Consider the following 230,686-nt stretch of genomic DNA (forward strand, 5'->3'; position numbering starts at 1 on the left):
CAATTACAGATTTACCAGAAGATGTTGGATCTATTGCAGTTGTAAAAACTGGAACGTTTAATGATGAGGATGGAGATGGTTTTGCACAAGCTGGTGAGACAATCACTTATAACTTTACAGTATCAAATACTGGAAATGTTACGATATCAAATATTGTTATAACAGATCCATTAGTAGCTGTAACTGGAGGTCCTATAGATCTTGAGCCTGGAGCTAGTGATAGTACAACATTTGTTGCTGTATATACACTGACACAAGACGATGTAGATGCAGGAATGGTAGAAAACCAAGCACTTGCAACGGGTCAGAACCCAAGTGGAGATGACGTAGAAGATACATCAGATGATGATAGTACTGCAGAAGGTGAAGAAGATGTTACTATTACAATACTACCAACTGGAGCAAATTCAATAGCTCTTGAGAAAACTGGAGAGCTCATAGATCTTAACGGTGATGGTGTGTACGAACCAGGTGAAATTATTCAATACACATTTACAGTAACAAATACTGGTGAATTAACTATTGAAGATATTGTAATTACAGATCCACTTGTAGATGTAGAGGGAGGACCTATTACATTATTACCAGGAGAGTCTGATAGTACTACGTTTACAGCAACATATCTAATTACCGAAGAAGATATTGAAAATGGACAAGTATTAAACCAGGCAACTGTAAGTGGTGTATTACCTGATGGTACAGAACTAATGGACTTATCTGATGATCCAACTGATGATACAAATGTTGATGTAAATGGTGATGGTAATCCAGATGATCCAACGGTAACAATCATACCAAGTGTTCTTAATGTTACAGACCTTGAGGTATTTACTGGAATTTCTCCAGATGGAGATGGACAGAACGATGAATTTATTATTGAAGGAATTGTAGACTTCCCAGATAATAATGTTCAGATCTTTAACAGATGGGGTGTTCAGGTATTTGAAGGAAATGGATATGATAACCAAACAGTTGTATTTAGAGGAATTTCTGACGGAAGAGCTACTATCAATTCAGATAAAGAACTTCCAGAAGGAACATACTACTACCTGATTAACTATCAGACAGAAGATGGACTAAAAAGATTGAGTGGATATTTATATATTAACAGATAACAAGAAGACCGCTTTCGCGAAAGCGTAATAACAATAACATTAGGTAAAACGATCAATCCGCTTAAACAGCGGAGGTCGCTTTACTAAATGATTTAAACTAAGATTAGAATGAAAAAGCTACATCTCATTGTATTGCTATTGATTACAATGCTAAGTTTTACTGAAGTAAGCGCTCAGCAAGATCCACAGTACACACAGTATATGTATAATACGGTGGCAATTAATCCTGCCTATGCAGGAAATAGGGGAGTTACTAGTATTGTAGGTCTTCATAGAAGCCAGTGGGTTGGTCTCGACGGGGCACCACGTACACAAAGTTTAAGTGTGCACTCACCTATAGGAGAGGGTAAAGTAGGACTAGGCCTATCTATAGTAAATGACGCACTCGGGCCATCTCAGGAGACATATGTGGGAATTGACTTTAGTTACACAGTTAATACTTCAGAAACAGGTAAACTTAGCTTTGGACTTAAAGGAGGAGGTCACATACTCGATGTGGATTTTACTAAACTCACGCTTTTTGATGTGACAGACCCAAGGTTCTCACAAAATATTGATAATAAAATATCACCTATTATAGGTGCTGGTTTATACTATCATACAGATAATTTTTATGCTGGTGTAAGTGTGCCTAATCTTATTCAAACAGAACATTTTGATGTAGGTAATAATAGCAATGGAGCTAGTTTTATTGCAAAAGACCGTATTCATTATTATGGTATTATGGGCTATACTTTTGACCTAAGTGATCAACTTAAGTTTAAGCCTAGTACACTTGTAAAAATGGTGCAAGGTGCTCCATTACAAGTTGATCTTACTGCAAACTTCCTAGTGATGGAAAAACTTCACCTTGGAGCAGCTTACAGATGGAGTGCTGCATTAAGTGGTCTTGTAGGTTTTCAAGTTTCAGATAGTATGTTGATAGGGCTTGCTTATGATAGAGAAAGCACAGACTTAGGTGACACTGTTTATAATGACGGTAGTTTTGAAGTCTTTTTGAGATTTGAGCTTTTCAATGAGTATGACAGAATGTTAACCCCACGATTCTTTTAATACAGTACTATGAAAAAAATTACATTATTTATATTTCTTCTTACTGCATTTTTTGGATACGCGCAGGAAAAAAAGATAGAAAGAGCAACAAAGAGATTTAATCAGTATGATTATGTAAATTCTCAAGAGATTTATCAAAAAGTAGTTGATAAAGGATATGAGTCTGGTGATCTTTTTAAGAGACTTGCAGATTCCTATTATTTAAACGCTAAGTATGAGGAGGCGGCAACGTATTATGGTAAGCTCATAGAGCAATTTCCGGAAGAAGTAGAGCCAGAGGTTTACTTTAGATATGCAACTTCACTAAGAGCTACAAAAGATTATGCATTATCTGATAAGATGATGGCTCGATTTTATGACCTTGGAGAGGATGATACTAGAGCTGTATTATTTAGAAAAGCACCAGATTACCTGAGAGAGATTGAAAAGCAAAAAGGAGCTTACGATGTTTCTATCACTCAAATTAATTCTGGATACTCAGATTTTGGATCTGCATTATATAAGGACAAATTGATTTTTGCCTCAAACAGAGATACAGGCGGTTACACAAAACGTATTCATAAATGGAACGGTCAGCCATTCTTAAACTTATACCAAGTTGATACTAGTAAAGTGGGACAAGATGGTGGAACTAAATTTGCTAAGCCATTTAGTGCTAATCTTAACACTCAATATCACGAGAGTTCTCCAGTTTTTGCAAAAGGAGATAGCGTTATGTATTTCACACGTAATAACTATAGCAATGGTATCTTTAGTAAAGATAGTACAGGCACAAACAAGTTAAAGCTATACCGTGCAAGTTATAAAAATGGCGCTTGGGGCGGAGTTAAAGAATTACCATTTAATAGTGATAATTATACAGTAGCTCACCCAGCATTAAGCCCAGATGGTAAAAAATTATACTTCTCTTCAGATATGCCAGGTACTTTAGGCCAGGCAGACTTATGGTATGTAGTAATTAATGATGATGGTACTTATGGAGAGCCAGTAAATCTTGGTAATAGAATTAATACTGAAGGAAGAGAAAGTTTTCCATATGTAAGCGCAGCAAACGATTTATTTTTTGCTTCAAATGGTCACCCTGGACTAGGAGGTTTAGATATATTCTTAACTAACTTAGATGCTACTGGTGAAGATGTTACAATACTTAACATAGGAGAACCAGCAAACACTTCCAAGGATGATTTTGCTTTCATAATCGATTCTGAAACTAAAACTGGATTTCTTTCATCTAACCGTGGTAAATCTGGTATAGATGATGATATCTATATGATAAGACAGCTTAGAAGACCAGAACCACTTTGTGAAATATTACTATCGGGTAATGTAACAGATAAAAACACAGAAGAGCTTTTAAAAGGTGCTACTGTGGCTTTATACGATGATAAGAATAATCTTATTGAATCTATTGTTACTGGTAGAAAAGCAACTTTTGGGTTTGAACCAGAGTGTGATGCAAAATATCTTTTAAGAGGATCTAAGGATGGATACACTACTGTAGAAAAGAGAGTGTCTACTCCTAATCTATCTGGTGAAATTCAAGAGTTTTTACAATTAGAACGTGCTGTTCAAATTGCAAAACCAGGAGACGATATTGCAAAAATATTAAACCTTAATCCTATATACTTTGACTTTGATAAGTTCTACATAAGACCAGATGCAGAGATTGAACTTGCAAAAGTTCTTGTGTATATGGAAACGTACCCTTCAGTACGTATAGACGTAAGATCACACACAGATAGTAGAGGTAATGATGAGTACAACCGCACACTATCACAAAACCGTAATGTATCTACTAGAGACTGGCTTATTGCAAAGGGAATTAATCCATCTAGACTTTCTGGTCGCGGTTATGGAGAGTCTCAGCTAGTTAATGAATGTTCAAACGGTGTTCAGTGTAGTGAAGAACAACATCAACTTAACAGAAGAAGTGAGTTCATAGTTTTAAGTAATAACTAACCTTACTTTCAATAATTTCAAGAGCGTCTCATATGAGGCGCTTTTTTTATGAGTTATTTGTATTTTTACAAAGCTTATGAAAGAAGAATTAGTCATCTTAGTAGATGAAAATGACAATAAAATAGGGCTAATGCCCAAAATGGAAGCTCACGAAAAGGCCGTTTTACATCGCGCTTTTTCAGTATTTGTCTTCAATGATAAAAAGGAGCTTATGCTCCAGCAAAGAGCACTTCACAAATACCACAGTCCCGGCTTATGGACAAATACCTGTTGCAGTCACCAGCGCGATGGTGAGAGCAATATAGAAGCAGGTACACGCAGGTTACAAGAGGAGATGGGTTTTACCGTTCCCTTAGAAGAAAGTATATCTTTTATTTACAAAGCTCCTTTTGATAATGGACTTACTGAGCACGAGTTAGATCATATACTAATAGGTCACTCAGAGCAAGAGCCTGTAATTAATGAGGAAGAAGTAGCTGCCTGGAAGTGGATGGGGCTTGAAGATGTAAAGCAAGATATTGTAAACAGACCAGAATTGTATACAGCTTGGTTTAAGATCATTTTTGATAAATTTTATAATCACATTGAGCGATGAGAATAACTGCACACAGAAAAGCACATTTTAATGCTGCACATAGGTTATACAGACCAGACTGGAATGATGAAAAAAATAGCCAGATTTTCGGTAAGTGTAGTAACCCTAATTTTCACGGTCATAATTACGATCTTACTGTAAGTGTTACTGGAGAGATAGATACAGAAACTGGGTTTTTGATAGATCTTAAAATTTTAAAGGATATTATAAAAGCTCAGGTAGAAGACTACCTAGATCATAAAAACTTAAACCTAGAGGTACAGGAGTTTAAAGAGCTCAACCCAACGGCAGAAAATATTGCAGTTGTCATTTATAATAGAATTAAAAAAGCATTAGAACCTAAATTTGATCTGGAGATTACCCTATATGAGACACCGCGTAACTTTGTAACCTATAAAGGAGAGTAAATGGCATTAAAAGTAGGAGATAAGGCACCAGGCTTTAGTTTAAAAAATCAAGATGATAAAGATGTTTCTATAGATTCGCTGTTGGGGCAAGTACCTATGGTAATTTATTTTTATCCTAAAAATTTCACGCCTGGATGCACTGCACAGGCTTGTAGTTTTAGAGATCAATACCAAGATTTTACAGATGCCGGGGCAAAAGTATTTGGTATAAGTGCAGATAGTGTAGCCAGTCATAAACGATTTAGAGCAAAGCACAACCTACCTTTTGACACCCTTTCAGATCAAAAAAATAAAATTCGCCGTTTATACGGTGTAAAGAACGAACTTCTAGGTTTGTTACCAGGACGAGAGACCTTTGTTATAGATGCCACAGGCACCGTTAAAATGCGTTTTAATAGTATGATGGCTGGCAAGCACATTCCTAAAGCGCTTTCTGTAATAAAAGGGCTGTAATCTTTTTACGCTTTCGCGAAAGCGTATCCATACCTCTAAGAGTTTTAAATACCCATCATAGCTTTAAAACAAAAAAGGCCTTCTAATAAAAGAAGACCTTTTTGAGCCGATGGAGGGACTCGAACCCACGACCTGCTGATTACAAATCAGCTGCTCTAGCCAGCTGAGCTACATCGGCATTGCGGGTGCAAATATAATAGCATTTATATCATATGTGCAACCCCAATTTGAAAAAAAATTAAAGCTTATTAATTCTTTCAATAAGACCGCTTGCATCTCTCTCAAGATCAGTACGTACGGCTTCTAAATTTTTCCCTCTATTTTCAACCTTACGGTCATTTACCTTTGCTATAAGGGTGTCAAATGTCTTAATTGCGTCATCTATAATCGCTTCACCTTTAGCAGCATCTTCTTTAGGGTTAAGCGCTTCCCATACATACACGGCATCAATGATGTCACCTAGTACAAAATTGATATCTTTCTTTAAATCTCTAATATTTGCCATTGTTCTTATTTTGAATGCAAAAATACTGTAATTTCTGAAGATGCGCTTCTGTTTATTAGGGTAAAATAAACCTAGTTTGTAAACAGTGTGCCATTAATTTGCTTTGCGCTCCTCAAGTAGTCTTTTAACCTGTTTACCATATAAAGATTGCTTAGTCTTTCTTGGGAATGTCTTGTAAAGGGTATCTAGATATGATGTTGCAGCATCAGGTATTTGTGTTAAGAGTAGGTAAGGAGCTACCTCCTTGTCTTTATGTACAGCAGCAAAGTTACCTGTGTATAAATACTTTCTCTTGAGGAGGCTTTGTAGTGAGTCGTCGTAGGCCACAATATCTTCTTGTACACCGCTCTGTCTAGCCTCAAAAGAGCCTTTTATAAGATCAAGGTTTTTATCATTAAACTGCTTGTTCATATTTTGAAACTCTTGCCAGTACATTTGGTTTTCTGATCCTATTACTGCGGCAAACCCTTCAAAGTTCTTAAGTGATGTAGTGATATTGATAGCTCCCTCTTCTGCAAAGAAAGGTATACGATCATCATAACCAGACTCATTTTCTTTACTTAGGTGTAAATAGTAAACCTCTGGCTCTTTTATGTCTAGTATAAATTCAAACTCTGGGTCTCCATCTATTACAAGTGAGTCTATGTTTACTAAGGCAGTATCTTGTATATGCTGCACATAAAGAGTCCCTTTTTTAAGTCCTTTTACGGTTCCTGTAAGTGTTAAGTTACCCGATTTTGAACACGAGATAATTAAAAAGCTTACTAATAAAAGGTATGTAATTCTAGTCATAATATAGTCTTGTTAAGGCCGCAAATATCTCATTATTTTACTAACAATACTAGCCTGCAGAGGCCATTTCCATTAAAATTGTACATGTTATCGCACCATAGGTTCCTACCACGTAGCCAAAGACAGCTAGCAACACTCCCACACTCGCTAGTGACGGGTGAAACTCTGCTGCAACAACAGGAGCAGAGGCTGCTCCTCCCACATTTGCCTGACTTCCCACTGCAAGAAAGAAAAAGGGAGCTTTTACAAGTTTTGCCATAAGTATAAGTAGGCCAGCGTGTATACCCATCCAGACAAACCCTATAGCTATAAGCCCTGGGTTATCAAGTATACTTAGTAAATCCATCTTCATACCTATGCTTGCAACCAGTATATAGATAAAAACACTACCTATTTTACTTGCTCCAGCACCTTCATAGTTTTTTGCCTTTGTAAATGAAAGCAAAATACCTATTGCCGTAGCAATTGTTATCATCCAGAAAAAGGTAGACCCAAAAGACGCAAGGGCAGAGTCCTTAGGTATATCAGAAAACAGTGCAGACATACCACTCGCTCCCCAGTGTGCAATACCTACAGCGCCAAAGGCAAGTCCCAGCATTACCATAAGGTCATTAAGAGTAGGGTTGCGTTTTACACCTTCGGCAAAGGTTGATACCTTTTCTTTTAATCTTTCTATAGCTGTGTTATCTGCTTTGAGCCACTTATCTATGCGTTTTGATTTTCCTATCCCTAGCAGTAATACCGCCATCCATACATTTGCTACTACTATGTCTACGAGTACCATTTGCCCATACTTTGCAGGATTGTATTTATAAATTTCTAGCATAGCTGCTTGATTTGCACTACCACCTATCCAGCTACCTGCTAGTGTAGACAGCCCTCTCCATATCGCATCTGGACCAGCACCACCCACCGTCTCTGGTGAAATGGCAGAGATTAATAAAATAGCAAGCGGCCCGCCTATTACGATACCTAAGGTCCCTGTAAAGAACATAATAAGTGCCTTTGGGCCTAGATTTACAATAGCTTTAAGGTCTATACTTAATGTCATAAGTACAAGAGAGGCAGGTAGCAAGTAACGACTCGCTACATAATATAGCTGGCTACGCTCTGCATCTATTAATCCTACACTATTAAATATAGCGGGGATCAAATAGCATAATAGTAAGGCTGGTACAACGCCATAAAACTTACCCCAGAAGCCTGTTTTCTTTCCAGAGGTATAAAATATGCCCGCTAGTGCAAGAGCGATGAGGCCAAAGACGATAGCATCATTTGTAAAATAAGGTGTGTTCTCCATAGTTGTGAGGGTGAGTACGCTTTCGCGAAAGCGTAAAAAGTAATCGCTCCTAATTTATCTAGAAGCGTCCCGAAAATATGAAAATCCCTATAAATAGAGCCAGTAAGTGAGCTTTAAATTTATACTTCTGAAGCGTGGCGCAAAGGTGGTATCTGTAAAATAGTTGTCATTATAAACCAAAAATAAATCTGATAAAGGAGCAAAACGCCACTGCAATCTAGAGTTGATACCAAAGTTATCTTGCAAAGTACTGTATTGAAGCAAGGTGTTCCAAAATAGGTTTTTTGTAAATGTCACTTCCACACGAGGGCTTACAAGCCAGATGTCATTATCTGAGTAGGGGGCAGGAAGGTTTATTTTATCATAACGCGCGTTAAAACCTATAATTAACTTAGGTTGTAAACGTAATGTTGCTCCTACTCTTAGTGTTAAAATCTCACCATTAAAGTAGTCTCCATAGGTAGCATTTGAGGTATATGAAAGTGCCTTTCTTCTATCTGAATTATACTCAAGCTCTATACTATTATAACTATACTCACTGCCTTCTGGAAGTTCTAAACCTTCTGAGCGCGACGGGTCAAAGGTGTCAAAAAGCTTAGTAAAACGTGCTCGTGGCTTTACAGCGAGGCTGGCTGTATTTTTAAACTCTGCTTCCCACTGTGGAGAGAGCGTGCGATCACCTAGGGTAAAGTCTAGCTCTGGTCGCCATACATAAAATGAGTTGAGAGAGAATATATGTCTATTTATTGCTCCAGACTTGGGGAATATGAGGCGCTCAAGTTTTGAAAAATTTCTAAAGATATCTTTACGGGGTATAAAACCTAGGTCTGAGTTGAAGTCTTCGTTTACAAAGAGGGTAGCGCTGGTTGCTCTCCAGTTATTTCTATTATACTCAATGCGGGCTCCACCAGAAAAGTCTTTGTGCTCTACACCAGGGCTAAAGGATTTGTGTAGGTAAAATTTACCGTTCCAACTGTTATCCTGATTTGCAAGATTATAATCGAGACCTACCAGTCTGTTGTATTGCTCGCCAGGTTCTACAAAGGTTTCATTACCCGTGGCTTGTCTGTTTACAAAAATAGCAGAGATGTTTGACCGGCTAAAAACTCTATGCTGTAAGGCAATAACAGTATTATTATTTGCAGAGATCTCATTTATTTCATCTTTTTGGGTTTGCATATTGAGAAGCCCCACACGTAAGTTATTATTTAATTTACCGCTTAGCCTTGCACCTGCTACAATGTTATTTATGATTGTGTTACCTTCTACATCTTCGGCAATACCTATGCGTCTCGAAAAAAATGGATTTGCCGCTCTAGGATCTCCAAAATCTGCAAAGAGGTCACTATTTTCTATAAAAAACTGGCGTCTCTCTGGCAGCCCCACCTCAAAACGTGAGAGATTTGTGATAGCATTATCTACCTCTACTTGTGAGAAGTCTGGATTAATGGTAACGTCTAAATTAAGACTATTACCTATGGTAAAACGGGCATCACCTCCCACTTTTATCTCTGTAAAATCTTCGGGTATCTCTCTATCTTGACCTGCTATCGCATTTATATAGGGTATGACAGAAATAGGACTTTTTGAGTTGCCTAGCGGTTTTTCAAAAACCATATCTCCCATATAAGCCAGATTAAATATAAACTGATTTTGAGGTATGTTTATCCAAGTATTTCTAGTATTGTCTTGGGTGTCAAACTGGTAACTGTTAAAGCGCCACCTGGTCTCGCCTTCTCTAAATTTAAAAGCACTCATAGGGATTGCCCACTCACAAACATAATAGCCTTCATACTGCTTAGTCTCACCTACCCATTTTGTGTCCCAGCTAGTCGTAAAACCTCTTAAGTCTGTACCACCACCAGATACGAGAGCCTCGCGACGTATACCTAAGGGATTTGAGCCAAATAAGAAAGCATTGTTTCCATCATTAAAAGTGTCAAACATTAAAGTGATATTATCACTTCCGCCTGCTCTAAAATCACGCTTAAGCGAGGGTATAATATAGTCATCCCCTTGAGAAAACACTTTGATACCCACATATAGTGTCTTGTCTGTATATAAAAACCTTATCTCAGATTGATATGGAGCTTGTATGCTATCTGTTGGAAAATATTGCCAGAAATTTGTTGCTACTTGAGTCTCATTCCAAACGGGCTCGTCTAGAGATCCATCTATGGTAATAGGAGTGTCAATAAATTTTACTCCTACTTCTTTTGATTGTGCGTAGGTGGTAAGGCTCACAAAGAATATTGTGATAGTTAAGGCGTATTTAAGCATTTATTGTGATTGGTTGTGCTTAAAAGTAGATAAAATGGCAATTTTATAACTTAAATTTAAGAAGCTTTTAACCACATAAATAGAATTTATCCCTCCAGTAACGTCACTATTATGCTAGTGAGTTTTTATAAATGTAGTTATCTCATTAACTAGAGCAGGAGCGATAGGGGCGGTTGTATTATTATATGATTTTGAGTTTTCTAGATTGTCACTGCTAGTAATGCGTAACACGTGATTCATATCCTCAATATGTCTTATGCTAGCGGTAGGTAAACTTTTAAGAAGTCTTGCAGACTCCTCAATAGAAACTTGTAAATCTTTTGTACCATCTACAATGAGCACAGGTATTGTAAGTTTTGCAATCTCAATGCTTGGGTCATACTGCATCCAGCTTGCCATAAAAGGTTGTACTGCAGGTCTAAATATAGAAGCCAGTGCAGGAGAGTAATTTTTAACCTTCCCTTCTTTTTTAAGCGTTGTAAAGGCTGTAGTAGCTTTGTCTTTAAGATCTGGCATTTGTAACGCTATTTGATTTATAATAGTCTTGTCTATAGACTGGCCAGCTCCTGCCAGCGATATAAAACCCTTAATTTCGGTTTGTTGAGCCGCCATCATCCCTATAAGTGACCCTTGCCCGTGACCTATTATATAGACCTCTTTAAAGCGTCCTTGATTATTAAAATAATTTACAACAGCAACAGCATCATTAATAAACATTGTGAAGTCTAGCTTTTCTTCTTGAAGTGCATTTTTCTTTAATAATGTAAGTACCCTCTTATCATATCTAAAACTAGCGACACCCTCTTGAGCAAGACCTTCGGCGAGGAGTTTTAAGCTATTATTACGCATCATTTGCTGGTTGCCATCACGATCAGTTGGGCCTGAGTCAGGTATGATAATAGCCAGTTTTGAAGTGGGAGTCTCTGGGGTACGTAAAGTTCCATACACCATATCTGTAATACGTAAATCGTTACTGCCACCATAGTTTTGAGCAAGGCTGCTAGCCTGTATGAGTAAGCATAAAATAGGGAGTAGTATGGTTCTTTTAAGAGACGTGTACATTGTTATATGGAATTTATAAAGTTAAAGATAGTGTTGTTTACGCTTTCGCGAAAGCGGACCTATTCTTAATATTTATATAACACAGAAGAAGACCGATACATTGTACATTTGCTCAAAATTTTATAAAAATGCGTTATACCTTACTTTTACTTTTTGTTTTACTTTTTTCATTTCAAGCCACTGCTTTTGACTGGGGAAAAACAGGTCATAGAACCACTGGTGCTATTGCTGAAAAATACTTAACTAAAAAGGCAAAAAGAGCTATTGCAGAATTACTAGACGGGGAGTCTCTTGCACTGGTATCTACCTATGCAGATGAAATTAAGAGTGATGAGAAGTATAGGTCTTTTGGACCTTGGCACTACGTAAATGTACCTTTTGACAGTTCTTTTGAACAGCACCCTAGAAGTGAGAAGGGAGATATTATAAGCGGTATAGAAAAGAGTATAGCGGTTATAAAATCTGAGACGGCTACAAAAGAAGATAAAGCATTCTACTTACGTATGCTTGTACATTTTATAGGTGATCTACACCAGCCTCTTCACACCGGTATAAGTGAGGATAAGGGTGGAAATGATTTTCAAGTGAGATGGTATAATGATGGTACAAACCTTCATAGAGTGTGGGATACACAAATGATAGAGAGCTACGGTATGAGTTACTCAGAACTTGCAAATAATATGCCTGATCTTACTAAAAATCAAGAGAAAGCAATCGCTCAAGGTACTTATGTAGACTGGATGAAGGATAGCCGCGTTCTTTTAGAAGATATTTATGCTCACACTGAAAAGGGTGAAAAGCTAGGGTATAGATATATGTATGATTACTTTAATGTTCTTAAAGGACAGTTACAAAAAGGAGGTATACGCCTAGCTAATTTACTTAACGATATCTTAGGCTAGAGGTCTAACTTCTTCTTGCTTTTTAAACTGTTTTGGGGTCAAACCATTATACTTTTTAAAAATACGGGTGAGGTGACTCTCATCTGTAAATCCTAATTGATAGGCAATTTCAGAAACAGTAAAATCTGTATTTCTTAGTCTATACTTAACCAGCTGTATTTTATACATTAAAATATAGTGATGCAAGGAGTCTCCTGTTTGTTTTTTAAAGTATGCACTTATACCGCTACTAGTCATATTAAATTTATCTGCAATGGCACTCACCTTCATAAGGTCTGTGTCATAAACGTGCTGGCGTATGTAGCTTAGTAATGACTCTATAGTAGTATGTTGATCTTTATTACCCTCTTTACGTAAAGGCTTTATGTCTCTCAAAATGTTTCTCGCAATAATACTCAAGGTAGTACTTACCATATTTGAGATATTATGTTTGTAAAACTCTTTTGCCATCTCATACTCTTGTATGATTACATTGTGCATATGCCATATGAGTGCTTTGTCATAAGGGTTTGTGATAATATCACCCGGCATCTGGTTAGGACTATGTATAATGCCTTCTATACGATGTAGCCAGTATGACCTATCGGGCAAATTCATTTTACTAGAAAACAAAGACTCAGTAAACTGAAAATAACAGAAGGAGGTTGATCCCTCTATTTCAAACCAGTATTTATCTTCTGGAGCGATTAAAAATACGTCTCCTGTAGTATAGGTGACTATAAACTCATTGACAAAATGACGACCTTTTCCTTCTTCAATAAATATAATTTGAAAGAAGGAACGTTGATCTGTATCCTGATGCTTTCCAGTCTTTTCAAACTGCTTGATCAGAAACGTGTCTTGTAGACTAAATTGTTGCATAAAATGATAAGAAGGGGCTTTTAATAATGTTATATAAGATACAAATTTTATATGACAATGCATAATTACTGCTTATTATCAGATTGTTACAAGTTTTTTACAATTTTTTATCAATTTTTTACAAGTCCAGATTTACTATGCGTGCATAGTTTTGCGCCGTTAGAATATAGGAGTGTAAGAGTATGAAGTTTGAGGTATTGTCACGTTTGGTTTTAAGGTTAGTTGTTGGTTCCTTTTTACTCTTACATTCTATATATATGTTTATCATATATGCACTGTTTGAATCTCAGGTAGATTTTTATCTAAGTTCCCTAGGTTTTTTTGTTAATGATTTTTTTTTGGTGGCAATACCTCTTTTTTTAATCATTGAGACCGTTGTGAGTATATTATTATTGCTAGATGTATGGGTTGAGCGATTATTATTAGTTGCTTTTTCTATTATCGCTGTACTTGGTACTGTTTTATTTCTAATTAATGAAATAGTAATGCTTAGTGCAATGACGGTTATACTAGGAGCTCTTGTTATACTCTTTAGAGTATTTTCAAGTAGTGAAGACTTTAAAGCGCTCAATAGTTATTATGTAAACAAAAAATACTTGTAAAAAATGACTTAGAAGTAACTAGAATATGCTTAGTAACCCCTAAATTACTTACTGTTTTAAGCTTCTAAGTCTTATATAAATTGGCTTTCATCCCAAGAAAGATTTCATCTACTCGTGCCCTCAATCGGGTGTGATGTTTAAAGCGAGCGCCTCCCCTAAGCGTTTGCTTTTTTATTTTACAACCCTAAAGGTCAGGTTTATACGCGGCGTCACTTGTTTTGCAGTTTTTGGTACTGTATGCTGCCAGCACTCTTGTGTAGATCCTTTCATTAAAAGTAAACTTCCAGAGTCAAGCATAAGCTTTTTATTAATACTGTGATCTTTCTTATACCTAAGTTTAAAAGCTCTGGTTGCACCTAAGCTCACAGATGCTATTGCAGGGTTCTTACCTAATTCTTTCTCATTATCTGAGTGCCACCCATTGCTATCATTTCCATCGCGATAGAGGTTAAGTAAGCAAGTAGAAAATGTAATACCTGTAATGGCTTCGACTCTTTTTTTTATTTCGCTTAAAGCGAAAGTAAATTCAAGCGGGTGCATCGTGATATTAGAGTAGGAGTAGGGTTTGCCATTATTACCATAAAGCGCAGTAAGTCTAGGTTGTGCATATGTCTTTCCAAAAACGGTAATATCATCTTGTTGCCAGGGCGTTTCCTTATAAAGTGTATTATAAAAGTGTTGCGCCTCCTCTTTTGAGAGAAAGTCTTCGTAGTAGGTGATATCCCCTTCGGGAATATCAAGATTGTATGGCTCGCTAGAAAATAAGGACATCTATAAATATTGATAAGCCCAGTACATAAGTAAAAACTGTAGTGGTAGTCTTAGCCATAACAGCCACGCTGGGAATTTACCTTTGTGCTTTTCATTAGTAATCATATCTATATGAACCGTAAAAAATATAAGGAGCATTAAAATAATACCCCACACGGCAAATACTCTAGTAATATCAAAGAGAAGTCCCACACCAAGTACAACCTCTGCCACACCACTCCAGAATACCATAGCTTTCTTATATGGTATGTAAGGAGGCATTATCGCTCCGTAAACTCGTGGTTTTATAAAGTGCATCACACCTGCAATGATGTACATTGCAGCCATAATATATAAGTGCCAGATCATAAATTTCGTTTGTTTCAAAGATACGGACTAAGCTAGTTTTACAAGATCTTTACTGGTTAAATATACTTCTTACTACTTTCAACAACCGTTTCATTTGTAATTTGTAAATGTTTTGGTAGTCGGTTATCGCGAGGGAGTACAGCTAGGTAGCGGTCTGTATTGCTAGTATATACATTTTTGTAAATAGGTTTTCTATTAAGATCGAGCATTATCACCAGTTCGTGTATAAACTCCTTGTGGTGTATGAGATCTGTGCTACCTAAATGAAAGATACCAGAGAGTTTTCTATTTATAATATAATGTATCTGCTGGCGTAGTTTTGCATCTGTTGTAGTGTTCATCACAAGATGCGGAAATACCTCTATGGCATCACCTAGTAATAGCTCATTTTTAAGAGCTTGTATACGTGGTGCACCTACCCCAAAAACCATAGGCAATCGCACAATGGCATATTGCTCTTCTGGTAGATGTCTCATTAGGAGTGTCTCTACGCGTATCTTTAGTTTTCCGTATATGCTTTGTGAGAGAGTTTTATCATTCTCATAACTTGGGTAGTTTGAAAATGCGTCAAAAACATTTGCGCTTGACAAAAATATAATACGGCAACCAGTCTCTTGCGCATAACCCACCATAAGCTCGTGTGCCTCTAGCTGGTCTGTAAATGGACCTCGCAGCGCCGAGATAATCACCGATGGTTGTACTTGTCGCAATAACTCATACACATCATCATTTACAAGGTCAAACTTCAAATAGTGCTTGTTATCACTATAAATTCTGCCAGAATGATAGGTGCCGTAGGTGTTATAATACCTGTACAATTCCTTGTATAGAGCATTTCCTAAAAAGCCACTGGCTCCTAGTATGAGTATCTTATCTTTTGACTTTTTAAATGCGATAGCTTACTTATTTTGTATAAAAAATCCCAAATTTCAAAAAGTAATCCTTTTTGAAATTTGGGATTAATTTTTCGGTTTATCTATCCTTTGTAAAATGGAGTCTTTACAACGGTTGCAGGTACTCTTTTCTTGCGTATCTGTATAAAGATTGCTGAGTCCGCTTTCGCGAAAGCGGTATCTACATACCCCATACCAATACCTTTATCTACAGATGGGCCCATTGTACCAGAGGTAACGTGACCTATTTTTGTCCCTTCTTCTGTAACGATATCATACCCTTGTCTCGGTATACCACGCTCTGTAAGTTCAAACCCTACGAGACGTTGCTTTAATCCTGCTTCTTTTTGAGCCTTAAGAGCATCGCTGTTTACAAAGTCTTTTGTAAATTTTGTTACCCAGCCTAAACCAGCTTCAAGAGGTGAGGTAGTGTCATCTATATCATTACCGTATAGGCAATATCCCATCTCTAGGCGTAAGGTATCACGAGCTGCAAGACCTATAGGTTTTATACCCCAGTCTGCACCAGCTTCTAGAACCTTGGTCCATAGTTGCTCTGCCTCTTCATTTTTACAATAGATTTCAAACCCTCCACTACCAGTATAGCCTGTAGCACTTATAATAACGTTTTCAAGACCAGCAAAAGGTGCTACCTCAAAGGTGTAAAATTTAATACCAGCAAGATCTATTTCTGTAAGGCTTTGCATTGCCTCGATAGCTTTAGGTCCTTGTATAGCTAGTAGTGAGTGCCCTTCTGATATATTTCTAAGATCTGCATTATAACCTTTTTCTGCGTTTTGCTTTTCTACCCACGCCCAGTCTTTATCTATGTTGCTAGCATTTACAACGAGCATATATTGATCTTCTTTAATGCGGTAAACGATAAGGTCATCTACAATACCACCTGTAGCATTTGGGAAGCAATTGTACTGCGCACCACCTACTTTTATTTTAGACACATCATTTGAGCATACCCATTGTAATAGGTCTAGCGCCTTTTCTCCAGAAACAAGAAATTCACCCATATGTGACACGTCAAAAACACCCACACCGTTCCTTACGGTATCGTGCTCTGCATTTACACCCTCATATGATACGGGCATATTATAGCCCGCAAACGGGACCATTTTTGCCCCAAGGGCTTCGTGTACTTTTGTTAAGGCTGTATTTTTCATATAAAATCTACTTCGTTTTGATACACAAATGTAAGGAAAGGTCCTTATTTGATAGATAAATTAAATCTAAATTATCTACGTATATCGAGAGCGATTTTTCAGCCTATTGTCGAGTAAGATTTTATGCTTCAGTGTATGTATTCATTTTTTAAAGTGCAGAGCTTAGCACTTTTTCCATCACTTCATAACCTGCTTTATTACAATGCACACCATCATAAGTGAGTAATGACTGCATCCCGTTTTGTGCATCTCTCATCACACTGTGATAATCTATGTAGGTGTGACCATTTTTAAGTGCGTAGTCTTTGAGTAATGTATTGAGTTCTGTGATTTTTGTAGCAGGTTGTAAACCAGTTTTCCAAGGGTAGTCATATACTGGAAGAATAGAACTTAAGACCACATCTATATTATGAACTGTGGCAAGCTCTGCCATCGTAATAATGTTATCATAAATGGTTTGATTTGAGGTAATCCCGGTGTTACCCGCAATATCATTTGTACCCGCGAGAATCACTACTTTTTTGGGCGTTAGGTTGATCACGTCTTTTCTAAAGCGTAGTAACATCTGTGAGGTGGTCTGGCCACCTACGCCACGATTTATGTAATGGGGATTCTCTTCCCAAAACTCTGGACTTGTACTCGACCACCCCTCAGTGATAGAATCTCCCATAAAAACAATGCGTTGTGAGTTGTTTGTAGTTTTTAACCGTTCATTGTCTTTTTCGAACTTTGTGAGTAGGCTACTTTCAGAAAATTTAAGCCACTCTGGTGTGCAGTCTTCAGTGATTACCTCTGGTGTGTCAGCTGGATCACCTGTTTCTTTAGTATGTCCATATACCCACGAGAAGAAATCTGGCTCATTAAAAGCATTTGTCCAGCTATCGTGGTTTACGTTAGGATATAATGAAAACCTAGGTGTTTGACCGTTTTGTAGCAACGATTCTACCATAAGTTGAGAGTAGATTACTGGCACAACAGCATCTACCTCTCCGTGAAAAATCCATACAGGTGTTTGTTGTGCCCATCTCGCAGTATTTGCAGGATAGCCACCTCCACATATTGCCGTTGCAGCCGCAAAGGTATCTGGCTTGCTGGCGAGCAACTCATATGTTCCCATACCTCCCATAGAGAGCCCACCTAGATATATACGATTATGGTCTATATAGGACTCTTCAAGCGTTTCTTCTAGTAAGGTAGTAACCGCTTGCATTGCCCAGGTAGGAGTAGGACTTGCAGGGTACTTAAAGACATTTTGGTTTTCTCCTCGTGTGACCTCAACATCTGCCCAGTAGTCACCTTTTGGACATTGCGGAAATATAACCACGGCAGGGTATTGCTCATTCATCTTTACAAAGAGATCACTACCGTGTACAAGCTGTGCTTGGTTATCACTACCACGCTCGCCAGCGCCGTGTAAAAATAAATGTAAGGGGTATTTTTTACTCGTATCAAAATTCTCAGGATACAGTATTCTATACGGAAGTTCTTTGCCTTTATAAGAGTAGGTCTTAGCTTCAAAGGCTTTTAGTGCTTCACTAGACACTTGTTGAGCAGATATTTGTAAAGTTATGATACATAGTAAAAGCGATATATAATATTTCATTGCGCTGGGTTTTCGGTCTATTATCGGGTTTAACAACTGTAGAAAGTTACTATTTTTTTGCACGATAATGATGCCGCTACCAGTATGATGGATGAAATGGGGTTATACGCTTTCGCGAAAGCGTTATTTTAACAAGTGATTTTTGAGTTCTTGATAATCACTTATGGCGAGGGCATCTTTTTGAGCATTCATAAGTTCTTTTATTTGCTCAGGAAGTGCTAGCGGTCCTACTACTGGCTCTACAGCTGGTAAAAATTTTATGGGATGCGCTGTTTCTAAAAAGATACCGTGCGCATCTGGATGGTCTTTGAGGTATTCTTTTAGACCCAAGTATCCCACAGCACCGTGTGGATCTGCAGTGTAGTTGTGTTCCTTATATATATCAAGCATCGCACCTCTAGTGGCATTATCACAGTATGAATATGATGAAAACTTAGTAGATAAAAGCTGTCTACTATTTTCAAAAAGCTGAAGAACCCTCACGAAGTTGCTTGGGTCACTTACATCCATCGCGTTACTTATGGTAGGCACAGTAGGAGTAGGGCTGTAATCACCTGTTTTCATAAATCTAGGTATAGTGGTATTACTATTTACCGAAGCGACAAAGTGATGCACGGGCATCCCCATAAGGTGTGCCACCATACCAGCACAAATGTTTCCAAAGTTACCACTAGGTACAGAAAACACAATTTTATCTGCCTTGCCCTGTTTTTTTAATTCTTTATATGCAAATAGGTAATACAGTGATTGTGGTAACCACCTAGCAACATTAATACTATTTGCAGAGGTAAGCTGTTTTATACTAGTGATGTCTGTGTCTAAAAATGCTCTTTTTACCATAGCCTGACAGTCGTCAAAGGTGCCGTCTACCTCTAGAGCAGTAATATTTTCTCCCAGCGTGGTGAGCTGTCGCTCCTGCACGTCAGACACTTTACCAGAGGGGTAGAGTATGACTACTTTTATACCGGGTACTTTATAAAAACCTCGTGCTACAGCGCCGCCAGTGTCACCACTGGTAGCCACTAGTACGGTTACTTCTTCCTGCTGGTTTTGCTTTTTAAGAAAATGACCTAAGCATCTAGCCATAAAGCGAGCTCCCACGTCTTTAAATGCCATTGTAGGACCGTGAAAGAGTTCAAGCGCACCTATATGGTTTGTTATGGGAACGATAGGAAAGTCAAACGATAATACATCTGCTACAATTTCTTTAAGCGTAGTCTCATCCATCGTGTCACCTACATACGGTTGCATCACTTGGTAAGCAATCTCTTCTTTAGACAGCTCTTCTATAGTTTCCCAAAACTGCGTAGGTAATGTAGGTATGCGTTCAGGGAAATACAGTCCTTTATCTGGCGCAATTCCTTTTATAACTGCGGTGTCAAAGGTTACCTGTGGTGCTTTATTATTGAGACTGTAATAGTGCATTATTAAGAGAGTTACTTTGTTGCTATAAGGTGTATCATTAAAAAGTAAATCTAATAGGTTTTACGGGATTTTTCACCATTTTGCTGGTAAAAGGATAGATGTTAATAGAGAATTATAAACTCATTACTAATTGAATAACAGTGTTTTGTGTAAAAAAATAAACGCTATTCATAAAGAATAGCGTTTGAGATTATATTTTGTTATTGCAAGTTTACTCTGCAAATGTTCCGTCTGCAGGTTTTTCAAATAGATTTTTATCTAGTTGTGTAGCTGTGGCTGTGGGTTTTGTAAAATTCATTGCGTTGCGCATCTCTGTAGGTTGTCCTTCTTCTACATTATACCATTGTAGCTCACTTGGGAGTTGTAACCCATTTACTTCTTGCCACTTGTCATATTTAATGTAACTGTAACGCTCGCTTGGACCTTCCTTACCATAGGTAACTGTATATGCTAGCCACGCCATTTGGTTTGTACTAGGATCTCTATAGATGATATAATTATCATCAGACGCGTCACCTACACCGTCCTCAAAGCTAATTTTTGTGCCAGGGTAATCTACACCATCTTTAGATAGGGTAGGAGCCTCACTATACGTGATACCTTCATCACCTAGTACAAATGGCATTGCATAAAAGTAAAACATAAGATTGTGGTAAAAACGTGCTCTTTCTGGCTTAAACGCAAGACTATCTTGCTTGAGCCATACTTTTTCTCCGTCAAAACCTAAAGTATATGCTTGTGTCTCGATACGTGTTTTTCTAGATTTTAAATCTACAGTATGTACTTCTTCTATATCACCTTTAGGAAGTGTAAAGCATAAGTTGTTCATTGCATTCCAAGTGTCAATACCCCCGTGCGCTTTAAAAATAGCTGCTATATCTTCTGGATATTCTCTTAGCGGTATCTCAGCTACAGTTTCTTCTGTAATGTTAGTTTGCTTTGTTTCTGACTTACAACTTGCGAGCAGTACGATAGCTGTTAGTACGAGTAGATTGTTTTTCATTTTGAATTGGTTATAATTAGCCTGTTTTGTAGTAAAAATAGGCGATTACTTACAAAGGAGTTTAATCTTCTTCGGTGAGTTTAAAAAAATCGTTTACGGGTTTATTAAAAAGTGCAGATAGTTTTAAAGCAAGTACGGTAGATGGTACGTACCTATTTTTTTCTATTGAGTTTATAGTTTGTCTTGAGACGCCTATTTTTTTTGCAAGATCATCCTGAGTGAGATCTAGTATAGCGCGTTCTACCTTAAGAGTGTTAGTCATTTGCAGTGCTTTTAAAAACGTGAAAAACTAATATCTGGCAGAAGAGTAATACCCATAGTACAAAGAAGTCGTATACCGGTTTAAGTGTTGAGACACCGTCTACTATAGTCTCAGCACCTAGCGTAATAAACGGCATAATAAGCGTTTGTATCACTCCTAGTGTAAAAGCAATCATATATGACTTCATACGCATACTCTTGATAAACTCATCTTCTATAGGTTCTTTGGCTAGAGATACCATAAGTAAACCTATGAGCATCGTGTATTTTACAATCACCACTATTGTTGATTTTAGACTTTCATCTGTGATGATTATGCTAGATGCAAATAGCGATATAAAAGAAACTATAAATAGTACCCAACCCACTTTTTTAAAATGATGTGGTAGTTGAAACTTGCTAACCTTCTCTAGACTCCTGCGCTCGCACGCAATAATTTTCTTTATACTCATACTGATTTTCTTTAAGTAATTATAACTTAACTTTCCAAAATGGAAAGACTGTTTATTATAATGTCAAATATACTTTACATTTTGTGATTATCAACTATTTTGAGCAACTATTTATCTAATCTTCAGAATATTCTACATTTGTGCTATGTCAAAATATATTTCTAGTCTTCAAAACCCAACGGTAAAACGTTTACTTCAACTTCAAGAAAAGTCACGCACTCGTAAGAAGGAAGGTGGTTTTATAATAGAAGGTAAACGTGAGATTGAGCTCGCTATCGCTGGCGGCTATACCATTACTGAGGTGTATTATGACGAGCAACTCATAACGCCATCTTCGGTAGAAGAACTTGTGGGGACCAAGATATCCCTTACGAGCCTAGCAACAGAGGTATACAAGAAAGTAGCTTACAGAGCAGGTACTGAGGGGGTGATTGCTTTCGCGAAAGCAAAAAAAACCACATTATCAGAATTACAATTACCAGTAAATCCACTCATACTAGTTGCCGAAGCACCAGAAAAACCTGGTAACATAGGCGCACTACTTCGCACAGCAGATGCTGCCGCGGTCGATGCCGTTATTATAGCAAACCCCAAAACAGATTTATATAATCCTAACATCATACGCTCCAGCGTGGGGTGTGTGTTTACAACCCAAATTGCTACTGGGAGTACGGAGGAAGTTATCTCTTTCTTGCAAGAAAAGGATGTCGCTATATACAGTGCCATATTACAAGATGCTGTAGACTATGCAACGCAGGCATACGCAGGGGGTAGTGCTATTGTGGTAGGCACAGAGGCTACCGGTTTATCTCCAGAGTGGAGAACGGTGGGTACAAATATTAAAATCCCTATGCGCGGTAAAATAGACTCTATGAATGTATCTGTAGCAGCGGGAATATTAATTTTTGAGGCTAGAAGACAGCGCTCATAGAGTAAAGGTTATTCTATAATCTCAATACTCATATACACATTTTCTAGTGGCCACTCACTGCCGTCTACTTCTAGTTTATTAATTTCATCTATCACGCTCATACCTTTAGTCACGTGGCCAAAAACGGTGTGATCTCCATCTAGGTGATGTGCACCGCGAGAAGGTTGTACAATGAAGAACTCAAAGGGAGCGGTTGCATTACTTACATTTTGCTCGGTGTACTTAGCAGAAGAAAAAGCCCCTCTAGTATGTGTGTGAGATGGGTTTGCCTCATTAGGAATCAAGTAACTACCAAAGCTTGACCGGTTGCGCGCAGTACCTTGTGTGTCATTATTACCACCCTGTACGACAAAGTTAGGCGAGACTCTATGAAACTGTGTTGTGTTAAAATAGCCATTCTTTACAAGCATAATAAAATTTGCTCTATGTAGTGGCGTGTCCTCATAAAGTTGTACCTCAATATTTCCAAAACGAGTTGTGATTCTCACCTTACTCTCAGGGTTGTTTTCTCCATAGGTAGTAAAGAAATCAATAACGTCTTCTTGCCCTTTTATAGTAGGCTCTTTTATGGTACCCATATCTGGTGAAGGATCTCGTTCATCAAGAGTTTCTATAGCTGTGATGGTATCTTGTATCACAACCTTTTTGGCTACAGATTTACTTTCAGATTTCTTATCTTGACAACTTGTGCTTAGAGCAAAAATTATAATAATCCAGAGAAAGGTGCGCATATATGAAGTTTGAGTCATTTTTAGAATTAGTTTCAAAAATAAGAAAACTACCGCTTCCCGGGCGTGATGTACAGCTTGAGATGGCACCACAAGAGCGGCTTAAAGAGCTAAAGGAAGAAGATATTGCAAAGCACAACCCTAGACAAGCTGGTGTGATGTCCCTTTTTTACCCTAATAATGAGGGCGAGACAGAGCTTATACTCATACTACGTAAAACCTATAAAGGAGTACATTCTAATCAGGTAGGGTTTCCTGGAGGGAAAGTTGAGCAAGAAGATAGAGACCTCGCACATACCGCCTTGCGGGAGACAGAGGAGGAGGTAGGTGTTGCTCAAGATACGGTCACACTCGTGCGTGAACTTACTAATATTTATATACCGCCCAGTAACTTTTATGTACAATCATTTATAGGGTACGTGCAACATACTCCCTCTTTTGAAGCGCAAGAAACAGAGGTAGAAGATCTCATACCCGTACCACTCTCAGAATTCTTGTCTGATGAGGTTGTAATTACCCAGCGCCTCACTACCTCGTATATGGATGAGGTAGAAGTACCAGCCTATATGTTGCAAGGTCACGTAGTGTGGGGAGCTACTGCAATGATGCTCAGTGAGGTAAGAGCTCTTGTTAAGAAATCTTTAATATTGTAAGGTCTTTTGTATATTTACAGGCTGTTTGTAACCAAGTACGCTTTCGCGAAAGCGCACTCAAACGCACACAACTTTAAACTATTAAATGGGGCTATTCAAAAAAAATCCATTTGGACATATACTATTCTTAAAACGCTGGCTCATTCGTATTGCAGGAGCAATGACACACAGGCGTTACCGCGGCTTTAATGAGCTGCAGATAGAAGGTTCAGAGATACTCACAAATTTACCAGATACTAACGTGCTTTTTGTGTCTAACCATCAGACCTACTTTGCAGATGTGGTGTCGATGTTTCACGTATTTAATGCGAGTCTAAGCGGTCGTACAGATTCTATAAAAAATATAGGTTACCTCTGGAGGCCAAAACTTAACTTATACTACGTTGCGGCAGGCGAGACTATGAAGGCTGGTTTACTACCACGCATACTGGCTTATGCAGGAGCCATTACCGTGAGTCGTACCTGGAGAGAAAAAGGAAAAGAGATAGAACGTCAAGTAAACCTTAAGGATACAGAAAATATAGGTATCGCTCTAGATGATGGCTGGGTAATCACCTTCCCCCAAGGAACCACAAAACCTTGGAAACCTATTAGAAAAGGAACGGCGCACATTATTAAAAATTACAAGCCTATTGTAGTGCCTATTGTGATAGATGGTTTTAGAAGAAGTTTTGATAAGAAAGGTTTGCGTATTAAAAAACGTGGCATCTTACAATCTTTTGAGGTAAAAGAACCACTAGTTATAGATTATGAGAACGACTCTGTAGAGAAGATTGTAGAGCAGCTAGAATATGCAATAGAGCAACATCCTTCTTTCTTAAAAGTGATCCCTACAGAAGAGATAGAGGCAGAAGAAGCACTCAACAAGAAAAGACAGTGGGAATACTAGCGTAGTCTAGAAGTCCAACTAAAAAAGTAAAGCGAGAATACCAGCAGGTATTCTCGCTTTTTTTATGGTAAGGCAACAGCTTGACCTATTGCCTTGTATAGAAATTTAAACCCCCTACAGTTAAATTTCTAATTTCTTAAGTTCTCTATAATTTCTATTGAGCTTTCTTAATAATAACCCATAAATAATTCTATAAAGTCCCCATAGTAATCCAAGGGCTATAGTTATTACAATAATAAACTTGAGTGAAAGGTAAAGTAAATTCTCATCTGCAAGGGCTGGGTTATTTTGTATTATAATTGCATAAGCAATAGTAGAGGCAATCGCTACAAATGCCATACTAAACCAGATATAATACTTTACCGTATTACGCGTTTTGATAATATTTTTCATTAATACTTTTGCAGAGTCTGTCGCTTGTATTTTTTTGAAGTTTTTGTAAAACCACACGGCAAAAACGATAAGAGCCGTAAGGTGCACAACAAGTACGATAGTATCAAAGGTTTGTAACCCAAACTGTTTTTCAAAAGCTTTTGTCTCATTGTCGTTAAAAGCAAATGAGAGTACAATCCAAAAAGCAAATTCTATAAGACTTATAATAAATATAAGCTTCACTATAGAAGAAGACTTCTTAAGGAGCATAGGGTACAAATCTTCCTTTGTGTATTTAGGAAGAGTATCTTCTTGTTTTTGCCAATCTTTTTTTAGCAATTCTAATTCGTCTACCATATGATTATGGGTTTAATATTTTCTTGAGCTTTTTCTTCACTCTATTCATCTTTACTCTAGCATTTACCTCTGTGATACCTAAGGTTTCTGAGATCTCGCTATAATTTTTATCTTCTAGATATAAAAACACAAGTGCTTTATCTATATCGTTAAGCTCCTTTACGGCGCTGTACATTAACTTTAATTGTTGCTCTACGGTATCATCATACTCCTCAGAAGAGATGCGGAACATCACAGAGTCAAAATCTTGTGTTTGTACTGTTCTCTTAGACTTGCGATATAAAGTGATGGCAGTATTGAGACCTACTCGGTACATCCAGGTACTGAATTTTGAATCTCCTCTAAACTTAGGGAAGGCACGCCATAACTGTATCGTTATCTCTTGAAAGAGGTCATTGTGCTGGTCACGATTGTTTGTATACAACCTGCATATTTTGTGCACAATATTCTGGTTTTCCTCCAGTAGGGTAACAAATTTTTCTTCGGTGGTTTTGTCCAATGGTTGGTGGCTTTGTTATCTATAAGTAGGTTATTCTTACAAAGTGTTACACGCTGTTGTAAAAAGTTTTTTATTTATTGAAGGACAGTGCGTTGGTGTGTGGTTTTCTTTGTTACGCTTTCGCGAAAGCGTACTAATAGCTGTTTTCTTAAAAAGAAAAAGCTCCTTTATCCAGGATAGATAAAGGAGCTTTAAAAGTAATTGTTTTTACTTAGTTCTTGATAATCTTCTGGCTTGTGCCATCTTCAAAGTTTACAATATAAACACCTGTAGTAAGTGTACTTATGTCTGCCTGTGTTACTTCCTTAGACGATATTAATACTCTACCTAAAATATCTACAAGTGTAAAGCTTGTGTTTTTTGTAAAGTAAAGTGTGTTACCTACGGTAGGATTAGGGTAGGCAACTGTCTGGCTAGCTTCTGCATTAAAGTCATCTGTTGTAAGTACATCATTTGCGAGTGTGTACACAGATACTGTAGAGCTTACCTCATTTGCCACAACTATAAGTCCCGTGTTTGTAGCATTATCTTCTGGCTGTATGTAAACAATTCCTTCTGGAGCAAGATCACCTGCAGGATCTTCGGCATCTGGTGTTACATCGCGATTATTTACATAGGTTTCAAATACTGGCGCTTCTGGATCTGATATATTAAATACAGCTACACCACCTATACGCTCAAGACCTACAAAGGCATACCAAACGTCATCTATCATTGCAAGGGTTACGGCTTCTGGTTCTGGTCCCTTATCATCAGATCTGTTTTTAAATGCATTTTCATCATCTGTAGCGTTAAAGATGGCTCCGTATACTTCATCTTCAGAAGTTATACGCTCTAGTAAATCTCCACTGTCATATACAATAGCACCTGTCTCTGCATTAAGAATAGCAAAAGAACGTCCACCATAAGAGTAAATCTGGTCTATGTCTCCATCACCATCTAAATCACCAGTAGCGCTTGTTGTTTTAAGTCTTCCTAGTGTTTCGTCTTGTTGTAAGATACTTGCATTAGGATATGCAATAGGATCAAGGTCAAGATCTTTTACACGCTCTTCTTCGCTGTATCCATCATAATCTCTTGAGTCACCTTCATTTGCAATTACAAGGTATTGTGTGCCATCTACAGTATAATTTGCAATAGCATCTGGTTGATACATTCCTAAAGTTTGCCAAGTAGACATAAAGACAAAGTCTAAGCTGTTTGAAGCATCTATAGCATTTTCTGGCAATTGGTGATCTTTATATCCACAAGGTATTATAGATGTAATCGTTACAGCAGCGATATCTACTACGGCATATGCGTTGTTTTCTTGAAGTGAAACATAGGCAGTAGCCCCATCGTCACTTACAGTAATATATTCTGGCTCTAAGTCTTGTGATACAGTTGCTCCTGGACCATAAATACGAACCCCAGCTGCTGTAAGTTCTGTAAGTTGTGAATCAAAACTTGTAAAAGAAAGTGAAGTCACATCATCTTGAACCACAGCCGCAGCGCCAGCTGCAAGGTCTATAATTGATACTGATCCTTCTGGATCTACTGTATAATCTGCATTAGGCTCTCCTTCATTTGCTACGAGTACTTTTGATCCATCTGGAGTAAACGTTAACATATCTGGTAAAGACCCTACCATTACATTTGATAAAACTGTACCGTCTGCATCCATAAATACAACTTGACCATTACTTTGGTCTTCTGCACGTACAGCTACCGCTACAACACCGTCATATGAAGATACGCTTGTTACCTCACTACCGTACGTGTCCAGAACAATAGAGTTTAGTACAGTAAGAGAAGTAGGATCTGTAAAGTCTAAAATCTCTACAGCAGCATCGCCAGCATTTGATACAAACAGCCTGCTTGATCCAGCGTCAAATGTTATAATCTCCGCTCCGTTTACTTCTATGTTATTTGAGAATACCATACCTAAGGTATTTGTTGCTGTAGGGGCGTGAGCCTCATCATCTACTACATATATTGCGTGTGATACTGTCTCACCCTCTGTAGCACCTGTAATATCTGTAAGACTTAATGATACATAATAGTCTATAGAAAAATCATCATTATCTGTAGGTGTAAAAGTTACTTGCTGTGTCGTAGCCTCACCTGTTACAAAGTTTACAGCATTATCTACTGTAAATGATTCATTCTCATCATTTGTATAACTTACTTCTACTACAGCACTTACGGTTCCAGACTCAGATATTGTAACTTCTAGTGTTACCGCACCTTCGTTTTCTGTAAGTTGTGTTTCTTCTTCTGTAAAAGTGATAGTAGGTAAAGTGGTTGTTGCAGCTTCATAAGTAGCTATTGGCCAAGCGTTTGTTGCTGTTGCTTGTGTTGCCATATTATCATCATCATTTTCATTAGGCCCGCTAAAGCTCCAGTTTGCAATTACAAAAGTACTTCCATCTGGTCCTGTTTCATTTACTCTAGAAGCCCATCCGTCTAGATATTCCCAAGCTTCTCCGTTTCCATCTACGTTTATATCGCCAAAAGTGTCAATAACCGCATCATTCATAAAAAGCTCTACGGCATCATCTCCATTTATACCAGCAGCACCATTTACATAATCTGGATCAAAACCAAAGAACGTATTAAAGTTAGGTTGCTCAGACGCGATGTAAATAAAATCTCCGGCAGCTGCGCTTCCTTCTAGGCTAAGCTCTACACCATCTGTACCGCCTCCATTATTTGCAGAGCCAACACCATATATAGATAGGTCAGAAATGTCATTAAGTACATAAAGCTCTATCGCTTTAGGAGTTCCTCCAGATAGAGGCCCGTCATATACGCCCGTAATGATGAGGTCTTGAGCCTGTATACTACAGCTCAATAAGAATGTAAAAAGTAATAAAAAGTAATGTTGTTTCATCTGTGTGATTTTTGTGGTTGATTAATCCCTTAAAAGTAGAAATCAACACACTAGATGATGAAATGTAAACGTTAGTAAACCTTTACGATTTGAGAAGTTTGTCGCATATTTTACGTCTATAAAACCCTATGATAACTTAAAATTAAAACTAGGCTATATGAGGATATGACGGATACAATATTCTGAATTATAAATAATTACGCTTTCGCGAAAGCGTAACCACGTCAAATAAAAAAAATCCGCTGCCCTTTCAAACAACGAATCTTTTAAGCAATCTCGAATTATAACTTTATAAAAGTATATCTAGAGCGTTATTCAATTGCAATGTTAAGGTTAAGAATGTATTAATACTTGGCTCTCATATAGGTAATCGCTCGTTCTATAATCTGTTTAAGTATGTCCAGATCTACATCTGCTAGTTTATTTATATACAGGCAGGCTTTACTTGTTTTGTGTTTACCTAATGCCGGCAGAAGATCATCTATAAGTCTAAAACCGGGCATAATATATATGCTTAAATTTTGCTTGCGAGGAGAAAACCCCACCATAGGCCAGTGTACTTTTCTTCCAGAGGCATATGCCATCTCATACTCATCATACCCTACAATACTATCTCCCCACATTACCGGCTTCTTTCCCGTTACGGTTTCCATAAGCTCAAGTAAGTAAAGACTGTCTTCTTTGCGAGTGATGTGAGCAACAGCATTTATAAAGTCTAGTGGCGATTGGTCATTTTTTTTGGTTTTTACGTCAGACACGATGTAGGTAATTTTAAATTAGTTTTTCTTCCAGAGTGCATCTATTCCTTTACCTTCAAGTATAAATGGGATACAGCGATCTAGTCTCTTGCACTTTGTAGCCTCTTGCTTTGCCTCATTTATATAATCTGCATAGGCACGTTGTTTTGCTTTTGTGAGTGCAGTAAAATGTAGTTTAAGCTGTGCATCGTTATACAGTTCATTTTTAAGCATTGTAGGCAATAGCACTTTCTTTACAGAGCGCACCACAGGCATTTTTTTACCATCTCGAGCATTTTGTATAGCCTCATCTACATAAGATGTAATGAGTTTTTCGTCTATAATATCATCTTCTGTAAAGTGTAAGTGGCGCATTGCCTTGGTTTTTCCTTCTTGTGCATTACGCAGTATCTTACCAGCATCTGTAAGATAGACACCCTGATAAAACCATAAGCCATAGTGCTGCTTAAAAGAAGCAACACCTACTACATTATCATTATTTATGGTATAGACTGGCATTCCCCACTTTACATCTTCTACCAGATCTGTACTCTTGAGAAGCGCTCTTATTTTCTTTAAGCTCGCTAGCCAAGACACTTCTTGATTATAAAAATTATTCAGCTTTTTATCTTTAGTCATAACCTCAATGTACAAAAAATTACAATTGAGTTACAGATTATGACGGTTGGGAGTATTACGCTTTCGCGAAAGCGGGATTCCCTTCATATTTGTCTCACAATCAATCTAACGAACCACTTATGAAATCGTTTTTATCACTCTTACTCATTTTATCAAGTTATTTTCTCACTGCCCAAACCACCGTTTCTGGCATAGTGACAGATCCCAAAGGCGTGCCTATAGAAGGCGCAAATGTATTTCTGGACGGTACTTATGACGGTGCAAGCACAGACGCAAGAGGCGTATTTTCTTTTACAACTACAGAGACTGGAGAGCAGCTACTTAAAGTCACCTTCTTATCATACGAGCCTTATGAGATTTTTATGAATGTAAGTACCTTCACAAATCTTAATATTAAACTACGAGAAGATATAAACTCACTAGACACGGTTGTACTCTCTGCAGGTACTTTTGAGGCAAGTGATAACAGTAAAGTATCTGTTTTAAAACCACTAGATGTGGTTACCACAGCAAGTGCGCTAGGTGATTTTGTAGGTGCTTTACAAACCTTACCAGGTACCACCACAGTGGCCGAAGATGGTAGACTCTTTGTGCGTGGTGGAGATGCTGGAGAGACGCAAATATTTATAGACGGCATACGTGTTTTTACACCCTATACACCTACGGCAAATAATACACCTACAAGAGGCAGGTATAGCCCATTTCTTTTTGACGGAATCACATTTTCTACCGGAGGATATTCTGCCGAATATGGGGAATCCCTGTCTAGTGTTTTATTACTTAACACGGTAGATGAGCCAGATCAAAATAAAACAGATATCTCTATAATGTCTGTAGGAGCAGGGCTAGGTCTTACTAGAAAATTTGAAAAGAGTTCGCTCAGTTTGAGCACCTCATACATCAATCTAGCGCCTTATGTCGCGTTATTTCCTAATCGTAATAACTTTAACAAACCCTTTCAAGCACTGGCGGGAGAGGCGGTATATAGATATAGAACTACAGATGGACTTTTTAAACTCTATGCCGCTGGAGATCGCACTAGCTTTGATATCACACAAGAGGATATAAACAACCCAGAAGGATTTAATCTAGGGCTTACTAACAGTAATGTATATGTAAACTCATCATATACGGGTATGCTTAATGATACGTGGAGTATACAAACAGGAGGTAGTTATACGCTTGCGCGAAATGAAGCCAACATACAATCTACAACCCAGGTGCTAGACACAGAAAACAGTGCACACCTCAAGCTCAAACTAAAGAAAAGGTTTTCAAATAGATTTAAACTCTCCTTTGGCGCCGAACAGTTTATCACAGATTTTGATGAAGATGTCACCGTTGCGGTTAATGACAATATGTTTACTGGAAACTATGATTTTAAAAGTAACATATCAGCCGCCTTTGCCGAAAGTGATATTATCTTCTCCAGAGACTTTGCTATAAAACTAGGAGCAAGAGCGAGTTATACAGACTATATGAAAGATGTTACATTTTCGCCTCGAGCGAGTATAGCCTATAAGACAGGAGCAAAGAGCCAACTATCGCTTGCATATGGTGAGTTTTATCAAAATCCGCTTAATGACTTTTTGAAGTTTAGTCTAGATTTTGAAGCTCAAAAAACAACACACTATATTGCAAACTATCAATACAGTGATAACGGTCGTATTTTTAGAGCAGAGGCTTATAGAAAGTCGTATAGTGATTTAATAACTTCAACAACTGAGTTTGCTAGCCCAGAGAGTGTTTTTACAAACGAGGGGAGCGGGTATGCACAAGGTGTAGACGTATTTTGGAGAGATAATACCAGTATTAAAAATATGGATTACTGGGTGAGCTATTCATATCTAGATTCTGAGAGAAAATATCTCAACTATCCAGAGCAGGCCAGGCCTACCTTTGCTAGTCCTCATAGTGTCTCTATTGTGGCAAAGTATTTTGTAGAAGACTGGAAATCACAAATAGGGATGAGCTTTCAGCACAGTTCTGGTAGAACCTATACAGACCGAAACAACCCAGGCTTTTTACAGGCAAATACAAAGTCCTTTAATGATTTGAGTATAAACTGGGCCTATCTTTTATCGCAACAAAAGATATTATACTTCTCTATCAATAACGTGCTAGGTTTAAGAAACATAAATGGTTACCAGTATGCAGATACGCCAGACACAGCAGGAATGTTTAACAGGCGAGCGCTTAGACCCGCAACAGATCAGTTTTTCTTCGTAGGTTTCTTCTGGACCATAAGTGATGATAAAAGTAGTAACCAACTTGATAATCTATAAAACGCAACCTTTTTATAAATTAAGTATCTTAGTAAAAAAACATCCTATTATGAAATACCTAATTCTTGTCTTTTGCTTTGTAACTTTAATTGCTTGTGGTGGTGATGATGACCAGATGGTACAAGAGCCAGAGGAGGCTTGTAGCACAGAGATTGTTCCTGTCTTTAGTATTACTATGCGTGATGCAAGTACAAATGCACTGCTAGAAGATGTTTCTATCACGGTGATGGATCAATCGTTTACAGTTGTATTGCTAGAAGTGTCTCCAGGTGTATATGAAGGTCCAGATGAGCGCGAGGGAAGTTATACTTTACGTATTGAGAAAGATAATTATCAAACAATTATAACTGGACAGATAAACCCGCTCACAGATGAGTGCGGTCTAATTACTGAAGTGTTGAGTTATGAACTAGAGGAATTATAAATAATTCACACTACTATATCCTAAGCCTGTAATCTAGTTACAGGCTTTTTTTATAGTACCTCTGTAACATAGTATTCTTTTTTACTACCTATAATTACAATCAAAAAAAATAAAAAATGAACGCACACGAAATAGATTATGAAATCTTCGGCGAGGAGATGCAGTATGTTGAGGTAGAGCTAGATCCTCAAGAAGGAGTAATAGCAGAGGCTGGAAGCTTTATGATGATGGAAGAAGGGATACGTATGGAAACCATTTTTGGAGATGGCTCTGCAAAGGATACGGGAGTAATGGGTAAGATCTTTGGGGCAGGAAAGCGACTCCTTACTGGAGAGAGTCTATTTATGACTGCATTCTATAATGACGTTGTGGGTAAAAAGAAAGTAAGCTTTGCTTCTCCATATCCTGGTAAAATCATTCCAATAGATTTAGGAGCGATAGGAGGGAAGTTTGTGTGTCAAAAAGATGCATTTCTTTGTGCTGCAAAGGGCGTATCTGTCGGGATTGAATTTTCGCGTAAGCTAGGTAGAGGACTTTTTGGAGGAGAAGGTTTTATTATGCAGCGCCTAGAGGGTGACGGTATCGCGTTTGTACACGCAGGTGGTACAATGCTTAAAAAAGAACTTGCTCCAGGCGAGCGTCTCAAGGTGGATACGGGTTGTATCATAGGCTTTGATAGCTCTGTAAACTATGATATAGAGTTTGTAGGAGGTATTAAAAACACCATTTTTGGTGGTGAAGGACTGTTTTTTGCAACTTTATCAGGGCCAGGAACAGTTTACATACAGTCCCTACCTTTTAGCCGTCTGGCAAATCGTGTACTAGCAATGGCTCCAAAAACAGGAGGAAATAAAAGAGGTGAAGGATCTATACTAGGAGGACTGGGAGATTTACTAGATGGGGATAATAGTTTTTAGATAATTAACTATTTTTTAAGAAGTTAAACCCACGGTTGTTAACACTTTTGTGATGCTTTTGTAGTATATTTATAAGGTTGAACAAAAAGCAAACGCATATAGTTGAAAACTACTTATTAAAAGTCTAACCTTTAAAAAACCTTCGAATATGGCGAGAGCAATGTTTGAATACACAAAGACTATTCTTGATAAGGTAAGTTTTGATAGTTCCCTTTTCTGCAAGGAGCTAGAAAAGGCTATTAAAAGATTACTACCTTACGAAATAGATGAATTAAGAATCTGGATTAACAAACTCGTTAAGACAAGGCCAGATCTAGGACAATGTTTAATATATTTAAAACCATAAAAAATGCCCCGTATAACGGGGCATTTTTATATGCTATAAATAAACCTCTTATCTATTAAGTGGACTTATAATCTGTACGTTTTGAAAAGTTATTGCACCTTTTACAACACCAGCTATGGTAGAGCGTAATGCCTCAATGATTTGCATCTTTAATTCACTCTTATGAAAGATGATACTCACTTCTCTAGCAGGAGATGGTTCTTTAAATTCTTTAAATAGCTCTTGCTCCTTTGCTGGCATATCTAGCGTATGTAGATAAGGTAAAAGCGTCATCCCTAGTCCCTCGTTTGATAACTTTACAAGTGTTTCAAAACTTCCACTTTCTAGTGTAAATTTTTCTTTATCCTTATTACGAGGTGTAGTACATAAATTGATTACCCCATCTCTAAAACAATGACCGTCTTCTAGAAGTAATAAATCGTGCGTGTCTAAGTCACTAGGTTCAAGTAGATTTTTTTCGCTTAGTCTATGGTTATTAGGCACGTAAGCCATAAATGGCTCGTAATACAATGGACGCTCTTTTATATTCGGGTTCTCTAGGGGTGTTGCGGCTATAGCTGCATCTAGATGTCCTTCTTCAAGACGCTCTATAATTTGATCTGTATTAAGCTCTTCTATTTTAAGAGTGACCTTAGGGTACTTATTAATAAAATTAGTAAGAAACATAGGTAATAACGTAGGCATTACCGTAGGTATTACCCCTAGCTTAAACTCACCACCTATATATCCTTTTTGTTGATCTACAATATCTGTAATGCGATTTGCCTCATTAACAATATTGCGAGCCTGGTGTACAATCTTTGCACCTATATCTGTAAGCTCTATAGGCTTCTTACTACGGTCAAATATTTGCACATCCAGTTGGTCCTCTAGCTTTTGTATTTGCATACTAAGAGTGGGCTGGGTTACAAAAGTCTTCTGAGCGGCTCTTGTAAAATTTTGATGCTCTGCAACAGCGAGCACATATTTAAGCTGAGTTATAGTCATTGGTAAGATATCTACCACAAAAATAAGAAATGATTAATTATAACCATCTACAAAGCAGGTGAGAAGTAAACTGGGGACAAACAAAAAAGTCTGTGTACGCGACACAGACTTTTGAGTTGTTATATGAAACTAAAATTACATTTTAATCTCAAGTGTAAGATCTTCAGATGCTACTGTAAACTTCGCGTCGTTCCAAGTAGGAGGACCAAAACCAGCACCACTTCCAGAAATTCCATAATCTTCTTTAGGCATACCATTTGCTTCAAAGTCCATACGGTTATTGCCATTCATATCGTGTAGTGTGATAATACCATATTCACCTGGCTTTACATTTTCAAAAACGAGTGTAACTGTTTTATTTTCTGGTGTTACAGACTGTGTGTCGAGAGGAGCTGCCTTCATAAAAGTTCCTTCTGTATATAATGAGGCAGAGGCAGCTCCGTCATTATTTGTTAGGTTTGGGATAGTAACGGTTACAGTTACGCCAGATGCTTCTTGTCCAAAAGAAAAAGATGATACGGCTGCTAGTAATAAAAAGATAATTGTTCTCATAATGATTAGATTTTTAGAGTTGTTGTTTTTAATTGATTGATGTAAATGTATCACCACACTTTCGTGAAAACAATCTGCTGTTACCCAACCGTCATTTTATGAGACTGAGTTGTAATAATCTAAATGTAAGAGCTCATTTTTAATAAGATAACCCTATTTGCGCTCGTATTTTATCTAGCATCATAATGAGTTCTTTACTCTTAGAAAATGTCATTACATCACTCTCAGTCTTTCTTAAAGCAAGCATCTCTTGACAATGTAGTATCTCATAATGATATCCATTTACATCTTTAGGCGTAGAAAATTCTAGTGTTTCTGTCACACAATTTTCGGTAAGGGTTACTGAGCTAGGTTCGTGAAAACGGCTGTTTATGATAATTTCTCCCTTTTCTAAAACAATATGGCAGCGTGTAGGTGTCTCCTCATCTATCGCCGAAAATAATTGAACCTCCACATTTTGAGCATAACGTAAGTGCATAGAGCAGTTATGATCTACCCCAGTAGGGCCCAGAGTAGCCTTAGCCTCTATATCTTCTGTGTAACCAAGTAAAGAGAGCGCTGCAAAAACTGGGTAAATCCCCACGTCTAGTAAACTACCGCCACCAAGTGATTTATTGTAAAGCCTAGAAGTAGTGTCAAACGGACTGTTAAAACCAAAATCTGCCTTAAGTGATTGTATCTCGCCTAAGGTACCACTAGCTACTTTGTCTAGTACAAACTTATAATGCGGTAAAAAGTGCGTCCATAATGCTTCCATTAGGAATATTGTTTTTGCTTTCGCGAAAGCGATCATCTCCTCAACCTCTTCAAGATTCATAGCAAAAGCTTTCTCGCAGAGCACAGCCTTGTTATTTGATAAGCACAGGAGCGTATTTTCCTTATGAAACATATGTGGCGTAGCGATATAAACAATGTCTATGTCTGGATCTTGCGCCATCTCTTCATAACTACCATAAGACTTTATGGCTTTGTAGGTATTACCAAAGTTTGCGGCCTTTTCTTTATCACGACTCGCTACGGCATATAAGTTTACACCCTCGGTGAGGAGGAGATCATTTGCAAATTTGCCAGCTATCTTTCCGCAGCCTAGTATTCCCCAGTTTGTCATAGTGGTTGTTATTTAGAAATGTATTTGCTTTCGCGAAAGCGTTCAAAAAAGAAAATTACACATAGTCCTTATCAGAACTCCCAAAGCTTGCTTGTAGCAACATTGCTAGTCCCATCACAAGACCACAGCCTACTACGTTAAGCCACAAGTACGGAAACTCTATAATATCATAATGTATCAAGCCGTAAACGATAATAATAATTACCTGCGTGATAAGCGCTGCGATAAATACGGCGTTACTTTTTACAAATTTGATAAAGAAGGCTAGTAAAAATATCCCTAAGATATTTCCATAAAAAATAGAACCTATAATGTTTACTAGCTGTATTAAGTTTTCAAAAAGGCTGGCCGTGCAGGCTACAATAATGGCGAGTATACCCCACATAAGTGTAAAACCTTTGGTGCTTTTTACATATAACGCATCTGTCATCTCTCCTCTGTAGTTGCGCTTGTAAAGATCTACGGCTGTGGTTGCGCCTAGAGCATTGAGCTCAGATGCGGTAGATGACATTGCAGCACTTAATATTACAGCAAGAAGCAAGCCTATGAGACCGTTAGGTAAGTTGTTAAGTATAAAGTGTATGAAGACGTAATCTTTGTCATTATTTTCTACCTCTGGAGCAGCTTTTGAGATAATAGTTTTTCCTTTTTTACGTAACTGTTTATCTCTAGTTTCATAAGAAGTGATGTAAGATAGTGTCTCACCATCTTGCTCATAAGTGTCAAGAGTAGGGTCTTGAGCATAGTTAAATGCTGCTTGTTTTTGTAGTTCTTGGTTTGTAAGAAGTTGTTCTTCTAGCGAGGCAAACTCACTTGCATAAATAGATGATTTAACTGCATCTGTCGCCGCAGGATTAAAGTGTAGTGGTGCACTATTAAACTGATAAAAAACAAAAACCATCACTCCTACCAGTAGTATGAAAAATTGCATCGGGATTTTAAGAGCGCCGTTAAAGAGAAGACCCATTTGCATTTCCTTTACATTTTTACCAGAGAGGTAACGCTGCACTTGACTCTGATCTGTACCAAAGTAGGAGAGCATTAAAAAAGTACCTCCTAACAGACCTGTCCAGACCGTATACCTATTACTAAGGTCAAAAGAAAAATCTAGTAGGTTCATTTTTTCGCCAGCACCGGCGATACTTAGCGCATCTGTAAAGTTTATGTTTTCTGGAAGTTTGTCAAGTATGAGGTAAAAAGCAATTGCCATCCCTGCAAAAATGACTGCCATTTGTTGCTTTTGTGTAATACTTACTGCCTTTGTGCCACCAGAAACGGTATAGATAATCACAACGATACCTATAAGAATATTGAGCATTGTAAGATCCCAACCTAATACGGCAGAGAGAATGATGGCAGGAGCATAGATAGTAATACCTGCTGCGAGACTACGCTGTATTAAAAAGAGGATAGCAGCTAGTGAGCGTGTTTTAAGATCAAACCTACTTTCTAGATACTCGTAAGCAGTAAAGACCTTAAGTCTGTGGTATATAGGGATAAAAACAAGACATATAATGACCATTGCAATAGGCAGTCCAAAATAGAATTGTACAAATCCCATTCCATCATAAAAACCTTGTCCCGTGGTAGATAAAAAAGTGATGGCACTTGCCTGTGTTGCCATTACAGAGAGACCTACGGTCCACCATTTTGAGGAGTTACCGCCTTTTATATATTCTACGGCATTTTTACTTCCTTGTGTTTTATAAGTTCCATAAACCACAATAAAAATTAAGGTTAATGCAAGTACAGCCCAGTCTATAGTTTCCATATTATGAGAATGAGGTCATTAAGAAATAGAAAGCAATAAAGTATGCTAGATTAAGCAATAAGATGATTGTGTATTTCTTCTTCCAGGTGTACGAGGTTGGCTTGTTCATAGTTACTGTTTGATATCTTGCTGTTCTTGTTTACCTACACTTAGCATATTTGCAAATAATTTATAAGCCCCAGACACTCCAGCTGGTAACTCTCTAAAAAAGCTTAAGCCAGTGTAGATATAATGTCCTTTACCATATACTGCGATGAGAAGACTTCCATCTTTTGCAGTCTCTCCCTTATCGTTCATAGATAAAATAGGCGTGTACTCACTAGACCATTTATTTGGAAAATAAAGGCCTCTCTCTTGTGTCCATCCCTTAAAATCTTGTTGAGACAACTTGTTAGGAAAATTCATAAGTGGGTGATCTTTTGCTAGGATTCTCACCTCGCTATTTTCATCTGTCACACGGTCTCTAGAAAGTGTAAGCTCATACGGAGCGCCTATTTTTGTGTTGCCCCAGCGTCCAGAGGTGTTGTATTGTGCGATAAGTGTTCCGCCATCTTTTACATAATCTAGTAGTAGTGGTTGTTTTGCTTGCATCTCATCTACCACATTATAAGCACGTATACCTACAACCACAGCGTCAAACTGTGATAGCAACTCTGGTGTTATGGTCGCAGGGTCTATCACTGCAACTTGATAACCTATTTGCGCGAGGTTATCTGGTACCGCATCTCCAGCTCCTTGTATATAGCCTATGTAGTTACCCTTGCGTGCAATGTCAAGTCGTACAACACGTGCTTTATTAGGCAAGAATAATGACTGCAGCGGGATGTGAGCGTAGTCTATTTTTATAAGCTCTTTAGTATACGTCTTTCCTCCAGAAACCACACGCGGACTCAAATCACCCTCGCTATCACCAGCTGGTGGTGTTACTGTAAATAAAAACTCTTTTTCTTCTCCCTTATTTGCTATAGAAACATCATAACTAGCAGGTGATACCTTCCATCCAGATGGTTTGTCTAGCACAACCGTTCCTGTAAAATTAGCTTGATGTGCTGTGACTGTCACGGGTATTTTTTTTGATTCTGCTTTCGCGAAAATGATCACCTTAGACTCTAGTCTAGATGACACAGCTGGTACAATTTCAAAAGGCTCATACACTTCACCTTTTACTCTGTCATTGTATTTATAGACAATAGGTTTTGTAATACTTATAGGCACTCCCGAAATGATAAGGTCAAATGTGACTGTGTTTTCTTGTGGTGTTTCTGGTTTACCTATCATTTGCTGGTCTGCAACCTTGTACATACCTAAAGTACCTTCTTCTCGTAACCAATAAGCTGAGGTTTCTTTAAAATCATCACTTACTGTAAGGGTTTTAGATGTAGTATAACGCTCATTATTCGCTAGTGGTTTATTAGACGCCACTACGTTATTTGTTGCCGTTACCGTAGCTTTTTTGAGAATCACAGACTGTGCACTTCTATTTATAGCTTCTATATCCAGTTTTATTGAGCTGCCTATGGTTGCATAATTTGTATCTGCTTTTGCTTCTAGGTATAGGCCTGTCACTGCAGTGATAATGGTCTCAAGTTCTTTAGATTTTATGTTTTTCCAGTGTGTGTCTAGTTGTTGTACGAGAGCATATGCCTTCATAAGTTGTGGTATACTCTTATCTGGCGCAGTAAAGTCATAGGTTGCCACTACGTTGTCTAGTATTGTCTTTATTGCTTTTCCTCCTTTAACACGTGTCCAGGTGGTGTTAATACCTTGAAAAACATCATCGTTAGTAGGCATTTCTCCACGTAATAACTCAAAATAAGTATCACTAGTACCACGCGAGCCTGTATTACCAAATCCTTGAGACTTATGCTGGCTTCTACTAAGGGAAGATATTTCTGTATTTGATAACCCTAAACCAGGGTAGAAGGTACCTACATCTACTTTCACAAGGTTAGACTTATCTGCCGCTTCAAATTTTTCTCTACTTCCATAAAACCACCAAGAGGTATTAAAGAATTGTCTTTGTGGTGACCAGGTATCTGTGTATTGTAATTGATCTGGATATTTTGAGGCATCTCCAGCGAGATCATATGCCTCTACAGAGAGCATTGCACTAGAGGTGTGGTGGCCGTGTGTGCTTCCCGGTGTTCTGTGATTAAATCTATTAATGATTACATCTGGCTTAAAAGTTCGTATTGCCCATACTACATCACCCAGTACTTCTTCTTTGTTCCAGATGGCAAGTGTCTCATCTGGGTGTTTTGAGTAACCAAAATCGTTTGCACGTGTAAAACGTTGCTCTCCACCATCTGTTGCGCGAGCGGCAAGTAACTCATTAGTGCGTATTACTCCTAAAAGTTCCCTTAGTTCTGGGCCTATGATATTCTGGCCACCATCACCTCTTGTGAGTGATAAGTATGCTGTTCTTGCTTTTACGGTATTTGCAAAGTAGGAGATAGCTGTTGTGTTCTCGTCATCTGGGTGCGCGGCAACGTATAGTACAGAGCCTAAGAAATTTAGCTTTTTTAAGTCTTCATAAATTTCGCTAGCTGTAGGTTTACTGGGCTGTACAGTGATTCCTTGTGAGTACGCTTTCGCGAAAGCAAAAAAAGAAATCAGAACAAAAATCACATAGGATTTGCGTGTCATATTGAGCGTGTTGGTATCACTCAAATATACCTAATATCAATGCCTAGGAAGTTTTCTTTAAGTTTTCTTTAACGATTATACAGGCTTGTTAAAATGCTCATTATCTTGAGTACCATCTACGGGATCTACTATGCGGGTGGCGACACCGTCTTGTACTAAGGTGACTCCTTTTTGCATAATAAGACTGTTGGGATAGGTATGCAGGCCGCCATCATCTGTGCGCAAATTCATATGGAAGCCTTTTATGTCTTCTATGATGGCAATTATGGGAAAATCTTTGTCGTGTATTTTTATACGATCTCCTATTTTATAAGGAAGTGTAAAAAATATAATTACACCAGAGGTCATATTACTTAATACAGACCATTGAGCAAAAAAGCCTATACCTATAAGAGCAAAAACCGAAGAGGCATACACGCCTATATCTCTAGCATTAAGGCTCCAGATAAGAAAAGCAAACACAGAGGCAATGAGGATAAGAATAAAGTCTACATACTTCATTACTAGATTTGCACGTTGCTTTACCTTATTTTTTCTATCTGAAAACCGATTTACAAAGTAAGAAATCACCATACGTAAACCTATCATAACAACCGCTACGATGGCACTCTCTATAAGTTGCTCTCTGTATAAGTTTATAAATTCTAGAGCCATTTTTTGCGTTTAAAGTATATGATAGAACCTATAAATATAAAAACCATAGCTCCCCAGAAGTAGTAGTAACCATTTTGCATTTGTAACTCTGGAATGTGTTCAAAATTCATCCCATAAATACCTGCTAGAAAAGTCATAGGTATAAAAATAGTTGCGATAATAGTAAGCACCTTCATCACCTCGTTCATACGGTTTGCGATGTTTGTCGAGTTCATATCCATTAGTCCTGCTATGGTATCTCTATAAACTTCTACAGTCTCAATTACCTGTATGGTATGATCATAAAGATCACGCACAAAGACTTGCGTTTTTTTAAGTATGAGGTGATTATCTACTTTTTCTAGCTTATTTACAACCTCCCGTAACGGAAATATTGACCTGCGTACTTGTATCACCTCTTTTTTGAGCTGTTGTATCTCTTGTGAATAGTTTTCTGAAGGGTTTGTATATATCCTTTCTTCTAGATCTTCTATTTTATCGCTTAGGGTCTCTATAATTATAAAGTAGTGATCTATCACAGCATCCATAAGTGCATACATTAGGTAATCTGCCCCAGTAGTGCGCACGCGACCTTTAGATAGGCGTATACGATCTCTAATTCCGTCAAAAACGTCACCATCATACTCTTGCATAAGCAAGACATAAGACTTGCCAAGAATGAGGCTTATGTGCTCCGTATTTAATTTACCATCTATATCGTGATAGAGCATTTTAAAAACAATAAATAAATGATCTGGATACTCATCTAGTTTTGGTCGCTGGCTGGTGTTTGCCACATCTTCCATCACAAGTGGGTGTAGGTCATACTTGTGTGATATATCTGTAAGAGCTTGTGTGTCAGAAAGACCATTTACATTTACCCAGGTAACCGTTTTTTCGTCTGTGTCTTTTGTGTAGCTGGAGAACTCGTGTACTGTTTCTTCTTCTACAAAGGTTGCATTGTAGTCAAAAACATCTATGAGAACATCTTTTATCTCTTTTGACCCAGTATAAACCACGTGACCTGGGGCGTGTGACATTTGTTCCTTTATCACATTCTTAGACATCACATTTGCACTTGTAAATGGATTGACTTTTTTAAGTTGTTTGCGCAGTCTTTTCATTAGTTTAATTGTAATTCTGTACGCAAAGCTTCATCTGCAATACTTTTTTTACCCCAGTAGGCACTTTTAATAGTCTTTATTTTGGTAGCAGTTGTTGTCATAGGCGTGCCGTCGCGCCCTTGAGGAAATGTCTCTGTCCATCCCTCTATAGTATATGGAAATTGAGGAGAGAAGTGTATTACAACACTGCGTTGTAGGCTAGGGTAGGTAATAGTATACGTCCCATTTTCTATGGTTGCTGTTGCATCATATGCTCTAAGTTCTTTATGTGAGTTACGTATATATTCAAGATTAGGTATTGCCTTAAAAGATCCGGTAGGGAGCGAGGTTGGGTCAAGGCGTATCTGAGTCCATAATTCATTTTCTAGTATATCCTTTGGTAAACTCATTTCTTGGTCTGCCTCAGATTCAAAGTAGGAGTGAGAGGTTACTTCAAAGTCTTCTCTGTTATTAAGTTGTGCATATACGTGACCGCACCATTCTTGTGTGCTCTGTGATACTTTTACAGCGTGTTTTTTTTCGGTAACGGGATAAAATGTGCTCGTCATTATGGAATAAGGGTAGATGCCTGTCACAAACTTTTTGGTAGCATTGAGCTTTAGTACAGGAATATTGCTATCGTTTTGGGCATCTGCTTTTACTTGTTTTTTAGGCAAGAAATCTTCGGTTACATAAATTAATGTAGCAGTGCCTGCACGCAACTCTCCATATCGAGCTTGATCCAGCTTATATGAAGAAATTTCGGCAACTCCGGCGTACCAATAATCTTTCCACTCTTGAGATAAATTACGTTTTTCTGCAGTGTTTTTTTGAATTGAGTCCGCTTTCGCGAAAGCGATATTATCCCCAGTCTCTTTTTTACAACTTATAAGCATCGCGAGTATAGCAATAGCCGCTATAGAAAAGAAAATTGCACGCTCTAGGGCAAACATTTTTTTTAAGAATCCCATAATTTACTTTTTAACTAAAAGTACAGAAAAGCTACTAGTCTGCCAGCTGCATTAACGTTTCGTAAACTTTATGTAGGGGCATACCCATCACATTAAAGTACGAACCCTCAAGACTTGTTACGGCTATGTAGCCAAACCATTCTTGTATACCATAACCACCAGCTTTATCATAAGGCTGGTAATTATCAATGTAGTAATTAATCTCTGCTTCTGTAAGCTCTTTAAAGGTGACGGTGGTTGTGTCATTTATCACTGTTTGACTCTCTTCTGTGGTAAACGCTACAGAAGTAATAACCTGGTGGCTATTACCAGAAAGGGCAGCAATCATCGCATAGGCCTCATCACGATCTTCTGGCTTATTAAGTGCTACCCCATTAAACCATACTATGGTGTCACTGGTTACAAGTATATCTGTAGCTTGTAAGTCTGTAAAGGCTGCGGCCTTAAGTTTTGCTAGATAGTCTGTAATTTCTGTACCCTGTAAGTGATCTGGAAAAGTCTCGTCTACTGGTTTGAGTTGTATGGTAAAATCTAGGTCAAGTTCTTTAAAAAACTGCTGGCGTCTAGGAGAACCAGAGGCAAGTATGAGGTTGTGATTTTTTAATTTTTCTTTAAGCATAGTAAATAGCGTGTATAAGTAATGGGATAATACATATACCTACAAACATAATTACTTTAAGAATGAGTGATACGTGTGAGAGTTCACTTTTTTTAGTTGCCTCCCATAATTTTGAACAGCAATACCCAAGCGGACCAATGATAGCAAAGAAAACTGTCGCAACAGCTATTTTATAATCATACAGAAAAGTGAATGTGTACCAACTTATAAATGTGATTATTATAAGAGTGAGTACCACAGAAAATCGCGCTGTGCGCTGCGCACCTAGTACTATAGGTAGCGTTTTATAGCCCGCCACGTGATCACCTTGTATATCTTCTATATCTTTTACAAGCTCTCTTATAAGTGTGATAGCAAAGGCAAATATCCCTACAGAAATAAATACCATAAAAGCACCTAGTTGCTCCTCATTGTTACTTGTATTTATAGCAGGTACAAGTTCAAAAAGGGGTACCAAAATAACTGAGAGCCCCACTAAGATGCTTACGAGCAAGTTACCTATAAAAGCATACTTTTTTATAAACCTAGCATAAAGGTATAAGGACCCTGCACTAAGTAAAAAGTAAATGAAATAGATAGGGTGCGCCATTAAGTTTGTGAGTATAAAACCTAAACCTAATCCCGTAAATGTAAGAGTAAAGTAGATGAGCTTTGCTTGTTTTTCATCTACAGAAATACCTACTATACGTTTTTTTGCTTTATTAATTTTATCTGCCACCACATCATAAATGTCATTTATGACGTAACCTCCAGCAGCAATGAGGACAGTGGCTAGTATGAGAAACAATAGCCCTAACGTGCTTAGTGTGATGTCAATATCTTCTATTTGAGCAATGGCATAGCGTATGACACATTGCATAACAATTATCATAATAAGATTTTTGAATCTTATAAGGTTTAGATACTTCAACTAAGTGGTTAGGTTGTTTTAATTAAAAATACACAATATCTCGTTAATGAGCTGCTGCATCTACATTTTTCATCCAGTTGCCTTGTACTTTAAGTACTTGCTCTATCACATCTCTCACACAGCCCTGACCACCATTTTTATGTGAGATGTATTTTGAGATATCTTTTATCTCTTTTACCGCATTTTGCGGGCAGCAGGGGAGACCTGCAAATTGCATAACGGGATAGTCTGGTATATCATCACCCATATATAAAATATTTTCTGGTGCTATCTGCTTGTCTTTGAGGTACACCTCTAGGTGTTCCATCTTGTTATGAGCTCCGAGAGCAACGTCACTTATACCTAGTTTTTGAAGCCTTGAGCGCACACCCTCATCTGTGCCACCACTTATAATACATATATTATATCCAGCGTCAAGAGCTGCTTTTATTGCATAACCATCTTTTACATTCATTGTACGATGCATTTGTCCCTCTGTGGTAATATGTAGTTTACCATCTGTGAGAACACCATCTACATCAAAAATAAAGGTGGTTATGTCGTGTAAATATTCTTTATAGCTTTTTTCCATAGGTAGTGTATATTGCTTTTGTAAGGGTGTTGTAAATATCCTTGTGATCTGGGTTTTCTAGTAAATCTAGTTGCTTGTTTATGACTTCCTTGTCACCTCTTTTTGCTGGGCCCGTTTGACTATTTGTAGGGCCATTTTCTAAAGCCTTTTGTGCAGTTTTTAAAATAAGTGGGTGCAAGGTTTTTACATCTACCTCATATTGGTCGCAGATATCTTGAGCAACGGTATAGCAGTGGTTTGTAAAATTATTTGCAAACACGGCAGCGAGATGGAGCTGTCTTCTTTGTGCACTGTTTATTACTTGTACTGTATCAGAAATCATACTGGCTAGCTCGCGTAGCGTTTTTTCGTCTTCGTCATTTTCTGCCTCTACTAGAATTGGTATTTCGGCAAAGTGCAAAGAGACATCGTCTTTAGAAAAACTTTGGAGTGGATAGAAAACTCCTTTTTTATGCTTTCGCGAAAGCGTACTCATAGCCGTATATCCAGAGGTATGTACCACAAGTGTGTTGTCAAAAGGTATTTGCTCAGATACCTGTGCAATCATATCATCACTTACTGCGATAATCGTAACATCTGCAGCTGTCAGGTTATTTATAGTTACGGTATGGCGCGCCATATGCTTAAAGGGCTCAAGGCTGGCTTGTGATCTCCCTGCCACTTGCATTACAACGGCGTTGTTTTGTGCACCTAGTGCCTTTGCAAGATGCCAGGCCACGTTGCCTGTACCCACAATGTTTACTTCAATCATACTAGCAAAAATAGGCTTTTTTAAAACTGTTGAGCTTTCATATTTTATGAATCATTGTGCTAAGGTTTTTAGCTGCTCGTGGGTTATCTTTGCAGTCGTAAAAATTTGCCTGAATTATGCAAAAGAAAATTGCTTCTATTTTATTCTCCACACGCTTAATGGGGATTCTCTTTATAGCCTACTTTGTTGCAATGGCAGTAGGAACGTTTTTAGACCAAGGTCAAGAAACGTCACCTACACCATACTCAAGATACTGGATTTATGATGCGTGGTGGTTTACTCTTATACACATCTTATTTGTTGTGAACTTTATAGGGAATATATTCAGGTACAAACTACTGCGCAAAGAGAAGATAACTACACTTATTTTTCACCTTTCTTTTGTGCTTATCTTAATAGGAGCGGGTATTACAAGATATATAAGTTATGAAGGGGTGATGCCTATAGAAGAGGGTGCCTCAGAAAATTCTTTTTTAAGCGAGAAAACGTATCTAGAAGTTTTTATAGATGGTGAGCAAAATGGACAGCCTATGCGTCGCGCTGTAGAAAAAGAACTCTCACTCTCACCAAGGCTAAACAATGACTTTACGTGGACAGAAGATTTTGTGCACGATACAAATAACAGAAGTGATAAGACCACATTTACATTTGATTTTAACAAATTTATAGATGGAGCACAAGATGGTTTTGTAGAAGATGAAAATGGATTATGGCATCTTAAAATAGTTGAGACCGGTACAGATAACCAGCGTCACGAGCACTTTCTAGTAGAAGGTGAGTTAGTAAACATACACAATGTACTCTATGCTTTTAATAAACCTACAGATGGTGCAATAAACATAGGTTTTGATGGAGAAAACTACACTTTTAAGTCACCATTTGCAGGTTCTGTAACTGTAATGGCAACACAAGATGAGAGCGAAGTGCCAGAAGATGTAGCGCAGCCACTTAAACTGCGAGCACTATACAACCTAGGAGGTAAGTTACTTGTGATACCAGACCAGGCTATACGCGGTCGTACTGGTATTGTTGCAAAGGAGGTAAAAGAAAAAAATCAAGAAGATGCACTCTTTGTAGATGTAACCGTAAACGGAGAGACTAAGACGGTAGGGTTACTAGGCGGTCGAGGTTATAGCAATGATAAAAAGCAAATAGAAGTAGGTGGGCACAAAGTTTATCTAGCATACGGTAGTAAGGCTATGCCGCTACCATTTTCTATAAAGCTTAATGAATTTATAGCGAGAAGGTACCCTGGTACACAAAACGTATACTCTTCTTTTGAGAGTAAAATTACTGTAGAAGATACAGAAGAAAGTTTTGATTACGACATTTATATGAATCACGTACTAGACCACAAGGGTTTCAGGTTTTTTCAGGCGAGTTTCTTTCCAGATGAGTCTGGTACCATACTTTCTGTAAGTCACGATTTCTGGGGTACCTGGGTGACATATATAGGTTATTTTTTATTGTATATAGGTATGATGATGATATTATTTGATAAGGGGTCACGTTTTGGTGAGCTCAAAAGACGTCTTGATAAAGTAAAACTTAAGAAGTCTAAGCTTATGATGATTGTGTTTTTGATCGCTTTCGCGAAAGCAGGATACGCACAAGAAGATATATCTAATCAAACTACCGAAGTAAGTAACGGAAACGTAGTTGTACAAGATTCCGTTTCTGTGACTGGCGAAAACATAGGTGATATACTTGGTCTAGAAGGTCATACCGGACCACAGCACGAGCAGCGTATGCCTTCTCAAGAAGAGATTAAAAAACTCATCGTTGAGAATGCCATACCTTTAGAACACGCAGAAAAATTTGGACGTCTTATCATACAAGAAGACGGGCGTATGATGCCTATTAATACATACTCAAGTATGCTATTACGTAAGTTAAGTAGAAGCGATACTTATGAAGGGCTTACGGCAGACCAAGTAATGCTTTCTATGATGGAAAATCCACAGATATGGAGCTTTGCAGAGATTATTTACTTACCTAAGGGTAACGATAGTTTACGTAATGTGATAGGAGTACCGTCAGACAGGAAGTACTTTAAACAAATGGATTTCTTTACTTCAGATTTCAAGTATAAGCTTTCTCCATTTTTGCCAGATGCTTATGCAGAGGCAAACCCGACTAAAATATCAAAGGAGTTTATAGACGTCTCTGAGCGTATGAATCTTCTTGATAGAACGCTTGTAAAAGAGGTATTAAGAATCTTTCCAAAACCTGATGATTCAAATAATACTTGGATATCACCTATTCAAGTTAAAGATGTACCCTATAAGGCGACAGACTCTGTAATAGCAAATCAAATTTTTCCAGCATATTTATTAAGCCTAAAAAAAGGAAGACTAAGCGGTGACTACTCAGACGCAGATAAGGTATTGCAGGGTATAGAAAAATTTCAACGTAGTCACAGTAATGATATTATGCCTTCTGTAGAGAAGCGTGATGCAGAGATTTTTTATAATAAATATGATGTTTTTACAAAACTGTACTGGATGTATATGCTGGCTGCAGTTTTTATGATGGTATTTGTAATAGTAGCTATTTTTAAGCCTAATAAGTTCGTTAGTGTAATGACTAAGCTTGGAGCTGCAGCTATTGTTGTGCTCTTTATCGTTCATACTATAGGTTTAATATGGAGATGGTATATCGCTGGGCACGCACCGTGGAGTAATGCGTATGAGTCTGTACTTTATGTGGGATGGGCAACAGTTTTCTTTGGTCTTGCCTTCGGGAGAAAGAGTCAACTTACTATAGCCAGTACCGCATTTGTAGGTGCTTTTATACTTTGGGCAGCCTCAATGAACTGGATGAATCCAGAGATTGAAAATTTACAAGCTGTATTAGATAGTTACTGGTTAATGATTCATACTGCTGTAATTGTAGCAAGTTATGGTCCTTTTACACTTGGAGCTATTCTGGGTATTGTTTCATTACTCCTTATGATATTTACTACAGATAAAAACCGAGAAAAGATGGATCTCAACATTAAGGAGATTACTATTATTAATGAGCTTGCTCTTACCGTAGGGATGGTGTTACTAGCGATAGGTACTTTTTTAGGAGGGCAATGGGCAAATGAAAGCTGGGGACGTTACTGGGGATGGGACCCAAAAGAGACTTGGGCGCTTATCTCACTTATCGTATATGCATTTGTGATACATATGCGTTTAATACCAGGTTTACGCAGTAAATGGCTGTTTAACTTTGTATCTATCATCTCATTAGGAAGTATACTCTTTACTTACTTTGGGGTAAACTATTACCTCTCAGGATTACACTCTTACCAAAGCGGTGGAGAGATAGCAGATCAAAAAATTCTAATCACAGCAGCAGTTCTTACGGTCTTTGGCGCTATATCTTACATACAGTATAGAAAACACTATGTCAAAAAGAAATCTGCTTAAAAAGCAAGATTTTGTAAATCACTAGAAGTCTCTAAACCAAGTTTGGTATAGAGGCTTTTTGTTACCTGGTTTAATCGATCTGTAGTAAGGTCATATTTTGAAGCGATAGCTTCATTACTTAATCCCTCGGCAATGTCATCTAGTATTTTTACCTCTATATTTTCTAGCTTAAACTGGTAAATAAGAGACTCCAGATAATCATCATCTGTTTCTTGTATATTTCTATAGGTATTTAATTCTTTGAGTTCTTCTACATACCTTTTTATTTTATGCTTCATTATTACGCCCGTAGTTTGTATCCCATAGAAAGAGAGTAATAAGAGTACGGCGATTAGTGTAAAGTTTAGCAAAGCAATTCCTGCTCCGTCAAAAGTACTGCGTTCAAGTAGTGTGATTCCTAATAAATGAAATACAAATACATTCACTAAGAAAAATAGGTTTACAGAGTAAATTAAAAATAATACATAGCGCTTAGGTCCTTTTGCAATTCTTAATATAAGTATCCAGAGAAGAGCAGTTGCTAGAATAGAGCAAGAGTTTATGAGGATAAGCCCCCATAGCATTTCTGTAAAAATAAAAAAGAATAATGAAAAGGTGGAAATCGCTACTATTGAGAAAATAGACCACTTAATCCATTGCTGGTTGCTGCGTAATTTTAAATAGAAAACCATAAAGAACATTGCCATAAGCCCTACAGAGTAGTGTCCTAAAGCTTCTAAGTAAAATGTATTACCAATATTGATACCTAAAAAGTTGAGAATATTGTCTTGTGCAATAACGCTCAAAAGAATACCGGAAATGATAAAAGCAAAGAATATAAACTTTGTATTCTTTACGATAAAGAAAAAGATGAGTGTTGCGATAAGTAGTGCGATACTTGTTCCATAAAAGAAGCCTATACCCAACATATTTACACGATCATTTTTTGCATAGACACCTTCATTAGAAATCGTGATGGGGAAAAATGCCTCTAGTGGAAAGTCACCCTTTAGATAAAGAGGGAAGCTGTGTAAATCTTTACTTATAAAGTAAGAAGGAAATCTTGTGTCCTTCATAATAGGTACAAGAGTACCATTATTATCATATAACTCTAACGTAGTTACGTGAGAAGTTTGTAGCTCTAATATCGCTCTAGGTTGAGAGATATTATTTATTTTAAACCAGTAAGTACCATTATCTACTCCTAAGTTTTCTGAATGCAACTCTGTAAATTCCGCACGTTTTACACTTGTAATGGTGTGCGTTCCAGAAGCATCCTTAAGATGATAAATGGTCTCTGGTGGTAGGCTCACACTGCATAGCAGGAAGCCTAAGAGAACCAATAGTAGTTTCATTTATTATGATTTGGGATGGTAAATATATGTTAAACTACTAATAAAAACAAGTTAATCGATGAATTTGTGCATTTCATCGATTAACTTAAGTATTTGGTATAAGAATTACACCATATCTTCAGGTCGTACCCACTCGTCAAATTCTTCGGCAGTTACGTATCCTAGATTTACAGCTTCTGTTTTTAATGTTGTACCATTTTTATGTGCTGTATTTGCTATTTCGGCAGCTTTATAGTATCCTATTTTTGTATTTAAAGCAGTTACTAGCATTAATGAGTTATCTAGTAATTCTTTAATTCTAGATTCGTTTGGCTCAATACCTGAAGCACAGTGCTCAGAAAAAGAAACACAAGCATCACCTATAAGTTGTGCAGATTGTAAAAGGTTAGAAGCCATCATAGGTTTAAATACATTAAGCTCGTAGTGTCCCTGCATACCACCTACACCTATAGCCACATCATTACCCATAACTTGCGCACAAACCATTGTAAGTGCTTCACATTGTGTAGGGTTTACTTTTCCTGGCATAATAGAAGATCCTGGCTCATTTGCCGGGATACTTATCTCACCTATACCACTACGTGGTCCAGATGCCATAAGGCGTATATCATTAGCAATCTTATTAAGAGATACCGCAAGTTGTTTTAACGCACCGTGAGTTTCAACGATTGCATCGTGAGCAGCAAGTGCTTCAAACTTATTATCTGCCGTACGGAACGGGTGACCAGAAAACTCTGCCATATACTCAGAGACACGCTTCGCATATCCTTTAGGAGTATTAAGACCAGTACCTACAGCTGTTCCTCCTAGAGCAAGCTCTGCAAGGTGGTCTAATGTATTTTCTAAAGCTTTAAGTCCGTGATCTAGTTGTGATACGTATCCAGAAAACTCTTGACCTAGTGTAAGGGGAGTGGCATCCATAAGGTGGGTACGACCTATTTTTACCACGCTTTTAAAGGCATCTGCTTTCGCTTTAAGCGTATCACGTAATGTGCGTACTCCCGGTATTGTGTTCTCTACAATCTTTTTATAACCTGCGATGTGCATTCCCGTAGGGAACGTATCGTTAGAAGATTGTGATTTATTTACATCATCATTAGGCGCAAGTGTTTTATCACCTTCACCTATTGTTTTTCCTGCAAGTTGGTGTGCTCTATTTGCAATCACCTCATTTACATTCATATTACTTTGTGTTCCAGATCCAGTTTGCCAGATTACTAGTGGGAACTGGTCATCGTGCATACCTGTAAGTATCTCATCACATACAGCAGCGATAAGATCTCTCTTTTCAACCGGTAATACACCTAGCTCACAGTTTGTATAAGCAGCTGCTTTTTTAAGAATCGCAAAGCCGTGTACCACTTCAATAGGCATAGAGCCAGGAGCTCCTATTTTAAAGTTATTGCGAGAGCGCTCAGTTTGTGCTCCCCATAATTTATCTGCGGGTACTTTTACCTCGCCCATTGTATCTTTTTCGATTCTATATTCCATTGTGATTATGTTAGAAATTAGGAAGACAAATTTAAACATTTGGCTTCATTTTGCATCGTTGATAAGGTGTCAATAAATCTATTTTTTCTCTTGTGTGACATATATATTATCAAGTATCTTTGCTACAAATTAGAAAAGACACCATCCTATGTTCGATTTTGACCAATATTTAGGTTTTCTCGCATTTTTAACCATCCTTACTATAGGGTTTTGGTTAATGATTTTCCTTCTTACTTTTGTAATACCTTACTGGGTAGGAGGTTCATTTATTGAATTTATGAAAGAAAAAAGAGAAGAACGTAAGCTTAAGAGAGAGCAAGAGAACAACTAGTATCTCTCGCTTTTACGATATGTAGCCTCTTGCAATTACTGTAGGAGGTTTTTTTATGCGCTTTCGCGAAAGCGTACTCATACCCACAAAAAAAAGAGCCTCTTCGGAGGCTCTTTTTATATTTATAATGTTTTGTGATTATTGCTTCACCTTTGTAAGGTCTACCTCATTACCATCTTTGTCAAGCATTTTTACCTCATCAAAGCCCATATCTTTAAACTGAGCAAACTGCGTGGCAGCATCACCTACTACTAGGTATGCCATCTTGTTTTCATCAAGATATTTATTTGCTAGTGCTTTGTGCTGGTCAAGTGTCATATTTCTAATAACATCTTCTTCCTTCTCAATATAATCTGTTGGAAGGTCGTAAGCGCTACGCTCTTGAAGCATTCCTAGAAGGGCAAACTGCGTCTCAAAGCGGCGTGCATTAGATTTGATAAGGGCATTTTTTGTAAAGTCAAGGTCATCTTGTGAGATACCTTCTTTATATGCCTTGATCTGGTCTCTAAAAATCTCAACAGATTCTCCTGTCGTATTAGTACGTACGCTAGATGATGCTGTAAATGTACCTGGTATTTTTGATCCATTAAAGTAAGTACGTGCTCCATAGGTATATCCTTTTTCTTCACGTAAAATAAGATTTACAGCTCCAGAGAAAGATCCTCCTAGTTTATAGTTCATTACCTCTGCAGGGTAGAAATCCTTGTCTGTACGAGCCATCCCGATATAACCTATATTTATTACAGATTGCTTTGCATTAGGAATGTCTACAAATAGGAGTGAAGACTTATCTCTATTATTCGCCACTGGATACTCTGGTATGGTAACTTCTTTTGCTTCCCACTTAGACTCAAGGTCACTTAGGGCTGCAAGGGCATCGCTCTTATCTATTTTACCTACTATATGAAAACGGCTCACAGATGGTGAGAAGTTATTTGCGTAAAAATCTTTAAGATCTTGCATTGTAATTGCTTCTACAGAAGCTACAGTACCGCTAGTAGGGTATGAGAAGATATGATCTTCACCATAAAGCACTTTGTTATATACGTTACTTGCCACCGCATTAGGGTTTGCAGAGCGACGTTTAATGCTGTTTATAGTAGCTGTTTTGATACGACCTAGTTCTTCTTCATCCCAGCGTGGCTCAAACAGAATTTCTTCTACTAGATCCATAGTTGCGGCAAAATTTCGCGTAAGCGTGTTACCTTGTATTGTAATAGCCTCACGTGAAGTGTACATATTAATACTTGCTCCCAGTATCTCGATAGCTTCTTCAAGTTCTTCTGGAGTTTTATTTGCAGTACCTTCCATCATAATATCTGTCATAAGGTTTGCAACTCCATTCTTTTCCATACTATCTAGTAGATGACCTCCTTCTATAACTAGGTTAAAGTTTACGGTAGGAATCTCGTTTTGAGAAATACCATATACATCTATTCCGTTAGACAGCTCTGCTTCCCAAGATTCTGGAATACTTAGTTTTGGCGCATCTCCTACTACTGGTGGCGTAGAACGATCTATTTTTGAAGGTGTTTTTACAATTTCCTTTGCTTCATCTTCTACAACCTTAGTAACATTCTCTGTGATTTCTTCTTCTACCACCTCTGCTTTTACAGAGTTTTCTACGATGAGATCCATCTGTCCTTTAGGCACAAAACTAGTTTGTACAAAAGGCTTGCCTTTTATGTAGGTGTTATAAACACGCATTACATCTTCTTTTGTAACGGCTTTTATATTTTCTATATCTTTTTCTATAAAGTCTGGCTCGCCAGCAAATACATTGTAACTCGCTAGTTGAAACGCTTTACCATTTACACTACTTATACCATTGTAAAACTGAGTTTCAAGCCCTGCTTTAATGCGCTCTACATCTTTATCTGTAACGCCTTCTGCCTCAAACTTTGCAATAGCTTCATCTATCGCAGCCTCTACTTGGTCTAGATCTACACCGCTATTTGCCGTGATGATGATATGAAACTCACCCGCAATCTCTTGACTATTATTATATGCAATTGTTCTTGAGGTCAGGTCTTTATCTTTTACTAGCACTTTATATAAAGGTGCTTTTTTACCACTTGAGATAATTTCTGCAAGAAAGTCTAGCGCATATGCATCGTCTGTATACTGCTGCACTGTAGGGTAAACACGGTGTAGTTGTGGTGCTTGTGCAAAGTTATCTTCGTGGTAAAGCTTCTTTGTTTCTGCGATAGTTACTGGTTGTGCTTCAAGCGGTGCAACCTCTTGACGTTTTTTAATCTCACCAAAGTACTTTTCAATAAGCGCCTTTGCATCTGTGGTTTTAAAATCTCCTGCTAGTACGAGTGTCGCATTGTTAGGACCATAAAACTTGTCATAAAACTCACGTACATCATCTACCGTAGCATTTTGTAAATCTTCTAGCTCGCCTATAACTTGCCAGTTATATGGGTGACCTTCTGGATAGATGTTTTTATCAAGTACCCAACTTGTATGCCCATAAGGATTGTTATCTACACGTTGTCTTTTTTCGTTTTGAACAACCTCTTGCTGGTTTTCAAAAGCACTCTCTGTTACCGTATTAATTAAGAATCCCATACGGTCAGACTCTAGCCATAAAATAGTCTCAAGTGCATTATTTGGTACCGTTTCATAATAGATTGTACCATCTTTCCAGGTACCACCATTAAGGGTTCCTCCGGCGTCTTGTACCGTTTTAAAGAATGAGTCTTGTGGCACATTTTCAGACTCTTGAAATAGCATATGCTCAAATAGGTGAGCAAAACCGGTGCGTCCTGTTTTCTCGCGGTTAGAACCTACCGCATACTGTATCGCGAGTGATACAATAGGGTCACTACTATCTTGATGTAAGATCACGTCTAGACCATTCTCCAGCTCGTACTTCTCATAATCAATAGATAGTTTTGCATCCTCTACTACGGAGGTATCTTTATTACCCTCGCAAGAAGTACATAAGAGAGCAGTTACCATCACGGCAACGGCAATCATTTTAAAACTGTTTGATTTGATCATTTTTAGTGTTTTTTGATAATCCTCTAAGATAATAAGTAAGTAGGTGTCGTTTCTTAATAAAATGTTAAAGAGTTAACAGTGTGGTTGTTAATTACGCTTTCGCGAAAGCAAAAAAAAAGGGAGATCGATGTACACGATCACCCTTTAGTAATGATTTATTGGTTTCTAATTATGCAGTCTCTTCGAGAGATTTTGTATTAGAAGCTATGGTAGCTAGATTGTATACTACTAGACCAAAACCAATTTTGTTAATAGCGTCACCTAGGTTATAAACTACATCTAGAGATAATCCTCCAAAGAAGCCTTCATACCATCCCGGTGTTCCAGCCATATACCCTATAGGGTAAATTGCCCATCCCACAAGTACAAACCAACATAGGGTTTTGTGCGCGCTTAGTACAGCTCCACCTGCTTTTACAGCAAGCTTTTTTGCGCTTCCTAGCCAGATGTCATAAACAATTACAAAGTAAGCCGCTCCAGAGATTAATCCCCATAGCCACGCATTATCTCTGTCTACAGCCTCACCTATGTATCCGGTTACTAGCATTACCACAGATAAGAAAATAAGTCTCCACATAAGTGACTTTTTAGCCCCTGCAACTTTTAGTATTAGGAAAAACTCAACACACATAAGTGGTACTGTAAGAACCCAGTCTACATACCTAAAAAATGTAGGTGACTCAGCATTTGCTTGCCAGTAATCGCGCATATACCAATAATGGACGGCGGCAATAAATGTAATCAAGCCCGACACTAGAATGGAGGTTCTCCATTTACGGTCAAAGCTGTTCATAGATAAAAAGAAAAAGGCAGCTGCGGCCATCATAGCCATAGCTCCTACAAAAAACGTGAATGCAACATAATCATCTGATGCAATCTTGTCAAGTGCAGTAGTTAAGAGTAATAAATTCATAGCAATTATTTTTTTGTTTAACTAAAGTTAATAATAATTAAACAAATTATCTTAAAAACTATTATTAAATATTTAATTTTATATCGTGAAAAATATCAGAATCGTAATAACTTTCTTCCTTTTATGGTTAAGTATTCAATTTAACTCAACAATAGAAGATATAATCGCATATGTAGCCATCTTTACATTAGGCCTTGTGCACGGAGCAAATGATATTAAGTTATTAGAAAAAAACGTGTCTTCGTCTCCTAATTATAAATATGTCATATTAGGGCGCTACGTACTTATTGTACTTGCTATTGCTATCTTATTCTATGTGATACCCAGCCTTGCTCTTATTCTTTTTATACTAGTGAGTGGTTTTCATTTTGGTGAAGAGCATTGGGATAAGCTTATCGTTACAAAAGATAAGGGGCATTATTTGTTTTATACAGCATATGGTCTCCTTATTTTATTCCTTATATTTTATCTTAATAGCGATGAGACTACAGAGATCATAGCTATCATCACAGGGTTTACCTTAGATAGCTACTATTACCTAGTGGGACTAATATTTTTTGCTATCATAACTATCGCTTCGTTTATGATAGGTAGAGTGCAAATGAACGCTGTAAGCTCCATACTAGAAGAGTTTGTGCACCTCATTATACTCGCAATCGTGTTTAAAATGGCAACTTTACTATTATCATTTGCTTTATATTTTGTGGTTTGGCACGCCATTCCTTCTATGAAAAGCCAGATTATCTATCTATACGGTAATACGAGCCAAAAATCAATTGTAAGGTATCTCAAGTCTTCGCTAGCATATTGGTTAATAGCCATTACTAGCATATCAATATTTTATTATTACGTAGGTGATAAGACCTATCTTTTTAATGCCATATTCTTTGCATTTTTGGCTGCTATTACATTTCCTCACGTCTGGATTATTAATTCATTACGCAAGTAGCGGTTACAGTACAGATCCTCGTAGCTTGCTTAAAAATGTATCATATCGTCTGTAATATTATAGATAACTTTGATTATTAATTATAGCATTCACTAGCGCTGGCTATCACAACGAGTAGAGGAGGTAGTTGCTGTAGGATATATGAAAATTAGTAAATGAAAAAGATAAAAAAACCACTCATCGCCATATTCATCATTGCAAACTTATATGCCATCCTTTGTGGCGGACTGTATTTTTTTCAAGACAACCTCATTTTTCACCCCCAGCAGTTGCCGCAGGAGTATGCTTTTGATTTTGATGGCGATTATAAGGAGGTTTGGGTAGATGCGCCAGATGGAGCTCGGCTTAATGGCTTGCACTTTACAGTTGCAAACCCAAAGGGCGTGATACTTTATCACCACGGTAATGCAGGCAGTCTCGCGCAGTGGGGGCAAATCGCCCAGCCATTTGTACAAAAGGGCTACGCGGTTATTATTATGGATTACAGGCAGTATGGAAAGAGTGGGGGAGCACTCACAGAGGCGGCGCTTTATGATGATAGTTTGCTATGGTACGCTTTCGCGAAAGCGCAATATCCCACAACCCCTATAACGAGTTACGGCAGGAGCCTGGGGACTACCTTTGCAACCTACGTGGCATCAAAGCAAGAAGTCAGTAAGCTGGTGCTTGAAACTCCTTTTTACAGTATACTAGATGAGGCGCAATCGCGCTTTTCGATTCTTCCGGTAGAGAGGTTGCTCAACTATAGATTGCCTACGTATAGCTTTATAAATGAGGTGACGGCTCCTATAACCATCATACACGGCACAGAAGACAGTGTAGTGGCTTATGAGCACGGTAAAGCCCTTTATGATAGCATTACGACAACTACAAAGACTTTTGTAACTGTACCTGGCGGTGATCACAATAACCTAAGCGAGTTTGAGGCGTATAAAAAAGCGACGGCTGCGCTTTTTGAGTAGTTAGTCATTGGTATGCTCTTTAATCCATTTTGTGATAAAGGCAAGTACCTTTGGTGCCATAGTTTGTTCTATTTCTGAGTATTCAGATAGGGCACCGGTGGTGCTTTCTTGAAAAAGGTGATTAAGATCGTCAAAGGCCACAGTTCTTGCATTCTCATTATTTCCGGCAGCAAAGGCTTCTTTTATAGCTGCGATATTTTGCTCGTAAGGAACCTGAAAATCTTTCTTACCATTGAGCGCAATAACAGGTGATTTTATAGCACTCAGGTAGCTAGCTGGTGTAGCTTTAAGGAGGCTTACTATCTCTGGGGTGGTGATTTGATCTGTAATAGCTTCTACCTGCTGTATGGGAACCATAGGTCCCAGCTTCTCTTTGAGAGCGAGATTTACAGCATCTTTAATTGCGGCATTTGTACCGTCATTTTGTATAATAACATCATAAGCATAACCTAAGAGGTCTTGACCCTGTTTGATTTGTGCTTCTGGGACGTTTAGAAGGCGCTCCATCGCTTCTTTTTGGGAAAGCATAAGTTCATTACCGGGTATACCTGGTCCTGCAAGCATAACGGTAAAAGCCACATCTGTATTTGTAGCCGCTATTTGAGGAGCGATGATACCTCCTATACTGTGACCTATAAGACCTACTTGAGAATATTTGGTTTTCTTATACTTCTTTAAATAAGCGATGGCTGCTGTGGCATCACTTGTAAACTGTGCAATACCAGCCGTTTCAAAAGTGCCTGTTGATGCACCCACGCCACGTTCGTCATAACGCAATACACCTATACCGTTACTTGATAGGTAGTCTGCAAGAACATAGTATAGCGAGTGGCCAAACATATCACCATCTCTGTTTTGTGGGCCGCTACCACTTATAATCACCGCAATAGGCGGGTTTTTTATATCCTTAGGTAAGGTAAGTGTGCCAGCAAGGGTGATATTTTCTTCCTTGTTCTTAAAAGTTACCTCTTGTACATCATAATTAAAAGGAGCTTTAGGTTGCTGTGGTCTATTAAGTACGAGCGCACCTTTTATGAGAGTAAGCGGTACGGGAAAGTTATTCTGTATCAAGTTACCTTGTATGCTATCATTTTTAGTCACGCCTATATAGCGCATTTTAAACTGCGGAAAGTCTACCTTAAGGGTATCGTTTGTATAGGATGTGTTTGCTGCCTTACCACCTGTAAGCCCTTGACTCGGGATGTCCATTGTGGTGTGTAGGCTATCTTGCTGCTGCGTGATGTGAAAGGCAAAGTCTATATTTTGACCTTGAAAATTTACCGTTCCCTTCCAGTCGCCTGTGACCTTTTGGGCGTGTGATATAAAGCTAGTAAAGAATGTAACGGCTAGAATGATAAGAGTCCTCATAGGTGTACTGTATATAAGTCTATGACTAAGGTAGTTGTTATTATTGTGATTTTAATGAGGGAAATACATTTTCGCGAAAGCGTAAAAAAAAGAAACCCGAGGCTCTCGCACTCGGGTTTCTAACCAACCAAAGTTGTGTTGCGTTTAATAACGCAGTGGGGGAAATGTATTACTTATACATCTTATCTTTTGGTTTTGCTTTATAGGTGATGGTTGTTACCGTATCATCTTTGTCATTATACTTTTCTGACACCATATTTCCGTCTTTGTCAAAATAGTTTACAGAGATACCCTCCTTGGTTTTCATAAGATATACGTCACCTTTTGCCAGTTTACGCATAGTTCCATACTCAGAGGTGTTGTTTTCTCGTGTTCTTTTAATAGTATATCCGTTTGGTGATTCCTCTAGGCGAAAATCTGAGTCATTATACGTATAAGTAACTTCTCGCTTCACCATTGTTTTGCCACGCTCTAGTGACTGGTTAAGTTGTCCTGCCTCACTATCTGCTAGTGAAGTAGGGGTTACCTCAGTTTCTTTTACCGTTTTATATACGGTCTCATTACCTAGTGAAGACTTTACGGTCGTTCTAGTTTTTGTGATCTTTTCTACTTTTTCTTGTGCTTGTACGGCTGTTGCGGTACATACAGCTAGTGCTGCTATGATAAGTGATTTTTTCATCGGTCTTGTTTTTTGTTTGTACAAATTTAAGATCCTTTTCTGCTTGTGATAGCCAACGGGATGGTAAGACTTTATTAAGCCTTTCCCAATATTACTGGGCTCGCAAGGCGATTAACTTAAATTAACACAAAAGTGATGCTTTCTGCGGCTCGTCGTATAAGCCACTCGGTAGATCAATAAAATAGGATTATCTTTGCACCCTAAAAATAAAGTGGAAAGAATGGTTTTCCGCTTTCGCGAAAGCGTACTACTAATACATACTATTATATGAAAGCTGGAATCGTAGGATTACCTAATGTAGGGAAGTCAACCCTTTTTAACTGTCTGTCTAATGCCAAAGCACAGAGTGCAAACTATCCTTTTTGTACTATTGAGCCTAACGTAGGTGTGGTAAATGTACCAGATAACAGGCTAGCAAAACTAGAGGAGCTCGTAAGCCCAGAACGTGTGATCCCTGCTACGGTAGAGATTGTAGATATTGCAGGTCTTGTAAAAGGGGCAAGTAAGGGAGAAGGACTAGGAAACCAATTTTTAGGAAACATACGTGAGACAGATGCGATACTGCACGTGCTACGTTGTTTTGATAATGATAATATTGTGCACGTAGACGGGAGTGTAGACCCTATACGTGATAAGGAAACGATAGATATAGAGCTACAACTCAAAGATCTTGAAACAGCCGAAAAGAAACTAGAAAAAGTAAAACGTGCCGCTCGTACGGGTAATAAAGAAGCCCAGGCAGAAGAAGCAGCTTTACTTAAAATAAAAGAAGGTCTAGAAGCAGGTATCTCTGTACGTGCGATAGATATAGATGAAGATACACGCGAGGAGTTTGTAAAGCCTTTACAGTTTATTACAGACAAGCCAGTAATGTACGTATGTAATGTAGACGAAGATGCTGCTGTAGCTGGTAACGAGTATGTAAACAAGGTACGTGAGGCTGTAAAAGATGAAAATGCAGAGGTGATTGTACTTGCCGTAGGTACTGAGGCAGATATTACAGAGCTAGATGATTATGAGGAGCGCCAGATGTTTCTTGCAGATATAGGTCTTGAGGAGCCAGGAAGCGCCGTATTAATACGCGGAGCTTACAAGCTACTTAACCAGCAAACGTATTTTACAGCAGGAGTAAAAGAAGTACGTGCCTGGACGGTAAACATAGGAGCAACGGCACCACAAGCTGCCGGAGTGATACACACAGATTTTGAAAAAGGATTTATACGTGCAGAAGTAATTAAGTATGATGACTTTGTGGAGTACGGTAGTGAGGCAAAGGTACGTGAGGCTGGTAAGCTAGGCGTGCAGGGTAAAGATTATGTCGTAAATGATGGTGATGTGATGCATTTCTTATTTAACGTATAATCACTACTATATATAGTATCAAAAAGCCTTTCTCAGTAATGAGAAAGGCTTTTTTTATGGGATGAACTCTTTAGTAGGTGAGCATCTCTACGGTGTTAAGTAACCTTGCGATTTTATCTGAGGTAGAGGAGACCACTGCGTGCTTTTTTACATAGGTTTTTATGTCATTAAGGGCATCGCTGTCCTCTATGGTGAGAAAACGCGAACTGTACGATGTAAATACGGGATCGCTACCCTCTTTATGTATCACTTCAAAAATGCTGTGATGCCTCGGGTCTTTTTTAATTCTATTCTCATAAAGGTCTGTAAGATATGCCTCATCACCTTCTAGCACTTGAAAAAAATTACCCATAGTATGCAGCAAGATACCACAGATGCCTTTTTTATTGTTTTGGGCATAGGTGTGATCAAAGATCTCTTGTATTTGGGTTTCTGTAAGATGTGGTGACACTTTGCTTAAATAACAGATGGTGTACATTGTATGTTGGGTTTGATTGGCTTTATAAAAATAATAGTAAATAATTTATTTGTCTTACATATTTTAAAAATAGGTAAACAAAATTTCTAATTCCTTTATAGTGAGTAGGCTATGTATACTGTAGATAGTGGTGTGTTGAGGGGTGTGCAATTATTTTCAAAAAAACTCATTAAAAGGTTTTGGTAATTAAAAAAGCGCTGTATATTTGCACCCGCAATCAAGCAGATAGCTTGGTGAGACACTCAAGGAGAAATGGCAGAGTGGTCGAATGCGGCAGTCTTGAAAACTGTTGAGGGTCACACCTCCGGGGGTTCGAATCCCTCTTTCTCCGCAAAATGCCCCGTTATCGCAATGATGACGGGGTTTTGTGTTTTATGGTGCTAAATTAGGTGCTAAAACGCTAGTTTTCTATGAAAGAAAAAAAATAGAATTTGCGTGCTTAAAAGGTGGTGTTACTCAAAGTTAAGTAACTCAAAAAAAAATAACTAATAAAACATCTTACCTACCTACCTAAAAAAATAATTATTCTTTTTGTGTTAGAGTTGATGCTTAATTAATTTTTTATTTTTCAAATTACCTATAGTAGAATAATAAGTTTAAAATAAACTCCTATTTATTAACCAATCGGTTCTCTTCATAGAAGTGGCGATGATTACTGTAACTTGATGCATAGAAATATTAAATGGAGTAGGACCTATAAACTCTGGTTATAAGAGATCACTTTATTCAAATCCTCTTCTAGTTTTAGTTTCCAGTCTGCTTGATTCTTAAATGAAGATCCTATAAAGGAAACTTGATAAGAAAATACCTTAATTGTTTTATTGCTAAACTCATCAACTACTTCAATGGGTTCTAGAGCTCTGTAACCGGGGTTTAAGATGTGATCTGGGTATAATAATATAATATGGTCACATTGTAGTCTTATGGCGTAAGCGACCATTTGATATAAATCATTTTGACTTATGCCGTTTTTAGGATCGTTACCGCTTAGTTTGAGCATTTTGTATTTTGTATCTGCAATAATACGCTTGCCATTAACCTCTAGAATTAAATCTGGTTTGAGTTTAAAGTTCTTAGATTGATCAAGAGATATTTGTCCGCTTTGAGCTTTTGCAGTGACCTCGTGAAGCTCTTTATCTATAAATCCAAAAATGAAATCCTCAAATATATATTCCATAGGGATGAGGAAGGCAAAGAGTTGCAGAGCGTCCTTATAATTATAGGAGACACAATTTTCTAAAAACAAAACACAGTAGTCCCTTATAGTTTCAAACTCTTTAAACATTGGGTTGAACTGTATATTTCTACAAGCGCTAGCGCTCATAGTCTCATCAGATACTTCGTCAAGTACAAAAAGAATCTCTCTAAGATTATTTTTAGACTGTCTGTCTTTTGTAACAGAAAATAGTAATGTGGCTACATACTTAATGCATCTATTAAACTGATTGTCCATTTCAAAACTATCATAGATACAAGATAACTTGTGGAAGTTTGCTCGTGACAAATTTTCGTTTGTATAGCGAGTGAAATCAATACGACCTTTTACAAATTGTTCTTCTCTGTGTATTTCAACATAGCGTTGATACATTGCATTATTGAGTAGCTCTTTCGTGTATTTACTAAATAGGTAAATGAGTATTTCAAAAAAGTCATTTTTTTCACCAGAGAGACCCGTCTTATAATTCGGAAATCTTAGTTTACGACAATAGCTAAGCCACCAGAAAATATTGGAGTTAATATGCCTTAATGCTTCTTGGTCATAATTCTTTTTTGGGTCATAAAAGATCTTTGGAAGTAAATTTATGACATCACCTTTGTAATGTATAACCCCAACATACTTATTAGACTTTAGCTCTTTATGCTTACGTAAAAATTGTAAAAAGCGTTGGCTTTCAATAATCTCTTCTTCATTTTCTGTAATGCTATTAAAGTAGCTAGATTTCTCTCTCTTACCCCAGATCTCATCAAGAAAGAATTCTAGGTTTTCATATTCGCTTTCGCGAAAGCGTTCTTTATTTTGATATTCAAATAAATTAAGCATCGGCTACTTCATTAAGAAGTTTTAATGGCCAGCCGCCCACTTCTAGTCCTGCTTCTTTTAAGATAGACTTGACTTCATCTTCATCATTCATAAAGTATTCCAGTAATAGTGGTATAACTTTATTATTTATAGTTGACGATAGCTTGAAGTTGTTACCCATAAAATAGGAGTGTCCTACCGTAAAGTCTCTAGTTTTAAGGTGCGTGATTTGCTCATTGATTTTATTGAGTACATCTGCTCTTTGTACACCAGAAATAGTACTGTCTGGATACATAGGTATAAATTCAAAACGTCTACGTAGCGCTATATCTAGCAGTGCAATAGATTTATCTGCCGTGTTCATAGTACCTATAATATGTAAATTAGAGGGTACTATAAAGCGTTCTCCAGAAGGTAGGGTACAGGTAAGAGGCACATCTCCGTGTGAACGTTTATCTGGTTCAATAAGTGTTATAAGTTCACCAAATACTCTTGAGATGTTTGCGCGGTTAATCTCATCTATAATGATCACGTATGATGGAACGTCTTGACTTGATACAGATTTTAATAGGTTTAAGTCTATATCTTTAAGAGCTTCTTTTTGTTGTTCATAATCAAACTCTTCGTACTTAAGTTCTGCAATTTTATCTTCATTACTAATATGGATATCTTGATTACTTTCTAAAGTTTTCTTGAGGGCAATTATCTCTCTCAAAGCCACATAGTATACGGTAGAGTTACTACCTCCGATGGCGTTTCTAATGTCGTTATTAATATTTGTTATCTTATCTATATCATCATATGCCTGGTAGAGCTTCGTTAATCTCTTTTCTGATACAACATAAGATTGCCCACCTTCAAAGTGTTTAAAACGTAAATTGTTGTTTGAAATAGCATCTAGAATCACCGTATTACCCGTTATTGTCTCAAACGACTGTCCAGACTTAAGCGTCTTTAGAAAGGCCTTATAAACGTCTGAAAAGGGGAGTACTTGTGGCTCTTCTAGTGATGATTGTAGTTCTCTTTCTTTATAGACTCTATAAAATTCAAATAAGGCTTTTGTGGCAATTTTTTTGAATATTCCGTCTGTACGCTCAAAACTAAGTGCCTGGTTTGTTACATCAGGTCGTAGGCCTTGTATAAAGTCTTCATAACTATAGTTTTGATGAAAGGTGATAAACTCTATACGCTCGCCTAGATTTTCTTGAAATATAGCTTTGGCAGTAGCATAATTATCTATGGCTTGTCCTTGGATAATACTTGCTGCTTCAGAGATGGTACGATAGGTCTTTCCTGTACCTGGAGGACCGTAAAAAAGTTGATTAAGTGGTGCTACCATAGTTTTTTTTGCTTTCGCGAAAGCGGTATTAGAAAAATCAATTTGTGGAAAGAGTCGTTTTCTATAATCTAAATCAAGAATAGATTTCTCAAAAGAGAGGTTGTTATACTTGTCAAACGAAGATTTTGTAGTACGTTGAAATTCTAAATCTATAGCTCGAATACAATCATCTAGATTCTTAAATGCGATGTTAGGATCACTAAACCTTGTATAGTAGGGTAGTGGGTTACCACCATTAAACTGAGTTGTGTTCTCGTTAATACTTTTGGTAGTAATAATCCCAAACTTGCCTCTTGAAGACTTAAGGAAAAGGGTCCAGCAATAACGCTGTCCTATTGTTAGAGAAAGTCTTTTATCTCGCACATTATTGACAATTCGTGTATCGTTGTATTGCATATTAAAATGTGCTGTGATACGATCTCTTATTGTAAAATATGCTACTAGGTCTTCGTCGTTATATTTCTTTGCAGCTTTTACAAACTCCTCTTGATCGTTTATAAAATTTTCAAAGTAGGTATACTCTTCTTGAGTAGCAGTAAAGTTTGTTCCTTGATTACCTGCTTTTAAATTTTTAACTTCATCTACGTGCTCTAAGTCTTTGCTTAGTAGCGGTATATCTGCATTGTAATGGGTAATCTCAAGTTGAACTCTATCTACTGTTTCATTACCCTCTTGCGGGGTAATGTAATGACGCATTTCAAAAGGTGCTTCTTCAAGTTTACCTACTTCTGAGGTTACTTCTGCTAGTGCATAACAACCTGCTTGATCTCCCGTTTGCCATATGATTACCTTGTCACCAGGCTTTATTTTGTCCTTATGAGCGGCTACTTTCCAGCTTTTAAGATGTCCAGCCTTAAGAGCATTTGTAATATTGTAGATTTTAGGATTGCCTTGGAAGATCCAGTAGTTAGTATCAGATTTGAAAACTTCCTTTAGAAATTTGAAATAATTATTTTTTCCAATTACTGCTTTAGGTATTCCACTACTATTCTTTTCATCGTAGGCTACGAATTCAATATTTTTCTGTCTTTCTCTCTTACTTAGTATGAATTTAATTTTTTCAATATGCTTATCTACGGCTCCCTCGTTTATTAAAAAGAGATCAATTTTATCGAAGTAACTATCTATTTCTATAAGTCGGTCTTCTATATCTTGTGATGTTTTTCCTAAATATTGTCGATATGAATCAGTAACATTACTATAAAGCCACTCGGCAAAATCTTTAATGACATTCCTCCTTTTATTACTATTTTTCTTATTCTCAGAATATAGCCAAGATTCGTAGGAGAGTTCAGGAAATGATTTATCTGTCTTTTCTCTTATTTGTCCTAGAATAGATAGATACTCTTCTAGGGTTTCAAACTCGGGATCTATACCAAAAACTTCTTTTATGAATGGTTTAGATGGACCGTTTAAAGGAAAGTAGGAGAGGGGCTTTACCGTAAATAAAGATTCTGTGAGTTTCGTTTTACCAACACCGCTAATTGCTAACGATTTTGAAAATTGCTTTTCATTTAAATCTAAGGTGCCATCTTGAGTCATATGAAATAATTCCCAAAGTGTATTTATTTCATTATTCGTTCTATCAAATTTATAAGGAAATAGCCAGGTCTTTTGCGCATTTGCGGTAGGTATTCCGCTTTCATCTGTAGGCTTTTTGATGCCAAGAGTAGCTGCTACTTTTTGGAGCATTTCAAGTCGTTTTGATACTCCGTGTTTATAAATATGGCAGAAAAACGTAAATGGATCTATTTCTTGTAAAGGAATAGACACATCTGGAGATGATTTATCATCTTGAACATTAATTCCAACATCCTTTAAAAGTTGTACAAGATCTTCTTGCTGATTTTGTTTTTTTGATAGATACCTACAAATCCATTGGTGAGTTTCTACCCAATCGTAGCGTCTGAAGTTCTTCTCTTTTATCTCAAAGCCTAAATTTCGTAATACTTTAAATGCCTCAGTTCCTTCTCCACCTTTAAAAGTAGATCTATCAAGAATGTCACCCGTCGCATATTTGTGTGCTAAACTATATACGAGTTTAGGTGGATATCTTTTGCCCTTAAATATGAGGTCATATGTGCTGGACTGAGCACCGGACTCTATACCATTATGATCAATTTCTTGAATAGCATTTAAAACGTGCTCTTTGGCAATCTCTGATAATCCCAATATTATGTGTATTTATGAATGATTTTATTGAACCATAACAAACCCTAGTCTATTATAGAGATAATTGTATTTTTCTTTTAAATGATTTTCAAGGCTACCTAAGCGCTTATAATGTCTTAATTTTTGCATTAAAAGTAAATCAAAAATTGAGCTATCAAAAAAGTCTACGGATGCAGAGTAAGCCGACACTGCTTTTGCTCCAGTTATTATTCGAAAAACATCTAGTTCACTCTTATTATTACCCAAATCGCAGGAGCTAAAATGAACATATTTATCTTCAAAATACCCTTCACAAGCAATCCCTAGATCTTCTAGTGTGAGATATTCTCCTGTTGCTATTTCTATGTCTTTTCTAGTACCGTGAAAAGCCAAAAAGATGATATCATACTTTTGATAGCTATTCTTTCTAGATTCTTTGAGATAATTTAGAAGACCATCAGAGGTGTTTACTTGACGATAGATGTACTTTAAATCACAAACCTCCTCTAATAAACTTAAAGTAGATTTTATTGTCTCCTTTCTCTTGAGATTGTCATACCATTCTCCCTCGATAGCTAGTACGTTATTAAAAACACTCATATTATATAAATCTAGAGTTTTTTAAAAATAGTAAAGCTTTATTAGATCAAAGGTTTAACGGATTATTTTTTTTACAGATTCTAATGAAATTGTTTTTTGAAGATTAATTATTGATGTTTGTATATCGCGATGCCCATACTGACCGTTTAGGGGTGGAATTCTCCATATAGGGAAACATAAAATTCTAGCATAAAGCTCTCTAGATATTCAGACAGAGCATTGGACTGTGGTATAACTATAATCTCCAGTTCTTCATAACATATGTGTCCTCTAGCACGAAAAATCTTTTTACTTAAAGATTTGTGCCCCTTCTCATACCATTGATCTTGAGAGTCATTAATATTAAAACTGATTGATTGCTGTAGTGATCTAATCCTCTTTGGTGAATAGGTAGATTTTCCAATATATAGTATTCCAGACTGATCAACCCCGCCGAGTCTCGAAATGTGCTTATGTGAGTTTCCTGCTTTTTCTTTTAGGACGTAACACCCGTTTTTATATGAGCTTAACTTCTTACATCTTGTCCAATTACCTTTAGAGATATGAAGTATGCTTAGGTATAACATATGAAGATGTTAGCATTATTATGATATCTTGAATAACCATTTTTCATACAAATCTAGGTTTCTCTACGTTTAATATTTATGGACTACAAAGCACTTCAGTTTATCGAATATTTTTTTTCACATTTGTCGTATGTTCAAAGTAGGTTATTTATCATACAATGTTTCTGATCATTCATTAACCTTACAATATGAGAGTTTACTGAAAAATGACTGATTTATTACAAAATAGAAGAGGTAAGCGCATCTTCATTAGCCTTATAAATAGCTCGATTTACTTTGTTATTTTTTATTGCGTAGATCATTTAAAATAAATTATTTAATAAGTTTAAGTTGTCTAGCAATATCCTGAGAATACTTAGCATATGGACGTTTTAAGGTTTCTTCTGGCTTACTATAGTTTCCTATTGAAATTCGATCTATAAATGATTCATCGGGAAAAATTTTAGTAAAGCTTTTACTTAACATTTTACGATATGAATCAGGATTTGCTTTTGCTTTTACAATTAGCTCTTCTGCAATGTCTTTATTGGCTTCATATATTTCTGAAATCTTGAATATTTTCTTGTGATTGTTGCAGAGATCATCATCGCCAGTGAGGCTCTTTAGATCAATTTTCACTTTGTTCAAATCCATATGGACCCAGTACTTAGCAATGGTTTTATCATCGATCCTAAATATAAATTCATCTAAATTATCATCAGTAGTATACAATTTAAATTTTACATCCTTGGTTCCTTTTGCTAGATTACAATTTGCACAAGTAGGATAAAGGTTGAAAAATGAAGTAGCTAGAAAAGGATATTTAGATTTGGGATAGAAGTGATCTAGTTGCAGTTTAGATTGTACATCTTTTCTTTTCTTTTCTTTTTCTTTTTTCCATAAAATATGGGCTCAATGGTAAGTGTAGATTGTGCATTACAATACACGCAAGATTTTATATCAGAGGAGAGTAAGAACTTTGGAAATTCCTAGTTCTCTGGATATATCGCTTACAGATCTTCCTTGTTCATTTTCCTTAAGAGCTTTGATAATCTGACTCTCGCTAAACTTGCTTGTTTTCATTGTGACAGTTTGAATTTAAAGTTAGTAAATTCGAATTAACAACTGTCCTATTTTTAGGGAAGCCTACAATTATAACTCGTCTAGAACAAAACTTGAGAGAAGAGCTTAAACCGTGGGTAGGGAAGCAATGATTAATTATACAAGAAAGAAGTTATGTTGAAAATTCTTTTATAATCTTTTTCTTTAGTTTTAATTCATAAGGATTATATGAAGAGTTGCAAGAATTTATTTCATTATGAACGTCGCTAAATAAAAATTCATATACCTTTTTGAAAATTTCGAATAATGAAGTAAAATCAATAATTGGTTACCTGAGATAAGCCAGTTTGGAATCATTTAAGGTTTGAATGATTTCATTTCTTAGGTCTTTTGGCTCTAAAACTTGAAGTCCGCTCCCATAGGATAAAATTACCTTCTTGAGTTCATAGTTTGGGATAACTTCAATTGAAAATGTATAGGTGCCATCTTGTTCCTCTATTTTCTTTTGTGAACCATGCAAAGGCTTGGTCTTAATATAAGGGGCTTGTGCTGAAGTAGCTTGTAATATAATCTTAGTTAATGTTTGATCTTTAGGCATTGTAACGCCTATTATATCATCAAAGTACTCCTCAAAATCAATTAACTGGCTATTGTCAAATTTTATTGAGCTGTGTTCAATTCTTTTAATTCGATCTAAGGCTAAATTTGTTAAATTATCAAAACCATTATTTTTTCCAATAGCAAACCAACGATTATTATATTGTTTTAAGTGGTAAGGATGGAAATCGATTTTCTGCTCCGTATTACTTTGAAATGATTGATAACTAACGTTCAAGCATTGTTCATTTTGAATTGCCTTAAATAAAATAGATATATACTCAGTGCCGGTAAGAAATTCATTGCTATCAAAGCTTATAATTTCTTGATTTTGCTCAGTTAATTTGAAAGTCTTATCTAGCTTAGGTATAATTTCATTTATCCATTCGAATTGAGGTAATCCTTTGAAACGACTTAACACTAACATAGCAGATTTAAGTTGTTCAGCTTCATTTTCATTGAGTGGTTGATTGTTGATTGAAAAAGAAGCATCTTCATAAGTGTAAAAAACTCTTCTACCTTCTTTCGTTTTTTTTAAAGGAATTGACCAACCTTGATCAGATTCCATAAAATTAATGTCGTCATACAATTGTCTTTTTTTAATTCCTTCGGTATTACCGTCAAATTCGTATAGAGATGCGTTACATGCCTTTAACATATCTTCAATAAAGAAACGTTTACCAGTATTTCGAAAACATTTATCTAACGTTTGATATCTTATTATAGCGTGTTTATTTGTAGACATAATTTGAACCTGTTGTTTTATACTTACAAAAGTAAATAATTAGTGTGCATTGGTCGCGCACAAGATATTTCTTTGATTTTTCTAAATTAAAACCTCTTTCTTTTAATAGTTATTAAAAGGATTATTACTTTTCGCTAGTCTAATAAGTTATCTGAATTGATGCAAATAGACTGCACTGTATATATTCATATTTGCAGTGTTCTTTGAAATAACCGAAACCTAAATATTGATTTTCCTATTCTTATGAATAGGTCTTCTGCTGTATCGGCAGATAGTTGCGACTTGTCGCAACATAATGTCTAAGATGTAATTTTCAGTATCCAATACTTTAAACAATCATATTAGTTTTATTTATTTATTATTTGATATTTATTTTAGAATTATAGCAAATACTATATTCTAAACATAAAGAAAGAATTAAAGGTTTCGGTTGATTTCAATTAATTCTTGATATGAAAATAAACCAAAAAAATAGAAATAAGATTGTAAAACTATTCAATAATATGAATAGTAAATCTGATTTTTTGATATTACTTAACTTTTCAAAAAGCTTGATTTATGGTAACAAGACGATTCCATTTACAGAGAAACAACTTAATTTCTATATTAACATAGATTTAGTCAGAAAGTCGAGGAGCATTCAAACCTATACAGTTTTTACAATTAAGAAGAAATCAGGAAAGACTAGAACTATCCACGCTCCAATTAAAGGTCTAAAAGAATTTCAAAAATGCTTAAACATTGTTCTAAGTGCGGTATATATGCCTCATAAGTCTGCATATGGATTTGTGCTGGATAAGTCTATAGTTGATAATGCTAGAAATCATATCAAGAAAAATTATGTTTATAATATTGATTTAAAAGACTTTTTTCCAAGTGTTGATGCCAGAAGAGTTTGGGGTAGGTTATTGACCAAACCTTTCAATTTAGGTTCTTCAGTTGGCAGGAAACAAATAGCAAATATGATTAAAGCTATTTGTTGCAATAATATGACTGTGGAGCGCTTAATTGATGAAGAATGGGTCACAGTTGAAACGTCAGTTTTGCCACAAGGTGCCGCAACATCGCCTATAATTACAAATGCAATTTGTGAAAAATTAGATATTCGCTTAACAGGATTATCCAATCGATTTGGGCTTGAATACAGCAGATATGCCGACGATATTACTTTTAGTAGTATGCATAATGTTTATGTAAATGAGAATGGAGAGAAGGAATCTATTTATGAAAAAGATAGTTCTTTTGATAAAGAGTTGAGGAGAATTATAAAATCTCAAAATTTTCATATTAATGAAAAAAAAGTACGCCTTCAAAAAAGAGGCTATAAACAAGAGGTGACAGGATTGGTTGTAAACGAAAAAGTAAATATACCCAGATTCTATATTAAGGAAATACGTCAATGGCTCTATGTTTGGGAAACTAAAGGTTATGATAAAGCATATGCTTTTTTCTTAAATAAATATTTGAGAAATAAAGGAGAATTGAAAAATGGTAAGCCAAGTATGCAACTGGTTATTGAAGGTAAGCTCTTGTATCTTAAAATGATAAAAGGGGAGAATAATCAATCCTTTAAAAAGCTGAAAAATCGTTTTGATGTGCTTTCAAATAATAGAGATGAAATAATACGTAAGGAATATATTGAGAAGAGTCCAGCTCTAATTCTCAAGGAGGAATTCTTACCCTATCAAATAAAGAAAAAATCAAATAGCAAAAATATAAGCACTATTATTGAAACTATTTTTAGCGACGGCTTAGAAAAAGCTATGGAGTTGTATAAACCGGAATAATGAGTCAAAAAAATAAAGAGTCTTTAGATAAATTACTTTCTTTTGTTATCGATATCTGCAATGATGATGATAATAAATGGTTTCGAGATAAATTAATAAATCGATTAGGAGGTAAATCGCAAGGAAGCCAACTTGATAATATTGAAAAATATTTAAAATTAGATGGTTTTGAAATTATTGACTATTCAGGCATTAAGAACGAAAGGGTAAGGGAACAATTATTTAGAGATTCAATCGAGATGTCCAGATATCGCTTGGGAAAGTTTAATAATAAAATTGATTTCGATGAATTTTGTAGATATGCTTGCCTTCAAGTAGAGGATTTATTTAATTATTTCTATCAAGAAAAATTTCAAAATGATATTGAAAAAGCAAATAATTTTATAATTAAACATTGGGCAACATTTACACCTCCTAAGAGCAGTAAAATTTCTGCCATATCTTTAAAGGCAAAAACGGTTGGTTTCATAAATGAATATGATTTTCAGTACACATCATTGGCTAGGACAATAGATTTTTTAATGGAGATCAGAAATGAATTAAGTCATAGAAATAGTTATAAGGAGAATGATGAGGATAATATATTGTCTTCTCTTGCTATTAAAAATATCAATGTAGCTAGTTCATATATAGATTTTATGAAGACTAATGCTCGAGATGTAAAGCTTTATAATAAAGGGAGATTTATTTATCTTAAGAGAAAGCAGGAGTATAACGAAATTATTGATGCTCTGGAGATTTTAAAAGAAGCAGTAATTCTTTTAACCTAACATACCTGCGCACTTACACTGCACAAATGTATTTCATATTTGTATCGTACAATAATTAAAGCGAAACATTATGAAGAATGCCATTACAATTTTAGACCACTTACAATTTGATTGTCCTACTGCTGAACAGAAAAGTGCATTGCTTGGTATGTCTGATTTTGTGAAGTCGGACAACAAAGATGACTTCTTCATCTTATGCGGAGCTGCCGGTACTGGTAAGACTTCAATAACTACCGCTTTAATAGGATACTTAAATTCTAAAGAAGTGGCTTACAATATCGCAGCACCAACAGGTCGTGCAGCGAGAATTTTGGGTAGAAAGTCCAAAACAATTAATAGTACAATTCATTCTCTAATTTATAACGTGAGATCAAATCCTAATACAGGACAAGTAAATTTTGTTTTAAAACAAAATGACCTAAAAGATTATAACATATATATCATAGACGAAGCTTCTATGATTGCGGCAAATGCATCCAATAATGCCAATAATATGTTTCAATCAAGTAATTCTTTATTGTCAGACTTGATACAATTTGTAAAAAGTGGCAATATTTTAAATAAGATAATATTTTTAGGAGATAAAAACCAATTACCTCCAGTTAATGAAAAGGATTCATTGGCTCTTTCTAGTAGTTATTTGAGGAACCATTTCAATTTGAAAGGTGAAGCTAAACTGCTTACGGAAGTCAAACGTCAAAAAGACGGCAGCTATGTTTTAAAAAATGCTGTGAGGCTGCGAGAAGGAATAGATGCACACTTAAAACATATTCCATTTGAAGGAATAAAAAAACTCTCTGTAGAAGATGCTGCCAGAAATTATGTTTCGGATTATAGAAATAATGGAGAAGACTCCATAATTTCTATAGGTACTACTCATAATATGAACAAAATGTTTAATAATAATGTGAGGTCTAAATTATACGGTAGAAACGCTAAGGTGATAGAAAATGAGGATCTGTTATTAGTTACTCAAACTTGGAAACGTAATGGTTTTAAATTATATAGTGGGGATCATGTAAAGGTTAAAAAGGTAGATCTCAATGCTATTGAAGAGGTAGCAGGTTTAAAATTTGTGCCAATTCAATTAATCTCAAAAAATCTTGAAGGCTGTGAGGAAATTATAGATGATTATCTGTTATTAGATGCTGTTAATAATCCTTCAGGTTTGAATATAAAGCAGGAGAACCACTTAAGACACGAACGCTTCAAAAAGAATAAAGTGTATCGAGAAAGTATGAAGCCCTGGGATGATCGATATGTTGGAGCTATAAGAATGACTTATGGACATTCTATCACTTGTAATAAAGCTCAAGGTGGAGAATGGGATAAAGTATTGCTGAACTCTTGGTATATGCCTACACTGAGATATCAATATACCGCTATCACAAGGGCTAAGGAAGAGGTTAGTTTTTATTAGGCGTATTAATCTCACAAACAATTAGTCATATATTATTTTTCATTTTAATGTTTGTAAGGTGCTACTGACAAAATTAGAATATTTATATTCGGATAATAAAATAAAAAATAATTAAGCGAAGTAAATTAAATAGTGTCCTTGCAATGCATACATCATAATCATATTTGCATTGTTGAAAGTTTTTATATTCTCAACACTGGTCAAGCATAGAGACCTCATATGAAACATTTATGCATAATTAAATTCTTTGCTATGAAAACACTTAAACTGATATTAACGATTGCTTCAGCAGCAATTCCTGTAGTGCTAGAGGTTCTTAATAAGGATAACTAGTCTGACCATAGCGACCAATTCGCTACATATTAAAAGAGTGGCAGTAACGGCTTGTCGCTCTCTTAATTAATATAGAATTTACAACACAAAATGGAAAATATAAAAATATCAAACTTTAGGAAGATTAAGGAAACTTGGGATCTTGATTTAGCGCCTGTGACATTTTTTACGGGAAAAAATAACTCTGGTAAATCTACAATTCTCAAATCTTTACTATTGTTAGAAGATTATATAAACTCGAATAATCACTTTGAACTTAATTTTAACGGGGAAAATGCAAAAAAGCATAAGATAGATTGCTATGACAATGCTATAAATAGAATAAATAAATCTCATTCACAAAAAGATTTATTCTTTGAATATACCAATAATGGTTTTTCAGTCTCATTATGGTTTCAACCAAATAGTGAAAAAGCTAATGGATCTGGTAGGTTAATGGGGTTGGATGTGGTGCGAGATGATAAAGCCAAGTTGTCTATTAGAAATAAAGGAGGATTTGAATATCAAATTGAATTTGATAACACGCTAATTGAAAGTAATAGTAAGTTAAAGAGTAATGATAAAAATTTGAAAGATTTAGCATTAGTTCATACTATAAAAAATTTATTAAGCGATGACCATCAGGAACTAGAAAAATTGAAATTGAGCAGGGAAGATATCAGAAATGAAATATCTTTTTTGAATTCTAAAATCGCTAACGATACTTTTGGCGAAGAACCTTCAAATCTAAGGTCACAATCTGATATATCATCAATAAGATTAAGTAAAGTTCTTAAGGACTTCAATCTGTCAATCGATACGGTAAAAGCATTTCTTAATTCGAAAGAAATTAAAATAAAAGGAAAGCCAACAGAAAAGATAGATATATCAACTTACAAAATCCTGAAAGGAGAATTTTCGTCCAACGCGGGAATAGAAAAAGACAAAAATTACAATGATATCAGAAGTAGGGTACTTGCTGAGAAATTAAAACTTCACAATCAAAAAATTATCTCACTCAATCAAGAAATTTTAGATTCTAAGAAGAAGCTTCGTATCGCGATTAAAAACTTAGAGAATAATGAATCCCTAAAAGAGGAAGCTATTGTTTATCGACCAAGTTTTTCTTTGGATGATTTTCATCCTTCAGAAAGAACTATTGAAAGAGTTTTAAGACGGGTACTGCAAAACTATTTAAGGGATAATGATAGGTCTATTAAATTAGAAGGAGTGAGAGGAGCTCTTTCTAGAGCATATAGGCTTGGGGATAGAATAAATACAGCTATGTTCTTTACAGTTGAACATTTGAGCCCTCATCGTAATAATCAAACAAGGCTTTATATTAATAGTGATAGTTCTACAGACATAAATTCAATAATAAAGGAAAACTCTAACAATCCAATTAATAAGAAAAGTAAAGCAGGAATGTTTCTCAAAAAGTGGATGGTAGAATTTGATATTGGGGATGATTATAAAATTACCCCTATTGATGGAGTTGCAGCAAAAATCGAAATTTTCGAAAATAAAAGTTGGTTCAATCTTGCTGACAAGGGCTTTGGCGCAGGACAGGTATTTTCAATTTTATTTAAAATTTCATTGTGCATAAATTATACAAGTAAGGATTCAAAGTTTAGATATAGTCAAAGACGACAACAGCTTATAGTAATTGAAGAACCAGAGGCTAATCTTCATCCAGCTTTTCAGCGTCGTTTAGCTGCAATGTTTTTAGATGCCAGTTCCCGTTTTGGTATTCAATTTATTATTGAAACTCATTCTGAATATTTAATAAGAGAGACTCAAAAACTTCATATTGATAATAAAAATACTTTTGGGGTTTACTATTTTGACGAAGATGAACCTTATCAGTTAAATTATAAACAGGATGGTAGTTTCGACAAAAACTTTGGAGATGGGTTTCTAGATGTTGTTGATGATATAGCCTTGGAAATGTTTCTAAAAAATAGCAAAGGAATATAATGGGGCCAAGAGTATATATAGAAGAAGAGTTTTTTAGTGCATTTAATAATTTTGAATCTGAACAAATTATGGGTAATGTCGATTCCTCTGCAGAAAATAAAAACCAGCTATTAAATATTCTGAACAATTCAGAAATTAACAGCGAAATACCAAAAAAGTATTTTATCAATTTACATAAAAAATTAAGTCAAAATTACAGACCTGATAACATCAAAGATTTAATTTTTTATAGGGCTTTCCGGAATCAAAATCTAAAAATTAAAGAATTAAATTTAGATTCTCCAAATTCAGTTTTTTTACTAGATAAATGTTTAAATGAGACAAAGTATATATGTGAAACTAACAATGTTATAGGTGTAAGTAAAGATTACAATTTTAAATTACCTATAATTCCAAAAACGTTTGCAAGTAAGGAGGTTGATAGAAATATGAATGGTATTGACTGCATTAGACACCGGTGTCGGAATGTTATTATTGTAGAGCCGTACTTGTTTCAAGACCAACATAACTTTGAGCCAAAAACACCAAACTTAATTAAGCTGCTCAAGGAGTTGTATTTGGATAATGACGAAACAAATTGCTATTTGTCAATAATTACAAATATGCAGAATAACGATGGTAAATTTAAATCAAAAATCAAGCAAATCATTGATGGTGTCGGGAATGCTAACCTTGAAGTTAGTGTATACGCACACAACGAAGGACTATTTAAAAATAATCGCCATTTCATAACAGATTATTGCATAATCGATGTTCAGCATCTGTTTGATAGAGATGAAGCCTCTATCTCGGCAAATTATTTATATGACGGGGATATTAGTTCAAATTTTCTTAGAGTCCAAAAACTTAGAGGTAAAATAATTAAATGCTTCAATGAAGATCCCGAAAAAATGGGTGTTTTCACAAAGAAATTTGGAAATATTTTAAATAACCCCTTATTTAAATAACTAGGCTTAAGTATAATTTAAGTAAAATACAGTAAGCACAGAATTAAATTAAAAATACCTATGGATAAGAGAACCTTAACGATGTCAGATTTTGCAACTAAAATTGATAAATATTTTAATGTATTTATTGAGTACTGTAATACATTTGATATAGAGTTATTTAATGATAGGTTTTTATCAAATCCCAGTATAAAATATTTGAGTAAAAGTACAGAGATAAAAGAAGAGTTAATTACTTACTTTAAACCTCTTAGGGATGAAATATTAGAATATCGCTATGATTATTATACTAAAAAATCTATACAAGATATCGCAAATATAACGGGAGCAGATAATTCGCGTATAATTTCTTATTTAGAGAGAATTAAAAGCTCATTTGATAAATCTGAGATTTCAGATTTATCTCCCTATGGAGATGTTACTGTAGAGACAAAAGTTAAACACATTAGTAGTTATAAAATTTTGAAAGACTTCCAAACACAAGAAAGACAACTAATCCTTCAAAATAAAATAACTGAAAGAAAACAAATAAAATGAGTACCACCAACACAAACAAAGTAGACGTAGGATTTATATGGAGAATCACAGACGATGTCCTACGTGATTCTTTTAAGAAAAATGAGATAGGAGATGTGTTACTACCATTTGTGGTGATACGCAGGCTGGATTGTATGCTTGAAAACGTAAATGAGAAAGTACGTAAAAGCTATAATGACTTTAAGGATAAAGTAAGCGAAGACAAGCTCGATCCTATTCTTAAAAAAGCAGCTGGTGGATTAACTTATTATAATACCTCTAAGCACACGCTTCATTCCTTAAAGGATGAGCCGCAATACATAGAGATCAATTTCAATAATTACCTCAATGGTTTTAATCTAGAGGTGCGTGATATTCTAGAGAGTTTTCAGTTTGATAAAGTCATAGCTCGATTGGTTAAAAACCGCTTGCTATATGAAATGATAGATGCCATTTGTAGGATTGATTTACATCAGGACACCATTGATAACCACAGTATGGGTTATGTGTTTGAAGAGTTGATACGTATTTCAAACGAGCAGTCTAATGAAACTGCTGGTGAGCACTTCACGCCTCGTGATGTAATTGCATTAATGAATGCTATTATTTTTACACCAGAGAAAGATGAGCTGTGCAAGTCTGGTATCATACGCACCATTTTTGATCCGGCTTGTGGTACAGGTGGTATGGTAAATCTAGGTAAGAATTATGTGCTGGACGAGATCTGTAAAAACTCTAATAACAAGCCCACGATGTTAACCTATGGTCAAGAATTGAACGAGCAATCTTGTGCCATTGCAAAGTCTGAAGCATTAATCTCTGGAGAAAACCCTCGTGATGTTAAACACGGTAACTCGTTTACAGATGATCAATTCCAAGGGAAGAAATTCCATTATATGATGGCAAATCCACCGTATGGGGTGACTTGGAAAAAGGATAAGAACTTTATAGAAAACGAAGCCTTAGATCCTAACGGTCGTTTTTATGCCGGTACACCACGTACTAGTGATGGACAATTGTTGTTTTTACAACATATGATTGATAAGATGGACGAGACTAACGGCTCTCGTATAGGTGTAGTCACTAACGGTTCTCCACTATTTACAGGAGATGCAGGTAGTGGCGAGAGCGATATACGTAAATGGATCATAGAAAACGACTGGTTAGAGTGCATCATTGCCTTACCTAAAGACCTGTTCTATAACACTGGGATCAATACATACATTTGGTTCTTAACTAATAAGAAGACTGAGGAGCGAAAAGGAAAAGTGCAACTCATTAACGGTAACGCTAGCGAAGTAGTAGGAACTAATGCAAAAGGAAAGGAAGAAACAGAATACCTATTTGCTAGATCTAATAAAAAGAGTCTAGGTAATAAGCGTAATGAGTTGACAGATGCTCATATCGCATCCTTACTAGACTTATATACTCGCTTTCGCGAAAGCGAACACAGCAAGATTTTTAATAACGATGATTTTGGCTTTTATCAATTAACCATCGAGCAACCCTTGTTAAGTAATGAGCAGATTGAAAACTTATTTGATGGTAACAAATACTTGAAAAGTGAGGAGTTAAAAAATAAAAATTTTAATGAGCTCACTGAATGGGTTGAGACTATTGAATTTTTTAAACAAAGTATTAAAGAAAAAAAGACAGTAACATTTCCTGATTTAGAAAAATTATCTCCTAAAGATTCTGACTATGAAAAAATTAGATTTGGAAAAATGACTTATGATGTTTCCAAATCTATAAAAGCAAGCGACTTAAAAGAGATTAAAGATATTCTTAAGAAAATTAGAAAACCAGACTCAAAAAAACGTGATAAAGAAAATGTACCGCTTACAGATGATATAGAAACCTATTTTACAAATGAGGTATTACCACACGTTCCAGAAGCCTGGATCGATTATGATAAAACACGTATAGGCTACGAGATTAATTTTACCAAGTACTTTTATGAGTATAAAGGCTTACAACCTGCTGCCCAAATTAAAGCAGAGATTGTAGATCTGGAAAAAGATATTACTGCACTTTTAAATGAACTGTTAGCCTAATGAAGACCTACGAAGCATATAAGGATGGAGATGGATTTTGGATTAAAAAAATACCAATACAATGGTCGTTTGGAAGTCTCAATCTTTTGGTGGATTTTGTAATGGGTCAAGCACCTCACTCCAGTTCCTATAATCAAGATGGAATAGGAGAAATTTTTATTAAAACAGGAGACTTTGGAAAAATTAGACCAACAGCAAAATGGTTCACCACTTCACCATTAGTTTATGGCAGTAAGGAGGATGTATTTATTTGTGTAGTAGGTGCAACTGCAGGAAAAGTGAATTTGGGATTAAATGGTACTATTTCAAGAAGTATAGCAGCTTTAAGGCCCAGAGATAAAGTTGTTCAGAGCTATTTATTCTATTTCTTAAGTTATAACTATATAAGACTAAATGATTCCTCTCAAGGCAGTGCTCAAGGAATTATAAACAAAGATATTTTATCGTCGATTAAGTTGCCTCTACCATCTTTAAAAGAACAAACCCAAATCGCCGCTTACCTAGACCACAAAACCCATATCATAGATGCGCTCATAGAAAAAAAGGAGCAGCTCATAAAAAAATTACAAGCACAACGCCAGGCCACCATTAACGAGGCAGTCACCAAAGGCCTCAACCCCAATGTCAAAATGAAAGACTCTGGCATCGAGTGGTTAGGTGAAGTTCCTGAGCATTGGGAAGTTGTCAAGTTGAAATATTTGGTTGACCATTCCACTGAAAAAGGAGATGGAGATTCTGAATTTAATATAGCCTTAGAGAATATTGAAAGCAAAACAGGTAAATTGATTTTTTCAGAATCCAAGAATTTTTCAGGAGAACTAAAGGTTTTTAAAAAAGGAAATATATTATTTAATAAGCTAAGGCCTTATCTTTCAAAAGTTTTACTAGCACCGAAAGATGGCGAATGTGTTTCAGAATTATTGGTTTTTGAAGCGATTGGGGACATCATTGATTCCAACTATTTGTTTCAAAAATTATCTTCTGAACAGATAATATCTATTGTTGACAGTAGTACTTATGGTGCTAAAATGCCAAGAGCAAGCATTGATTTTATCCTTAATCTTCCAATCCCACTACCGTCAAAAGAGGAACAGTTACAAATAGCCACTAAAATTGAGATTTATAAAAGCAGAATTTATGATTCAACTAAAGGGTTACAAAATTCAATCAAGAAACTAAAGTCCTATCGTCAGTCCATCATTAGTGAAGCGGTCACGGGTAAGATAGATGTGAGAGACTGGCAAGCACCGTCTAAAAATTAATCTATGGCAGAGAGTCAGCATACAGAGTGGAAAGAGTCCTGGCACGAGAAATATCTTAAATGGGTATCTGGCTTTGCAAATGCTCAAGGTGGTACGCTATTTATAGGTATAGATGATAATGGTGTTGTAAAAGGTATAAGCAATGCTCAAAAGTTACTAGAAGATTTGCCTAATCAAATACGTGATGTATTAGGCGTTATGCCAGCAGTCAACTTGCACACCAAAGATGGTTTAGACTATTTAGAAATAGTTGTGGAGCCCTACCCATTCCCTATAAGTTTGCGTGGTACATACTATTACCGTTCTGGCAGCACCTTACAAGAATTAAAAGGCGTTGCACTTACTAAGTTTTTACTAGAACGACAAGGGAAAAAATGGGATGCGGTTCCTGTGCCTCACATCACCATAGAAGATTTAAAAACTTCAACCTTTGATTTTTTTAAAGCCAAAGCTGCAAAGAGCGAGCGTTTATCTCAAGAAGATGTAGAAGGCACACCTCAAGAGTTATTAGAAAGTCTTAATCTATTTGTTGATGATGGTCAACTGTTCAAAAGAGCCGCTGTATTGTTATTTCATCCCAACCCAGAAAAGTACATTACAGGCGCATCTATTAAAATAGGTTTTTTTGAAAGTGATGATAATTTAAAATATCAGGATGAAGTAAAGGGCAATCTACTAGAGCAAGCTGAGGAAACCCTAGATTTATTAAAAACCAAATATGATACAGCAAACATCACTTATAATGAAAATGGCTCACGTCAAGAAAAATTTAGATTCCCACAAGACGCCATAAGAGAAGCTGTGTTAAATGCTATAGCACATAAAGATTATAGTAGCGGCATCCCTATTCAAATAAGTGTTTATAGCGATAAAATCATCATCTGGAATGAAGGCCAGTTGCCAGAAAACTGGACCATAGATCGATTAACTCAAAAACATCCATCTAAACCCTTTAATCCAGATGTAGCAAACACATTGTTTAGAGCAGGATACATAGAATCTTGGGGACGTGGGACTATAAAAATCATTAATGCGTGTAAAGCTCATAAAATAGCACCACCCATTTTTACTAACGTTGCACCAGACTTTGAAGTAACTCTAATCAATTATACTAAAGAAGCACTAGAGGCAAAAGGGCTCAAAGTAGCGTTTATAACTATTATTTTATATGTTCAGGAGCATCAGAGTATTTCAAACAGTATCGTACAAGATATATGTAAAGTATCAAAAAGAACAGCTACACGATATTTAACTGATTTAGAAGGTACGTATTTAGTAAAAAACGGGACCATTGGCTCAGGTACCACTTATATGTTAAAGGGGGACACCATTGAGCCAGAGTAAAGTAAATAATGGGGCCACCATTGGGACAAAATCAGATATTAAAACATCTTAACCTGTTTAAATAATTGATTTTTAATGTTTTGTGTGTTTCTTTATGGGGCCATTTAGTAATAGTAATGGGGCCACTATTGGGACAAAAAAGAATAAAAAGAATAAAAGAATAGTATAGGTGTACGACAAGATATAATACGTGACCACTTATTAATGATAGTATTACGCTTTCGCGAAAGCGTAATTACAATAGTTTACTGCACTACATAAGTAGTTAAGAATAAATAGATAGGCAATGGCAACAGGAACAAAAGAAATCCATTTTGAAGAGCATATAGAGAATTACCTTGTACAGACAGTACAAGAATACCGTAGTGTATCGCCACAGCTATATGATAAAGACTTGTGCGTAATACCATCTGAAATTATCGCATTTGTAAAAGACACCCAACCTAAAAAGTACGAGGAGCTCAAGAAACAGTATGGCACTCAGGTAGATGAGAAAATTGTTGTAAATGTTGCTAAAAACATTACTAAGAATAAGACCCTAGAAGTGTTGAGAAATGGGGTCAAAGATCGTGGTCAACGTCTAGAACTAGCTTACTTTAAACCTGGACATAACAAAACACCAGAGCACGAGGTTGCTTATGCAAAAAACAGGTTGTCTATAGCTAGACAATTAAAATACTCTAATCGCAATAATAATGAGATAGACATTGTTTTATTTATCAATGGCATACCAGTAGTCACTGCAGAGCTTAAAAATGCCCTTACAGGACAGAACCATCACAATGCTATTAAGCAGTTTATGCAGGACCGTGATCCTAAAGGCGAGCCGTTTCTGGAGTTTAAGCGATGTCTAGTGCATTTTGCCGTAGGAACAGAAAAGGTCTTTATGGCTACAGAGTTAAAAGGGAAGTCAACATACTTCTTACCATTCAATACTGGTTTAGAAAACCATTCTGACACTGGCTTTGCAGTAGAATATCTATGGGAAGATGTCTTGCGCAAAGATTCTTTAATGGATCTGGTTCAAAACTTTATAAGTGTTCAAACAGATAAAGAAAAAATATATAACGCAACCACTAGAAAACTAGAAGAGAAGAAGTCAACTAAATTACTATTTCCAAGATTTCACCAGCGTAGAGCTGTGTTACGTATTCTAGAGGCATTAAAAGTAGATGGAACAGGTAAAAATTATCTCGTGCAGCACTCTGCAGGTTCTGGAAAGTCTAATACGATTACTTGGCTAGCTTATAGACTGGCAAACTTTTATCAAAATTATACAGATACTAAGGCCTTATATGACTCGGTAATAGTAGTTACAGATAGACGTGTATTGAATAAGCAAATTCAAAATAACATACGCCAGCTAGATAATACACCAGGAGTAGTGGCATACATAGATGAAAAATCTACCTCACAAGATCTTAAAGATGCTATAGAAGATCAAAAGAGAATCATCATTACTACGATTCAAAAGTTCCCTGTCATAGCTAAAGAGGTAACTAATTATCCAGATAGAAAATACGCCGTTTTAATAGATGAAGCACATAGCTCTCAATCTGGAGAGTCGTCTAGACAAATGCGCAAAGCATTAAGCCTAGAAGATGCTGCCGAAGAAGAATCTCAAATCAAAACAGCAGATGAAATCATAGCAGAAGAAATACGCAAAAAAGGAAAGCAGCCTAATATCTCACAATTTGCATTTACGGCGACTCCTAAACCTAAGACTTTAGAGTTGTTTGGCACAAAAGCAAATGGCAAGATTGAGCCATTTGATGAATACACGATGGAAGAAGCCATAAAAGAAGGTTTTATAAAAGATGTACTCTTAAATTATATGTCTTTTGCTCGTTACTATAAATTAGTGAAACGTACTGAAATAGAGGATAAGGAATACGACAAGAAGAAAACGGTACGTGTTTTAGGTAATTATGTAGATCTACAAGATCACGCCATAGATATTAAATCTCGTATAATGATAGAGCATTTTACGAGTAAAACTCATAAAGAGATTCAAGGCCAAGCACGGGCAATGCTGGTAACCAAGTCACGTCTACACGCAGTACGTTTTAAATTAAAGTTTGATGAGATCCTAAAGGAAATGAATTTACCTTATCGTGCCCTAGTTGCTTTTTCGGGCACTGTCAAAGATCCAGATACTGGTGCTGAGTTTACAGAAAGTGCTATGAATAACTTCAAACACAAAATCAGTATTCCAGAGGCATTAAAATTACCGACCAATAGAATATTAATAGTAGCCAATAAGTTTCAAACAGGATTTGACGAGCCTATGCTGCATACTATGTTTGTAGACAAGAAACTAGGTGGAGCTAGTACTGTACAAACCTTGTCTCGTTTAAATAGAAATAGGAAAGGTAAGGATTCTACTATGGTATTGGATTTTGTTAACGACCCAGACTTAGTTCGTGCAGATTTTCAACACTTCTATGGTAAAAACTATATGGAAGAAGAAAATGAAACCGACCCTAACAGTCTTTATGAAATCTTAGATGTAGTTGATAGTTTCAATGTATTCTATGAGTCTGAAGTAGATGCCTTTGCAGAGATATTCTTTAAGCCTAGTGATCAAATGGAAGCTTTACAGCCTATTCTAGGAGTGATTGCAAAACGATTTGATAATGAGCTAGAAGATGAAGATAAAAATGCTTTTAAAGCTGCAGCGAAATCATACACTAAAATATATCGATTCCTAAGCCAGCTTATTGATTTTACAGATGTAGATTTAGAGAAAAAATATGTATTTCTATCAGCCTTACTTAAAAAACTTCCTTTTGTAAAAAGTGACTTGCCATTAGACGTGGTAAATGATATTCAGTTAGATAGTTATAAAATACAACATAAGTTTACTAAAAGTCTAGCACTAGCATCTGAAGATGGAGAGGATTATGGAATGACGCCAGGAGGTGCTGGTCAAAAACCTGAAGAGGAAGTTGATTTTCTAACCAAAATTATTAAAGTATTGAATGACACCTTTGGTCTAGAATTAACCGAAGAAGATAAAGTAGATTTTAACAGAGTCAAGAAAAACCTTTACAATAATGATGAGTTGATGGCTTATTTTAATAAGCAAAATTCTAAGAATAATATCAAAGATAAATTTGAAGAAGAAGTTGATGGAGAACTATTAAACTTTATCAATACAAAGCTAGACTTCTATAACAAAATGACTGATGATAAGGCAAATATGATGTTTAAGACTTTGTTGTTTAATGAGATATATAACCGTGAGGTTAGGGGCCTATAATTATAAAGTTTTGCGTTCAAATATGTGTGCATTTAGATTGCATATATCTCTTTTAAATTTGTGTAATTCAATTAAAGACTATGGAAATATCAGGAAAAATTAAAAAGATCAATCAAACGCAGACTGTAGGTAGTAATGGCTTTCAAAAACGTGAATTGGTAGTTGTAACAAATGAACAATATCCACAGATGTTATTAATTGAGTTTGTTCAGGATAAATGCGGTCTATTGGATAGATATAAAATTGAAGATGAAGTTACTGTTTCAATAAACCTAAGGGGAAGAGAATGGATAGATCCTAATGGTCAAGCTAAGTACTTTAATACTTTTCAAGGTTGGAAAATAGTTGGTAAAAATGCAATAGATGGTCCACCACCTCCGCCAGAATTTAGATCTAAAGATGATGGACTTCCTTTTTAACCAGTAAAAAATAACTATAGTGATTATATTTTTAGACCTAGACGGTACATTGATTCATACTGCACATTCCTATTTTAAGGAAATGAAAGACGGTATTATAGATACTGACTTAGATTTGATAAAGAGGTACATATTTCCTGGAGCAATAAAGTTTATAAAAGAAGAACAAGCGAGAGGAAATACATTATATATCATTTCAGATAGTCACCCTAGGTATGTCAATGTAATTGCAGAACAGATATTCAACCTTCCTTACTTAAGTTTAGCAGATAAACCTAATGATATAAAAACACTTAATTTTATAGACTCAATACCTGAACTGAAAAATGCATTTCAAAATAAAGACGATTTTATTTTAATAGGTGATAGTTGGTTGGATATTGCATTAGGTCGTTTATTAAATATAAAAACAGTTCTGGCACAATTTTATGATACTACAGAGATTGATGTAAGAGATGGAATAGGTGATGAAAGAAAACAAATAAAACAAGGTCCTACTTATTATGCTTCAAATTTTAAAGAAGTAGCTAATATTATTTCCAATCCTTTGGAAAATTTACCAGCTTTAGAAGCGGTTTTTCAGGGAAAAGCATCCTCTAAGTCTATTAAGTTTAATTTGCAAAAATATGCCAATGGTTTTACTGCTTTCCGCTGTTTAGCTAGACAGGATGATGGTGAATGTGATAAATATGCCCGAGCAGATAAATATTTAAAAATTGACGATCCCGAAAGGTCATTAGATTTTTTAGAAAAGCTGGCACTTTCCGTATCAAATTTTTTAAAAAGTGTAGAAAGTCAAAGTGAATATAGGTGGGATTATCTATCTTATGTTTCAGATAAAATAACAACTTCTCCTCCAAATAAAATGAAAGAAATTTTTGATTTGGTAGAGAGCAGTGTCCCAAAAATTAAACTTTTTGAATGGGATCAAAATGTTATCGGAAAATTGAGAAATCAACCTAATTATAAGGCTCGAAGAGAATTTATAGCTAGATACCTCTCAACTTTCGACACGATTGATCTAAAGGATAAAAACATTATAGTAATTGACGATCAGTTTACTTCATCTGCAACAGCATATGAAATATCAACTCAATTAAGAAATAAAGGTGCTAAGAATATTTTATTTGTAGCATTATTTTATTTGATTTTACCACTCTCTAATAAAACCTGTCCAAGTTGCGGAATGAAAATGCACATTAAGATTAATCGAAGAAAAGGAAATAAATTTTATTCCTGCCCACTTCCAAAGTATGGAGGAAATGGATGCGGAAGAACTATAAATATACCCAATGAACAATAGTATAAAACACATTCTTGCATTGTCATTGATCAAAGGTGTTGGAGATGCATTTATAAAGAAAAAGCTTAACGAAATTGAATTGTATTCAAACGACATCAATTTACTTGGCAATATGCTTGGTGGTAAGGTTACCATTAATGCTATAACAGATAATTTTCCGAAAGCATTAAGCATTATTGAAGAGTGTACAGAAAATAACATCATCATAATACCTATTACTAGCAGTCAGTATCCTTTTCTATTAAAAGAGATTAAAAACCCACCTGCTGTATTATACTTAAAAGGGAATATAGATAATCTTGAGAGATGTGTTGCTGTAATTGGTTCGAGAAAATCAGATAGTTTAGGTAATACTATAGCTTCAAAAATAGGTGACTACTTTTCAAAAAAATGGTCAATCTGTAATGGTTTAGTCGATGGCATTGATAAAAATACAATATTAAATAATGAATGTGTTTTGTCAAATGTGACAGGTGTTCTTTCTGGTGGTCTCAATTTTGATAAGACGTCTTCTAAGGTGACTAAAGAACTTGCAGCTAAAGTGTTGGAAAATAACGGTTTGCTGGTGTCTGAAAACCCTCCAAATAAGCGCGAAGATCAATTTTCAGGCAGCAAAGCAAGTAGGATTCAAGCAGGTTTATCAAAAGGAATTATTTTAATTCAGAGTAGTACAAAAGGAGGTTCAAAATATACTATAAAGGCATTTTCAGAGACAAGTAGAGTTTTAGGAGTAATCAACTTTAAGAGTAATGAGTCATTCCTTAACGATGAATTATTTTCAGGAAATAGATTGCTTGTATCAAAAGGTAATGAGGGGATTGCTACAATGTGTGAAATAAAAAAAATAAAAAATATTAAAGTAAAAGAAGTCATTTCTCTAATGCGTAAGGAAGATTATATTGTATTTGAAGCTGCTTTAAATAATGATTTTTAAACTCTACAGTATTTATTTAAAAAGGTTTATTATTTTCAGAATTAAGTTTCATTTGTATAGTCGTAAGATTTTTGTATCAAATAAACTAACTACAGCAAATGATTGAAAAAATTATTTACGCCATAAAAAGCTTCGACATAGATTCTCTCAAAGAACTGCTTGATGACAATAAGCCATACCAAGATGTTTCAAAAGCACGCTTTATAGGTAAGCTAGAGAAGAAATTTAATCAAGCTAGGCGTAACGATTGTCATTCCTTTGACGATGTATTCTTTGGAATTTGTGAATCTTGCAACAAGGGTTGTGAGGGGATGACCTTTTTATCAAATACAGGATATTACTTAGATCTTTTTATAGAGACCAAAGATGACATTAATGCCGATGACATTTACGTCTGTAATAAGCTTACCAACTTCACAGAATTAGATAAAACTATGGATTTGGGCTTTAGCTTTTATAAGGATGAACACGTCATTTTTACACCATCCTCAGAATATAGCTTGATAGAGCAACAATTTGAGTTATTCAAGTCCCAGTTAAAAAATACAGAAAGCCCCATTCTATACAATAAGCTTGTAGACTGGTATAGCGATTATAATTATTTGACTACTACTATTAACCGGTTAGGCCCATTCGCTGGCTTTGATTACAAATTATATGGAAAGGCGTCTAGTCTAATATCTCAATTTGATAACATTTTAAAACTAAAGGCTAAAGTAGAGGAAGCTACGGAAGCTCTTATCGATTATCACATTGCAAAAACTGAAAGAGAGCAACTCATCTGGTTTTATGAAAATAAACACAATCAGTACAGTACCTCCCATTTTGATTTAACAAAAGGATTGCCTAAAGATTCAATTGTGACTTATAATTCTAGTACACTTAAGCTTAAAATAGATATTTCGGGTTATGAATATGTGTTGGACTATTTTCAGAAAATTGACACGCTACGCGATAATCTTATGGAAAAGTACAAGCCATTACCCAAGCATTTTGAACAATCAGAAACTGGAAGGGTTGAATATTCCCTAGAAAATCATCTCTTACTTCATAATAAACACCTTGATATTATTGAAAAATATAGAATAAGAAGATAATAGATATGGACTATAGTATTAGCGGAAGGGGCACGGATTATTTTTGATTATATCGAAAATGGGTTTTTCAAACTGTACTGCGTAACTGCCTTGGAAAGCTTTTCTTCTAGTTGATATGTGTCAAACTTCTCTACAGTTTTCTTATACTTTCTTATATCATATCGTTGTGCACCTAAAGCATTCGTATATTCTATTGCCAAAAACAAAATGGAACGTCGGTGAGTTTTTATACTAGTTGACGCTTGATCAAAATATGTTAGGTTTTTAGTTTCTCTATTGAAATAAGTCGCGAGTTCTAATGAGTCTAGATTGTTGGGTTTGTTTTGATGCTTTATTTTGGTGTTTGTTAAGCGACGTGTTTCTTTCAATATATAATTTGCATGAGATACCTTTTTAGTATTACTTTTTTCCTGTTGGTCTATATTAATCTTTGAAGTAAAAAAAGATTTTAATAAATCATTGTAATAGAACTCAAAAGGTACAATTTCTAACTCTCTAATTTTTTTTTTCTTTTTTAAAAACGCTATGCCGTCCTTGGTGAGAGTATAGGAAAGTAAATTATCATTCACCTTCTCGACAATCATTCCATTTTTAATTAAAAAATGGAATTGAACAGTAACGAATGATGTTTCCTTAATACCTAAAAATGCACATATTTCTTGATGTGATTTAATTCCTGCTTCTATGCTTTCAAGTATAATTTTACTAAAGCGATCGATTTCTGTTTCTTTTTCCCCGACTATATTTTTAATACATTTCCAGAAGGGTATTGCTATTTCAAAAACATTAGTAAGTTTATGATCAATATGATGATCCTTATATTGATTTTCTATATGCTGAAACTTGTTGTTTGATTTCATAATTTTTATTCTAGGGCTTCTTGTAAATTATTAAAAATAACTTCTTGCTCCGCAAGGTCTTGAATGATAGTTCTGAGCTTAAATTCTTTGAAAGAGCTACCTGGTTGCAATGAAGCTCTTTTTAAAATATATTCACTGTCACCAACAACAATAAGAAGTTTTTTTGCTCTAGAAAATGCGACATTGATTCTGCGATAGTCTTCTAAAAATCCTATACTGGAGCCGCTCTGGCTACTTTTTACAATGTCATAAATTATAATATCTCTTTCTGCACCTTGAAATTTATCAACCGTATTGATGTCGATAAGAGAACCAACCTCTCCCTTAGATTTGTTGATATTAAAATTGGGGTACTTTTTTACATCGATACTTTGTGACAACAATTCAACTTGCCCACTGTAACTAGCAATTACTCCTATGTTTATAGGATTCTCTAAGTCTTTATTGGATGAATGTTGTTTGTTAAGAGTCTTTAAAATTTTGAGTATGGCATCCTTATTACTAATGTTTGCACGCTTTATCTTATTGTCATTGTCAAATGGTGCTTCACATTTAGAAGTTGTTATCATTATTACAGATGTAGGCGCTTCGACATACTCATTCGTTACTACATCCCTAAATAGGGTAGTAGGTTTTTTAAATTTTAGAATGTGATTTTTGTCACTATCGTAATCTGGTATAATATCGAGACTAGGGTTTTTTAATTTTTTACCGTAAAAGTGAGTTGATATTAGATTACCCAATTGTCTAGGCATACGATATTGTATATCAAGCATTTTAATATGACTTTCTAGATTGGGATTTTGTTCAAATTGAAGTATAAGTTTTTCAAATAGACTTTCTCCATATTCTTTATTCATATCAAGTCCGTTGTCCTCTAATTCAATTTTAATTTTATCTCTTATAGCTTTCTCACTTGTAATAACAGGAGGTAATTGTTTATGATCTCCTATGAGTATAATATTTTCTCCCATATTAATAGGGACTAAATTTTCTGCTGGAGTAGCTTTACTACTCTCATCCATGATTACATAGTCAAACTTGAAATTTATATCTCTGTACTGTCCGCTAGCAATATGTATACAAGTTGCTCCAATAACATTTGTAGATTTCAATAGCGCAGTCTGTAAATCTTCTACTGAAGACCCATTATTAATAATAGATTTATTTTGATTTTTAATTGAACCTGCATTATCAAGAAATGCAAACCACTCCCTCTGAATGGTTTGACTTATCATAATTTTTTTTGAAATATGTTTTTCGAAAATCCTAGAGACTTGTTCAAGAGTATTTGCGTTTTCAAATTCGCCTTTTATGAAGTGATTTTGAATCTTTAAAATGTTTTGAAAATCACTAAATTTATTTTTATTCGATTGTTTTAATATATTGAAGTCTTTGTAAAATTTTAAAATCGCCTTGTCAGTACTTTTTCCTTCTTTATTGTTTTGTGTGTATTCCTCACTTTTTATTTTTGTCTCCTTAATCCAAGTACTTAATTTTGTCTTGAAAGAATGATTTTTAATTGAAGATGAGATTCGATCCTCTGTAGAGGCAAGTCTCATAAACAATATATCCTCAGGCAATCTTTCCAAAACATTATCTACAGCTAGATTAGACTGAGATGTGACTAATATTTTTGCATTACCATTTTTTCGTATAAGTTGTTGTATAATCTCAACTATAACCGTTGTTTTACCAGTTCCCGGAGGTCCTTGAATAAGATATACCGGTTTCTTATGAAGAGCTTCTAAAACAGCTTCTTTTTGAGTCTCATCAGTTTTCAGATAATCATTATAAATTTTATTTTCATAATCTTTGTAGTCAATATCAACATGACCAATTATCGGGGTAGTATGAGGTGAAGCTAGAATAGAAGATAATATGGGATTCACAATATTTCTATTGATAAATTTATCACAAGCTTCTATCTGTTTTTTATATTGACTTGTTTCGATTCTCACATCTTCAAAGAGAGTGCCATTTTCGGAAATCTCCTTAAGGCTTAGGTTGGCATCTTTAATGATTAGAACTTGAGTCTTTTGATTATAATCGTGAATAGTTCCAACTATCGAATCATCAATACTAAGTTTTATTTCATTGCGTTTGAGCTCTTTAATAACCTCCCAGTTTCGGAATTCATTAGTAAGGTGAAATATTGTGTTTGTTTTATTGGTCTTACTTATGTTGCGCTTGTGGTATTTTGCTTTGAAAGCTTTTTCTACAATATATTCACGTTCCATTTTTGGAAGTGCCTGCCATATTTTTAAGCTTTCAGATTTCTGCCTATGTAATACCGCGAGTTGATTAACTTCGCTCCAATGTCTACTAAAAAATTGATAGCTATCTACATAATCTAGAGGTTCGTAACTAAATCCAAATTCTGATAGGAAACCTTTTTTCTTAACTAGTTCATAAGGGTCGCCAACACTATCTGCGAGTACAAAAATGTAATTTTGTTCATTTACAAAAAATCTACCACTATAACTATCCGTTGAAAATTGCCCTGTAATTTGATCTTCTTTAGAAGAAAGTTCTTTATCTAGTTTAATAAAGCAATGATCATTCATCTCTTGAAGTACAGGGTTGAATGATTCTCTTAACTCCTGTTTTACAATAACCTTTATAGCTTTCTTAGACGTAGTTTTGGTTTGAATTTTATTAAGAATTGAAATAGGCTCAGCATAATTGCTAAATCTTTCAATTCGGTTTTTTGACAACGCTTTCGCGAAAGCAGTTAAGAGAATTGGGTTTTTACTTTGAGAAGCTACTTCCTTGAATTGTAAAAAGACTGAAAATAAGTCAGATTGAAATTTAGGTCTAATACCATCAACTACTTCAGGAGCCAAATATTCGGTTTTAAGAATATTGAATAGTTCAAAAATCTCACGTGTTCCTATATACTTGAGTACAGCAGATGTTTTGCTTATACTAATTGTATCAGGAGCGATGTAAAAGCCATAACGGTTTATCTTTTTAAGTTCGCTGAGGCCAATTAATAATTGTTTGAGATGGATGAATTCTTTCTTAATACTTATCTCTGTAGACTGTATATAATTATACACAATAAAGAAAACATTTTGTTCCTTGTCAAAGTTACTCTCAATGATTTTCTGAATTCCCGGTATTTCCTTTTTAACGAGTCCTTGAATTTCAGATTTGAAAATTCGATCTATTTGAGTCTTTTTTTGTGGATCATTTTTAATAGTTAATATTTCATAACTTTCTCCATAATTACTCTCTGCTAGCCATACATTGACACTAATATTAAATTCTTTGAGATGTTGAATAATTTGAAATTCTCCTATGGTATTCAATGATTTGTTTTTTGATGATAAATGATTTGCTTCGAACAATGATGAGTACTACTTCATTATTAATCCAACCTTATAATGGAACACTAATATAGTATTTTCGCTCTGTAGGAAATTACGGAAAACCGTAAAATTCTAGAAAAATATAATTCTATTAATCTAGGTTTCTAGAGTTATAGCATTCTAGATTAATAAAGTTTTGAATCTTCTCGTTATTTTTTAAAGTCCGTAGACAGGTAGATGATTTAAAGGCACTCAGTAATGTCAAAATAATAATCCTCCCATATAAAAGTCAATTCACCGTCTACTGTTTTCTCAATATCGATCTATATATGATCAATCCTTCTACCGTTATGGGCAAAAAGTCTTTGCCCTACAAATTCCCACTTAAGGCCTTTTTCTTTACCGATGCATTCTAAGATAAAATGTTCCGTTCCTACATAGTCATTTATAGATGTTTTATGAATGATTATAGCCTCTTCAATGCTATTACCATTACCTCCAGAAATTTCAAGGTCTTGATTGTAATTCGCTTTTATAATGTCTTTTAATGTCATTTGATGATTTATGATTTTTATTTAGGTAATGAGGTAGGTGTTAACTTGATTAAATGTCTCTTATAACGCTTTCGCGAAAGCGGGAGCACTCTAAATGTCTAATTGCTATCATAGCGAGCTGTGTCACGAAGCTTATACAAACCTATGTTGCATACTAAAATAGGAATTTTGACCTGTAGGAAATTACGGAAATCCGTAAAAATCTAGAAAAATATAATTCTAGTGATGTAGTTTTCTAGAATTATAGAATGATAAAGGAACTACTTATTCTTCCTCCTTCGTTCTAGCTTTGCTGTGACTTGCCAGCCATACATTGGCACTTCTTCTTGTCTTAAGGCAAAAAGCATACGATCTCTATATTGTCCTATAGACATCAGCCAGCAAGTATTTTTATCTATAAGTAGATATAGTTCAGAAAATCGAGGATACTCAGCTAGAGAATGTCTAAATCGTTCTAGAAACACCTCCTTACCCATAGCACGCAGCATAAAGGTTAAAGCTATTGGGTCACGATTTATAATGGTTATTTTGGGTTGTAAAGGCATAATACCAAAATTAGGAATAATTCCTAATTTTGGTATTGATTTATTGTCTTAACTTTAAATAAATATTTTGACTATGTGTTATAAAACCGCCTTAGATAAAAAAGCAGAGGAGATTACTAAACAAACTGGAAGATCGTTTCATATCCCTGAGGAGTTTGCCTCCTACAAGCATAATGATGCCTTTACTAAGCCTAATCTCTATATTATACCTCAAGATGCACCTGCTAAGATTTATCCAGCTGTGTGGGGCTTGGTTCCAGATTTTATAAACACTGCAGACAGCTCACTAACTCCTAGTGAATATGTAAATAGGTACAAAACTTTTAATGCGAGAGGGGAGGAGTTCTTTGAAAAGCGCTCCTATAAATCTAGTGCAGAAGGCCAAAGATGCCTCATACTAGCAGATGGTTTTTATGAACCACATCATTACAAAGGAAAGTCACAACCCTTCTTCTGTTATTTAGAGAACAGAGCACTATTTGCCTTTGCTGGTCTTTACACAAAGCTAGATCACGAATTATACACCACTACAATCGTTACAGTGGAGGCAAATAAAACTTTTGAACTCGTGCATAACAATAAAAAAAGAATGCCTCTTGTGCTAGATGACAGCTTTCAGGAAGATTGGATTTCTGATCTCAACACAAACCAGGTAAAGGAGATTGTAACATCTGGCTTTACAAACTCCTCATTTCAATATCACCCTGTGACAAACGAAATTTATAAAAATAGAACGATGCAAGGCGACAAGACGCAGGAAAGAGTTGATGCCTTTGATCCTCAATTTAATCAAGGGGGCCTTTTTTAGTAATTATATCAAAGTTCTAGAGTTTGTTTAAACCGTTTTGGGCAGCTAAAATGATGATTAAAGAAATAACCCTCATCACAGTGGGGAATAAGCTCTTAAAACAAGCCTTTGCCATTATATAGTCCGTCAGATTTTACAATGAATATTATATATAAAATTAGCTTCAAGATGCTTTTTTAACTCAGTTCTTTGTTATGGCTTTTTTTATTTCATTTTCAGTCCCGTAGGATTTGTTGTCAATTGAAATAGGCTTGTGTTCGCAAGTATCAAAACAATTCCCGAAGAGGCTCTGTATTGATATTCGTCATTTATATACTTTCTCGTAATTGAGCCATTTTCTAATAAGTGATTAATTGTCTTTTTAAAAATCTCAATTTTAATTTTTTGTTCCTTCCCATTTGAAGTTACTCGCTTGATTCCTGACCAATCAACTGATACTATTTTGTTAGTTTTACCGTCAGCTCGTTTAATTGTCTTTCCTTCAAGTGGTATCACATCCTTTTCCCAAATCGTTTCAAATTCTCGATTAGGTTTTTGAGACTTTGAATTGAAGTTGGTTTTAATTGCAGGAATTTCGAGAATTTCAATTTTTAGTTTTTTTGCGACTTTTAAAGCATTGTCAATGATTCGCCCATTAGTTGCCATAATAGCTTTTGTACAATCAAAATAGTCCTTAGCACCGTGAAGTTCCATAATCATCTGCCTGTTTATAGGTCTTGTTGAATTTCCAAACATTTTGGCTTGAATAGCAATTTTTATTTTTCCTTTAGTCGCAAATACATCAACACCGTAATCATTTGAGTACTGTGATACTTGAGTTTTAAATCCTTTGCTTTCAAAATGTTCAGCAACTATATGTTCATATTCGTCTGGTCTCATCCTGTCAAGTTAGCAAAAGGTCGTTTTCCAAAATCCTTAATATATTTACTTAAAAGTTGTTTTTCAATTTCTCTCGGGTCGTCAGTTGGTGTTGGTTTCCAACAGAAAATTAAACCTGAATGATTTTTGATTTGCCAAATATATCTTCCGCCCCAATGTCCAACATTTTTAGTTTCGCCAAATCTTAAATACTGTCCGAGTCGTGAGTTTAAAGTCGCTATTCCCGTTGGACTTCCTGCTTTTCCAATATAAACAACTTGCGAATTAGGGACTAAATTGAATTTCAATTCACTTACGGCAACATTTGGGTCTTTTCCTTTAAAAAACCCACCAACTCCTTTTGTTAGAAATTCAGTCTTTTCAAAATTTGGGTCAATTACCATATATACACCTTTGATTTTCGGGATATGGCTTTTGTCCAACCATAGTTCCGCCACAGTTTTGAAACCTTTAAATCCGTGCTTTTCAATTTCTTTTCTATTGTTGAAGTTCATTTTTTTCTAATTAGCTACAAAAGGCCACTATAGAAAGCCAGTGCGGCATACTTCGAGAAGCTCCGCATAAGCCTTGCTGGTTTGCTTTACTTTGTGGTCTTGATTTTTTTGGACTAAATATACAATGAATTTTAGAGTTGTGCGCCGTGCGTAGCGGTTTCAAACTTGAGTGTAAGAAGTACGCTTTCGCGAAAGCGTACTAAGTATGAGTGAAGAGAAAAAATAGCAATCATCGCAGTGGCAAATAAGCTCTTAAAACAAGCCTTTGCCATTATAAAATCTGGAAGGCAGTATGATGAACATTATTGACCAGAATTAGCTTAAAGAGTCTAGTTTATTTACTCGGTTATTTGTTATAACAGTATTTTATAAATTGTTTTCTTCTATTTTAACCTTTCCATTTCTTATATCAATTTCTTTAAATATTCTTAAATCACCATCATTGATATTGAAAAGGATTATTGTAAGTTTAGAAATGTCTTTTTGCTCTTTCTTTATTAAGTCGTTGATGGCATTTTGATATTTATTGATGATACTCTCAAGTGTCTTCCTTTTTGATAAATTTTCTCTGTTTATAACATTAATATAGAAATTATGCAATCCATTAATATCAAATAATAATTTCAAAAAATCCTTTTTACAAGTATTAATGTTACCTTGTTTAAATTCAATCAAATGTTTTCTGTGAAATCTTTCTTCTATTTTAGAGTATAAGGTTACATCTATACTTGCTGATTGCCCCTCACCAATTTTTGGTTCTATTTTTTTTCCACCTTGGCTAAATTGATAAATGTTACAGGTTGGAGTCTCTATTGAATAATAAAAGGAATGCTTATTTTCTTTTTTTTCTAACTCCCTTATGAATAAAAATCGAGCTTCTTGTTCGCTAATCCTAGATGCTTTGTTAAGCCTTGCTCTAGGGAATATCAAGTTGCTTTTTTGATTTTTATTTGCAATACTATTCTCGTGAGATATGTTTTTCAATTCAATCAAACTATCTACTATTATTTTTTCTAATGTTTTCAATAAAATGTAAATTTTGATTGTTTAATTTAAAGGATTAAATAAATAGCTTACATCTAGTGAAATGTAAATAGTACGGAAACAAACTAGCGTTTACTATCCTCCAGATAAATAGTGAAACCTTCTAGTTTTGATTTATGTTTCCTTGCCCATAGAAAAATCCTTAGAATTTTACTCACTAATTAAAAATACGCAAACCCTACAATTTAAGACAGACTTATATCATTTATATATTGTGTTTTAACCAGTATTTAATTTATCGTTCTGCTATTTCCGCTTTTTGAAATCCATTGCTCTGTAACTCCGTACGCTTCAAACAATACTTTTGTAAGATTTGAAAGTTTACACTTTTTAGTCCAAATTTTACGTTTTGGACCACTTATATTATTTGTCGTACAAACTTTTATTCGTCTCCATTTGATAGTTTCAACACAAATTTGGTATTTGTTACCAGCATCGTCCATAACATTTAAACTACGTACCTTTTCATCTTTATATTCGTATTGGGTGTTAATTCCAACTTTTTTTGCCCAGTCTTGAACAATTCGGTCAATTTTGAAATACCTCTTTTCTTTGGAGGAAGAACCTAATAGAAATAAATCTAAAATGATAATTAATAAATCTAGAGTTCCTTCTAACATAAAAATTTGTGATCTTGGGTAAAATAAGGCACTGTATAAATTGATTGCAAATTCCAATAACTATTAGAATTGCCGAAGTGCCTATTTTGTTGTTTTTTAATTGATTGTCTAAATATACACTTATTTGCAATTGTTTAAGCTTTAGCGAAAGCATCTTTATATCATTTAGGGTTAGATGCTAGAAGAACTGTGACTTTATATATTAGAATAACTCTGCTGATGTAAGGTTAATGATTTTTGATAAGGAATTCTTCTCTTAATATGATGTACTCGCTTAGTGTCCGATAGCGGTCATCTTCTCATAGTAATTTGTGTACATTGTAAAAACTTCTTTATCAATGCTAATATGAATTCTACCACCTTTATTTATATAATTGATGGCGTTTAAAAGCGTATTTTCTAGTGGATTTACTGCCTTTAATTTTGTGAATGGTATCCTTAAGAGATTGATGTTGTTTTGCTTGCAATAATCGTTTTTAATAAGATCTCTTTTAAGTCTTGCCTTTTGAACATCTAGATTTTTATCAAAACCAAATTTTCCAAAATGCTGTTGCCCATCAAATTCTATGATTAAGTTTAATGATTGTACATAAAAGTCTACTTGTAACTTATTCTTGAATTTCAAGTCGTGAAATGTTTTGTTTTTATTAAAGCTTAATTGTTCTCTTGTTAAAATCTCAGAAATAATCTGTTCACCTAACGAAACGCTGTTCTTAGGATAGCATTTGGGACACATTTTACTGTGTATTTTATGCTTATGGAATTTAAAAGGAAAAGGGTGTTTATGACCATCTCCATTACAACTGAAGATTATGGAGTAGTGGTTGTACCGATCTTTTTTAAAAGACCTGTAGGTGTATACTTCTGAGAGACCTGTTTCAATATTCTCTAGCTGGTTATAAATAATTTCTTTTAGTTCGTCTTCTGTATATCCATTGCTAGAAGCTAATGAAGCACACTTTTTACAACCGTGATTTTGACCAAGCAGTCCCTGCTCTTGGTAAAATGTGATACCGTGGTATAAACATTTTAACTTCAAAGATTTAGGTCTGGTTTTACTGAAGCCAGGAATTTCTAAAATATAATGCCAATCTTTTATAAACTTTGAGTGACTATTTCTCAGCTTTTGGTCGTGTTGATCATATGATAATACAGTTACAATGCTGGAGTTATGATTTTGTATGCAACCTTTACATTTTTTTAGAAATTTTTTTGATGATTTGAAAGTTTGTGCTGGTAGAATGAAAGTACTGCCGTGCTCTGTACACCTTAAATGATAGTATTCAATATTACGATTCTGATTGTTTTTTTTGAAAAAGATAGAGCCTCTAGGTGCGGGATCCAGCTCATATTTACCGTCAAACTTATTTGAGATAAAATTTTGAACTTCTCTTCGGTACAGAAATGGGTTTCTTTTGTTTTTTTCAATGGGTGTTAACTTTTCCCACTTGTTTTGTTCAGTTTTCATTATTAAAGATTTGAAATGAAAAAGCGCGAGACCGATATCATAAGTCCTAAGGTATCGGCAAACACCCGTCACTGTATGAAAAATCGACCCGCGCCAAGCGGTCGATTTAACTATGATACAGTGACTTGTAAAATTTTGCCGATTTCTAGGTCTGATCAAGCTAAACGCTTTATATAAATATGTTAGATTTCTATTTTTCTATAATTCTAGTTTTATATGAGTTTTTCATTTCATAGGCAAGTTATGAAATGTCATTGATATATTTTTCGATTGATTTATTGAGTATTGATTTAATACTTACCTCTTCTTGCAGTGCTCGTTGCTTTACCTTTTTGTAGAGGGATTTAGGTAGGTAGAACGCAATCTGTATTTCTTTTTCTGCCGGTTTTACCTTTTTTACAGGTTGTACTCTTTGTATTGGGGTTTGAGTAGCTTTTTTGGCTTGGTCTATTAGTGATTTGAGGTCAAGTTCTTCCATATTATAAAAGTTTAATTAGTGTCTCTTTAGTGAGAGCATTTATTTGCATTTGAGCTTTTGTTGTGGTACAACCCTTATTCATTATAGATCTTGTATAATCAACTAAATCACTAATCCGAGTTTTGGCTATTTCGACTCTGTATTTTTTAATTTCTCGGTATACATCATTGGTTAATGTTGTATTTGCTTTAATCATATTCATCACGATTAGAAGTTTGTCCTTGTCTATTACTCCTAGAACCAGGTCTAATGTTTTATTGATCGCGATTACATCAAGTAGACTGGCTTTAGTGGGTATAATAATGAGATCGCTTATTTGTGCAATATTTTCTAGGTTGTTAGATAAATAGGGAGGTGTGTCTATAATTATAAAATCATAGCTTAATTGTCTAATTTCTACTACAGGCGTACTTGCTGGGTATATATCTATATTTTCAAATTGAGACTGAAGGCTCACTAAGCTGCCCTGATGATCAAGATCCACAATAGCAATTGTGGCGCTTTTTGCTAAATTAAGAGCAATGTTTGCTGCTAGAGTGCTTTTCCCTACGCCTCCTTTTTGATGGGTGATGGTGATTATTTTACTCAAACTTCTCTTTTTTCCAGTTTATAAATGATTTATAGGCATTTTTATCGCTTTGGAAAAATTCACCTAGATTAGTCTTAAATGAGCTAAATTGCTGTGATTCTGCGGTATATTTTTTACTGATTTCAGAATATTTAAAAAGTCCAAATCCCGTTCCAGTAATCAGGCTTATTAGTAGTAGCACTATAAGCGTTCTGTAAAAAAGGTATTTTTTCTTACCGGTACGTTGAAATACTTCAAGTTGTGTTTTTGTGGTACTCATTATTTCTTTTGAAAACTTCTGAGATACTTGCTCCGTATATTGCTCAAACCTTTTTAGCTCTGTTAGATCTGGAGATATATGTATTGCTTTTATTTGTTCTTTCAATTCCTGTAAACGATAATTTTCAGCTTCTAGGACTTGTAAGTCATTGTTAATGTAGTTTCTTGTTGCCTGTAGTTTATTGATGTCATTACTAAAGCTGTCTAATTCTTCAACGAGTAATGCCGCCAGTCTTTCTAATTGTGTCATTGTTTTTTGATTTTAATTGTTGCGCTTTCGCGAAAGCTTTTTCCAAATTGTTTTTTGATAGTTGTCTATGTACCTCACTAGCTTTAAAATTGTATTCTTTATAATGAATTCTACAACCTCTATAATTCCCAAATTTGTCAATGCTTTTGATAACATATACGCCTTGCGCTTTCATATATGAGATATAGCTAGATAGATCTTCTGGAACCATTTCACTAATTACCTTTTTGTGCAATTGGAATATCTCCGTCCTAACTTCTTTAGTTTTAGATTGCTTTTGTTCTCTTACCTCTGTTGTTGTTTCTAAACCTAATCTTTTTGCTACCCTTTCGGCAGCTTTCATAGATTTTCCACCTATATAGCTGTCGGAAACAGCTCTTCCATCAAATCCAATTCTAGAGGTGTACAGGTGTATATGTTTATGAGGTTTATCTTGATGTAAGTAAGCAACACTTTGATGTTCATTTAGCCCCATCTCCTTTATGAATTCTGAAACTATCTTATTCCAGTCTTTAAGCACGACTCTTTGACCGTCTTTTATGGTTGGACTTAAAACAAACGAGAGCATATTGCGAGTACAATTTGCGTTGAGTTCGTGCAGTAATTTGAACTCTTTTGTAATATCTCTTATGTCTGTTGCCATAATATTTCTCTTTAAAACAAGTACAGCAGATTTATCACTATCATTTCCATATTCTAAACTCGCTTGTAAATGACTTATAGATTGTCCCAGTCCTACCATTATTGAAATTTTTTTAGATTTAATCTTAATTCATCGGCTAGTTTGTGAACTTCATTTTTAAGTCTAGGATCTTTGTTTTTAAATAAGTTGCCTATCGACTTCCATCCGTTATGAATTTTTACTAGCTCTTTAAATAGATCTAGTTCTTCGTTAGATAGGCGAGCCCGTAATTTTTTATTTAAACCTACCTGGCGTAAATATTTACTGAGATCGAGTCCTGCCTCTTTTGCAGCTTGTTGTAATAGCTTTTTTTCAAGCTTTGTTACTTTAAATGTTATATAATATTTTCTCATAATTTGAAACCTGTTTGCGACCTTAGGAGCAAACCAAGTATTGCGTACTTGGGACTTCGGCGTAGCAAGAAGTACCAACGTGCGCACTACTTGAAATACTCAGATCTAAAAATTTTGTGCTCGTCATTTTTCCCATTTATTAAAAACTCATTTATATCTATGTATTGACTATAAAGGTGACTTTTATCACAAACATTTTTACAAGAATTTATAAGTGATTTTGACGTTTTTTTTCCACTCTCATCATTGTCTAGATATAGGTGAATTTTATCGTATTTATTTAAAAATTTAAAGCTTTGATTAACGAGAGAGATAGAGTTAAGAACAAGAATGTCTGAGTTAATTGGGCCGCTGCTTAATTCAAGAAATGCTAAATAATCAAAAAAGCCTTCGAAGATTTTAAGGTTTTTCATATCGTTCCTAATAACTGAAATCGCTTTTTTACCGATACAACCCTTAAAGCCTTGATTTCTAATTTCCCAATTAGATAAGATATTTTGAAACCCAAGACCAAAGTAGCTGCGACCAGCTACTTGGTAATGAACTTCCTTTAACTCTTTTGATATCAAATTTGACGAGATACATCTTCGCTTTGCATAGTTTAACAAAGCCTGATGTTGCGGAGGTAAAATCTTAGTAACGGTAATCTTTGAAGACTGAGTAGACTTCTTCTTTTGAGAAACATTATAAGTTTTAAACTCGTCCTTAGATAGCGCTATAATGGCATCGTGAAAGTTTATTTTATGCAGTCTCATTATTAGATCAATGATTGAGCCGCCAACCCCTTCTCCGTGGTCATACCACCTGTTTAAACGTAAACAAACTTTAAAGGAAGGTCGTAGCTCGTGTCTAAATGGGCTTAAATACCAGTAATTACTATTTTTAATAGACTTAGGTTGATAGCCTTTCAATGCCAATAGGTGTATGATGGAGATATCTTTAATTATTTTTAAGTCAGCCATTTTCTATTGTAGTTTTTGATTAGACTTAAAAGACGCTAAGTACCCATATGCTTGTAGTTTGGAGTGCTTCACTTTTTCATAACCTAATGCACTTAGGGCTTTACCGGCACTAATATGGTTCAGTTTTGCGTCGGTGAAGCTTAATTGGTTAATGACATCTGTAGCTGTTTTAAAATCTTCTATAGAGTCTGTCTTAGTAAAATATTTATCTATCAATTCAAACTCACTGCTTTGGTTAAAGTATTTCTTATTTCTAATCTCATTTAACTTTATGTCTTCAGGAGTCATTTCGGCGTAGAATTCATCATCTTTAAAAGCGAGATGATAAGCTTGAGCCCATAGCATATTAATATCTACATTATCTTTGTAGCTAAAATCTATTTCCCCTATAATTTCAAAGCAAAGCCACCTTACCGATCCAGTAGGGTCATTAAGGAAGTCATTATCATTTGTAGATGCTAATAAAGAAGCTCGTCTTGCAATAATAGAATAAAGCCTATCATAGGGTAGCCTCTCATTAATTTGGGTCTTAGATAAGAAAGATTTATAGTTGTTAATTGCAGATTTGCTTGCTAATCCTAACTCATCTAAGTTCACAAGCATATTACGAGTTAATGAAACTCTGGAATCTTTATCAAATCCAATATCTTCTGCTATATAATCACTAAGCTCTTCCGGGCATAAATTTCTTATCCAGGTAGTTTTACCTTTATTCTGAGCTTTTTGATAAAGAACAAAACACTGCTTATTTGCATACCCATCAATAAGAGCGCATTTTACAGCTCTAACCATCCATTTCTTGAAATGGTATATGGCAAGATCTAGCTCTTTAAAATCAATGTAGGATACATATTCACTTATATAGTCAGTACCGTCCCAATCAGGTAGATGAGAGAAGTAATTTTCTATAGGATCAAATTTTTCCACAAGATGTGACTTCAAATACATTTCTACATTTTTTAAAGAGGTTTTAATATTATTCTGGCTTAATTCTATATAAAGTGAAGCCGTATTAACAACTTCCCATTTTTTTGAATCGATTGGTTTAATGTCACAAGTATGTGACATAGTATTATATCGTATGTGGTACTTTTTATGTAAGTATTCAAAGATTTGATCAAAAACTGTCTTTACCAGAGGTTTGTCTAAATGATAGATAGATTTTTTTTTCATAAATAAGGGTTTAACCCGTATATTTACACAGGTTTTATTATTGGAATAAAATTGAAGATATAAGGCACTACCGTGGAGGGTAGTGCTTTTTTTATTTTAGCCGATTGAGTGGAATGAGATTATCATTCTCATCGAAGATAGTAGTATGTTTTATTTGGTAACTACGGCCTATGCGCACAGATTTTAAAATGCCACGACTACAGTAGGACCTTATTGTCTGTGGTGTTTTATTGTAAAATTTGGCAATTTCAGCAGGACTGTAATGACTGGTACGTCTTTGCTGATCTTTATCTCTTATATGATGATGTAAAAGAGATTTTAGTTCATTAATTTGAGATTGAATAACGTCGAATGGATTGTTCATTTTGTAAATTTTATAGGTGCAATATCGTGCTTATTTGTTGGTATACAGCGGTTTGTCCACAGATTCCATACTTACCACACTTTCTACACTTTTTGGGCTTTACTATAAAATTAACACGTTATATAAAATGAGAGATTTATTAGGTTAGTGAGCTAGTTAGTGCGTCTACGCATTTTATTATAGATTTTCAAATCCTTTTTTTCAATACCGTCAAATTGAAGTAAAAATTGATAAACGTTTCCAAATGAAAATTTATATTTTTTAGTGAATTTTTCTTCAGTTAATTGACAATTCACCTTGCTAAATGATGATCGAACCAGTTTTATTCCGAAACACTCAAATTTCTTTCTAAGTTCTACCTGTTTTAACCCTAACAGAAATCCTTCATTTCTAAGGATGAGAATTAAAAATGATAATTCTCTTGCAATTTCTTTTTTATTTTGGGGTTTGAACCCTTCAAAAATCCCTTCTTCGTTTATATTTTTTTTACTTATTAGATATTCTATAAGATTCTTTGCTATTTCTCTTTTATTATGTTTGAACGCTTCTATTGCAGGTTTGTAATGTTCCCAGTCTATTTGAGTTAGGTCTTGTGAGTTTTCTTCTTTCTTAACTGGGGTAATAGTAGAATCAGTAACCAGGTTTAGGTTTTCATTGCTTTCACTTTCATTCTCTAATGGTGCACTTAAAGATTCTTGATCTTTAAGAGTATTGGCTTCAGAGCTTGATGGTTTTAATAAAATCTCATCCTTATTATTTTCTGGTTTCTCTTCAAGTTCACTTTTTGAACCAGAAGTAGTCTCTACAGTGGGAGTAGGGTCCAGTTTGTTAACATTATTCGTAATATTTTCTAGCTTCCCCTTTGTTTTTTCTGATTGGCTTGACTTATTTTTAAATGTAGTTAATTGTTTTAACTGTGGCTCATTTTTAAAATTATCTAGCTTAACTTTTGTGCTTTCATATGTATGAGAAGAATGTTCCTTGAATTGCTCTTGGTTTGATTGAGTATGGCCCTTCTCTGATTTGAAAAAATGAGCAATAATTATATTTTGGATCTTAAAAAAATAAATAGGGGAGCTGTTAGGCGTAGCAAACATCTTTTGACCTCCCTTTTCAAAGTTTTTTCTTGTAAGGGTAATGAGAATAGCTGTAAATAGGAGGTATATCGTAATTTTTGGAATGTCAAAGTTCCAAATAGAATTGCTTGCTGATTCTATAATATCATTTTTTAGCACGTATGATGCTGTCAAGCATCCTGCGAAAATTATAATTTGATATTTGAGTAGCATTTTATCTTTAACCCTTCTTTGTTCAAACCAAACGAGTGTTAATTTTGTAAAGAATAAACTGATAACGATAGTGAGTGTAAGTCCAAATAATTGATCTAGTATGAAGTAAGTCATTTTTAAAATATTTTAATGAGTATTTTTCAGGTAGGTAGGTAATAAGAAAATCAATTTTCAAAGAAATTTTATCCAAACACGTCGTTCATAAATTTTAAGCTATCTCCTTGTGAAGGTTTGTAATACAGGTTAAAATTTTGAATACTCTTGTGTCCAGTATATCCCATAATAATTTTATCAGGCACGCCCTTATTTTTCATTATGGTAATGAAAGTTCTTCTAGCAGTGTGACTATTAACCCTTGTATAAAGGGGAACTACTGAGGTATGAACATCTTTCCCATATTTCATTGATTTTCGAGCATTTTCAACAAATCCCAGTAATTCAAAAAGTTCTTTCACGTATTTGTTAAATTTTTGATTAGAGATTGACGGCAGGTTAAAATCATACTTTTCCAATATTGATTTAGAGATTTCATTTAATGGAACCTTTAAACTTTTTGTAGGATCTTTTACATCAGTGACACATATAAAGTCGCCATATACATCCGACTTTTTAAGTTTTGAATAGTTTCCGTAGCGAAACCCTGTAGTACAACCTAAGATAAAGAGATCTCTTACTTTTTCCAGGCGAGTATTTGAGCTCAGGTCTACTGAGTAAATATCTTTGACTTGATTTAGATTAAAAGCGATTTCCTCAGTTGGAAACCTTTTTACGTTTTCAAAGTTTTTAAACTCATCGTTATAAGTGTACTTGTTTTTTTCAGCCCAAAATAAAAATGTTTTTAGTAGTCCAACATTCCGGCTTAAGGTGTTTGCAGAATGCTTTTTAACTTCAATACAAAATCTAAGAAAGGTTTGGTAAACCGTTTGATTAAGAGCAGAAAACCGAATGGGTTTACCTAAATAAGACTCAAATTCTTGAAGTAGTTTTTTGTTGTATTGATATCTTTTAATCGTTGAGGGTGAGTTCCCTTTGTCTGTAGGGTCATTGATTTTTTGCTCCAAAAAGATATCATATACTTTAAAAAATCCATTTGTTTTTGAGCTTGACTTTTTAAATTCTTTGTCAAAGGCCTGTCTTGCAATATCAATAGTGAGCTTTTCGTCAATCATTTCATATTGTACAGATAAACGATCGAGTAAATTAACGTGATCTTCGAGTGTTTTTTTTAGATTTCTAAATGCAATGCCTGACTCAATTTTATTTGGATTTTTTTTAGGCCTTTTATGTTTCAAATCCCAATCTGCTGGATGTATTCTCTGACCGGTAGAATATATAAATGATTTACCTTCTTCTTTGAAGTAACTCTGAAAATATATGAGGGTAGCCTGATTTGATTTAGGCTCTTTTAGTTTGAAAGAAGATTTCACAAGTTCTATTTTAGGTGCTATTAAAACTATATATTATTGCATATAGTTACGAAAATAAGATAAAAATATTAATCTTAAACCCTTATAATCAAGTATTATTAGTCATTTGATATAGTCTAGCACTAATAAGGTTCGAATCCCTCTTTCTCCGCAAAAGAAACCTGTAACGTATGTTACAGGTTTTTTGTTTTATGCCCATACGTCAAGCTTGCTTGTAAGTAGGGGGATAAAACAAAAAACCAACGAGCACAGCTCGTTATGGGTTTTATGCTTGCCAAGGATACCCTAGTGGGGATCACCGCAGGTAATCCCATCGTAATTTTTCTTAGTAAAACAGTGAGAAATGAATATCGATTAGAGAATATCGAATATAGCATAACGACTATAAAACAGCTCACGGCTTAAACCCTACGGCTTAGAGCTTAAAGCCAAAAACTAAGAACCACCATCTACCGTCTATTGAATATCAAATGTAGAATAACGACTATAGAACAGCTTACAACTTTCCCTCACCGCTTAATTAAGCACCTCCTTAAGCGTTCCTTTTCTATAACAACGTTCTTCACCTAGGTATAGCGGATTACCGTGTTTTTCTGACCAGAAGCCTTCTAGCAGATCTTTGGTGATGCATTGATAGACCACGACACCTTTATAGATAGTCTCGTTATCGCCCTCATAGTTAAAATTAATCACCAAGATATTGTTCTTAAAAAAGCCAGTTCCTTGCTGGTGCTGCGTGCCATTTATCACCCAGTTTGCAATGATTCTTTTGTGCTCATCTAGCGCTAGTGTGAGTTCGCCCTTATAAGCTGAGTCATCTGGGCTTTGGTTGCTTCCTGTGATGGTGTATGTGCCTACTAGGTCTTCTAGGGTCATTGGGTGGGTTGTTTTGGATGGTGAAAAGTACGTATTTAACTAAGATATATTCCTATTACGCTTTCGCAAAAGTATAACAAACCACATCCTTGTGATGATATCTATGGCGTGTATCTTCTGGTATTTGAGATTTCTGCGTGCGCGGTATCGTTGTAGGCAATCTCTTTTAATCATTTGTATTTTAACACAGTACTACGACACCTTCTTTTGTTGAATACCTAATATTTAATAATTTTATTTTTAGACCGTTGCTTTGATAATGGGAATACGGTTTGATTCTCGCTTTCGCGAAAGGTATACAGACAGCGCTTCAATATTTATAAGTTATTTTATTTTAAAGATGAGGATTACCGTAATAGTAAGAAAAACCTTCTTCTTATATTTACAGGAGACTACCCAAAAGCATTTTAACTGAATGACAAAAAAAACAACCAAAGCCGATATTAACTTTGAACAAGAACTCTGGAAAGCCGCAAACGAACTACGTGGTGCGGTGGCAGAAAATCAATATAAAGATTACATCTTACCGCTTATTTTTTTAAAGCATATCTCAGAGCGCTATGAGATGCGCCGAGATACTTTAAAGCAACTATTTAAAGAGAAGAAATCTGAGTACTACACACTAGATACAGAAGAGCAGAATTACATTCTTGAAGATCCAGATGAGTACCTGTCTAAAAACGTGTACATCATCCCAGAGAAGGCAACGTTTCAATTCTTGCAAGACAACGCAGAACAAGATAATATCAAGGTTCTGGTAGATGAAGCTTTTGATATTCTTGATGAAACACTAGCGGCAAACCGTCCTGATCTTAAAGGAATACTGCCGCGTATTTTTGTAAAAAGCCAACTCACAGCAAAGCAAGTTGCTGGCTTGATAAACCTATTATCAAATCCAAAACTCTCAGAAAAGGAAAATCCAGATAGTGATATTTTGGGACGTGTGTATGAATATTACATAGGCAAGTTTGCGATAGCCGAAGGCTCTGGTGCAGGGCAGTTCTTTACACCGGGAAGTATTGTGCGCTTACTCGTAGAAATGATTGAGCCGTATGAAGGTAAAATCTTTGATGCTGCTTGTGGCTCTGGTGGTATGTTTGTGCAGTCATTAAAATTTTTACAAGCCCACGGTGGTGATAAAAAGAATATCTCTATTTACGGGCAAGAGCGTTATGACGGCACCTTGCGACTTTGTAAAATGAACCTCGCTTTACGTGATCTTTCATTTGATGTGCGACTAGGTGACTCACTCTTACAAGATAAATTTCCAGACTTAAAAGCAGATTTTATTATTGTAAACCCTCCTTTTAATGTGAGCCAGTGGCACCCTGAGGATTTGCCAGAAAATGACCCAAGACTTTTTGGGCCTAAAGAAGAGTTTGCAACCGATAGTAATGCAAACTATATGTGGATGCAAACCTTCTGGAATCACCTGAGTGATACGGGAACGGCATCTGTAGTAATGGCAAATGGTGCAATGACTTCTAATAATAAAGGAGAAAAAAACGTACGGCAGCATATGGTAGACCACAATATGGTAGACTGTATCGTGCGTCTTCCAGACAAGCTCTTTCTTACCACTGGGATACCTGCTTGTATTTTTATACTCAGTAAAAACCGTGACGGTAAAGATGGTAAGCATCGCAACCGTGAGAACGAGATCCTTTTTATAGATACTAGTAAAATGGGAACGATGGAAAGCCGCAAACTTCGCGTCTTTACAGATGAAGATATTGATAAGGTTACAGAGACCTATCACAACTGGAGGAATGTGGGGAGTACGTATGAAAACACAGACGGCTTTGCCTACAGCGCTAAACTAGAAGAAGTACAAAAACAAGATTACAAACTTACTCCAGGGATTTATGTAGGGACAGAGGCTATAGAAGATGATGGAATCCCTTTTGAAGAAAAAATGGAAACGCTACAAGCACAATTAAAAAAACAGTTTGCAGAAGGAGATCGCTTGCAGGAGGAGATTCTAAAAAACTTCACAAAGTTCTAAATAGTTCTTTTTGAGAGGATTCTTATTTTATTTGTTCATATATTTGTTATGTTCATGTTACATGAACAAATTGAAAAAATGAACAAATGACTGATTTTGTATTTATTCAAGAATTTTTTGATAGTCTCGATTTTGAGATTAAGGTCGTCTACCAGAATTATAATAGGTCCAAAGGGGAAAACGTATATTTATTGAACAGCGAACCAGTTTTTATAGAAACGAAAAATGAAATAAGACCACAAAACATACACGCTTTTGAAAAAAATTGCAACAAGGAGTATCCGCTTTTAATAGCCTCCAAGTATATTACTCCTAAGTCAAAAAAAATATTAAAAGGTAAAGGAATAAATTATATTGACAGTTTTGGTAATGCCTTTATAAACTTATCTAATCTAAAAGTTTATGTAGAACAAGGGAATGCAAAACCTTATCATAGTGATCACTCAATCATTTTCACACAATCGGGTGGGCAGATACTTTTTCAATTATTAAAAAAACCTGAGAATATTAATGAAACCTATAGATATCTAGCTCACATAAGTAATGTATCACTGGGGAGTGTGAGTAATTTTATGAAGGGATTAATAGAAGAAGGTTTTGCTGTAAAATGGAATAATGACCAGAAATATCAGTTAATTAAAAAAGAAGAGTTGCTAGAGCGCTGGATCAATGTCTTAAATGAAAAAATTCTTCCAGCACATAAAATAGGGAATTATATCTTCTCTCAATCCAATAAATCAAATTGGAAAAATCAACTGTTACACCCTAATTTATTGTGGGCAGGAGAACCCGGAGCTGCACTGCTTACGAACCATCTTAATCCAGAAGTATACTCCTTATTTACAATTTTATCAAAACAGGAAATACTTGTAAATCTAAAATTACTTCCAAGTGATAAAGGAGAAATTAGCATTTATAAACCTTTTTGGATGGAAAGTAGTACGATGGAGAGAGCCACAAATTATATGAGTGGTAAAAATATTGCACATCCCTTACTTATCTATGCACAGTTAATGTACTCGGGTAATGACCGTAATTTAGAAACCGCAAAAATTCTTTATGATGAGTATATCGCACCTCACTTTTAAGGATTATTCCTTTGCAGATCATACGGAAGTGTATAAAGTGCTAGATGCTACTTTTAAAACACACGGGATTTCATATTATTTAATAGGTGCAAATGCTCGTGATGTACAATTATACAAGGCAAAAGCAAAACCTACGCGTATTACGGGAGATATTGATTTTGCAGTTTTGGTTCCTGATTTTGACACCTATGCATCCTTACAAGAAGCGCTTATAGCAGGAGGGTTTGCAAAAACAGAATTTCCTTATCGCTTGTTTCATACTGCGAGTAATACCGTTATAGATTTAATGCCTTTTGGAAAGATCCAAGATGCGAACAAGGTTGTTTTTAATAAGAATCTCACACTATCAGTGTTGGGGTATAAAGAGGTACACGAGCATTCCGAAACTTTTGCTTTACCCGAGACAGACCTATCTATACCAGTTACTCCCTTAGAAGGACTTTTTATTTTAAAATGGATTTCTTGGCAAGAAAAACCAGAACGACAAAAAGATCTGGATGATTTAGCACACTTATTAAACAACGCTTGGGATCTTTTAGAAGAGGAAGCCTATAACGAGCATCTAGATTTATTTGAAGAGGAAGATTTTAAAACAATAAACGCCGCTGCGCGTATTTTAGGACGTAAGATGAAACGCATCCTAGCTAATGACGAAACGCTTAGAGATAATATCACGACCTTACTAGAAAGCACCATAAGTGATAAAACAAAATTAGGTGCTCTAGAAATTACATTTGCCGCAGCTCTTAAATTGGATATAGAAACAACACTCGTAATTTTAGCAGATATTCTAAGAGGGATAAAAGAAGAAATACCTACTGGCTAAAAAAAAACAAACGAAAAACAAATCTGAAAACAAAAAAGGATAAACGCCTTGTTCACAGTAGCTAACGCTTTTTTTGATCTAGATCTAATAAAAAACAAATAGAAATAACCCAATGCCCCAAAACTGGAAAACATATAAGCTAGGAGAAGTTGCTACTTTGCAAAGAGGTTTTGACTTACCGAGTAGAAAAAGACAGCACGGAAGCTTCAAAGTAATAGCAGCTTCGGGGTTTAGTACTTGGCATAATGAATTTAAAGTTAAAGGACCTGGAGTTACGACTGGAAGGTCTGGAACCTTAGGTAAAGTTTTTTATGAAGCTGATAATTTTTGGCCATTGAACACTTCATTGTGGGTAAAGAATTTTCATTCAAATAACCCTAGGTACATATATTATTTTTTACAAACTCTGAATCTTGAAGCGTATAACTCAGGTACAAGTGTTCCAACATTAAACAGAAATGATGTTCACACTATTGAAGTTAAAATTCCAGAATTAGAAGAACAAACCGCCATAGCCTCCATACTCTCCACTATAGATGCCAAAATAGAAAACAACCTAGCCATTAATAAAACCTTAGAAGAAATGGCAATGGCACTCTATAAAGAGTGGTTTGTAGATTTTGGACCTTTTCAAGATGGGAAGTTTGTAGAAAGCGAACTCGGGATGATCCCTGAGGGATGGGAGGTGAAACGATTGGATGAGGTTGCTTATAAAAACTCAAAAACTTTCAATTTTAAGAATAAAGAAAAAGTAGTTTTTGTCAATACTGGAGATGTTCAATTTGGCTCGTTTTTACATAATAACTATTCGGACTCTGAAAGTTTACCAGGGCAAGCAAAAAAAGTGATTGAAGTAAATGATATTCTTTACAGTGAGATTAGGCCTAAAAACAAAAGATACGCTTATGTTGATTTTGATTCGAGCGATTATGTAGTTTCAACGAAGTTTATGATTATAAGAAATAACGAACTTATTAATAATAGGCTTTTATATCGTATTCTGACGAGACAAGAAACAGTTGATGAATTTCAAATGATTGCAGAATCTCGATCTGGAACATTTCCGCAGATAACCTTCGATGCAATTGGACATTTTCCTATTGTGTTACCATCTATAGAATTACAAGATAAATTTCAAAGTATTGTTGGTAATTATGAATATCAGCAAAAGAATAATCTAACACAAAACCAAACCCTCACCACCCTACGAGACACTTTGCTCCCAAAACTTATAAGTGGAGAAGTTCGCCTTACCGAGTTTGTAAATACCTAGGGAGTGTGTGGGTGAATACCGTTTTCGCGAAAGCGTGAACATAATAATAGTAACAGCGAGAGGAGATGCCTCTCTATATGGGAATTTAGTATGAAAGAAGCACACATAGAGCAAGCTTGTATAGACTGGCTAGGAGATCTGGGGTACACACACGTGCTAGGCACCTCGTTGCCGCAAAATAATGTGAGTGTGGTGCTCAAGGAGGAGCTGGCGGCATTTATTGCAAGACAGTATGCACACCTACCTAAAGAAATACAAGAACTTGCCGTTGCTACTTTTACGCATAACACAGGGGCAGATCTAGATCATCGCAACCGTGATTTTCATCTCAAGATGACCAAAGGGGTAGAGTTTCCCTATGAAGATGCAAGCGGCAGTGAGAAAGCCGTACACCTCTATCCCATAGATTTTGAGCATCCTGAGAATAATACCTTCTGGGCGGTAAACCAGTTTAGCATCACCGGTAAAAATAAACGTCGTCCAGACATCATCATCTATGTAAACGGCTTGCCGCTGGTCGTTTTTGAGTTAAAAAATTGGTTTGACGAGACTACAAATATTAAGGAAGCCCACAACCAGATAGGGCATTATATAAAAGACATCCCACAGTTATTTGAGTATAACGCCCTCACTGTGATAAGTGATGGTAATGAGGCGCAACACGGGATGTACGCGAGCGGCATAGAGTGGTTTGCTGCCTGGAAGAGTATAGACGGCACAAAAACCTTTAATGACGAGGATTTCCAGATGCACACCTTACTCTTTGGGCTATTTACAAAAGAGCGACTGCTGCACTATATCAAGAATTTTATCTTTCACGAAGACCATAATGGCAGCTTGATTAAAAAAGGGGCAAAGTACCATCAGTATTTTGGCGTGACCTATGCCGTGGCTGCTGCTCAAAAGGCGGTACGTCCCGCAGGCGATGGCCGCATAGGCGTGGTCTGGCACACACAGGGATCTGGCAAGAGTATCTTTATGGCGATCTACACAGGCATCTTGCGTAGCCACCCACAGTTTAAAAATCCTACCATTGTCGTGCAGGTAGACCGTAGCGATCTGGACTACCAGCTCTATGAAAACTTTGTCGCTGCAAAGGACCTCGTGGGCGATGTGCAACACGCAGACACTACAGATGACCTACGTAAGTTACTAAGCGCAGGTGCTGGTGGTGTGATTTTTACCACCATAGAGAAGTTCCGTTTAAAACAAGGTACAGATGAGGAGCTAGGAGAAACAGAACATCCTGTTTTAAGCTTACGCGAAAATGTGATTGTGATGGCAGATGAGGCGCACCGTACACAATACGGGCTGCTAGATGGCTTTGCCAGTAACCTGCGAAAAGCATTGCCAAAAGCCTCTTTTATAGGTTTTACAGGAACCCCAGTAGATAGTAAGGATGCAGACACGCAAGAAGTTTTTGGCGACACCATACATATTTACGATATCAAACAAGCCGTAGCAGATAATGCTACGGTAAATATCTTTTACGAGCCAAGACTAGCCAAACTTCACTTGTGGAATGACAAGCTAGATGATGAGGTAGATGCCATTACAGAAGCCACCGAAGATAGCGGTAATTTAAAATGGGCAGCCATAGAAGACGCCGCAGGAAGTGAAGATCGCGTGGCCAAAGTATCTACAGATATCCTTAACCACTTTATCAACCGTACGGCTACCTTAGAAGGGAAAGCAATGATCGTCTGTATGAGCAGGCGCAATTGTGTAAAAATGTATGAAGCCATTACTGCGCTAGAAGATTGCCCAGAAATAGCCGTGGTAATGACAGGAAATATAAGCAAAGACCCACAATCGTGGAATCCCCATTTCCGTACCAAAGAAAGCACAGAAGCCTTAAAAAAGCGATTCAAAAATCCTGAAGATCCGCTCAAGATTGTCATCGTGCGGGATATGTGGCTCACAGGTTTTGACGCTCCTTGCGTGCACACGATGTATGTAGATAAGATTATGCGTGGTCATAACTTGATGCAAGCCATCACGAGAACAAATCGTGTTTTTAAAGACAAGAAAAACGGAGTCATTGTAGATTATATAGGCATAGGTGACAATCTTAAAACCGCCACTACAAAGTACACTGGCGAGGGCGGCAAAGGAAAGCCTACCATAGATATGGAACAGGCGCTAGAACTGTTTTTTGATCAGCTAGAAAGTTGTCTGGCCTTTTTACCAGAAACGGCAGACTATCAACATTGGAAAGCATTGCGAGATGCAGATAAAGTATTGCTAGTAAAAGCAGGGCTTAATCACATCATAAAAGATGATGAAGCGTCAATGAGCTTTATGAAAGCAGAAAAGACGATGTCTGGATTACTATCTATTGTAAAAAGTCAGCCAGCGATACAACACAGCGCGATCGATGTACTTTATGTGCAGCACGTGAGTAAGGCAGTGCGTAATGCCAAGAGTGTAAAAAGCACCAGAAGCGAACAAAAAGAAAAGATTAAGGAACTCATAAGCCAGAGTATAGATAGTGAAGACATTGTAGATGTATTTGCAATGGCAGGGATTGAGCGAGCAGATATCTCTATTCTAGATGATACTTTCTTGCTTGGCGCGAAAAAGGAAAAAGACGGTCACGCCCTAAAAATTGAATTGATAAAAAACATACTCAAAGACGAAATCAAACTCAGGCTCCATAAAAACATCAAGAAGTACACAAGCCTAAAAGATGAGCTAGAAAAAGTAATCGATCGTTATCACAATAACGCGCTAGACAGCTATGCCACCATCGCTGAACTCGTACAACGCGCAAAAGATTTACAAAAAGAAGATAGCCGTATTGCAGAGTTAGGATTGAGCGAAGAAGAATTAGCCTTCTATGATATTCTAGCTGCTAAAAAAGAGATTATAAAAGAAGAAGGCCCTATACAAGACATCGTGCACGCCGTTGTAATAGCAGTAAAGAAAAACCTACAACTCGACTGGACCAAGAAGGAGAATGCAAAAGCAAGCATACGCCTAGCTGTAAAAAAGGAATTAAGAGGAAAGATTAGCATCACCAAACTCAATGAAATCTTACAAGATATTATGGAGCAAGCAGAAGGGCAGTTTGGGGAGTGGAGTGCGTAGGGGGGAGTTAATATAGATGGTAATTAGCAAAAAGCAGTTATGGATTTTAATAAAGTAAGAAAAGAACATATTATTTTAGGTATACAAGATTTTGAGGAAAAAGGATATTTTATGATGAAGAGGGTGGTAAGCAGTAGTTTCTTTCTTATTTTTTTAATCATAAGGGTATATTTTACACCGTACCATCGAGTTAACAAGACGGTAATACGGGTAAGGGGGAATTAGGCTTTAACGAAAGCGTAAAACTACTACATATGAGTGGTAAATGCTATCACCTTGCTGTACCCAAAAATAGCCAATTACTTATGTTGTGCCGTAAAGCTAGCCGTAGTATTTATATATAAAATCACTCCTTGTGCACCAGTACTAATCTGGTGTTGTGAGACATCACAAAAAAAGCCCATCATAACGATGGGCTCAACTAGCAGACTAATTAAACAACTTAGTTAAAAGTTGTTTCGCCTTCATTAGGGTTATAGACATAGTTAAATGTGTAGTATCTACTCGCGTCTGTCTGTGGGTCTGGACTGGCAGGTGCATCTTGATAGTAGCTCAGTATCTCAACTTTTGCATAGTTACCCTCGGTAGTTTTAAATACAAGTATTTGTCCTGGTATGGGAGAGACCACGTTGTTTTGAAAGTTGTAATTGTACCACCCATTATCACTTCCCGTAGGGATGGCAAACTCGCTTTCTGAGTCTTGTGTAAACGTAAGACCTTCTGCTGTAGTCACATTATCAAAAGTACTAGTAACGATAGCTGCTGCCGCATCACCAGTGCGTGTAGGCTCATCATCTGTACCTGTTGCTACGCCACCATTTACAGCAATGGTAGTACCTCTAAAGGCAATATCCCATTCTGTATCACTTGTCGTGATTGCTCCTGTCTCAAAGTCAAATTTTGTAAAATCACCTCCTATAGGTGCTCCTTGTCCGCCCGTTTGTGGCGCATATAGATTACTTACTTGCTCTGCCTCAACAGGGGCGAGTGTAACCGTAGTATCATCATCGCTGCTGCAAGATGTAAAAGCAAGGATAAAGAGGGTTGCTAGTGTAAAAAAGTTCTTGTTCATTGTGTGTGTATTAAATAGTTAAAATTGATAATTAAGTGAGGCATACCCTTGTATGCCTGGTAAAGTAGGGATGTTACTATCTTTATAATCAAAGAGGTTATTTGCTCCTACTTGAAGCGTGAAGTCATTATAAAATGTTTTTGACGCAGCAACATTTGTTGTTAGGTAGCCGTCTACAAAGCTGGTGTCGTAGCGATCTATTAGGTTATTACCGTTTGTGTCAAACTGTGCGTACTTACTGCGGTAGAGTAGACGTACATTCATAGCTATATCTAGCGATGGGATGTTATAAAACAGCTTTGCATTTGCATTATGGCGGGATCTATTAATGAGTCCAAAATGGTCTTGGGCTGCTATAACAACCGTCTGGTTAGTCTCTGGGTCTCGCGCAAAAACTTGTCCATCTCGCACCGCCTCCCTGTTTGCATTGTTATATGCATACAGCAACTGGTACCCCGCACTAAGACGAAGTTTTTTTGAGAAGGTGTAGGACGCATTAAGCTCAAAACCTGTGGTAAATACCTTATCAAAATTTGCATAGCTAAAGACATTTTGACCATTTTGTTTTCTAGCAATAATGCGTGTATCAATTAGATTTTTAAAGTCATTTCTAAAGCCGTTAAGCTCTCCATTCCACTTTCCTTTTTTATAGGTGACGCCTAGGTTGTAACCTACAGAACTTTCGGCGGCGAGCGGTTGTGATAAGTCATCTTGAGAGATGAGTACATCTAGTATCTGGTCTTGATCTTGCAGTCCTTGAAGCTTACTTAACGCCACATTATAGCCCAAAACGGTGTAACCCACGGCAGCATTTGTAAAATCAAAGTAAAGCTGTCTAAAGTCTGGCGCTTTAAAGCCATACCCCACAGAGCCTTTAATTGCAATAGCATCTGTAGCCTCGTAGCGTAGGGCAATTTTTGGACTAAGTTGATCACTGTATTCAGAGTGATTATCATAACGTAATCCTGCTATAACATTCAGTTTGTCTAGGGGTGTGGTGTCATACTGTGCATAGATGTATTGCGAGTTAAAACGGACCGTCTCGTCAAAAAAGGTACGATCTAGCTGGTCATACTGTACCCCTATACCTGTTGTGAGTGATCCCGCTTTCGCGAAAGCGTAATTACCACGTACCTCTGGCCGCCATAATTTCTGGTTAAAGTCATTATCACTAAGCACTCCTGCCGAAATAGGGTCTTGTAGCAACTCCCTCGCTTGATAGTTTGTGTAGTAAAGTTCATAGGTAGTAGTGAGTGGGGAATCAAATTTTTGATCTAATTTCAGATGGGTGTTATACTCACGCTCGTCTGTATCACCCTCGTATCGCACATTATCTACCGTAAGGCCAGCTTCCTGCTCTTGATCATATAATCTAGCAGAGCCAAACAATGAAAGCTTGTCACTAAAGTCATAATACACACGACCATTTACAGTGTAGTTTACAAATGGATTTACTGTCTGTCCTTCATTTTCTGGTGTGAGATCATAACCATTGCTAGAGTTTCGGTTTGCAAACAGGGCATATCTCAATTTTTTAAACCCCTGCTTGATGCTGGCTTGCACGTCTTGTGTGGTATTTGAGCCTATGCGATAGGTCACATCACCATCTAGCTGTTCTGATGGTGGCTTTTCTGTAATAATATTGATAACTCCGCCCAGCGCTTCAGAGCCGTAAAGGCTACTAGAGGGACCTTTTACCACTTCTATCTGTTTGATATTACCTACGGTGAGCCTACTCAAATCAAAGTTTCCCGCACTACGACCCACTAGTGGCACACCATCTATAAGGATAAGTATATAGTCTGATGAGATTCCTTGTATTTGAACCCCTTCAAAACCGCTCTCATCTGCAATGGTGATAATACCTGTTTGCTCATTAAGTATCTCTTGTAGTCTTAAACTTCCAGATTGCTTTATGGTTTCTTGTGAGATTAAGGTTACGGGTAGGGGGAGGGAAGATAACTGTCGCTTTGTGCGAGTTGCCGTGAGGATCACTTCTTCTAGTTTTTCTGGTGTTACAGCCTCTGGTTGCTCTTGAGAAAAAAGTGTTTGTGAGGTTATAAGAATTACTAAGCTTACTGCTAGTGTTTTAGCGCTCATTTTATTTAGATTGATTCTTAATAGTGAGCAAATATAGTATTTATTGTTATTTAGATTTAATAAAAATAACTATTTTTACACCAGAAATTACTTAACAACATACCTATCAGATGAAAAGAATATTATTTAACCTACTTATAATAAGTATAGGATTACAAACCACAGCACAGACTAATAAGAAGGAGCTCGATAAAGAAGCTATAAAGAAGATGTGCGGCTGCTTTGAAGTGACTTTTAACTTTGCAGAGACCTTTAATTATAGCAATGACTCATTATATAAACCTTCAAAAAATAAGGTAAGCAAAGGGCTAGAGTGGGCGCAACTTGTTATAGATAAGGAAAATCAAATTGAGATACAACACTTACTCCAAGTAGGTAGCCCTGAACAACCTATGATTGTAAAACACTGGAGACAAAACTGGCTTTATGAAAACACAAACCTCTACTCATACAATGCAGATAATGTATGGACTTATGAGAGTAAAAGTGCAGATGAGGTAGCTGGACAGTGGACACAAAAGGTGTATCAAGTAGATGATAGTCCGCGTTACGAAGGCTCTGCAACCTGGGTACACGTAGATGGTAAGAGCTATTGGGAGAATACCGCAAATGCACCTTTACCTAGGCGAGAGTATACTACTAGAAGCGACTATAACCTTACGGTACGTGGTAACCGCCAGGAGATTACTCCTTATGGATGGGTACACGATCAAGATAATAGTAAGGTAGTGCGCACCGCAAACCAAGAAGATCAAGTAATAGCCAAAGAGAAAGGATACAACACCTACAAGCGTGTAGATGATAGTAAATGTGCTGCCGCTGCACAGTGGTGGGTTGATAACCAAGAAAAATGGGCGCTTGTACGTACTAAATGGGATGAAGTTTACAATAAGAACAAAGACCTACACCTAGAGCAAAAAGTAGATAATAAAGTGTTGTACAAGCACCTTTTTGGCGAAGGATATGAAGATCAAGAAAGTATAAACCAACTTATAGAATCATTTGTAAAAGAATAATTATGAAAAGAGCACATAACATATTACTACTGGCTATTCTTCTAGCAAGTACCCTAGTAAACGCACAAGGTGATAACATTTTTCTAAATAGAGATTTTTGGAAAGGTGATGTCACAGTAAGTACCGTCGCACAAAAAATAAAAGAGGGTAACGACCCGTCAATGCTCAATGCAAACGCCTTTGATGCTACGGTGTATGCACTACTTGAAAAGAAAGATGTTGCTGTAATTAAATATCTCCTGGCACAGCCAGGTAATGACGTAGCAAAAAAGACACACGACAGCCGTATCTATTTACACTGGGCTGCATATGCGGGTGATGTTGCGACTGTAACTTATTTACTTAAAGAGGGATCTAGTACAACAGCACTAGATAGCCACAGTTTTACTCCGCTAGCTTTCGGGATTAATGCTGGGCAGGTTCATCCAGCCATCATTGATGCTTTTGAAGATGCAGGCGTAAACCTCACCGCTCAAAAAAGTGATACCGGTGTAAACTTACTTTTACTTGCAGCACCATCATTAAAAACAGATGCAGATCTTGATTACTTTTTAAATAAAGGTTTTGATATAAATGCTACAGATACTAATGGGAATGGCATTTTTAACTATGCCGCAAAAAAAGGAAATATAGATTTTCTTAAAACCCTTGTAGCACGTGGTGTGGCTTATAAAAATCTTGCCAGTGATGGAGGTAATGCATTTATGTTTGCAGCTCAAGGTGGTCGTGGTTATAGTAACTCACTAGCCGTTTATGAGTATCTACAATCGCTAGGTCTTGAGGCAAATGTGGTTACAAAACAAGGTACAACACCTTTACACCGTCTTGCGTATAGCAACAAAGACGCAGCTATTTTTAATTTCTTTATAAATGCAGGCGTAGATGTAAACCAGAAAGATAAAAGTGGTACAACCGCCTTTCACAATGCCGCTGCCAGAAATAATCTTGCAATCGTGCAGTTACTCGCAAAGCAACTTATAGATATTAATACAGTGAATGATAAGGGGCAAACACCGCTTATGCTTGCTGTAGGCGGTAATGATATAAGTGTTGTACAATATATACTAGATAATGGTGGTGACGCTTTCGCGAAAGATAAAGCAGGTAGCTCACTAGCGTCATACCTTATACAATCATATAGCGCTAGAAATCCAAAAGCTTTTGAAGCTAAACTGGCCCTACTAGACACTAAAGGAGTCTCACTAACCGCTACACAAGCCGAAGGAAATACACCATTACATCTTGCAGTCTTAAAAAATAATGTAAACCTTGTAAAGCAGCTTCTCACATATAAACCAGCCATTGATGCAAAAAATAATGAAGGGCTTACCGCACTTCACATTGCAGCAATGAAGGCAAAAGACGACCGTCTTATGAAATTACTCATCTCGAGTGGTGCAGATCACACAGTAAAAACAGATTTTGAAGAGTCTGTACTAGACCTCGCTACCGAAAACGAACTATTACAGCAAAATAACATCCCTCTAACATTTTTAAAATAATGAAAAGTATCTATAAAATCATACCAGCCCTGTTACTCACGGGGCTTTTATTAAGTGCGTTTACCACAGCAACCACAAAACCTGTAAAGTGCCTTATCCAGATGACTAACTATAGTGGAGAAGGAGCCTACCTTGTAGTATCGCTTCTAGATCCTACCGGTGCGTATGAAGAGACACTCTATGTGCAAGGTAAAGACAGTGAGTGGTATAGTGAGATTACTGCCTGGTGGCAATTTTACGGGAAGCACCGCCCTAATATAGATGCAATTTCTGGGGCTACCATAAGTGGTGGTGAGCGCACAGTAACTGTATTACAAATACCAGAAGATAAAATTGATCAAGGTTATAGTTTACGTTTTGAAACCTCTGTAGAAGATCAAGAATATTATGAAGATGATATTCAATTTGAGCTTACTTCAGAAAACCTGAAAGCCAAAAAAGAAGGTAAAGGGTTTATACGCTACGTAAGAATGTTACCTCAGTAAGATACTTATGACCCTCTCCATCTGGCGATATAGTCACTTTGTACTAGCCTTAGTTTCATCTTTATTTTTACTTGTCGCAGCTATAACGGGTGTTATACTTGCGATAGAGCCTATTGCTCATCAAGCAAAAGGATATGATGTGCGTAAGCTAGATGGCATCTCACTAGGCACTACAATAGGTGTAGTTAAAGAAAACTATGATGAGGTTTTTGCCCTAGAAGTAACCACTGCAGGATTTGTAAAAGCGGCCGTGCTTACCTCAGAGATGGAGACGCAAGATGTCTACATAGATGCGCTTACGGGTGAGACCCTTGCCATTGTACAAGAGCGCCCAGCCATCTATAGCTTTGCGACTAACTTGCACAGATCACTGTTTTTAAAAACCCTAGGGCGTGTCTTTGTAGGTATAATAGCGTTTTTATTACTCGCTATAGCTGTTACAGGATTTTTATTGCTTATACAGCGACAAGGTGGTTTAAGAAAGATATTTGCTAGAGTTCATAAAGATTACCCAGAGTTACGATATCACGTCGTGCTAAGTAGGTGGTTTATCATCCCCATAATCATAATTGCTTTTACAGGCGTCTATCTCTCTGCCGAAAAGTTTGAATTAATACCTTCTCCAGAAACAGAACTAGTGGAGTACACCTCTCAAGATGATGCTGTGAGGTATGATCGTGTTACTGAGATACCCTTTTTTAAAGAAACAATGCTCAGTGAGGTGCGTGAGGTAGCTTTTCCATTTTCTAGTGATCCAGAGGAGTATTATGAGATTGCACTTTCAGATAAAGAGGTTTATGTAAATCAAGCTACTGGGGAGATTGTAAGGAGTACTACATATCCATTTATAGAAGCAGTATCTAAGATAAGTTGGGTATTACATACCGGAGAAGGAACCGTCTTATGGTCTATCGTACTACTACTGGCTAGTATTTCTATTTTATATTTTATGTACTCGGGTTGTGTAATGAGTATAAAAAGACTGTCAAAGAAGGGGAGAACGCTCAAAATGCCAGATAAGGATGACTGTGAGTATATCATTCTTGTAGGTTCGGAGACGGGTACAAGTCATTCATATGCACGCGCCCTGTATCAAGATCTTACTGCTGGCGGTAAAAATGTGTTTATGACGATGCTTAACACGTATTCCGCTTTCGCGAAAGCGCAACACATCATCATTTTTACATCTACATATGGAGAAGGTGAGGCACCTACAAATGCCAGAAAGTTTATAGAAAAATTTAAAACCATATCACAACCCAATGAGATTGCCTATGCTGTGGTAGGTTTTGGCTCACGTGAGTATGCAGACTACTGCAAATTTGCCATACAAGTAGATGGACTTTTACAGGCTCAAGCCGGTTTTATACCACAACTGCCGTTACACAAAATTGATAATGGAGATGTAGCTCAAATAAAAGAATGGGGCGCACAATACGGAAAACGTATAGGTGTAACATTACCGCTAGACACTAAGAATAAAGTAAAAAAGGCAGCCGCTTTACAAGACTTCAAAGTCCTTAAAAGAACTCAATTAAATGTAGATGAAACCTTCATTATTACCTTACAGCCTGTAAAAAAGACATCATTTATATCTGGAGATTTACTTGCAATCATACCGCCAGATACAACAGTCGCTAGGCAGTACTCCATTGCTAGGGTAGGAGACACCATAGTTTTAAGTGTAAAAAAGCACAGTATGGGTAAAGGGTCTTCTTATTTATACAGCCTTAATGAAGGAGCAATAATTAAAGCAAGTATAGATGAGAATAGCCACTTTCATCTACCTAAAAAAGCTAGGCAAGCGGTAATGATTGCAAATGGTACTGGTATCGCACCTTTTATAGGGATGCTGGATACAAAAGCACCTACGGAGTTTTATGTGTTTTGGGGAAGTCGAACAGCGGCATCTACTGCACTTTATGATGATTACCTCTTAAAGAAGTATGCTACAAACCCACGTGTACATTTTTATAAAAGTCACTCTAGAGAGGGTGACAAACAGTATGTGCAAGATGCTTTAAGAGTACGTCGCGATATCCTACTTAAAGTGATAGAGGATAAGGGCGTCATAATGATATGTGGATCACTAGCTATGCAAAACGATGTTCTTGACCTTCTGGAAGAAACCCTTAGCCAGTATGGCACAACAGATATCGCAAGCCTTAAGGAGTCTGGACAGCTAAAAACAGATTGTTATTAAAATAATACTTATGTGTACTAATCTCAAAACACTTTCAAAAAATATAGAAGGAGAACTCTCTTACTGCAAGGGCTGTAAAGTGTATCATCTCTATTTTAATAATATATACCTTCAGTTTACTCCTAGAGAGTTTAAGGCGTTTACAAAGTTTGTGTTTGAGATAGATATAGATTATTGGGAAGCTTCTTGCCAGCGCACCTTGCTCAAGCGCAAGATACCTATACAATCTATGCAGCAAAATCTAGCAATGGTTTTTAATCAAAGTGAGCTTAACGCACTTAAGGACTTATTAAAAGTTAGGACCAAAACAAACCGGTTACTCAAGCCTCACGAGATAGACTATATCTCTTTTTTAAATTAAAAGAGTGAAGGCATAAAGTCTATAAAATATTACAAGCTTATATTTTGTAATTAAAAATAAAATTGCTAAGTGGTTAGCAGTCAGCCAGTCGTGTTGCTATGAGACTAAATACTAGTATAAAATATGATTTTGCTTTCGCGAAAGCGTAAAAAACACCTTTTTTACCACTCGTCGACACTTTTCTACCATCCGTCGACAGTAAAATATGTGTTCAACTATTTTTCATCTAAGAATCAATTTTTAATATTCATATTTGTTGACATTTAAAAATAATGATTTGGGGTCAAATAAATTAAAAGTTCTTTTAATAGAGGACGATGCTATTGAAGTTATGAAGCTTAAGAGAGCGATAAAAAAGCTCGAGATGCAACACCATCTCATTGAGGCAAAAAACGGAGAAGAAGCGCTTACTATTCTTAAAGATGAGAATGTAGTGCCAGATATCATATTTTTAGACCTTAATATGCCACGTATAAATGGCATTGAATTCTTGAAAATATTAAAAGAAGATGAGGTACTTAGATATCTACCTACCATTATTCTTACTACATCAAGTAATAGAAAAGATGTGCTAGAGTGCTATAAGCACGGTGTTGCGGGTTATATTTTAAAGCCGCTTAAATATGAAGATTACGTTCAGAAAATAGAACGCACACTTAATTACTGGAGTCAGAACGAACTAATAAAAGCATAATGAAAGGAATCGTGTTTACAGGATTTTTAGATCTTGTAGAAGATAAGTTTGGACTCGAGATGGTTGACACCCTTCTTGCTAACTCAGAACTTCCGTCTAATGGAGTTTATACCGCAGTAGGTACTTATAGCTTTGCAGAGATGGTGAGTTTACTTACTAATCTTAATAAGGAAACTGGTATCGCTATAGACGACTTATTATTAGTTTATGGAGAGCACTTTTTTAGTGTAGTAAAGAAGAGTTACCCAGAGTTTTTACTTCAATTTAAAGATCCTTTTGATATGCTAGGATCTATAGAAAACCACATACACGTCGAGGTTATAAAAATATATCCTGATGCAGAGCTGCCTACTTTTGAAATTGTTAAACAGACTGAAAATGAGCTGGTAATGATTTATACGTCTAGTAGGGCGATGCACTCTTTTGGAAAAGGATTAATGAATAAAACATTTGAGCATTTTAATCAAAAAGCTACTATCTTAGTCGAGAAACTAAACGATAAGGGTACTGAAGTTAAATTCAGTATCACTGCAGATGAGTGAAGAAAAAATAAAAATGTATGAACGAGCGCTAGCTCGTGAAAAGGCGGCCCGAAAAGAGGCCGAACGTATTCTTGAAGATAAGTCTCGTGAACTTTTTTATAAAGGGCAAGAGCTACAAAAGGCAAATGAACAACTCGAAGGCCTTGTGCGGGAAAAAACCTCAGAACTTAAAGGGGTTTTTGAAAACATAGTTGATGCTTATGTAGTGACCAATCTTTTTGGTGACGTTTTAAAAATGAATGAAGCTGCAGAGCAGTTACTAGACTTTAATCTTTCAGAAAAGAAAAATATCCTAGACACTTTACATCAAGATGATGTAGAGAAGGCTGCAACTGCTTTTCAAAAATTATACAGCACAGGCTCTCTCACAGGTTTTAATGTAAGGATTGTCGCTCACGGTAAAACAGTACTACTTGAACTCAATGCAAGTATCGTTTATGATGAAAATCAAATCCCAATAGCTGCACAAGGGATTGTACGTGATATAACCGCACAAAAAGCCGCAGAGCGTAAACTTCTCAATTCAGAAAATAGACTGTCTGCAGTTATTTCTAATCTTGAGAGCGGGATATTACTAGAAGACGAAAACAGAAAAGTAGTGATTGCAAACGAGCGTTTTTGCGACTTCTTTAATATGGCTAGTACTCCAGCTGAGCTCATAGGTCAAGATTGTACTAATGCAGCAGAGCGATACAAACACCTATTTGAAAATGAAGAGCGTTTTGTAACTAGAATTAACACACTTATTGAACTTAAGGAGCAAGTAGTAGGTGATGAATTGCACCTCAAAGATGGCAGAATTTTAGAAAGAGATTTTATACCCATCTATGAAGAAGGCATTTATAAAGGTCACCTTACCACTTACAGGGATGTAACATTACATAGAAGGTTTAGAAAAAATATTGAGGCAGAAAGGGCTAAGTACAGTAGTATCATTGCAAATATGGAGCTGGGTCTTGTAGAGGTAGATAATGACGACAAGATTCTTATGGTAAACCAGAGTCTTGAAGAAATGTCTGGTTATACTGAAAATGAATTAATAGGCAAGAAGGGTAGTGAAGTACTTCTTGACGAGAGCTCAAGACAGGAACTCATAGAAGAAAATCAAAAACGCCTTGAAGGCTCATCAAACTCTTATGAGGTAGTCGCAGTGACTAAAAAAGGAGAAAAGAGACACTGGCTTATAAGTGGAGCGCCAAATTATGATCTAAGTGGTAATATTATAGGCTCTATAGGTATCCACCTTGATATTACAGCCATTAAAGAACTTGAATTACAAAAAGAGAGTTTATTACAAAAGCTAGCTTCTAGTAATCACGAGTTGCAAGAATATGCACACGTGGTTTCTCACGATTTAAAGTCTCCATTGCGTAGTCTTGATGCCCTATTAACCTGGGTAAAAGAAGATAATGCAGAGGTACTGTCAAGCGATAGTTTAGAAAACTTAGACTTGATGGGTACCACGCTAGAGAAGATGGAGCAACTCATAACTGATGTGCTTGAATACTCAAGTGTATCGTCAGACGAGGAGGAGGTACAAGACGTAGCTGTCTCTGGAGTAATAGATGATATAGAAAAGTTACTCCACATCCCTGATAATATACGTATAGAGCGAGAAACCACTTTACCTGTTATAAAGGCAGATAGAGTGCGTATACAACAACTCTTTCAGAACTTAATGAGTAATGCCATACGTTACTCAGATAAGGAACAGGGTGTTATTAAAATAGCTTGTAAAGAAGGAAAAACACATAATACCTTTTCTGAATCTGATAATGGGATAGGTATCGAAAAGGAATACCACGATAAAATATTTGAAATTTTCCAATCCCTTAATAAACACAAAGATTCTACCGGTATAGGTTTATCTATAGTTAAGAAGATAGTAGATCTTTATTCTGGTAAGATCTGGTTAGAAAGTACTCCTGGAGAAGGATCAACCTTTTTTGTTTCTTTAAAAAAATAATATGCTAATAGAAAGTACCAATTTGAAGGAAATTGCTAAGTCAATTTCGAATCACGTTAATAATAAGGCGGCCCTCATCTCTATTGCTGAGCATAGCGAGATAGTGCTTAGCGACTTAGTAGAAGAACTAAACAATGCCGGAATAAAATTTATGGGAGGTATATTCCCAAAGGTTATTCACGGAAAAAACATTTTAGAAAAGGGATTAGTAATAAATACACTAGATAATCTTGATTCTATTTTCTTAATTAAAAACATAAGCACTGGTGATTACGAGATACCCGATATAGAATTCAAGAACTCAGAAGAGTATAGTCTATTTACCTATGTCGATGGATTAACTTCAAACATATCAAACTACCTTAGTGAATTGTACATAAAATATGGGATGAATACTAATTACCTTGGTGGGGGAGCTGGAAGTCTTACGCTTGAGCAAAAGCCGTGTGTCTTTACTAGTGAAGGAGTATTTCAAGATGCCGCCGTTATAGCATTCCTTAAAATGTCTTCAAAAATTGGTGTAAGACACGGTTGGAATAAAATAGGGGGTCCCTTTATCGTTACAAAAGCGGAAGGAAATGTGATAAAGGAGATTAATTGGAAAAACCCATTTGAAGTTTACAAAGAAGTTGTAGAAGAGCATTCTGGTAAAAAATTTACAGATACTAACTTCTTCGACATAGCAAAAGGGTATCCTTTTGGAATATTAAAAGAAGATGCAGAGTGTGTGGTGAGAGATCCACTTATGCTTAATGATGCAAACGAGATGGTTTGTGTAGGTGAGCTAGAGGATAATATGCTCGTTGATATTCTAAATGGTGATAAGAATTCCTTAATTGAAGCTGCACAGAAGGCAACAGAAGATAGCCTTAGGCAAGCATCTGCTCCTAAAAAAGCAATTATAATTGATTGTATATCCCGTATTTTATTTCTGGAAGATGATTTTGATCTTGAGTTAAATGCAATAACAAGCACGATTAAAAATAAGTTTCCAGAAGTATCTATTGGAGGTGCACTAACCTTGGGTGAGATTTCATCATATGGAGAGGGTTTTTTAGAATTTTATAATAAAACTACCGTAGTAGGACTTTTTGAATAATGAATACAGAAAATCACATTTTAGATATATTACAGCTTCACGAGTATGGTATGGCCATCGGGCAATCCTTAGAATATAAAAAGAGTTGTGATCTATTCTTGAAAATCTTACTTAAACGTAAAAATTTAAATGCAGCCTGGATACTAGAAGATATTAAAGACACTCTCCTCACTACCTACGCAATACCTCAGGGTAACGAAGTAAGTAAAGTGTATACCTCCCAGCTTAAGGAAGTGCTTAGCAATATGGACGATCACTTATTAGTAAGTGACATTTCCATAATACAAAATGCAGCACCTTTCTCAATAGATAACGGTTCTGTGGCAATTTTTAATCTCAAAAAGCAAGGTTTCTTATTCTTATATTCCAAAAAAAATAATATTTCTTCAATAGACCTTTCACAACTACAGCCAGTAATAAATAAATTTTGCGTTAACCTTCAGGCTTGTAAAGCTTTTGAGGAACAAGAAAACTTACTAAAAAACTTAGCGTCCCAAAACCAAGAATTAAGTGACTATGCACATATGGTTTCGCACGATTTAAAATCACCATTACGCAGTATAGAAGCACTCTTAAATTGGCTCAAAGAAGATTATCAAGAAGCTTTAGGTAAAAAGGGTAGTGAAGAGATTGATCTTATTGGGAGTCATTTAGAAAAAATGGATAATCTCATTTCTGGTATATTGCATTACTCATCTATAGACAAGGACTTACGCAAAGAGCGAGAGATAGATCTTAATGTATTACTAGATGATGTGTTAAATCTACAAGCTGTCCCTAGTAATGTTGAGGTAATCATCAAAGATCTACCCACTATCGTGGCAGACAAGGTAAAAATCCAGCAATTATTTCAAAACCTCGTAGGTAATGCTATTTCTAGTATGGATAAACCAGAAGGTAAGGTCACCGTAAGTTGCGAGATAGTCGCTCGGGCTCCCAGATTTAAAATAGCAGATAATGGTAAGGGTATCAATAAAGCCTACTTTGAGAAAATTTTTCAAATTTTCCAAAAATTAGATAGTGACACTTCAGGTACCGGCATAGGGCTCTCCATAGTAAAAAAGATTGTAAGCTTTTATGGTGGTAAGATTTGGCTTGAGAGCGAAGAAGGAGTGGGTACAACTTTTTATTTTACATTACCACATACTACATAAATGGAAAAGCCTAATCTAAGCTACATACAAGAACTTTCAGGTGGAGACGCATCTTTTGAAAAAGTACTCATCGGGGTGGTACAAGTAGAGCTTCCTGTAGAGATCGCAGAGTATGAAGAGAATATGAAGAATTCCGCTTTCGCGAAAGCGGCAGAAAACGTACATAAAATCAAGCACAAACTAGGCATAGTAGGCCTCGTAGATGGGTACGAACTTGCCATCACTTATGAAGCCGAACTCAAAGAAGATAACACACGCTTGGAACAAGAATTTGAAGACATCTTAAATAGCGTCATAGATTTTATAAAAGATTTATAATCTGTAAATTGCATATACAATACTAAATGCCTCATATGTTGAATTGTATAATTGTAGATGATGAAACTGCTGCGAGAACTATAGTCTCGCATTTATGTAGTCAAGTAGATAACCTTACTGTAGTAGATGACTTCCCTAACGCGATGCAAGCGATTAAGTTTTTAAATAAAAACGAGGTCGATCTTATATTCTTGGATATACATATGCCAGATTTTACGGGTTTTGACTTTATAGACTCGCTTAAAAATCCGCCAAAGATTGTTCTCACCACTTCAGATCGTGACTTTGCTATAGAGGCTTTTGAGTACGATTGTATTGTAGATTACCTAGTAAAACCTATTACATTACCTAGATTCCTTAAGGCAATGCAAAAGGTAGAAAGCTTTAAAGCACCTGTGGTTCAAAAAGCAGCTCCTATTGTACAAGAAGCAAAGCAAGAAGAGTCAGAAAAGGAGATGTATGTAAATATAGACAGGCGTCTCATAAAGATTGTATTTGATAACATATTTCTTATCGAGGCCAAAGGTGACTACGTACTTATAAAAACCGAAGGGAAGAATTATACAGTACACTCTACACTTAAAAAGATAGAAGAAAAACTGCCAGACAGCTTGTTCTTAAAAGTACATCGCTCTTATATCATTAATATTAAGAAAATAGTTGATATTGAGGATAATAGCGTCCTCATAGCAAGAGATGTAATCCCTATAAGCCGTTCTAATAGACCAGAACTTATGAAGCGACTTAACTTGTTGTAAATTAAGAATTTCCATTCGTCTACAGTAAACTACCACTCGTCGATATCACGACTAGTGCTATCGAAAATTAAAAAATACAGGGTATAAACGACCTAATTTTGTTTCTATAATCAAATCCATAGAAGCATAATGAAATCAAATCTTTACTCACTAGCACAACAAGTTCTCTTAGTAGCTTGCTTAGTATGTACTTTTAATGTAGGTGCACAAGGTATCCCTTTTAACTGTGATTACAGTGCATACCTATTTCAGTATAATGATGTATATGCGATTGATCTTGCCTCTGGAAACTCTTTTCTAGCGGCCGAAAATATAACTTCTGGTAACATTAATGCTGCAGCATATAACCCTGCAGATGGTTTTATATGGGGGTATTTATCTAGCCCATCAAAATCTATTGTGAGAATAGGTCAAGACTTTAACACAACCGTTTTTACTATAGATGCACTTACCACGGGTAATAAGTATGTAGGAGACATAAGCGCTACGGGACAGTATTATTTTAAAGCTGGTGGTAGTACGTACTATAAAGTAGACTTAGACCCAACATCAAGTACCTATACAGAGCTTTTAAGCACAGAGACGCTATCACAAAGCATTAACGTGCACGACTGGGCTTTTAATGCAGTAGATAATCAACTATATACTGTAGAAAAAAATTCAAACATACTATACCGTATTAATCCAGAAAACGGGGTAGTGCAGTCACTTGGAGAAGTGCCTATCTTATCTGGTCTTAAATACACCTATGGTGCTGTATATTTTGATGCATCAGGGAGATTTTATGTCTCTGCAAACCAGACAGGAACTATCTACGTAATACAAAGTGTACAAGACCTAACGGGAAGTAATAGTATGGACTCAAACCTCTTTGCTTTTGGACCATCAAGTGCTAGTAATGATGGCGCGCGTTGCCCTACTGCACCAGTGTTACAAGAAATATGTGATAATGGTATAGATGACGACGGTGACGGTCTTACAGATTGTGAAGATCCATCGTGTTCTGGATATGGAGACTGTGCAACTATAGACCCAGAAGCTTCTACTGGTAATAAGGGCGGTCTTGAGAGTAACAATAGATTATCTAATGCGATTGCAAAACGTAATTTTAACCGTGCAAAAGAGAGCTATATATTTAATAAAGACCTAGCCCCACTTAAAGAAAAAACAGCAAACTATGGAGTGAGAAATGCACAGTCATTTACACTACAAGATTTTATCCCTCTAGAAGAAATAAATGAAGATTATGTAGTAGAGTCTACTCCAGAAGACCTTGTTGATATTACAAACGCTACAGAAGTATATGCTGTAGACTATATTAAAAATGACATCTCTACCGCTTCTATACTAGCACTCAAAACTGAGAATGGCGTATATGAGCACACTAAATATATTTGTGATCGTTTACTAGGAGCAGAGCTTACCTCTGTGTCTACCATAGAGATTAATGGACAGCAGTTTATTAAATCCCTTATAAGAAATATAGATGGCAGCGTAGAATTTGTTTTAAGCCTTTCGGCGAAAGAAGTAAATAACGGAGCAGAGTTTGCCGTAGAGAGCCACTGGAATCTAGATCGCTATGAAGAAGAGGTAACTTTTTACAACTTCCAAATATGGGCAAACTCAATAGATGACCTTCATAAACTAGGACAACAATTATTAAACTTACTTGAAGTACAAAAACCAGTAACATCTTATGAGGTAACAACACCGCCTACAGTTTTTGTAAAAAGTGGTAGCTATACAAATGGTGCATTACAGCTAGAGATTGTAAACACAAATGCAACAGAGAGTGTAACCTTTGATGCAGGTATAAGAGCTACAGAGACAAGTGATCTCGTGACAACTACCTCTACAATAGATCTAGGAGAACAGTACATCACAGAAGTTACTATTGACACAGGGTATTTATTTGACATAGGCTTTAGAATAGGAGATGGTATAAACACACCAGATGACTTATTTCTATCTGATGGGCCTTGGGGAGTAGATGCTTCACAAGATGGTACAGAAGTTCTCTCTTATGAGATTACAGAAAATGAGAATACGTATAGTGATGAGGTATATGCTATAGAGCGCAACCTAGCCTTCACAGCAACAACAACGAGTTATGTAGGAGCTTACAGAGCACTTACACCACGTTTTCAAGCGGTAGATGTAAGTGACTATAACGCACTACAGATGAGCGCAAAAGGAACGGGTAACCTAGAAGTAACTTTTGTAAAAGCAAGCATAGAAAACTGGGAAGAACAGTACAAAGCAACCATTGAGCTTACAGATAGCTATCAAGAGATAGACTTCTCACTTGAGAACTTTGTAAACGGCTCGGGTGCACCACTAGTACTTGATGATCTTGTAACGATAGTATTTACAATGGTATCTCAAGACGGAACAGCACAAACTAAAGAGATGTTTCTTAATGACATAAGATTTGCAAACTCAGAAGCCCTTTCGGTAGAAGATGTAGATGCTACAGCAGAGTCTCTAGCCTTAACAAACTATCCTAATCCTTTTATAGGAGAAACTACGATAAGCCTAGCAAAAGCAAGTGCAACGGTACAAATCACAGTAGTAGATATGCTAGGGCGCATAGTAGACACGCAAGATATAACAACAAATAATGGAGGGTTAACAGCTGTATACACAGCTCCAAACCTACAGACAGGCATCTATACCTATAAACTAGTAGATAGTGCCTCACAACAACACAGTGGCAAGTTTGTCATAAAGAGATAAGTAAGTAGTTTTTTTGATTTGATTTGATGTTTGGCCATCACCGGGGACGGTGGTGGCTTTTTTTTGTGGGTGGGATAAAATGTATTTCTGAGCGATAATACTACATTACTTAGTACGCTTTCGCGAAAGCATACCTTAAGTAAGAGAAGTAAAAACAGCTCATCACGGTGGTAAAAAGCTGTTAAAACAAGCCATTACCTTCAACAAAGCAGTAAGATCAAATGGCGAAAATTATAGGTTAAGATTAGCTTAGAAGTGCTTACTGATGGGAGTTGAGCTAGGCTTGTGTTTTAAATGAGTTGTTTGTTGGCAGTAGGTTTTATTTTTCAAGTCCATCTTTTATCGGTTTCGTTTCAAAAATTGAATGCATTTGACAAGTTCCATTTTCAGGATTATTGAAATCAAAATCATTAACTCTATTAGAATTACCTATGGCTACATCTAAATGTGGTTTTAATTTCTTATAAATGTCATTATTTTGTTTAGTATAATATTTTTGAGTTTTTTCATAATCTGGTAAATGTTTTTTTAATTGCTTAATAGCATTCTCACAATTATTGAAAAATTTTCCAGTTCTTTCAAAATGAAGCAAAATCCAAAATTCTATACAAGGATTATTAATTATAACCTCAACATTATCGTATTTGGAAGAGATTTTTTGAATATATTCCTTTAGGGATTGAATAGGCGTTTTGGCTCCTTTTTTCACTTCTCTGCTTTCTTTGATTAAAACATCAAAATCCAATAACCAAAATACCTTATCATACTCTTTAGAAGATTCAATTACTTTTTTAAATTGGTCTTGAAGTTTTTTCTTTTGAGGAATTTCAGGTTTTAAATCTACTCTTAAAGAACGTTCATTTCTTTTAAGCATTTGGATATACCAAAATTCACATTCCCCTTCAACAATAAAAGCGTATCTAGGTTTTCTTTTGGGTGTATTTCTTTTAGTTCTCATACTCAAAATTCAAGTAATAATCTCCAAGGTTTGGTGTTCCACCTAATTTTCCCGCTTTGTATGCATTTAAAACGTTAGTCGTATCTCTAACAATAGAACTATCGAAATCGGATAATGAATATAATTGAGTAGAACAGGAATCATCTTTGTCTGTAAACCAAATGATGTCATTTCTGAACAAATCTTTATTATTTAATATTTCTCGATTATGGGTTGTTGCAATAATTTGAGATTTTTTAGAATTAACTAAAAAAGATAATAGAAAATGTATGTATAAATCAGGATGTAATGAATCTTCTAATTCATCAATAGGAAAAGCTATACTTGAATTAACTAATAAACTTAATAATCCAGCAAAACCATAATATCTTTGAGTTCCTTGAGATTCTAATTTAAACGGGAGTGAATATCTTTTTCCGTCAATTGTGTGTTCAAGTTCCAATTTTTTTAAAGGATTTGATATAATTTTTTCAATCATATCCTCTGGCATCTCAAGTACCTCTAAAACTTTTAACATTTTATCGTCAACTACTTTTTCCTCTTCATTTATTAGAATGTCAGAGATATTAAAATCAGCCTTTTTCAGTATATCTACTAAAATTTCTTTTTTTAATTTGGATTTTTCTATTTCAGAAGTGATAAATCCATCAAGTTCAGTTTTAGTTTGTACTAAGGGGTTTAGGTATTGAGAAAACCAGTCTGTTACTTCTTTCAAGTGGAAGAGTTCTATGTTTGTTTTTAGAAAACCTCCTAAAACCGTATTATTCCATAGAGTGTTCGCTTCAAGGTTTTTTTCAAAGGTTTTGTCTTTTTTTATTTTACTACCGAAAGTGATTTCAGTTAATTGTTTATTTAAATCAGTTGTTCTTTTAAAAACACTAGCTTTTTTAGGGTCATAATATTTCAACTCTTCACTTAAAATGGCTTTCTTACAATATTCTACTTCATATGAGTATCTAATATTATTCTGTATAAATTCAATTGAAAAGATAGTACTATCATTCAGAGAATTGTTATCAAAATGAAAAGGATTAAAATCTAAGATATCAGTCTTCTTTTCTTCTGGTTCTAGAACCAATTCTCTAAAATAGTTTAAAGCTTTTAAAATAGTAGTTTTTCCAGAAGCATTTGCGCCATATATTAAGGCAACCTTTAATAGTCTAAGGTTGTTGTCTGTATTAATAACGTAGTAATCTTCTAAATCGTTTGATTTAGTTGCTTCAAAGGAAAGTGTTTGTTTTTCTTTTATTGAACCAAAATTCTGTATACTAAAATTAATTATCATAATTTTTAGTCTTAATTTGTAAATGTTTTACAAATATAAGGCGAAGAGTGTTTTGGTTGATGTTAATTTTGGTATTTATTAGCTTACTACTAACAGGAAAGTCTATGAAGAGAGTACGGAACTAAATAGTTGTCCGGACTTTTCTATTGCTTGAATTCGTAGCCTTCAAGATTACATCTTTATAATTCCTTTTTCAAGTACTTGCCATCTCAATTTTAAACCTACTTCCATAAACTCAAATCCTGCTGCGGTTGCAGAGGCAATGTTACTGTACTTACCGTAAGCACCCATCTGGAAGCGGTTTGATATCGCATATTGTACTCTGGCTTCTACGCGAAATAGCGTGGTAGCCTCATCATCTTCTACTACTTGTAAACCTCCTGCAGCGTTTGCTGCATAGCTCCACTTTCCTGCCTGCCCAGTAAGATCTAAAAACAACTCAACTGCTTGATATTTTGACGGGCTAAAGTACAACGTAGGTACTTGATCCTTAAAACCTACATACTGGTAATTGATACCACCTTTAAGCGTTGGTTTTTTTGTAAAGTTGTAATATAAAGAAGTGAATAGTAAGTTACGAGAGTTTCCATCTGTTTGCTGCGTGTGCATTAAACCAGTATACCAACCTAGATTTATGTTTGTTCCCATATTGTAGTTAAGGGAATAGTTATTCATAAAGATTTTTTCATCTATCAGTGCGGCGTTAAAATCTTGTAACGTCCTGCTATAACCCACCTCTAAAAACTGTAACGGAAAAGGTCTTGATTTTACAAAAATAGATCCATTTACATCTGTATACTCATTTGCATCTGCATCTGCTTTTACAAACCCTAAGGTTCCTTCTAGCCAGGTATTGTTTATGACTCTGTAATGAGCTCCAAGGCTTGCATTTGTGTTATAAGCCATCGTGTTTGTGGTCATATTTTCGGTAGTACGGTAGTTGTAAGAAAATATAGCCTTAAACCTACTTGTAAATGGCAAGGTAGCGGTAAGACCAGCCGAGTATGCCTGGTTATCACCGTTATCTTCGGTGTATGCAGCTCGTGTTTCGATCACGGGAGCGAGGCTACTTTCTATTGTTTTCATTAACCCAGTAGCATCTTTCTGATTAGGGTAGAAGGTTAAGGTATTTTTCGCGAAAGCGTAAGCCTCATCCAGATTACCTTGTGCACGGTACGCATTTGCAATCCCAAGATTTCCGTCAAAAGAGGCACTGTCCTTCTCAAGGATACCGTTATACACCTCGATACTCTTTTTAAAAGTCCCCGTGTACATCCCTAAAGTTGCCTTAAGGGCAGCCACGCGCGCATTAGTCGGGAAGGTGCTTTTAAGATCTGCAATGGCAGTTCTTGCTGTGGCATATTTTCCGTTCCAGATGAGTGCTTGTATGTAGCGCTCGTTTGCGGTAATGATTTTTGTAGTGTCCGCTTTCGCGAAATTAATACTCTCCTGCGCCAGTGATAATGCGAGCTTGTCGTCTTTCTGTAAGTGAGCAACTAATGATTTACCCACTTGCGATGTTAAGGTATCTGAAAGTTGGTTATACATCGTGTTTGCATTCTCATAATCCTTCTTTGCGATATAGGTATTTGCAAGCGCGCTTATGATTTGCTGATCGTTAGGCATATCCTCAAGAGCACTTTTAAGTAATTGTATTGCCGCATCATATTGAAAGGCAGTTGTGAGTTGGTTTGCCTTACCTAAACGCATAAACTTTTTTGACACCGCAGCATTTGCATTACCAGGTTGTACGGTAAGTGCCTTGTTTACATAAGCGATTGCCGCGTCATATTCTTTGAGATTAGAAAGCGTGTTTGCATAGCCGAGTAGAGCAGAGAAGCTTGTACTGTCTTTGGCAACCAGGGTTTCATAAAAGTCTTTTGCAGCGCCAAAATCACTATCCCATAAAAGAGACTCGGCATAGTTTAAGCCCACTTCAAAATCTGTAGGGTAGTCTGCTTTGAGGTTTGTAAAAAGTGTTCTTGCTTTGCCACTCTCACCACTCAACCCTAGAGCACGACCGTAACAGAGTCTTGCCGTTTTATTATCTGGGTAGTCTTCAAGCACTTCGCCAAAAAATGTTTTTGCCTCCTCATATTTCCCAGTTTCTAATAAAGTGAAACCTGCAGACATATCTTGGCTGTATGCTGTGGCACCTAGTAGGAAAAGAATAATATATGTTAGTTGTCTCATTGCTTATGTTTTACAAGTGCAAGTTATGGCAATATACAAAGGATTCAATCTTAATGTATCTGCAATTCGTCGACACTTATCGTCGACTGGTGGAGGTTGCGTAAAGTGTGAATGGAGTTTTGAGGGAAGTGAGCTTCGGACATCTCCCCAACCCCTCTTCGAAGAGGGGCTTTTTTTCTCCTCCTCTTCGAAGAGGAGGCTGGGAGGAGATGTTTTGCGTTTGAGTGATTAATATATAAATGCTGGGAGGAGATGTTTTAGCGTGTGAGTGAGAAACAGAGAAATTCACATAAGATCTTTTACCCCCCAAACCCCCAAAACCCAGTCCTTATATAGTATCACATTAAACTTTCGCGAAAGCGACATTATCACAAAATATGCTTTAAAGATAAAACACGACCACTCGTCTACAGTAAAATTCTACTCATCGAAATATCAATCGAAAGCCTCTTAATTGCTCGCATATTTGTACCAGAAACAAACAACAAAACAATTATGGGACTTACAGTAATAAATAACTCAAACACATTAAGAGTAGTACACAACGCTAGAAATACACAAGCTAGTAACACATTAAGTGTAGTACACAGAAAGGTAGATAAGCCGGTTATCCAGTTAATGACTTATTAGTAACTTGCTATGATCGCTATACAACACAAAATCAAAAAGTTACTTACCCCGGAGCAAATATTTATGCTCAGTGCCTTTGTGGTAAATGGAGGAAACTACCTCTATAATTTAGGACTGGGTAGAGTATTAGGCCCTGGTGCCTTTGCAGATGCTGCTATACTCATCACCTTGCTGCTTGTACTATCATTTGTTGCAATGACTTTTCAGCTAGCAGTTGCAAAGTTTACAACGGAGTTTGACAAATCAAAACAAGAAGCATTTGTACAAAGAGCTTATAAACAAGCTACCACCTTTGGAATCATATTAGGTGCGGCTATTGTAGTTTTTGCAGGATCGTTGCAAACACTTTTTCAAACAGAGTCTTCTGTAATGTTTACCATTTTTGGAATAGCAGTCCCACTTTATTTCATAATGAGTGTAAACAGAGGAAACCTTCAAGGACGTAAATCCTTTATTGCATTATCTATCACCTACCAATTGGAAATGGTATGTAGACTCGCACTTACATTTGCATTATTACTTTTCTTCAATATAGAATCGTCTGTCGCGGTAGCTACAGCAATCGCCATCTCTTTTATTGCAGGTGTATTTCCATTTAAAAAATTAACGTCTAAAAAGGCAGTGCAATCTGCCCTTGCCTCAAAAGAGAGCAAGGCAGTTATGAACTTCTTTGTACTTACTGCGTGCTATGAGCTTACCCAGATTATTTGTAATAACAGTGATATACTCTTAGTAAAACACTATTTTCCATCTTATGATGCAGGGTTATATGCGTCTCTAGCCCTTATAGGTCGCGTAGTTTACTTTGTAACCTGGATGTTTGTAATGTTACTCTTACCTACGGTAGTATCTATGCGCAAGGAAGGTAAGAACTCTGTACCTGTACTTATGAAGTATGTAGGGTACATCACAGCCCTTGCTAGTGGTATTGTGTTATTTACATTTCTGTTTCCATCATTTGCAGTACAAATATTATTTGGAGAACAGTATATGTCTATTGCTCCATTATTAGGTTGGTATGCACTTGCGACATCTTTTTTTGCCCTATCAAACATTTTTGCCTACTACTATCTATCCCTAGATCATTATAAACCTATTGTAATTGCTGCCATTTTTGGAGTATTACAAATAGTGTTAATAATATTATTCCACGATTCATTGTTTGAAGTTGTTTTAGCCCAAGTAGTTGCAATGGGAAGTTTACTCATTGCTCAATTACTTTATTTCTGGAATATGCAAGTAAAGTAACAGTTTCCCCAAATTGTAGTTGCCCTCTTACATAAGCATTTGCTTTTGTGAGAGGGTTTTTGTTTTGCCTAACCCAAGCCTATTATGGAGGGCTATAAGATCCTTTTATATACTCCTTACCTATATCAAATCTCTATCTGGTGATATCTAATCTTAGTAGCTGCAGTATAGTAACTTAGCCTATGTGAGCTGTAATTGTAAGAAAGTGCAAAATCGTTTATCGAAGGTCAAATACCATTCGTCTATACTAACGGTCGAGTAAACGTTTTTCGTCCGCTTTCGCGAAAACAAAGGCCCATATTTGTACTATCAAAAAAACATAACTACTTAAAAACAAATATTATGGCACTAGAAATAAACAACATTTACGGAGTAACTTGTATCAAAGGAAAAGTATCAAACACACACGTACAAGAAGTAAAAGGATACTTTAAAGTACTATTATCTGTAGAAGATAATGTCATCATAAACCTATGTGAGGTTAAAAAAGGAGCAAAGAAACTAGTAAGAGTTTTAGAAAGCTTACAAGCCGAAATCTCTGAAGAAAAATCACTTAAGTTTTTCAGCTATCCAGAGCCAGCAGTTGCCGAATTATATGCACAACTTAATAAGCAATCTAACTATTATCAGGCAGCAGCATAAAACAAAACAAATTACAACAACAACATCAAATCTATATATTATGAAACTAGCAATCGTAACGGCCTATCCACCGAGCAAAGTAACTTTAAACGAATATGCATACCACTTAGTAAAGCACTTTCGTCAAAACCAAGAAGTAACAGAACTGGTACTTCTTACAGATGTAATTCCAGACCAAGCAGATATCACTTTTGAAGAAGATGGATGTGAGATTACAGTAAAGCAATGTTGGAAATTCAACAGCTTAAAAAATGTATTCTCTATCGCAAAAGCCGTAAGAGCTACTCAACCAGATGCAGTACTTTATAACCTACAGTTTATGAAGTTTGGAGATAAGAAGGTAGCTGCTGCGCTAGGATTGTTTTCTCCTTGGGTATCAAAAATGATGGGAGTAAAAACAACGGTATTACTTCACAATATAATGGAAACTGTAGATCTTGATAGTGCAGGTTTTACAAGTAATAAATTAAAAATAAAAGCATATAACTTCATAGGCGAGATGCTTACTCGTGTGGTACTTAAAGCAGATACTGTGGCGCTTACCATCAGTAAATATGTAGACATACTAGAAGAGAAGTATAACGCAAAAAATTGTGTACTGATCCCTCACGGTACCTTTGAGATTCCAGAAGAGCCATCTTATGATGTAGCACCAGGTCCTTTAAAAATAATGACGTTCGGAAAATTTGGAACGTATAAGAAAGTAGAGATACTTATAGAAGCTGTTCAAATCGTAAGAGAGCAAACTGGTCGTGATCTTGAGATCGTAATTGCTGGTACAGATAGTCCTAACACGCCAGGATACCTAGCAGAAGTTCAAGAAGTATATAAAAACGTTCCTAATCTTACATTTACAGGTTATGTAGAAGAAGAAGATGTACCTGTAATCTTTTCAGAAAGTGCGATGGTTGTTTTTCCATACACATCTACAACGGGAAGCTCAGGAGTATTACATCAAGCAGGAAGCTATGGTAAGGCAGTAGTAATGCCAGACTTAGGAGATCTTGGTATTCTTGTAAAAGAAGAAGGATACAGAGGTGAGTTTTTTAATCCAGAAAGTATGCACAGTCTTGCTACAGGAATCCAAACCCTTGTAACAAACGAAGCTTACAGAACAGAAATAGCAAAGGCAAATTATCAAGCAGCAACTGCATTACCTATGAGCCGTATTGCTCAAATGTATATAGATGTTTTTAATGGCACATCAAGAAGAACTAAAAACACCACATTAATGGCAGCATAATTACCGGTTCTTAATGACTAAATAGGCATCGTCTTTCACCCCAAATGTATTAACAATTCCAAAAAAAGCCTGTTTGTTCTTTCGCCACGGTAATCTACCAGCCACTTCACTCGGTATATCCCTAAAATCATAAAGTGTCCAAGAGAGATAGTGTATACTATCTCTTTTCTGGGTTTTATAAAACTCAGTATAATAAGCTGCTTGATCTTCTTCATCTGGGCCTATAGGATTCCATAAACCGTGATAAGCGGCAAGACCAAATTCTTGTAAAACCACAGGCTTACTAGTTACATCTGTAATTGATTTGTGAGCAGCACCTAGATCTTTGAGGTCTTTATAATAATGATAAGAGACTAGGTCTACTTTATTTTCTAGATGTAATGCTGCCTCTGGAGAAGACCAGCCTATAGTTACTGGATGCTCGTTGTCTAAGGTTTTTAGGTAATCTATCGTTTGATTCAGCCAAGATAAAACTTCACGTTGCCCGCGACTTTCATAATCTAGATTAGGCTCATTTTTTATATCCCAACCTAATAAAGCAGGATGGTCCTTTATATGTGTCACGATACTATATAGATGAGCATTTGTAATAGTCCAGTCTTGTATGCGATAATCTCCATAAAAGTCAAAAAGGGTGACCACAACCTTAAGATTTGCTGCTTGCGCTTCATCTAGAAGTGATGTGAGTTTCTCAAGCTTTTCTCGCGGAACACGCGCTTTGCCAAAATCCTCAAACCCCACAAAGACTCTTATAGAATTAAGCTTAAGATCATTAATAATTTTAAAATCTGCTGCAAGTGTGTCTTTACTAAACGTAGCACCAAAGGTATCCCAAGGGCTCCCTTGCGGATAATAGTTAATTCCTTCTAGCATTGCAAGATCAAGTGGAATGGCCTCTTTTTGAGCATCATCTACTGGATGTGAGGCTACTTTTTCAAAATGTCTCACTCTCCAGAAGCCATCTTCCAGTAGTAGTATGATTTTATAATCATCATTAAAAGAGCGCTCTACTAGAAATTGCTCATTTTTAAAAACTCGTTCTAAACCTGTGACATTGCGATCTGTAAGTACAACCAGTGTACCGTCTGCGCTATAAAATTCTAGCGAGAGGTGATGGGTGAGGGTCGTACTTTCTATATATACGTTTTCCTCATTGTTTAAGGTGATTAAGTCCTCAACCTTTCCGCGGGCTTGCTCTGTAAAATGATCAAAAACTCCAGCATTTTCACCTGTGTAAAAAGCTCGATTCTTTACATACCAAGCGTCTAGATAATCTTCTTCTATGCTTGTAAGATTTGCTTCTTCCATAGGTCTACCAGGATTCTCAATAGACTCCCACGTCACCTGAGGGACATAGTGACGCTCTTTTGTTTCATCTAGGTGAAGCATCTTACTTCTGTCTGCACCCGTGTTTAAAAAACCAATCACCTGACTGATACCAAAGAGGATACCTACATTTATGAGAATAAATCCAGCCAAAATTAAGATGCGATATAGCGTTTTATTGGTTTTCAATCTGTAATGGTGATTTTGTATGTAGCCTCGAGTCCTAGGGTCTCAATGTTGACATCATATGTTCCTGCGGGATAGTCTTCTTCTTTTAGATAAAAGACGGCAGATCCATTTTTGGTTAAGCCGTTGTAGGTGTTATTGTTTACAGTAATTTGAACGTCTATTCCATTTTGCACTAGCTGGCCTAGGTAGCTCGTAAGTGGGCCTACGGTTAGATTTCTTTCGGTGATTTGTGGTGCCGGGATGCTGTCTATGATAGCTGTAAACTCTTGAGTAATGCTTTTGCTCTGTGCAATGCCTGTCGCTGCTGCCCGTACATTCCAAGTGGTAGGGAAATGTGGGTGTAACGCTTTCGCGAAAGCGTACCCATTTATAGTACTCGCTGTAATCTGCCAGTGGGCACCTCTAGCATTTGTCATAAAAAAGGTGACGAGTGTCCCGTCTGTCATTACATTACCGTGTGCATCGCGTATTTGCGAACTATTAAATGTGATGATTTCATTACCATCTGCATAGTTGTGATTACTACTTGCGGTGATAGTAAAATCTTGAGCAACATCTGGAAATACATCTGCAACCAACTCCTTAGACGAAATATTTTCAATCGTACTTCCCGTACTTACTCGGCCGGTCTTGAGTGGAGCATAAATACGTTTCCACACAAAGCCAGATGTAAGCTCGTGAGATGTAGTTGTAATATTAGATTTAAACTGTGACTTGAGAGCCACTTCTGTATTATCTGGTAGCGTGTTATCTAATGTATCTGTCGGGATACTCACTAGCATCGTGTAGTCACGCACATTTGCAACAATACTACGTGGCCCAAGATAAGTTTCTACAGTGCCTAGTTGAGTAGCATTGGGCAGTAGTCTAAAACTTCCTTCTTGCGTAACCTTATCATTAAGATATAGGCTATAATTTACCACACCACTACGTTTTGTAAAACTAGGAGGAATATAAAACTGTGGTGTATTATTAATTGCTTCGGGCTCTATAACAATCGTAGCATAGGTACTAGAGAGAATGAGATAAGCCTGTCCAGCAGCAATAGTAGTGTCACCCATCGTGGTAATATAGATTCCCTTTTCTGTAACTGTTGTATCCTCTATGTTATTTATAGATAGTGTTATAGGTGTAGCTGTTACTTCAACGGGTTCTTCTTTACAACTAGAGATACCGAAGCATATGAGTATACTCAAATATAAAAGTAAATGCGATATGTGGGAATGGCGCTTCATTATTTTGGGTTACCTACATAGTTATTTGTGATGATGGTGATATATGCATACGGCATATTTGCTACAGGTATAAACGTACGGTTAGTTCCAGCATCATTGCGTTGAGGCACCACCTTATCAGAAATACTCTGGTTAGGTAGTCCATTTACAGAGGCCGTTGCTAGTCCAGATGCAACCTCTGTAGGTAATGCATCTTTATAAAGTACTTCAGAAAAAGGGCGTTTGCGTTGCTGGCGCACGCTCTCATCTATATACCTGCTTTCTACCCATAACAACTCCTTGTCTTCATTATAGTAACCTATGAGTAGTTGTGGTATGGTCGCTTCTTCTATACTTGTATTAAAGAGAAAACCATTTAAGGTTGTGTCTTTTTGTGTGACATTAAAAAGGTCTGCAGCTTGGTAAAGATCTGTTGTTGCTACGTTTGCGCTTACTTGTACCTCAAAGTTTACTGGGATATCTGTAAGATCTACCTCTGTAAATGTATCTGGCTCGTAGGTAGTAGGCTTTTCTTCTAGCGCAGATGCCCAAGCAATACCCTCAAAGTTTATACGATATAGCGTTGTTTCTTTAGGCAGTAGTTTATGCTTTACTACATCTTTTGCATTAAATCTTGCCAGCTCCTCATTTTCTTCATTATACAAAGCTCCTGTCACAGAGATATCTGCAGGGATATTATCTACATTTTGTATTTCGCCTACAATAGCATAGGTTGTGTCTAGCTGTACCAGTCTTGCAGAGAGTACCTCTACAACGGGCTGTTTAAGTACATCTTCGTGAAAGGTTTGCTCTGAGGTGACGGCACGCTTACCGTGATTATAATACCTAGTGCCACTTTGTATGAGTAATTGCTCTGGCGGGATGTCTGGATCTACCTTTTGAGGTATAATGTACCACTTGCTCTTCTTTTTAATGAGCTCTAGCTCATCTTGAGTTTGTATCTCCTTGAGGGGTGTAATCCAGGTAGCATCTACAACACCTTGTGCAGTTGTGTCTGTCTTAGGGGTTATATCTATGTGCAAGCTATCTAGCTTTGCATATGAACTTAACAGCCCATCTGAGACAGATATCTCAAGCATAAACTGTGAGAGTTTTTTATCACTCTCTGGATCAAGATAAGAGTGCGCACGCTCAAATTCTTTAAAATCTACAGCATCATAATAGGCCGTGACCACATTTCTTGCAGAGATTTGTGTGGTGTTTTTTACATAAAATAGATATCCTGCATAGGCTATTATAATGAGTAAAACAATCGTCCATAAAATAGAAGCCCAGTATAATAAGGAGGGTGCTCGCTTGTATTTAGCCGCAAATGCAATATATAAGGGAAGCTCATTTTTTCTATTAAAAGATCGCGTCCATAAGGCACCTAGATGCAATAGTATTGCGAGTATTACTGTTGAGAATGGAATGATGCCCCACATAAGTTTTAAAAATAGCGGTGCATCTTCTCTAGGGAGCACACTAGGTAAGGGAGCAATACCTGCTTTTTCCCAAACCATAATACCGTTTTCTAGTAAGCTCAATCTATGCCAGCCAGTAAAGTAGAGTAGTGGGTCATAAAATTTATCATTAGAAAACACATATTTTAAATGATACTTCTCTGGTACTGTAAGAAACTGTTGTAGCGAGCCTATTCCTTCTATACCTCTATATTTTGAGTTTTCGAGACGCTCTACCGCTCGTGTGGTAAGCTCTGGCAGCCTTCTAGCAGAGTGGTAATCTCCATCTACCGTGGTTGCCTTAGTTTGTGCAGAGAGCCACGCCATCTGGTCTCCAAAACCTAGTGGTAAGTATCGCCATTTATAATGCTCATCTTCATTTAAGAAGTTTACAATAGGCGTCATCTTAATTACATCAGGCTGGCTTGGTCTAAATTTTCCTAGGGTAATTGTAAAAATGGCAATAAAAATAAATAGTAGCGATAAAAATGCTCCAGATGCTCTATGCACCAGCGTTCCCCATTTTTCTTGCAAATAGTCCTTATAATCTCCCTCTACAAAGCGATAACAAAATTCGCCAAAAACCGGTAGCGCCATTATAGATGCCCATAATGTAAAGCGGTCTAGTGTAAGGATATTAAAGGCATTTTCGCCTAGCATTGCCAGCGGAATAGGTGTAGTACCACCAGTACCTAAAATAAAAAGTAACGTAAATGAGATGCCAAAAAATAGAAGGCGCTTGCTATAATATCTATAAAAAAAATAAGGAAGCAAGAACATTAAAAGTCCCCAAGGGATCACAAAGAACACCAGTCCAGAGGAGAGTACTTCAAGAAAGCTGTCACGCGACCCGTGCGGTATAGGCACCTGCGTGATGGGATTATTTTTAGTATTTACCCAGTACGGCAAGATACACGTGATGATAAGAAACAAGGAACATCCTCCAAATATGATGATGCGTCTTAGGTGGGTCCATACCGCTTTCGCGAAAGCGATAACAGTCACCTCCTTTGTACTATTAACCTTTTCTCTCGCAGCATCCATTACCACCATTCCTAACAGCGGAAATATGAAGAAAACCATACCAAAGATAGGAGTCACGTGATGTGAAGTAACCGTTACCGAGAGTAATGCCAGTGCTTTAAAGAGGTGTCGTTTGCGCGCAGTTTTTACCCAGAGATATATCTCCGGCAGGCAATGCATTAATACAGAGATACCTATAATGCTAGGAAGTTGCCCAAATATATGGAGCGTTTCTACAAAGGAAGAACTAAATACGGCTAGCACCGCAGCATAACCAGCGACCTTTTTATTAGGTATAAGCACCATCGTAAAGCGATACACTCCAGTAATAAATAGTACGACTCCCGTGAGGGCGACGGTAAACATACCAAATTTAAGACCACCTATGTAAGAGAGTGCTCCTATAGTTTGATGCACCAGTGGTGGGTATCCCATTACTGTAAAGCCAGTATACCAGCTATAACTCCACGGCTCAAACCAGTTAGTCGCATAGTGATTTGCAAAAAACAGGTGTATAAGAGCGTCATAAGTGCGCTCTACAGTAAAAAACATAGCCGTCCCGTGGAAAATCATTCCGAGGAGTACGGCACTTACTAAATATTTGTTAGTTCTAGACTGTTTCATTTGGGAGTGAAAAGATACCCTTTTTAATATTCTGATTCAAAGATAGTTCTTTCGATGAATGGTTCATCCTTCGACGAATGGTAACCGTCGATACAAAGAATCCAGCCATCGAAAATTCAAAAAAATAGCTGCAATCTGGAGGTATGTTTGTCTTGTAAAACAATAACAACACACAAAAACACACATTATGAAAACTGGAATAATCATCCCTTGCTACAACGAAGAAAAGAGACTTAACACAGAAGCATTTGTAAAATTCATTAAAGAAAACCGCGATTACCACCTATGTTTTGTAAACGATGGAAGTAAAGATAAAACGCTAGAGGTTCTTTATAGTATGAAAGAACAAGCGCCTAATGCAATAAGCATTGTAGATGTAAAAAAGAACTCTGGTAAAGCAACCGCAGTAAGAGCAGGAGCTAGATTCTTATACAGTAAGTCTACTATCTCTACGATAGGATTTATGGATGCAGACCTTTCTACAGACTTCAGAGATTTTAAGGACCTCGTTAAAACTCTGAAGACTGAGGGAAAGCTCGTAGTTTTCGGTTCTAGAAACGCTTTAGGAAGCGGTGAGATAGAGCGAAACTTTATGAGAAATATGTTTTCAAAATTTGTGAAGCAGTTTATCTTATTAATCTTAGGATTACCTATAAGAGACACGCAGTGTGGAGCAAAAGTATTTACAAGAAGCATCGTACCTGCAGTATATGATAATGCTTTTACTAGCAGATGGTTATTTGACGTAGAGATCTTCTTACGTCTTAAAAAGTACTTAGGTAAAGAAAACACGATGAACAAAATCTTTGAGCAGCCACTTATGAGATGGGTACACGTAGATGATTCAAAATTAGGAATGAAAGACGCTTTACAGATCCCTATGAATCTTACACAGATCTGGTTCAACTATGCTTTTCAAAGAAATACTGCAGCAAATATCATACCTACAAACTTTGCACTAGATACTATGACTCCAGAACTTTCTATAGCAGCATAATAAATACTGTTTCCTAGTCCCCATAAAACATCATTTATCCACATCAAATCTACTATTATGAACATCTATCCAATAAAATTTGAACCTATCCTTCAAGAAAAAATCTGGGGAGGATCAAAACTTCAGACGGTACTTAATAAGAAATGTACTAGTGATACGACTGGTGAGAGCTGGGAAATATCTGGAGTAGAAGGCAATATATCACAAGTAGCAAATGGAGATTACAAGGGTGAGTCATTAGTATCGCTTTTAGAAAACCACACTAGTGAGTTTGTAGGAGCTGCAAATTATGAGCGTTTTGGAAATGAGTTTCCGTTGCTTATAAAGTTTTTAGATGCAAAGACTAATCTTTCTGTTCAAGTACATCCAGATGATGAGATGGCTCAAAGAGATCATAACTCATACGGTAAAACAGAAATGTGGTACATAATGGATCACGAAGAAGAAGCAGAAATTATATTAGGTCTTAAAGATAAAAATGCAAATACAGAGATCTTACGTGATGTGACAGGAGATAATGTGTATGATATATTTAATAAAGAAAAAGTAAATCGTGGTGACGCTTATTTTATCCCGGCAGGAAAGATACACGCCATAGGAGCGGGGGTACTCGCAGCAGAAATACAGCAAACCTCAGATATCACCTATAGAGTATATGACTGGGATCGCACAGATAAGGAAGGTCAAAAAAGAGATTTACACCTTGACCAGTCTGTTGCAGCAACTAAGGAGTTTACTGAAGAATGTAAGAAAGAATGTAAAGTAGAAGATAATGTATCACAGAATGTTGTTGCTTGTGATTATTTTACAACAAATAGCTTTAATGTAAATAGTACATTTCAAAGATCATTTACTAACCTAGATTCATTTGTAATCCTTATGTGTGTTGAGGGTAGTGCATCTGTAACTGTAAATGGTAAAACTGAGATAGTATCTATGGGAGAAACACTCCTCTTACCAGCACAAAGTAAAGAGGCATATTTTTTTGCTCAGAATGCAAAATTTCTAGAAGTGTATATTGATTAATAAATTAAATCTATGATTTAGAAATCTTTGTAAACCTATAATGTACGTTGTTGTTATTGTAACATAAGATAGGTTGCATCATACAGAGAATAAGTAATAGATTATAAATAAATCCGCATCAACAATGTAGCGTTGTTTGCGGATTTTTTTGCGCTTTCGCGAAAGCGCACTACAGCACACTACATCTAAAATAATTTATAGTATTTTAGTCTATCCCACATAAGCTAACCGGTACTTGTGGGGGCAATGGTAAATTGCGCACACCCTAACCTCAATATAATGGAAGACCTTCTTACTTTTTCTTTAACCGTATTTACCAGTTTTTTTGCGATTACAAACCCTATATCAAATATGACAATCTTCTTGTCACTTACAGATGGTGCCAGTAAAAAGGTAAAAAAGGATATTAATAAGAGAGCAACGATTGTGGCCTTTATTATTGTAGCTCTGTTTGTACTATTAGGTAAGTTTATTTTTGAATTATTTCACATAACAATTCCAGCTTTTAAAATTTTTGGAGGGATACTCGTCTTTCTTATAGGTTTTGATTTACTTCAGTCTAAGAAATCTAGTGTTAAACACCTTAAAACTGTAGATGTAGATGAAAATATTGCAATATCACCACTAGCAATACCTATTATCGCGGGACCAGGTACAATTGTTACTGCAATGAACTCTGTTGCAGATGCGAGCTATATGCAAATAGGTCTTGTAATTTTAATTTTTGGGCTTATGTGCTTATTGACATATATCACATTTCGCGCAAGCGATTTTATCGTAAAAGTCTTAGGTAATAATGTGATCTCTGTGATAGGTAAGATTATGGGATTAATCATTGGTATAATAGGTACTGGGATGATTATCGAGGGAATTAAAATTTCGTTTAATTTATCATAAGTAAGCTCGTTCTAAACGTGAGTTGTGAGATATAATGTAAATTATAGTACTAAAAATCAATCCTCAGATTATGAAAATAGCAATGCGTTATGTACTTGTTCTACTTTCTTTAAGCAGTTGTACATCAAGTAAATTATTACCTTCTCAATATGTTTCTGACGCTTTTAAGGAGGCAAGTCTAGATCGTATTCTCATTTTTGGAAATACAGAAGATAAAGAGCTTCAAAACAGATTTGAAAACAAGATGGCTGTTATAATGCAGGCAGAAGGTATCGTTCCTTACAAAATGCACGAAGTTTTTCCAGATGTAGTCTATAAAGAAGAACGTACTCAAACAGAGATAGAACAGTTTATTGTAAACTGCAAATCAAAAAATATTGACAAGATTCTTTTTGCCTCACGTAAGTCTATGACTGTAGATACGGTACTATCAAAGTCACTGCGTAATTATATGAACTCCCTAGAACCACTTAGAATGGGGAGCTCGTCTTCACAAGATCTTTCATATGATAAAAAAGAAATTGTCACCTATATCATTGAGGCAGCGGTATATGATATTGCCTCAACCTCAGAAGATAAGCCTATTGCTACAACTACCTTAAAAGCTGTTGCACCAAAATCTCTAGATGACCTAGAAAACAAGTTTATAAAAGCAGTAGAAAAACTATTTAAGAGGAGATAAATATATAGAGCTACTCATCTTTACTTTTAATTATATAGAAAGGAATTGCCGTCTTGCTTCCTAGCTTACTTACTACTGGCTCGTTTATAAGTTTCTCTATAAAGTTATGTTTGTATACAATCATTACTAACATATCGATATTAAGATCCTCTATAAAGGAGCTTATAAGCATTCGCTTTTTTGCAGTTGCTTCTACATAATTAATAACTGTTTCAATAGGGTGTAATAATCGCTTTAGGGAATTTAAATTACTGTGTTGTTCTTCATTCAGACTCTGCTCATCGCCTATATGTAGTATTTGAATTGTAGTATCGTCTAGTGCAGATATTTTTTTTAATGGAGCAATATCATTATCAAAAGAGCGTGTAAGATCTGTGGGAAAGGCTATTTGCTGTAATGGTTTAAATTGATAATTATCTGGTATAATAAGTACGTCACATTGTTTAGTGTTTTTGACAACCTTAATGGTATTACTCCCAAAAAATAGTTCTTTTGCTCCTGTAGCTCCTTTGGTGCCCATTACAATAAGGTCAATGTTATGTTGGTTAATGCTAGCTTCAATACCATTAAGTAGTGAAGTATCTGTGTGCATAGCCTTAAAAGTATGTCGCACGTTTTTATGTGATTGTGCTATTTGATCTTTATAAGCAGACAATTTTTTTTCTGACACTTCCTTCAGCTCTTGTACGTAATGTGAGGTGATAGTTGCTCTATTGCTATCTGTAGGGAAAGACCACGCGTGAAATATATAAAATGTGCAATCTTCTTGTGCATATAACTTAATTGCATACTGTATTGCACTTAATGCATTGTTAGAAAAATCGGTAGGTAGTAATATAGATTTCATAAGTTTATTTTTCTCAAAATTATGACCATCTTAAAAACTCTAAAATGACATTGGTCAGTGTTTAAAACTTATATATACTGGTAATTTGTATCACACCTTACAATTCATAATACATAGCTATGCGTTATTATATTTCTCTAATTTGTATGCTAGTTAGCTCTTGGTCTACAAGTGCTGCACAAGTAGAAAACCGCTACTTTGATATTATACATAACAATAAAGTTATAGGGAGTTTAAAAGCCGAAAAAACCATAGATGACAACAAAACTCTTTACCAGAGCACCACAAATATTACAGCAACGATTATATGGGAAACACAAATAAACTATAATTATAAGGTGTTATTTGAGGGTGGGCTACTACAAACCTCAGACGTTGATATATTTGTAAATGATAAACCACGTGCTCAGACATATACAAGAAAACAAGACAGCCTTTTTATAATCTCTAGAGATAATAAAAGGCCTCAGATCTATAAAGAACCTATTAATTATGCGACCATCCAATTATATTTTGAAGAACCCACAGCTATAACAAGCTGTTATTCTGAGCAGGATGGAAGTATTAATAAACTAGTAGCGCTGGGTAATCATTCGTATAAAAAGGTAAATGCCAAAGGCCGAGAAAACCTTTACTTCTATAAAGATGGGAGACTTATAAAAGCAAGTATAGACGGTGGGATTATACAATTTGAACTCGTAGCCACGGCTAAGATGTAAAAGTTCAATTATAAGAATGTGTAGAAATAAAAAAAACCTTACAATCATTTGATTGTAAGGTTTTTGTGAACTCAACGGGACAGAGTTCGAACTTTTTGAAGAGTGATATTTCTTTAATACTCTCAAAATCAATGCTTATTGAAAATACTATTAGATTGTAATGTTTACTCCCACTTCATTTTCTGCAATCGAACAGCATTGAGAATAGCCAGCAATGCTACACCTACATCTGCAAAGACTGCTTCCCACATTGTGGCGAGACCTCCAGCGCCTAATATTAATACAATAACTTTCACGCCAAAGGCAAGTATGATATTTTGCCAAACAACCCGACGTGTAGAACGGCCTATTTTTATCGCTCTTGAGATTTTACTGGGTTGATCTGTTTGTATAATAACATCTGCGGTTTCAATAGCCACATCGCTACCAAGACCGCCCATCGCGATTCCTACATCACTAGCCGCAAGTACAGGCGCATCATTAATACCATCACCTATAAAAGCCACCTTAGTATCTGGTTGCTGTTTTAATTTTTCCACCTCATTGAGTTTGTCTTCTGGAAGCATTCCACCTTTTGCCCAGTCGATGCCTAATTCTTTTGCTACTTCTTGAGTGATAGAATCCTTATCTCCAGAAAGCATAATTATCTTATCGATTCCTGCTGCCCTTATTTCTTTGATCGCTTGATGCGCATCGTCTTTCAATTCATCGGCGATTGTTACATAACCTGCAAATGCGCCATCTATACCTACCATCACTATAGACTCAACAATGTTGTCTGTTTCTGCTGGAACTTCTATCTGATGTGCTGTCATCAATGCTTTGTTCCCAACTAAGACTGTTTTTCCATTTACGCTACCTTTCAAACCTTTACCTGCAATTTCAGAAACGTCTGTAGCGTTATAATCTACTCCTTCAGCCTTATATTCCATAATGGCTATTGCTATTGGATGCGTGGATTGCTCTTCCATTGCCATTAGGTATTTCATAAATTCTGCTTTCGCGAAAGCGGAACCAGTAACAATTTCTTTAATCTTAAATACTGCTTTAGTGACCGTTCCCGTCTTATCCATCACTACGGTATTAACTTGAGTCATTGCATCGAGAAAGGACGCACCCTTAAAAAGAATACCATTACGTGAAGCAGCTCCCAAACCACCGAAATAACCTAGCGGTATCGAGATAACCAAAGCACAAGGACACGAAATCACGAGGAATATCAATGCACGATATAACCAATCTCTAAACACATAATCATCTACAAAAAAGTAAGGAAGAAACGTCAGTCCGATGGCAAGGAATACAACGATAGGCGTATAAATCCGCGCAAATTTTCTAATGAACAATTCCGTTTTTGATTTTCTAGCAGTTGCGTTTTGCACCATATCGAGAATACGTGCAATGGAACTGTCCTTAAATTCTTTTGTTGTTTCAACTTCAATAACTCCATCGAGATTAATACTTCCAGCAAAAACACTATCGCCTTTAGCAATTGTATCAGGCTTGCTTTCACCTGTCAAGGCCGCAGTATTAAAAGATCCCTTTTCAGAAAGCAGAATACCATCTAGTGGGACTTTTTCGCCCACACGCACTTGTATCTTTTCGCCAATTTCAACTGTCTCGGGATTTACTGAAACATAATCGCCATCACGATAAACTAATGCCTCATTTGGTCTTACATCGAGTAGGGCTTTTATATTTCCTTTTGCACGGTTAACGGCCGCATTTTGGAAGAGTTCGCCCACAGCATAAAACAGCATTACGGCTACCCCTTCTGGATATTCTCCAATCGCAAATGCACCCAAGGTGGCAATGGACATTAAGAAAAATTCTGTAAAGACGTCTCCACGCATAATACTTTTCCAACCTTCTTTAATAACTGGAAAACCTACAGGTAAATAAGCAATGGTGTACCAAACAATCCGTACCCAACCTTTAAAGGCTGGAATGGCATCAAAATAATCAACAGCTATGCCTAGAATAAGCATTACAAAGCTTACTATCGCAGGGATGTACGTTTTAAATGCACTTCCATCTCCGTGATCGTGATTGTGACCATCATCGTGAGAATGTTCGCCTTGATGTTCTTTTGGGTCTATGTCACGTAAGTTTACTTTTTTCTTTTTCATCTAATTTTGTGTTAGCAACAACTTTTGTTTTGTTGAATTGGTGGACAAGGAACGGTTCCGTATGAGCAATACACGCAGCAATCTCCTTCCTTTGGTTTGAGAACTATTTTACAATCCTTACATTCATAAAAGAACTGACAGGCATTTGTTGGCATATTTTCTTCTTTTTTATAACCACAGGCTGGGCAAGTGATTTCCGATTTAAATATGGTTTGCATCAATTTTATTTTTATCAGTTACTTTATAACCTGTAGCATTAATTGCTTTCTCAATTTCCGTTTCGTTCGTTTTAGTTTTATCATACTTAATAATTGCGTTAGCATTTTCGTATGATGTTTTTGAATTTACAATTCCGTTGAGTTTATTTACTTCGTGGTTTACGTGTGCTTCACAACTGGCACAGGTCATACCGCTTATTTTATACTCTGTTGTTTTGATATTTGAGTTATTAACTATTATGATTTGTTTTTCGGTTTTTGGATATAACATACTTGAGTAGTATGGGAAAGCCAACATCACAATTGCAAATGCCGTTACAATACCTAAAAAGGTTTTTGAATACATAAATTTTGGTTTTTCATCCGTTTCACATTCGCAGTCTATTTCTTTTTCTGGTCTCAATTTTTGATACCAAGCAAACAGAAGAACTAATATTGTTAGCCCTATTAAGTAAGGTCTAAATGGTTCTATCCAAGAAAAAGTTGAAGCTACACCACTTGTTCCTGCAATTAATGCCAGAACAGGTGTGATACAACACAATGAAGCTGTGATTGCTGTTAGGATACTTGTAACCGCTAGTTTATTTTTCATTTTAGTTAATTCGTTAAGTACAAAAATGCAAAAAATAGTTGCGCAACTGTTGTGCAATGTCAACTACTGCACTTTTCACAAACACCTGTCACAACAAGATTTACATCTTCGGCTACGTAGCCATCTGGAAGGTTGATGTGTGGTATTTTATGTTCTGTCAAGCAAACAGTTTCATCACAATTACTGCAATGAAAATGCAAGTGTAAATCTTGATCTATCTCGCAATTGCAACCTGGCTCACAAAGTGCGTACTTAGTGATACCGGTACCATCTTCTATTTGGTGTACAATACCGTTCTCTTCAAAAGTTTTTAATGTTCTAAAGATGGTAGATCGTTCCGCTTTCGCGAAAGCGGTCTCTATATCAAGCAAAGCCAGTGCAATCTTTCGTTGAGCCAGATATTTGTAGATCAAAATGCGCATTGCGGTAGGACGCACCTTATGATCGCTCAATGTTTTTTCTATTTCAGTCATTTTTCGCGATGTTATAATTGATGTTTCTGGCTTTGTTGTAGGCTTCCCAGCCTTCTTTTGCCGCATAGGGCACGATAAGCAATGCTGCCACAGGGTCTGCCCACCACCAGCCTAACCAATTGACCAATAGTAAACCTATAAGTACGACCACGGTCTGGTACAAGCAAATAAAGGTATCCTTGGCATCGGCCAGTAAGGCAGGACTGTCCAGTTTCTTTCCATATTTTCTTTTGAAATAGATCAGGATAGGATTTACAACCAGGGAAACCAATAATATGATCAGTCCCATCGTACTCCAGTTTGCAGTTTCTTGATTTATAAGTTTTGTAATGGAGTCATACGAAATGAAAACACAGATGAGCGTAAATGAAATTGCAATTACATTAAGAGTAACTTTTTGTCTTCGTTTTACTTTTTCTTCATCAATACCTTTAATCTCGCCGTGTAGTCGCCAGCCTAATGTTCCCGCACTTACGACTTCAATTGTGCTGTCTAATCCCCAACCAATCAATGCCGAACTATTGGCCGTAAATCCTGCTATAAGCGAGACCACTACTTCAATAACATCATAAATAACGTTCCAAATCTGTAGTGTTCTGGCTTGTTTAAGATTATTTTTTCTTGTCTTATCCATAGTAATTAATGTTCGTGTTCAGTTTCTCCCTTTTTCATTTCTCCCATCAGGTAATAGGCATTGTTGAATGCAAAACGTGTGTTAGGATCTGGGGTTTCAAAAAAGCGTATGGCTATCCAGTCGCCATCTTTCTCGCCTGTTGTAACCTCTACTGGTTTAAAACTCCAAGCATCGCCTTCTTTTTGCGCTGTAAATACATAATTCTTTCCAGCTTCTGTAACTATGGCACTTTCAGGTAGTGCAGTAGTCTGTTGGTAATCAACTTCAATTTTACCTTTTATATACATACCAGGGATAAGACCACCTCCTTTATTCTCAATTTCAGCGTGAACGTGAACCGCTTTTGGATCTTGCTCAAAAGTTTGACTAACCGAATAAATTTCGGCTTCCAGCTCTTTTCCTGGCCTCGATTGAATACTGAAACGTACTTTTTGGCCTTTCTTCACTTTGTCCACATCTTTTTCAAAAACCATTAAATCTGCGTGCACGTGGTCTGTATCTACTATTTGCATTAAGTTGGTCTGTGGCTCCACATATTGCCCAGTCTTTATAAATACTTTTTCTACGACACCTGCTATGGGACTGCGCAATGCCACACTCTGATAGATTGTACCATTGCGCACACCACTCGTATTGATGTTGTACTGTCGCAACTGCGCTTCAAGCCCTTTTACCATTGCGGTAGATGACTGATAGTCTGCCGTTGCTTTTTGGAAATTCATTCCTGATGCTACACCAGCTTCATAAAGTCTTTTTTGACGTTCATATTCCTGTTTCAGAAATTTACTATTGCTGTAAGCGTTCAAATAATCTGATTGAATCTGGATGATGCTGGGATGTGATAAATAAGCCACCGCTTGATTCTTTTTGACTTCGTCTCCTTCTATAACCTCTATGGATGCCACATTTGCTCCTGCAAGCGCGGTAATATTTGCTTCGTTTTGGGGTGGTACTTCCAGCGTACCGTTTGCTTCTACATAACCACTCATATTGCGTTGCGCGAGCGTGTCAATTTCCATTTGTAAGGCATCAAACTGCTGTGCCGTGAGCATTACTTCTTGAGCTTCGCCTTCGTTAAGGTTTTCTTGACCGGTCTCACCCTCAGAATTGTTTTCTTCTGTATCAGAATGGGTGGCTTCATCGTGGCCATCTTCAGATTTTGTGTCGCCACAGCTGAGTAATGTCAATGCAAAAAACATTGCGGTAATCGGTATATATTTTATCGTTTTCATCTTTTTTAGTTTTGGAAATATTGTAAATCAAACAGGGCTTCTAAATATTTATCAAGTGCATCGAGCGCGTCCATTTCGGTCTGTATGGCATCACGTATAATTTGCGTGAATGCTGCATAATCAAGCGCACCTTCTTTGTAGGCGAGCAATGCGCCTTTGCGCTGGTCTATGGCAAGTGGCAGAGCTTCGGTTTTATAGAAAAACCAAGTATCTCGCCATCGTGTATAATTTTGCTGTGCTTGTGTATATTGGGATTGCAGCTCGCGTTGTTTGAATGCGGCATTGGTTTCTGCAATCTGTGCATCGAGTTTAGCAGCCTTTGCACGACTACGGACAGGTCCAGAAAACAGTGGTATGGAAATCCCAGCTTGATAGGTATAAAAACCACTATCGCCATTGACACGTTGCAGGCCACCTTGCAGATTAAACTGGGGCAGTAAATTTGCCCTTGCTGCGTCATAGCTTGCTTGTGCTTCGTCTATACGCTTTCGCGAAAGCGATAACTCAGGATGATCATTCAATGTATTATCAGACTCTAAAATTGAAATTTCACTAGCTCCCAATTCATCAGAAACGCCGTACATCGCATCTGGTGTCAACCAAAGGTTGAGCTTTTGCAAGGCGATGAAATAGTCTGTTTCTGCCTGCTGAAACTTATTGTTAATTTGTAGTGCTTGATTGCGCGCAGCAGCATATTCCAGTCTTGAAATGGCTTCCACTTCATAATTGAGTTCTACAGATTGTGCAAACTGATCATAAATGCTGTCCAGTTCTCGGTACAAAACAAACTTCTTCTTTGCCTGAAAAGCTTCTGACCAGGCCTTTTTGACTTCCCGTTCTATCTGGATTTCCGAAAGGTCAAGAGCTGTTTCGGCTAACTGGATGCGTTGTTGTTGCAAACGTTTTTTAGCACCTATTCCCAATAGATCAATATTTTGTTGACCGATACCTATCAAGGTATAAATGCCCTGACCATCTGCCACTTCTTCGCCACCTGTAAATACTTTAGTATTACCGAAGTCATAGGCATTGCCCGTGAGTGCGCTCTGTCTTTCTATTTCGAGTTGGCTCGTCTTGAGTGCTGGATAATTCTCTTTGGCAATTTCTACAGCCCGAGATAAGGTAATGGGTGTAATGCTATCCTGAACAATGAGGTCTGGCACAGGTGCTTGTGTTTGTTGCGCTTTCGCCAAAGCGGTACCACCTAACATAAAACCAAGTATTAAAATCGTGGTCAATGCTTGCGGATTAAACGAACCAATCTTGTTCTGGTCTTTGCGCTCACGTCGCTTTTCTATAAAGATATAGAGTACAGGAAGTACTATCAACGTGAGTAGGGTGGCCGTAAGCATCCCACCAATAACTACCGTAGCGAGCGGCTGTTGGACTTCTGCACCGGCCGATGTGGAAAATGCCATAGGTAAAAAGCCGAAAATATCAGTGGTGGCCGTGAGCATAATGGGACGAATACGTTCTTTAGTCCCTTGAAATATTCTATCCTTTATACTTATCACACCTTCTTCTTTTAAGGAATTAAATCGGTTTATAAGTACCAGTCCGTTAAGAACTGCAACACCAAATAGCACAATAAAGCCGACACCTGCCGAAATACTAAATGGCATATCCCGCAACCATAGGGCAAACACACCACCGATGGCCGCCAAGGGAATCGCTATGTAAATCATTAGCGATTGTGAAAAGGATTTTAAGGCAAAGTACAGCAGTATAAATATTAAAAACAGGGCGATGGGCACAACGATTATCAAACGATCCTTTGCGCTTTGTAGATTTTCAAACTCGCCACCATAGGTAATATAATAGCCTGATGGCAAGTCCAGTTCTTCATCTAATTTTTGCTGAATATCTTTTACTACAGACTCCACATCCCTGCCTCTTGCATTTACACCTACGTAGGTTCTTCTATACGTATTGTCACGTGAAATTTGCATAGGTCCAGGGACGTATTCAATTTCGGCTATTTCGATAATGGGTATCTGATTGCCATCCTTAAGATCGATATACATATTGCGTAGGTCATCGATACTTTTTCTATGGCTTTCATCAAATCGTACCACGAGATCAAATCGTTTCTCGCCTTCAAAAATTACTCCTGCGGTTCCCCCAGCGAATGCGGTACTTATGTAATCATTTACTTTTTGAATATCCAGTCCATATTGCGCCATTTTATCACGCTTATATTTTACGGTCATCTGTGGTAATCCTGCAGTTCGTTCTGCACTCACATCACCAGCGCCAGGAACGGTCTGTATAATCGCTGCCATTTCCTGAACCTTTTGTGATAACACCTCTAAATCTTCGCCATACAGCTTTACCGCAATATCTTCTCTTACACCTTCTAACAGCTCGTTAAATCGTAACTCTACTGGTTGTGTAAAGACTAAATTCACACCTACGAGTTCTTCATCTAATTTGTCTCTAATGGCATCTATCAAACCTTCTTTAGTAGTAGCTGTTGTCCACTGGTCCATATTCTTGTTTAGGATGATGTACATATCTGCAATATCCATAGGCATAGGATCGGTAGGAATATCTGCAACACCTATACGAGCTGTGACTGTTTTAATTTCAGGGAAATTTTCTAATAGGATAGTTTCTATTTTCTTGGAAACTTCAATAGATTCGGATAATGAACTTCCTGGTCTAATGAGTGCTTGCATTGCTAGATCTCCTTCATCAAGCTGGGGCACAAATTCTCCACCCATATTAGAAAAGATAAAACCAGCAATAAGAAGTAATACGGCAGCAGCTGATAAAACAATAAGTTTTAGTTTAAGGGCTCCCTTTAATAATGGCATATATGCACTATGAATAGCACCTATAATTTTATCACTTATTTTTTCGAGCCAGCGCTCAAACCTGCCGAACCAGTTTTTGGTATTTTGTACTGGTTTCATAAAAAGCGCTGCCATCATAGGCACATACGTGAGACACAAGATGATGGCACCTATCATTGCAAACCCAAAGGTGTATGCCATAGGTTTAAACATTTTACCTTCTACACCAGTTAGAAAAAGTATAGGCGTAAAAACGATGAGGATAATTATCTGTCCAAAAAAAGCAGAACCCATCATCGTGGTTCCGGCATCATAGGCTACTTTATCCATTACGCCTTGATTGAATTTTAGCTTTCCAGACCTAATCCGTTTTTGGATCTCATACACCGTTCCTTCTATAATAATCACGGCACCATCTATAATAATCCCAAAGTCTATAGCTCCCAAGCTCATTAAGTTTGCCCATACATTAAATTGCTTCATTAATATAAAGGCAAAAAGCAAGGACAACGGTATGGTCGTGGCCGTTATGATGCCACCTCTTAAACTACCCAACAATAAAACAAGGGCAAATATCACGATTAGGGCGCCTTCCAGTAAATTGGTTTTAACGGTATCGGTCGTTCTGGCAATTAGCTCACTACGATCAATGATAGGGGCGATAGTAAGACCTTCTGGCAGGGATTTTTCAATTTCTGCCATACGATTCTTAACATTTTGAATAACCGCATTAGGGTTTGAACCTTTTAGCATCATTATTATTCCTCCCACGGCTTCCTTACCGTCTTGCGTAAAAGCACCATAACGTACCTGATTCCCAAAATGGACGCGTGTTGCAACATCTCCAATAGTTACGGGAATGTTGCCTTCGTTGATAATCGAGATATTCTTGATGTCTTCCAAAGAGCGAATAAGACCTTCACCTCTTATGAAATTTGACATTTTATTTTTTTCTATGTAAGCACCGCCTGTATTCACATTGTTCCGAGCGAGAGCCTCATACACTTGTGAAATACTAATACCCAAACTATTCAACTTATCTGGGTTGACAGCGACCTCGTACTGTTTAATACTGCCTCCATAAGAGTTGACCTCTACCACGCCTTCCAGTAATGTGAGTTGTCGTTTGATAACCCAATCTTGCACGGTGCGCAGTTCCATAGGCGAATACTTGTTTTCAAAACCCTCCTCTGGCTTTATAGTGTATTCATAGATTTGACCTAAACCAGTAGAGATGGGACCCATAGATGGACTTCCAAATTTTTCAGGGATAGATTCGCCCAGTTCGTTTAGTTTTTCCTGTACCAGCTGTCGAGGAAGATAGGTTCCCATATCGTCTTCAAAAACGATGGTTACTACAGAGAGTCCGAAACGTGAGATAGATCTTATTTCTGTAACGCCGGGTAAATTACCCATAGATAGTTCTACGGGATAGGTCACGAACTGTTCAATATCTTCCGTTCCCAGATTGGGCGATTGCGTGATGACTTGCACTTGATTATTGGTAATATCTGGCACAGACCCAAGATTTACCGTTGCCATTGACCAGATACCGACACCTACAAGAGTCAAGGTAAACAAGCCAATAATAAATTTGTTATTGATTGAAAAATCAATGATTCTGTTAATCATAGATTAATGTATTAATTCAGTTAAAAAACGAGTTTGCGTTTTCGCGTAGCAAAAACATAGTTGAGCATTCCCATTAGGAAAACTTCAAAAAAGGATATAGTTATCCTATGAAAACTGAATTATGCCCGAGGTGGCTGAAAAAGGGAATGGGGAATATCTTTGCCAAGGTCATCGAAATGGGCAAAGAATTCTTGAGGAATAGCAGGCTGTAGCGGTTGAAATGCAACAAGCCCAAAATTTATCGTGTGAACGTGACAACAATGGCATTGGCAAAAAGGCGAGCATAACTCACAGTCTTGGTCGTGGTCGCCATCAATATCGATTACTGTAACTACTTGGGTATCATCAGCTCTATTTGCCGCATCGCTACAAGGCACTACATTGAGTGCCAAGAAATAAAACGATAAAATGATTGCTACAACTTTCACAATGCAAAGATAAAAATTTTTTGGTGCAACTGTGTTGCAAAGGGTTTTTACAACGAATCAATCACACTTCCGCAAGTCAACATTGCATCGCCATAGTATGGATTTCTTATTTCTTCTTCCATACTTAGCCATACCGCACCTTTATTGTTATTTGCCATAGGGCATTTCTGAATGTAATAATTTGTCGAGTTTTCTATGCTCATTGCAATAGGCACGATATTCTCGTTTAGAATGACGAAGTGAGCGCGCTGGTTTTCCAGATTATCATTGTTTGCAACGGCATCCAGCATCTCAATACTTTTGGTTAAATGTTGTTTTTCCATCGTACCTAAATCATCAGTCGATATTGCTTTTAATTTTAATGATGTCGCTTTCGCGAAAGCGGAAACTTGACTTGCATCGCTTGCTACAAGGGCATCTTTCATTTTGAGATATGATGGTAATGCTTTGTCGAAATCAGAACTAAACGCATCGCTGAAACTCATTTCCATATCGCCGATCATTGCTGATTCGTCCTGCATCATTTGCTGATTCATCATTGATTTTTTACCCTGTAATTGTGCTGCTGCATCTACCGTGAACGTTCCATTGGTTACTATTTCATCGCCATTATTTAATCCGGAAGATACTTGGTAAGTTTCGCCAGAGCGATTGCCCAAGGTTACTTCGTGCATTTCAAATACAGGCTCGTTAGGATTGGTTTTTACATATACCAATGAGCGCTCGCCCGTCCATAACACAGCACTTGCAGGCACGGTAAGGGTGTTTTCCATAGTTTGTGTTGCGCCTTTAACCTTACCTGTAACAAACATTCCTGGTTTAAATAGGTCGTCTCTATTTTGAAGGGTTGCACGTACCGTTACCGTTCTTGTAGCATTATTTAAAATTGGGTCAATAAATGAAATTGTTCCCTCAAATTCTTTATTTGGATAGGCATTGGTCGTGATGTTGATTTTTTGCCTAACGTTGAATAGCGCTATTTGATTTTCATAGGCATCAAATTCTGCCCAAACCGAATTGAGGTTGCTCAACTTCACAATAGGCTGTCCTTGATTTACATAATCGCCTTGTGCTGCCATTACTTCTGAAACCGTTCCGGAAACCGTTGCATAAATCGGGAAATTCTCTCGTACCGTTCCACTTTCTTCAATAGCATTGATTTGTGTATCTGAAAGTTTCCAGTTTTTGAGTTTATTGCGAACTGCTTTATACAAAGCGGGTTGCGATTCTTTCAACGATGCTGCGGTAATCAATTCCTGTTGTGCCGCTACAAGGTCTGGTGCGTAAATGGTTGCGAGCAGCTGACCACGATTTACTTGTTGACCTTCATAGTTGACGTTGAGTCTTTCTATTCTTCCATTGAAATAGCTGGCTTGCACAGTATTGTTTTCTTCATTAGCAGCTATTTTTCCAGAAAGGGATATCATCCCATCATCATCGCTAGCTTCTGCATTGCCCACGATAGTGGTTTGAATATTTGCTAATGCCATAGCATTTTCGGTCATTTTTATCTCGTTTGCTGCGAGACCTTCAGCACCAGCTTCAGCAGGGATTAAGTCCATTCCACATATAGGACAATCGCCAGCTTCTGGTTGCATAATCTGTGGATGCATTGAGCACGTCCACATCTGGTCTGCACTCTCGCCAGAGTGGTCGTGTTGATCAGACATCTCGGATATATCCTTGTTTGCCATAGTATCACTTGACCCGTTTCCAAAAATGAGCCAGCCTGCGCCCAGACCTATTATTAGGGCTATTGCTATATATAAAATGTTCTTATTCATAATCTTATTTTTCGTTTTCTAGACGTTCAATCATTGCTTTCATCTCTGCAATTTCCTTACGTTGTGCCTTAATAATGTCTTCTGCCAGTTTTTTTACTTCTGGGTCTTTAATATCTGCACGCTCACTTGTTAAAATTGCTATAGAATGGTGCGGTATCATTGCTTTCATCCACAGTACGTCGCCCACAGTGGATTTTTGGTCGCGTACTAGTCCTAATGCTCCCAAAAACAATATAACACTACCTGCGAGAATTGCAATATTCTTTTTCTTGTCTTTATACATATTCAGCATAAATAACAACATAATAACAGCCATAGTAGCTATTCCTAGACACACCATATAAAATCGTGTAAGACTGAACCACACGTGGTCAAACTCGTAGGTATTTAAATACATTGTGATGTACATTGCTATAAATGATGACCCTAGCATAAGGAAGAATTTAGTGTATTGGCTCATTCCTTTGTTCTTGTTTTCGTGTTCGTTTGAATTCATAATTTTTGGTTTTTTTGTTATTAATTATTTAATCTTCTTTTCTAGTTTTCTGATTGATGGGGAACTGATATACCACAAAACGAAACCACTCAATACGGTTATCAATCCCAAAAGTGAAAATGCCCTTAACAACAACGTGTTGAAATTATCCCTTCCCTGATAATCCATTGTATGGGTCATCCAAAGAAAATCAAACCAGCGCCAATCTCTGTGTCTCACCGTTTGAAAAGCGCCATTTTCAACCGCCACATAGGCTTTTAAATTTTGTGGTGTCTCATATGAGATTTCGTAAGCAGGAAGTGGACGATCGCGATATTCGTGATGTGGCCCAACAGAATCGACTAATTGAATTTTTACTATTTCTAAATCGTTCAACATATACCTACTTGCAACTTGTTGTGCCTCTTCTTTAGAAATTCCATTTTTCATTTGTCCCGTTCTTGCATTGTAAAGCTGTGCTTCATTAATCCAATAGTAAGGTTCATTTGCTACTTCCAGTAGTTCCAAAGATTGTATGGGTTCTTTAGTAGCAAGTTGGGATGTGCCGAGCAAATCATTAAATGAGGTCTGCAAGGGTGCCGATTTCTTAAAATGGTCACCGTGAATCTCGTCAATGTCCGTCCAGCTGAAATACATTCCGCTAATCGTCCACATCAGAAACTGAATACCTAAAAAGATACCCAAATAGCGGTGTGCTTTTCTAATCCATTTCGCTGTTTTTCTATTTACCATTTTACTTTATTTCAAAAGGAAATTCAATCGTTACTTTTTCCCAACTCATTGAGATTGTTCCTGAAGTCTCTGTTGTTTTGTTTACTTTATACTCTAAATGTTCTTTGATATCTTCAGAAGTTTTAGGTGTTACTTTGAATCGTAATACATCATCATTTTCAGTATAGTCGTCCTTACCGTGTTGGTTCCAATTCCTGTTGAAAATGACAGTCCATTCTTCCTGATTTGGAATTACGAAAAACCCGTATTTCCCAGCTTTCAATTCTTTACCATCAATTTCTAAATCTTTATTTGTTTCCAACCAAGTAGCCATATGGGCACCAGCCTGCCAGACTTGGTCGTAAGCCAACAGTCCACCGAAAATGATTCTATTCCTCACGCCTGGCGACGAATAATCTATATGGATATGAGCATCACCTATCATAGCCATTGCCGATGTGTGTGGACTAAGGGTTTTTTTGTTCTCAGATTTAGGTTCACTCTGGGTATGATTGTGCTCTGTCTCTATTTTGGTATTATTCTTTTCTTCATTTTTACATCCGCTGACAGCAACTACCAATAGGATTATCAAAATTTTATATTTCATAAGTATTCAATTAGTTAGATTATATGTTTTTACTTTTTAAACGTAATGAGTTGGCAATTACCGAGACTGAACTGAAGCTCATCGCCAAAGCCGCAATCATTGGCGATAAGAGTATTCCAAAAAACGGATACAGTAGTCCTGCTGCAATAGGGATACCCAGCGTGTTATAAATCATTGCAAAAAAGAGGTTTTGTTTGATATTGCGCATTACTGCATCACTTAGATTTCTTGCCTTTACGATACCGTGTAAATCGCCTTTCACCAAGGTAATGGCTGCACTTTCAATGGCAACATCCGTACCTGTTCCCATTGCGATACCTACATCACTTTTAGCGAGTGCAGGTGCATCATTGATACCATCGCCTGCCATTGCAACCACCTTGCCTTGCTCTTGTAATTTCTCGACTTCCTGCAATTTGTTTTCTGGTAGCATACTTGCTTGAAAATCGGCAAGGTTAAGCTCATCTGCGACAGCTTGGGCGGTGTCGTGATTATCACCAGTAAGCATAATGACCGCAATTCCCTTATTCTGCAAATCCTTGATAGCTTTTGCACTCGTTTCCTTGATTTTGTCGCCGATAACGACGTAGCCGGCAACTTGACCTTCAACAGCGAGATAGGAAACCGTTTTCCCTTGTTTTTGGTAGGATTGTGCCTCTTCTTCCATAGCTTCGGTAAGTGTGGCATTTGCCTGTTCCATCATTTTGACGTTACCTAAAGCCACTTCTTTATTGTTCACTTTACCTTCAACGCCTTTTCCAGTAACTGCGTTAAATCCATCTGCTTTTAAAAACTCTGCGTTTTGTTCTTTTCCATATTTTACGGTGGCTTCCGCCAGCGGATGTTCACTTTGGCTGTTCAAGGAAACGATATATTGCAGCACTTCATTTTCGGTAAACCCCTTGTCAAAAGAACCCACTTTCTCAACTGTAGGTTTTCCTTCAGTTATCGTTCCGGTCTTATCGACAATGAGAGTATCTACCTTATCCATTTTTTCAAGGGCTTCGGCATTTTTGATAAGCACCCCATTTTGTGCTCCTTTACCAACACCGACCATTACAGACATTGGTGTCGCAAGCCCCAAAGCACACGGACAGGCGATAATTAATACGGCAATCGCATTGACCAAAGCATAAACATAGGCTGGCTCTGGGCCCCAAATCGCCCAAACGCCGAAGGTCACGGCAGCGATGATGACCACGATTGGCACGAAATATCCCGAAACGGTATCGGCCAACTTTTGGATGGGTGCACGGCTTCGACTGGCATCATTGACCATCTGTATAATCTGTGATAACAGGGTGTCAGACCCAACCTTTTCAGCTTTCATCAAGAAGGACTGATTGCCGTTGATAGTTCCGCTACTTACTTTATCATCTACTGATTTGTTAACGGGAATGGGTTCGCCTGTAATCATCGATTCATCGATGGAAGTTTCGCCTTCGGTAATTACACCATCTACGGGAATCTTATCGCCCGGCTTCACACGTAGGATATCGCCCAATTCAATTTCATCGATGGCCACTTCCTGTTCTTCCCCATCAACTACCTTTATAGCCTTGTTAGGTGCCAATTTTAAAAGTTCCTTGACTGCGGAATTGGTCTTGCTATGCGCACGAGCTTCGAGGACTTGACCAAGTAGAACCAAAGTTAGAATCACCGTAGCAGCCTCAAAATAGACGTGAACCGTACCGGCTTCGGTCTTGAATTGGTCAGGGAAAAAATCGGGTACGAGCATCCCGAACACGCTGAAGAGCCAAGCAACGCCAGCACCGATACCGATAAGCGTAAACATATTTAAGTTCCACGTCTTTATACTGCGGTAGGCACGTTCAAAGAACATCCAAGTAGCGTAGAATACCACAGGAATAGAAAGCGCAAATTGAATCCAGTTCCAATATTTTAATTCTAAAACATCATATAAGGGGTTGTTGGGCAGCATTTCGGACATTGCAATGATAAAAATGGGCAATGTGAAAGCGACCGCTATCCAGAACTTTTTAAGAAGTTTTTTATAGGTCTTTTCCTCTGCGGATAAATCGGGTTCCATAGGCACTAAATCCATCCCACAAATTGGACAGCTTCCCGGTTCATCCTTAATAATTTCGGGATGCATCGGACAGGTATATTGGGTGTCGGAAGTAGCCGTTAGGTTAACTTCTTCAACCAAATCCATTCCGCAAACAGGACAGTCGCCTGGTTTGTCGTAAGTCTTGTCGCCCTCGCAATGCATCGGACAGTAAAATGTTCCCGTTCCTTGACCTTTGGGTTTCTCAACTTTCTTCTTATCGTGGGTATGCTGCTGTTCGCCATTTTGATGGATACTGTATTGCCCACCATCGGCTTTAAGCGCCTCTTGAAATTTCTCTATTGGAATATGGGATTCCATTTCTATGGTCGCTTCGACTTTTTCTAAATCAACTGTTACTTTTGAAACACCATCCACTTTAGACAGCGTTTCCTCTACGTGACTTCGACAACCATTGCAGGTCATTCCGTGTATGTGGTAGGTGTGTTTCATTTTATGATTGGCTAAAAATTATTTAACATTTCTTGATGATGAATGTGTTTTTACTATCTGCCATTTTTCATCTATCTTCTTAAGGATAGAAGTCGCCACCCCTTTTTTCTTTATGGTTCGAGTATTGGCTTTATCATCGGGATTGAGAACTATGGTGTAGACATAAGTTTCGGTAGTAAACGCATAGGGCAAATCTACTTCTGCATCAATTTCATAATCTGAAAATTCAAACTTCTTGAAATGCCCCAATTCTGGACCCAAATGATGTTCTATATAGTGGGCATAGGTGCCTTCAACACCACCAGATTCAAAAACCTCGGAATCTTCTGTAAATAAGTCAAAAGTACCTTCGGTTGTCAAGTTTTGTAGCGCATCTTTGTAGGTTTTCATTACTTTAAGCACGGCTTGCTTTTCTGTGTTTGTATCTTGTCCGAACACTTGGCTTGTTGCTATTATAATTAATGCGAATATTGTAGTTTTTCTAAGTGCATTCATCCTGTTTATTTTTAACAATTTTCACTCAAATTCATTTATATCATTATTCATTTTTCTAATATTTTTTATTGTGCCTGACAAGGGAAGGGCTACTAACTAACCAACCATCAACTTTCCCTTCCCATATCAGGACTTTATTCCAAACTGTCTTTTAACGCTGTCATATAATCTATTATCATCCTCTTATCTTCATCTGAAAGAATTGCATCTTTATGAATGAGTGTATAAGAATCCAAGGGCATTTTATCTTCTTCGATTTGGCTTATGATAGACCGAAGTTTACTATTCTTTCGCCGGTCTGAATATGTTGCCCATTCATTAAAATTAAGTTCGTCCTTACCTTCTTGTATGTGATCTTCCAGAAACCAAGCCGCAGGCTGTATCTTACTATACCACGGATAATCTGTATTATTACTGTGGCAATCGTAGCAAGAAACCTGCAACCGATTTTTTATCGTTGCAGGCACTTGATTTTCGACCATAAAATCACTTTGCGGTACATAATTGCTCTCGTTCAGGATTATTGGAAAGAACTGAATCACTACCAATGCCACAAGGGCAAGCCACGCTATGATTTTTAAAAACTTCAATTAGTTGATTTCTCGCTGTACTTTACCACATCTCAACATTGAACTTCCGTAATACGGATTCAATACATTTTCTTCTTTGCTCAACCACGCTGTACCACCATCGTACATAGGGCAAAATTGCTCGTAAAGTTTAGTCTTTGTACCAGTAATTGCCACCATATCGGTTACATCCTTACTTAATATCTTAAAATGTTCACGCTGATGCTTGATATCACTTTCTGAAATGTGTTCTGCGTGTTCTGTGGCATCTTCGATAATGTCATTTAATTCTGATGTTTCATTATCAGAATAGTTTGATGCGTCAAAAGATTTAAGAGATTGAGCCAATGTATTTCCCAATTCTTTCGCCTTATCATTATCGTCTCCTACTAACGCATCTTTTAAGTTGAAATAGTCATTCAAGATTGCTTCTGCTTTTGCATCTTGGTTGTCATTCATCGCCATATCGTCTTTGTCATCCATAGACTCTTGATGCATCTCATTACTCATAGGTGCAGCCGGTTCGTTCTTGTTTACATCTTTGCAGGAAACCGCTAGTACCGTTGTGGCAGCAAGTGCCATCATACCTAGTGTTCTTTTTACTTTTTTCATCTTTGTTGTTTATTTAAGTTAATTATTGTTTTAAAATCTTAATGAAAGTCCGCCACCCCATCCAAAACGGTTGTCATAGCTTCCCATTAAAGAGAAATCTCTACTCAGTACATATTCAAGGCCTACTTGCCAAGTCGTTTCTTCTTCAAAATCAGTCCCTTCTTCAAAATCATTTACCCAACCAAAATCCATTTGGTATTCATACTCACCATAAAGAGCAACATTTCTAAATATCATAGTCGCTGTCGCAAAAGAGATAGTAGGACGTAACTTGTTATCAATCCGTAAATCGGAATCGATTAGAAGTGGAAGCAAATAACGAACACCTACGACACCTGTGGTAGATATTTCTTCAAGGCTATCCACGCCTTCGTTTTCAACATTTACACCTCCAAAAACCCTGAAATAACTATTGAGCCAACGCTCGTATGTAAACTCTGCTTCTAAATTTTCATTCCAGCCATATTCTCCTCTTAAGGTAAACTGATTACGAATGTTCGTTGCCGTATAATATAATTCTGTCATATGGCTTGCCCCAGTGACTTCTCCCCAAGTGAACATATGATTTGCCTCATTGGTAAGATTGGTCAAAGGATATCCTTCTAATCGTTCGTCACGAGGTGTATCGTAACTGAAAACCCTTGCCATACCGCTCATCATATGATAAAGGATGTGACAATGGAAAAACCAATCACCAGTTTCATCAGCGGCAAACTCAAATACGACTTTTTGCATTGGTGCCACGTTAACAGTATGCTTTAGTGGTGAATACTCACCGTTCTCGTTCAATACTCTAAAGAAGTGGCCGTGCAAGTGCATAGGGTGGTGCATCATCGTGAGATTGTTAAGTGTGATACGCACGACTTCGCCTTGCTCGATTTTTATCTTATCTGTTTCTGAAAGGGGCACACCGTTGATAGACCAGACGTAGCGGTTCATATTTCCTGTAAGGTTGAAAAGCATTTCCTTTACGGGCTTATCGTTTTCAAATTCGGTAGGTTCTTTAGCCCTTAAGTAGTTGTAATTGAACTCGGGATTACCACCCGTTTTCATATTATCGCCTACCACTTTATCTTTTGGCACCATATATCCCATTTTCATTTCGCCCATATCCATACCGCCATCCATTTTCATATTGGCCTTGCCTTTGTTCATCTTCATTTCTGACTTGGACATTTTCATTTTATCATTCTTCATATCCATTTTTGAATGGTCCATTTTATTGTGAGCCATCTTGGTAGAATCCATTTCCATTTCACCCTTTTTCATATTATCATCCATCATAGACATACTATTCATCTGCATTCCGCCCATATCCATTTTGTACTTTTCCATTACTTGAATGGAATCGTTTTTTGAAGGATTAAATTTTGAAGCAGGTGCGCCCATCTTCATACCCATAGACATCATTTGCTTCATATTCTTTATAAGATTAGGTTCTGGAACTACAGGTGCTTCCAGTACATTTCCAGTTCCTATAAATGCCGAAGCTTCGCCAGAACCATCCTGTGCCGTAGCTCTTACTTGAAGTTTTCCACTTTCTGGAATCGTCACTATAAAATCATAGGTTTCGGCAACGCCAATCAAAGTTTTGTTATGTTCTACTGGAACCACATCAAGTCCATCGGCAGATACGAGCATTGGGTCTTCGCCACCAAATGTGAGCCAGAAATAAGACGCTGCGGCTGCGTTTACAAATCGAAGCCTCACGCGCTCGCCGGGCTGAAAATCTGGATATTCCTGTGAAGTACCACCATTGATAAAAAACTTGTCAAAATAATTATCTGAAATAGCCATATCTGGCATACGTTGCCACGCCATCTTTAACTTGGCACCTACTGCGCCTTGGGCAATTAATTTATCCAGACTTTGAACCTGACCTTTTTTAATTAAATACCACTCATTGCCACGCTTCAAATTTTTAAGTTGAGATTGTGGATTTTCATCTACCCAATCCGAAAGCACTAAGACCAAATCTTTGTCATATTCTAAATCGGTTTCCTTTGGATTTATCTGTAATGAACCATACACCCCACGTTGTTCCTGTAACCCAGTATGGGAATGATACCAATAGGTTCCAGATTGTTTCAATGCAAACTTGTATTGAAAGGTTTCCCCTGGACGGATAGGTGGTGTGGTCAAATACGGTACGCCATCGTGGAAATTAGGTAATATCATCCCGTGCCAATGGACAGATGTTTCCACATCCATTTTATTGGTAACGTTGATAATGGCAAACTCACCTTCATTAAACTCAAGATTGGGACCAGGTATTCCACCGTTTATGGTCATTGCCTGCACATCCTTCCCCGTAAAGTTTACGGTTTCATAATCTATGGTTAGGTCATAAATCCGTTCTGGCCAGTTGTCAACATTTTCTTCAGTTTCATTCGCTACCAATTGGGCTTTTGCACCAAAAGTGATAAGCATTGTTAGAAGTAATGTGATTTTATATTTCATAGTTCTTAATTTTATTTGGATAAAATTACCGCTGTAAATCAACAGCTTGTGTCATAATTTTGGTTGTTATCTACATAATTTTGTCCAATGTATTCCTAAAATTTTTCTGTTGGGATTTATAAGCTGTTAGGCTCATTCCCGTTTCGCTTTTGAACTGGCCACTTAAATGATTGATATGGCTATAATCAAGCAACTGTGCCATTTCTGTAAAGTTGAGTTCCTTGGCCTGTACCAGTTCCTTTACCTTTTCTATTTTCAATTTGATGAAGTACTTCTCGATGGTAATGCCTTCGGTAATTGAAAAGACCTTACTGATTTTGGAATACTCGTGACCTAATGCATCTGCTAAGTGAGCGGATAATTTCTTATCGAGTTCCAAAGGCAATTCTTGCAATGCCTTTATCAGTTCTACCTTGACCTGCTCTGTGAGTTTTTCTTCGGTACTGCCAATTAGGGAAAATCCATTACTTTCAAGTAAAGTTTTCAATTTTTCGATTTCATCATCGCTCTCGATATCGAGACGCAAACGACCCAATTCGATTTGTAACAATTCGATATTTTGTTTATCCAGTCCATCCCTTAAAACCTTGATGCATCTATCACATACCATATTCTTTATGTAAAAATCCTTGACCATAATTAGTTGATTAAATAGTTAATAATGGCCGATTGTACATAGTACATTTGCACCGACTCGATTTGATTCATCTGAAACTTCAACTGCAATTCCTGAATGTCCAGCACATCATTAAAATCGATAGTGCCAGTTTCATAATTTTTTACCAGAATTTCTTCGGCATCCTGCGCTTGTTTCAGGTTGCGGTCTTGTGTGTCGTATGCAATGCGCGCTTGGTTACGTTGTGATTGTGCTTTCGCGAAAGCGGATTCCAGCACATTCAATCGCTGTTCCCGTTGGGTCTCTATTTCTTGCTGTCGCAGTTCGTTTTGCTTTGAAATGGATTTGTAACGGTTGTTGAAAATGGGGATTGAAACCGAAACCATAGGCATCAACACATCTTTCCCATTATCGCTGAAGTTGACATCGCTACGTTCCGTTACGGGCAGGTAGTCTACACCAAAACCAATCATAGGCAAACTCTCACGTTGGTTGAGCAGTTCGGATTGTGCTACCGATTCATAGAGTTTGTCATATTTGAGCAGTTCGGGATTGAGCGATAGCGCTTCATTGTTGTAAAATGGGTCTTCCTGCGGAATTTCCATTTCTGGAACGACGATAACCGTCATCATCGAATCACGGTTGAGCAGATTGTTAAAAGCCGTTTGTTCTGCTGTAAATTCTTCTTCCAGCACTTCCTTTTGTTGGTGTAATTCATTTTGTCTAATCTGAAGTCGCAACACATCTACGGCACTCGCTTTGCCCACTTCTACAGATGTGAGTGCAAGTCGTTCGTAGGTTTCCAGTAGTTGTATGTTTTCATCCAGTACGGCTTGCTTGGCACGTATGGAATATAAACGATAATAGGATTGTGCAACCGAAAGTGCGAGCTTGCGCTTTGCAATCGTGATATCCACATATTCGGCATCTGCCATTGCGGTGGCATAATTTTCACGAGCGGTAATGGTACCAAACCACGGCAACATCTGTTTTACGCCTATTCGTGCACGTTGCGCACCGACTCTGGTTTCAGGCTCACTCACAAAATAGCCGGCACTCACTTCGGTATTTGGAATCCAGTTGGCTTCATTTACCTTTTCTTCGGCAATATTATAGCGCAGTTCAAAGGCTTGAATTTCTGGATTGTTCGCTTCGGCTTCCTTAATGTAGGATTGTAATTGTTGCGCTTTCGCGAAAGCGGAAACAAACAAGAACACCAGTATATATTTTAATTTCTTCATCTGTTTGCTTTTTTAAGTTGGTATTCCTTTTTCCAGCTATATAAGACTGGCAGTAGGAAATAGGACGTAACATCGATTATCATTCCGCCAAAAATGGGTATCGCCATCGGTATCATTATATCGCTTCCCTTGCCTGTGGATGTAAGTACGGGAAGTAGTGCCAGTACCGTAGTTACAGTAGTCATCAAACACGGACGAATACGTTTACCTGCGGCTTCCAAAGTGGCGAGACGAATGCCCTTTTTATTGTCTGGTTCGTTGCTTTTGAAAGATTGGTCTAAATAGGTGGCCATTACCACGCCATCATCCGTAGCAATACCAAATAGGGCGATAAAACCTACCCAAACGGCTACACTTAAATTGATGGTTTTCATATTGAACAAATCCCGCAGATTTTCGCCAAAAAAGCCGAAATTGAAAAACCAATCTTGTCCGTATAGCCATATCATTATAAAGCCACCAGCAAAGGCCACGGCGATTGCGGTAAACACCATAAGCGATGTGGAAACCGACCTGAATTGGAAATACAAAATCAAGAAAATAACCAGCAAACAAAGCGGTACGACAACCGATAGCGTTTTTTCTGCTCGTAACTGATTTTCATAGGTTCCCGTAAAGCGATAGCTCACGCCTTGTGGTACGACCAGCGAACCGTTATCAATATTTTCTTGAATTAAGGCTTGGGCATTTTCCACCACATCTACTTCGGCAAAGCCATCGAGTTTATCAAACAGCACATAGCCAATTAGAAAAGTATCTTCACTCTTAATGACCTGTGGTCCTTGCTCGTATCGAATTTCAACCAATTCGCCCAGCGGTACGGGACTTCCTTTTTCAACAGGAACATAGATATTACGCAAGTCGTCTGGATTTGCCCGTAATTCTCTTGGATAGCGGACACGCACGGCGTAGCGTTCACGGCCTTCCACGGTTTGCGTTAGTGGCATACCGCCCACGGCCACTTGAAGGATTTCCTGAACGTCCATAATGGATATGCCATATCGAGCCAATTGGTCTCGCTTAATATCGATGAGCAAGTAGGGTTTGCCCACGATACGGTCTGCAAAGACAGCTTGTTCTTTAACGCCTTCGGCTTGTTTCAAGATGTCTTCCAGTTGCAGTCCAAAATTTTCTATGGACTTTAAATCGGGCCCTTTTACCTTGATGCCCATAGGTGCTCGCATTCCTGTTTGTAGCATAACCAATCGTGTTTCGATGGGTTGCAACTTGGGTGCAGAGGTCACGCCTGGTAGTTTGGTTACTCGAACTATCTCGTTCCAAATATCATCTGGACTCTCGATGTCTGGTCGCCAGTTTCGGTAATACTCGCCGTTTTCATCTTCAATCAACTCTTCGCGTGTAGCGGTAGTCTTGAGCGATGCTTTGTCATAATTGACATCTTCGTCTATCTCATTATTTGGGTTGATGATAAATTTGTCGTTCTTCAGTACAAACAATCCATCGTCATTGACCTTATAGCGTTGTCGCTCGCCTGAACTATTCCGCATATATTCAGATTTATACTGAATGACATTCTCATACATCGAAAGAGGTGCTGGGTCGAGTGCGCTTTCCGTTCTTCCAGCTTTTCCCACCACAGTTTCGATTTCAGGAATGCTCGCCACCGCCATATCGAGCTGTTGCAACACACGTTTGTTTTCTTCAACACCTGCGTGTGGTAGGGATGTAGGCATCAGCAAGAATGAACCTTCATTCAGCGCTGGCATAAACTCTTTACCTGTGTTTCGCATAATGATGATACCCAACGTGAGCACCGTAGCCGGAACGATTAAGAATAGATATCGGTTCTGAAGTGCCCATCGCAAAATACGCTCATAGTATATCCTGAAAATTGAGAACACACCAAGCAGTCCAAAACAGATAATGGACACAAATATCAAGTTCATCACAATACTTCGGTCAAAGCCCAATGGTCGCCAGTATTCTGCCAAAAGGAATACGATGGCAACAGATGAGATAATAATATCGAGTAGGTTTTTACGCTTTCGCGAAAGCGTACCACGCATCTTTAAAAATAATGTTATAGCAAAGGCAATTAGAATTAGCCCTAACCAAAAGCCGTAAACGATAGCGAGAATTCCCGATAGAACAAGTAAGCCATTGATGGCATACTGTGTACGTTCGCGCACACTCGTCTTGCGGAACAGGAATGCCGCAATGGGTGGAATGAGAAATAGCGCAATGATGAGAGATGCCGTGAGTGCCATTGTTTTGGTAAAAGCAAGCGGGCGGAATAGTTTTCCTTCGGCGCCAATCATCGTAAATACGGGTAGGAAACTGATAATGGTCGTCAGGACAGCCGTCAGGATAGCGCCAGAAACTTCGGCAGTTGAGTTGTAGATGATTTCGTTTGTAGTGTATTCTATTCCGCTTTCGCGAAAGCGTAATTTTTCATCTTCCAAGTGCCGTATCATATTTTCGGCGAGTATGACACCCACGTCCACCATTGTACCGATGGCAATGGCAATACCCGATAGTGCGACAATGTTTGCATCTACATTAAAGAGCTTCATCGTGATAAACACCATCAAAACAGCTACGGGTAACAATCCTGAAATAAGGATGGATGCTCGTAGATTGAACACCATTATAATGATGACCAAAATGGTAATCAAGATTTCCAAAGTCAGGGCTTCGTTGAGCGTGCCCAGCGTTTCTTGAATGAGTTCGGTACGGTCGTAAAAAGGCACGATGGTTACTTGCGAAGTGCGACCATCTTTCAATGTTTTTGTGGGAAGTCCAGAACTAATTTCGGCAATTTGTGCCTTGACATTATTGATGACTTCCAGCGGATTTGCACCATAGCGAGCGACGACTACACCACCTACAACTTCGGCACCTTCCTTATCCAGAATACCACGTCTTGTTGCTGGCCCTAAATGAACATTAGCCACATCTTTGATGCGGATGGAAGTGAAATTTTCAGAATCAACTACCGCGCTTTCAATATCTGCGATAGACTTTACGTAACCTAATCCGCGCACGAGATATTCGGCTTGATTGATTTCGAGAGTCTGTGCCCCTATATCTTGATTGCTCTGTTTGACGGCTTTAACCACATCGCCCATACTCACATTGTACTGGCGCATTTTTTCTGGGTCAATGTCCACTTGGTATTCCTGAACATAGCCACCAATGGAAGCTACTTCAGAAACACCACTTGCCGATGACAATCCATATTTCACATAGTAATCCTGTATGCTACGCAATTCCTGTAAATCCCATCCGCCAGTTACGTTGCCGTCTTTATCACGACCTTCCAGCGTGTACCAAAATATCTGTCCGAGACCCGTGGCATCTGGTCCTAATGATGGATTGACACCATCAGGTAATAGGTTTGCAGGAAGTGAGTTCAGTTTTTCCAGTATGCGACTGCGCGACCAATAGAACTCGATGTCTTCTTCAAAAATGATGTAGATGCTGGAAAATCCAAACATCGAAGAACTACGAATAGTTTTTACGCCTGGAATACCAAGAAGGGAAGTGGTAAGCGGATATGTGATTTGGTCTTCAATATCCTGTGGCGAGCGACCTTGCCACTTGGTAAAAACAATTTGTTGGTTCTCGCCAATATCAGGTATGGCATCAACGGCAACTGGGTCTGTGGGCAAAAAGCCTGTTTCCCAATTAAAGGGTGCGTTGACGATGCCCCAACCCACAAATAGGGCGAGTAGTAGAACGGCAACAAGTTTGTTTTCTATGAGAAATTTAATGCTCTTATTTAGCATAGCATTTGATTATTAGATAATTGGAATTACGTGTTGCAGAATATGGCAAACACGAGTTTTAGCCCACGACAGCGTAGCTGTTGGGCTTCATTCTGAAAATCTAATAAATCAAATTAAGAAAGTCTGGTGCAGCACTTGCACATCCCGTTTGACAAAGGGTCGCGGGTAATCGTTGAAAGGAACTTCTTCAGATTCGGTTACTTCAAATAAGTTTATATAAGAATAGGTAAAAGCAGCGACGAACGTTTGCTGCTCGAAAGAAAGTGTGTCAAAAGATATTTTAAGGTCGTCTTTGCCTTCCTTTACAATTTGTTGGTCAGTACAACAAGATTTCTCAGTCATTTTAGGATTCTCACAAGTTTTGGTAGGTTGCGCTTTTTCCATTCCGCAACCTTCAGCTTTTGAGAATAAACTGAAATCGACCAAATTGTCCCCACAATAATGCATATCAACAGTAAATGACATCGTGGTAAAAAGTACCACGACTGCCATTAAAATAGCCATCGATTTGTGGAGGAATTTCTTCATTAAGTACAAAAATAATAAAATTTGATATAATTTGTTGTACTTTCTTATTTAGAATGCTTCTTGAAAGTATAAATTTGGTTATTAATCTGCTTTTTTAATGCGTTCATTTTTATTCTTCAACAACTTGTTTTTCAAGATATCCATATCATTGCTAACCTTATGCTCGAGTACTCGAGCATAAATCTGAGTAGTAGCAATTTTGCTGTGACCCAACAGCTTGGAAACTGTCTCAATTGGCACACCGTTGGAAAGTGTAATGGTAGTCGCAAACGTGTGACGCGCCATATGAAAGGTGAGATTTTTTTTAATTCCAACAAAATGCGCTACTTCTTTTAGGTACACATTGAGCTTCTCTTTAGTGATTACCGGCAAAAGTGTTCCTGTTATTTCTGTCATAGGATGTCCCTCATATTTTGAAATGATTTCTTCGGCTTTTCCAAGTAAGGGGACTTTTACAGCAGATTTGGTTTTTTGACGTTTTGTATATATCCAGTTTCCTCCATCCATACCAAGCACTAAATTTTCTTCAGTCAAGTTCATTATGTCCACATAGCTGATACCGGTGTAACAGCTGAATACAAATAAATCACGTACTCTTTCTAAGCGCTCAATAGAAAACTCAAAGGTTTCCATATTTAAAAGCTCATTTTCAGAAAGGAACTCACGTTGCTTTTTCTCGTAAACTGGTTTCCATCTTACAAATGGGTCACGTGGAATCCATTCCATATGATAGGCAAGTGTTACCATTTTGCGCAAGCGCTGGATATGCTTCATTATGGTATTTTGACTTAATGCCTTAGGATGTCCAACTGGCCAGTAATTGGCCAGGTAATTTTCAAAATCACACAGGAATTTATAATCGAGCTCTTTTAAATAGATATCTGTTATTTTCTTCACTTTGTTTAGAAACTTGTTGAGGTAGTTTTCTGTCACTCCAAAGTTTCGTATTGTTCACTTGGCTAACGTGTTTTCAATTTTCTTACTGTGATAAGCGATAAGGTTTTGAAGTGATTTAGATTGCTCGTTCTCGCCTGTGTAGTGTGCTTTTATGAGCTTAGCCGTTATCAACTTTTCTTAAAACTTCAAGTATTGGTATATCTGGAAGAGCTTGGTATACGTCTGGTCGATGTATTGATTGAGTTGGCGTGCTTCTGCAGAGGTGCCTTTACTTCGGTTTTTCTTTGGGTCCCAAAGTTTTACCGGCACTCGTCTTTTCAGACTAATGTTAGCTCGTTTTTGGTTTACCGTGATTCTGGCATAAATCAGAGCTTCGCCATTTGTGGCATTCTTTTGGTCTGCCCAAAAGAGAATTGAGAATGTGTTTGTTGACCGCATAGTTGTCGTCTATAGATTATACAAATCGTCTTGACGAATGTCAAATCAACTATAGCAAGCGTTTCAAAGCTTTTCGTGAAAGTGTCAGTTCAACTGACACTTTGAAAATTAACTAACGATTAGCTACCATATAAAAGCAAATCGTTTCATTTTAAATGTTGGTCTAAAAACCAGAAAGCCACGCAAATCATAGTGATTGCGTGGCTTTGTTGTCATTTTGTAATGACTAAAGTGACCTCGACAGGATTCAAACCTGTAACCTCTTGAGCCGTAATCAAGTGCGCTATTCAGTTGCGCCACGAGGCCGTTTTGAAACAATAATTACTTGTTTGTTTCGGGGTGCAAATATACAATCATTTTATTGTTATGCACAAGTAAAAGATAAAAAAATGAGATTAATTTTTCTATACAAAAGTATAGTTGTCGTTCATTCAGTGTTTTACATCATAGATTAATTTAAGGCAGAAACTTTTATATATCTTAGTGCTATAAATACTCACTTTATCTATGCAAATTTCAGATTACATAAGAGACATTCAAGACTTTCCCAAAGAAGGAATAACTTTTAAAGATATTACACCTTTGCTGGGAGATAAGACCGCTTTCGCGAAAGCGGAAGAAATTCTATACACATTAGTGCCAGAATTAGCAATAGATGTAGTAGTAGGAATTGAAGCGAGAGGTTTCTTTTATGGTCCATTACTTGCGAAAAGACTCAATGCTGGATTTGTACCCGTGCGTAAGCCTAATAAACTACCTTATACTACCATTAAGAAAGAATATGATCTCGAGTATGGTACAGATGTGCTAGAGATGCATAGTGATGCTATAAAGCCGGGAGATAAAGTGTTACTGCACGATGATGTACTTGCCACGGGTGGGACGGCTGCAGCTGTCGTTGCAATGATTGAGGAGCTAGGAGGAGAGGTAGTACAGTGTAATTTTATTATAGAACTCGATTTCTTAAACGGTAGAAGCAAGCTGCCAGGTAAACACGTTGCTGCTGCTATAACGTATTAAAAACTGTACTGAAGACTAAAGTTAGGGGTGATACCTAGCGACTTAACCGTGATTTTTTGAATTTCATCTTCACTGTTAATTAGATAATAAGTGTTAAGAATATTATTGTTGTCTAGTAAGTTCCAGATAGAAGCTCCTACCTGTACATCTTTATCAAAAAGTTGAAATTTGTATATGGCAGATATATCAAAACGTAAGAAGCTATCTGAGAGACTACTATTGGGTAAGTCATAAATAATTGCTCCATTTACAATAGGTTGTTCTTCTCGTGGTTGTGTAAGAGGTGTGCCTGTACGCCAGTTAAAACCTAAAGAAAATTTAAAATCATTAATGGTATACGTAGAGCCATAAGTGAGAGAGTGCCTTATATCTGTGTTATTAGGGAAGCGACTACCATTATTTAAACTCTCAAAATCAAAATTATTTTTACTAAACGAGTATGACAGCCAAGAGCCAAACTTATTAAACTGTTTATTTACTAAGAAGTCTATACCCATCACATCATATGAGCCTACCGCATTTGTAAATTGAAACTGATTTTGAAAGCCTTGACTACGAGAGGAAATTCCATCTACATTTTTTACATATCCTTCTAGGCTTAATAGCCACTTGTTTTGGGTGTAATCTAGACTCACGGAGGCTTGTTTACTTTTTAAAACGGGTAGCGTGTCATCATTTGCAGCGACCCAGCGACTGCGTTGTAATCCCAAAAAGTCATTAGGTTGATCTATGATCTGAAAGATAGATTGACTTTTAAATTCACCTAAGGCGCTTACTTTAAAATAACTCAAAACTCGCTGGCTAAAGCGTACTCTAGGCTCTATAATAACTGTATTAAACGCATCTAGGTAATTACCTCTTACACCAGTAATAAATTGAGTTTCCTTAGAAGGTGATAAATATGAAAGCTCAGAGTATAGACTATGTGTGCGTATCACATCGCGGGTATTATTAAAGAAAACAGGTCTATTAGTCTGAGCGAGATTACGTGCGCCTACCTCTGTAAATTGGTATCCATTGTTCCATATAAAGGAGTCACTTAGTTTACTGCTTAGCTGTAATTTTGACCCTATATCAAGCACCTCATTTTCTTGATCTAGTTGCTGGCCATTTTCTAAATTAAAATTACGTGCATTAAGATTATAGTTAGATAGATAAAGTGTAAAATCTGTAGTGTGTTTATCATTCCACTTTCTGGTATAAGCTAGTCGCACTCCATTATTACTTTGATTAATACCACTACGTTCATTAATGTCTAGTGCTTTGATAGTCTCATCATAACCTAATTTATTGTAAATACTGGTGGCGCTTATTTTTAGATTGTCCTTTTCTGTGATGTCGTAAATAAGGTTTGTGCTTACATCATAAAAGTAGAAGTTAAGGTCAGATACTTGTGAGTCTTTATCACTATTTACACTTAAGTCTGTGTCTTGAAAAATGCGATCTGTATAGCTCGTATATGTAGGGCTTTGTATAAAGTCTGTGTTAGACCTTCTTGCAGAGAGTGAGAGGGTGATTTTTTTAGAAAGCGGTAAAGTTGTATAACCTTTAAAATGGAGTAAGTTTGCGCTTATACTCCCTTCATAGTCTGCAGCAACCTTGTCATCTAGCTCGATATTTATAGTTCCAGATACACCATCTCCATATCGCGCACTTGTGCCATTTTTAATTACTTCTACACGTTTAGTTAGATAGGGGTTAAAGGCAGATATGAGACCAAAAAAATGTCCAGATTGATACATTTTTATACCATCCCATAAAATAAGATTTTGATCATTTGTACCACCTCTTATATTAACATTAGACACGGTTTCTTCTGTACTTATAATACCGGGTAATGCTTGTACCGTTTGTAAAACATCTGGTTCTATAATACCCGGTAGTATACCAAACTGTGCCGGTTTTATGCGTGTTACCCCAGATCTAGATTTTGAAATCCCGGTAGTAAGAAGGTTTGAGATGTAAATCTGGTCAAGCTCTTGCACCTCACTTATAATATTTTCTGTGATGACTATAAAACGTTCATTAAGAAAGTCAAAGCTTAAATCTGTGGTGTTCTCTATAAGAGATAGTGCCTGTGCTAGCGTACTATTATCTATTAAATCTCTTGTGTATACAGGAGCAACAATATGATCTGCATAAGAAAAGCTCACATTAAAGAGCGTCTCTATTTTACTTAAAACTGTGGCTAGAGGTACGGTTGCTGTATTTTGTTCTTGAGATTTTAAATCAGAAAAAAATAAGCAACAAAGTAAGGTACAGCATATAAGTACTCCTTTTTTAGTCACGAGATAAAGTTACCTTATTTCCCTGTTTTTTATGGGATAAATTAAACGGTAAGCTTATTGACTTTAAGGCAATTTTCATATTAGTATGAGTAAAAGAACCTGTAAAGAGCACATTTTCAACCTCCTTGTCAACCGTTACAGATACATCATAGTGTCTTTCAAATTCTTTAAGCACTTCTTTAAGAGGTGTTTTTTCAAAAGAAGTTTCGTCACGTACCCAAGATGGTTGTAGTGTGGTAGATTGAGGTGTGTTACTTGAGATTTTTACGCTTTCGCGAAAGCGGTCTCCAGGTTTTAATATCACAGTTTTTGTTGCTGTCTCTACTTGTACAGAGCCTTCATAGCAATATACTTCAAAATATTGATCTCTTGTACGTACATTAAATTGTGTGCCTAGTACTGAGACGAGTCCATTAGGGGTTTCTACACTAAAAGTTGCGCCTTTTGCTACCTGAAAATATGCTTCACCATCTAGCGTTACGGCTCTGTTATCATCCCAAGTGGTTGGGTCATAGTATAAGTTAGTCATTGCATTTACGGTAACTACAGAGTTATCTGGTAGGGTAATAACTTCTTTTTGGGCAATGTCTGTTTGTAGATTTACTGTTTTTTGAGTTGAGGTTGTTGCATAGTAAATACCAGCAAATAAGATGAGAACTGCTGCAATTTTAAGTAGCGGTTTTAAATGTATTATAACAGATTTTTTATCTGTATCTAATGTTTTTCTTAGTCTCTTGTATTCTCCGGGAGTATGATATACTGGCGGTTCTAGTTGCTTTGTGGTCTCTGCAATGCGCACGAGATCATCATAGTCTTCAAGACTTTTGAACGCCTGTAGCTCTGCTTCAGAAAGCTCGTTGTCTAGCCATTTTGATATTAATTGTTCTCTTTCCATAGTATTACCTGTGTATATAACAGTGTGCGTTAAGAAAGTCCTACTTAAGTTCTGTAATTTCTTTTTTAAGCTTTGCCAGCGCCCCGTAGATGCGCTTTTCGACTGCTTTTTTTGAGATGCCTAGCATCTCTGCAATTTCTTTGTGTTTTTTCCCTTCTATTCTGTTTAATAGAAATGCGCTACGTTGTGCTTCACTTAAATTTGCAATGGCCGCTTGTAGTCGTGCGTTGTACTCTTGTTCTTCTAGTACAAATTCTGGAGACTCATTAGTATAGCTTTGCGGCTTTGTTTGTCTAAACTTTAAAACTACCTTTTGATGTGCGTAAGCATTAAGTGTAAGGTTATTTGCGATGGTAAAGAGATAACTCTTTGCTTTGGCCTCGGGTACTTTTGAGCAATTTTCCCATAACTTCACAAATGCTTCTTGCACCTTATCCTCAGGGTTGTAAAGGCTTCCGTACTTGTAATATAAAAAGTTGAATAGGTTTTTAGAATGCGCGTTAAAGACCCTGTTATAAACAGTTTCTTTGCAAACACCTTGTTTATTTTTACTACTCATTGATACTGCAATATTAAATAAACACTTATAATTACTAGGGCAAGGTAGGAGTTTTTTAAATGTAGATGTTCTATAATTGTAATCACTCAAGCGATTATTTCATTATGATTTTTAAAAACCTGTCTTTACGTTATAACCTCGCTAGCCTATCGCTATTTATAGTGCTTATAGGCGCAGTGAGTTGTCAAGATGATTTATCTCAAGATGAGTCGCTTACAGAGGTGATAAACGAGGCAAATGCAAGTGCACAACTGTTACAGTTTATGCATAATGTGGCGCTTAATGATGGCTCTATAGATAATATTATAGACAGAGCAAGCTGCCTTGAGATGGTGTTGCCTATGACTATTGAGTTAGGCTCATCTACCTTTACCGTAGAGAATCAAGAAGATTTAATTACAGTTGAAGAACATCATTATGAGCACCCTGAAGATTCTATTACTATAAACTACCCTGTAGATGTGATTTTAATGAGTCACGAAGTTGTTACTGCAACATCACAAGATGAAATGGATGCCCTTGTAGAGACTTGTAGTGACCCTTCATTATCAGATATAGATATAGAATGTGTAGATTTTCAATATCCTATTACCTTCAACACATTTGATCCAGAATTTCAAGTTGCCGAAACTGTCACTGTAAGTAGCGATGCACAGCTACTAGGATTTATAACCTCTTACACAGGTAGTAGCAATGTAGTAGGAGTTGCATTTCCCATATCATTATTAAATCACGATGGTACCATCGTAGAGATTACAGACTATACGGCCCTAGAAGATGCTCTTGTTGAAGCGGTATCAAGTTGTGATGAGGATGATGGTATAGACTTCGAGACGCAACAAGGCTGTCCAGAAGAGCAAATAGATCAATACCTGACGAGTTGTTACTGGCAAATCACATCATATAATGAGGAAAATACCTTAAGTAATTATACCTTTTTCTTTAGTTCAGAAGATGGTTATATGTTCTTTTATGATGTAAACACCTTTGTTGAGTCTACCTGGTCTACCTCACAGTCTGACTTAGGTGGTGTTCTCTCGTTTACAAGTATCCCGGTGCTTAGTCAAGAGTTACAAGGCGACTGGACAGTTACAGAGTGCAGCGTGACCACATTATTAATGCAACGAGGTGACGACACTCTAGTTTTTGAACGTAACTGTTTTAATGAGCCACTAGATTGTTTTACAAGTGCCATACTGGGTGTGTGCGATAATGGTACTACAAATGAAGCTAGCCTAGATCTAGAAGCTGCTCTTTTAGGATGTGATACCACAGAGGTAAATGTAGATTACTACATTTCTGAAGAAGATGCAATGGCAGAGATAAATGCTATTTCTAATCCAGAAACGTATGAGTTTACTGGTGATATAGTAATCTGGTCTCGTATAAGTTTACTTAGTGATCCTAGTACATATAAAATTATATTCTTAGACCTCACTGTGGTAGATTGTTGTGACAACCCACAATTGTTTCTTGAAGAGGCTGTAATCTATATGCCTATGTCTGAGTATCCATTAGAACTTTTGAGCGGTTATTATAATGAGACTGCTCTTAATGACTGTGTGGTAGACAGAGATGGTAATGATCACTGTGCAATTGCTTTTGCACAAAATGATTTTACAATACCCGTGACAGATGAGAATACACTGTTACAAGGAGACGCTTTCTCTATAAGCATTTGGTTTAAAATGCAAAACGAAAACCCTGGAGATTACGAGGTGTTTTTTCAAAAAGGAACTTCTTCTGGAGAAGGGTTTCAACTAGGTGCATATGACCTTAACGCACCCATTTTTTCTAGTGGAAACTTTAGTATTTGGGATGAAGACTGGTCTAACGAGGTGGATGTTACTTGGGCTAATACAGACTGGCATCACCTTGTGGTAACTGTAGATCAGAGTAATACGGTGAGACTTTACAGAGACGGTATTTTACGTAATGAAATTACAAACGCTGTACTAGATATAGGAAGTACAGCACTTAATGTATACACACTTGGACAGGGCTTTCAGGGTTATCTAGATGACCTTAGAGTGTATAATAGTACTTTAAATCCTACTGAAATCAGTCAGCTCTATGCTCTAGAGGGTGATTGTTATACCTGTCTATAGAGCAGCTTAATTTTTAAGGTTATTAAGTTGTATAAAGGGCTATCTGAGAAGATAGCCCTTTATTTTATTATGCTGTTACTTTTATGTTTTATGCTTTCGCGAAAGCGTAAGACGTATCGTATTTATAGCTAGTAGATTACTCATCGTCTTCTGTAGACTTTTCTACATTGCGTAATTTGTAGCTCTTTACGGCTCCTAGAAGTCCTATTACGGAGAGTGCAAGTATCACACTCTCTACAGAGATAAGTGATAAAAGAGCACTTATCCCACCGGTTACGAGAAGTATGAGACCTATGATAGTATTACTTACAGAGACGTAGTTTGTTCTATCATCACCAGTGGCCATATCTATGACATAGGTTTTTCTTCCTTGACGCACGCCACTGTGTGAGATACCCAGTATAAAGAAAGCAATAGGATATAACCATAGTTGCGTTTTAAGGTCATTGCCAAAAGAGATAATAAAAAATAGCACAAGCCCGCAAATAGAGGCAATAGTAACTGGATATGCCATTGTGTTTTTACTTGATTTATCTGCCATTTTACCCCAGTATGGTGAGCTTACAATTGATGCCAGCCCGTTAGATATGATGAGTAAACCTAGAAGGTAACTCGTGTCTTTTACATTAGTTTGTGCTGCTGTTACATAAAATGGAGCAGACAGGGCAGAGCATAATAATAGTGACCTAGCGATTACAAAATCTCTTAGATGTGTATCTTCTTTGAGCAACTTGAAATTATCTATGATTCCATTGCGCTCATTATCATCCTTGTTTATCGAGCTAGGAAACTCCTTTATTGAGGCATAAATGAATGATGCAATAATCCACATAGAGGCCGCAAAAAAGATTAGGTTAGTATAAAACTGTATGTTTTCTGTGGTTTTTGAAGTATAGGTGATATATAAACCCGCTATGAGCACGAGTATACCAGAAAAGGAAGAGGTGTATCCACCTAGTTTTCCCCTACGAGTTTTTGGTATGGCTTTACCCTTTATATCTTTAGAGCTTACCGAGGCTAGACTGCGCGCAAGACTAAATATCACTAAGCAAAGTATTATTAACCATCCCGCTACCTGTTTATCATAATGTAAGGCTACAAGACCTATACCTGCGATGGCGAGGCCTTGTATAATAGATCCGGCTATCCATATATACTTACGTATGGGTTTTGTTTTAACATAATTTGAGATCGCTACTTGCGGGATAAGAGCACCAGACTCACGTATAGGCACTATAAGACTTATAAGGAACACAGGGGCGTTTACATAGTTCATTAACCAGGTGAGTACAGTTTTTGGGTTACTGAGCGTGTCACCTAGTTTTGTAAAAGTGTGAGTAAAGAGTATGGCAAAAAAGTTTTTTGCAACGTGATCACACGCCTCATCTGTTATGCCTTTACATACACGGTCTTTACTTTCATTATTGAGGTAATCATAAAGTTTATTAAATGTAGATAAGAGCATATAGTATGTCTAAGCAGGAGGGATGTTTCTTATACTGTCTCTAAATATACACCTATTTTACAAGGTGTTTACAAAGAATGATTGTTTAGAGTTGTGTATACGCTTTCGCGAAAGCGTAAAAAAAAAAGAAGACCTTACGATCTTCTTTTCTTTAATTGTACTCTTACTACCGTTATCCCTATAAGTACGAGCAGTATGGTCGCCGCGGCTATTTTGCCAAAAATAAGCCATAGTAACCAGTAGGCTAGTAGCAGTGCACTAGCATAAAAAGAGACCGCTAGTAGCATTACAAGGTATAAGGCTATTGTCTTCATTTACTCGGTATGCTTATTTTGTTTTAGGCTCAAAAACTGGTAATAGCTTAGTTGATACTTCGCCAAAACCAATACGTGGGTAATCCTTAGACTTAGAGTAACCACGTATAATTACCGTATCATTATCTTCTATAAACTTGCGATCACCACCTTCTTTAAGTTTTACAGGTTTCTCACCTCTCCACGATAACTCAAGCATAGAACCGTATGAGTCTGGTGTAGATCCAGATAGTGTACCACTACCCATCATATCTCCAGCATTTACTGGGCAACCATTTACTGTGTGGTGTGCAAGCTGCTGGCTCATATTCCAGTACATATATTTAAAGTTAGATTTACACACGGTAGTCTCCTTCATACCTTCTGGCTGTAATGCCACCTCAAGGTTAATGTCAAAACTCTTTTTACCTTCAAACTTAAGATAAGGTAAAAGTTCTTTTTTAGGCGCTGGGCTTTCTACTCTAAAAGGCTCAAGAGCATCTAGTGTGACGATCCACGGAGAGATAGATGAGGCAAAGTTTTTTGCAAGAAATGGTCCTAGTGGCACATATTCCCATTTTTGAATATCACGCGCACTCCAGTCATTAAAGAGTACAAGTCCAAAAATATTTTCTTCGGCATTTTCTGTAGAGATAGATTCTCCTAGATTATTTGCATCTGTTGTTATAAAAGCCATCTCAAGTTCAAAATCTATAAGTCTTGATGGGCCAAATATTGGGTTTGTCGCTCCATTAGGTAGCTTTTGTCCTTTTGGTCTGTGCACTGGTATTCCAGATGGTATTACAGAAGAGCTACGGCCGTGATAGGCCACAGGTAGGTGAAGCCAGTTAGGCATAAGCGCGTTTTCTTCTCCACGGAACATTGTACCTACATTAGTCGCGTGCTCAATACTTGAGTAAAAATCTGTGTAATCACCTATCTGTACTGGAAGTTGCATTTCTACTTCATCCAGTTTAAAGATAACCACGTCACGATCTTTTGCATTGTCACGCAGTGCTGCGTTGCTCTCCTCAAAAATTTCAGAAATACGGTTACGTACGAGTCTCCACGTCTTGCGACCATCTGCAATAAAGTCATTAAGCGTGTCTTGTAAAAAGATATCATCTGTAAGAGGTATTCCTTTAAAGTACTCTAACTGATGTAGCGCGCCTAGATCTATCGCATAATCACCTATGCGTGTACCTATTGTAATTACATCATCACGAGTTAAGAACACCCCAAAAGGAATATTCTGTATAGGAAAATCTGTATTCTTAGGCGTGTCAAGCCACGTTTTTCTAGATGGGTCGTTTGCAGATAGAGGCATTCTATATGTTTTAATAAGTTGTTTGTAAATCTCTTCCTCAAATATAGGATTTATAGCAGTCTTAAAAAGAGTTTATAGTATTTTTGTATCACTTTAACAAACATTATAAATATGCAACGCGACACCGCCATTTTTGACCTAATACAAGAAGAAAAAGAACGCCAACTTAATGGCCTTGAGCTTATTGCTTCAGAAAATTTTGTAAGTGACCAGGTAATGGAAGCTGCAGGATCTGTACTAACTAACAAATATGCAGAAGGGTATCCTGGTAAGCGTTATTATGGTGGTTGTGAAGTAGTAGACGAGGTAGAGACACTTGCTATAGAGCGCGCAAAGGAACTTTTTGGAGCAGCTTATGCAAACGTACAGCCACACTCAGGTTCTCAAGCAAACACGGCCGTTTTTCACGCTTGTTTAAAGCCAGGAGATAAATTTTTAGGTTTTGACCTTGCTCACGGTGGTCACTTAACACACGGGTCGCCAGTAAACTTTTCTGGTCGTTTATATACACCAGTTTTTTATGGAGTAGATAAAGAGACAGGACTACTTAATTATGATAAAATACAAGAAATCGCGACTGCAGAGCAGCCTAAAATGATTATCGCAGGTGCCTCTGCATACTCACGTGAGATAGATTATAAACGCTTTCGCGAAATAGCAGACTCAGTAGGAGCCATCCTTCTTGCAGATGTTGCTCACCCTGCAGGTCTTATTGCAAAAGGAATTATAGCAGACCCTATACCACACTGTCACGTAGTAACAACTACTACGCACAAAACACTAAGAGGGCCACGAGGCGGAATGATACTTATGGGTGAAGATTTTGAAAATCCTTTTGGAATCACACTTAAAAGTGGAAAGAAGCGTATGATGTCTTCTCTACTTGATAGTGGTATCTTCCCAGGGAACCAAGGAGGACCATTAATGCACGTGATAGGAGCAAAGGCAATTGCCTTTGGAGAAGCACTTACAGATGAGTTTTTACACTATATGGTGCAGGTTAAGAAAAACGCAACTACACTAGCAGATGCACTTGTGCTTAAAGGGTATGACATTATATCTGGAGGTACAGATAACCATATGATGCTTATAGATCTACGCAATAAAGATGTAACGGGTAAAGCTGCCGAAGAAGCGCTAGGTAAGGCAGACATTACGGTAAACAAGAATATGGTGCCATTTGATGACAAGTCACCTTTTGTAACTTCTGGTATACGTATAGGCACTGCAGCAGTAACTACACGTGGTCTTGTAGAAGGTGATATGCACGAGATTGCAAACTTTATAGACAAGGCAATACAGCATCACGATAATGACGAGGTGCTAGAAAACGTTGCAAAAAGTGTAAACGAAATGATGGGCCACAGACCATTGTTTAAAGCCTAGTAAACACACACACATATATTTAAAAAGCCAGTAATTTTATTATTGGCTTTTTTATGTTTGCTTGTAACAAAAGTTTAAAAGTACAGACCTACTATAAGAAAATAAGATTTATGAAACGTATACATTATAATCAGAATAGTTGGTTTTGGGTTACCGTGTTGGTACTTTCTCTGGTATGTATACTCGCAGGCACCTTTGAGTTTTATGAATTTGAAAACCCTAGTATAAATAAGAAGATTGCTGCGGCTGGCTTCTTACTACAGGTGATATACTTTTTTCGATATTTTATTTATAAGAATGATGTGCAGGTTACTAAAAATGTAATAATGATACGTCTCAACTCGTGGAATGGTAAACGCATATATTTTGACCACATCGCTAGTACAGATCTTACAGAAAATACTCTTATAGTAACTAAAACGAATGGCGAGCAAATTACTTTTGATGCAAAAGGAATTCATCTAGAAGATTTGCAAAAATTAAACGAACTTCTACTAAGTAAGTCAGAAAGTCACTTAAATATAGGGTAAGGACCTATTTATGGGGTGTTTGTATGTAGGTTGTTCAAGTCTTTAAGGTTTTAAAACCAGTTTGATTAAAAACAGAAGCACCACAAACCCAATAAAACCTAGCAATACCCATTTACTTCCTTTGTATTGCTTTTTATGCAGGTTAAGATCTTTGCGATAACTCCATATAATGAGCGTTATGAAAGCAATCACAAAAAAAAGTACGAATATAACCTGACCAGTGCTAAACATTTGGAGTATTTTAGAAGTGTAAAAATACGTATGAGTACGCTTTCGCGAAAGCGTAATAAAACAAATTTAACTTATGAAAAATAAAATAGCAGCCGTAACCCTTTTTCACGACACTTATGGGCTGGATAAAAAGGCTACACCTACGGCTCAACTCTCTAAAGCCAAAAATGAGTTACGTTATAACTTGATGAAGGAAGAAAATGAAGAGTATCTAGAAGCTGCAAATAATGGAGATCTTGTAGAGGTGGCAGATGCGCTAGGGGATATGCTGTATATTTTATGCGGGACTATTATAGAACACGGTATGCAAGATAAAATAGAGGAGGTTTTTAATGAGATACAGCGATCTAATATGAGTAAGCTGGGTGAAGATGGAAAGCCTATTTATAGAGCGGATGGTAAAGTGCTTAAAGGACCTAACTATTTTAAGCCAGATATCGCGAGTATACTTAACAAGTAAAACCATAAAAAAAGCCGCTTTCTTAAGAGAGCGGCTTTTTTTATGATATAGTAAGGATTTTACTCCTCTATTTTGATACCCATTTTTGCAAGTACAGCCATCGTGATGTCTGATGCAGGATCTGCATATGCAAAGTTGTTATTATTACCTATAGTAAGGATGTGTGAGAAGCCTTGCTCTTTTGCCACTACAGTTACTACTTCACCTATTTTCTTATAAAGTGGTTGTACTACTTCCGATTGTTTAAGTTGTAAAAGTTGTGCTCCATTCTGACGGAATTTTGAAATATCATCTTCTAGTGCAATGATTTCTCCTTGCTTAGTTTTTCTTTCTTCGTCTGTAAAGCCTGCTTGTCCCGCTTGGTATAGTTTTACTTTTGCTTCATAATCTTCAATCTTTACTTTCATTTGAGACTCAAGATCAAGATTATATTTTTTTACTTCTTCATTTGCAGCAGTAAGCTCGGGCATTTTTGTAAGGATAAAATCTGCATCTACAGTTCCTACTTTACTTTGTGCAAAAGCTGTTGCTGTAAATAGCACGACTAACATTGCGAGTACGATTTTTTTCATTGTATGTGTTTTGTTAAGGTTTATCATTTGCGCGTGCAAATATATGTGATTGAAGACAATATCTGTGCCAAGGGTGCTTTTTTAAGTAAAGAGCTGTCCTCTGTGTGGTTTTAAGTCGTCTCTCACTGGTTTCATAGCATCCTTGTCTACAACGAGATAAGCGAGTGCAAAGTCTCCAGATTGGCTTTCTACGCCTGTAAGAGGTGCGTTAAGTCCTTTTGCACTAGCATACTCTTTAAGATGTATCTCGTGATGAAGGGCAATTTTTTCTGAGTCTGGACCCCTAAAGTCCCATATAAGTTTAAGTCTTTCCAATGGTGTTGCTCTTATAATGTGAGTCCAAAAGTATATAATATGCTGCTTACACAGCAGCATAGATGTACTAAAGATTACTTAAAACCGTTGGTATTGCACAGTGGTTGATTATGCCTATTTTTGCAAATAACTAATCCCTTATATGCGTTACCTCTTTATAGTTTGTTTTTTTATGTCTTTTGTCTCTTTAGGACAGCAAGAGGTATTACTTAAAGTAAATAATGATGAAGTAACTACAGCAGATTTTGTGCGTGTTTATGAGAAAAACCTTGCTCTCATAAACGACGCAGAAGAAAACTCACCAGAACAATACCTAGACCTATATATAGATTATAAGCTTAAAGTTCAAGAAGCTTATAGAAAAGGGCTTCATAACAAAGCGTCTTATAAGAAAGAGATAGCCTCATATAGAACACAACTGGCAAAAGATTATCTCAATGATGTACAAGTAACAGATAAGCTTGTAGAAGAGGCTTATAATAGAACTAAAAATGAACTTCGAGCAAGGCATATTCTTGTAAGAGTGCGTTCAGATGCATTACCAAAAGATACGCTAGCGGCTTTTACTAAATTATTAGAGGCAAGAAAACGTATTGTGGCAGGAGAAGATTTTGCTTCCATTGCACGTAAGTATAGCGAAGATCCATCTGCCAAGCAAAATGGCGGAGACTTAGGGTGGTTTAAGGCTTTTAAAATGGTTTATCCTTTTGAAAACGCCGCATATACTACTAAGGTTAATGAAGTTTCTCAACCCTTTAGAACGAGTTTTGGGTATCATATAGTACAGCCTACTGCTTCCAGAATAGCACAGGGGTCTGTTCAGGTTGCTCATATAATGATTGCTTTAAAGCAAAAAGATTCTAGTATTATAGCAGAGGAAAAGATCAAAGAAGTAAGAGCGTTACTTGCAAAAGGTGCAGCTTTCGAAACATTAGCACTTAATTATAGTGATGATAAAAACTCTGCAAAAAAAGGAGGGGTATTAAGTGCTTTTGAAAAAGGTCAATTAAGTAGTTCGAAGTTTGAGAATACGGCATTTGATCTTAATAAAGTAGGAGACATTTCTGAGCCGTTTAAAACGAAATTTGGATGGCATATTTTAAAATTAATTAAGAAGAATCCTGTACTATCTTTTGAAAAAATGAAGCCTTCACTTACTAAGAGGGTTACAAAGGACTCCCGTGCTCGTGTTCTATCACGAGAACTTAATACTAGATTACGAGAACAGTACAAGATCACTCAAGAACCAGAAATCATAAGCTATTTTACGTCTGTTTTACCTGAGGTTTATGATGAGAAGTTAAATGTGTTTACAGATGATAATGCGTTGTCAAAAGAGGCACTTAAGGTTGGAGATCAAGTTTATACTTATAAAGATATTGCTCAAGCACTTGAAAAAAAATATCGCAAGGCTCCATACGTTTCAAGAGACTATTTTGTGAAAAGAGAAGTTGAAAATTTTGTCAATAATGCGCTAATCACTTATCACAAATTACATCTAGAGGAGCAAGACTCAGATTTTGGTCTTCTTATTAAAGAGTATAAAGAGGGATTGTTACTTTTTGACCTTTTAAAAACAGAAATCTGGGATAAGGCTCAGAAAGATAGTGTAGGTTTAAATACATTTTATGTTAATAATATAGAAAGGTATAAGGCACCACAAACTTTTACAATGCGGGTCTTTACTACATCTCAAAAGAAGATTGCCAGTACTTACTTAAAGCGCAATACACAAGGAGAAAATAGTAATAGCGTACTAAGTGTATTAAAGAAAAAGCACGATTCGCCTATTATAGTAACCTTGAAAGATTATGTACAAGAAGACCTTCCTATGTCTGGAATAGTTAGAATAGGAGATAAAGAACTTTTAAAAGAAGGCGAGAACTATGTGGTATATGAAGTTGTTTCTATTAATAAAGCAATGACTAACACATTACAAAATGTAAGAGGGCAAGTTATGAGTGATTATCAAAAATTTCTTGAAGATACATTTGTAAATCGTCTAAGGGAAGATAGTAACATCACTGTAAACAAAACAGTTTTAAATAAGCTTATATCTAGATATAATGAGTAATTACAAATCATTTTTTATTTTAGGTAGCTTAACTTTTTTGTTGGCTGGGTGTGGTTATTTTCAAAAAACAGAAGAAGAGACTGTCATTGCTAGAGTAAATGACCATACACTTACAAAAGAAACATTAAAAGATATTCTGTCATCAAATACGATTACAGATAGTGCGTCTTTTGTACAGAACTATATAAATAATTGGGCGACAGATCAATTACTGCTAGATGGTGCTATGCGTAATTTACCCAAAGATGATCAAGAAGCCTTTGAGGCGCTAGTAACAAATTACAGGAAGGATTTATATATACGCTATTATAAAGATGCGCTTATTAACAAGCAGTTGGATAGTATAGTTTCAGATAATGAAGCAAAAGCATTTTATGAGAATAATAAACAGAATTTCTTACTTAACGAACCCTTGCTTCAGTTTAAGTTTATACAAGTAGAAGAAGACTATAGCGACTTAAATGAATTAAAAAAGTTATTTCGAAGTTCAGATTATAGAGACGCCAAGACATTAGATTCTCTAAGGTTTCAATATAAAAATCATTTCCTTAACGACTCAATATGGGTAAAAGAGCGAGTTGTGATAAACCAAATAAATATTATTAACAACGAAAATTCAAAACAGTTGTTAAAAAAAACAAATTTCATACAGCTACGAGATTCATTAGGATTATATTTGATTGCTGTAAAAAATACGCTAGGACGCAACGATATCGCACCGTTAGAATATGTACGTCCTACTATAAATCAGATTATTAATAACAAAAGGAAGTTAGCCCTTATAAAAAGGCTTGAAAAGGAGATTAAGGATGATGCTATTAAAAACAAGAAATTTGAAATTTACAACTAACATATTAGTCCTACTTTTTGCTATACAAATAGGTTTTGCACAAACTACAGAGGTGACTGCTGCAGCAGTAACTACAGAAGTTGAAGAAGCACCAGTAGTAAAAAAGGACACTATAAAAGTATCTATAGACAAATTTAAGGTAGATGGAGTTGCAGGTGTAGTAGGAGAGTACCTTATTCTAGAAAGTGATATAGATAAGTTCCTATCAGATATAAAAAATCAAGGACAAGCAGCTTCAGAGGTTACACCTTGCCAAGTAATGGGTAATTTACTTGAAAGCAAATTACTTGCTCACCAGGCAGTTCAAGATAGTCTTATCGTACAAGATGCTAGAGTAAACAGTGAGGTAGATCAAATTATACAACGTTTTTCGAGCCAGTTAGGTTCAGAACAAAAGGTTGTAGAATTCTACAAGAAGGATAATATGGCAGATCTAAGAGCCGAACTTTTTGGAATTAGAAAAGATATTATCTTATCAGAATTAATGAATGATAAAATCATTGAGACCGTAGATGTAACACCAGACGAGGTTAAGACATTTTTTGAGAGCATTCCAGAAGATCAAGTACCTACGGTAGGAGTAGAGTTAGAAATATCAAGAATCGTAATTGAGCCCAAGGCTTCAGAAGAAGAGCGTCAGAAGGTGATAGATCGCCTTAAAGGTTTTCGTAGAGATATTCTAGAGAACGGAAGTAGCTTTGCGACAAAGGCTGTACTATATACTCAAGACCCAGGTTCAAGATCAGAAGGTGGTCTTATGGTAATAGACCGTAGCACACCGCTTGTAAAAGAGTTTAGGGATGTTGCATTCAGTCTTCAAGATGGTGAGATAAGTGAGCCTTTTGAGACAGAGTTTGGTTTTCACATCGTGTATGTAGAAAAAACAAGAGGAGAGCGTAAGGATGTACGTCACATACTGCTTGTGCCAGAAATTAAAGAGGCTCAAGAAGAAGAAGCAAAAGATCTAGTAAAACTTGTAAGAAAGCGCATTGTAGACGGTGAGTTAACCTTTGAGGAGGCTGCAAAAGAGTTTTCAGATGAGGAAGAAACAAAGTATGATGGAGGGTTACTTACAATACCACAAACCGGAAGCAGACGTTTTGAGCTAACTAAAGTAGATCCAGATATTTACTCAAAAATAGATGACCTTGAGGATGGTGAGGTATCACTTGTTTTTACAGATCAAACTAGAACAGGGCAAAAGCAGTATCTTTTGTACTCAGTAAACAATAGACTGGAAGAGCATAAGGCAGACTATGTAAACGATTACATAAAGATTAAAGAACTTGCCTTACGCCAAAAGCAAATTAAAGCCATAGAGAAGTGGCAAGAAGAAAAAATTGCAGAAACTTATATCAAAATCAACGGAGAAAACCGTGATTGTGATTTTGTAAGTAACTGGTTAAAAAAATAAAGAAATAGATGTCTGACGTTGCAGCCATAAAAAATCTCGTGCAAAAGCACGGATTACTCAAAACAGAAATATCAAAAATAATAGTAGGTCAAGAAAAAGTAATAGATGAGATTCTCCTCTCTATTTTTTCTAGTGGCCACGCTTTATTAATAGGTGTTCCTGGGCTCGCAAAGACATTAATGGTAAACACTATTGCCACTACCTTAGGTCTTGATTTTAAACGTATACAGTTTACTCCAGACTTAATGCCTAGTGATATATTAGGATCAGAGATACTAGATGAGTCTAGACAGTTTAAGTTTATTAAAGGCCCTATCTTTTCTAATATTATTCTAGCAGATGAGATTAACCGTACACCACCTAAGACTCAAGCAGCCCTTCTAGAAGCAATGCAAGAGCGTGTGGTTACAGTTGCTGGGCAGAGATATCCTTTATCACTACCATATTTTGTGCTAGCTACTCAAAACCCTATTGAGCAGGAGGGAACTTACCCACTGCCAGAGGCACAGCTAGATCGTTTTATGTTTTCTATTAATCTTGATTACCCATCTTTTCAAGAAGAGGTAGATGTTGTAAAAGCGACCACATCAGACAGTAAGCCTACAGTAAGTGCATTATTAAATGCAGCCCAGATTATAGAGTTTCAGCAACTAGTGAGGCGCATCCCTGTTGCAGATAATGTGATAGAGTATGCAGTAAATCTAGTAAGCAAGACGAGACCTAAGACAGAAAAAGCTGCTCAGATTGTAAATGATTACATAGACTGGGGAGCGGGACCACGTGCGTCTCAAAACTTAATACTTGGTGCAAAGACACACGCAGCTGTAAATGGTAAATTCTCGCCAGATATAGAAGATGTACAGGCCGTAGCTACCGGTATCCTTAGGCATAGAATGATTAAAAACTATAAGGCAGAGGCAGAGGGACTCACTATAGAGTCTATTATTAAAGATCTTTTTTAGTACGCTTTCGCGAAAGCGCTATTACCTAATACTTTATATACAGCAAGTGGTTGATAAACAGTACGATGTTTATTATATGGTTTGTGTTGTCTAATTTTTTCTCAATATGTGGCATATTTAAGATAATTCAATACTTAAATAAAAACACAAATTCGTGTATTTCATCGAATATTTATGTTTTTCAACGATGATTTGAAGTGTTTGTCATACATTTGACTTATACGCCCCAAATCATAAGTATGATGCAGAAATATATATACTATGCAGCGCTAAGCTGTTTACTAGCTTTTACTTCTTGCTCAGTAGAAGAAACAGTGCCTAATAATACATTAGGTAATGAGAATGGATTTCAGTACAATAGCGTTGCTTACATTACAGATATGGTATATGTGACGCCAGAGGGAGATGTTATTCTTACGAGTAATAATCTTACAGATGATGGATCTGCAAATGATGTTGATGCAGCTGTCTTTAAAACCACTGCAAATAGCTTAATTGAAAAGTCGTATTATGTAGGCGGTGACCTCACAAATTTTGTTACTGTTGCAAATGGTAACCTCAATCAAGGAGAAGTGACAGACGGTGAGTTTATTATTGATGAGGAAATCGTTTCTTCTGGTTTCTTCAGAATTGTTTCGCTTGACAGAAATAAAAAAGAAATCCATATCATTTTTGAATTTCAGCGCACAGATGGCGAGCTAGTAGCTGGCTCTTTTAATGGAAATTATGCATTGAGTACATTTTAATACAACGTTTTCGCGAAAGCGTAATTAGCAACATATAAATTTAACCCCTTCAAATTATTAATATGATAATTTGGAGGGGTTCTTTTTTAGAATTGTGTAATATGAAGTTTAATTTTTATGCACCTTCATAAATCTCACTTTCTCTAGATGAAGCGCCCATTGTACTATTGTTATTAAGTAGGGTATTTTGTACTTTCGTAGACCGTTTTTAGAACGGAATTATTTAACAACCTAATACATAAATATATGGCATTTGATATTGATATGATCAAGAAGGTTTATGCAAGTATGGCAGAGCGTGTAGACGCGGCTCGTGATCTTGTAGGTAAGCCCCTTACACTTTCTGAAAAGATTTTATATTCTCACCTTTGGGATGGGAAGCCTTCTACGGCATTTACACGTGGTAAAGACTACGTAGACTTTGCTCCAGATCGTATCGCTTGTCAAGATGCTACGGCGCAAATGGCGCTATTGCAGTTTATGCAGGCTGGTAAGGATAAAGTAGCAGTACCTACAACGGTACACTGTGATCACCTTATACAAGCAAAAGAAGGTGCAGCAACAGACCTTAAAAATGCAAACAATGTCTCTAGCGAGGTTTTTAACTTCTTAGAGTCGGTTTCAAATAAATACGGTATTGGTTTTTGGAAACCAGGAGCAGGTATTATACACCAGGTAGTTATTGAGAACTACGCATTTCCTGGAGGAATGATGATTGGTACAGATTCTCACACTGTAAACGCAGGAGGTCTAGGTATGGTCGCAATAGGAGTAGGTGGAGCAGATGCTGTAGATGTTATGGCTGGTATGGCTTGGGAGCTTAAATTCCCAAAGCTCATAGGTGTAAAACTTACAGGTACTATATCTGGATGGACAGCGCCAAAAGACGTTATCCTTAAAGTAGCAGAGATTCTTACTGCAAAAGGTGGTACAGGTGCTATTGTAGAGTACTTTGGCCCAGGTGCAGAGTCTTTATCTTGTACAGGTAAAGGTACTATTTGTAATATGGGAGCAGAGATAGGAGCAACAACTTCTACCTTTGGATATGACGCTTCTATGGAGCGTTACTTACGTGCTACAGATCGTGCAGATGTTGCAGATGCTGCAAACAATATAAAAGAATACCTTACTGCAGATGCAGATGTTTATGCAAATCCAGAACAATATTTTGACCAAGTAATTGAGATTAACCTTACTGAGCTTAACCCATTACTAAACGGTCCTTTTACTCCAGACCTTTCTACAGCTGTAGGGTCTGATATGACAGAAAAAGCAACAAAAAATGAGTGGCCACTAGAAGTAGAGTGGGGGCTTATAGGTTCTTGTACTAACTCTTCTTATGAAGATTTATCTAGAGCTTCATCTATTGCACAACAAGCTATAGATAAAGGAATAAAAATGAAAGCAGAGCTTGGTATCAACCCAGGGTCTGAGCTTGTACGTTATACAACAGAGCGTGATGGTATTTTAGATATTTTTGAAAATCTAGAGGCAAAAATCTTTACAAATGCTTGTGGACCTTGTATCGGGCAGTGGGCTCGTTACAGCGATCCTAAAAATGCGCCAAAAAACAGTATCGTACACTCGTTTAATAGAAACTTTGCAAAGCGTGCAGATGGTAACCCAAATACACACGCCTTTGTAGCATCACCAGAGATTACTGCTGCTATAGCAATTGCAGGTAGACTTGATTTTAACCCTATGACAGATACGCTTCTTAATGAAGACGGTCAAGAGGTTAAATTTGATGAGCCTACAGGATGGGAATTACCTCCTAAAGGATTTGAAGTTCAAGATAATGGTTACCTAGCTCCGGTAGAAGATGGAAGTAATGTTGTTGTAAGTGTATCTCCAGATTCTGAAAGATTAGAACTTTTAACACCATTTACACCTATCCAAGATAGTGAGATGCAGGGTATGAAGTTACTTATCAAAGCATTTGGTAAGTGTACAACAGACCACATCTCTATGGCAGGACCTTGGTTACGTTATAGAGGACACTTAGATAACATTTCTAATAACTGTCTTATAGGTGCTGTAAACGCCTTTGGAAAAAAGACAAACTTTGTTAAAAATCAACTCACAGGTGAGTATGGTGGAGTGCCAGACACACAACGTGAGTATAAAAAGGCAGGAATTAAAACTGTAGTTGTAGGAGATCATAACTATGGTGAAGGTTCTTCTCGTGAGCACGCGGCAATGGAGCCTCGCCACCTAGGCGTAGCTGCAGTGATTGTAAAATCTTTTGCGCGTATACACGAGACCAACTTAAAGAAGCAAGGTATGTTAGGTCTTACCTTCCAGAACGAGGCAGATTATGACCTTATTCAAGAAGATGATACTTTTAACTTTATAGATATTGCAGATTTTGCTCCAGATACTCCACTTACAGTAGAGATCGTTCACGCAGATGGAAGCAAAGACACTATTAAAGTAAACCACACGTACAACGATGCTCAAATCGCTTGGTACCGTGAGGGAAGTGCTCTTAACTTAATTAAAAAAGAAAGCGCTGCATAAGCACATCTCTTTTAAGTATATAAAAAAACTCCGCTAGTAATAGCGGAGTTTTTTTGTTTATGCTGGTTTGCCTGTGTAAGCGCCAGATGAGTAGGTTAACTCATAACTATGTGTATATACCTCAAAAACAATCCCAAAAGGATCTTCTACATAACACATCTTAAATGGTTTCTCTTTTGGGTAATACTCACGTATAGGCATTCTTTGTTTTCCTCCGTGAGCCACTATTTTTTCTACTAGCTCTTCAATTTGAGGGTCTTGTATACAAAAGTGAAACAACCCAGTATTAAAAGGATTAAAAGCAGGAGCTTCTTTCATTCCGTGAGGAAATGAAAATAACTCCACACCGATACCGTCTGATGTGGCTAGGTGTGCAATTTCAAACTCTTCCCAGTCTGTCCCAAAAACGTCAATACACATTTGCCCTATCGCAGTATCTGTTTCTTTTTTTACGGTAGATGGTTCCATAATTACATACCATCCCATAACCTCTGAGTAAAATTGTACTGCAGCTTTTATATCTGGAACAGTGAGCCCAATGTGGGAAAATGATTTTGGATAATTATTTTCAGTTTTCATAGATTGTTATTTTAAAGTCAAAATTAGAGTATATTGTGCCATAAGGCAATAACGCACCATAAAGTATGATAGTTACTAAAAGGTGTAAAATAATGATTATCAATTATATAAAAATAAAACTTTTGGAAAATAATAACATTTGCCCACTTCATTATACAATGTAACTTATAGGCACAAAGTGGAAACCGCTAGTTCTTTTTCATTTACTTGACCAGCCGCTTAGATCTGGTCAACTCCAAAAGCACATTAAAGGGATATCAAATAAAATGTTTACTCAAACGGTAAGAGAGCTCGAACGTGATGGACTGGTTTTTAGAAAAGTATACCCTGTAGTGCCGCCTAGGGTAGAGTACGGTCTTACTAAGAGAGGAGAAACGCTTAGAGATATACTACTCAGTTTAGATAAATGGGGAGTAGATGATGCTGCGAGTAGCTAGCATTTATAAGACGCTCTTAGATTTTTAACAGTTTTGAGTACGCTTTCGCGAAAGCGTGATTAACCTCTCAATATTTACTATAGTTGTAAGAAAATGTTAAAATGTTCGACATAGCTTATGATCACTAACTTCATATTGCGATGTCAAAAATTTGGTTTTTAGAAGATGTAAATGTTTTTGGAGCCTTATGCCCACATAAAACAAAAAGATATAGAGAGCGCAATCATTTTTGCCAGTACGGAAAGCAAGATTATATCTACTTTGAAGAAGATGCGGCTACAAAGGTCTACCTGATAGAAAAGGGTAAAGTAAAACTAGGTTACTATGCCGAAGATGGTAAAGAAGTGGTACGTGCAATACTTACAAAGGGAGAATTATTTGGCGAAAAAGCAATACTAGGTGAGGAGTCTCGCAGTGAGTTTGCACAATCGCTAGATGCTCAAACTATGGTGTGCCCAGTGCCAGTAGGGCAGATGCAGGAGTTAATGCGGTCTAATAGAACCTTTAGTCTCAAAGTATATAAGTTTTTAGGAATGCGTTTTAAAAAATTAGAACGACGTTTAGATTTGTTACTTTTTAAAGATGCTACGACTCGTGTAAAGGAATTTCTTGATGAACTTGCCGAAGATTTTGGTTATTGCTGCCCCAATACTGGAGACACAGTAATAAAACACCCATATACACAAAAAGATATTGCCAGTCTTATAGGAACCTCACGTCCTACTTTAAATGCTATAATGAATGATCTCAAGGCAGTAAATTTTTTAGACTTCTCGCGCAATGAAATTAGACTTAAAGTCGCATAATTTTTCCAAATGTAAGCTAGCTTACATTTAAAGATAACAGATGGTAATAGTTTTACAGTATAAAAAACAAATTACTATCAAATGAAAAAACAATTGCTATTAGGATGCTTAGCTCTAGGAGCTTTATTTGCATCTTGTGAGTCTGATGATGACAACACAAACACAATCACTCCAGAGGCAGGTATGCTAGAAGGAGGTCCATTTACATTCTTTGTAGACGGTATGCCAGATATGGTAACAGGAGTCTCAGTGAGTGGTGAACTTGCCGGTGACGTTACTACCTTTGTGGTAACAGATGCAGATCGTAATATTTTAGGAATCCCACCTACAATTGATGCCTTAGAAGGAGTAAACTTTGATGATGCTGGAGTAGGTGCTTGTTATGTGTACCATCTTGCTTATCAAGACGGTCTAGCTGGACTTGCAATGGGTGAAAATCTAGATGACTTTTCTGGAGATTTTGATTTATCTAACTTTATTATCGTAAATCGTAATGCAGGACCTATGGCTGCAGAGATTGTAGGAGGACCTTTTGAGTTTTGTGTAGATGGAACACCAGATATGGTGAGCGGTTTATCACTTACTGGTGATTCTGTAGGATCTGAGAGAACGTGGGTAATCACGTCAGACACAGGGGAGATTTTAGGATTACCACCTACACTTGAAGCGGTACAAACTGTAGTAGATTTTGATGCTGCCGGACCAGGAGTATGTCTTATATGGTATATGAGATATGAAGAAGGCGTAGAAGGTCTAGAAGTAGGAGGAAATACTAACGATCTCACGGGACCTTTTGATCTTTCAGAACCTGTAGAAGTTGTGCGTAACCAAACCCTAGCTGCCGAAATTACGGGAGGTCCTTTTACCTTTACTGTAGATGGCACTCCAGATATGGTTTCTGGTTTAGGCCTAACGGGTGACAGTATGGGGTCGCTTAATACTTGGGTAATTACATCAGATACTGGTGAGATTTTAGGATTGCCACCTACGCTTACAGCTGTAGAGGGAGTAAACTTTGACGATGCAGGCACAGGCGTTTGCCTTATCTGGTACTTACGTTATGAAGATGGACTTGAAGGTTTAATGGTAGGAGCAAATGCAAATGATCTAGAAGGATGTTATGACCTCTCTGAGCCTGTAACGGTTACTCGTAACTAGCGGTTACACCATTTTAATAATAAAATATGTAAGTTTAATGCGTGTATACGACTCTTGTATACACGCATTATTTTTTATGAAAAAGCAAAAGAAGTTTACCTGGCAAAATGTTCTATTTATAGTAGTGATATTGTTGTTACTTATCCCACAAACTAGAACGCCTATACAGGTGGCCTTAAATAAAGTTAAGGTGGCAATTTTTTCTCCTTCCGCTTTCGCGAAAGCGGACCAGCAGCAACTTAAACCATTTACATATAGCCTTACATCACTAGATGGTGCGCCCAAAGAAGTATCTATAGGAACAGGAAAAGTAACCTTTATAAGTTACTGGGCTACCTGGTGCCCGCCTTGTATAGCAGAGCTACCATCTATAGAAGCTTTATATAAAGATTATGGCGACAAAGTAGAATTTTTACTTATCACAAATGAAAACCCAGAAGTAGTAGCCCGGTTTATGGCAAAAAAAGATCACAAACTACCGGCAGTCTTACCGGCTATGGAAACTCCAGAACAACTCTTTGAGCGTTCTATACCTACAACATATATTATAGATAAAACAGGTCATATCATTATAAAAGAAAAAGGAGCATCAAACTGGAATAGCGATGCTGTGCGTACTACACTAGATGAGCTTATTGCCGAAGATTAATCTTCCATTCTCCAGAAGATAAATGGTATCTCTGTATCCTCTGCAGAGATGGTCGCTGTGAGCACATCATCAAAGTACGAGTACGTAATTACCTTTGGGAACTCATTATCAGGATTTACAGCTGTAAATGCACTGTTTGTATGTTGAGTGATTTTAAAAAGTGTAGGGTTTTCATTAGGACCACTTATAGAAAGTATCCACTGTTCTTGCTTTTTGTAAATGCGCATACGTTCATTAAAAACTGTATCCTCGTCTTCTATAGTATAACCGTGACCTCTCAAGTCTTCGCTAGTTGCCGCCCTCCAGTGTTCTGACGTCGCACTACCACCTTTACTATTAGTACGTTCCCAATCACCTATGAGGTAATCAAATTGAGTAGTAACAACAGCGTGTTTCTCTTCATTTTTACAAGAGTAGAGAAGGAGAGTAAAGAGAGATAATAAAAGTAATGTGTAGCGCATAATGATGATAATTAGACTTTATCCGTGCATTGTTTCTTTAACGCTTAAATCTTTCATCACTTGCTTTTCAAAATCAAGTAATTCTTGCCACTTGGCATCTACCTTTTTACGATCTCCATATTGACGAGCAAAATTTAAGAACATTGTGTAGTGTCCTGCCTCACTTATCATAAGCTTACGGTAAAACTTTGCGAGCTTTTTATCTTCTAGTTGTTCAGAAAGTAATCTAAAGCGCTCACAACTTCTTCCTTCTATAAGTGCTGCTACGAGTAATCTATTTATCAAGCTTTCTACTCTTGAGCCACCTTTTGGGAAGTAAAAACGTAGTTTATGTACATATTCATCTTTACGCTCTCTACCTAAATGTAAACCTCGTTCTACCATAAGGTCGTGCACCATTTTAAAATGGCTCATCTCCTCGATAGCTAGATCACTCATTGCAGCTACAAGTTCTGAGTATTCTGGAAAACCTATAATAAATGAAATTGCGCTAGAGGCAGCCTTTTGCTCACAGTAAGCGTGATCTGTAAGGATTTCTTCTATGTTTTTTTCTACAATATTTACCCACCTTGGATCTGTAGGTAGTTTAAGATGTAGCATCTGTATTGCTTCTTTATTTTCCATAGTAAAGGGTTTTATAAGTCTAGGTCAAAGGTCTTTCTCAAAATATCCAGAGCAGGATTCTGCTCTCTTAATTTATCGTACTTTTCTTGAGGAGTGTAGGCATATTTGCGCTGTACTTCTTCATTTACAGTGATATCTAGGGTGATATCATAGTTTTTTAAGCTTCTTTTTAAATATTCAAGTAGTGGGCCTTGAGCTCGTTCTACCTCAATTTTCATTGTTTCGTTAGGGTACTCAAGTTCTATTGTCGTACCGTTAAGAGTTGGTTGGTCTGCCTCAAGATTTGAAGCGATGATGCGTTCTCCTTTTTGTAGTAATTTTTGTACGTAAGAAGCCCAAGCGGCTTGCATTGTAATTTCTGTAAAAGGTTCTGATGGCAGGTTTTGCACATCTACTTTTTTATCTGCCTTTTGTTGTTCAAGTTCTTTTTTGCGTTGCAATCCTTTTAGAGAAAGCCCTGATACTCTGTCTTTACGTATAGTTAGACTTGGGGTTGCCTGTGTAGTAGGTGAGCCTTGAGCAGGTACAGGTTGCTCTGGTTGAGCAGGAGTAGCTGGACTTGTTTGCTCTGTTGCTGGTACAGTTGCATTAGTTTCAACGGTGGTTGGTGAAACTTGCGTAGTCACTTGCGACTCATTATCGCTTACTGGAGTAGCTATGTTGTTATTTACGGGCTGCTTTTCTGTAATAGCTGGTTCTTGCACCTGTTGTACAGGCGATGTTTGTTGAACTTGCGTAGGACTATGTACGTCTTGCTCTTGTGAAGTTTGCGGTTGTGCTACTTGCTGTACGGCCGGAGTGCTAACTTGAATTTGTGCTGTTTGTGTAGCACCTACCTTATAATAAGATGGCGGAACTATGAATGGACCGTCATTTTTTTTTTCTCCATCAAATGTGATAGAGGCAAGTTGCATAAGGCTTAGTTCTACCAGTAATCTCTGGTTGCGACTAGTTCTATACTTGAGATCACAACTGTTTGCAATATCTATCGCTTCCATTAAGAAAGCTATTGTTGTTTTTTGTGATTGCTCGTAATATTTTTTCTTAGTACTGTCACCTACTTCTAGTAAATGTATTGTAGGTGGGTTTTTACAAACCATTAGGTCTCTAAAGTGGGATGCAAGACCTGCTATAAAATGATGCCCGTCAAAACCTCTTGCGAGGATATCATTAAACTGTACGAGTACCTGCGGGATGTCATTTGCGAGTAAAAAATCTGTAGTTGTAAAGTAGGTGTCGTAATCTAATACGTTTAGATTTTCGGTTACTGCTTTTCGCGAAAGCGTCTTTCCACTAAAACTTACTACTCTGTCAAAAATTGATAATGCGTCACGCATTGCTCCATCTGCTTTTTGTGCGATAATGTGCAGTGCTTCTTCGTCTGCTTCTATCCCTTCTTCGGCAGCGATTTGTACGAGGTGCTTGCGCGCGTCTGCTACTGTGATACGTTTAAAGTCAAATATTTGACAACGTGAGAGTATAGTAGGTATGATTTTATGCTTCTCTGTGGTGGCAAGTATAAATATGGCGTGCTTAGGTGGTTCTTCAAGCGTTTTAAGAAAAGCATTAAAGGCCGCTGCAGAGAGCATATGGACCTCATCTATAATATAGACTTTGTATTTACCTACCTGAGGAGGGATACGTACTTGATCTATGAGGCTTCGTATATCATCTACAGAGTTATTTGAAGCGGCATCTAGCTCAAAAACATTGAAGGCAAAGTCTTCATCTGGGCTAGTATTTTCGTCTGTGTTAATCTGTTTTGCTAGTATACGTGCACAACTCGTCTTTCCCACTCCTCTAGGACCACAAAAAAGTAATGCCTGTGCTAGGTGGTTGTTGTGAATCGCATTTTCAAGCGTGTTAGTAATAGCCTGTTGTCCCACAACATCTTTAAAGGTGGTAGGGCGATATTTTCGAGCTGATACTATGAAGGGTTCCATACTCACAAATATAAAGGGGTATGTAAAATTATACTAGTGAGTATGGTCTCTTTCTTGTTTACTTATTAACAGTAAGGGCAGATACTTTTTGATCTATGACTTTTACCATTATTTGATAGCTGTGACTTGCCATCTCATCTCTACCGCTCCATTTTTTTGCATTTGAGATTGCTTTTTTACGGTACGACTTTAAACGCCTCAGTTTTTCTGAGGAATAGAATAGGGATTTCATATAAGAGTGTTTAAGGTTTGCTGTTGTAAAATAGAAAAAATCTTACAATACTTAATAGAAAATCAAAACATTATGTTAAAAAGTTATGAATGTCGTGATATCTCTTTTTCTATTTCGGCAGCTTCTGCATATAGCTTATCGCTTGCACTTCGGTCACTCTTAGATAGTTGGAAGGCTTGTTCTAGTATCTTTTTGTGCTTTTCTTGTAGTTTTTCAACTGGGCTTTTCTTTTTAAATAATCCAAACATTTCTTTTTTCTTTTAAAGATACGGCTTGTAGCGATCTTTTTCAAGGCTACCGTTGCCAGTTTTACAATTGGGGGCATATTTTCTACAATTCGGTAAGTACTACTTTAAAAACAAGCAGTTTGATATGATATTTACATCATCAATCAATAACAAAGTAATTATGAGAACTTCAGATCAAGAAAACAAATATCAAAGAGCACAGGCAAGAGTAGGAGAGCTTAAAGAGTTTTATAACCATCTAGGCATTTATTTAATTTTTGTCGTATTCTTTCTAGCGCTTAACTATTTTACGAGCGGTTATTTTTGGGCAATCTTCCCTATATTAGGTTGGGGGCTTGGTATATTAGGCCACGCAGCAAATACCTTTAGATGGAATCCTTTTTTCTCAAAAGACTGGGAGCAGCGCAAGATAGATGAGTACTTACGTAATGATGATTTAAAATAATAACATATGGAAACGCCACAAGAAAAATATCAAAGAGCTGCGGCTCACGTACAAAAGGTGCGTAAGTTTTATGGTAAAATCATAAATGCTGTCATCGTTTGTGCCGTTATCGCGGGGATAAATTATTATGTAAATGAGTTTAGAAATCCTTGGGTACTGTGGGTAGTAGGATTCTCACTTCTAGGTATTGTGATAGACGGTCTCAAGCTTTTTGGTCTAGGTATCTTTTTAGGAAAAGGATGGGAACAGCGCAAAATACAAGAACACCTAAAGAGAGATGAAAGAGAAAATTCTTCAAACCCTATAATAAGAAAGTAATGGAGTATAGCAAAGAAAAATATGAACGCGCAAAAAAACGCGTAGCAGATGAGAAAGGTTTTTATAATCACCTTACCGTCTATCTCGTAATAAACACCTTACTACAGCTGTTTTATTCAGGTATCTTTTTTGACTTACATATCGGTGAGTATGCGCCGTGGTGGGTGCGATTTACAACACCATTTTTCTGGGGATTGTCTCTATTTATACATTGGATTTATGTTTTTAAAGGCTTTAGATTCTTAAAAGGCATACGTAAGTGGGAAGAGCGCAAGATTAAAGAGTTTATGCAAGAAGAGGAGGAAGAGTTTTCTTCACGCTTTCGCGAAAAATAGAAGCTATGAAAACACTACTACTCACGCTCCTGCTAGTTATAACTTCTATAACTAGCGCTCAAGAAGATTTTGTTATAAACAATGTAAGCCTATTTAATGGAGAAGAAATTTTAGAAAACCGCTCTGTAGCAGTAAGTAACGGAACGATAACTAAAGTATCTAAAAGACCCCAAGAAGCCGAAACCATCATAGACGGTCGAGGTAAATTCTTAATGCCAGCTCTTACAAATGCACACGTGCACACTTGGGCATTACCACAGCTTAAAGAAGCAGCTCAAGCAGGAGTGCTCAACCTACTAGATATGCACGGTATGGAACCTATGCAAAAAGCAATGGTAGACGCCAGAACCTCTCTAGATGGTGCCAGATTATACAGAGCGGGATATGCTGCTACCACAGAGGGTGGTCACGGTACACAATATGGATTTCCTATACCCACTTTAAGCAAACCAGCAGATGCTGAACCGTGGGTGAATGACAGAGTAGCTGCAGGTGTAGATTATATTAAAATCATAGTAGAGCCGTGGAAAAAGACACTGGATAATGAAACGGTAGCACAGATTATAAAAGAAGCACACAAAGCAAGTAAAATAGCAGTTGTACACGTTTCAAATGAAGAAGATGCTTATAATTCTTTAATTAATAATGCAGATGGACTCGTACACATCTATCACGATAAACCTATGACAGAACAGCATTTGCAAAAGCTGGTAGGAGAGAAGGACTTTTTTGTAATTCCTACAATTTTAACCACGGTGTTGATACAACCTTTGTACTTTAATAAAACTACAGAGGAAACAGCTCTTATAGAAGCAAATCTTTTAAAAGAGGTAAAACGTTTATATGACGCTGGTATACCTATACTAGCGGGTACAGATCCACCTAATGCAAATATTAATATAGGAAGTGATTTGTATAAAGAGTTGGCTTTTTTCGCGAAAGCGGGATTACCCATAGAGGCTGTACTAGCAAGTGCTACGTCACTACCTGCAGAGAAGTTCTCTCTAGAAGGAGTAGGATACATAAAGAAAGGCTATAAAGCAGATTTGCTATTGCTGGAGCAATCTCCAGTAAATGATGTAATGAAGCTCAATACATTATCACATATCTGGAAAGAAGGCATCCTTGTAGAGCAAGAATAAGAATTAGTATTTTTACGTAAATCAAAGCATAAATAAATGAATGTACTCATCATAGAAGACGAAAAACCATCTGCTAGAAGACTTAATAGAATGCTAGCCGAACTAGGAGTAACTGTAAACGAAATGCTACACTCTGTAGCAGAAGCAGTAGCTTGGTTTAAGTCTAATGCGCATCCTGATTTGATTTTTTTAGATATCCAATTATCTGATGGTTTGTCTTTTGAAATTTTTGATGAGATAGAGGTTAAGAGTGCTATAATTTTTACCACAGCTTTTGATGAGTATGCTTTACAGGCTTTTAAACTTAACAGTGTAGATTATTTACTTAAACCCATAGATGACGAAGATCTTGAGAAGGCGGTAAATAAGTTTAAGGAGCGCACACCTAAGCCGCAAGATGTGGCACTTAACTTTGAAGATATACGCAAGCTTCTAGGCGCTACGCCGGTAGAGCGGGAGTATAAAAAGCGTTTTACTACTAAGATAGGGCAGCATATAAAAATGATTCCTATAGATGAGATTGAGTGTTTTTATAGCGAAAACAAAGGGACATATGCAGGCACTATAGAGGGGCGCAATTACTTGCTAGATACTACGCTGGAGCTTCTGGAAAATGATCTAGAGCCTGAGACATTCTTTCGCGTAAGCAGAAAGTATTATGTAAATATTAATGCCATTGCAGATATTATAGCATACACAAATTCTAGACTTAAGATAAAGCTTAACAACTGGGATGAGCAAGAAATAATTGTGAGCCGTGAGCGCGTAAAAGATTTTAAAACCTGGATTGCTTAATCTTCAAGGTTTTCATTAAAAGCACTTGGAAGCATTTTTGGGATAAGTCGCACGAGTATAGGTAGTAACAAACTACCTCCAGGCAATAAAAATACTGCGAGTGACGGTATACTTTTACAAATATCTAACAGCTGATTTTTTACTAGTTTACGTTCGTCTTTAGATAAATCCCGCGTGGTAGATTGCCCCAGTAATATGACCAGATCGCGGCTCTCACGTATCTCTCTCACTAGTCTTTTACTATTGCGAGAGATGAGATTACTTACCGTGCTAGTGGTCTGGTTATAAAAATGCTTTACAGGATTACTGTAGTTGAGGTAGGCAACTTCATCACTATGCTCGGTAAGGAAGGTTTTTACAGCAAGTACACCCTCTAGATAGCCTTTTTCATCTAGGCCCATTACTGTGCAAAATTCCATAATAAAAAGACGCTCGTGCTCATCTATTTTTTGATCATCCCAGAGGGATAAACTACATAAGTCAAGTAGGTATTGTTGCTCTAGCGGTTCTGTAACTATACTTAAGTCTATCTCTGTAACCCGTGTATGTGTGTGCTTAATTAATGAGTTATAACGTAGCGAACTTTCAAAAAGTTTTATAAGTAACTTGTTGTACTCATCTTTACTTTCCTTTTGTTGCAGGGCTAGCCAGATGGTCTCAGTAAGTACAGCTTCTAGCTTTTTTGCATACTCATAAGGATCTTGTTGTGTAATAAGGTAGTGGTCAAAACTTAATATGTCTATATAAACCAGTGCATTAGTTATAATGTGACTAAAGTTTTTTTGTAAAACAGACTCGTTAGTCTGTACACGCTGGTGTATGATTTTTTCTACCTTATACTCAAGTGACCCTTTACCTATAGGGATATTTATGATGTACTGTTCCTTCTTATCAAGTAATTTGTAAAAGGCAATGATGGCCTCGAGGCAATCTTCTTTTCTTGCATTTGTAATAGTATCGTAATAGGTGAATGCAAGTGCGTCAAAAAGATTGACCTTTGTCTTTTCTTGAGTAGTCCAGGTAAGACCTTTTGATTCTTTTTCTGTAAGTGTGTCTAGTGAGTGTCCATAAATAAATCCCACTGCTCGCAATGCCTCGTAGAAGTCTTCTTCATCCATCGTATTCTTGTCTATAAAATCAAGAAATGATGAGAAGTGCTTTTTTACCCAGCCAGTTGCAGAGGGATTCATTTTATTTACTTTTTAAATAGATTGCTATCTGTTATGCTTTCTTTTGAGCAGTAAGCTCTGCAATTTTTACAATGACCTCAACGGCCTTCATCATACTCTCTACGGGAACATATTCATACCTACCGTGAAAGTTATGACCGCCAGCAAAAATATTAGGACAAGGTAGTCCCATAAAAGATAGTTGCGATCCATCTGTACCACCACGTATAGGTTTTATGAGTGGCTCTATATCAAGTGCCTTCATAGCTTCTTCTGCAATGTCTACAATGTGCATTACAGGTTCTACCTTTTCACGCATATTAAAATATTGATCTTTTACCTCAACGGTAACGAGCTCTTTTTCTAGCTGTGCATTAAGCTCATCTGCTAGTTGTACCATCATAGCCTTGCGAGCTTCAAAATGTCCTTTATCGTGATCTCTTATGATGTACTCAAGTTTTGTGCTATCTACACTCCCTTCTATATTATGAAGGTGAAAGAATCCTTCTCTATCTGAGGTGTGCTCTGGAGTTTCTAGTCTAGGTAAGCTATTTATATAATCTGTAGCGATATACATACTGTTTACCATCTTACCTTTTGCATAACCGGGATGAACTATTTTACCCTCTATGGTAACCACAGCACCTGCGGCATTAAAATTTTCATACTCAAGTTCACCTATCTGGCTACCGTCCATCGTATATGCCCAAGCGGCTCCAAATTTATCTACATCAAATTTATGCGCTCCGCGGCCTATTTCTTCATCAGGCGTAAAGCCTACACGTATCTTACCGTGTTTTACTTGAGGATTTGCCAGCAAGTATTGCATTGCTTCCATAATCTCAGTAATCCCAGCTTTATCATCTGCTCCTAGAAGGGTAGTACCATCTGTAGTTACAATAGTTTGACCTTTGTATTGCTTAAGATCTTCAAAATAATCTGGAGATAATACAATATTCTGCTCCTTGTTAAGCATAAGATCGCCTCCATCATAGTTTTCCCATATTTGCGGTTTTACATCTTTACCCGTAAAATCTGGAGTGGTGTCAAAGTGTGCTACAAACCCTATAACTGGCACCTCATAATCTACATTGCTAGGCAATGTAGCCATCACGTATGCATTCTCATCTATAGTAACTTCTGTCATCCCCATTGCTTCTAGTTCATCACGCAGTTGTCTTGCGAGGTCCCACTGGCACTCGGTACTAGGGGTTGTGTCATTTGCGGGATCACTTTCGGTATAGGTGGTTACGTAGCTTATAAATCTTTTGAGTAGTGCGTCTTTATCTATCATTGTGGGTGGTTATGAGCGCGCTTTCGCGAAAGCGTAAAAATCATCATTCAGTTCTACTTCAAAAATACCTCTTTTTGGAGTATTTTTGCACCACAGAAATCACCGAAATGTACAAACTCCTTATACGCCCGATTCTATTTTCTTTTGATCCAGAAAAAGTGCACTATTTTACCTTTAGATGGATAAAACGTCTGCATAAACTCGGACTTTCTGGAATACTCAATAATATGGGTAAAGTAGAAGATAAGCGCCTAGAGAGAAAAGTATTAGGTCTTACCTTTAAAAACCCCGTAGGTCTTGCCGCAGGGTTTGATAAAGATGCAAAACTTTTTAATGAGCTAGGAGATCTTGGTTTTGGTTTTATAGAGATAGGTACGGTCACGCCTAGAGCTCAAGAAGGAAACCCAAAGCAACGCCTCTTTAGACTAAAAGAAGATCAAGGTCTCATAAACAGAATGGGATTTAACAATGGCGGTGTAAAAGAAGCAGCAAAGCGTCTTAAGACTAGAAAGAATAATTCTATTATAATAGGAGGGAACATAGGTAAAAATACCGACACAGACCCAAAAGATTATACAGCAGACTATCTTACGTGTTTTCACGAGTTACATCCCGTGGTAGATTATTTTGTACTTAATGTAAGTTGTCCTAATGTATCTAGTCACGCAAAACTTAATGATAAGGATTACCTAGAAGAGCTCATAAAAGCAGTACAAAAAGCAAATGCGTCTTATGAGATACAGCGACCTATTGTTCTTAAAATCGCTCCAGATCTAAATGACCAGCAGCTAGATGAGATTGTTGCACTTGTAAAAGACACAGGCCTAGATGGTGTGATAGCGAGTAATACATCTGTAAATCGTGAGGGACTTAAAGCTACAGATGCTAGACTAGAAGAGATAGGTAATGGTGGTTTAAGTGGTAAACCTGTAACAGACCGCTCTACAAGAGTTATAAAATATCTAGCAGATAAGAGTAATAGATCATTTCCTATTATAGGGGTAGGTGGTATACACAGTGCACAAGATGCACTAGAAAAAATAGAAGCCGGTGCCTCGCTGGTGCAATTGTATACTGGGTTTGTATATGAAGGGCCAAGTCTCATAAAAGACATAAATAAAGCAATACTAGCGAAAGGTTAATACACAACTCTCGTCTACAAGTTTTTGTTTACAACTATGAGAAATTCTCACAAACTTATTTTTGCCTCCATTGCCGTTATGCTTTTTGCAATGAAGCCAGATGTGGCAGCATTTTTACCACAATGGCTCAAACTTGCAGTTGCGGGCTTGTTACTAGTTTTAGGTTTTTACACAATGTGGAAAGAACGACAGTGGTAATCGTGTTTGCTTTTTCCTTATTTTAGGGTTTTATAAACCTACCTATCTGTGATAGCATCTTTACTAGCCTTTCTTGCAGCAACTGCCTTACTAGCATTTTCACCTGGACCAGATAATATATATGTACTTACCCAGAGTATTGCAAATGGGAGTAAATCTGGACTGGCAACTACGGCAGGACTTATTACCGGTTGCATTGTGCATACAACGCTAGTTGCCTTTGGACTCTCTGCAATTATAGCAGCTTCTCCTTATCTGTTTCTTGCTATAAAAATTGTAGGGGCAATTTACTTACTCTATCTGGCTTACAAAGTGTATAAAAGTGACAGTACTATAAACCTGGCAGAAGGAGCGCCAAAGAAAACATATCTCGCACTCTTTAAACAAGGCGTACTTATGAATATCCTTAACCCCAAGGTAACTATATTTTTTCTAGCATTTTTTCCAGGCTTTCTCTGGGATCCTGAGGGTAATACGGTGTTTCAATTTTATGTGTTAGGTCTTCTATTTATGGTAGAGTCGTTTTTGATTTTTGGATCTATAGCCATTGTTGCTGGTAAAATATCACATATACTCCGCACCAGTGAGAAAGCTGGAGTTGTCTTAAAATGGCTGCAAATCATTGTATTTATTGGTATTGCGATATTTGTACTATCAGACTACTAGTTTTCTAATTTATATACAATAGCTTGCCAAGGTCTTAATAAGAATTCTTTAAAAGTTTTATCATCAAGTATCTTGTCATTTGAGATGAGTTTTATCTTTCTATTGTAACTTAATGATAAGGGTAATGAGAATCGCTCCACCTCGTCAGAAAAATTGAGAAGTATGAGAAACCTCTGGTCCTCTTGGGTTCTTGTATAGCAGTATACACGGTCGTGCTCTGGGCGTATGCACTCATAATCTCCATATACTAGTGCCGGGTGCGCTTTTCTAAGTGCAGTAATCTCTCTAAAATAAGAAAGAACAGAGTGCTTGGTTTTTAGCTGGGCTTCTACATTTACTCCATCTTCATAATCTGGATTTACTTTTATCCAGGGAGTTGCGCTTGTAAATCCAGCATTTGCGCTTGTATCCCATTGCATAGGTGTGCGTGCATTTTCTCTAGCGGCGTGTTGCTCACTTTGCATAAAGGCTTCTAGATTGCCTCCTCGATTTTGTACAGTTTTATATCTATTTATTGTATTTATATCTCTATAATCTTCTATATCTGTAAAGCATACATTAGTCATACCTATCTCATCACCTTGATAGAAGTAGGGGGTACCTCGCATAGTAAGTAAAAAGGTGTGAAGCAGGGTAGCGCTGTTTTTCCAGTGTTCTGGACTATCATTTCCCCAGCGACTTACGGACCTCGGGAAGTCGTGGTTTGCAAGAAATAGTGAGCCCCATCCAGCTTGTGCAAAAGCAGCATCCCAGTCACTAAATACTTTTTTAAATTCCACAAGACTATATCCTCCTTCTCTCATTTTAAAAACTTCGCCTGGAGCTCTATCTAAGCTCATCAAGTCAAAGTGAAAGAACATATCCATCTCCTTGCGATCTTCGTGTACGAAGTCTAAAGCTTGGTCTATAGCTATGCCAGGACCTTCACCTACGGTAAATGCATCATACTTTGAGATTACCTCTGTATTAAGTTCATTAAGATACTCGTGTACCTTAGGCCCATTTGCATAATAGGCAATATACTCGTGCGGCTCTGTGGCATTTATTTCTGGATAGCTAGTGTCTTTACTTATAAAGGGAATTACATCCATACGGAAACCATCTACTCCTTTTTTAAACCAGAAATGCATCATATCATATACCTCCTTGCGCACGGCTGGGTTTTCCCACTTAAGATCTGGTTGCTTCACGGCAAAGTAGTGCAGGTAGTAAGAATCTGTTTGCTCATCATATTTCCAAGCATTTTCTTCTACATCAAAGTAGCTCCATCTTTTAGGCGGCGTTCCATTTTCGGCAGGCCACCAGTGAAAGTAATCTCGATAGGCATTATCTCTAGAAGATCTACTCTCTTTAAACCACTTGTGCTCATCACTGCAGTGATTAACTACAAGATCCATAATGAGACGTAATCCTCTTTCTTTCATACCAGAGAGTAGCTCATCAAAATCTTCCATAGTGCCAAACTCTGCCATTATCTTGCGATAATCGCGTATGTCATACCCATTATCATCATTTGGCGAGTCATATACGGGATTCAACCATATAATGGTAACACCAAGACTTGCTATATAATCTAGTTTTTCTATAATACCACGTAAATCTCCTATACCATTTCCGTTAGTGTCATTAAAGGATCTAGGGTAAATCTGGTATACAATACCTTCTTTCCACCAGGTTTTAGTTTGCGACATAATGTGTAAAATAAGATGAGTTACGAAGTTAGGTATCTGTACGCTTTCGCGAAAGCGTAAAAAGTTCTTCTCTTCATCTAAGCTCGCGTTTTGATAATCAAGGCGTTAAACAAAAACAGCAAATCTAAACTTTATTGAATACAACTTGTAGGAATAATCTTCGAAATAAATTGCTAATATTTTTCAAAAGTAGTTAATGTTAAATTCGTAAAACACTGAAAACGTTGTGCTTAATCGGGTGTTGAAAAAGAATTTTCTCACATTATCGAAAAATTGTAAGAATTTACTTTTTGTTTAATTTTCTGTTTTAGCTTTACAATGTTGATAAAGAGCAAGCGTCTTCCCCCTTTAGTTTGTATCTCAACATTCTCCCCCGTAATAGATTGATTATATGCACGTTTGTGCACACCATACTATTGTAAAAAATAGCATAGGATACTGTATTTATTAACCATTTATTATTAATCTAATTTTTTAAACTATGAAAAAATTAATGATCAGTGCTGCGGCGCTAGTATTTGCTACAACAGTTGTAGCGCAAGACAATGTAAGCTCTGTAGAGCAAGTAGGAGATGCAAACCTTTCTGGGGTATTACAAGTAGGATCTATTAACAACAACAAACTAGTTACTAAGGGGGACAATAACACTGCAGAGGTAGTATCTCTGGGTAGAAACAACCGTAACGTAAATAGTCAAGGTGGAGATGATAACAACTTTGAAGTATTACAAACAGGAAGTCATAACTCTTCTAGAGTTAACCAAGGTCAAGTATCTAGTAACGGTGCTGTGACACGTGTAGGTAATGACAACGAGGCTCGTTTATTACAAGATGGAGTAGGAAACTCTTCTGTAATTAATCAATACTCTGCAACTCCTGGACAACTATCTAATGACAACGAGGCTGTTGTAAGTCAAGTAGGAGATGGTAATGCAAGTGTTGTAGGTCAAGACGGAGATTTTAACTTTGCAGACACTGCTCAAAATGGAAATGATAACGACGCTATCGTAAGCCAGGTTGGAGATTCTAACTTTTCTGAAGTAGATGCTCAAGGTAATTCTAACGTTGCAAGAGTATATCAAGGTGGACAGTCTAACACTAGTACAATTCTTTCTTCTGGAAATGGAAACTTTGCAGATACTGCTCAACAAGGAACTCTTAATGATTCTACAGTAGATCAGTTTGGAGACGGAAACTCTTCTGAGGTAGACGCACAAGGTAACTCAAACATTGCACGTACGTACCAAGGTGGTAATAATAACGACAGTTCTATATTTTCTACAGGAGATAGCAACTTTGCAGATACAGCACAGCAAGGTAATGGTAATAGCTCTGAAGTAATCCAGACTGGAGATTCTAACTTTTCTGAAGTAGATCAACAAGGTAACGGAAACTTAAATTTTGTTTCTCAAGTAAGTAATAACAGTAGCTCTGATGTTTTTCAAGTAGGAGATGCAAATGATACTCGTGTAAATCAGTTAGGTGAGAGCCAGGTGTCTTTTGTATCACAACTAGGTGATTCAAATGTTGCACGTGTTTATCAAGGTGGAGATTCTAACTTAAGCGTGATTGCTCAAGACGGTACTTCAAACTTTGCAGATACAGCACAGCAAGGTACTAGTAACTTATCTGGAGTTTTACAGATAGGAACAGGTAACCAGTCTGAAGTAGATCAATTAGGAACTACAAACCTTTCTTTAGTAGGTCAATTTGGAGCAGGAAACGTATCTACAGTATTACAAGACGGTACGTCTAACGGGTCTCTAGTTGGTCAGTTAGGTACAGGTAACACAAGTACAGTTTCTCAAACAGGAACTGGTAACGCTTCTGTAGTGTTACAAGCTGGATTCTAAGCATAAAAACATAAAGCCATTATAGACATTGTAGTTATTATTAATTAATAATTATATAAATGGCGAAAGCACTACCGTAGGGTGGTGCTTTCTTTTTTTTAGATAAGGGGTTGCAGAGTACGCTTTCGCGAAAGCGTAACAAACCCTACCAGTAAACCTTAATATTATGTAACTTTGTCCTCCGAACAGATTTCGGAAATATCTATGAGCCAAAAAGTACTTCTTAACGCGACAGAGATCAACATCATTCTCAATCGTCTGGCTTGTCAACTCATTGAGAATCATCTAGATTTTAAAGAAACAGTTTTAATAGGTATACAGCCCAGAGGTGTCTACCTAGCCGAACGTATTAAAAAGTTATTAATAGAAGAATATGCCATAGAAGAAATAAGGCTAGGCTATCTTGATATCACTTTTTATAGAGATGATTTTAGAAGAACAGAGAAGACGCTAGAAGCAAATAAGACCAAGATTGATTTTGTAGTAGAAAATAAAAAGGTAGTCTTTATAGACGACGTTCTTTATACAGGTAGAAGCATTAATGCTGCTCTTACTGCAGTACAAAGCTTTGGACGTCCAGAAGAGGTAGAGCTACTATGTCTTATAGATAGAAGGTTCTCTCGACACCTACCTATACAACCAGATTACAAAGGGAGACAGGTAGATGCCATAAACGAAGAAAAAGTAAAGGTGTGCTGGAAAGAAAATGAAGGCGAAGACACCGTATATCTTGTAAAAAGCTAATTTTTGAGTATGAGTGAGCTTAGTGTCAACCATTTGCTGGGTATTAAATATATCACCGCTGCAGATATTGAACTTATTTTTAAAACGGCAGATCATTTTAAGGAAGTGATTAATAGACCTATTAAAAAAGTTCCTTCTTTGCGCGATATTACCATCGCAAATCTATTTTTTGAAAACAGCACCCGTACAAAGCTCTCCTTTGAGCTAGCCGAAAAGAGACTAAGCGCAGACGTAATTAACTTCTCTGCTGCAGCCTCTTCTGTTAAGAAGGGAGAAACACTTATAGATACTGTAAATAACATCTTATCTATGAAGGTAGATATGGTGGTAATGCGTCACCCTAACCCTGGAGCAGGTATCTTTTTATCAAAACATATTAAGGCAAGTATTGTAAACGCTGGAGATGGAGCACACGAGCACCCTACGCAAGCGCTACTAGATAGTTACTCTATACGTGAGAAACTAGGTGACGTTGCTGGGAAAAACGTGGTTATAGTGGGCGACATTTTACACAGTAGAGTAGCACTCTCAAATATTTATGCCCTTAAGCTACAAGGAGCAAATGTAAAAGTTTGTGGACCCAAAACATTAATGCCTAAGTACATTGAGTCACTAGGCGTTGAAGTAGAACTAGATTTAAGAAAAGCACTAGAGTGGTGTGATGTGGCAAATATGCTTAGAGTACAAAACGAGCGTATGGACATAAGTTACTTCCCTAGTACTAGAGAGTACACGCAGCAGTATGGAGTAAATAAACAACTGCTTAACTCGCTTAATAAAGAAATTGTAATAATGCACCCAGGTCCTATAAATAGAGGTGTAGAGATTACCAGTGATGTTGCAGACTCAGACCAGGCTATTATTCTAGATCAAGTACAAAATGGGGTAGCCGTGAGGATGGCTGTCATCTATTTACTTGCGTCAAAAATTAAGCAATAATGAAAATTACAGAAAAAGATACTTACACTATACTAGGAGACGAGCGTGATGACGTATTAGACTTTGCGATGTATCTGGAGAAAATAGTGCCACTACATTACGATAAAAAAAATCTAGTTATAGATTTATTAAAGTATGAGAATCTCACTCTAGACCAGCTAGTACAGTTTATAAAACTGTCTAACTACCAGCGTGGTGGTAAGCTCTCTTATGTGATTGTAAATACAGGTATAGATTATGATCTAGTACCAGATGAGATGGTGGTAGTCCCTACGCTAGAAGAGGCTGGAGATATTATCGCAATGGAAGAGATAGAGCGCGACCTCGGATTTTAAAAAGTGTCATAATGTCTAGCAATCTACATCTTACCATTTTAGGTTGTTATGCAGCAGCACCAGGTAGTTATAAAAATCCCACCTCTCAAGTTTTAGAAATACGCAATAACCTATTTCTTATAGACTGTGGTGAGGGTACTCAAGTAGCTTTACGACGCAATAAGATTAAGTTTGCTCGTATTAAGCATATCTTTATATCACACCTGCACGGTGATCATTTTTTTGGTCTTATGGGCGTGATAACAACTTTTAGTTTACTTAAACGTACTGCACCACTTACCATTTATGGACCTAAGGGTATAAAAGAGCTTATCTTACTACAATTAAAACTCACAAAAGGATTTACAAGCTATCCCTTAGACTTTCGTGAAATAACAAGTAAGGAGCCGGAAGTGATTTTAGAAAATGAAGAGATTACGGTAACTACTATACCACTCAAGCATCGCATCTATACAAATGGTTTTTACTTTGAAGAAAAACTAGGTGAGCGCAAGCTAGATATAACTGCTTGTTTAAAACTAGATATAGATCGTGCTTATTATAATAAAATAAAGCAGGGAGGAGACATAACATTAGATAACGGGACAGTTGTAAAAAATGAACAACTCACCTTTGATCCACCTCAACCTAAAAGTTATGCTTATTGTAGTGATACTGCTTATTATGAAAAAATTGTATCACAAATACAAGGGGCAACAGCATTGTATCACGAAGCAACATTTTTAGAAAGTCACGTACACTTGTGTAAACCTACTGGACACAGTACAGCAGCACAAGCAGCTCAAATAGCAGCTATGGCTGGAGTAAAAAATTTAATATTAGGTCACTACTCTGTACGATATGGTGATTTACAAGAATTTAAAAAAGAAGCCACACCCTACTTTGAAAATGTACACCTAGGTGACGATGGTAAGAATTTTACCTTTTAAAAAAGATTATGATGGAAGAAGAAGTAAAGAAAATAGCAAGACCTATTTTAGCAAGATTACAAGTACATTTTGATGGTTTAATACCTCGTAACTTGTTTCTTGTTAATCCAGATATACGTCTTAAAAAAGTTAATAAAACCTACGGTTCTACCTCTGTAAAGGATAGCATAAGTATTGCGTTTAAGGTTTTCATTTTTGAAGATCAATATATCTGTGAGTACTTTTTAAATGCAGATGGATACACTGAGCACCGCAGGTATAATATAGATAGAGATCAGGTAGAAATGCTTGAAAACTTTGAGGGGCAGTTTGGTGCAGAAGATTTTGAGGATGACGATATGGACTATGAAGAATTTACCCGTATTAGAAAGCACAATGATAAGGTGAGAAAACTCTTGATAAAGAAAGGGTTTATGAGGAAATAATACTCCTGCTTCCACTTTTAATTTTATAGCGGTCTTTGTACATTTACTACAATGAACAGAGACTTACACGACTACAGAAAATCATACGAAAAAGGCGAGTTACTTATAGAAAACGTCGCAAAACATCCTATTGATCAATTTAAAACTTGGTTTAAAGAGGTAGAAGAAGCTGGAGGTGTTGCAGAGCCTAACGCGATGACTATTGCCACACTAGGTGATGACGGTTTTCCAAAATCAAGAATTGTACTTCTTAAAGAATATGACCAGCAGGGTTTTGTATTCTACACAAACTACACGAGTGAGAAAGGTGTAAGTATTGCACAGCACCCTAAAGTGGGGGTTTCTTTCTTTTGGCCTAATTTAGAGAGACAAGTTGTCATTAAAGGCGATATAGAAAAAGTTTCGGACGCTCGTTCGGATGCATATTTTAATAATAGACCTAAAGACAGTCAGCTTGGGGCTTTAGTTTCAGACCAAAGCACTGTTATAAAAGATAGATCTGTTCTTGAGGAAAAGATGATTTCGCTTAAAGCGAAATATAAAAATCAAGATGTACAGCGTCCCTCACATTGGGGTGGTTACATCATAAAGCCAGTTACAGTTGAGTTCTGGCAAGGTAGACCTAGTAGATTACACGACCGTGTGCGCTATCGTAAAGAAGGTGATAACTGGATAATAGAGCGACTAGCCCCTTGATATGAAAACATTATACCTTGTAAGACACGCAAAGTCAAGTTGGAAATTTGATGTAATAGACCACGAGCGACCGCTTAATGAGCGCGGCCTTGAAGATGGGCCAAAAATGGCGGCACATATTGCGACTACAATGCCTAAGCCAGATCTTTTAATGAGTAGTGATGCTTTAAGAGCAAAGACTACTGCAGTGTTTTTCGCAAAGGCATTTACTATCCCAGATACAGAGATTAAACTTAATCATAAAATGTACGATTTTGAAGGACGTGATCTGGTTGAGGTTATAAAGAGTGTAGGTGATGAGGTAGATACACTTATGGTTTTTGGTCATAATAATGCAATGACAAATTTTGTAAATTCCTATGGTGATTTACGAGTAGATAATGTAGCTACTGCAGCCTTTACGGCTATCACATTTGAGATTCACAGTTGGCAAGATTTAATACCCGGAAAGACAATTTATCATAAGGCTCCAAAAGAACTTTAAAATGACGCAGACTAAAGAAAATAGGTATATAAATAGAGAACTAAGCTGGTTACAGTTTAACGCACGTGTATTGCAAGAAGCAGCAGACGAGAGTGTACCGCTTATAGAACGCTTTAGGTTTTTAGGGATTTTTTCAAATAACTTAGACGAGTTTTTTAAAGTACGATATGCTACCGTGCGTAGGATTGTAGATGCAGGTAAGACGGGTAGAAAAGCACTAGGAGTATACTCTGCCGAAGAGTTGCTAGGTAAAATAACTGAGATTGTTATTGAGCAACAGACTGAAAGTCTCCAGATTCTAGAAGATATTTACAAAAAGCTAGAAGAACAAAATATTTATATGCTTACTGAAGAGGAGGTGACACTTCCTGAGCATAAGGAATTTATAAAAGACTTTTTTACAGATAAAGTAGCCCTTGCGGTAGAGACTATCATATTGCGTGAGGATTTAGAATTGCCACGTATACAAGATCTTGATGCTTACTTAATGGTGAAAATGAATCTTACAGAGGAGCAAAAGCCGCTATATGCACTGCTTGAGATACCTAGTACATTAGATCGTTTTGTAGTATTACCGCAGGTAGATGGTAAAGATTATATAATGATTCTTGATGATTTGATTCGTTATAACCTAGATACCATTTTTAGCATTTTTGAATATGACAGCATTACTGCACATATGATTAAAATAACGCGTGATGCAGAGCTAGATATCGAGTCAGATCTTGGCAAAAGTTTTTTAGAGAAACTTACTCGTAGTGTAAAAGGTAGAGAAGATGGAGAGCCTGTACGTTTTGTATTTGATAAAACTATAGAAGAAGAGACACTGCAATTCTTACTTAATAAACTAGGTATAAAACGTAAGGATAGTATTATACCCGGCGGGCGTTATCATAACCGTAAAGATTATATGAATTTCCCGGCCTTTGGAAGGCAAGAGCTTTATTATCCTAGTGTAAAACCACTCCCTATACCTGGTATCACTCTTGAAGATAACTTATTCTCTATTGTTGCAAAAAAAGACTTTTTACAATATACTCCTTATCAGAGCTTTTCATATACCATCAAGTTCCTTAGAGAAGCTGCTCTAGACCCCAAAGTGAGATCTATAAAAATCACCATTTATAGGCTTGCAAAGCTCTCAAGTATAGCTAGCGCATTGATAAACGCTGCTCAAAATGGAAAAGAAGTAACCGTACAGATTGAGCTTAGAGCGAGGTTTGACGAGGAGTCAAATATGCGTTATGCAAAAAAGATGCAAAACGAAGGTGTAAGACTCATATTTGGTGTGCCTGGTCTTAAAGTACATAGCAAAGTGTGTGTGATTGAGCGTGAAGAGGAGGGTAAAATTGTGCGTTACGGTTTTATAAGTACAGGTAATTTTAACCACGCTACGGCACGTATATATACAGATTATACACTGTTTACAGCAAATAAAGAAATACTTAAAGACC

209 protein-coding genes, 3 tRNA genes and 1 pseudogene (1 of these 213 cut by a window edge) are annotated in these 230,686 nt (G+C 36.8%); 95 read left to right on the forward strand and 118 right to left on the reverse strand.

Going from position 1 to position 230,686, the window contains the following annotated elements; translation table 11 throughout:
• From ACFO5T_RS12220 to ACFO5T_RS12245, 6 genes are all read left to right on the forward strand, one after another.
• Positions 1-1,115 (forward strand): DUF7507 domain-containing protein (locus tag ACFO5T_RS12220; protein ID WP_380034763.1); only part of this gene is annotated, 1,115 nt, incomplete at its 5' end.
• A gap of 108 nt (positions 1,116-1,223) precedes the next feature.
• The gene (locus ACFO5T_RS12225; protein ID WP_380034766.1) at positions 1,224-2,168 is read left to right on the forward strand and encodes a PorP/SprF family type IX secretion system membrane protein; all 945 of its coding nucleotides are present in this window, start codon (positions 1,224-1,226) and stop codon (positions 2,166-2,168) included.
• Between the two features lie 9 nt (positions 2,169-2,177).
• Positions 2,178-4,127, forward strand: coding sequence for an OmpA family protein (locus ACFO5T_RS12230; protein WP_380034769.1), 1,950 nt, complete (start codon positions 2,178-2,180; stop codon positions 4,125-4,127).
• A 76-nt stretch (positions 4,128-4,203) separates the two neighbouring features.
• The gene (idi, locus tag ACFO5T_RS12235) at positions 4,204-4,722 is read left to right on the forward strand and encodes an isopentenyl-diphosphate Delta-isomerase (RefSeq protein WP_375253475.1); all 519 of its coding nucleotides are present in this window, start codon (positions 4,204-4,206) and stop codon (positions 4,720-4,722) included.
• Entirely contained in the window at positions 4,719-5,129 is a 411-nt protein-coding gene (locus ACFO5T_RS12240) for a 6-pyruvoyl trahydropterin synthase family protein (RefSeq protein ID WP_380034772.1), read from the forward strand. The genes idi and ACFO5T_RS12240 overlap by 4 nt, the downstream gene beginning before the upstream one ends.
• The gene (locus tag ACFO5T_RS12245) at positions 5,130-5,582 is read left to right on the forward strand and encodes a peroxiredoxin (RefSeq protein ID WP_021779449.1); all 453 of its coding nucleotides are present in this window, start codon (positions 5,130-5,132) and stop codon (positions 5,580-5,582) included. It begins immediately after the preceding gene.
• Between the two features lie 104 nt (positions 5,583-5,686).
• Here ACFO5T_RS12245 and ACFO5T_RS12250 read toward each other — a convergent pair.
• From ACFO5T_RS12250 to ACFO5T_RS12275, 6 genes are all read right to left on the reverse strand, one after another.
• Positions 5,687-5,760 (reverse strand) — tRNA-Thr (locus tag ACFO5T_RS12250).
• A 60-nt stretch (positions 5,761-5,820) separates the two neighbouring features.
• Positions 5,821-6,087, reverse strand: coding sequence for a hypothetical protein (locus ACFO5T_RS12255; RefSeq protein ID WP_021779448.1), 267 nt, complete (start codon positions 6,085-6,087; stop codon positions 5,821-5,823).
• A 93-nt stretch (positions 6,088-6,180) separates the two neighbouring features.
• Positions 6,181-6,879: a DUF4369 domain-containing protein gene (locus ACFO5T_RS12260; RefSeq protein ID WP_380034775.1), complete on the reverse strand. Its 699-nt coding sequence runs from the start codon at positions 6,877-6,879 to the stop codon at positions 6,181-6,183.
• A 49-nt stretch (positions 6,880-6,928) separates the two neighbouring features.
• Positions 6,929-8,179 carry a DUF819 family protein gene (locus tag ACFO5T_RS12265; protein WP_380034778.1) on the reverse strand — a complete coding sequence of 417 codons (1,251 nt, stop codon included), beginning with the start codon at positions 8,177-8,179 and terminating at the stop codon, positions 6,929-6,931.
• An 87-nt stretch (positions 8,180-8,266) separates the two neighbouring features.
• Positions 8,267-10,459, reverse strand: coding sequence for a DUF5916 domain-containing protein (locus ACFO5T_RS12270; protein WP_380034781.1), 2,193 nt, complete (start codon positions 10,457-10,459; stop codon positions 8,267-8,269).
• Between the two features lie 114 nt (positions 10,460-10,573).
• Positions 10,574-11,521: an alpha/beta hydrolase gene (locus ACFO5T_RS12275; protein WP_380034784.1), complete on the reverse strand. Its 948-nt coding sequence runs from the start codon at positions 11,519-11,521 to the stop codon at positions 10,574-10,576.
• Between the two features lie 128 nt (positions 11,522-11,649).
• On the opposite strand from ACFO5T_RS12275, the gene ACFO5T_RS12280 reads away from it, so the two are divergent.
• The gene (locus tag ACFO5T_RS12280; RefSeq protein WP_380034787.1) at positions 11,650-12,423 is read left to right on the forward strand and encodes a S1/P1 nuclease; all 774 of its coding nucleotides are present in this window, start codon (positions 11,650-11,652) and stop codon (positions 12,421-12,423) included.
• Here ACFO5T_RS12280 and ACFO5T_RS12285 read toward each other — a convergent pair.
• The gene (locus ACFO5T_RS12285; protein ID WP_380034790.1) at positions 12,415-13,284 is read right to left on the reverse strand and encodes an AraC family transcriptional regulator; all 870 of its coding nucleotides are present in this window, start codon (positions 13,282-13,284) and stop codon (positions 12,415-12,417) included. The two genes, ACFO5T_RS12280 and ACFO5T_RS12285, sit on opposite strands and share 9 nt — an antisense overlap.
• Positions 13,285-13,661: 377 nt before the next feature.
• On the opposite strand from ACFO5T_RS12285, the gene ACFO5T_RS12290 reads away from it, so the two are divergent.
• Positions 13,662-13,886 carry a hypothetical protein gene (locus ACFO5T_RS12290; RefSeq protein WP_375253026.1) on the forward strand — a complete coding sequence of 75 codons (225 nt, stop codon included), beginning with the start codon at positions 13,662-13,664 and terminating at the stop codon, positions 13,884-13,886.
• Between the two features lie 171 nt (positions 13,887-14,057).
• Here the strand turns inward: ACFO5T_RS12290 and ACFO5T_RS12295 are convergent, their stop codons facing one another.
• The 9 genes from ACFO5T_RS12295 to ACFO5T_RS12335 form a co-directional block, all read right to left on the reverse strand.
• Positions 14,058-14,657, reverse strand: a complete 600-nt coding sequence (locus tag ACFO5T_RS12295) for an alpha-ketoglutarate-dependent dioxygenase AlkB family protein (protein ID WP_021779439.1) — start codon at positions 14,655-14,657, stop codon at positions 14,058-14,060.
• A complete protein-coding gene (locus ACFO5T_RS12300) occupies positions 14,658-15,005 on the reverse strand; it encodes a DoxX family protein (RefSeq protein ID WP_380034794.1) in 348 nt (115 codons plus the stop codon). It lies immediately after the preceding gene.
• Positions 15,006-15,061: 56 nt separating this feature from the next.
• The gene (locus ACFO5T_RS12305; RefSeq protein ID WP_380035555.1) at positions 15,062-15,874 is read right to left on the reverse strand and encodes a sugar nucleotide-binding protein; all 813 of its coding nucleotides are present in this window, start codon (positions 15,872-15,874) and stop codon (positions 15,062-15,064) included.
• Between the two features lie 107 nt (positions 15,875-15,981).
• Entirely contained in the window at positions 15,982-17,073 is a 1,092-nt protein-coding gene (gene gcvT, locus ACFO5T_RS12310) for a glycine cleavage system aminomethyltransferase GcvT (RefSeq protein ID WP_375253023.1), read from the reverse strand.
• A gap of 148 nt (positions 17,074-17,221) precedes the next feature.
• Positions 17,222-18,676, reverse strand: a complete 1,455-nt coding sequence (locus tag ACFO5T_RS12315) for a GDSL-type esterase/lipase family protein (protein ID WP_380034797.1) — start codon at positions 18,674-18,676, stop codon at positions 17,222-17,224.
• Positions 18,677-18,799: 123 nt separating this feature from the next.
• Positions 18,800-20,101 (reverse strand): threonine synthase, encoded by a 1,302-nt coding sequence (gene thrC / locus ACFO5T_RS12320; protein WP_380034800.1) that lies wholly within the window; start codon positions 20,099-20,101, stop codon positions 18,800-18,802.
• A gap of 211 nt (positions 20,102-20,312) precedes the next feature.
• Complete coding sequence (locus tag ACFO5T_RS12325; RefSeq protein ID WP_380034803.1) at positions 20,313-21,104, reverse strand: DUF6503 family protein; 792 nt, start codon at positions 21,102-21,104, stop codon at positions 20,313-20,315.
• Positions 21,105-21,165: 61 nt separating this feature from the next.
• A complete protein-coding gene (locus ACFO5T_RS12330) occupies positions 21,166-21,366 on the reverse strand; it encodes a helix-turn-helix transcriptional regulator (protein WP_021779432.1) in 201 nt (66 codons plus the stop codon).
• Positions 21,359-21,817, reverse strand: a complete 459-nt coding sequence (locus tag ACFO5T_RS12335) for a hypothetical protein (protein WP_380034806.1) — start codon at positions 21,815-21,817, stop codon at positions 21,359-21,361. The genes ACFO5T_RS12330 and ACFO5T_RS12335 overlap by 8 nt, the downstream gene beginning before the upstream one ends.
• A gap of 145 nt (positions 21,818-21,962) precedes the next feature.
• On the opposite strand from ACFO5T_RS12335, the gene ACFO5T_RS12340 reads away from it, so the two are divergent.
• Positions 21,963-22,748 carry a TrmH family RNA methyltransferase gene (locus tag ACFO5T_RS12340; protein ID WP_380034809.1) on the forward strand — a complete coding sequence of 262 codons (786 nt, stop codon included), beginning with the start codon at positions 21,963-21,965 and terminating at the stop codon, positions 22,746-22,748.
• An 8-nt stretch (positions 22,749-22,756) separates the two neighbouring features.
• Here ACFO5T_RS12340 and ACFO5T_RS12345 read toward each other — a convergent pair whose 3' ends face one another.
• Entirely contained in the window at positions 22,757-23,479 is a 723-nt protein-coding gene (locus tag ACFO5T_RS12345) for a peptidylprolyl isomerase (RefSeq protein ID WP_380034812.1), read from the reverse strand.
• Between the two features lie 2 nt (positions 23,480-23,481).
• On the opposite strand from ACFO5T_RS12345, the gene ACFO5T_RS12350 reads away from it, so the two are divergent.
• Entirely contained in the window at positions 23,482-24,129 is a 648-nt protein-coding gene (locus ACFO5T_RS12350; protein WP_380034815.1) for an NUDIX hydrolase, read from the forward strand.
• A gap of 85 nt (positions 24,130-24,214) precedes the next feature.
• Positions 24,215-25,018, forward strand: coding sequence for a lysophospholipid acyltransferase family protein (locus ACFO5T_RS12355; protein ID WP_380034818.1), 804 nt, complete (start codon positions 24,215-24,217; stop codon positions 25,016-25,018).
• 120 nt (positions 25,019-25,138) lie between these two features.
• Here ACFO5T_RS12355 and ACFO5T_RS12360 read toward each other — a convergent pair whose 3' ends face one another.
• The 5 genes from ACFO5T_RS12360 to ACFO5T_RS12380 form a co-directional block, all read right to left on the reverse strand.
• Complete coding sequence (locus tag ACFO5T_RS12360; RefSeq protein ID WP_380034821.1) at positions 25,139-25,747, reverse strand: hypothetical protein; 609 nt, start codon at positions 25,745-25,747, stop codon at positions 25,139-25,141.
• 4 nt (positions 25,748-25,751) lie between these two features.
• Positions 25,752-26,246, reverse strand: a complete 495-nt coding sequence (locus ACFO5T_RS12365) for an RNA polymerase sigma factor (protein WP_038596653.1) — start codon at positions 26,244-26,246, stop codon at positions 25,752-25,754.
• A gap of 211 nt (positions 26,247-26,457) precedes the next feature.
• Positions 26,458-29,118, reverse strand: coding sequence for a choice-of-anchor I family protein (locus ACFO5T_RS12370; RefSeq protein WP_380034825.1), 2,661 nt, complete (start codon positions 29,116-29,118; stop codon positions 26,458-26,460).
• Between the two features lie 344 nt (positions 29,119-29,462).
• A complete protein-coding gene (locus tag ACFO5T_RS12375; RefSeq protein WP_380034828.1) occupies positions 29,463-29,876 on the reverse strand; it encodes a DUF1801 domain-containing protein in 414 nt (137 codons plus the stop codon).
• 18 nt (positions 29,877-29,894) lie between these two features.
• Positions 29,895-30,494 (reverse strand): YdeI/OmpD-associated family protein, encoded by a 600-nt coding sequence (locus tag ACFO5T_RS12380; RefSeq protein ID WP_380034831.1) that lies wholly within the window; start codon positions 30,492-30,494, stop codon positions 29,895-29,897.
• Between the two features lie 119 nt (positions 30,495-30,613).
• Here ACFO5T_RS12380 and ACFO5T_RS12385 point away from each other — a divergent pair, with 119 nt between their 5' ends.
• The 4 genes from ACFO5T_RS12385 (at position 30,614) to ACFO5T_RS12400 (ending at position 34,466) form a co-directional block, all read left to right on the forward strand.
• Positions 30,614-32,779, forward strand: coding sequence for a TonB-dependent receptor (locus tag ACFO5T_RS12385; RefSeq protein WP_380034834.1), 2,166 nt, complete (start codon positions 30,614-30,616; stop codon positions 32,777-32,779).
• Between the two features lie 49 nt (positions 32,780-32,828).
• Complete coding sequence (locus ACFO5T_RS12390) at positions 32,829-33,203, forward strand: hypothetical protein (RefSeq protein ID WP_380034837.1); 375 nt, start codon at positions 32,829-32,831, stop codon at positions 33,201-33,203.
• A gap of 116 nt (positions 33,204-33,319) precedes the next feature.
• Positions 33,320-34,120: a TIGR00266 family protein gene (locus ACFO5T_RS12395; protein WP_380034840.1), complete on the forward strand. Its 801-nt coding sequence runs from the start codon at positions 33,320-33,322 to the stop codon at positions 34,118-34,120.
• A gap of 148 nt (positions 34,121-34,268) precedes the next feature.
• Entirely contained in the window at positions 34,269-34,466 is a 198-nt protein-coding gene (locus ACFO5T_RS12400; protein ID WP_021779418.1) for a hypothetical protein, read from the forward strand.
• Between the two features lie 48 nt (positions 34,467-34,514).
• Here the strand turns inward: ACFO5T_RS12400 and ACFO5T_RS12405 are convergent, their stop codons facing one another.
• From ACFO5T_RS12405 to ACFO5T_RS12460, 12 genes are all read right to left on the reverse strand, one after another.
• On the reverse strand, positions 34,515-35,453 hold the full coding sequence (locus tag ACFO5T_RS12405; RefSeq protein ID WP_038596662.1) for a LysR family transcriptional regulator: 939 nt from the start codon (positions 35,451-35,453) through the stop codon (positions 34,515-34,517).
• A 135-nt stretch (positions 35,454-35,588) separates the two neighbouring features.
• Positions 35,589-36,005 carry a DUF2141 domain-containing protein gene (locus tag ACFO5T_RS12410; RefSeq protein ID WP_380034843.1) on the reverse strand — a complete coding sequence of 139 codons (417 nt, stop codon included), beginning with the start codon at positions 36,003-36,005 and terminating at the stop codon, positions 35,589-35,591.
• Between the two features lie 139 nt (positions 36,006-36,144).
• Positions 36,145-37,113, reverse strand: a complete 969-nt coding sequence (locus ACFO5T_RS12415) for a Gfo/Idh/MocA family protein (protein ID WP_380034846.1) — start codon at positions 37,111-37,113, stop codon at positions 36,145-36,147.
• 55 nt (positions 37,114-37,168) lie between these two features.
• Positions 37,169-38,884, reverse strand: a complete 1,716-nt coding sequence (locus tag ACFO5T_RS12420; RefSeq protein ID WP_380034849.1) for a sodium:solute symporter family protein — start codon at positions 38,882-38,884, stop codon at positions 37,169-37,171.
• Between the two features lie 111 nt (positions 38,885-38,995).
• Positions 38,996-41,530 carry a PIG-L family deacetylase gene (locus tag ACFO5T_RS12425; RefSeq protein ID WP_380034852.1) on the reverse strand — a complete coding sequence of 845 codons (2,535 nt, stop codon included), beginning with the start codon at positions 41,528-41,530 and terminating at the stop codon, positions 38,996-38,998.
• A gap of 75 nt (positions 41,531-41,605) precedes the next feature.
• The gene (locus ACFO5T_RS12430) at positions 41,606-42,184 is read right to left on the reverse strand and encodes a mechanosensitive ion channel domain-containing protein (RefSeq protein WP_380034855.1); all 579 of its coding nucleotides are present in this window, start codon (positions 42,182-42,184) and stop codon (positions 41,606-41,608) included.
• Positions 42,175-43,287, reverse strand: coding sequence for a magnesium/cobalt transporter CorA (gene corA / locus ACFO5T_RS12435; protein WP_380034858.1), 1,113 nt, complete (start codon positions 43,285-43,287; stop codon positions 42,175-42,177). Before corA ends, ACFO5T_RS12430 begins: the two co-directional genes overlap by 10 nt.
• Positions 43,287-44,237 carry a septum formation inhibitor Maf gene (locus ACFO5T_RS12440; RefSeq protein ID WP_380034861.1) on the reverse strand — a complete coding sequence of 317 codons (951 nt, stop codon included), beginning with the start codon at positions 44,235-44,237 and terminating at the stop codon, positions 43,287-43,289. The genes corA and ACFO5T_RS12440 overlap by 1 nt, the downstream gene beginning before the upstream one ends.
• 34 nt (positions 44,238-44,271) lie before the next feature.
• Entirely contained in the window at positions 44,272-44,856 is a 585-nt protein-coding gene (locus tag ACFO5T_RS12445) for a Maf-like protein (protein WP_380034864.1), read from the reverse strand.
• A complete protein-coding gene (locus ACFO5T_RS12450) occupies positions 44,849-45,766 on the reverse strand; it encodes a geranylgeranylglycerol-phosphate geranylgeranyltransferase (protein WP_380034867.1) in 918 nt (305 codons plus the stop codon). The genes ACFO5T_RS12445 and ACFO5T_RS12450 overlap by 8 nt, the downstream gene beginning before the upstream one ends.
• Positions 45,767-45,809: 43 nt before the next feature.
• Entirely contained in the window at positions 45,810-46,337 is a 528-nt protein-coding gene (locus tag ACFO5T_RS12455; RefSeq protein ID WP_380034870.1) for a KdsC family phosphatase, read from the reverse strand.
• Positions 46,321-47,088, reverse strand: a complete 768-nt coding sequence (locus tag ACFO5T_RS12460) for a Rossmann-like and DUF2520 domain-containing protein (RefSeq protein WP_380034873.1) — start codon at positions 47,086-47,088, stop codon at positions 46,321-46,323. Before ACFO5T_RS12460 ends, ACFO5T_RS12455 begins: the two co-directional genes overlap by 17 nt.
• 116 nt (positions 47,089-47,204) lie before the next feature.
• Here ACFO5T_RS12460 and ACFO5T_RS12465 point away from each other — a divergent pair, with 116 nt between their 5' ends.
• Positions 47,205-50,504 carry a cytochrome c biogenesis protein CcsA gene (locus tag ACFO5T_RS12465; RefSeq protein WP_380034876.1) on the forward strand — a complete coding sequence of 1,100 codons (3,300 nt, stop codon included), beginning with the start codon at positions 47,205-47,207 and terminating at the stop codon, positions 50,502-50,504.
• Here the strand turns inward: ACFO5T_RS12465 and ACFO5T_RS12470 are convergent.
• Positions 50,501-51,838 (reverse strand): 7TM-DISM domain-containing protein, encoded by a 1,338-nt coding sequence (locus tag ACFO5T_RS12470; RefSeq protein ID WP_380034879.1) that lies wholly within the window; start codon positions 51,836-51,838, stop codon positions 50,501-50,503. The genes ACFO5T_RS12465 and ACFO5T_RS12470 overlap by 4 nt on opposite strands.
• A 105-nt stretch (positions 51,839-51,943) precedes the next feature.
• On the reverse strand, positions 51,944-53,329 hold the full coding sequence (gene fumC, locus ACFO5T_RS12475) for a class II fumarate hydratase (RefSeq protein WP_375252707.1): 1,386 nt from the start codon (positions 53,327-53,329) through the stop codon (positions 51,944-51,946).
• A 148-nt stretch (positions 53,330-53,477) separates the two neighbouring features.
• On the opposite strand from fumC, the gene ACFO5T_RS12480 reads away from it, so the two are divergent.
• A complete protein-coding gene (locus tag ACFO5T_RS12480; protein WP_021779402.1) occupies positions 53,478-53,660 on the forward strand; it encodes a hypothetical protein in 183 nt (60 codons plus the stop codon).
• A gap of 138 nt (positions 53,661-53,798) precedes the next feature.
• On the opposite strand, the gene ACFO5T_RS12485 is transcribed toward ACFO5T_RS12480, so the two are convergent.
• Both ACFO5T_RS12485 and ACFO5T_RS12490 read right to left on the reverse strand, forming a co-directional pair.
• Positions 53,799-56,627, reverse strand: coding sequence for a M16 family metallopeptidase (locus tag ACFO5T_RS12485; RefSeq protein ID WP_380035558.1), 2,829 nt, complete (start codon positions 56,625-56,627; stop codon positions 53,799-53,801).
• Positions 56,628-56,838: 211 nt separating this feature from the next.
• Positions 56,839-57,582: a bacteriorhodopsin-like gene (locus tag ACFO5T_RS12490; protein ID WP_375252706.1), complete on the reverse strand. Its 744-nt coding sequence runs from the start codon at positions 57,580-57,582 to the stop codon at positions 56,839-56,841.
• 85 nt (positions 57,583-57,667) lie between these two features.
• On the opposite strand from ACFO5T_RS12490, the gene ACFO5T_RS12495 reads away from it, so the two are divergent.
• Together ACFO5T_RS12495 and ACFO5T_RS12500 are read left to right on the forward strand one after the other, a co-directional pair.
• The gene (locus ACFO5T_RS12495) at positions 57,668-58,531 is read left to right on the forward strand and encodes a Brp/Blh family beta-carotene 15,15'-dioxygenase (protein WP_380034884.1); all 864 of its coding nucleotides are present in this window, start codon (positions 57,668-57,670) and stop codon (positions 58,529-58,531) included.
• A 155-nt stretch (positions 58,532-58,686) separates the two neighbouring features.
• Positions 58,687-59,493, forward strand: a complete 807-nt coding sequence (locus ACFO5T_RS12500; RefSeq protein WP_380034887.1) for an alpha/beta hydrolase — start codon at positions 58,687-58,689, stop codon at positions 59,491-59,493.
• On the opposite strand, the gene ACFO5T_RS12505 is transcribed toward ACFO5T_RS12500, so the two are convergent.
• Positions 59,494-60,861: an alpha/beta hydrolase family protein gene (locus ACFO5T_RS12505; protein ID WP_380034890.1), complete on the reverse strand. Its 1,368-nt coding sequence runs from the start codon at positions 60,859-60,861 to the stop codon at positions 59,494-59,496. It lies immediately after the preceding gene.
• Between the two features lie 169 nt (positions 60,862-61,030).
• Positions 61,031-61,540, reverse strand: coding sequence for a hypothetical protein (locus ACFO5T_RS12510; protein ID WP_380034893.1), 510 nt, complete (start codon positions 61,538-61,540; stop codon positions 61,031-61,033).
• Between the two features lie 267 nt (positions 61,541-61,807).
• Here ACFO5T_RS12510 and ychF point away from each other — a divergent pair, with 267 nt between their 5' ends.
• Positions 61,808-62,902 carry a redox-regulated ATPase YchF gene (ychF, locus tag ACFO5T_RS12515; protein WP_375252702.1) on the forward strand — a complete coding sequence of 365 codons (1,095 nt, stop codon included), beginning with the start codon at positions 61,808-61,810 and terminating at the stop codon, positions 62,900-62,902.
• Positions 62,903-62,972: 70 nt separating this feature from the next.
• Here the strand turns inward: ychF and ACFO5T_RS12520 are convergent, their stop codons facing one another.
• Positions 62,973-63,380 (reverse strand): BLUF domain-containing protein, encoded by a 408-nt coding sequence (locus ACFO5T_RS12520; RefSeq protein ID WP_021779394.1) that lies wholly within the window; start codon positions 63,378-63,380, stop codon positions 62,973-62,975.
• Between the two features lie 246 nt (positions 63,381-63,626).
• Here ACFO5T_RS12520 and ACFO5T_RS12525 point away from each other — a divergent pair.
• A tRNA-Ser gene (locus ACFO5T_RS12525) sits at positions 63,627-63,711 on the forward strand.
• A 363-nt stretch (positions 63,712-64,074) separates the two neighbouring features.
• Here ACFO5T_RS12525 and ACFO5T_RS12530 read toward each other — a convergent pair.
• From ACFO5T_RS12530 to ACFO5T_RS12555, 6 genes and pseudogenes are all read right to left on the reverse strand, one after another.
• A complete protein-coding gene (locus ACFO5T_RS12530) occupies positions 64,075-65,421 on the reverse strand; it encodes an McrC family protein (RefSeq protein ID WP_380034898.1) in 1,347 nt (448 codons plus the stop codon).
• Positions 65,414-68,911 carry a ScoMcrA-related endonuclease gene (locus ACFO5T_RS12535; protein ID WP_380034901.1) on the reverse strand — a complete coding sequence of 1,166 codons (3,498 nt, stop codon included), beginning with the start codon at positions 68,909-68,911 and terminating at the stop codon, positions 65,414-65,416. Before ACFO5T_RS12535 ends, ACFO5T_RS12530 begins: the two co-directional genes overlap by 8 nt.
• Positions 68,912-68,935: 24 nt before the next feature.
• Complete coding sequence (locus tag ACFO5T_RS12540; RefSeq protein WP_380034904.1) at positions 68,936-69,490, reverse strand: DUF6642 family protein; 555 nt, start codon at positions 69,488-69,490, stop codon at positions 68,936-68,938.
• A gap of 878 nt (positions 69,491-70,368) precedes the next feature.
• Positions 70,369-70,767, reverse strand: a complete 399-nt coding sequence (locus ACFO5T_RS12545; protein ID WP_380034906.1) for a hypothetical protein — start codon at positions 70,765-70,767, stop codon at positions 70,369-70,371.
• Between the two features lie 246 nt (positions 70,768-71,013).
• Positions 71,014-71,118: pseudogene (locus ACFO5T_RS12550) on the reverse strand (transposase); the annotation flags it as partial.
• Positions 71,119-71,425: 307 nt separating this feature from the next.
• The gene (locus ACFO5T_RS12555; protein ID WP_380034909.1) at positions 71,426-72,439 is read right to left on the reverse strand and encodes a helix-turn-helix transcriptional regulator; all 1,014 of its coding nucleotides are present in this window, start codon (positions 72,437-72,439) and stop codon (positions 71,426-71,428) included.
• Positions 72,440-72,891: 452 nt separating this feature from the next.
• On the opposite strand from ACFO5T_RS12555, the gene ACFO5T_RS12560 reads away from it, so the two are divergent.
• The 14 genes from ACFO5T_RS12560 to ACFO5T_RS12625 all read left to right on the forward strand — a co-directional run bounded on the left by ACFO5T_RS12560 (position 72,892) and on the right by ACFO5T_RS12625 (position 91,843).
• Positions 72,892-74,226: a reverse transcriptase domain-containing protein gene (locus ACFO5T_RS12560; protein WP_380034912.1), complete on the forward strand. Its 1,335-nt coding sequence runs from the start codon at positions 72,892-72,894 to the stop codon at positions 74,224-74,226.
• Positions 74,226-74,996 (forward strand): hypothetical protein, encoded by a 771-nt coding sequence (locus ACFO5T_RS12565; protein ID WP_380034915.1) that lies wholly within the window; start codon positions 74,226-74,228, stop codon positions 74,994-74,996. The genes ACFO5T_RS12560 and ACFO5T_RS12565 overlap by 1 nt, the downstream gene beginning before the upstream one ends.
• 70 nt (positions 74,997-75,066) lie before the next feature.
• The gene (locus tag ACFO5T_RS12570) at positions 75,067-76,416 is read left to right on the forward strand and encodes an ATP-dependent DNA helicase (protein WP_380034918.1); all 1,350 of its coding nucleotides are present in this window, start codon (positions 75,067-75,069) and stop codon (positions 76,414-76,416) included.
• A 423-nt stretch (positions 76,417-76,839) separates the two neighbouring features.
• Positions 76,840-78,705, forward strand: coding sequence for an AAA family ATPase (locus tag ACFO5T_RS12575; protein ID WP_380034921.1), 1,866 nt, complete (start codon positions 76,840-76,842; stop codon positions 78,703-78,705).
• Positions 78,705-79,652, forward strand: a complete 948-nt coding sequence (locus tag ACFO5T_RS12580) for a hypothetical protein (protein WP_380034924.1) — start codon at positions 78,705-78,707, stop codon at positions 79,650-79,652. The genes ACFO5T_RS12575 and ACFO5T_RS12580 overlap by 1 nt, the downstream gene beginning before the upstream one ends.
• Before the next feature lie 60 nt (positions 79,653-79,712).
• Complete coding sequence (locus tag ACFO5T_RS12585; protein WP_380034926.1) at positions 79,713-80,189, forward strand: hypothetical protein; 477 nt, start codon at positions 79,713-79,715, stop codon at positions 80,187-80,189.
• Positions 80,186-82,222 carry a type I restriction-modification system subunit M gene (locus ACFO5T_RS12590; protein WP_380034929.1) on the forward strand — a complete coding sequence of 679 codons (2,037 nt, stop codon included), beginning with the start codon at positions 80,186-80,188 and terminating at the stop codon, positions 82,220-82,222. Before ACFO5T_RS12585 ends, ACFO5T_RS12590 begins: the two co-directional genes overlap by 4 nt.
• Positions 82,222-83,484, forward strand: coding sequence for a restriction endonuclease subunit S (locus ACFO5T_RS12595; protein WP_380034932.1), 1,263 nt, complete (start codon positions 82,222-82,224; stop codon positions 83,482-83,484). Before ACFO5T_RS12590 ends, ACFO5T_RS12595 begins: the two co-directional genes overlap by 1 nt.
• A gap of 3 nt (positions 83,485-83,487) precedes the next feature.
• The gene (locus ACFO5T_RS12600; RefSeq protein WP_380034935.1) at positions 83,488-84,828 is read left to right on the forward strand and encodes an ATP-binding protein; all 1,341 of its coding nucleotides are present in this window, start codon (positions 83,488-83,490) and stop codon (positions 84,826-84,828) included.
• Positions 84,829-85,114: 286 nt separating this feature from the next.
• Positions 85,115-88,090 (forward strand): type I restriction endonuclease subunit R, encoded by a 2,976-nt coding sequence (locus tag ACFO5T_RS12605; RefSeq protein WP_380034938.1) that lies wholly within the window; start codon positions 85,115-85,117, stop codon positions 88,088-88,090.
• 80 nt (positions 88,091-88,170) lie between these two features.
• Positions 88,171-88,509 carry a DUF3127 domain-containing protein gene (locus ACFO5T_RS12610; protein WP_380034941.1) on the forward strand — a complete coding sequence of 113 codons (339 nt, stop codon included), beginning with the start codon at positions 88,171-88,173 and terminating at the stop codon, positions 88,507-88,509.
• A gap of 19 nt (positions 88,510-88,528) precedes the next feature.
• Positions 88,529-89,812: a hypothetical protein gene (locus ACFO5T_RS12615; protein ID WP_380034943.1), complete on the forward strand. Its 1,284-nt coding sequence runs from the start codon at positions 88,529-88,531 to the stop codon at positions 89,810-89,812.
• Positions 89,802-90,746 (forward strand): DNA-processing protein DprA, encoded by a 945-nt coding sequence (locus ACFO5T_RS12620; protein ID WP_380034946.1) that lies wholly within the window; start codon positions 89,802-89,804, stop codon positions 90,744-90,746. The genes ACFO5T_RS12615 and ACFO5T_RS12620 overlap by 11 nt, the downstream gene beginning before the upstream one ends.
• A 98-nt stretch (positions 90,747-90,844) precedes the next feature.
• On the forward strand, positions 90,845-91,843 hold the full coding sequence (locus ACFO5T_RS12625) for a hypothetical protein (RefSeq protein WP_380034949.1): 999 nt from the start codon (positions 90,845-90,847) through the stop codon (positions 91,841-91,843).
• A gap of 47 nt (positions 91,844-91,890) precedes the next feature.
• Here the strand turns inward: ACFO5T_RS12625 and ACFO5T_RS12630 are convergent, their stop codons facing one another.
• The 4 genes from ACFO5T_RS12630 to ACFO5T_RS12645 form a co-directional block, all read right to left on the reverse strand.
• Entirely contained in the window at positions 91,891-92,703 is an 813-nt protein-coding gene (locus ACFO5T_RS12630) for a hypothetical protein (protein WP_380034952.1), read from the reverse strand.
• Between the two features lie 5 nt (positions 92,704-92,708).
• Positions 92,709-96,017, reverse strand: a complete 3,309-nt coding sequence (locus ACFO5T_RS12635; protein ID WP_380034955.1) for an AAA domain-containing protein — start codon at positions 96,015-96,017, stop codon at positions 92,709-92,711.
• Positions 96,018-96,340: 323 nt separating this feature from the next.
• On the reverse strand, positions 96,341-96,571 hold the full coding sequence (locus ACFO5T_RS12640) for a hypothetical protein (RefSeq protein WP_380034958.1): 231 nt from the start codon (positions 96,569-96,571) through the stop codon (positions 96,341-96,343).
• A 260-nt stretch (positions 96,572-96,831) separates the two neighbouring features.
• Positions 96,832-97,116: a hypothetical protein gene (locus ACFO5T_RS12645; protein WP_380034961.1), complete on the reverse strand. Its 285-nt coding sequence runs from the start codon at positions 97,114-97,116 to the stop codon at positions 96,832-96,834.
• Positions 97,117-97,189: 73 nt separating this feature from the next.
• Between ACFO5T_RS12645 and ACFO5T_RS12650 the strand changes: the two genes are divergently transcribed.
• Positions 97,190-97,924, forward strand: coding sequence for an SOS response-associated peptidase (locus ACFO5T_RS12650; RefSeq protein ID WP_380034964.1), 735 nt, complete (start codon positions 97,190-97,192; stop codon positions 97,922-97,924).
• 204 nt (positions 97,925-98,128) lie between these two features.
• Here ACFO5T_RS12650 and ACFO5T_RS12655 read toward each other — a convergent pair whose 3' ends face one another.
• From ACFO5T_RS12655 to ACFO5T_RS12735, 17 genes are all read right to left on the reverse strand, one after another.
• Positions 98,129-98,803 carry a restriction endonuclease gene (locus ACFO5T_RS12655; RefSeq protein ID WP_380034967.1) on the reverse strand — a complete coding sequence of 225 codons (675 nt, stop codon included), beginning with the start codon at positions 98,801-98,803 and terminating at the stop codon, positions 98,129-98,131.
• Positions 98,800-99,297, reverse strand: a complete 498-nt coding sequence (locus ACFO5T_RS12660) for a hypothetical protein (protein WP_380034970.1) — start codon at positions 99,295-99,297, stop codon at positions 98,800-98,802. Before ACFO5T_RS12660 ends, ACFO5T_RS12655 begins: the two co-directional genes overlap by 4 nt.
• 131 nt (positions 99,298-99,428) lie before the next feature.
• Positions 99,429-99,569 (reverse strand): hypothetical protein, encoded by a 141-nt coding sequence (locus ACFO5T_RS12665; RefSeq protein ID WP_380034972.1) that lies wholly within the window; start codon positions 99,567-99,569, stop codon positions 99,429-99,431.
• Positions 99,570-99,663: 94 nt separating this feature from the next.
• Positions 99,664-100,323, reverse strand: a complete 660-nt coding sequence (locus ACFO5T_RS12670) for a hypothetical protein (protein ID WP_380034975.1) — start codon at positions 100,321-100,323, stop codon at positions 99,664-99,666.
• A gap of 248 nt (positions 100,324-100,571) precedes the next feature.
• Complete coding sequence (locus ACFO5T_RS12675; RefSeq protein ID WP_380034978.1) at positions 100,572-100,961, reverse strand: hypothetical protein; 390 nt, start codon at positions 100,959-100,961, stop codon at positions 100,572-100,574.
• Positions 100,962-101,235: 274 nt separating this feature from the next.
• The gene (locus ACFO5T_RS12680) at positions 101,236-102,429 is read right to left on the reverse strand and encodes a hypothetical protein (protein ID WP_380034981.1); all 1,194 of its coding nucleotides are present in this window, start codon (positions 102,427-102,429) and stop codon (positions 101,236-101,238) included.
• Between the two features lie 241 nt (positions 102,430-102,670).
• The gene (locus ACFO5T_RS12685) at positions 102,671-102,907 is read right to left on the reverse strand and encodes a hypothetical protein (RefSeq protein WP_380034984.1); all 237 of its coding nucleotides are present in this window, start codon (positions 102,905-102,907) and stop codon (positions 102,671-102,673) included.
• A gap of 1 nt (position 102,908) precedes the next feature.
• Positions 102,909-103,496, reverse strand: coding sequence for an AAA family ATPase (locus ACFO5T_RS12690; RefSeq protein ID WP_380034987.1), 588 nt, complete (start codon positions 103,494-103,496; stop codon positions 102,909-102,911).
• The gene (locus ACFO5T_RS12695) at positions 103,489-104,004 is read right to left on the reverse strand and encodes a hypothetical protein (protein ID WP_380034990.1); all 516 of its coding nucleotides are present in this window, start codon (positions 104,002-104,004) and stop codon (positions 103,489-103,491) included. Before ACFO5T_RS12695 ends, ACFO5T_RS12690 begins: the two co-directional genes overlap by 8 nt.
• Entirely contained in the window at positions 103,967-104,746 is a 780-nt protein-coding gene (locus tag ACFO5T_RS12700; RefSeq protein WP_021779363.1) for a relaxase/mobilization nuclease domain-containing protein, read from the reverse strand. The genes ACFO5T_RS12695 and ACFO5T_RS12700 overlap by 38 nt, the downstream gene beginning before the upstream one ends.
• Complete coding sequence (locus ACFO5T_RS12705) at positions 104,746-105,039, reverse strand: plasmid mobilization protein (protein ID WP_380034995.1); 294 nt, start codon at positions 105,037-105,039, stop codon at positions 104,746-104,748. The genes ACFO5T_RS12700 and ACFO5T_RS12705 overlap by 1 nt, the downstream gene beginning before the upstream one ends.
• 86 nt (positions 105,040-105,125) lie before the next feature.
• Positions 105,126-106,001 carry a toprim domain-containing protein gene (locus tag ACFO5T_RS12710; RefSeq protein ID WP_021779361.1) on the reverse strand — a complete coding sequence of 292 codons (876 nt, stop codon included), beginning with the start codon at positions 105,999-106,001 and terminating at the stop codon, positions 105,126-105,128.
• Positions 106,002-106,004: 3 nt separating this feature from the next.
• Entirely contained in the window at positions 106,005-107,174 is a 1,170-nt protein-coding gene (locus tag ACFO5T_RS12715) for a VapE domain-containing protein (RefSeq protein ID WP_380034998.1), read from the reverse strand.
• Positions 107,175-107,265: 91 nt separating this feature from the next.
• The gene (locus ACFO5T_RS12720) at positions 107,266-107,538 is read right to left on the reverse strand and encodes a helix-turn-helix domain-containing protein (protein WP_380035001.1); all 273 of its coding nucleotides are present in this window, start codon (positions 107,536-107,538) and stop codon (positions 107,266-107,268) included.
• 152 nt (positions 107,539-107,690) lie between these two features.
• Entirely contained in the window at positions 107,691-108,941 is a 1,251-nt protein-coding gene (locus ACFO5T_RS12725) for a hypothetical protein (protein WP_380035004.1), read from the reverse strand.
• 68 nt (positions 108,942-109,009) lie between these two features.
• Positions 109,010-110,254: a tyrosine-type recombinase/integrase gene (locus ACFO5T_RS12730; RefSeq protein WP_021779357.1), complete on the reverse strand. Its 1,245-nt coding sequence runs from the start codon at positions 110,252-110,254 to the stop codon at positions 109,010-109,012.
• A 516-nt stretch (positions 110,255-110,770) separates the two neighbouring features.
• On the reverse strand, positions 110,771-111,130 hold the full coding sequence (locus ACFO5T_RS12735) for a hypothetical protein (RefSeq protein WP_380035007.1): 360 nt from the start codon (positions 111,128-111,130) through the stop codon (positions 110,771-110,773).
• A gap of 415 nt (positions 111,131-111,545) precedes the next feature.
• Between ACFO5T_RS12735 and ACFO5T_RS12740 the strand changes: the two genes are divergently transcribed.
• The 5 genes from ACFO5T_RS12740 (at position 111,546) to ACFO5T_RS12760 (ending at position 119,412) form a co-directional block, all read left to right on the forward strand.
• Entirely contained in the window at positions 111,546-113,135 is a 1,590-nt protein-coding gene (locus ACFO5T_RS12740) for a type I restriction-modification system subunit M (RefSeq protein WP_380035010.1), read from the forward strand.
• Positions 113,136-113,221: 86 nt separating this feature from the next.
• On the forward strand, positions 113,222-114,223 hold the full coding sequence (locus tag ACFO5T_RS12745) for a type IV toxin-antitoxin system AbiEi family antitoxin (protein ID WP_380035013.1): 1,002 nt from the start codon (positions 113,222-113,224) through the stop codon (positions 114,221-114,223).
• Positions 114,195-115,049: a nucleotidyl transferase AbiEii/AbiGii toxin family protein gene (locus tag ACFO5T_RS12750; RefSeq protein ID WP_380035016.1), complete on the forward strand. Its 855-nt coding sequence runs from the start codon at positions 114,195-114,197 to the stop codon at positions 115,047-115,049. The genes ACFO5T_RS12745 and ACFO5T_RS12750 overlap by 29 nt, the downstream gene beginning before the upstream one ends.
• Positions 115,050-115,161: 112 nt before the next feature.
• Positions 115,162-116,322, forward strand: a complete 1,161-nt coding sequence (locus ACFO5T_RS12755; protein ID WP_380035019.1) for a restriction endonuclease subunit S — start codon at positions 115,162-115,164, stop codon at positions 116,320-116,322.
• Positions 116,323-116,412: 90 nt separating this feature from the next.
• Positions 116,413-119,412 (forward strand): type I restriction endonuclease subunit R, encoded by a 3,000-nt coding sequence (locus tag ACFO5T_RS12760; RefSeq protein ID WP_380035022.1) that lies wholly within the window; start codon positions 116,413-116,415, stop codon positions 119,410-119,412.
• Between the two features lie 442 nt (positions 119,413-119,854).
• On the opposite strand, the gene ACFO5T_RS12765 is transcribed toward ACFO5T_RS12760, so the two are convergent.
• Together ACFO5T_RS12765 and ACFO5T_RS12770 are read right to left on the reverse strand one after the other, a co-directional pair.
• Positions 119,855-120,484: an HmuY family protein gene (locus ACFO5T_RS12765; protein WP_380035025.1), complete on the reverse strand. Its 630-nt coding sequence runs from the start codon at positions 120,482-120,484 to the stop codon at positions 119,855-119,857.
• A gap of 18 nt (positions 120,485-120,502) precedes the next feature.
• On the reverse strand, positions 120,503-122,584 hold the full coding sequence (locus tag ACFO5T_RS12770) for a TonB-dependent receptor plug domain-containing protein (RefSeq protein ID WP_380035028.1): 2,082 nt from the start codon (positions 122,582-122,584) through the stop codon (positions 120,503-120,505).
• Positions 122,585-122,694: 110 nt separating this feature from the next.
• On the opposite strand from ACFO5T_RS12770, the gene ACFO5T_RS12775 reads away from it, so the two are divergent.
• The 13 genes from ACFO5T_RS12775 to ACFO5T_RS12835 all read left to right on the forward strand — a co-directional run bounded on the left by ACFO5T_RS12775 (position 122,695) and on the right by ACFO5T_RS12835 (position 137,418).
• Positions 122,695-123,600, forward strand: a complete 906-nt coding sequence (locus tag ACFO5T_RS12775) for a DUF6607 family protein (RefSeq protein ID WP_380035031.1) — start codon at positions 122,695-122,697, stop codon at positions 123,598-123,600.
• Positions 123,601-123,602: 2 nt separating this feature from the next.
• On the forward strand, positions 123,603-125,102 hold the full coding sequence (locus ACFO5T_RS12780) for an ankyrin repeat domain-containing protein (protein WP_380035034.1): 1,500 nt from the start codon (positions 123,603-123,605) through the stop codon (positions 125,100-125,102).
• Positions 125,102-125,587, forward strand: coding sequence for a DUF2271 domain-containing protein (locus tag ACFO5T_RS12785; RefSeq protein WP_380035037.1), 486 nt, complete (start codon positions 125,102-125,104; stop codon positions 125,585-125,587). The genes ACFO5T_RS12780 and ACFO5T_RS12785 overlap by 1 nt, the downstream gene beginning before the upstream one ends.
• A 7-nt stretch (positions 125,588-125,594) precedes the next feature.
• Complete coding sequence (locus ACFO5T_RS12790; protein WP_380035040.1) at positions 125,595-127,790, forward strand: PepSY domain-containing protein; 2,196 nt, start codon at positions 125,595-125,597, stop codon at positions 127,788-127,790.
• Between the two features lie 10 nt (positions 127,791-127,800).
• On the forward strand, positions 127,801-128,151 hold the full coding sequence (locus ACFO5T_RS12795; protein WP_375253202.1) for a DUF6686 family protein: 351 nt from the start codon (positions 127,801-127,803) through the stop codon (positions 128,149-128,151).
• 277 nt (positions 128,152-128,428) lie between these two features.
• Positions 128,429-128,845 (forward strand): response regulator, encoded by a 417-nt coding sequence (locus tag ACFO5T_RS12800; protein ID WP_380035044.1) that lies wholly within the window; start codon positions 128,429-128,431, stop codon positions 128,843-128,845.
• Positions 128,845-129,387 carry a heme NO-binding domain-containing protein gene (locus tag ACFO5T_RS12805; protein ID WP_380035047.1) on the forward strand — a complete coding sequence of 181 codons (543 nt, stop codon included), beginning with the start codon at positions 128,845-128,847 and terminating at the stop codon, positions 129,385-129,387. The genes ACFO5T_RS12800 and ACFO5T_RS12805 overlap by 1 nt, the downstream gene beginning before the upstream one ends.
• Positions 129,380-131,353: a PAS domain S-box protein gene (locus tag ACFO5T_RS12810; RefSeq protein ID WP_380035050.1), complete on the forward strand. Its 1,974-nt coding sequence runs from the start codon at positions 129,380-129,382 to the stop codon at positions 131,351-131,353. Before ACFO5T_RS12805 ends, ACFO5T_RS12810 begins: the two co-directional genes overlap by 8 nt.
• 1 nt (position 131,354) lies before the next feature.
• Positions 131,355-132,452 carry an FIST signal transduction protein gene (locus tag ACFO5T_RS12815; RefSeq protein WP_375253601.1) on the forward strand — a complete coding sequence of 366 codons (1,098 nt, stop codon included), beginning with the start codon at positions 131,355-131,357 and terminating at the stop codon, positions 132,450-132,452.
• The gene (locus ACFO5T_RS12820; protein WP_380035053.1) at positions 132,452-133,606 is read left to right on the forward strand and encodes a sensor histidine kinase; all 1,155 of its coding nucleotides are present in this window, start codon (positions 132,452-132,454) and stop codon (positions 133,604-133,606) included. Before ACFO5T_RS12815 ends, ACFO5T_RS12820 begins: the two co-directional genes overlap by 1 nt.
• Positions 133,607-133,924, forward strand: coding sequence for an Hpt domain-containing protein (locus ACFO5T_RS12825; RefSeq protein ID WP_380035056.1), 318 nt, complete (start codon positions 133,607-133,609; stop codon positions 133,922-133,924).
• A 38-nt stretch (positions 133,925-133,962) separates the two neighbouring features.
• A complete protein-coding gene (locus ACFO5T_RS12830; RefSeq protein WP_380035561.1) occupies positions 133,963-134,682 on the forward strand; it encodes a LytR/AlgR family response regulator transcription factor in 720 nt (239 codons plus the stop codon).
• A 129-nt stretch (positions 134,683-134,811) separates the two neighbouring features.
• Entirely contained in the window at positions 134,812-137,418 is a 2,607-nt protein-coding gene (locus tag ACFO5T_RS12835; RefSeq protein WP_380035059.1) for a DUF6923 family protein, read from the forward strand.
• Between the two features lie 319 nt (positions 137,419-137,737).
• Here ACFO5T_RS12835 and ACFO5T_RS12840 read toward each other — a convergent pair whose 3' ends face one another.
• The 3 genes from ACFO5T_RS12840 to ACFO5T_RS12850 all read right to left on the reverse strand — a co-directional run bounded on the left by ACFO5T_RS12840 (position 137,738) and on the right by ACFO5T_RS12850 (position 141,854).
• A complete protein-coding gene (locus ACFO5T_RS12840; RefSeq protein WP_380035062.1) occupies positions 137,738-138,376 on the reverse strand; it encodes an RloB family protein in 639 nt (212 codons plus the stop codon).
• Positions 138,366-139,661 carry an AAA family ATPase gene (locus ACFO5T_RS12845; RefSeq protein WP_035324990.1) on the reverse strand — a complete coding sequence of 432 codons (1,296 nt, stop codon included), beginning with the start codon at positions 139,659-139,661 and terminating at the stop codon, positions 138,366-138,368. Before ACFO5T_RS12845 ends, ACFO5T_RS12840 begins: the two co-directional genes overlap by 11 nt.
• Before the next feature lie 171 nt (positions 139,662-139,832).
• A complete protein-coding gene (locus ACFO5T_RS12850) occupies positions 139,833-141,854 on the reverse strand; it encodes a tetratricopeptide repeat protein (protein ID WP_380035066.1) in 2,022 nt (673 codons plus the stop codon).
• Positions 141,855-142,349: 495 nt separating this feature from the next.
• On the opposite strand from ACFO5T_RS12850, the gene ACFO5T_RS12855 reads away from it, so the two are divergent.
• The 4 genes from ACFO5T_RS12855 (at position 142,350) to ACFO5T_RS12870 (ending at position 145,617) form a co-directional block, all read left to right on the forward strand.
• On the forward strand, positions 142,350-142,484 hold the full coding sequence (locus ACFO5T_RS12855) for a hypothetical protein (RefSeq protein WP_262485442.1): 135 nt from the start codon (positions 142,350-142,352) through the stop codon (positions 142,482-142,484).
• Positions 142,485-142,493: 9 nt separating this feature from the next.
• Positions 142,494-143,732: an oligosaccharide flippase family protein gene (locus tag ACFO5T_RS12860; protein WP_380035069.1), complete on the forward strand. Its 1,239-nt coding sequence runs from the start codon at positions 142,494-142,496 to the stop codon at positions 143,730-143,732.
• Between the two features lie 342 nt (positions 143,733-144,074).
• Positions 144,075-144,374, forward strand: a complete 300-nt coding sequence (locus ACFO5T_RS12865) for a hypothetical protein (RefSeq protein WP_380035072.1) — start codon at positions 144,075-144,077, stop codon at positions 144,372-144,374.
• Positions 144,375-144,414: 40 nt separating this feature from the next.
• On the forward strand, positions 144,415-145,617 hold the full coding sequence (locus ACFO5T_RS12870; protein ID WP_380035075.1) for a glycosyltransferase: 1,203 nt from the start codon (positions 144,415-144,417) through the stop codon (positions 145,615-145,617).
• Here the strand turns inward: ACFO5T_RS12870 and ACFO5T_RS12875 are convergent, their stop codons facing one another.
• Genes ACFO5T_RS12875 through ACFO5T_RS12885 form a run of 3 tightly spaced genes read right to left on the reverse strand, consistent with a single transcriptional unit; the run spans position 145,618 to position 151,456 of the window.
• The gene (locus ACFO5T_RS12875) at positions 145,618-147,132 is read right to left on the reverse strand and encodes a cellulase family glycosylhydrolase (RefSeq protein ID WP_380035078.1); all 1,515 of its coding nucleotides are present in this window, start codon (positions 147,130-147,132) and stop codon (positions 145,618-145,620) included.
• Positions 147,129-148,328: a hypothetical protein gene (locus ACFO5T_RS12880; protein ID WP_380035081.1), complete on the reverse strand. Its 1,200-nt coding sequence runs from the start codon at positions 148,326-148,328 to the stop codon at positions 147,129-147,131. Before ACFO5T_RS12880 ends, ACFO5T_RS12875 begins: the two co-directional genes overlap by 4 nt.
• Positions 148,329-148,366: 38 nt before the next feature.
• Entirely contained in the window at positions 148,367-151,456 is a 3,090-nt protein-coding gene (locus ACFO5T_RS12885) for a hypothetical protein (RefSeq protein WP_380035084.1), read from the reverse strand.
• Positions 151,457-151,643: 187 nt separating this feature from the next.
• Between ACFO5T_RS12885 and ACFO5T_RS12890 the strand changes: the two genes are divergently transcribed.
• From ACFO5T_RS12890 to ACFO5T_RS12905, 4 genes are all read left to right on the forward strand, one after another.
• On the forward strand, positions 151,644-152,453 hold the full coding sequence (locus tag ACFO5T_RS12890; protein WP_375253362.1) for a dolichyl-phosphate beta-glucosyltransferase: 810 nt from the start codon (positions 151,644-151,646) through the stop codon (positions 152,451-152,453).
• A 57-nt stretch (positions 152,454-152,510) separates the two neighbouring features.
• Positions 152,511-153,479, forward strand: a complete 969-nt coding sequence (locus ACFO5T_RS12895) for a type I phosphomannose isomerase catalytic subunit (protein WP_375253361.1) — start codon at positions 152,511-152,513, stop codon at positions 153,477-153,479.
• 279 nt (positions 153,480-153,758) lie between these two features.
• Positions 153,759-154,376 (forward strand): MarC family protein, encoded by a 618-nt coding sequence (locus tag ACFO5T_RS12900; protein WP_035324975.1) that lies wholly within the window; start codon positions 153,759-153,761, stop codon positions 154,374-154,376.
• Positions 154,377-154,446: 70 nt separating this feature from the next.
• Positions 154,447-155,058 (forward strand): hypothetical protein, encoded by a 612-nt coding sequence (locus ACFO5T_RS12905; protein WP_380035088.1) that lies wholly within the window; start codon positions 154,447-154,449, stop codon positions 155,056-155,058.
• A 10-nt stretch (positions 155,059-155,068) separates the two neighbouring features.
• Here ACFO5T_RS12905 and ACFO5T_RS12910 read toward each other — a convergent pair whose 3' ends face one another.
• Entirely contained in the window at positions 155,069-155,905 is an 837-nt protein-coding gene (locus ACFO5T_RS12910; RefSeq protein WP_380035091.1) for a universal stress protein, read from the reverse strand.
• Between the two features lie 146 nt (positions 155,906-156,051).
• Here ACFO5T_RS12910 and ACFO5T_RS12915 point away from each other — a divergent pair, with 146 nt between their 5' ends.
• Positions 156,052-156,624 carry a DUF6134 family protein gene (locus ACFO5T_RS12915; RefSeq protein ID WP_380035094.1) on the forward strand — a complete coding sequence of 191 codons (573 nt, stop codon included), beginning with the start codon at positions 156,052-156,054 and terminating at the stop codon, positions 156,622-156,624.
• A 164-nt stretch (positions 156,625-156,788) separates the two neighbouring features.
• Here ACFO5T_RS12915 and ACFO5T_RS12920 read toward each other — a convergent pair whose 3' ends face one another.
• The 24 genes from ACFO5T_RS12920 to ACFO5T_RS13035 all read right to left on the reverse strand — a co-directional run bounded on the left by ACFO5T_RS12920 (position 156,789) and on the right by ACFO5T_RS13035 (position 184,787).
• A complete protein-coding gene (locus ACFO5T_RS12920; RefSeq protein ID WP_380035097.1) occupies positions 156,789-158,753 on the reverse strand; it encodes a heavy metal translocating P-type ATPase in 1,965 nt (654 codons plus the stop codon).
• Positions 158,754-158,764: 11 nt separating this feature from the next.
• Complete coding sequence (locus ACFO5T_RS12925) at positions 158,765-158,971, reverse strand: GDCCVxC domain-containing (seleno)protein (protein WP_013750614.1); 207 nt, start codon at positions 158,969-158,971, stop codon at positions 158,765-158,767.
• Entirely contained in the window at positions 158,955-159,563 is a 609-nt protein-coding gene (merTP, locus tag ACFO5T_RS12930) for a mercuric transport protein MerTP (protein WP_013750615.1), read from the reverse strand. The genes ACFO5T_RS12925 and merTP overlap by 17 nt, the downstream gene beginning before the upstream one ends.
• Positions 159,564-159,622: 59 nt before the next feature.
• Complete coding sequence (locus ACFO5T_RS12935) at positions 159,623-160,036, reverse strand: Fur family transcriptional regulator (protein ID WP_013750616.1); 414 nt, start codon at positions 160,034-160,036, stop codon at positions 159,623-159,625.
• Complete coding sequence (locus ACFO5T_RS12940) at positions 160,029-160,670, reverse strand: cation diffusion facilitator family transporter (protein ID WP_380035102.1); 642 nt, start codon at positions 160,668-160,670, stop codon at positions 160,029-160,031. The genes ACFO5T_RS12935 and ACFO5T_RS12940 overlap by 8 nt, the downstream gene beginning before the upstream one ends.
• Positions 160,671-160,675: 5 nt before the next feature.
• Positions 160,676-161,902, reverse strand: coding sequence for an efflux RND transporter periplasmic adaptor subunit (locus ACFO5T_RS12945; RefSeq protein WP_380035105.1), 1,227 nt, complete (start codon positions 161,900-161,902; stop codon positions 160,676-160,678).
• Between the two features lie 5 nt (positions 161,903-161,907).
• Positions 161,908-166,329 carry a CusA/CzcA family heavy metal efflux RND transporter gene (locus ACFO5T_RS12950; protein WP_380035108.1) on the reverse strand — a complete coding sequence of 1,474 codons (4,422 nt, stop codon included), beginning with the start codon at positions 166,327-166,329 and terminating at the stop codon, positions 161,908-161,910.
• Between the two features lie 119 nt (positions 166,330-166,448).
• Positions 166,449-166,757, reverse strand: coding sequence for a DUF6660 family protein (locus tag ACFO5T_RS12955; protein ID WP_041566902.1), 309 nt, complete (start codon positions 166,755-166,757; stop codon positions 166,449-166,451).
• Between the two features lie 47 nt (positions 166,758-166,804).
• Positions 166,805-168,541, reverse strand: coding sequence for an efflux RND transporter periplasmic adaptor subunit (locus ACFO5T_RS12960; RefSeq protein WP_380035111.1), 1,737 nt, complete (start codon positions 168,539-168,541; stop codon positions 166,805-166,807).
• A 4-nt stretch (positions 168,542-168,545) separates the two neighbouring features.
• On the reverse strand, positions 168,546-169,037 hold the full coding sequence (locus ACFO5T_RS12965; protein WP_174270037.1) for a DUF305 domain-containing protein: 492 nt from the start codon (positions 169,035-169,037) through the stop codon (positions 168,546-168,548).
• A 24-nt stretch (positions 169,038-169,061) separates the two neighbouring features.
• Positions 169,062-169,769: a PepSY domain-containing protein gene (locus ACFO5T_RS12970; protein ID WP_380035114.1), complete on the reverse strand. Its 708-nt coding sequence runs from the start codon at positions 169,767-169,769 to the stop codon at positions 169,062-169,064.
• A gap of 1 nt (position 169,770) precedes the next feature.
• A complete protein-coding gene (locus ACFO5T_RS12975) occupies positions 169,771-170,355 on the reverse strand; it encodes a DUF2911 domain-containing protein (RefSeq protein WP_380035117.1) in 585 nt (194 codons plus the stop codon).
• Positions 170,356-170,374: 19 nt separating this feature from the next.
• Entirely contained in the window at positions 170,375-172,876 is a 2,502-nt protein-coding gene (locus ACFO5T_RS12980; protein WP_380035120.1) for a heavy metal translocating P-type ATPase, read from the reverse strand.
• Positions 172,877-172,894: 18 nt separating this feature from the next.
• Positions 172,895-173,371: a YybH family protein gene (locus ACFO5T_RS12985; RefSeq protein WP_127139834.1), complete on the reverse strand. Its 477-nt coding sequence runs from the start codon at positions 173,369-173,371 to the stop codon at positions 172,895-172,897.
• Between the two features lie 134 nt (positions 173,372-173,505).
• Complete coding sequence (locus ACFO5T_RS12990) at positions 173,506-173,961, reverse strand: heme-binding domain-containing protein (protein ID WP_380035123.1); 456 nt, start codon at positions 173,959-173,961, stop codon at positions 173,506-173,508.
• Positions 173,962-174,552, reverse strand: a complete 591-nt coding sequence (locus ACFO5T_RS12995) for a DUF3347 domain-containing protein (RefSeq protein ID WP_380035126.1) — start codon at positions 174,550-174,552, stop codon at positions 173,962-173,964. It abuts the gene before it with no gap.
• Between the two features lie 30 nt (positions 174,553-174,582).
• Positions 174,583-177,012 carry a multicopper oxidase domain-containing protein gene (locus ACFO5T_RS13000; protein WP_380035129.1) on the reverse strand — a complete coding sequence of 810 codons (2,430 nt, stop codon included), beginning with the start codon at positions 177,010-177,012 and terminating at the stop codon, positions 174,583-174,585.
• Positions 177,013-177,082: 70 nt separating this feature from the next.
• A complete protein-coding gene (locus ACFO5T_RS13005; RefSeq protein WP_133642513.1) occupies positions 177,083-177,649 on the reverse strand; it encodes a helix-turn-helix domain-containing protein in 567 nt (188 codons plus the stop codon).
• A 2-nt stretch (positions 177,650-177,651) separates the two neighbouring features.
• Entirely contained in the window at positions 177,652-178,869 is a 1,218-nt protein-coding gene (locus ACFO5T_RS13010; protein WP_179241114.1) for a TolC family protein, read from the reverse strand.
• Positions 178,866-182,618 (reverse strand): efflux RND transporter permease subunit, encoded by a 3,753-nt coding sequence (locus ACFO5T_RS13015; protein WP_380035134.1) that lies wholly within the window; start codon positions 182,616-182,618, stop codon positions 178,866-178,868. Before ACFO5T_RS13015 ends, ACFO5T_RS13010 begins: the two co-directional genes overlap by 4 nt.
• 108 nt (positions 182,619-182,726) lie before the next feature.
• The gene (locus ACFO5T_RS13020) at positions 182,727-183,146 is read right to left on the reverse strand and encodes an HYC_CC_PP family protein (protein WP_380035137.1); all 420 of its coding nucleotides are present in this window, start codon (positions 183,144-183,146) and stop codon (positions 182,727-182,729) included.
• An 81-nt stretch (positions 183,147-183,227) separates the two neighbouring features.
• A complete protein-coding gene (locus ACFO5T_RS13025; RefSeq protein WP_380035564.1) occupies positions 183,228-184,094 on the reverse strand; it encodes a site-specific integrase in 867 nt (288 codons plus the stop codon).
• 126 nt (positions 184,095-184,220) lie between these two features.
• Entirely contained in the window at positions 184,221-184,481 is a 261-nt protein-coding gene (locus tag ACFO5T_RS13030; RefSeq protein WP_380035140.1) for an Arm DNA-binding domain-containing protein, read from the reverse strand.
• A 232-nt stretch (positions 184,482-184,713) separates the two neighbouring features.
• A tRNA-Arg gene (locus tag ACFO5T_RS13035) sits at positions 184,714-184,787 on the reverse strand.
• 201 nt (positions 184,788-184,988) lie between these two features.
• Here ACFO5T_RS13035 and ACFO5T_RS13040 point away from each other — a divergent pair.
• Positions 184,989-185,501: an adenine phosphoribosyltransferase gene (locus ACFO5T_RS13040; protein WP_380035143.1), complete on the forward strand. Its 513-nt coding sequence runs from the start codon at positions 184,989-184,991 to the stop codon at positions 185,499-185,501.
• Here the strand turns inward: ACFO5T_RS13040 and ACFO5T_RS13045 are convergent.
• From ACFO5T_RS13045 to ACFO5T_RS13055, 3 genes are read right to left on the reverse strand one after another with little or no spacing between them, the layout of a single operon-like run.
• Complete coding sequence (locus ACFO5T_RS13045) at positions 185,498-187,789, reverse strand: TonB-dependent receptor plug domain-containing protein (RefSeq protein ID WP_380035146.1); 2,292 nt, start codon at positions 187,787-187,789, stop codon at positions 185,498-185,500. The genes ACFO5T_RS13040 and ACFO5T_RS13045 overlap by 4 nt on opposite strands.
• Positions 187,782-188,684, reverse strand: a complete 903-nt coding sequence (locus tag ACFO5T_RS13050) for a FecR family protein (RefSeq protein ID WP_380035149.1) — start codon at positions 188,682-188,684, stop codon at positions 187,782-187,784. The genes ACFO5T_RS13045 and ACFO5T_RS13050 overlap by 8 nt, the downstream gene beginning before the upstream one ends.
• Positions 188,685-188,724: 40 nt before the next feature.
• Complete coding sequence (locus tag ACFO5T_RS13055) at positions 188,725-189,243, reverse strand: RNA polymerase sigma factor (RefSeq protein WP_380035152.1); 519 nt, start codon at positions 189,241-189,243, stop codon at positions 188,725-188,727.
• Positions 189,244-189,347: 104 nt separating this feature from the next.
• Between ACFO5T_RS13055 and ACFO5T_RS13060 the strand changes: the two genes are divergently transcribed.
• On the forward strand, positions 189,348-191,351 hold the full coding sequence (locus ACFO5T_RS13060) for a LamG domain-containing protein (RefSeq protein ID WP_380035155.1): 2,004 nt from the start codon (positions 189,348-189,350) through the stop codon (positions 191,349-191,351).
• A 136-nt stretch (positions 191,352-191,487) separates the two neighbouring features.
• Here ACFO5T_RS13060 and ACFO5T_RS13065 read toward each other — a convergent pair whose 3' ends face one another.
• From ACFO5T_RS13065 to fahA, 3 genes are all read right to left on the reverse strand, one after another.
• Positions 191,488-192,816: an MFS transporter gene (locus ACFO5T_RS13065; RefSeq protein WP_380035158.1), complete on the reverse strand. Its 1,329-nt coding sequence runs from the start codon at positions 192,814-192,816 to the stop codon at positions 191,488-191,490.
• Positions 192,817-192,950: 134 nt separating this feature from the next.
• A complete protein-coding gene (locus tag ACFO5T_RS13070; RefSeq protein ID WP_035324969.1) occupies positions 192,951-193,130 on the reverse strand; it encodes a hypothetical protein in 180 nt (59 codons plus the stop codon).
• A gap of 13 nt (positions 193,131-193,143) precedes the next feature.
• On the reverse strand, positions 193,144-194,436 hold the full coding sequence (gene fahA, locus ACFO5T_RS13075) for a fumarylacetoacetase (protein ID WP_380035162.1): 1,293 nt from the start codon (positions 194,434-194,436) through the stop codon (positions 193,144-193,146).
• Between the two features lie 111 nt (positions 194,437-194,547).
• Between fahA and glyA the strand changes: the two genes are divergently transcribed.
• The 3 genes from glyA to ACFO5T_RS13090 all read left to right on the forward strand — a co-directional run bounded on the left by glyA (position 194,548) and on the right by ACFO5T_RS13090 (position 197,043).
• The gene (gene glyA / locus ACFO5T_RS13080; protein ID WP_375251969.1) at positions 194,548-195,822 is read left to right on the forward strand and encodes a serine hydroxymethyltransferase; all 1,275 of its coding nucleotides are present in this window, start codon (positions 194,548-194,550) and stop codon (positions 195,820-195,822) included.
• 110 nt (positions 195,823-195,932) lie between these two features.
• Positions 195,933-196,352 carry a hypothetical protein gene (locus tag ACFO5T_RS13085; RefSeq protein WP_380035165.1) on the forward strand — a complete coding sequence of 140 codons (420 nt, stop codon included), beginning with the start codon at positions 195,933-195,935 and terminating at the stop codon, positions 196,350-196,352.
• Between the two features lie 304 nt (positions 196,353-196,656).
• Positions 196,657-197,043, forward strand: a complete 387-nt coding sequence (locus tag ACFO5T_RS13090) for a pyrophosphohydrolase domain-containing protein (protein ID WP_380035168.1) — start codon at positions 196,657-196,659, stop codon at positions 197,041-197,043.
• Positions 197,044-197,102: 59 nt separating this feature from the next.
• On the opposite strand, the gene ACFO5T_RS13095 is transcribed toward ACFO5T_RS13090, so the two are convergent.
• Entirely contained in the window at positions 197,103-197,615 is a 513-nt protein-coding gene (locus ACFO5T_RS13095) for an OmpH/Skp family outer membrane protein (RefSeq protein WP_380035171.1), read from the reverse strand.
• 81 nt (positions 197,616-197,696) lie between these two features.
• On the reverse strand, positions 197,697-197,930 hold the full coding sequence (locus ACFO5T_RS13100) for a hypothetical protein (protein WP_380035174.1): 234 nt from the start codon (positions 197,928-197,930) through the stop codon (positions 197,697-197,699).
• A gap of 172 nt (positions 197,931-198,102) precedes the next feature.
• Between ACFO5T_RS13100 and ACFO5T_RS13105 the strand changes: the two genes are divergently transcribed.
• From ACFO5T_RS13105 to ACFO5T_RS13130, 6 genes are all read left to right on the forward strand, one after another.
• Positions 198,103-200,004, forward strand: coding sequence for a peptidylprolyl isomerase (locus tag ACFO5T_RS13105; protein WP_380035177.1), 1,902 nt, complete (start codon positions 198,103-198,105; stop codon positions 200,002-200,004).
• Positions 199,997-200,854 carry a peptidyl-prolyl cis-trans isomerase gene (locus ACFO5T_RS13110; RefSeq protein WP_380035180.1) on the forward strand — a complete coding sequence of 286 codons (858 nt, stop codon included), beginning with the start codon at positions 199,997-199,999 and terminating at the stop codon, positions 200,852-200,854. Before ACFO5T_RS13105 ends, ACFO5T_RS13110 begins: the two co-directional genes overlap by 8 nt.
• Positions 200,838-202,268, forward strand: a complete 1,431-nt coding sequence (locus ACFO5T_RS13115) for a peptidylprolyl isomerase (RefSeq protein WP_380035183.1) — start codon at positions 200,838-200,840, stop codon at positions 202,266-202,268. Before ACFO5T_RS13110 ends, ACFO5T_RS13115 begins: the two co-directional genes overlap by 17 nt.
• Before the next feature lie 8 nt (positions 202,269-202,276).
• A complete protein-coding gene (locus ACFO5T_RS13120; protein ID WP_380035186.1) occupies positions 202,277-203,230 on the forward strand; it encodes an AAA family ATPase in 954 nt (317 codons plus the stop codon).
• A gap of 239 nt (positions 203,231-203,469) precedes the next feature.
• Complete coding sequence (locus ACFO5T_RS13125; protein WP_380035189.1) at positions 203,470-203,976, forward strand: hypothetical protein; 507 nt, start codon at positions 203,470-203,472, stop codon at positions 203,974-203,976.
• 246 nt (positions 203,977-204,222) lie between these two features.
• Positions 204,223-206,496 carry an aconitate hydratase gene (locus ACFO5T_RS13130; protein ID WP_375251976.1) on the forward strand — a complete coding sequence of 758 codons (2,274 nt, stop codon included), beginning with the start codon at positions 204,223-204,225 and terminating at the stop codon, positions 206,494-206,496.
• 57 nt (positions 206,497-206,553) lie between these two features.
• Here the strand turns inward: ACFO5T_RS13130 and ACFO5T_RS13135 are convergent, their stop codons facing one another.
• Positions 206,554-207,075, reverse strand: coding sequence for a VOC family protein (locus tag ACFO5T_RS13135; RefSeq protein WP_380035192.1), 522 nt, complete (start codon positions 207,073-207,075; stop codon positions 206,554-206,556).
• 167 nt (positions 207,076-207,242) lie between these two features.
• Here ACFO5T_RS13135 and ACFO5T_RS13140 point away from each other — a divergent pair, with 167 nt between their 5' ends.
• The 4 genes from ACFO5T_RS13140 to ACFO5T_RS13155 all read left to right on the forward strand — a co-directional run bounded on the left by ACFO5T_RS13140 (position 207,243) and on the right by ACFO5T_RS13155 (position 210,125).
• The gene (locus tag ACFO5T_RS13140; protein WP_380035567.1) at positions 207,243-207,512 is read left to right on the forward strand and encodes a winged helix-turn-helix transcriptional regulator; all 270 of its coding nucleotides are present in this window, start codon (positions 207,243-207,245) and stop codon (positions 207,510-207,512) included.
• A 140-nt stretch (positions 207,513-207,652) separates the two neighbouring features.
• Complete coding sequence (locus ACFO5T_RS13145; RefSeq protein ID WP_021779280.1) at positions 207,653-208,318, forward strand: Crp/Fnr family transcriptional regulator; 666 nt, start codon at positions 207,653-207,655, stop codon at positions 208,316-208,318.
• 81 nt (positions 208,319-208,399) lie between these two features.
• The gene (locus tag ACFO5T_RS13150; protein WP_299151367.1) at positions 208,400-209,476 is read left to right on the forward strand and encodes a hypothetical protein; all 1,077 of its coding nucleotides are present in this window, start codon (positions 208,400-208,402) and stop codon (positions 209,474-209,476) included.
• 76 nt (positions 209,477-209,552) lie between these two features.
• Positions 209,553-210,125: a TlpA family protein disulfide reductase gene (locus tag ACFO5T_RS13155; RefSeq protein ID WP_380035197.1), complete on the forward strand. Its 573-nt coding sequence runs from the start codon at positions 209,553-209,555 to the stop codon at positions 210,123-210,125.
• On the opposite strand, the gene ACFO5T_RS13160 is transcribed toward ACFO5T_RS13155, so the two are convergent.
• The 5 genes from ACFO5T_RS13160 to ACFO5T_RS13180 form a co-directional block, all read right to left on the reverse strand.
• Positions 210,122-210,586, reverse strand: a complete 465-nt coding sequence (locus ACFO5T_RS13160) for a DUF6265 family protein (RefSeq protein WP_380035200.1) — start codon at positions 210,584-210,586, stop codon at positions 210,122-210,124. The two genes, ACFO5T_RS13155 and ACFO5T_RS13160, sit on opposite strands and share 4 nt — an antisense overlap.
• 18 nt (positions 210,587-210,604) lie before the next feature.
• Positions 210,605-211,186 carry a MiaE family protein gene (locus ACFO5T_RS13165; RefSeq protein ID WP_035328543.1) on the reverse strand — a complete coding sequence of 194 codons (582 nt, stop codon included), beginning with the start codon at positions 211,184-211,186 and terminating at the stop codon, positions 210,605-210,607.
• 35 nt (positions 211,187-211,221) lie between these two features.
• Positions 211,222-213,153, reverse strand: coding sequence for a DNA polymerase III subunit gamma/tau (locus ACFO5T_RS13170; protein ID WP_380035203.1), 1,932 nt, complete (start codon positions 213,151-213,153; stop codon positions 211,222-211,224).
• 58 nt (positions 213,154-213,211) lie between these two features.
• Positions 213,212-213,385 carry a hypothetical protein gene (locus tag ACFO5T_RS13175; protein WP_021779274.1) on the reverse strand — a complete coding sequence of 58 codons (174 nt, stop codon included), beginning with the start codon at positions 213,383-213,385 and terminating at the stop codon, positions 213,212-213,214.
• 83 nt (positions 213,386-213,468) lie between these two features.
• Entirely contained in the window at positions 213,469-213,633 is a 165-nt protein-coding gene (locus ACFO5T_RS13180; protein ID WP_021779273.1) for a Lacal_2735 family protein, read from the reverse strand.
• Positions 213,634-213,793: 160 nt separating this feature from the next.
• On the opposite strand from ACFO5T_RS13180, the gene ACFO5T_RS13185 reads away from it, so the two are divergent.
• Genes ACFO5T_RS13185 through ACFO5T_RS13205 form a run of 5 tightly spaced genes read left to right on the forward strand, consistent with a single transcriptional unit; the run spans position 213,794 to position 216,668 of the window.
• Positions 213,794-214,078, forward strand: a complete 285-nt coding sequence (locus tag ACFO5T_RS13185) for a 2TM domain-containing protein (RefSeq protein WP_035328545.1) — start codon at positions 213,794-213,796, stop codon at positions 214,076-214,078.
• 6 nt (positions 214,079-214,084) lie between these two features.
• Positions 214,085-214,396 carry a 2TM domain-containing protein gene (locus ACFO5T_RS13190; protein WP_380035208.1) on the forward strand — a complete coding sequence of 104 codons (312 nt, stop codon included), beginning with the start codon at positions 214,085-214,087 and terminating at the stop codon, positions 214,394-214,396.
• On the forward strand, positions 214,396-214,731 hold the full coding sequence (locus ACFO5T_RS13195) for a 2TM domain-containing protein (protein ID WP_021779270.1): 336 nt from the start codon (positions 214,396-214,398) through the stop codon (positions 214,729-214,731). The genes ACFO5T_RS13190 and ACFO5T_RS13195 overlap by 1 nt, the downstream gene beginning before the upstream one ends.
• 5 nt (positions 214,732-214,736) lie before the next feature.
• Positions 214,737-215,873 carry an amidohydrolase family protein gene (locus ACFO5T_RS13200; protein ID WP_380035213.1) on the forward strand — a complete coding sequence of 379 codons (1,137 nt, stop codon included), beginning with the start codon at positions 214,737-214,739 and terminating at the stop codon, positions 215,871-215,873.
• A 36-nt stretch (positions 215,874-215,909) separates the two neighbouring features.
• The gene (locus tag ACFO5T_RS13205; protein ID WP_021779268.1) at positions 215,910-216,668 is read left to right on the forward strand and encodes a LytR/AlgR family response regulator transcription factor; all 759 of its coding nucleotides are present in this window, start codon (positions 215,910-215,912) and stop codon (positions 216,666-216,668) included.
• On the opposite strand, the gene ACFO5T_RS13210 is transcribed toward ACFO5T_RS13205, so the two are convergent.
• Together ACFO5T_RS13210 and pepT are read right to left on the reverse strand one after the other, a co-directional pair.
• On the reverse strand, positions 216,665-217,858 hold the full coding sequence (locus ACFO5T_RS13210; protein ID WP_375251983.1) for an LETM1-related biofilm-associated protein: 1,194 nt from the start codon (positions 217,856-217,858) through the stop codon (positions 216,665-216,667). The two genes, ACFO5T_RS13205 and ACFO5T_RS13210, sit on opposite strands and share 4 nt — an antisense overlap.
• 31 nt (positions 217,859-217,889) lie before the next feature.
• Positions 217,890-219,131, reverse strand: coding sequence for a peptidase T (pepT, locus tag ACFO5T_RS13215; RefSeq protein WP_380035218.1), 1,242 nt, complete (start codon positions 219,129-219,131; stop codon positions 217,890-217,892).
• Positions 219,132-219,238: 107 nt separating this feature from the next.
• Between pepT and ACFO5T_RS13220 the strand changes: the two genes are divergently transcribed.
• From ACFO5T_RS13220 to ACFO5T_RS13230, 3 genes are read left to right on the forward strand one after another with little or no spacing between them, the layout of a single operon-like run.
• The gene (locus ACFO5T_RS13220) at positions 219,239-220,273 is read left to right on the forward strand and encodes a quinone-dependent dihydroorotate dehydrogenase (RefSeq protein WP_380035570.1); all 1,035 of its coding nucleotides are present in this window, start codon (positions 219,239-219,241) and stop codon (positions 220,271-220,273) included.
• Positions 220,274-220,309: 36 nt separating this feature from the next.
• Complete coding sequence (locus ACFO5T_RS13225) at positions 220,310-220,471, forward strand: hypothetical protein (protein WP_021779264.1); 162 nt, start codon at positions 220,310-220,312, stop codon at positions 220,469-220,471.
• 48 nt (positions 220,472-220,519) lie between these two features.
• Positions 220,520-221,137 (forward strand): LysE family translocator, encoded by a 618-nt coding sequence (locus tag ACFO5T_RS13230; RefSeq protein WP_380035222.1) that lies wholly within the window; start codon positions 220,520-220,522, stop codon positions 221,135-221,137.
• Here ACFO5T_RS13230 and ACFO5T_RS13235 read toward each other — a convergent pair.
• Complete coding sequence (locus ACFO5T_RS13235; protein WP_380035225.1) at positions 221,134-222,828, reverse strand: glycoside hydrolase family 13 protein; 1,695 nt, start codon at positions 222,826-222,828, stop codon at positions 221,134-221,136. The genes ACFO5T_RS13230 and ACFO5T_RS13235 overlap by 4 nt on opposite strands.
• A gap of 481 nt (positions 222,829-223,309) precedes the next feature.
• Here ACFO5T_RS13235 and ACFO5T_RS13240 point away from each other — a divergent pair, with 481 nt between their 5' ends.
• From ACFO5T_RS13240 to ppk1, 9 genes are all read left to right on the forward strand, one after another.
• Positions 223,310-224,680: a hypothetical protein gene (locus ACFO5T_RS13240; RefSeq protein WP_380035228.1), complete on the forward strand. Its 1,371-nt coding sequence runs from the start codon at positions 223,310-223,312 to the stop codon at positions 224,678-224,680.
• A gap of 204 nt (positions 224,681-224,884) precedes the next feature.
• Positions 224,885-225,424, forward strand: a complete 540-nt coding sequence (gene pyrR, locus ACFO5T_RS13245; RefSeq protein ID WP_380035231.1) for a bifunctional pyr operon transcriptional regulator/uracil phosphoribosyltransferase PyrR — start codon at positions 224,885-224,887, stop codon at positions 225,422-225,424.
• 9 nt (positions 225,425-225,433) lie between these two features.
• A complete protein-coding gene (locus tag ACFO5T_RS13250) occupies positions 225,434-226,363 on the forward strand; it encodes an aspartate carbamoyltransferase catalytic subunit (RefSeq protein ID WP_021779259.1) in 930 nt (309 codons plus the stop codon).
• Positions 226,363-226,698 carry a hypothetical protein gene (locus ACFO5T_RS13255; RefSeq protein WP_021779258.1) on the forward strand — a complete coding sequence of 112 codons (336 nt, stop codon included), beginning with the start codon at positions 226,363-226,365 and terminating at the stop codon, positions 226,696-226,698. The genes ACFO5T_RS13250 and ACFO5T_RS13255 overlap by 1 nt, the downstream gene beginning before the upstream one ends.
• An 11-nt stretch (positions 226,699-226,709) precedes the next feature.
• Positions 226,710-227,627, forward strand: coding sequence for a ribonuclease Z (locus ACFO5T_RS13260; RefSeq protein ID WP_380035234.1), 918 nt, complete (start codon positions 226,710-226,712; stop codon positions 227,625-227,627).
• 8 nt (positions 227,628-227,635) lie between these two features.
• Positions 227,636-228,052 (forward strand): hypothetical protein, encoded by a 417-nt coding sequence (locus ACFO5T_RS13265; protein WP_380035237.1) that lies wholly within the window; start codon positions 227,636-227,638, stop codon positions 228,050-228,052.
• Between the two features lie 51 nt (positions 228,053-228,103).
• A complete protein-coding gene (pdxH, locus tag ACFO5T_RS13270; protein WP_380035240.1) occupies positions 228,104-228,748 on the forward strand; it encodes a pyridoxamine 5'-phosphate oxidase in 645 nt (214 codons plus the stop codon).
• A gap of 1 nt (position 228,749) precedes the next feature.
• The gene (locus tag ACFO5T_RS13275; protein ID WP_380035243.1) at positions 228,750-229,232 is read left to right on the forward strand and encodes a SixA phosphatase family protein; all 483 of its coding nucleotides are present in this window, start codon (positions 228,750-228,752) and stop codon (positions 229,230-229,232) included.
• A 1-nt stretch (position 229,233) separates the two neighbouring features.
• Positions 229,234-230,686 carry the 5' portion of a polyphosphate kinase 1 gene (gene ppk1 / locus ACFO5T_RS13280; protein ID WP_380035246.1) on the forward strand. Its footprint extends 614 nt past the window's final position, so the window shows 1,453 of its 2,067 coding nt (coding positions 1-1,453); the start codon lies at positions 229,234-229,236; the stop codon falls past the right edge of the window.

This window comes from Dokdonia genika (assembly GCF_042652845.1).
GTDB classification, from domain to species: domain Bacteria; phylum Bacteroidota; class Bacteroidia; order Flavobacteriales; family Flavobacteriaceae; genus Dokdonia; species Dokdonia donghaensis.

Bases quoted from the DNA above. Each gene is read 5' to 3' on its own strand.
- ACFO5T_RS12225 (WP_380034766.1), top strand. From the start codon at position 1,224: ATGAAAAAGCTACATCTCATTGTATTGCTATTGATTACAATGCTAAGT.
- ACFO5T_RS12230 (WP_380034769.1), top strand. From the start codon at position 2,178: ATGAAAAAAATTACATTATTTATATTTCTTCTTACTGCATTTTTTGGA.
- idi (WP_375253475.1), top strand. From the start codon at position 4,204: ATGAAAGAAGAATTAGTCATCTTAGTAGATGAAAATGACAATAAAATA.
- ACFO5T_RS12240 (WP_380034772.1), top strand. From the start codon at position 4,719: ATGAGAATAACTGCACACAGAAAAGCACATTTTAATGCTGCACATAGG.
- ACFO5T_RS12245 (WP_021779449.1), top strand. From the start codon at position 5,130: ATGGCATTAAAAGTAGGAGATAAGGCACCAGGCTTTAGTTTAAAAAAT.
- ACFO5T_RS12255 (WP_021779448.1), bottom strand. From the start codon at position 6,087: ATGGCAAATATTAGAGATTTAAAGAAAGATATCAATTTTGTACTAGGT.
- ACFO5T_RS12260 (WP_380034775.1), bottom strand. From the start codon at position 6,879: ATGACTAGAATTACATACCTTTTATTAGTAAGCTTTTTAATTATCTCG.
- ACFO5T_RS12265 (WP_380034778.1), bottom strand. From the start codon at position 8,179: ATGGAGAACACACCTTATTTTACAAATGATGCTATCGTCTTTGGCCTC.
- ACFO5T_RS12270 (WP_380034781.1), bottom strand. From the start codon at position 10,459: ATGCTTAAATACGCCTTAACTATCACAATATTCTTTGTGAGCCTTACC.
- ACFO5T_RS12275 (WP_380034784.1), bottom strand. From the start codon at position 11,521: ATGTACACGTCTCTTAAAAGAACCATACTACTCCCTATTTTATGCTTA.
- ACFO5T_RS12280 (WP_380034787.1), top strand. From the start codon at position 11,650: ATGCGTTATACCTTACTTTTACTTTTTGTTTTACTTTTTTCATTTCAA.
- ACFO5T_RS12285 (WP_380034790.1), bottom strand. From the start codon at position 13,284: ATGCAACAATTTAGTCTACAAGACACGTTTCTGATCAAGCAGTTTGAA.
- ACFO5T_RS12295 (WP_021779439.1), bottom strand. From the start codon at position 14,657: ATGTCCTTATTTTCTAGCGAGCCATACAATCTTGATATTCCCGAAGGG.
- ACFO5T_RS12300 (WP_380034794.1), bottom strand. From the start codon at position 15,005: ATGATCTGGCACTTATATATTATGGCTGCAATGTACATCATTGCAGGT.
- gcvT (WP_375253023.1), bottom strand. From the start codon at position 17,073: ATGAAAAATACAGCCTTAACAAAAGTACACGAAGCCCTTGGGGCAAAA.
- ACFO5T_RS12315 (WP_380034797.1), bottom strand. From the start codon at position 18,676: ATGAAATATTATATATCGCTTTTACTATGTATCATAACTTTACAAATA.
- thrC (WP_380034800.1), bottom strand. From the start codon at position 20,101: ATGCACTATTACAGTCTCAATAATAAAGCACCACAGGTAACCTTTGAC.
- ACFO5T_RS12325 (WP_380034803.1), bottom strand. From the start codon at position 21,104: ATGAAAAACAATCTACTCGTACTAACAGCTATCGTACTGCTCGCAAGT.
- ACFO5T_RS12330 (WP_021779432.1), bottom strand. From the start codon at position 21,366: ATGACTAACACTCTTAAGGTAGAACGCGCTATACTAGATCTCACTCAG.
- ACFO5T_RS12335 (WP_380034806.1), bottom strand. From the start codon at position 21,817: ATGAGTATAAAGAAAATTATTGCGTGCGAGCGCAGGAGTCTAGAGAAG.
- ACFO5T_RS12340 (WP_380034809.1), top strand. From the start codon at position 21,963: ATGTCAAAATATATTTCTAGTCTTCAAAACCCAACGGTAAAACGTTTA.
- ACFO5T_RS12345 (WP_380034812.1), bottom strand. From the start codon at position 23,479: ATGCGCACCTTTCTCTGGATTATTATAATTTTTGCTCTAAGCACAAGT.
- ACFO5T_RS12350 (WP_380034815.1), top strand. From the start codon at position 23,482: ATGAAGTTTGAGTCATTTTTAGAATTAGTTTCAAAAATAAGAAAACTA.
- ACFO5T_RS12355 (WP_380034818.1), top strand. From the start codon at position 24,215: ATGGGGCTATTCAAAAAAAATCCATTTGGACATATACTATTCTTAAAA.
- ACFO5T_RS12360 (WP_380034821.1), bottom strand. From the start codon at position 25,747: ATGGTAGACGAATTAGAATTGCTAAAAAAAGATTGGCAAAAACAAGAA.
- ACFO5T_RS12370 (WP_380034825.1), bottom strand. From the start codon at position 29,118: ATGAAACAACATTACTTTTTATTACTTTTTACATTCTTATTGAGCTGT.
- ACFO5T_RS12380 (WP_380034831.1), bottom strand. From the start codon at position 30,494: ATGACTAAAGATAAAAAGCTGAATAATTTTTATAATCAAGAAGTGTCT.
- ACFO5T_RS12385 (WP_380034834.1), top strand. From the start codon at position 30,614: ATGAAATCGTTTTTATCACTCTTACTCATTTTATCAAGTTATTTTCTC.
- ACFO5T_RS12390 (WP_380034837.1), top strand. From the start codon at position 32,829: ATGAAATACCTAATTCTTGTCTTTTGCTTTGTAACTTTAATTGCTTGT.
- ACFO5T_RS12395 (WP_380034840.1), top strand. From the start codon at position 33,320: ATGAACGCACACGAAATAGATTATGAAATCTTCGGCGAGGAGATGCAG.
- ACFO5T_RS12400 (WP_021779418.1), top strand. From the start codon at position 34,269: ATGGCGAGAGCAATGTTTGAATACACAAAGACTATTCTTGATAAGGTA.
- ACFO5T_RS12405 (WP_038596662.1), bottom strand. From the start codon at position 35,453: ATGACTATAACTCAGCTTAAATATGTGCTCGCTGTTGCAGAGCATCAA.
- ACFO5T_RS12410 (WP_380034843.1), bottom strand. From the start codon at position 36,005: ATGAGAACAATTATCTTTTTATTACTAGCAGCCGTATCATCTTTTTCT.
- ACFO5T_RS12415 (WP_380034846.1), bottom strand. From the start codon at position 37,113: ATGACAAACTGGGGAATACTAGGCTGCGGAAAGATAGCTGGCAAATTT.
- ACFO5T_RS12420 (WP_380034849.1), bottom strand. From the start codon at position 38,884: ATGGAAACTATAGACTGGGCTGTACTTGCATTAACCTTAATTTTTATT.
- ACFO5T_RS12425 (WP_380034852.1), bottom strand. From the start codon at position 41,530: ATGACACGCAAATCCTATGTGATTTTTGTTCTGATTTCTTTTTTTGCT.
- ACFO5T_RS12430 (WP_380034855.1), bottom strand. From the start codon at position 42,184: ATGGCTCTAGAATTTATAAACTTATACAGAGAGCAACTTATAGAGAGT.
- corA (WP_380034858.1), bottom strand. From the start codon at position 43,287: ATGAAAAGACTGCGCAAACAACTTAAAAAAGTCAATCCATTTACAAGT.
- ACFO5T_RS12440 (WP_380034861.1), bottom strand. From the start codon at position 44,237: ATGGGATTCTTAAAAAAAATGTTTGCCCTAGAGCGTGCAATTTTCTTT.
- ACFO5T_RS12445 (WP_380034864.1), bottom strand. From the start codon at position 44,856: ATGCTTAAAGAAAAATTAAAAAATCACAACCTCATACTTGCCTCTGGT.
- ACFO5T_RS12455 (WP_380034870.1), bottom strand. From the start codon at position 46,337: ATGGAAAAAAGCTATAAAGAATATTTACACGACATAACCACCTTTATT.
- ACFO5T_RS12460 (WP_380034873.1), bottom strand. From the start codon at position 47,088: ATGATTGAAGTAAACATTGTGGGTACAGGCAACGTGGCCTGGCATCTT.
- ACFO5T_RS12465 (WP_380034876.1), top strand. From the start codon at position 47,205: ATGCAAAAGAAAATTGCTTCTATTTTATTCTCCACACGCTTAATGGGG.
- ACFO5T_RS12470 (WP_380034879.1), bottom strand. From the start codon at position 51,838: ATGAAACTACTATTGGTTCTCTTAGGCTTCCTGCTATGCAGTGTGAGC.
- fumC (WP_375252707.1), bottom strand. From the start codon at position 53,329: ATGGAATATAGAATCGAAAAAGATACAATGGGCGAGGTAAAAGTACCC.
- ACFO5T_RS12480 (WP_021779402.1), top strand. From the start codon at position 53,478: ATGTTCGATTTTGACCAATATTTAGGTTTTCTCGCATTTTTAACCATC.
- ACFO5T_RS12485 (WP_380035558.1), bottom strand. From the start codon at position 56,627: ATGGTAACTGCTCTCTTATGTACTTCTTGCGAGGGTAATAAAGATACC.
- ACFO5T_RS12490 (WP_375252706.1), bottom strand. From the start codon at position 57,582: ATGAATTTATTACTCTTAACTACTGCACTTGACAAGATTGCATCAGAT.
- ACFO5T_RS12500 (WP_380034887.1), top strand. From the start codon at position 58,687: ATGAAAAAGATAAAAAAACCACTCATCGCCATATTCATCATTGCAAAC.
- ACFO5T_RS12505 (WP_380034890.1), bottom strand. From the start codon at position 60,861: ATGAGGACTCTTATCATTCTAGCCGTTACATTCTTTACTAGCTTTATA.
- ACFO5T_RS12510 (WP_380034893.1), bottom strand. From the start codon at position 61,540: ATGAAAAAATCACTTATCATAGCAGCACTAGCTGTATGTACCGCAACA.
- ychF (WP_375252702.1), top strand. From the start codon at position 61,808: ATGAAAGCTGGAATCGTAGGATTACCTAATGTAGGGAAGTCAACCCTT.
- ACFO5T_RS12520 (WP_021779394.1), bottom strand. From the start codon at position 63,380: ATGTACACCATCTGTTATTTAAGCAAAGTGTCACCACATCTTACAGAA.
- ACFO5T_RS12530 (WP_380034898.1), bottom strand. From the start codon at position 65,421: ATGCTTAATTTATTTGAATATCAAAATAAAGAACGCTTTCGCGAAAGC.
- ACFO5T_RS12540 (WP_380034904.1), bottom strand. From the start codon at position 69,490: ATGAGTGTTTTTAATAACGTACTAGCTATCGAGGGAGAATGGTATGAC.
- ACFO5T_RS12555 (WP_380034909.1), bottom strand. From the start codon at position 72,439: ATGTCTACAAATAAACACGCTATAATAAGATATCAAACGTTAGATAAA.
- ACFO5T_RS12560 (WP_380034912.1), top strand. From the start codon at position 72,892: ATGAAAATAAACCAAAAAAATAGAAATAAGATTGTAAAACTATTCAAT.
- ACFO5T_RS12565 (WP_380034915.1), top strand. From the start codon at position 74,226: ATGAGTCAAAAAAATAAAGAGTCTTTAGATAAATTACTTTCTTTTGTT.
- ACFO5T_RS12570 (WP_380034918.1), top strand. From the start codon at position 75,067: ATGAAGAATGCCATTACAATTTTAGACCACTTACAATTTGATTGTCCT.
- ACFO5T_RS12575 (WP_380034921.1), top strand. From the start codon at position 76,840: ATGGAAAATATAAAAATATCAAACTTTAGGAAGATTAAGGAAACTTGG.
- ACFO5T_RS12580 (WP_380034924.1), top strand. From the start codon at position 78,705: ATGGGGCCAAGAGTATATATAGAAGAAGAGTTTTTTAGTGCATTTAAT.
- ACFO5T_RS12585 (WP_380034926.1), top strand. From the start codon at position 79,713: ATGGATAAGAGAACCTTAACGATGTCAGATTTTGCAACTAAAATTGAT.
- ACFO5T_RS12590 (WP_380034929.1), top strand. From the start codon at position 80,186: ATGAGTACCACCAACACAAACAAAGTAGACGTAGGATTTATATGGAGA.
- ACFO5T_RS12595 (WP_380034932.1), top strand. From the start codon at position 82,222: ATGAAGACCTACGAAGCATATAAGGATGGAGATGGATTTTGGATTAAA.
- ACFO5T_RS12600 (WP_380034935.1), top strand. From the start codon at position 83,488: ATGGCAGAGAGTCAGCATACAGAGTGGAAAGAGTCCTGGCACGAGAAA.
- ACFO5T_RS12605 (WP_380034938.1), top strand. From the start codon at position 85,115: ATGGCAACAGGAACAAAAGAAATCCATTTTGAAGAGCATATAGAGAAT.
- ACFO5T_RS12610 (WP_380034941.1), top strand. From the start codon at position 88,171: ATGGAAATATCAGGAAAAATTAAAAAGATCAATCAAACGCAGACTGTA.
- ACFO5T_RS12620 (WP_380034946.1), top strand. From the start codon at position 89,802: ATGAACAATAGTATAAAACACATTCTTGCATTGTCATTGATCAAAGGT.
- ACFO5T_RS12625 (WP_380034949.1), top strand. From the start codon at position 90,845: ATGATTGAAAAAATTATTTACGCCATAAAAAGCTTCGACATAGATTCT.
- ACFO5T_RS12630 (WP_380034952.1), bottom strand. From the start codon at position 92,703: ATGAAATCAAACAACAAGTTTCAGCATATAGAAAATCAATATAAGGAT.
- ACFO5T_RS12640 (WP_380034958.1), bottom strand. From the start codon at position 96,571: ATGACATTAAAAGACATTATAAAAGCGAATTACAATCAAGACCTTGAA.
- ACFO5T_RS12645 (WP_380034961.1), bottom strand. From the start codon at position 97,116: ATGCCTTTACAACCCAAAATAACCATTATAAATCGTGACCCAATAGCT.
- ACFO5T_RS12650 (WP_380034964.1), top strand. From the start codon at position 97,190: ATGTGTTATAAAACCGCCTTAGATAAAAAAGCAGAGGAGATTACTAAA.
- ACFO5T_RS12655 (WP_380034967.1), bottom strand. From the start codon at position 98,803: ATGAGACCAGACGAATATGAACATATAGTTGCTGAACATTTTGAAAGC.
- ACFO5T_RS12660 (WP_380034970.1), bottom strand. From the start codon at position 99,297: ATGAACTTCAACAATAGAAAAGAAATTGAAAAGCACGGATTTAAAGGT.
- ACFO5T_RS12665 (WP_380034972.1), bottom strand. From the start codon at position 99,569: ATGGCAAAGGCTTGTTTTAAGAGCTTATTTGCCACTGCGATGATTGCT.
- ACFO5T_RS12675 (WP_380034978.1), bottom strand. From the start codon at position 100,961: ATGTTAGAAGGAACTCTAGATTTATTAATTATCATTTTAGATTTATTT.
- ACFO5T_RS12680 (WP_380034981.1), bottom strand. From the start codon at position 102,429: ATGAAAACTGAACAAAACAAGTGGGAAAAGTTAACACCCATTGAAAAA.
- ACFO5T_RS12685 (WP_380034984.1), bottom strand. From the start codon at position 102,907: ATGGAAGAACTTGACCTCAAATCACTAATAGACCAAGCCAAAAAAGCT.
- ACFO5T_RS12695 (WP_380034990.1), bottom strand. From the start codon at position 104,004: ATGACACAATTAGAAAGACTGGCGGCATTACTCGTTGAAGAATTAGAC.
- ACFO5T_RS12700 (WP_021779363.1), bottom strand. From the start codon at position 104,746: ATGGTAGGACTGGGACAATCTATAAGTCATTTACAAGCGAGTTTAGAA.
- ACFO5T_RS12705 (WP_380034995.1), bottom strand. From the start codon at position 105,039: ATGAGAAAATATTATATAACATTTAAAGTAACAAAGCTTGAAAAAAAG.
- ACFO5T_RS12710 (WP_021779361.1), bottom strand. From the start codon at position 106,001: ATGGCTGACTTAAAAATAATTAAAGATATCTCCATCATACACCTATTG.
- ACFO5T_RS12715 (WP_380034998.1), bottom strand. From the start codon at position 107,174: ATGAAAAAAAAATCTATCTATCATTTAGACAAACCTCTGGTAAAGACA.
- ACFO5T_RS12720 (WP_380035001.1), bottom strand. From the start codon at position 107,538: ATGAACAATCCATTCGACGTTATTCAATCTCAAATTAATGAACTAAAA.
- ACFO5T_RS12725 (WP_380035004.1), bottom strand. From the start codon at position 108,941: ATGACTTACTTCATACTAGATCAATTATTTGGACTTACACTCACTATC.
- ACFO5T_RS12735 (WP_380035007.1), bottom strand. From the start codon at position 111,130: ATGACCCTAGAAGACCTAGTAGGCACATACACCATCACAGGAAGCAAC.
- ACFO5T_RS12740 (WP_380035010.1), top strand. From the start codon at position 111,546: ATGACAAAAAAAACAACCAAAGCCGATATTAACTTTGAACAAGAACTC.
- ACFO5T_RS12745 (WP_380035013.1), top strand. From the start codon at position 113,222: ATGACTGATTTTGTATTTATTCAAGAATTTTTTGATAGTCTCGATTTT.
- ACFO5T_RS12750 (WP_380035016.1), top strand. From the start codon at position 114,195: ATGATGAGTATATCGCACCTCACTTTTAAGGATTATTCCTTTGCAGAT.
- ACFO5T_RS12755 (WP_380035019.1), top strand. From the start codon at position 115,162: ATGCCCCAAAACTGGAAAACATATAAGCTAGGAGAAGTTGCTACTTTG.
- ACFO5T_RS12760 (WP_380035022.1), top strand. From the start codon at position 116,413: ATGAAAGAAGCACACATAGAGCAAGCTTGTATAGACTGGCTAGGAGAT.
- ACFO5T_RS12765 (WP_380035025.1), bottom strand. From the start codon at position 120,484: ATGAACAAGAACTTTTTTACACTAGCAACCCTCTTTATCCTTGCTTTT.
- ACFO5T_RS12770 (WP_380035028.1), bottom strand. From the start codon at position 122,584: ATGAGCGCTAAAACACTAGCAGTAAGCTTAGTAATTCTTATAACCTCA.
- ACFO5T_RS12775 (WP_380035031.1), top strand. From the start codon at position 122,695: ATGAAAAGAATATTATTTAACCTACTTATAATAAGTATAGGATTACAA.
- ACFO5T_RS12780 (WP_380035034.1), top strand. From the start codon at position 123,603: ATGAAAAGAGCACATAACATATTACTACTGGCTATTCTTCTAGCAAGT.
- ACFO5T_RS12785 (WP_380035037.1), top strand. From the start codon at position 125,102: ATGAAAAGTATCTATAAAATCATACCAGCCCTGTTACTCACGGGGCTT.
- ACFO5T_RS12790 (WP_380035040.1), top strand. From the start codon at position 125,595: ATGACCCTCTCCATCTGGCGATATAGTCACTTTGTACTAGCCTTAGTT.
- ACFO5T_RS12795 (WP_375253202.1), top strand. From the start codon at position 127,801: ATGTGTACTAATCTCAAAACACTTTCAAAAAATATAGAAGGAGAACTC.
- ACFO5T_RS12805 (WP_380035047.1), top strand. From the start codon at position 128,845: ATGAAAGGAATCGTGTTTACAGGATTTTTAGATCTTGTAGAAGATAAG.
- ACFO5T_RS12810 (WP_380035050.1), top strand. From the start codon at position 129,380: ATGAGTGAAGAAAAAATAAAAATGTATGAACGAGCGCTAGCTCGTGAA.
- ACFO5T_RS12815 (WP_375253601.1), top strand. From the start codon at position 131,355: ATGCTAATAGAAAGTACCAATTTGAAGGAAATTGCTAAGTCAATTTCG.
- ACFO5T_RS12820 (WP_380035053.1), top strand. From the start codon at position 132,452: ATGAATACAGAAAATCACATTTTAGATATATTACAGCTTCACGAGTAT.
- ACFO5T_RS12825 (WP_380035056.1), top strand. From the start codon at position 133,607: ATGGAAAAGCCTAATCTAAGCTACATACAAGAACTTTCAGGTGGAGAC.
- ACFO5T_RS12835 (WP_380035059.1), top strand. From the start codon at position 134,812: ATGAAATCAAATCTTTACTCACTAGCACAACAAGTTCTCTTAGTAGCT.
- ACFO5T_RS12840 (WP_380035062.1), bottom strand. From the start codon at position 138,376: ATGAGAACTAAAAGAAATACACCCAAAAGAAAACCTAGATACGCTTTT.
- ACFO5T_RS12845 (WP_035324990.1), bottom strand. From the start codon at position 139,661: ATGATAATTAATTTTAGTATACAGAATTTTGGTTCAATAAAAGAAAAA.
- ACFO5T_RS12850 (WP_380035066.1), bottom strand. From the start codon at position 141,854: ATGAGACAACTAACATATATTATTCTTTTCCTACTAGGTGCCACAGCA.
- ACFO5T_RS12855 (WP_262485442.1), top strand. From the start codon at position 142,350: ATGGGACTTACAGTAATAAATAACTCAAACACATTAAGAGTAGTACAC.
- ACFO5T_RS12860 (WP_380035069.1), top strand. From the start codon at position 142,494: ATGATCGCTATACAACACAAAATCAAAAAGTTACTTACCCCGGAGCAA.
- ACFO5T_RS12865 (WP_380035072.1), top strand. From the start codon at position 144,075: ATGGCACTAGAAATAAACAACATTTACGGAGTAACTTGTATCAAAGGA.
- ACFO5T_RS12870 (WP_380035075.1), top strand. From the start codon at position 144,415: ATGAAACTAGCAATCGTAACGGCCTATCCACCGAGCAAAGTAACTTTA.
- ACFO5T_RS12885 (WP_380035084.1), bottom strand. From the start codon at position 151,456: ATGAAACAGTCTAGAACTAACAAATATTTAGTAAGTGCCGTACTCCTC.
- ACFO5T_RS12890 (WP_375253362.1), top strand. From the start codon at position 151,644: ATGAAAACTGGAATAATCATCCCTTGCTACAACGAAGAAAAGAGACTT.
- ACFO5T_RS12895 (WP_375253361.1), top strand. From the start codon at position 152,511: ATGAACATCTATCCAATAAAATTTGAACCTATCCTTCAAGAAAAAATC.
- ACFO5T_RS12900 (WP_035324975.1), top strand. From the start codon at position 153,759: ATGGAAGACCTTCTTACTTTTTCTTTAACCGTATTTACCAGTTTTTTT.
- ACFO5T_RS12905 (WP_380035088.1), top strand. From the start codon at position 154,447: ATGAAAATAGCAATGCGTTATGTACTTGTTCTACTTTCTTTAAGCAGT.
- ACFO5T_RS12910 (WP_380035091.1), bottom strand. From the start codon at position 155,905: ATGAAATCTATATTACTACCTACCGATTTTTCTAACAATGCATTAAGT.
- ACFO5T_RS12915 (WP_380035094.1), top strand. From the start codon at position 156,052: ATGCTAGTTAGCTCTTGGTCTACAAGTGCTGCACAAGTAGAAAACCGC.
- ACFO5T_RS12920 (WP_380035097.1), bottom strand. From the start codon at position 158,753: ATGAAAAAGAAAAAAGTAAACTTACGTGACATAGACCCAAAAGAACAT.
- ACFO5T_RS12925 (WP_013750614.1), bottom strand. From the start codon at position 158,971: ATGCAAACCATATTTAAATCGGAAATCACTTGCCCAGCCTGTGGTTAT.
- merTP (WP_013750615.1), bottom strand. From the start codon at position 159,563: ATGAAAAATAAACTAGCGGTTACAAGTATCCTAACAGCAATCACAGCT.
- ACFO5T_RS12935 (WP_013750616.1), bottom strand. From the start codon at position 160,036: ATGACTGAAATAGAAAAAACATTGAGCGATCATAAGGTGCGTCCTACC.
- ACFO5T_RS12940 (WP_380035102.1), bottom strand. From the start codon at position 160,670: ATGGATAAGACAAGAAAAAATAATCTTAAACAAGCCAGAACACTACAG.
- ACFO5T_RS12945 (WP_380035105.1), bottom strand. From the start codon at position 161,902: ATGAAAACGATAAAATATATACCGATTACCGCAATGTTTTTTGCATTG.
- ACFO5T_RS12950 (WP_380035108.1), bottom strand. From the start codon at position 166,329: ATGATTAACAGAATCATTGATTTTTCAATCAATAACAAATTTATTATT.
- ACFO5T_RS12960 (WP_380035111.1), bottom strand. From the start codon at position 168,541: ATGAATAAGAACATTTTATATATAGCAATAGCCCTAATAATAGGTCTG.
- ACFO5T_RS12965 (WP_174270037.1), bottom strand. From the start codon at position 169,037: ATGAATTCAAACGAACACGAAAACAAGAACAAAGGAATGAGCCAATAC.
- ACFO5T_RS12970 (WP_380035114.1), bottom strand. From the start codon at position 169,769: ATGGTAAATAGAAAAACAGCGAAATGGATTAGAAAAGCACACCGCTAT.
- ACFO5T_RS12975 (WP_380035117.1), bottom strand. From the start codon at position 170,355: ATGAAATATAAAATTTTGATAATCCTATTGGTAGTTGCTGTCAGCGGA.
- ACFO5T_RS12980 (WP_380035120.1), bottom strand. From the start codon at position 172,876: ATGAAACACACCTACCACATACACGGAATGACCTGCAATGGTTGTCGA.
- ACFO5T_RS12985 (WP_127139834.1), bottom strand. From the start codon at position 173,371: ATGAATGCACTTAGAAAAACTACAATATTCGCATTAATTATAATAGCA.
- ACFO5T_RS12995 (WP_380035126.1), bottom strand. From the start codon at position 174,552: ATGAAAAAAGTAAAAAGAACACTAGGTATGATGGCACTTGCTGCCACA.
- ACFO5T_RS13000 (WP_380035129.1), bottom strand. From the start codon at position 177,012: ATGAAATATAAAATCACATTACTTCTAACAATGCTTATCACTTTTGGT.
- ACFO5T_RS13005 (WP_133642513.1), bottom strand. From the start codon at position 177,649: ATGGTCAAGGATTTTTACATAAAGAATATGGTATGTGATAGATGCATC.
- ACFO5T_RS13010 (WP_179241114.1), bottom strand. From the start codon at position 178,869: ATGAAGAAATTAAAATATATACTGGTGTTCTTGTTTGTTTCCGCTTTC.
- ACFO5T_RS13015 (WP_380035134.1), bottom strand. From the start codon at position 182,618: ATGCTAAATAAGAGCATTAAATTTCTCATAGAAAACAAACTTGTTGCC.
- ACFO5T_RS13020 (WP_380035137.1), bottom strand. From the start codon at position 183,146: ATGAAGAAATTCCTCCACAAATCGATGGCTATTTTAATGGCAGTCGTG.
- ACFO5T_RS13030 (WP_380035140.1), bottom strand. From the start codon at position 184,481: ATGCGGTCAACAAACACATTCTCAATTCTCTTTTGGGCAGACCAAAAG.
- ACFO5T_RS13040 (WP_380035143.1), top strand. From the start codon at position 184,989: ATGCAAATTTCAGATTACATAAGAGACATTCAAGACTTTCCCAAAGAA.
- ACFO5T_RS13050 (WP_380035149.1), bottom strand. From the start codon at position 188,684: ATGGAAAGAGAACAATTAATATCAAAATGGCTAGACAACGAGCTTTCT.
- ACFO5T_RS13055 (WP_380035152.1), bottom strand. From the start codon at position 189,243: ATGAGTAGTAAAAATAAACAAGGTGTTTGCAAAGAAACTGTTTATAAC.
- ACFO5T_RS13060 (WP_380035155.1), top strand. From the start codon at position 189,348: ATGATTTTTAAAAACCTGTCTTTACGTTATAACCTCGCTAGCCTATCG.
- ACFO5T_RS13065 (WP_380035158.1), bottom strand. From the start codon at position 192,816: ATGCTCTTATCTACATTTAATAAACTTTATGATTACCTCAATAATGAA.
- ACFO5T_RS13070 (WP_035324969.1), bottom strand. From the start codon at position 193,130: ATGAAGACAATAGCCTTATACCTTGTAATGCTACTAGCGGTCTCTTTT.
- fahA (WP_380035162.1), bottom strand. From the start codon at position 194,436: ATGCCTCTATCTGCAAACGACCCATCTAGAAAAACGTGGCTTGACACG.
- glyA (WP_375251969.1), top strand. From the start codon at position 194,548: ATGCAACGCGACACCGCCATTTTTGACCTAATACAAGAAGAAAAAGAA.
- ACFO5T_RS13085 (WP_380035165.1), top strand. From the start codon at position 195,933: ATGAAACGTATACATTATAATCAGAATAGTTGGTTTTGGGTTACCGTG.
- ACFO5T_RS13090 (WP_380035168.1), top strand. From the start codon at position 196,657: ATGAAAAATAAAATAGCAGCCGTAACCCTTTTTCACGACACTTATGGG.
- ACFO5T_RS13095 (WP_380035171.1), bottom strand. From the start codon at position 197,615: ATGAAAAAAATCGTACTCGCAATGTTAGTCGTGCTATTTACAGCAACA.
- ACFO5T_RS13105 (WP_380035177.1), top strand. From the start codon at position 198,103: ATGTCTTTTGTCTCTTTAGGACAGCAAGAGGTATTACTTAAAGTAAAT.
- ACFO5T_RS13110 (WP_380035180.1), top strand. From the start codon at position 199,997: ATGAGTAATTACAAATCATTTTTTATTTTAGGTAGCTTAACTTTTTTG.
- ACFO5T_RS13120 (WP_380035186.1), top strand. From the start codon at position 202,277: ATGTCTGACGTTGCAGCCATAAAAAATCTCGTGCAAAAGCACGGATTA.
- ACFO5T_RS13125 (WP_380035189.1), top strand. From the start codon at position 203,470: ATGATGCAGAAATATATATACTATGCAGCGCTAAGCTGTTTACTAGCT.
- ACFO5T_RS13130 (WP_375251976.1), top strand. From the start codon at position 204,223: ATGGCATTTGATATTGATATGATCAAGAAGGTTTATGCAAGTATGGCA.
- ACFO5T_RS13135 (WP_380035192.1), bottom strand. From the start codon at position 207,075: ATGAAAACTGAAAATAATTATCCAAAATCATTTTCCCACATTGGGCTC.
- ACFO5T_RS13145 (WP_021779280.1), top strand. From the start codon at position 207,653: ATGTCAAAAATTTGGTTTTTAGAAGATGTAAATGTTTTTGGAGCCTTA.
- ACFO5T_RS13150 (WP_299151367.1), top strand. From the start codon at position 208,400: ATGAAAAAACAATTGCTATTAGGATGCTTAGCTCTAGGAGCTTTATTT.
- ACFO5T_RS13155 (WP_380035197.1), top strand. From the start codon at position 209,553: ATGAAAAAGCAAAAGAAGTTTACCTGGCAAAATGTTCTATTTATAGTA.
- ACFO5T_RS13160 (WP_380035200.1), bottom strand. From the start codon at position 210,586: ATGCGCTACACATTACTTTTATTATCTCTCTTTACTCTCCTTCTCTAC.
- ACFO5T_RS13165 (WP_035328543.1), bottom strand. From the start codon at position 211,186: ATGCTACATCTTAAACTACCTACAGATCCAAGGTGGGTAAATATTGTA.
- ACFO5T_RS13170 (WP_380035203.1), bottom strand. From the start codon at position 213,153: ATGGAACCCTTCATAGTATCAGCTCGAAAATATCGCCCTACCACCTTT.
- ACFO5T_RS13175 (WP_021779274.1), bottom strand. From the start codon at position 213,385: ATGAAATCCCTATTCTATTCCTCAGAAAAACTGAGGCGTTTAAAGTCG.
- ACFO5T_RS13180 (WP_021779273.1), bottom strand. From the start codon at position 213,633: ATGTTTGGATTATTTAAAAAGAAAAGCCCAGTTGAAAAACTACAAGAA.
- ACFO5T_RS13185 (WP_035328545.1), top strand. From the start codon at position 213,794: ATGAGAACTTCAGATCAAGAAAACAAATATCAAAGAGCACAGGCAAGA.
- ACFO5T_RS13190 (WP_380035208.1), top strand. From the start codon at position 214,085: ATGGAAACGCCACAAGAAAAATATCAAAGAGCTGCGGCTCACGTACAA.
- ACFO5T_RS13195 (WP_021779270.1), top strand. From the start codon at position 214,396: ATGGAGTATAGCAAAGAAAAATATGAACGCGCAAAAAAACGCGTAGCA.
- ACFO5T_RS13200 (WP_380035213.1), top strand. From the start codon at position 214,737: ATGAAAACACTACTACTCACGCTCCTGCTAGTTATAACTTCTATAACT.
- ACFO5T_RS13205 (WP_021779268.1), top strand. From the start codon at position 215,910: ATGAATGTACTCATCATAGAAGACGAAAAACCATCTGCTAGAAGACTT.
- ACFO5T_RS13210 (WP_375251983.1), bottom strand. From the start codon at position 217,858: ATGAATCCCTCTGCAACTGGCTGGGTAAAAAAGCACTTCTCATCATTT.
- pepT (WP_380035218.1), bottom strand. From the start codon at position 219,131: ATGATAGATAAAGACGCACTACTCAAAAGATTTATAAGCTACGTAACC.
- ACFO5T_RS13220 (WP_380035570.1), top strand. From the start codon at position 219,239: ATGTACAAACTCCTTATACGCCCGATTCTATTTTCTTTTGATCCAGAA.
- ACFO5T_RS13225 (WP_021779264.1), top strand. From the start codon at position 220,310: ATGAGAAATTCTCACAAACTTATTTTTGCCTCCATTGCCGTTATGCTT.
- ACFO5T_RS13235 (WP_380035225.1), bottom strand. From the start codon at position 222,828: ATGTCGCAAACTAAAACCTGGTGGAAAGAAGGTATTGTATACCAGATT.
- ACFO5T_RS13240 (WP_380035228.1), top strand. From the start codon at position 223,310: ATGAAAAAATTAATGATCAGTGCTGCGGCGCTAGTATTTGCTACAACA.
- pyrR (WP_380035231.1), top strand. From the start codon at position 224,885: ATGAGCCAAAAAGTACTTCTTAACGCGACAGAGATCAACATCATTCTC.
- ACFO5T_RS13250 (WP_021779259.1), top strand. From the start codon at position 225,434: ATGAGTGAGCTTAGTGTCAACCATTTGCTGGGTATTAAATATATCACC.
- ACFO5T_RS13255 (WP_021779258.1), top strand. From the start codon at position 226,363: ATGAAAATTACAGAAAAAGATACTTACACTATACTAGGAGACGAGCGT.
- ACFO5T_RS13260 (WP_380035234.1), top strand. From the start codon at position 226,710: ATGTCTAGCAATCTACATCTTACCATTTTAGGTTGTTATGCAGCAGCA.
- ACFO5T_RS13265 (WP_380035237.1), top strand. From the start codon at position 227,636: ATGATGGAAGAAGAAGTAAAGAAAATAGCAAGACCTATTTTAGCAAGA.
- pdxH (WP_380035240.1), top strand. From the start codon at position 228,104: ATGAACAGAGACTTACACGACTACAGAAAATCATACGAAAAAGGCGAG.
- ACFO5T_RS13275 (WP_380035243.1), top strand. From the start codon at position 228,750: ATGAAAACATTATACCTTGTAAGACACGCAAAGTCAAGTTGGAAATTT.